Here is a 230686-nt window from a genome sequence, read left to right as displayed (position 1 = left end):
TAGCGGCACGCGAAGGCAAAACCTCCGACCCCAACACCAACCCGCGCTTGCGCCTCGCCGTGGATAAAGGGCTGAGTGCCAATATGACACGCGACACCATCGAAAAAGCCTGCAAACGCGGCGCGGGCGAAACCAACACCGACAATTACGTCGAAGTGCGCTACGAAGGCTACGGCCCCGGTGGGATTGCAGTGATCGTCGAAACCATGACCGATAACGTCAACCGCACTGTGGGCGAAGTACGCCATGCCCTCACCAAACACGGCGGCAACCTCGGCACGAATGGCTCGGTCGCGTTCCAATTCAAGAAAATCGGCGTGATGAACTTCGCCCCCGGTCTGGATGAAGAAAAGCTCATGGAAGCCGCGCTCGAAGCCGGAGCGGACGACATTCAGATGGATGACGACGGTTCGGCTGAAATCGTTACCACGCCGGAAGATTTTGCAGCGGTAAAAGTTGCCATGATTGCAGCAGGTTTCACGCCTGATCACGATGAAGTCACCATGCGGGCGGATAACCTGACTTCCGTCGAAGGTGACACGGCATCTAAGTTATTGAAAATGATCGACATGCTCGAAGATTTGGATGACGTGCAAGAAGTCTTCACCAATGCCGACTTCAACGATGCCGATTTAGTGGCGCATGGTTAAGTGACCACCCGCCGGATTCTAGGCATTGACCCCGGTTCGCGGATTACCGGCATCGGGATTATCGACACGGATGGGCGCCGCAATCAGCACGTTTTCAGCACCTGTTTGCGCTTAGGCGATGCGTCGTTTCCCGAACGGCTAGGGACGATTTTCAGCGAAATCACCCGCATTATTCGCGAATACCAGCCGCTTGAAATGGCGATTGAAAGCGTGTTCGTCTCCAATAACCCCGCGTCGGCACTCAAATTGGGGCAAGCGCGGGGTGCGGCGATTTGCGCGGGGGTGATTGCCGGTTTGCCGGTCGCCGAATACAGCCCGAAAGAAGTCAAACAAGCCACCGTCGGCAAAGGCGGCGCGGATAAAGCGCAAGTGCAACACATGGTCAAGCTGCTGCTCAGTTTGCAAGGGCGTTTGCAGGTCGATACGGCAGATGCGCTGGCGGTGGCATTGTGCCATGCTCATGCGAGCCATTTGCAACAACGCCTGAGGAGTACCGTAGCATGATTGGATTATTACGCGGCAAACTGCTAATCAAACAACCCCCGGATTTAATGCTCGACGTAAACGGCGTGGGCTACGAAGTCCAAGCCTCGATGACCACCTTTTACGACCTGCCGGAATTACACGCGGAAGTCACCCTCTACACCCATTTCGTGGTGCGCGAAGATGCGCAATTGCTGTACGGCTTCAGCTCGCAAATCGAACGCGAACTGTTCCGCCACTTGCTCAAAGTGAATGGTGTGGGGCCGAAGATGGCGCTGGCGATTGTGTCGGGCATGAACCCGGTTGAATTCAATCAAGTGATTCACGCGGCGGACATTGCCCGCTTGAGCCGCATCCCCGGTGTCGGCAAGAAAACCGCCGAACGCTTGGTGATTGAGTTGCGGGATCGTTTGCCTAAAGCAGAAGCAAGCAGCAGCACGGGTGTTGCTGTTAGCGCTCCGCTTCCATCCGTATCGGTCAGCGATGAAGCCGTGAATGCGCTGTTAGCACTCGGCTATAAACCCGCGCAAGCCAGCCAGATGATTGCCGCTTACGACAATCAAGGCTTGAGTGTGGAAGACATGATTCGCCAAGCGCTTCGCGCCAGTCTGAACTAAGGTTCTACGAATCCTAGTTCAGACCTGACACTCAATCTGTCAATTCTGTCACTTTCTGACAGCATTCACACCAGCCAAACCACCGTGTCACTTCCGACAAAACCATTCTTTAATCAATTAAATTAATGGCTTAAGCGTGAAAGGTGCGGTTGGCATGGGCGTTGCAATAACCTTTGCACAGACTGAGACAGCAAAGACTAGAAGGTCTGGAAAGGGACGACAACAATAATAAGAAAGGGTTAAGGAAAGCATTTATCAGCAAGCCCCAAGAGATAGCGAGTAGGCATAAACATTAATAACAATAAAGCGCCTTACCATGTCTCGACTCCTCTACCCCTTGTGGATAACACAAGGGGACTTTATCAGGAGATAGGTGTTTGAGAACAACCATAATAATAAGACAATAATAATAACATTTGCCCGTGTTGACTGCCCCCGTTCGTCGGGGGCTTCGTTTTTTATGCGCTTTTAGCTACCGTCTGTCTGTTTCTCTTCCTGCTTGGCGATATTCCACGCATCTTCCATCTGTTCCAGTGAGGCAACTTCCAGCGAAATTCCCTGAGCCGCGAGTATTGCTTCGACTCGCCCAAAGCGCCGTTCAAACTTTTGGTTGGATAAACGCAAAGCATTTTCCGCATTCACCCCCAACAAACGTGCCAAATTGGTCGCACCCATGAGCACATCCCCGACTTCTTCCTCAATCCGGCTTTGCGATTCGCTGTTGGCAACCGCATCCACCACCTCGTCGAGTTCTTCCTGAATTTTGGGAATGACCTGTTGCCAATGTTCCCAATCAAACCCGACGGCAGCAGCGCGGCGCTGAAGTTTCTGGCTGCGGCGTAACGCGGGCATGGCGGCGGGGATTCCGGCAAAAAATCCGCTTTCGTTGGCTTGCGTGTTGCGCTCGGTTTGCTTAATCGCATCCCACGCTTGTTTTTGCTCACGCTCATCGGCGTATACCGTGTCGCCAAAGACATGCGGGTGGCGGCGCAGCATTTTGCGGGAAATGCCAGCAGCGACATCATTGAAATCGAACAAACCTTGCTCACTGGCAATTTGCGCCATAAACACAATCTGGAACAGCAAATCGCCTAGCTCGTCACACAACGCCCCCGCGTCATGGCGGTCGACGGCATCGGCTACCTCGTACACTTCCTCTAGGGTGTAGGGTAAAATCGTTTGCCAGGTTTGCTTGATGTCCCAAGGGCAACCGCCCGTCGGGTCACGCAAGCGACTCATAATATTGAGCAATTCATTGATTGCTGGGGGGCTTAATCCGTTTTTGCCTTGCATAGCATTTACCTGTGGCGTATCGTGCGTTTGTCGTGCAATATACACAATTGTGGTATGAATGCTACGCTCAAACATAAAGCAAAACTCAACTTTACGACTCAAAACCTAGACTCCAAGGAGATCACCATGACTCTGAAACAAATTGCAGGCATCAGCTTCGCTGCGATGATGCTCACAACCGCAGGCGTTCACGCGGCTGAGATGAAAGTAGTTAAAAATAGCGACGGCGAAGTGGTCAGAAACAGTGATGGCGAATGCGTTCAAGCTGTTTACGGTTACTCACCAGAAGGCTGCGAAGTAGCGCCCCCTGCGCCCCCGGCTGCTCCTGTTGTTGCGCCAGCACCTACACCACGTGCCGCCGTGCGTATGCCAGTTGTGCCTAAAGTGAAAGCAAAAGGCAACTACAAAGGTCCTGTTCAAATGGATCCGGCAGCACGTTCTAGCATGAAGCGCTACCAGAAATAAAGCCCGAAATGCATCAAGTCGCTTGATTCATAAACGGTTTAAGAAGCCTCCCTGCTTAAATGCGAGGAGGCTTTTCTTTTTGCGTTTACAAATAAAATTCTCTTCACCTATAGGAACTTAACCGGAAAGTAACCTATAATCCTAGCCGTTGTTGTATATTTAAGACACTATAGTCATAACTTACGTCTCTTACCGATAGAATTAATCTTTCATGGTTGTAAGAGTCCGGGGTTCAACAATTTAAACTCAAATTAGGCTTAAGGAGATCAACATGACTCTGAAGAAAATTACCAGCATTAGCATTGCTGCACTGATGGCTGCGATGATGATGACTACCGCTTACGCGGAAGACGGCAAATACGTTCAAGACAGCTCCGGTAAAGCGGTCAAAAACAGCGATAAAGAGTGCGTTAATGCCGCTTACGGCAGTTCGCCAGAAGGCTGTGAAGAAGCGCCACCGGCTCCGCCACCAGCTCCGGCTCCAGCGCCCGCACCGGCTCCAGCCCCGGCACCGGCACCTATCCAAAAGATGACATTGACCTCAGATGCTAACTTTGACTTTGACAAAGCCATCCTGAAGCCAGCCGGTAAAGCGAATCTGGATCAGTTCCTCGCTGGTTTGGCAGGCGCAAAAGTAACAGGTATCAGCGTGACGGGTCACACCGACAGCGTGGGTTCTGATGCTTACAACCAAAAGTTGTCTGAAGAGCGTGCAGGCGCAGTTGCCAACTATTTGGCTGGCAAAGGCGTTCCAGCCGCTGCTATCCAAGCGGTCGGTAAAGGCGAATCGCAGCCTGTTGCTGACAATGGCACTAAAACAGGTCGCGCCGCTAACCGCCGCGTTGACTTGATGGCAAATGGCACACGTTAAGCGTTGCCGCCAACCTGCCTTAAACACGTAGGGTCTTGATAAAGGAAAGCCGGGTTTTACTCGGCTTTTCTTTTGGTGCTATCCGCATGAAATATTTCATTCCCTGCGAATATTCCGCTAGTATATTGACCCTTATCACCCCTCTACCTTCTGGAGACAGAACCTATGTCAATCAAAGTGGCTGTGCCCAAGGAAACCGCCGAAGGCGAGCGTCGGGTTGCCATCGAATCCAGCGTCATTGCCAAACTCAGCAAATTAGGCGCTGAAGTTTTGGTCGAAGCCGGTGCGGGCGCTGCGGCACACCTTCCTGACAGCGCCTTTACTGGGGCAACGCTGGTGGCTGATGCAGGCGATTTGTATCAGCAAGCTGACATCGTACTCAAAGTGCAACCCCCGTCTGATGCTGAAATTGCGCAATTAAAGGATGGCAGTGTGCTCATCGGCATGTTGCAGCCTTACCAATCCCCTGAACGGCTGGCGGCACTCAACGCCAAAAATATCACCAGCTTTGCGATGGAGCTGATTCCACGGATTTCGCGGGCGCAGTCAATGGACGTGCTGTCTTCGCAAGCTGCTATCGCCGGTTACAAAGCCGCGATCATGGGCGCTGACCTTGCCCCGCGTTTCTTCCCGATGTTGACCACGGCGGCAGGCACGATTCGCCCCTCCAAAGTCATTATCATTGGCGTCGGCGTGGCGGGTTTGCAAGCGATTGCGACTGCACGGCGTTTGGGTGCGGTGGTTGAAGCGTATGACGTGCGTGCTGCCACCAAAGAACAAGTGCAATCCCTCGGCGCAAAATTCATCGAACTCGGCATTACCGCTGAAGGCACGGGTGGCTACGCACGTGAATTGACGGCGGAAGAAAAGCAGCAACAGCAAGAAGCTTTAGCAAAACACATTGCCACTGCCGATGTGTTGATCACCACCGCTGCTGTTCCCGGTCGTCCTTCCCCGAAAATCATTCCCGAATCCACGGTGGACGGCATGAAATCCGGCGCGGTGATTATCGACTTGGCAGCAGAAGGCGGCGGTAACTGCACCCTGACGCAACCGGGCAAAACCATCGTGCATAACGGCGTGACCATTCACGCACCCCTCAATGTGCCTAGCCAAGTGCCGGTACATGCGTCTGAGATGTACGCTAAAAACCTGCTGAACTTCCTCACCCCGATGTTGAAAGGTGGCGAATATGCCCCCGATTTTAGCGACGAAGTGATTGCAGGCGCGTTACTCACGCACGAAGGCAAAATCATGAACGCCGCCATTCGCCAACTGGTTGAAGGAGCATAACAATGGAAGGTTTTATCGCCATTTACATCTTCATCCTTGCCGGGTTTGTCGGCTATGAAGTGATTTCTAAAGTGCCGGTTATCCTGCACACCCCGCTAATGTCGGGTTCAAACTTCGTCCACGGTATCGTCTTGGTCGGCGCAATGGTCGTCTTGGGTCAGGCGGAAGGCTTTATGGAACAACTGGTGGGTTTCATTGCGGTGGTGCTGGCGGCGGGTAACGCGGTCGGCGGTTACGTCGTGACTGAGCGGATGCTGGACATGTTCAAAAGCAGCAAAGGGGGCAAATAAACATGAACCTACTTGTTGAAATTTTTTATCTGGCAGCCGCTGTGCTGTTTATTCTCGGCCTCAAGCAAATGGCATCGCCTGTCACCGCGCGGCGCGGGATCGTGTGGGCGGGCATCGGTATGGTGCTGGCAACGGTCATTACGTTTGTACACCCGCACGTTAATAGCAATTATTTGTTGATTTTCATCGGGATTGCGGTCGGTGGCGGTATTGCTTGGAAAACCGGCAAAGAAGTCGCCATGACCGATATGCCGCAAATGATTGCGCTCTACAACGGCATGGGTGGCGGTGCGGCAGCAGCGATTGCAGCGGTCGAACTGATCAAGCAGCATGAAATGGATCCGGTAGTGCAGGCACTGGCGGTGGCGGGTGCGCTGATTGGTGCTATCGCGTTTTCTGGTTCATTGATTGCGTTTGGTAAGCTGCAAGGCTTGAAACAATTGCGTGGCGCATTCCGCTTTAAGAATCAGCAACGCATCAACGCCGGGTTGTTTATTCTCACCGCGTGGATAGGCTTGGGCATTGCGACCAGCGGCACGGATTACAGCATGTTTGTGTTGTTCGTATTCTTTGCCTTGGCGCTGGCGTTTGGCGTGATGATGACTTTGCCGATTGGTGGCGCGGATATGCCTGTGGTAATTTCCCTTTACAATGCTTTCACGGGCCTTGCGGTGGGTTTTGAAGGCTATGTGTTGGATAACCCGGCGATGATGATTGCGGGCATTGTGGTGGGTTCCGCCGGTACGTTGTTGACACAATTGATGGCAAAGGCGATGAATCGCCCGATTACCAACGTGTTGTTCACCAATTTCGGCGAAACCACCGGCGAAGCGCAAGAAGTCAGCGGCTCGATGAAGGCAATTGAAGCCCCGGATGCGGCGATCATGATGGCGTTTGCGGAAAAGGTGATTATCATCCCCGGTTACGGCATGGCAGTGGCGCAGGCGCAGCACAAGATTTGGGAAATGACCAAGCAATTGCAGGAACGCGGCGTGACCGTCAAGTTTGCGATTCACCCGGTTGCGGGGCGGATGCCGGGTCACATGAACGTGTTGTTGGCGGAAGCGGGTGTGCCGTATGACATTATCTACGACTTGGATGAAATCAACGAAGAGTTCCGCACCGCTGACGTGGCGCTGGTGATTGGGGCGAATGACGTGGTGAACCCGATTGCGCGGACTGACCCGAACAGCCCGATTTACGGAATGCCGATCCTGAACGCGGATTACGCCAAGAACGTAATCGTGGTGAAACGCGGCCAGGGCGCAGGCTTCTCTGGAATCGAGAACCACCTGTTCTTCGCTGACAACTGCCGGATGCTGTATGGCGACGGGCAGGCGGTCGCGAATGAACTCATTTCCAATATGAAAGAGCTGTAATAACAGCGACTAGCACGGGGCGAGTATCTCTCGCCCCCGTGTTGTTAAGGATTCCCCACTTTATCCCCGTCTTTCACCTCACGGGTAGCATCCATAATCAGCCCGTAACTCACCCGGTCGGTCACTTTGTAAATCACCAGATTCGCCACTTTTTCCGGCGGCAATTGGCTGCATACTGCACCCGATTTGGCGTCGCACGATTTCACCACGTCCACCACGTATTTGCCGTCGGTGTAAACGCCCAGCGTGTGCCCGACTTCAATGCGGTCGCGCAAGCCTTTATTGATCACCGCAATCATGTGGTTGCCGCTAATCGCTTCCGCATCAAACAAGGAAACAATATCGCCGCGAATCTTGGTGTTGGGCGCGTGAATCACCCCATTCAAATAAGCCACGTCGTCCAACGGTGCCAGCAAGCGGTCGCCTTTGCGGATTTCGCGCTTCGCATCCACCACGGTTGCGGTTGCGGTATTATCCACCCGCTCAATCCGGCTGTAGCCGCCATAAGTCACTTCGTAGCCTAGCAATTGCCCCGTGCGCGGGTCGTGCAAGGCTTTGTTGGGGTGGAAAATGGCGCAACGTGTCCCGGCTGCTGCATTGCGCAGGTTTTTGACGTAAATGGTTTCGCCCTCGGTAATCAATTGGCGATCATCGCGAGAGGCGAGGATATAGGGCGCATTCTTAATCGTTGCCTCATCCAGCACCCGTGGCCACAGCATGAATTCGGCTAAGGTGGCAATCGGTTCGCCTTGCCCATGACGGTCAATGCGCAGGCGCGGCTGCAACTTATCGCCATTGCCAGCCGTGGCACTAGTGGCGTAATCGAAGGTCAATACATCACCGGGGTAAAGTTGATGCGGGTTGGCAATGCGTTGGTTCTTATCCCAGATTTCCGGCCAATGCCAAGGCGTATTCAGGAATTTACGGGCAATGCCCCACAAGGTATCGCCTTGTTTGACCACATACGTATTGGGCGCGGCGGGATTGATGATAATGCTTTTGGAATCAATCACATCACTTGCTGGCGCGGTCACTTGCCCGTAATACTTGTCGTAAGGGTCAGCGCCCCCGCGTGGGGTGGTGGTGGTTGCGCCGCAGCCGCTAAGCACAAGGGTCGCCCCGATGCTAATGCACAGGGTATTCAAGAAGAAAGCAGAAGAATGCCGCATGGTGGTATCCTTGTCGTTATTATGGGTTGGATGTGCGGTTTATAATAAACTATGGCCTGAAAAACATTCAGAACTTTTAGATTTTCGGTATTTACAATGGCAAAACTAGAGATTTTACACCATCCAGACCCGCGTTTGCGCAAGAAAGCCGCGCCGGTTGCCCAAGTTGACACCACCATCCAACAGATTGTGGATGATATGTTTGAAACCATGTACGCCAATCAAGGCATTGGGTTAGCGGCGACGCAGGTCAACATTCACCAGCGCATTATCACCTTGGATATTTCGGAAACGAAAACGGAACGGCTGTGCTTGATCAACCCGGAAATTTTGCACAAAGAAGGCAAAATCGAGCACGAGGAAGGCTGTCTCTCGGTTCCCGATTACTACGAAACGGTGACTCGTGCCGAGCGCATTCGGGTACGCGCCTTGACCCGCGACGGTGAGGTGCTGGAACAAGATTTCGATGAGTTGCTGGCGATTTGTATCCAACACGAAATGGATCATCTGGAAGGCAAATTGTTTGTCGATTACTTGTCGACGCCCAAACAGCAAAAAGCCCGCAAAGTGGTACAAAAGTGGGAAAAAGAACAGGCTAAGTTGGCAGAAAAACGGGCTGCCGCCGCCAAAGCGATTATCGCATGAGGGTCGTGTACGCAGGCACGCCCGAATTTGCGGTTCCCGCTTTGCAAGCCTTGCTCACTTCAGGGCATGAGGTCGTGGCGGTGTATTGCCAGCCCGACCGTCCGGCAGGTCGTGGGCGCAAGCTCACTTTTGGCGCGGTGAAGCAAGTGGCGGTGGATGCAGGCATTCCGGTTGAACAGCCGCTGTCGCTGAAAGCCGTGGAAGAGCAGGATAAGCTGCGTGCTTACGCGCCGAATGTGCTGATTGTTGCCGCCTACGGGCTGATTTTGCCGCAAGTGGTATTGGATATTCCGCGTCACGGTTGCTTGAATATTCACGGGTCGCTCTTACCGCGCTGGCGTGGGGCGGCACCGATTCAACGCGCAATTCAGGCGGGTGATACCGAAACCGGCGTGACCATTATGCAAATGGCGGCGGGCTTGGATACGGGCGATATGTTGCACAAAGTGGTTTGCCCGATTACCGCGACGGATGGCGGGCAAAGCATCCATGACAAGTTAGCAACACAGGGCGCAACGGCGTTGTTGCACACGCTGGCATTGCTGGAAGCCGGTAAACTGCAACCCGAAGTGCAAGACGATGCGCTTGCCAATTACGCTCACAAACTCACCAAGGCAGAAGCGCAAATCGACTGGACACAAACAGCGGCAGTGATTGACCGCACCATCCGCGCCTTTGATGCGTATCCGGTAGCATTTACCTTATACGAAGGGCAACCCTTACGCCTCTTCGCCTCCCATTCCCTGAGCGAAGTCGAAGGGAATGCTTCCCCCGGCACGGTCATTGCCGAAAGCAAATCCGGCATCGACATTGCCACGGGTGAGGGTGTGGTGCGCATCCTCAGCCTGCAACTCCCCGGCGGTAAACGCCTCACGGCAGAACAATTCCTCAACGGGCGTTCGTTACTAGGGGTGCAATTGTGAGCGCCCGTGCGACAGCGGCGTTGTGTTTGCAACGGGTGATTTACGAGGGCGAATCGCTTACCGAAGTGCTGCAAGACCGTGCGATTGCCAGTCTCAACCCCTCCGATCAGGCGCTGTTGCGCGATATGTGTTTCGGCACCTTGCGTTGGCACGAGCGTTTAAGCGCCATCCTCAACAAGCTGGTAAAAAAAGCGTTAAAAGCGGCAGATAAGGATGTGGAATGCCTGTTGCGCATCGGCCTCTACCAGCTCATTTACCAGCGCAAACCCGATCACGCCGCCGTCAACGAAACCGTTAAAGCCACCAAAAAGCTCAAAAAAGAGTGGGCGGGCAAACTGGTGAACGGTGTGTTGCGCACGTTCATCCGTGAGCAAGCCGAATTATTGGTGCAAGCGGATAGCAGCGTTACGGCACGTTACGCTTGCCCCGACTGGTTACTCAAACGCCTGCAAACCGCGTGGCCGGACGCTTGGGCAGACATCCTCAGCGCCAGCAATACGCACGCGCCGATGACCTTGCGGGTTAATCAACGGCTGCAAACCACCGCAGCGTATCAAGCCTTGCTGCAAGAGGCAGGCATTGCGGCAGAACGCGTCCCCGCCGTTGACAGCGCCCTGATCTTGCAAACCCCCGTGGGTGTGGAACAACTCCCCGGCTTTTTCAGCGGCACGGTGTCGGTGCAAGATGCCGCTGCGCAACTCGCCGCGCCGTTGCTGGATTGCCAAGCCGGAATGCGCGTGTTGGATGCGTGTGCTGCGCCCGGTGGCAAAACCAGCCATTTACTGGAACGCACCGACGGTTTGCACTTAATCGCGCTGGATGACAGCGAATCACGCCTCAAACGTGTTACCGAAAACCTGACGCGCTTGAATTTGCAGGCACAACTGGTAACGGCAGATGCGGGGGAATTGGCAAGCTGGTGGGATGGGCAGGTATTTGACCGTATTTTGCTGGATGCGCCGTGTTCGGCAACCGGCGTCATCCGTCGCCACCCGGATATTAAAGTGTTGCGCCGCGACAGCGATATTGCCGAGTTGCAACAAGAACAAGCACGTTTATTGCGCACGTTGTGGCATACTTTGCGCCCCGGCGGGCAGTTGTTGTACGCGACGTGCTCGATTTTGCCGGATGAAAACAGCCGTCAGGTGGAAGCTTTCTTGGCAGAGCACCCTGATGCTTACCAGGCGCCGCTTGCGGGTGTCTGGGGTCATGCTCAAAGCGTCGGGCGGCAAATTCTGCCGGGTGAACAGGGCATGGATGGATTTTATTACGCACTGTTGCGCAAAGCAGTGCAGGAAACAACAACGTGACAAGCAGACGATCCCTTTTGCAGCGGTTTTTGGTGACGGGGCTGCTCGTGCTGTGTACTGGCTTTGGGCAAGTGCAGGCGGCTGAAAACAGTATCCGTTTTCAGGAATTTTCGATTCAGATTCAACCACCCAAGCAGTTAGTAACCAGCCTCAAGCTGGATTACGACCTGAGCGACTATTTACGCGAAGGCTTGCTCAACGGCTTGACGCTGCAAAACGAAACCCGTTTTACCTTGGAATGGCACAATACTTGGTGGTGGAATACCCAAAAACCCTTGGTAGTGGTGAAAACTGAACTAAAATACCACCCATTGAGCCAGCAATATCAGGTCGTGCGCGAAGATAACAAGCAGAATTGGAATTTCCCAAACCTGCCCGCTGCCTTGGAACAATTGGGAACCTTGAGCGATTATCGACTGCCCGCCGTGCCGGAAGACGCGTGGGGGGATAACGCCGCCGTTTTTGTGACCGCGACCTTGACCCAGCAATCTTTGGAGTTGCCGTTGAAATTGAAGTCTTTATTTTCTGATCGCTATTCACTGGAAAGTGATGGAGTGCTGTGGCCGATTCCTTAAAAAGCCGGTGGTGGCAATGGTTGCCGCTACTGTTGGTATTTGTGTTACTGATGGTGTCGCTGGTGCTATTGAATCTGGCGACGCTTAGCCCTAGCAATCTGCAACGTTATGGGGATTGGCATTTCTATTTCAGCGTGTTGACGCTGGTATTGCTGAGTGCGGTTATTCTGGGGAATTTGGTCAAAGTGTTTAACCAATGGCGTACTCGGCAAGCGGGTTCGCGCTTCACTTTGCGTTTGATGACGGGATTTTTGATTCTAACGTTATTGCCGGTCTTTTTTGTGTCGCTGTTTGCGGTGAATTTGATTGGCACGCGCATTGACCGCTGGTTTTCGGTGTCGGTGGAACGCGCCTTGGATGACTCTTTGGAACTCAGCGATCTGGCGCTGAAAACCCGTCACCGCCAATACATTGCCATGCTGGAACGCTTTAAGCCCAATCTGCGCGGCAAAAATTTATCCGAGATTCCGTTGTTGCTGGAGCAGTTCCTGAGCATTGGTGCCAACGAGATTCTGCTGATGGATAGCGCTCAACAATTGCTGGCGTTGGCATTAGAAGACACTGAAACGCTGATTCCGCAAATCCCCAGCGCCAGCTTGTTTAGCATGATGCAAATCCGCAGTTACTATTCCACCCTTGAACCGGGCGGCGATGGCGAATTGTTTTCGCGCGTTGCGGTGACAGTGCGTTACGGCAAAGACAGCGAGCATCAAGCCATTCTGACGGCGCGTTTTCCCATAGCCGACCGGGAACGCGATCTGGCGGAAAGCGTGTTGTTGGCGCGGAATGAATACAAGAGTTTGGTGTACCAGCGTGATGCGCTCAAAAACATGTTTCGCCTGATGATTGTGGTGATTATGGTGCTGACCACCTTGTTTTCGTTGTGGGCAGCGTTTGTGTTTTCGCGGCGCTTGACCAGCCCGGTACGGACGTTGGTGGAGGGCACACTTGCGGTGGCGGCAGGCGATTTGGATAAGAAATTGCCTGTCTCGGAACGCGACGATTTCAGCATCTTGGCGCGTTCGTTCAATACCATGACCAAGCGCTTGTCGGATGCGCGGGTGGAACGTGAGCAAGCCCGCCGCCAGTTGCAACAGGAACACGATTACTTGCATGTGGTGCTGGAACATTTGTCATCCGGCGTGATTACGTTGGATGAAACCGGCACGGTTCGGCGGGTGAATTCGGCAGCTAACAGCATTTTGCGCCAACCGTTGTTGGATCACGTCGGCAAAACCTTGCGTGAATTGGGCGACAATTTGCCTGCATTGCAGCCGTTTATCGACATGGTAAGCACGCATTGGCAAGACATGCTCACCGGGCATGAATGGCAGGCAGAAATTACCCTGAATACCGACAATGGGCGCGTCATTTTGGTGTGCCGGGGCGCGTGTTTGCCGCAGGGTTTGGCGGGGCAACAAGGTTCGGTGCTGGTGTTTGATGATGTGACCGATTTGATTCAGTCCGAACACGATGCGGCATGGGGCGAAGTGGCGCGGCGTTTGGCGCATGAAATCAAAAATCCGCTGACCCCGATTCAGCTTTCGGCGGAACGCTTGCACCGCAAATTGGCGGGCGAACTCAGTGCCGATTCTGCCAATTTCCTGCAACGCATGACCAATACCATTGTGCAACAAGTCGACAACCTCAAGTCGATGGTGAATGCCTTCAGCGACTACGCACGCGCCCCCAGTTTGCGCCTGCAAGCGGTGAATCTGAATGCGCTGGTGCAGGAAATTGCGGAACTTTATCGCCTGAATGAAGGGCAGGTGCAAATTCAGTTGCAACTGGAGCCGAATTTGCCCGCGCTATCCTTGGATATTCACCGCTTGCGCCAACTGCTGGTGAACTTGACCAAAAATGCGCTGGAAGCCTTGGAAGAGCATCACGTCAGCCCCGCCAATGTGACCATCAGCACCCAATACCTCATGGATACCAAGCAAGCGCTGCTCAGTGTCCGCGATAATGGCCCCGGCATTGCGCCAGAATTGCTGCCGCGCCTGTTCGAGCCTTATGTCACTAGCAAACACAAAGGCACCGGATTAGGCTTAGCCATCGTTAAAAAAATCGTTGAAGAGCATGGCGGACACCTCAGCGCCCGCAATCATGAGGGCGGAGGCGCTATACTCAGCGTAAAGTTTCCAGTGAATTCGGCATAGGGAGTAGGGATATGACGGCACAATACATTATGGTGGTGGACGATGAGCCGGATATTCGCCAGCTTGTCAGTGAAATCCTCGAAGACGAAGGCTATCGGGTGGTCACGGCTGAAAACGCCATTAAAGCCCGCGAATTGCACCGCAGCCGCAAACCTGACCTGATTTTGCTCGATATTTGGATGCCGGGGCAAGACGGTATTTCCCTGCTCAAAGAATGGCGTGAAAACGATACGCTGTGTTGCCCGGTGATTATGATGTCGGGGCATGGCACGATTGAAACCGCCGTGGAAGCCACCAAACTCGGCGCTCACGATTTCATTGAAAAGCCGCTGTCGATGGCGAAAATGCTGCTGACGATTAGCAATGCCTTGCGTGCCAGCCAATTGGAAAAAGAAAACCGGGGTTTGCGCAAACAAATGGTCAGTTCCCTAGAGCCGGTGGGGAGCAGCCAAACCTTGCAACGTTTGCGCGAACAGGCCAAACGCATTGCGCAACACGATAGCCGCGTGTTGTTGTACGGTGAGCCGGGGACAGGCAAGGAAACCTTTGCTCGCCACATTCACGCGCTTAGCAGCCGCAAAAATCGCCCGTTTGTGCGTGCCGCTTTGAGTGCAAATAAAGACAATGCCGCGACGCTGAGCCACGTACTGTTTGGGCGTGAAGAGCAGGGCAAGATTCAATACGGTTTGTTGGATGAAGCCAATGGCGGGGTGCTGTTCCTCGCTGAAATTTATGAGCTGGATCAGGATACCCAAACCCGTTTGTTGCATACCCTCAAGGAAAACCGCTTTATGCGCGTCGGTGGCAGCGATTGGGTGGAGTTGGACATTGCCTTGATGGTGTCCTCCTCCCACGATTTGCTGGACGATGTGCACGGCGGTAAATTCAATGAGGAATTGTATTACCTGCTGAATGTTGTGCCGGTTATGATTCCACCGTTGCGCGATCACCCCGAAGACGTGCCGGAATTGCTGAATCATTACGTTGATATTTTGACCGCGCAAGACGGTTTACCGTACCGACACATTTCGCTGGCAGCACAAAATTTTCTGCGCAATCACACCTGGCCGGGCAATATCCGCGAATTGCGCAATTTGGTGCAACGCTTGCTGATTTTGGGTACCGAGACCGAAGTGTCGCTGGATGAGGTGGAAGAATCGGTGGGGACGCGAATTCCGGTATTTTCGCAAGAAATCGGGCAAATTCCCGAAAGCCTGTTTGACCTGCCACTGCGCCAAGCCCGCGAACAGTTTGAGCACGATTACCTGATTTATCAACTCAAGCAAGCGGATGGCAATGTCAGCAAACTCGCCGATCAGGTGAAGATGGAACGCACCCACTTGTACCGCAAAATGCGCTCCCTGAATGTCGACCCCAAAAAATACGGACGCTAAGTTTACCTTATGAAAATCCTGATTCTTGGTGCCGGGCAAGTGGGTCACTCCGTGGCTGCCTCATTGGTAAACGAAGACAACGATGTCACCATTGTGGATACGAATGCCGCCGCCTTACGTGATTTGCGTGAAAAACTCGATGTGCGGGTGGAAGTGGGGCAGGCGTCCTACCCACGGGTGCTGGAACGCGCCGGAATCGAAGACGCCGATATGCTGGTGGCGGTCACAAACAGCGATGAAACCAATATGGTGGCCTGCCAGATTGCGCACACGCTTTACCACACGCCGACCAAAATTGCGCGGATTCGCTCTTCGCATTATTTGGATCGCCCCGAATTGTTTAACGATGCGGCGGTGCCGATTGATGTGCTGATCAGCCCGGAACAATTGGTGACGCAACACATTTTCAACCTGATTTCGCACCCCGGTTCCTTGCAAGTGATCAGTTTTGCGAATGGCAAGGTGCAAATGGTCGGGGTCAAAGCGTTGCACGATGGCCCGCTGATTGGGCATCCGCTCAAAGACATGCACGCCCACATGCCCGGTTTGAAAGCTCGGATTGCCGCACTGTTTCGCAAGGGCAAACCGATCACTTTTAGCGATAGCACCATTATTGAAGTGGGCGATGAATTGTTTTTCATTGCCAGCCCCAACCACATTCGTTCCATTATCAGTGAGTTGCGTAAACTCGATAAACCCTACAAGCGTATTATCTTGGCGGGTGGCGGCAATATTGGCAACCGCTTGGCGCGTTTGTTGGAAGATGCCCGCTACCAAGTCAAAATCATTGAAAAAGACAATGCGCGTGCTTCCAAACTCGCCGAGCGTTTGGATAAAACCATCGTGCTCGAAGGCGATGCTGCCGATGAAAGCCTGCTGGCGGAAGAAAATATCGAAAACACCGATGTATTTATCGCTGTCACTAATGACGATGAGGCCAACATTTTGTCATCCATGCTCGCCAAGCGGCTAGGGGCAAAACGGGTCATGTGTTTGATCAATCGCCTCAGCTATATTGATTTGGTGGAAAGCAGTATCGACGTTGCCATTTCCCCGCAACAAATCACCATCGGCGCATTATTGACCCACATTCGGCGCGGTGACATTGTAGCGGTACACTCACTGCGACGCGGGGCAGCGGAAGCGCTGGAAATCATTGCACATGGCGATCGCAAAACCTCGCGAGTGGTCGGCAAGCGCTTGGAAGAAATCAAATTGCCCCCCGGCACGGTCATTTGCGCGGTGGTGCGCAAAGAAGAGGTGATGATGGCAAGCCATGAAATTGTTGTCCTCGCCGAGGATCACATCATTATGTTCGTGACCGATAAACGCTACGTGCCTGCGGTTGAAAAATTGTTTCAAGTCGGCATCCACTACTTTTAAGCAAGCCCCATTATGCAATTCAGTATCATCCTGCGAATTTTTGGCCTGTTGCTGATGGTGTTCAGCTTCACCATGTTCCCGCCGATTTTGATCGGTTGGTTGATGGAGGATCCTGAGTTGGCACCCTTTTGGTGGGCGGGCGCTATTTTGTTGGGAGTCGGTTTCGCCTTATGGTTGCCGGTACGCCACGCACGTGCGGTATTGCGTACCCGTGATGGTTTTCTGATTGTCACCCTGTTTTGGGTGGTGCTGAGTTTGGCGGGTGCCTTGCCGTTTGTGTTTTCAGAAACAATTCCGGCGAGTTTCACGGATGCGGTGTTTGAATCCACTTCTGGGTTGACGACAACCGGGGCATCGGTTTTTGTGAATTTGGACTCGTTTCCACGCTCACTTCTGTTTTGGCGCATGGAGCTGCACTGGCTGGGTGGCATGGGCATTATCGTGTTAGCGGTGGCGATTTTACCAATGTTAGGTGTTGGGGGAATGCAAGTGTATAAAGCGGAAGCCCCCGGCCCGATCAAAGATGCCAAACTTGAACCGCGTATCGCCGAAACCGCAAAATTGTTGTGGTACACCTATTTGGTATTGACCATTTTGTGTGCCTTAGCATTCCGACTGGCAGGCATGAGCTGGTTTGATGCCGTGGGGCATAGTTTCTCAGTATTAGGCACGGGTGGATTTAGCAATCACGATTTAAGCCTCGCTTTTTTTGACAGCCCGATGATTGATTACATTGCGATTATTTTCATGTTTCTGGCGGGGGCAAACTTTGGCCTGCATTACATTGCGTGGCGTGGCGCGACCTTAAAACCTTACGCGGAAGATTCTGAGTTTCGCTTTTATACAGGTTTGACGTTGGCGGCGATTGTGGTCGTGGCGCTTAGTTTGTTTGCGTATGATACTTACCCTAACCCGTTTGATGCGCTGCGCTATGCGGCGTTTCACGTGGTGTCGGTCATGACCAGTACCGGGCTGATTATCGGGGATCATTCGGTGTGGCCGACGTTTCTGCCGGTATTTATTACTTTGCTGGTCACCAGCGGTGGCTGTTCGGGGTCAACCGGCGGTGGCATGAAAGCCATCCGGTTTTTATTGTTGCTTAAGCAGGCGATTCGGGAAATTAATTTATTGGTTCACCCGCGTGCGCACATGCCCATCAAGATCAACAAGCAGGTAATTGATGAGCAAATCGTTAAAGCCGTGTGGGGATTTTTCTTCATTTATGCCGCCCTGTTTGTGGTGTTCATGTTGGGGCTAATGGCGGATGGTCAGGATCAGATAACCGCATTTTCAGCGGTCGCCGCTACCATCAATAATATGGGCGTAGGGCTGGGTAATGTGTCATCCAATTTCGCGCCGTTAAGCGATTTTTCCAAGTGGTGGTTGTCGCTGTGCATGATCATGGGGCGGTTGGAACTGATGACGGTGCTGGTCTTGCTTGCTCCGGCATTTTGGCGTAAGTAATCCGTTAATGCGCTTAATCTGCTGCGGATAGCCGTTCATCCCACATTCACCGCCGCTGCACGGCAGATTGAGTATACTGCTGTCACAAGGAAGTACGTGCATGGCATGGACGCCTTTTCTTCCCTGAATCCCAACAATAAGACACAGCTAAGGGAATGCCTCATGAACAAACACTCACAGCGCGGTTTGACGCTCATCGAACTCATCGTTACCGTTACCATCGTGGCAATCTTGGCAGCCGTCGCTACGCCGTCATTGCGTGAAATGTTGAACAATAACCGCTTAACAGCACTCAATAACCAGTTGGTTTCCGCCCTCAACTATGCCCGCGCAGAAGCCGTAAAACGCAATTATCCTGTCACCATGTGCGTGCGTAAAACCGATGGCAGTGCTTGTGAAACAACAGGTGGCTTTGAAAACGGTTGGCTGGTGTTCGTGGATTGTGACGGTGACAACGTGATTGATACTGCCGGTTGCAATTACGGCTCCGGTAACACCGATGCGGCAGAAGAAATTCTGTTGGACAATCAACCCGACATGACCAATATCGTCATTGGCAGTAATTTCACACCTAAACAGGTGGTTCGCTATAAACCAAACGGTAGCGCACACGACAATGGCACGTTGACTATCCAAGTCGACAGCGTTGATCGTTATAACGTCATTGTTTCCCCGGGAACGGGCAGAATTCGCTCGTGTAAAGTTGCCGATTGTTGAGCGCTACGCACTGAATTGGGGCAAAATTTCATTGCGTATTCACCTGCATTGGGTGAAAATCTTGTACGCTTTATCACAATAAACCTGCGCTAGATCATGGCAAGGTGTTGGTTTTCCGGCATAGAATTTGCATAACAATACCGCCGGTCACACGAAGAAGGAGAATTCATGCCCATCACCACGGAACACCCATCCCACGCAGGTTCCCCGCCCGCATTGCATCAGCCTATTCATGCCGCCTTGCAACAGCACTATGCAACCCTCTGCGATGTGCATTTGCGTGAATTGTTTGCCGCTGACCCGGCGCGTTTTGAGCGCTTTTCGCTGCAAGTCGGCGATATTTTCCTCGACTATTCCAAGAACCGCATTACCGATACGACCTTGCAATTATTGATGCAACTCGCTGAAACGGCGGATGTGGCAGGCTGGCGCGAACGCATGTTCCAAGGTGACACCATCAATAACACCGAACACCGCGCCGTGTTGCATACCGCGTTACGCAATCGTAGCAATACGCCGGTGCTGGTTGACGGTGAAAATGTCATGCCTGCGGTGAATGCGGTGATCGCACAGATGAGCGCTTTCGCCGAACGGGTACGCAGCGGCACTTGGACAGGTTATACCGGCAAGCCGATTGTGGATGTGGTGAACGTCGGCATCGGCGGTTCTGATCTGGGGCCGCACATGGTGTACCAAGCCCTGAAAGCCTATCGCCACCCACGTCTGAATATGCATTACGTCTCCAACGTTGACGGCGCACACATTGTCGAAAAACTCGAAAGCCTTGACCCTGAAACCACGCTGTTTATCGTCGCCTCGAAAACTTTTACCACCCAAGAAACCATGACCAATGCGCACCATGCGCGGCACTGGTTTTTGCAACACGCCGCCGATGACGCGCACATTGCCAAGCATTTCGTGGCGGTTTCCACCAATCGGGAAGCGGTGATGGGGTTTGGGATTGACCCTGAGAATATGTTCGGTTTCTGGGATTGGGTCGGGGGGCGCTATTCGCTGTGGTCAGCGATTGGGCTGTCGGTGGTGTTGGCAGTGGGGGCGGAAAATTTCATTGCCTTGCTGGGTGGCGCACACGCCATGGATCAGCATTTCCGTGATGCACCGTTGGAGCGCAATATGCCGGTCATCCTCGCGCTATTGGGCGTGTGGTACAGCAATTATTTTGGGGCAGAATCGCAAGTTATCCTGCCTTACGACCATTACTTGCGCAGCTTGCCCTTGTATTTGCAGCAAGCCGATATGGAAAGCAATGGCAAATCGGTCGATCGTGATGGCAACGCCGTGGATTATGCCACCGGGCCGATTATTTGGGGGACGAGTGGCATTAATGGGCAACATGCGTTCTACCAATTGATTCATCAGGGGACACGGCTGATTCCGGCTGATTTCATTATTTCGGTCACGCCGCCGACCGATTTGCACGCGCAGCACGACATTCTGATGGCAAACTTTTTGGCGCAAACCGAGGCGCTAATGCGGGGGCGTACTTTGCAAGAAACCCGCGACAGTGGCGTGACGCCGCCTCATGCGCCCAAAGTGTTTGCTGGCAATCACCCTAGTAATGCTTTATTGCTGACAGCCCTCACCCCGCATACTTTAGGCATGTTGATTGCGTTGTACGAACACAAAATTTTTGTGCAAGGTATTGTCTGGAATCTGAATTCCTACGATCAGTGGGGTGTCGAGTTGGGGAAACAATTGGCGAAATGCATCCAGCCTGAATTGAATGCAGCCGAACCCGTGACCGCGCATGACGCTTCCACCAATGGTTTGATTAATCGCTATCGGCAACAACGCGCTCAACAACGGGCAATATAAACGCGCATACCTTGACCTGTAGCAGCGCATGGCGTGTCCACGCCTGCTAGGATCAAGGCATAACAAGCCATAACCCAAAAACGCACACGTAACCACAGGGTCGTCGATGAATGTAATTGCTGGTGATATTGGCGGTACAAAAAGCTGGCTGGCATGGGTGCAAGCCGATGTGCAGGCTACCAGGGTGTGCTTCGAGCATGTGTATGCCAGTGGCGAATTTGTCAGTGCCGAAGCGTTGTTGCAGCAATTCCTCGCGGATGCGCAGCAAACCGTTACCCCGGATGGTGTTTGTTTAGCTTTGCCGGGGCCGGTGCAAGCCGGTCAATCGATTCGCCTCACCAATCTGGACTGGACGCTGGAACATGCCGCGCTGCAAGCCCTGCTGAATACCCCACAACTGCTCTTCATGAACGATTTCCAAGCGGCGGCAGCGGGTGTTGCCACGCTAACGGCGGACGATTATGTGGTGTTGAATGCGGGGGATTCCCTTCGGCTACGCTCAGGGAACGGCGAGCCGCGTGTGATTACGGGCGCGGGAACGGGGTTAGGGCTGGCCTGGATGCAAGTGGATGCCAATGGGCATTACCAGAGTTTTGCGACCGAAGGCGGGCATACCGATTTTGCGCCAGCGAATGCGCAGCAAGAACGCTTGCTGGCATTTATGCGGGAACGTTTCAGCCATGTGTCGTGGGAACGGGTGTTGTCTGGTCCCGGCGTGAATCAGGTCTACCAGTTTTGTTTGCACGATATGACGGGCAGTTTGCCGGATGCTTTGCGCGAACGGGGTGGGGCGGAAGTGAATAGCGCTGCCCAAGCAGGCGAGCCGATAGCGCTGGCGGCAATGGAATTATTTACCGATATTTACGCCAACTGGGTCGGCAATGTGGCGCTGCTCTACCAACCACGCGGCGGTTTATATTTAGCGGGTGGCATTTCCGCGCGCATCCAAACCTGGTTACAGACACCCCGGTTTTTGGCGGCTTGTTTTGACAAAGGCAGGATGGCTGGCTTGGTTCAGCAAATGCCGATTTACTTAATTACCAATACGCGGCTCGGCTTACAAGGGGCGCTGGCGGCTGCGTTGCACCATAGGAAAACATCATGACACTGGATAAAGATCAACAGGCGAAGCTGTACCGGTATTACACGGAGCCGAAGATGGTCACGGAATTGACCCGCAAAACCTTAGCGTTGGTGTTGGCGGGTGGCGAAGGGTCGCGTTTAAAAGACCTGACCATGTGGCGGGCAAAACCGGCTGTGCCATTCGGTGGCAAATACCGCATTATCGACTTTGCGCTGTCGAATTGCGTGAATTCGGGCATTCGGCGAGTTGGAGTGCTGACGCAATACAAATCGCATTCCATGATTCGCCATTTGCAACGTGCGTGGGGGTTTATGCGGGCGGAAATCGGCGAATTCGTCGAAATTCTCCCCGCGCAACAACGCACCAGCAAAAAGGAATGGTATCAGGGGACAGCCGATGCGCTGTTCCAGAATCTCGACATTGTGCAACGCCACGACCCGGATTACGTGTTGGTATTGGGCGGCGACCACATTTATACCATGGACTACTCCAAAATGTTGGTGCATCACGTCAATTCACGCGCCGACTTTACCGTGGGCTGCATTGAAGTGCCGGTGGAGGAGGCTAAAGGTTTCGGGGTAATGTCAGTTGATGACGAGTTGCGCATCACCAAATTTACCGAGAAGCCTGAGCATCCCGAAGAAATTACGGGCAAACCGGGCATTGCGTTAGCGTCGATGGGGATTTATATCTTTTCGCGCGAATTCCTCTTTAAAGTGTTGTATGAAGATGCCGCGAAAGCGCATTCGTCGCGGGATTTTGGCAAGGACATTATTCCTGCCAATATCCACAGCGCCAAGGCCATGGCTTACCCATTCCGCAAGGAAAACGGCGATCCGGGCTACTGGCGTGACGTGGGAACGCTGTATTCTTACTGGCAAGCCAATATGGAACAGTGCGCCGTCGAACCCGAACTGAATTTGTATGACCGCGACTGGCCGGTGTGGACGTATCAAGCGCAATATCCACCCGCTAAATTTATTTTCGACGATGAAGGTTGCCGGGGTGAGGCGATTGATTCGTTGATTTCAGCCGGTTGCATCCTCTCCGGCGCTAGGGTCAAACGCTCGCTGGTGTTTTTCGCTACCACGATTGGCAAATACAGCCACGTGCGTGATAGCGTGATTTTACCCAAAGTGAGCATTGGGGAAAATTGCCGAATTACCAAAGCCATTATCGATAAAGGCACCGTGATTCCGCACGGTACGATTATCGGGGAAGACCTCGAACTCGACCGCAAACGTTTTCATGTCACCCCCGAAGGTATCGTGCTGGTCACAGCCGAAATGATGGGGCAGAAACTACGCACAGGCGATAAGGATGTATTATGGCGAATGGCCAGTTAAATGTGGTGCTCTGCTGGCACATGCACCAGCCGTGGTATCGCAACGGGTTAGACGGTGAATACCGCCTGCCGTGGGTTTACTTGCATGGCATCAAAGATTACAGCGACATGGCGGCGCATCTGGAAAAACACAGCCGGATGCGTAGCGTGGTCAACTTTGCCCCGGTTTTGCTGGAGCAAATTGACGATTACGCCCAGCAATTAAGCGCGTTTCTCAGCAAAGGTGCGCCGATACAGGATAAGTTGCTGAATCTGTTGGCAGGGGTTGAACCCGTGCCTGCGGATACGGCGGCGCGTGCTGAATTGATTGCGGAATGCCAGCGTTGCCATGCGCCGACCATGATTCACACGCACGCGCCATTCCAGCGCTTGTTCAAGATGATTGGTGCCACCGATGAATCGGGCATTGGCAGCAAGCGCTTTCGTTGCTCTTTGGTGTATTTGAGCGATCAATACTTTTTGGATTTGCTGACCTGGTATCACTTGGCGTGGTTGGGGCAGTCGTTGCAAGCGTTGCCGGTTATCCAGCGTTTGTTGCAGCAGGGCAGTGAATTCAGCGCGACGGATCGGCGCGATTTGCTGGTGGTAATTCGCGATTGTCTGGCGGGGCTGATTCCGCGTTACCGCAAGCTGGCGGAAGGTGGGCAGGTGGAATTATCCATGACGCCGTACATGCACCCGATTGTACCGTTGCTGAATGATTTCAATAACCTGCGCTGTTCCTTGCCGGATGCGCCGGTACCGCAAACCACGCATTACCCGGATGGTGAAGCGCGGTCACGCTGGCATTTGCAGCAAGGTATCGACGTCTTCCAGCATTACTTCGGCATGAAACCGCAAGGTGTGTGGTTGTCCGAAGGTGGGATTAGCGAAGACGCGGTAAGCCTGCTGGATGAGCTGGGGATTCGTTGGACGGCTTCCGGGGAAGGCGTGTGGCGCAACAGTTGCCGTTTGTCCGGTTACAACGGTAAAGATGAACACAGCAAACGCAGCCTGTTCATGCCGTATCAGCAAGCGGATAGCAAGGTGCGCTTGTTTTTCCGCGATGATGGCTTGTCGGATTTGATCGGCTTTAAGTACAGCACGTGGCACGCCCGTGATGCGGTGGCGGATTTCGTGCAACACTTGGAAAACATTGCGGTATTCCTGAATCACAATGCCTCCAATCAAGTGGTGTCGATCATTCTGGATGGCGAAAATGCGTGGGAGTATTACCCGAAAAACGGCGCGTATTTCTTGGATGCGCTGTATGCCGCGCTGAGCAGTTCTGACCAAATCAAAATGGTGACGTTTGCGGAAGCCAGTAACTTGCCGACGCGCACCCTACCTAAGATTTGCGCGGGCAGTTGGGTGTATGGCTCGTTTTCAACGTGGATTGGTTCGCCCGATAAAAACCGGGGGTGGGATTACCTTGCTGCTGCCAAAGTCGCCTTCGACGAGGTAATGGCGGCGTGTACGCTCGATACCCAACAGCAAGGACTCGCCAGCCGTCAGTTGGGGATTTGCGAAGGCTCGGACTGGTTCTGGTGGTTCGGCGATTACAATCCGGCGGATAGCGTGCGCGATTTCGAGCGCTTGTTCCGCCAGCAATTGCACAAGCTGTACGAAATGTTGGGCGTGGATACGCCCGTGTATTTGGATAAACCGATGTCACAAGGTGGTGCAGGCGCTGAAAATGCGGGCACGATGCGTAGGAATACTTGATGGGGATACAAACGATTGGACGGGCGGCGGGGGTGTTGCTGCACCCCACTTCTTTGCCGAGCGGTAAGTTGGAAGCGGATGCGTACCGCTGGATAGATTGGCTGGCGGATGCAGGCTTTAAGGTCTGGCAAATGTTGCCGCTGGGTGTGCCGCTGGCGGGGCTGTCGCCGTATCAATGCGCGTCTGCATTTGCGGTAAATCCGGGGTTGTTTGCAGCAGAACCCCCTCCTAACCCCACCGCTTCTTTCGACGCTTGGTACGCCAACCAAAAACACTGGGTCGAAGACTACGCCCTGTTCATGGTGCTAAAACAGAAGTTCGATGGCAATGAATGGGCTGCATGGCCGCCCGCCTTCCGCAGTCGCGATCCCCAAACGCTGTTCACGGTACGCGGCGAACACGCTGAAGCCCTCGCCGCCATTATCCACGAGCAATATGCTTGCTGGTTGCAATGGCAAGCCTTGCGCACTTATGCCACCGAGCGCGGTGTCGCCCTGTTCGGTGACATGCCCATTTTCGTTGCTTACGACAGCGCGGATGTGTGGGCAAACCCGCAGCGTTTCCTGTTAGATGACACTGGCACGCCAACCTTAGTCACCGGCGTGCCGCCCGACTATTTCTCCGAAACAGGGCAGCGTTGGGGCAATCCGCACTATCATTGGGAAAATATGCAGGCGGAAAACTTCCAATGGTGGCAACAACGCTTGCTGTATCACTTTGAATTTTTCGATTTGGTACGCTTGGATCACTTCCGGGGTTTGGCGGCAAGTTGGATGATTCCGGCAACCGAGCCGACCGCGATCAATGGCTATTGGCAGGACGTTCCCGGTGACGCCATGCTTGCCAGCCTGCAAGCGGCACTGGGGAATATCCCGTTAGTCGCTGAAGATTTGGGTGTCATTACGCCCGATGTCACCGCATTGCGTGACAAATACGACTTGCCGGGCATGAGCGTGCTGCAATTTGGCTTTGATCACTTTGAGGATAACCCGCACAAACCGCACAATGTACGCGCTAACACGGTGTATTATACGGGGACACACGATAACGACACCTTGCAGGGTTGGTTTACCAGCTTAAGTGAGGAAGCCCAGCAACACGTCATGAAAGTGTTGGCTATCGAGGAGGTGTCACAGGTAACAGCTACCATGCTGGACACAATTTTCGCCAGCCGCGCGTTGTTAGCCATGATTCCATTACAAGATTTACTGCATTTAGGTAGCGACGCCCGCATGAATACCCCCGGTACGGTGGCAGGTAATTGGGCGTGGCGCTTCGACTGGTCAGACATACCGGATACTCTGGCATCGCAATTGCATGAAAAACTACAGGAACACCAGCGAGATGAACGAGAACTTGATTCGGATACAACAAGGCACACATCACGATCCGTTTGACTGGCTGGGATGGCATCCGCTACCGGATGGCAGCCGGGTGCTGCGTACTTTCATGCCTGCCGCTGAAGCGGTTGAAGTCGTCGGGCATGGATTGATGACACGCCTGGAAGGTACTGATTGTTTTGAAGCGAAGCTACCCTCTCCGACCGACGCTGCTCCTTCGCACCCCGCCCTAAGCTGGCAGGATAAACAAGCAGGTAATTGGCACGATGCCGTCTGTCCCTATACGTTTCCTCCACAGGTGGGCGACCTTGACTTGCATCTCCTTGGTCAAGGTCGCCATCACCACGCTTGGAAAGTGCTCGGTTCTCATGCAACCCGCGTTGACGGTATCGCAGGCACACTGTTTGCGGTGTGGGCACCAGCGGTCAAGCGCGTCAGCGTGATCGGCGATTTCAATGCGTGGGACGGGCGCAGACACCCGATGCGGGTGCGTGGTGAAACCGGCGTGTGGGAAATTTTCATCCCCGGCATTGCAGTCGGCACGTCGTACAAATACGAAATTCTCAACCGTCACGATGCCATCGTGGTCAAAACCGACCCGTATGCGCAGCAAATGTTCATGCGCCCCGAAACCACCTCGCGCGTTCCCAACGATGTGCCCCATCCTTGGCAAGATAGCGCGTGGATTGCCGCCCGCGAACAGTTCGACTGGCAACACCAACCCATGAGCGTGTACGAATTGCACCCCGGCTCATGGCGCAAACACCCGGACGGGCGTTTTTATTCGTGGGCAGAACTCACCGCAACGCTGATTCCTTACGTCATCGACTTGAATTACACCCACATCGAATTAATGCCGGTCGCGGAACACCCGCTGGATGAATCGTGGGGTTATCAAGTGTCGGGTTATTACGCCCCCACCGCCCGTTACGGTACGCCGGATGATTTCCGTGCCTTCGTGGATGCCTGCCACGTCGCGGGGATTGGCGTATTACTGGATTGGGTTCCGGCGCATTTCCCCAAAGATGATTTTGCGCTGGCAAAATTCACCGGCGAACCGCTCTACGAACACGCTGACCCACGCCGTGGCGAACATCAGGATTGGGGTACGCTGATTTTTGATTTCGGGCGCAATGAGGTGAAGAACTTTCTGATTTCCAATGCGCTGTATTGGATTGATGAATTCCACATTGACGGGCTGCGGGTGGATGCGGTCGCGTCGATGCTGTATTTGGACTATTCGCGCAAAGCCGGAGAATGGTTGCCGAATAAATACGGCGGGCGCGAAAACATTGAAGCGATTGCGTTTTTGCGCGAAATGAATACCGTGGTGCATGGCTATTTCCCCGGCATTTTGACGATTGCAGAAGAATCTACCTCGTGGCCTGCGGTATCGCGCCCCGTGGAAATCGGCGGTTTGGGTTTCAGCATGAAATGGAACATGGGGTGGATGAACGACAACCTTAAGTACATTGAACAGAACCCGGTTCACCGCAAATACCACCATAACTTACTCACGTTTAGCCAGATTTATGCGTATTCGGAAAACTTCGTGCTGCCGCTGTCACACGATGAAGTGGTGCATTTAAAGCACAGTATGCTGGATAAAATGCCGGGCGATTACTGGCAAGCGTTTGCGAATCTGCGGCTATTTTATGCCTGGCATTACGCGCACCCCGGCAAAAAGCTGCTGTTCATGGGCAGTGAATTCGGGCAATGGGCAGAATGGAATGTCAAAAAGGAACTGGATTGGGCTTTGGTGAGTTTTCCAGCGCATGACAGCATTCGCCACGTCTTGCGCGATTTGAACCGGCTGTACCGTGATTTGCCCGCCTTGCACCACTACGATTTTGACGGGCGCGGTTTTCAGTGGATTGATTGCCACGATTCCGATCAGTCGGTGTTGAGCTTGATTCGGCACGGTGAAAATCCTGACGATAAGTTGATTGTATTGCTAAACTTTACCCCGGTACCCCGTTACGCTTACCGTATTGGGGTTCCCGCTGCTGCGAGCTACCGCGAAGTGCTGAATACCGATTCGGAATACTACGGTGGGAGCAATTGCGGCAATGCGGGCATGATTCCGGTGCAACCTCACGCATGGATGGGGTTTGAGCATTCGGTCGAAGTCACCCTGCCGCCACTGGCGGCGTTATTTTTACAAGCGTGCTGAATGAAACTACTGTTTGTTGCGAGTGAAGCCTACCCCTTGGTAAAAACGGGCGGGCTGGGGGATGTTGCGTACAGTTTGCCAGTGGCCTTGCACAAAGCCGAGGTGGATGTGCGGCTGTTGTTACCCGGCTACCGCGATGTCTTGCGTAAATTGCGGGGCGTGCGGATTCTCGGCTGGCTGGAATTGCAAGGTGCAGGGCAACTACACACGGTGCGGATTCTGGAAAGCCAGCACCCCGATTACCCATTCCCGCTGTGGATTGTGGATTGCCCCGCGCTGTTTGATCGCCCCGGCAACCCGTATTTGCAACCGAATGGCTATGATTGGGCGGATAATGCCGAACGCTATACCGTGTTTGCACGCGCAGCGGCAGAATTGGCACGGGATGCGTTGCAACTCGACTGGACGCCGGATGTGGTGCACGCGCACGATTGGCAAACGGGGCTAGTGCCTGCGTTTCTGGACATGTTGCCGCAACGCCCGCAGCGGGTGTTTACCATTCACAATCTGGCTTACGGCGGGCATTTTTCACAGGCCGATTTCACCAGCCTGCACCTACCCAGCTATTGGTGGTCGGGGGAAGGCGCGGAATTCTACGGCGGCTTTTCGATGCTGAAAGCGGGCATTGTGTATTCGGATGCCGTCACCACCGTCAGCCCGACGTATGCGCGGGAAATCTGCACGCCATCGTTTGGCTATGGCATGGATGGTTTGCTGCAATCGCGCAGTTACAAGCTGTACGGCATTCTGAATGGCATTGATAACGACATTTGGAATCCAGCGACGGATAAGTATTTGCCAGCGCATTATTCCGCAGAACACATCCAACCCGGTAAAAGCCAGAACAAAGCCGCGTTATTGCAACGCTTTGGGGTGACGAATCCTGACGCGCACATGGCTGCGCCGTTATTGGGCATGGTCAGCCGTTTGGTGGAACAAAAAGGCGTGGATTTGATCATCAACGCGATTCCCGATGTGCTGGCGATGACGGATGCCCGTTTTGTGTTGATTGGCACCGGGCATGGCTATTTTGAGCAACGCTTGCGCGAATTGGCGGCTCAACACCCCGACCGCGTATTTGTGTTCATCGGCTACGACGAACAGTTGGCGCATTTGCTGGAAGCGGGCGCGGATATGTTTTTGATGCCGTCGCGCTTTGAACCGTGCGGCTTAAACCAGATGTACAGCTTGCGCTATGGCACTCCACCGCTTGTGCTGCATACCGGCGGTTTGGCCGATACGGTGGTGGACGGCGTGGACGGTTTTGTATTCCATGAGCCGCTGACCAGTGCGTTGAAGGGCACTATTCTGCGGGCAATCGACTGTTTCTATCAGCCTGCCGTGTGGCAGCACTTCCAGACCAACGGCATGAAACATGCATTCGGATGGGACAACAGCGCAACAGACTATCTGGCGCTATACAACAAAGGAGCAACCGCATGACAGAACACCTTTCACACCACCACATTCCTTACGTCGCCGTGCCGCTAGACCCGTTACCCAATGATGCGGAATCTTTGGGCGATGATTTCCAGCGTTATTTGTCTTACCACTTGGGGCGCTTTCAAGGCTGCCAGCCGGTGTATTTGTATCAGGCGTTGGCGTACACCTTGCGCGACCGCTTGACCGTGAATTGGCGCGGTACTTGGGGCGAATACTTGCAACCGGGGCGGCGGCGGGCGTACTACATGTCGCTGGAATTCCTGATTGGGCGCTCTCTGGGCAATAATTTGCTGAACCTGGATATTTGCGAACCCACTAAAAGTGCCTTGTTAAACTATTGCACCACGATGGAAGAAGTGTCTGCGCAAGAGCCGGATGCGGGCTTGGGCAATGGCGGTTTGGGGCGGTTGGCAGCGTGTTTCATGGACAGTTGCGCGACGTTGCGGTTGCCGGTGATCGGTTACGGGATTCGCTACGAATACGGCATGTTCCGCCAGCACATTGAGAAAGGCTATCAGGTCGAAGACCCTGACCATTGGTTGCGCGACCCGAACCCGTGGGAAGTGGAACGTGCCGAATACAGCCAGAAAGTGCAATTTGGCGGTTACACCGAACATTTCTTGGATCACAGCGGCAAGCAGCGCGTGCGCTGGGTTGGCACCAATGACGTACTCGCCGTGCCGTTTGATATGCCGATTTCGGGCTATAAAAACGACACTGTGAATACCTTGCGCTTGTGGAAAGCGACTGCGACCGATGAATTCAACCTCGACGAATTCAACGCAGGCAGTTACACCGAAGCGGTCGAAGCGAAAAATCACGCTGAACACATTTCGATGGTGCTCTACCCCAACGACAGCAGCGAAAACGGTAAAGAATTGCGCTTACGCCAGCAATATTTCCTTGCCTCTGCCAGCTTGAAAGACGCGATTCGCTTGTGGGAACGTCAGGGTAATTACGATTACACCAAGTTTGCCGCTGAACACGTGTTCCAAATGAACGATACGCACCCGACGATTGCGGTCGCGGAATTAATGCGTATTTTGATGGACGACAAAGGCTTGGGCTGGGAGGAGGCGTGGGCAATCACCTCCAACTGCATGGCGTACACCAACCACACTTTGCTGCCGGAAGCCTTGGAACGTTGGGCAGTGCATTTGTTCGCCAAACTGTTGCCGCGTTTGCTGGAAATTATCTTTGAAATCAATGCACGTTTCTTGCGCCAAGTGGCGATGAAATGGCCAGGTGATACCGAACGTCAGCGCCGCATGTCGATCATCGAAGAGGGTGGTTCGCAACAAGTGCGCATGGCGTGGCTGGCGATTGTGGGCAGTTTCTCGGTGAATGGCGTGGCGGCGTTGCATTCGCAATTGCTGGTGGATGGGCTGTTCCACGATTTCTACGAACTCTGGCCGGACAAATTCAATAATAAAACCAATGGCGTAACCCCACGGCGTTGGGTGGCACACGCTAACCCCGGCATGACGGCGTTGATCAGCGAACACATTGGTACAGACTGGGTACGCGATTTGAGCCAATTGGAAAAACTCAAGCCATTGGCAGCGCCCGAATACACCGCGTTTCATGCGCAGTGGCGTGAGGTGAAATACGCGAATAAACAACGCCTTGCGGCATTGGTCAAACAAGAATGCGGGGTGGATTTCAACCCGAATGCGCTGTTCGATGTGCAGGTGAAACGGATTCACGAATACAAACGCCAATTGCTGAATTTGTTGCATGTGGTGCATTTGTATCGCCGCATTAAACTCGGCAAGCTGGAACATTGGGCGGATCGTTGCGTGCTGATCGGCGGTAAAGCCGCGCCCGGTTACGCGATGGCAAAGCGCATTATCAAGCTCATCAACAGCGTGGCGGAAGTGGTCAATAACGACCCTGATGTGGATGGACGTTTGAAAGTCGCCTTCATCCCTAACTATCGGGTGTCGAGCATGGAAATTATCGCGCCTGCCGCGAATTTATCCGAACAAATTTCTACCGCAGGCAAGGAAGCGTCCGGCACGGGCAATATGAAGTTCATGATGAACGGCGCATTGACCATCGGCACGTATGACGGCGCGAATATCGAAATTCTGGAAGCGGTAGGGCAGGAAAACTTCTTCCTGTTCGGGTTGCGGGCGGATGATGTGGATGAATTGCGCCATTGCTACCACCCCTGGCATTACGTGGAACAGGATGAGGATTTGCGCGGGGTAATTGAGCTGATCCGCAGCGGTCACTTCAATATGACCGAACCGGGCATTTTCGACATGGTGTTGGATGCGCTGCTCAGCCCGCACGACCCGTGGATGACGCTGGCAGATTTCCGCAGCTACGTGAATGCGCAGGAACATGTGTCGGTGGCGTGGCAAGATCAAGAGCATTGGACGCGCATGAGTATTCTGAATACGGCGAGCAGTGGGTTTTTCTCCACTGACCGCACGATGGCGGAATATAACCGCGAGATTTGGAAGCTGAAGCCGGGGAATGGCAACGGGGATTAAATCCCTCTCAAAAATCCACGATTCAGTAGTTATCGCTATTGAATCGTGGCATTATCAAAACCTGTTACTTTCTTTTTAGGCAGTCGCCTTATGAAACAGGTTTTTCGTGATCTCAAATTGCAGCAAACCAGCCAAGCGCTAGAGTGTTGGCGACAAGCAGCACTTCCCTCGCGCCCCAGCAATGGCTGGATTCATGCTATCCGTGAAGCACTGGGCATGACTTCGGTGGCTTTGGCAAAACGCTTGGGTATGACCGATGCGGGTTTACGCCATCTCGAAAAAGCGGAAAGGGATGAAGCAATTACGCTGGCTACCTTGCGCAAAGTGGCGACAGCATTGGATTGTAATCTGACATACGCGCTCATTCCGCGTAAACCGCTCGAAGATATGCTGAATGAACGCGCCGAACAGGTTGCGCGTGAACGTGTATTGCCCGTCGCGCATTCAATGACCTTGGAAGATCAGGGCGTTTATCACGCAGTGACGGACAAACAAATTCAGCAGCTCGCCAAGGCATTGCGCGAAGGTTCACGTCGGGAGTTATGGCGGTGAATTTTGAATACCCACTCGGTGCAACACCGCTTGACCCTGACGAAGCGCAAGGTTTATTGCCGACACATATCACCACCCAAGGCGAGTTAAACGTTTGAAGTACGAAGTGCTTATTTGGAAGCATTACGGGCGGCGGATAGGCACAATATGATGCTCTTGCTGGTATTTGCACGCACCTGATACCGCAACTTGTTACACTCTTGCATGATTACTCCCAAGGATTAACCCCGCATGGAAAAACTGAAACTACACAGCACTGATCTTACGCAAGCCAATATCGACAAGCTGGCGGCGTTGTTTCCCCACTGTGTCACCGAAACTCGTGCTGCTGATGGTTCAGTGCAAACCGCTATCGACTTTGACCAATTGCGCCAAGAGCTTTCTGGTTCGATAGTGGAGGGGGCGGCAGAGCGGTATCAGTTGAATTGGCCGGGTAAGCGGGAGGCGTTGTTGACGGCTAACGCACCGATTGCGAAAACCTTGCGCCCGTGCCGTGCGGAAAGTGTTGAGTTTGATACCACGCAAAACTTGTTCATTGAGGGGATAACCTTGATGCGCTCAAGCTGTTGCAGGAAACGTATCTGGGCAAGGTCAAGATGATTTACATCGACCCGCCTTACAACACGGGCAACGATTTCATCTACGCAGACGATTTTTCAGAAAGCACCGCGAACTACTTGCAACGCTCCAACCAAAAAGATGAAGCGGGGCAGCGCATGGTGGCTAACACTGAATCCAACGGACGCTTCCACTCCGATTGGCTCTCCATGATGTACCCGCGCCTCAAACTCGCCCGCAATTTGCTGCGCGACGACGGCGTAATCTTCATCTCCATCGACGACCACGAACGTTCATAACCTCAGCAAACGCCTATGCGACGAAATTTTCGGACGAACAAATTTCATCGCTAACATTGTTCCTGGCATGACTGAAGGTGGTGGCGAGTGATAATAATCTACTTGTTAATGATCACGAATATGTACTTTGTTACGCTAAAAACGTAGAAGACAGTTGATTTTGCGGAAAATCATGAATTCAACTGAACAAATTCAGATATTTATAATAGAAAATAAAGGTTGCGATATAAAAGGCGAGCTTATGAGAAAGAGCGGCTCAATAAAGCCAGTTTAGATTCTAGGCGACCAAATCATACGATATTATATTGAATGTTCAGATCGTGAGGCTGAATACCACCTGCGTTGAAGTGTTTCCTATAAGAAACGGAAGGAGCAGAAGGTTATTAGCAACTTGGGAAAGATAGGCGTCTGGATAGTGATTTATAGCGGAGATGTTGATTATCAGCCGCGAAGATGGAACATATATTGCTTATAAAAAAATCAATACACACAGAATGAAGCAGCGTCAAAAACATCTTACTGGAATATCATGATTATGAAAGTATATGGAGCAAATACGGTGCTGATGGCTTCAATATAGAATTATGAAGACTGACAAATTTGCATGAGCTGAAGAATAGTTCCTTTGATTTTCCAAAGCCGAATCAACCTTTTAGACAAGCTTAATTAATATTAGCGAAGCCGAAGAAGATGAGAGCATTGTGTTGGACTTTTTTTCGGGGAGTGGGACGACGGCTCATGCGGTGATGGCGTTGAATGCGGAAGATGGCGGGCAGCGTAAGTTTATTATGGTGCAATTGCCCGAAGTGACCGACGCAAAAAGTGAGGCATTTAAGGCTGGTTATAAAACGATTGCGGAAATTGGCAAGGAGCGCATTCGGCGTGCGGGTAGCAAGATTAAGGCAGAAAATGCGCTGACTGCGCCGAATCTGGACGTGGGTTTCCGCGTGCTGAAAATCGACAGCTCTAATATGAAGGACGTGTATTACACCCCCGATGCCATCCAACAAATCGACCTGCTGGAGCAAATCAGCAATATCCGCCCCGACCGCACCCCCGAAGATTTGCTGTTCCAAGTCCTCTTGAATTGGGGCGTAGACTTAACCCTACCCATTACCCAAGAAACCATCGCAGGCAAAACCGTGTTTTTCGTCGATGACAACGCCCTAGCCGCCTGCTTCGACACCGGCATTAACGAAGATTTTGTCAAAGCCCTGACCCAACGCCAACCGCTACGGGTCGTGTTCCAAGACGCAGGCTTTGACAGCGACAGCGTAAAAATCAATGTCGGCGAAATCTTCAAACTGCTCTCACCGCATACTGACGTGAAGACGATTTAAGGAGTGTTGATATGCCAGAATTAACCCACTTACGCCTCAATGACGTGCAAGGTGTCGGCACAATAGAACTTAACCTTGAACCTAACCAGCAGGCTTACGTCTTTATCGGCGCAAACGGCGTGGGAAAAACCAAACTCTTGGAAGCTTTGGTGCACTTCAAAGATCAATGGGCATTGCTACAATCGCCACCGCATGAACCCGCCTTCAATGATGATGGCGGCGCAACGTTCTACCCCATTGTGTTCATCGAAACTCGCGACCGTGGGCATTTCATTGACGGTACGGGCAGTAACAGCGGCTTCCTGCGCGACTGGATTTGTTCAAGTGTTAACTTATCAAGCAACTTTCGTAAAAACAAAAAAGCCCACGAACACGACTTAAAAGACTTGCTGACGTGCCTGAATAAAATGGATGCTAGTTATGACGCTGATTTTTTAGAATTGGATGATGAAGATAAAATTTTCTTAAGAGTGAATGGTCAGGAAAAAGAGCTTGCCGAATTGAGTACAGGTTTTGTCTCTGTGATAAAAATCCTTGCACACATCATCTCTGACTATGGGCAATTCAATAGAGACAATAGCAGCACACTAAACCGCACAGGTTTTGTGTTGATTGATGAAATTGAAGGCCACCTGCACCTTGAGTGGCAAGTAAAAATCATCCCAACACTCAAACAATTATTCCCTAACACTAAGTTTTTCATTGCTACCCATTCACCACTGGTATTAAGCCAACTAGAAGATGGCGAAGCCTACGAACTGCGCCGTGATGCCGATGATGTGGTTCGGACGCACAAAATCAATCACCCCAGCAGCACCGCAATGATTGACCTGCTAAAACAAGCTTTCCATATCGACTTAAACCGTTTGGCATTGGAACGCCCCGTGAGTAACGCGCAAAAACAAGCCAAGAAAAAATTGTTAACCTACCTTCGTGAAAGGAAAGTTTCCTGATGCGCAATATTTTACTGGATGCCAACTTACTCATTGGCGTATTCGATACACACGCTCCCCAAGCGGAGACGCTATTTGCCGATTTATTAGAGCAAGATGCCAATTTAGCCATTACACCCTTGATTCGTTACGAAGTGTTATGTGGCATAAAATGGGGCAAGCAAGACGATTACCGCTTTGTGCATGAACAATTAGCCGCACTGGGCTTGTTTCAAATCACCTCGGAAGTAGCTGCGCTGGCTGAAAATCTTTTCCGTTTTTCGCAATATAAAAACATCCAAGTACCCGACAAGAAAAAATATAAATTTGATATTTTTCACTTTGCTGCCGCCAAACATTATGCGTTAGAAATTGAAACCTTTGATGGTGATTTTGACCAATTAGAACGTCTGTACGCGGATTATCAGCAAGCAATGGCAGTGAACAACGATGAAACTTAAATTCAAGCATCAAGCGCACCAAGCCCTTGCAGTGAATGCTGTGGTTGATTGCTTCAAAGGGCAACCGCACGTCAGTGTCGCGTCAAGCCGCTACAAAATCGATTTGGGCAAGCAAGACACCAACACGCAACAAACCATGATGCGCGATGACGGTTTCAAAAACGCCGATATTCAGCCCCATGTAAACCTGTTGCACAATATCCAAGCCGTGCAACGCCGCCAAAACTTACCCCAATCCAGCGCATTGAGCCACGACAAAAAAACCGGATGCGCCATCAATCTCGATATTGAAATGGAAACGGGTACAGGCAAAACCTATTGTTACATCAAGACTTTGTTTGAACTCCACCAGCGCTACGGCTGGAGCAAGTTCATTATCGTTGTGCCGAGCATTGCCATCCGTGAAGGTGTTGCCAAATCGCTTGCGATTACCGCCGCTCACTTTCAGGAAAGCTACCGCAAACAAGCCCGCTTTTTCATCTACAACTCCAAGCAATTGCACCAACTGGAGAACTTTTCATCCGACGCGGGCATTAACGTGATGATTATCAACGTGCAAGCCTTCAACGCCACGGGCAAGGATGCTCGTCGCATTAACGAAGCGATTGACGACTTCCAAAGCCGCCGTCCGATAGATGTGATTGCCGCCAACCGCCCCATCCTGATGTTGGATGAGCCGCAAAAAATGGAAGGCACGAAAACGTTGGAATCCTTCAAAGGTTTCAATCCCTTGATGATCTTGCGCTATTCCGCCACCCACAAAACCGAACACAATAAAATCCACCGCCTTGATGCGTTGGACGCTTACACCCAAAAGCTGGTGAAGAAAATCAGCGTGCGCGGCATTACCCTCAAAGGCATGGGCGGTACGCACCCGTATTTGTATCTGGGCAGCATTGACACCTCCACCAGCAAGCCGCCCGTGGTCAAGGTCGAGTTAGAAATCAAACAAAAATCCGGTATCAAGCGCGTACTACGCACCCTCAACCACGGTGATAATTTGCATGACCTTTCCGACGGTTTAGACCAATACCAAGGGTTTGTGGTAGCCGACATTAACGCCAATACCAATACCTTGAGCTTTACCAACGGTGTGGAGCTGCAAGTGGGCGATGCCACGGGCGATGTCAACGAAATCGCGTTACGTCGTATTCAAATCCGCGAAGCGATTAAAGCGCATTTCGAGAAAGAACAAGCCCTGTTTGCGCAAGGCGTTAAAGTGCTGACGCTGTTTTTTATCGACAGCGTGGGCAAATACCGCAGCTACGACAGCAGCGGGGCGGCAACCGTGGGCGAATACGCGCAATTGTTTGAGGAAGAATACCAGCAACACCTCAACGAAGTGCTGACCGTCTACGACACGCCGTATAACACTTACCTTAAAGGCATTGCCGTCAAGCGTACCCACGAAGGCTACTTTTCCATCGACAAAAAGAGCAAACGCTTGATTGACCCTGAAACGGGTAAGAAATCCACCGAAACCGATGACGCGGATGCCTACGACCTGATTTTGCGCAACAAAGAACGCCTGCTGCAATTTGCCGAACCTGTGCGCTTCATCTTCTCGCATTCGGCGTTGCGCGAAGGCTGGGATAACCCCAACGTGTTCGTGATTTGCACCCTCAAACACAGCGACAATAGCGTTTCCCGCCGCCAAGAAGTCGGGCGCGGAATGCGTTTATGCGTCAACCAACACGGTGAACGCATGGATGATCCTGCCACTGTGCATGACATTAATGTGCTAACAGTTGTCACCAGCGAAAGTTACACCGCGTTTGTCACGGCGTTGCAACGCGACATTAGTGAATCACTGTCTGCCCGTCCGCGCATTGCCGACGAGAAATATTTCACCGGAAAAATACTGAAAACTGCCACAGGTGAGGTGGAAATCACGCCAGCATTCGCCAAACAGCTTTACAAATACTTGCTGAAAAACGACTACACCGACGCGGATGATAAAATCGCCGAGGGTTATCACACCGCCAAGCAAACAGGTACGCTTGCCCCGTTGCCGCCGGAATTAGCCGCTTACACCGAACAAGTTTTCCAACTGATTGATAGTGTGTTTAGTGATGCGCAATTGCCAGCCATTGATAATGGGCGTAACCACAAAACCAACCCGCTCAACGCGAACTTTGATCGTCAGGAATTCCAAGCCTTGTGGGAACGCATTAATCACAAAGCTGCGTATGCCGTTGATTTTAAAACGCCAGAACTGGTAAACAAATGTGTTAAAGCCTTGAACAAAGAGCTGCACGTCACCCCGTTGTTGTACACGGTGGCGACAGGTTCACAAGCCGTCGATGTCACTTACGAACAACTGCAAAGCGGGGACGGCTTTACGCTGGAAAGCACGGCGACGGAAAAGCTGCGCACTTCGGTGTATTCCGCCGTTAAATACGACTTAATGGGCAAACTGGCGGAAGCCACTCAACTGACTCGCAGTACGCTTGCCACTATTCTGCAAGGTATCCGCGCCGATGTGTTTAGCCAATACAAAACCAACCCCGAAGATTTTATTGCCAGTGTCTCACGCCTGATTAACGAGCAAAAAGCCACGGTGATTGTGGAACACCTGACTTACGACACGATTGCTGAAACTCACAGCATCGACATTTTCACCAAAGATAAACGCCAAATCGACATGACCAAAGCGGGTAAAACGCTTAATAAGCACATTTACGATTACGTGTTTACTGATTCTGATACGGAACGCGCCTTTGTGAAGGAATTGGATACTGATCCCGCCGTCGTGGTGTATGCCAAGTTACCCAAAGGCTTTTTCATCCCCACTCCCGTTGGCAATTACAACCCTGACTGGGCAATCGCTTTTCAGGAAGGCGCAGTGAAACACGTTTATTTTGTGGCTGAAACCAAAGGGTCAATGTCATCTATGCAATTACGCGAGATAGAAAAGGCGCGTATTGACTGCGCCCGCAAGTTTTTTGCCAAACTCAACCAAGATCTGCCGCTGCCGCCGGTTAGGTATGAAGTGGTAGATAGCTACGCAACGCTGCTGACGTGGGTGAAGTAATCCGCATCCCCATCGGCAAAATACCGAAACGGATTGGTGACACGAATGCCATCCTTGTCATACGGCTTATCCAACGTGGCGACAATTTGCGTCGCCCGCTTGGGCTTCAAGCGTTCGTTGAAATAACGCAGCGAGGGCGAAATGCTATCATCGCTATACTTTACTTCAATCAACTCTTCCAACACCCCATCCTGCAAAATGGCAAAGTCCACCTCATGCCCCTCTTTATCGCGTATGTAGCGGAGTTCGCAGCGATAACCTTCATAATCTTCCCGATAATGCAGCCGCTTGAGCAGGGTAGTCGCGATTAGGTTTTCAAAACGTGCCCCTTGCTCATCCACCACATCCGCATTGTCGAAGAAATACACTTTTGGTGGCTTCAAAATGGCACGCGCCACATCACGGGCATAAGGCATCACCCGAAAAACGACATACATGCGTTCCAGCGCTTCCAGCCATGATTGGGCGGTTTGTGGGGCAACCTGAATGTCTTGCGCTAAATTCGAGATCACCACCATACCGCCGACCCGTGTGCGTAACAAATCCAGCAGCAGACGTAATGCCTGAATATTGCGGATACTTTCAAGGTCGCGGATGTCTTCCTGCAATACTTTGTCGAAACGCTCTTTACGCCACCGCCGACTTTCACGCAAATCATTGGCAAGAAACGGTTCGGGGAAACCACCCAGTGTCATCAAGCGTTGAAACGCATCCTGTGGTGTCACCCCAGCGGGAATTTCATCCAAGGTAAACGGGTGCAAACGCCAGTAATGGTAACGCCCTAACAGGGAGTCACCACCCTGCCGATACACATCCAATCGCGCCGAACCCGTGACCAGAATGTGATGCCGTTGACCTGCCACGTCATACAAGCCTTTGACCCAGCTTTTCCATTGCGGGTATTTATGCAATTCGTCGAAAATAAGCAGATGGTCATCATGGCTCCATTTTTTTTGTAAGATGGCTTGCCGATCATCGTCATAATCCCAGTTTAAATAACGCCCTGAATCACTGTCAGCGAGTATTTCACGCGCCAAAGTGGTTTTACCCACTTGCCGAGGGCCACCGATGAAGACCATCTTCTTTTGCAGGTCTTGTTGTATGGGAAGTTTGATGTAACGCATTTGACTATAGTAGAGCCTACTTTAAAATGGTCAAGTCTATTTTTAAGTACGCTCTAAAATAGTCAGGTTATGCTTAATCCCGCCGCAACGCTTTCGGCAACACAAACGACACGTTTTCAGTGATGCCCGAATCCTGCACGCGCACCTTCGCCCCATGCGCTTGCAGGTGGGCAATCACGCCTTCCACCAACACTTCGGGGGCAGATGCGCCAGCGGTTACGCCGACGTTGTGCTTGCCTTCCAACCATTCGGCACGAATATCTTCCGCGCCATCAATCAAGTAAGCCGGTGTGCCGCGCTTTTCGGCAATTTCGCGCAAGCGGTTGGAGTTAGAACTGTTGGGCGAGCCGACCACCAGAATCATATCGCTTTCATCCGCAAGCTTTTTCAGCGCATCCTGCCGGTTTTGGGTGGCGTAGCAAATGTCGTCTTTTTTCGGGCCAATTATCGCCGGAAACTTGCTGCGTAAGGCATCAATCACGATGGAGGCATCGTCCACGGATAGCGTGGTTTGGGTGACGAATGCCAGCTTTTCGGGGTTATTCACCACCAGTTCCGCCACTTCTTGCGGGGAATCGACGCGGTAAACTGCGCCACCGAATGCGGTGTCGTATTGCCCCATTGTGCCTTCGACTTCGGGGTGATTTTTGTGACCGATGAGGATGGTTTCGCGTCCTTCGCGGCTGTAACGCATGACTTCGATATGCACTTTCGTGACCAACGGGCAGGTGGCATCGAACACTTTCAAACCACGGCGTTTGGCTTCTTGCTGTACCGCGAGGGAAACCCCGTGGGCGCTGAAAATGACGGTGGCATCGTCCGGCACTTCGTCGAGTTCTTGCACGAAAATCGCGCCTTTATCGCGCAAATTATTCACCACGAAGCGGTTATGCACGACTTCGTGACGCACGTAGATGGGTGCGCCGAGGATTTCCAAGGCACGGTCAACGATTTCGATAGCGCGGTCAACACCGGCACAAAAGCCGCGTGGGTTGGCGAGAATGGCTTGCATGAGCGTTCCGTCTGTCAGTGATGGTTGAATGGAGAATACTGTAACGAAATGCGGGTTGCAGTGCTATTTTCTCTCATCAATTAAAAACATTATTGTGCTATCATTTGTTAGCACAACTTCAGAAGGACAATACCATGCAAACCTTCACCATCCGTGATTTACGCGAACACACCGGCGAACTCAGCCGTAGTGCCGAACAAGGGCAATTGGCGTTAGTGACGCGTCACGGGCAACCATTATTTGTCAGCGTTCCCTTTAGCGACACCCTGTTAGCGTTTGGCGTACACGTCGCGCTTGCTACCCACCTGTTCCAATCCAACAGCATGAGCTTGGGTAAATCAGCCAAATTGGCGCGGATGTCCATCGCAGAATTTACGGAACACGTCAGCCGCTTGGGAATACCCGTGGTTAATTACGATCCGGCGGAATTGGATCAAGAACTCACCTACTTGAACGCATGAAACGTATTATCGTCGCCGATACCAGCCCGTTGATTGCGCTGGCAAAACTGCAACAACTCACGTTGTTGGGCAGCGCATTTGCCAGTGTGCATATCCCGCTTACCGTATTAAGTGAAGCCACCCGTGACCTGCAACGCCCTGATGCCCGCCTGATTCGGGACTTTGCGACCGAACATTTGATTGTGCATGACGATGCCGACAATGATTTTTGCGCCCAATTGCGCCAAACATTGGATGAAGGCGAAGTGCAAGCCCTGTATCTAGCGCGTCAACTGCATTGCGGTGTCCTCATGGATGAACAGATGGGGCGGCATGTCGCCCAAAGCTACCAAATCCCCGTGGTAGGCGTGCTGGGCGTGTTACTCAACGCCAAACAATCGGGTGCAATTCCCGTACTTGCCCCCCTCATCCGTGCCTTGCAAGCACACGAATACCGTTTATCAAATGTCTTGGTACAAAAAGTGTTGCTCGCAGCAGGTGAAGGTTGAGCCGTTCATGACCATCGCATGAAAAATTATCGAGAGTGACGGTTCGCTTTACCATCGCAACCTTGTAAGATACCCGCACCTTTAGTGTTCAAAATAAAAGCGAGTGCATCCATGCTCCACGCTCACCTTTCCCCAGGGCCGCTACCGTCACGTATGCAATTGACCAAAGACGGCAAGCTGAAACACTTTCTGACTATCGAAGGTTTGCCGCCGCTATTGTTGGAAGAGATCCTTGATCGCGCCGAACAATTCGTCACCTTGCCGAATAAACAGCAGAAAAAAGCCCCCCTGCTGCGCGGCAAAACGGTCATGAACCTGTTTTTCGAGAACTCCACCCGTACCCGCGTCACGTTTGAAATCGCCGCGCAACGCCTCGGCGCGGATGTCACCAACCTCGATATTCGTACCTCGTCGGCATCCAAAGGTGAAACCTTGTTGGATACGGTGCGCAATCTGGAAGCAATGAACGCCGATATGTTTGTGGTGCGCCATGAGCACGCGGGGGCGGCGCATTTCATTGCCCGCTATTGTGCCCCGCACATCAGTGTACTGAACGCGGGCGATGGGCGGCATTCGCACCCCACCCAAGCGATGTTGGATATGTTCACGATTCGCCAAAAGAAGGGCAGTTTCCAGCCTTTGAAAGTGGTGATTGTCGGGGACGTGTTGCATTCGCGGGTAGCACGTTCGCAAATCCACGCGCTGACCACGCTGGCAACCGGCGAAGTGCGCGTGGTTGCCCCCAAAACCCTCGTACCTGCGGGCATTGAGCGCATGGGTGTGAACGTGTTTCACCACATGGAAGAGGGCATTGAGGATGCGGATGTGGTGATTATGCTGCGTCTGCAACGCGAACGGATGCAGACCGCGTTGCTGCCATCCGAACGCGAATTCTTCAAACTCTACGGGCTGACCGAAGAACGCCTGCAACTCGCCAAACCCGACGCGATTGTGATGCACCCCGGCCCGATTAATCGCGGCGTGGAAATTGATTCGCGGGTGGCGGATGGCTTGCAATCGGTCATTTTGGAGCAAGTCACCAACGGCATTGCGGTGCGCATGGCGGTAATGTCGATGATCATGGGGCCACAAGGAGGCGCGGCATGAGCTTATTGATACGCAATGCACGGGTGATCGATCCTGCCAGTGGGCTGGATGGGCTGCGCACGCTGTTGATTGACGGCGAAAGGATTGCGGCGATTGCCGAAACGTCCGCCGCGTTTGTTGCGGATGAGGAAATCAATGCCAAAGGGCTGTGGGTCTTTCCCGGTGCGATTGATTTGTCGGCGTGGCTACGTGAGCCGGGTTTGGATCAGAAAGCGACTCTGGCAAGCGAAACTTACGCCGCCGCCACCAGTGGCATTACCACCCTGTGTTACCAGCCGGAACCGCGTGCCAGCTTTGACAATGCCGCGCAGGTGAAGCTGATTTATGATTTGAATCAGCGTTCGCAATACGCCAATGTCGAAGTGCTGGGCAATTTAACCCAAGGGTTGCGCGGCGAACAACTGAGCAATATGGCGAGCCTGAAACGCGCCGGTTGCGTGGGGGTAAGCAATGGTCTGCAACCCTTCCATAGCTTGCAAACCTTGCGCCGGGCAATGGAGTATGCCGCCACCCACGACCTTACGGTGTTCATCTACCCCTTGGAACACGCGCTGGCGGCAGGTGGTTATATGCACGAAGGTGAGGTGTCGGCACGCTTAGGGTTGCCCGCGATTCCTTCGGCAGCGGAAACCGTGGCGGTGGCGCAAACCTTAGCGTTCGCCAGCCATACCGGGGCGAAGGTGCATTTTTGCCGCTTATCGGCGCGTTTGAGCGTGCGCTTGATTCGCCAAGCCAAGGCAAGCGACCTTGATATTACCGCCGATGTCGCCGCGCATCAGTTGTTCTTGACCGATCGCGATGTCAGCGATTTTAACCCGCTCTGCCATGTGATGCCGCCGTTGCGCTCTACCCGCGATTTGGATGCGTTGCGCGAAGGGCTGGCGGATGGCACGATTGATGCGATTTGTTCTGACCATCAGCCGCACGAAGTCGATGCCAAACTTGCGCCGTTCCAGCAAACCGAACCGGGGATTTCCGCGTTGGAAACCTTATTACCATTAACCTTGCGACTGGTGGAGGATGGCGTATTGAGCCTATCAGAAGCCTTGCGCAAAGTGACGATTGCGCCCGCCAGCATTATTGGTAGCGAAGCGGGGGAAATCAGCGTGGGCGCTCCGGCGGATTTGGTGCTGTTTGACCCGGCAGCATTGTGGGAGTTGGATTTGAACCACATGCATAGCAGCGGGCAGAATTCGCCGTTTGGGGGCTGGAATTTTAACGGTGCGGTAAAACGTACTTTATTGGCAGGGAAGACGGTGTTTAGTGCTTAATTCTCGTTGCCATTAACTACCCCACAAACTCGACAACGGCACTGCCATGAGCTTTTCGCCTAATGGCAGTGCTTCCGTCCCATCGTACAGAATCACACCTAACTTCATGGCATCGCCTGCCAAACCCGCCAGCCGTTTCAGCCCGCGCAGGTCTTTTTCGGTGAGCGTGGCGGAGGCTTTAACTTCCACGCCGATCAGTTCGCCCGCTCTGTTTTTCACCACAAAATCGACCTCATACTGATCAGTATCGCGGTAATAGAGTATTTGGTAATCCGCTTGCGCCCAGGTACTGTGCTTGAGCAATTCGGCATACACAAAAGTTTCCAGCAATGCCCCGAACAAAGTACGATCACGTTTGAGGGTGTCCACCGTCAAACCCCGCACGGAAGCCAGCAAACCGGAATCTATAAATTGCAGTTTGGGGGATTTGAGGACGCGCTTGAGACGGTTATTCGCCCACACCGGAATACGTTTCAGCACATACATCTGCTCGAAAATGCCCATGTATTTGTTGGCTGTTTTGGCATCCATCCCCGTTTGCGCCCCTAACTGGCTGTAGTTGCAGAGTTGCCCTGCCATTTCTGCCAATGCGTTTAGGAAAAGGGGGAGTTGCCCCAATTTGTCGATGGTGGCAATGTCCTGCACGTCGCGTTGGATGAGTGCATCAAGATACTGGCGATGCCATGTCTGACGGCGACGTGGATTCGGGCGGGTTAAGGCTTCAGGGTAGCCACCGCGCAAAACGGCTTCTATCAGGTCATCACCCAGCAGGGGTTGAGTGGTCACTGGGATGTTTCCCGCAAAGATGGCATCTAGCCAACAGCTTGTTTGGTAATGGGTTTCTACCTGAGCAAACGGGTACAAGGGAAGGGTTTCCATGCGTCCTGCCAATGAATCCGCCACCAGGGGTAACGTCATTAAATTGGCAGAACCCGTTAGCAGGAAACGCCCCGGTCGGCGGTCTTCATCCACGGTCTTTTTGATCGCCAGCAACAGTTGCGGCGCACGCTGGATTTCGTCAATCACTGCCCGATCAAGAGTACGGATGAAACCGACCGGATCTTGTTGCGCCGCCAACAGGGTAAGGTTATCGTCCAGTGTCAGGTAGCGCATTCCAGTGCCTGCTAATTGGCGTACCAGCGTGGTTTTACCCGCCTGCCGTGGGCCAGTAATCAATACCACTGGAGTATCAGCGAGTGCTTCTTGTAGGTGCGTTAGGAGTAGTCTGGGGTATAATGAGGCGTTGTTCATGCGATACCTACGTCGTAAGATTGGGATTAGTATAGCGTGAAATCAGGATTATGTTATCCTAAGATCAGGAATGAAATGGATGTTGTTTGATGTTTGATATTGCGCTTTACCAACCCGAAATTCCGCCGAATACCGGCAATATCATGCGCTTGTGTGCTAACACTGGCTGCCGGTTGCACCTGATCCACCCCCTAGGTTTTTCGCTGGATGAGAAGCAAGTTAAGCGAGCAGGCATGGATTATCGTGATTTGGCGGTGGTGCAGGAACACGACAATTTTGCCGCGTTCAACTTAGCAATGCAGGGCAAGCGCGTGTTTGCGCTGAGTACCAAGGTGAGTACGCGCTACAGTGATGCCGATTTTCAGCCGGGGGATGTATTGCTGTTTGGCCCGGAAACACGCGGTTTGCCAGAAGCCTTGCTATTGAGCTTGCCGGATGAGCTGAAATTGCGCGTGCCGATGTTGGCGGATAGCCGCAGCATGAATCTGTCGAATACCGTCGCGGTGGTGGTGTATGAGGCATTGCGCCAACAACAATTCGTCGGTTTAGGCTAAACTCAACGCATGAAACTAATCCGCCGCATCCTCCCCGCTCCCGCCCATGACCCCGGTTGTGTTGCCACCATCGGCAATTTCGATGGCTTGCACCTAGGGCATCAGGCCGTGATCCAGCATGTCGAATGGAAAGCGCAAGCGTTGGGTTTACCCGCCACCGTGATCAGCTTTGAGCCACTGCCGATTGAGTTTTTCCGCAGCCCGCCGCCGCCGCGCATTTACGCGTTGCGTGACAAATTGCGCCTGTTGGCGGCGATGAACGTGGAGCGCTTTGCGTGCCTGCGTTTTAATCGCCAGCTTGCCACCATGGAAGCGGAAGCTTTCGTGCAAGACATTTTGCTGGATGGGTTGAAGGTGCGCTATCTGGTGGTTGGCGATGATTTTCGCTTCGGCAAAGGGCGTAAAGGTGATTATCACTTGTTGCAAGCGATGGGGGAGGCAGCAGGGATGCAGGTGGTGGATACGCCCACTTTTTTGCATGACGGGCAGCGCGTCAGCAGCACCCGCATTCGACTGGCACTGAGCACCGCAGAATTGGCACAAGCCGCAGAATTGCTGGGCAAACCGTACCGCATTTCGGGGCGCGTCCGCCACGGCGACAAACGTGGGCGTACCATCGGCTTTCCCACCCTGAACATGCGCGTGCCGCAACACATCGCCTTACGCCGTGGCGTGTACGCAGTCAAAGTATACGGATTGGGCGAGGAATCCATCAACGGCGTGGCAAATCTAGGCACTCGTCCGTCGGTACATGGCGTGGAAAATCGGCTGGAAGTTCACCTGTTCGACTTTGCGCAACAGGTGTACGGCAAACATATTTGCGTCGAACCCTTGGCATTCATCCGTGACGAAATCAAATTTGCGTCACTGGATGAACTCAAAGCTCAGATTGCGCGGGATGCGGCACAAGCCAGAGCAATTGTTTAGACCGCTGCTAACACGGCCGCGTGCGCATCCTTATCCAAGCGTGCGCCGAACACCGTCACCACCCGTGCTGCGGCCATGCTTGCGAGCTTGCCCGCTTGCGCATTATCCATGCCTTGCGTAATCCCGTACAAGAACGCGCCCGCAAACATATCGCCCGCGCCATTGGTATCCACCGCTTTGACCGGATGCGCGGCAATTTCAGTACGCCCGTCATCATCCACCACCAGCGCACCCTTGCTGCCCAGCGTGATCACCAGCTTGCCCGCATACGGTTTGATCGCCGCAATCGCTTCTTCCAAATCGTCTTTGCCGGTAAACACGCTAACTTCCTCGTGGTTACAGAACAAAATATCCGCGCCATCGCCCAGCATTTCATCCACACCGCTGCGGAAAAAACGCACCATCGCCGGGTCAGAGAATGTCATTGCGGTTTTCACGCCGTGCTCTTTCGCCACTTGTCGCGCTTTCAAAGCGGCTGCCCGCGAAACATCCGACGTGACCAAATAACCTTCGATGTACAAGTATTGCGCTTGCTTCAACTCGTCCAAATGCAATTCGGCTTCGGAAAAGTCAGCAGTAATCCCTAAAAACGTGTTCATGGTGCGCTCTGCATCCGGCGTGACCATCACCATGCACTTGCCAGTGACACCCTCTGAGCTGCAACGCACCTGATCCAGCTTGGTGTTGACCCCCGCTGCGTGCAAATCGTGCATGTAAAATTCGCCGGTTTCGTCGTTAGCGACTTTGCAAGCGTAGAACGTTTTGCCACCAAACTGACTGACCGCCACGATGCTGTTCGCGGCTGAACCGCCGCTGGCACGCTTTTTCAAACCAAACGTTGCGCTTAAACCTGCCAGCAATTGTTGCTGTTTTTCCGCATCGATCAGCGTCATCATGCCTTTTTGAATGCCGTGCGCCGCTAAAAAGTCGTCTGTGACCTCAAATTCTTTGTCTACCAGCGCATTGCCGATACCGAATACGTCGTATTTCATCGTGTCCCTGTCATACTGTTTGCCTGAAAACGCCTTGTACCCTATCCCGTGTTTCTTTTCCAGCATTTAGCACGCAATCTGCTACACTGCGAGGCCATGAACCAGTCGCACCCTGTCCACTTATCCACGAAGTTATCCACAGAAAGGCCGTTTATCAACAGCTTGCATTTGGTCATCAATCCACTGCTGGGTGCTGCTGCTAAAAACGACAAGTGGATAGACGGCGTAGTCATTAGTCGATTAAATCAAACCTTTTGTCGGTCAAAACTGTTTTTTAATCTCCGGTTCAGGAGCCAAGTGGAAAAAGCACATCAAGAAGTGATCGGCACAGCGTAGCGACTTCTTGTTGAGTCAACAGACTTATCCACACGCCTTGTCAACAGTTTACTAACCAATACGCGATGTTTCACGTGGAGCCTGCGCAATGACAGCACGCAATATTCTGATTATTAAAACCTCATCTCTAGGCGATATAGTGCACATGTTGCCCGCGCTGACCGACGCCAGCCACCAGTATCCGGGAATAAACATTGACTGGGTTGTGGAAGAAAATTTCGCCGAAGTACCGGCTTGGCACCCGTCTGTCGGGAATATTATACCTATCGCCATCCGTCGCTGGCGCAAACACCTTTTCCAACGCACGACTTGGCAGGAAATGCAGGCATTTCGGCGGCGTCTCCAGCAAGTGCAATACGATGCGGTTATTGATGCTCAGGGTTTGTTAAAAAGTGCGCTATTGACGGTATTTGCTCGCGGCGAATGTTACGGCTATGACCGTCGCAGTATTCGCGAACCGTTGGCGAGTTTGGCGTATCAGCACCTATTTAGTGTCGAGCGGCAACGCCATGCAATTACACGCAATCGGCTGCTAGTAGCGCATACCTTGGGGTATAGCATTGAAACCTTGCCGTTGGATCATGGCATTGCGCAGAGCACTTACCCGCTGCCGAACGTATCACTGCCCGCACGTTACGTGGTGGCGCTGCACGGCACCAGTCGAGTGGACAAAGAATGGCCTGAAACGCATTGGCAAACCTTGATTAGTGCTTTGGCAGTGGAAGGTATCAGTACCTTGTTACCGTGGGGTAACGCCCGTGAACAAGCCCGTGCGCATCGCCTTGCGGCTGCTTGCTCGCATGTACAGGTACTGCCGCGCAGCCGTTTGGGTGAACTTGCCGCGATTATGCAGCAAGCGCAAGGGGTCATTGGCATGGATACGGGGCTGATGCACCTTGCGGCGGCGTTGGATAAACCCGGTTTGGCGCTGTATCCGGTCACGCAGCCTGCACTGACGGGGGTGCAAGGCAACAGTGACAGCGTTAATACCGTGGAAAACCTCAGCGGTAGCGATACGCAGGATGCACCCGCAGTTACCCAGCGTTTGCTGGCATTGCTGGGTTAATGGGCTACGCGTTTACGCTTCCAGCTCGGCGCGTAAGCGGGCTTCTTCGCGGTTGAGGGCGCGGCGTTGCGAAATAGAACGCCACAGCAGTGCTAAAATGAACATTAAGGAAATCAGCGCGACCACTAGCGATACCCGCGTCGGCGTTGGGAATCCGTCGCTTTCAGTGCCAGTGCCAGTGCCTTGCTGCGCTAAAATGCTTTGCAAGGGTATCGCAGCGTTACTGCCTTTATCGGGCGCGGGTGTAGTCGGTGGCGTCAGTTGGTCGGTGAATACGGGTACAATAGGTGCGGTTGCTGGCTCAGTAGCCAGCGTCAAGCTGGGCGGTGCAGTGCTACCCGGTTCGGTCGGTGGCGGCGGTGCAGCACTGGCATTGCCGGGTTCCAATTCCTTGAGACGCGCGTGTAGCGCTTGGCTTTCGGCGTATTGACGTTTGATGGAAATGCTGGCTTCCCGCAATGAGGCTTGTAAATTCTGAATGTGTGTGTCGCGTTGCGCTAACAGTTGTTTGAGATCGGTCAATTCGGCTTGTAAGGCGGCATCGGCTTGTTGGTTTTGTTCTGGTGTGGTGTTGGTGGTAGGCAGGGCGGCGACTTGTTTTGAGGCCGTTTCTAATTCCGCAATCCGGGCATCTTTGGCCTGCAACTGTTGCTTCAGCGTCGCCAACTCTGTCTGTAATTTAATCATTAGGTCGTTTTGTAGGGGCGTGGCTTGGCTGGCTTTCAGGTCGGTTAATTGCTTGTTTACGTCAGCACTGCGTTGCTGTTCGGCATTAAGTTGCTCCCGCAGGCGCGTCATTTCAGCGTGTAAGCTGGCTTGGGAATCTTGTTTGTTAGCGTTTTCTTGTACCTCAGGAATCAGGGGTATCTTGAGATAAACGCCTTTTTTAAGCTTGTTAATGTCGCCACTCAGAAAAGCATCGGGATTTTGTGCGCGGATAGCAGCCATCATCTGCGGTACGCTAATGCCGTAAGACGGGCGCCGCCGACTGGCAATGTCCCACAAAGTATCATTGTTTTTGACCGGCCCGTAGTTAGTGGTGGCGAAAGCGGGTGGCAAGCTGAGTAATGATGTTGCCAGCAACAGCCCGGTGACAACAGCAAGTATTTTATATTTCATGGCAATTCCGCAGAGACAATCTAAGTTAATCTTTTATATAGACGATCCGCACCCGAAATGCAGCCGGATCGTCTTAGCCCATACAATCATAACCCGATGTTAGCCGCTCTGCACGGTTTACTGGATGGCCTGTCCTGCCATCGGGATTTCCGGTGCAGGTCGGTTAGCCCAGCGGCTTGCCAACAGGTACTTGGGTTTTCCGACACCTTGTTGCGGGTTGAGTTCCAGCACCGTTTCACCTTCCAGTTTTTCGAGGATTTTTTCCGCGATTTTCTGACGTTCGGGCTTGCCAATCAGAGACGGCTGCAAGCCCAGTTCTTTGGTGTGCTGACGAATCACGTCAGTGACAGCCTCGGTGACAGGGCGTACCGTGGGCTTAATGTCACCGTTGAGAATGCGCGAGCGCACTTCCATGTAAATCAGCTTGAAAAAACGCTCACGGGTCAGGTCGCGCACCTTGGCTTCCGGCGGCTCAGGGCGTGGTGTTTCTGTTGATGCACTTGTGTTGTCCACGGGCGATTCTGGTATCCCTTCAGCACGGATGCGTACATTGCCCACGTCAATCAAATCGGTGCGTTCCGGGGTGATTTGGTTTAAGTATTGATCGCGTTCAGCATTGCCGAAATCCCTGGGAATACCGTTGAGGCTGGCACTGCTTGCCGTGGTTAAACCGTTGGCGTCTGCGTGGATTAACTCACCGCGCGTATCGCGTCCCAGCAATAACAAAGCACGTTTGTGGTCTGCCACGTAACCGCCCACAAAGTGAAACGCGTATTCAAAGGTACCGATAATAATTATTGAAAACATAAACGACGCCCAAATGCCGCCAACATTAAACAGGTCTTTGAGTAGGCGAATCATTGCGTAGTGTTTATCTTCATCGTATTCCAGCGTTTTGGCTTGGGTAATCGCCGCACTCAAGGCGGAGCCGACTACCGTGGCGGAACTGTTGGCAGTGGCTTCCGCCGCCGCTAACTCACCACGCGCAGCGGCAATTTGATCGTGTTCGTAGCGTTGACACTGCTGGATGCGTGTATCGGTACGGTATTTGGCACGGCACGCGCCTAATTCTGCCTCATGCTTCGCCAATTTGCCGCGTGCGGCTGCCAATTGTGCGGTAGCGCTCGACGGCGCAGCAGCTTGCGCACTCAAGTTCTGAATGCTGCCGAGCGCGGCTTGGAACACTGGCGAGCCTTCGGAGCGTTGGCGCACGGTGGCATCTTCACGTTCCATCGACTGCGATACTTCCGAGAATAAGCCGAAAAACACCACGATCACCGTGGCAACAATCGCCGCAGGGCCTTTGTAGCCACTGGCATACAAAAAAGCTTGGGCGGCGGTGATCACGGCGGTAATGACTAAACCTAAAATGGCATTAGCCCACTGCTCACCATTCCAATTGGGCGGATCCATCTCCCCGCCCACGAAATATTTCACCACGAAAAACGCGGAGGCGAGGAATGCCGCAAACGCTGCCATTAATAGCCAAGCCTCGGCTTTGCGCAAATCACCCAAGATGTCGCGCAGTGATTTGGTAGCGACCAAGTGCGCTGGTCGATCCAAGTTGGTATTTGTGTCGGAATCCGTCATAATTAAATCTTCCTGTCTTAAACGTAACGTAGTGATAGCGGGAATCTCCGGCGTGTTGGAAGCGGCAACTTTCATCACGCCATTTTTATGCTGCACCGTTAGCACGCATGGTTCACATCCAGCCTGCTAACATCAGTAGCACGCCCAAAAACCACAATAAATGCCGATCAGCCCGCAGGCTATGCGCGGCGACGACTGCCCCTACCAAGGTCAAGCCAATCAGCATGTAGGGCAAGTGCAACATCGCCGTTTCCACATTGATGATTTGTTCCAGCCCCGGCAACAGAATGAGCAATGCCCAGACAGCCAATGCCCACACCACCAATAAAGCACGGGTGACTTGCCAGACTTGCCCCCATTCCGGTCTGCTTGGCTGAGCCGGGTTTAATACGTGTGTTTGCATTTCGATATTCATAAGGTTACTCCTTGATTATTGGATTAATAGCTGCGGAACAAACCGACCATTTTGCCCTGTACCTGTACACTGTCAGCGGGGTAAATCATCGGTTGCATTTGACTGTTTTCTGGGCGCAATTCGATACGTCCGTCGGGTAGGCGATACAGGCGTTTGAGGGTGACTTCTTCACGTTCGACCAAGGCGACCACAATGTCGCTATCGCGGGCGTTGTCTTGTTGCTGGATAACGACGAAATCACCGTCCATAATGCCGATGTCGATCATCGACTCGCCTCGGACTTCGAGCACATAGCGCCCATTGCCGCCGAACAAGTCGCTGGGGTTGATTTCATCTTTGCCTGCAATCGCTTCAATCGGTTTACCCGCAGCGATGCGCCCGGCAAGAGGCAAGCCAAGGCTGAGTGGCATTTGCGGGTGACGTGCCACGGTGGTTTCTGGCAGCCGATAGGCGCGTTTACCTGCGGTGGCGTGCAAGCGGCCTTCCCGGATCAGGGCTTGCACGTGCTGGTGAACGGTGCTGCGGGTGGAGATTCCACCGGCCTGCGCAATTTCATCCAGTGTCGGCGTGTAGCCATTGCGAGCGTACAGGGACTGGATAATGTCCCAAATTTGTTGTTGACGGCGTGTCAGCATAGCGCGGTTCCTTCTAAGCAAAACGAACAAAACACGAACCAAATATACGGTGTAGTGCTGGTCGAAGCCAATCAAAAATACTTGCTATAAATTCGCTTTTTGTTCGGTTTTACCGATCAGCGGTAGAATTGACTTGAAGAAAACGCGCTTACTTAAGACTTTAGCAGAGCCCCAAAGTGGGTTTGCTCAGCGAACTGATTGATTTTACGGAATTGTCCCGGTGTCATGCCGCTAATTTCACGGAACGCTGCGGTGAATTGGCTCTCCGATACAAAACCGACGCTTAACCCCACGGCTTGCAAACTGGCATCGGGTTCTTCCAACAGCCGGTCTTCTGCCGCTTCCACCCGGAATTCGCAGACATAACGCGAGAAACTTTTGCCAAGACGGGTTTGGAGCAATTCTGCCACTTGTGGGGTAGAAAGCCCCAACCGTTCTGCCAAGGTGTTGAGAGCCAAGTCGGGGTGCCGAAACAGCTCTTCCTCCTGCATTAGACCTTCGACTTCCGCCAACATGAGCTCGCAATCCACGTGTGCTAATGTCGATACGCGGTGGGTTTCATTGGCCACTTCCGCCAATTCAGCGGTTAAGCGCGGCGCAATGCTGAGAGCGGCTTGGATTAACCACAGCACCAGCCCAATGGCACTGGCGTGCACCGTAAAAAAAATGTTTTCTGGCAGCAACGTGGCACCTATGCCCAATGGCAACAGGAGCAGGGTGAGTGTAAACGCTGCGCCCAAAACAACCGTTACCGGCTGAAAGCGGCTGCGTTGTTGGCTCAGCGTCGCGTACACCCGATTGGCTAACCACACGCAATAGCCCGCTCCCAGTGCAAAAGCCAAGCTGATGGCGAGTGCGAAAGGTAAAAACGGGGCGACCAAAATCGGCAGCAAGTGCAACAAATCACGCGGCAGCTTTTCATCGCCGGTCTGCAACAATGGTTTACTGAACAAGTAAAAAGTTGGGGCAACAGTAAACAGCAATACTTGGTAGTAAGGGCTGTGAATAGTGTCAGTGCCGGTTTGCAGCCAAGTGAAGTAAGCCAGTTGCAAACCCAACAGCGCGATGAGCACGATAATGCCCATTGCTTGTGCAGTAGCTTGACCTCGGTAATGTTCGCGGCGGAAATGTGTTAGCGCAAGCAACGGGATGCTGAACACAGAAAAGCCGATGAGCAGGGTGCTGAGTGTTTGCATGGCTTAGCGCTTGTCATCAGGGCGGCAGGCAGCATTGGCGCGGATCAAGGCATCGACTTGCGCTTTAGTGAGCTTGCCGGTGGAATTCATGGCCGCTTTAGCCACTTCCTGAATGTTTTGGGTTTCAGCTTCTTTAACGGGTGCGGTCTCGGCGCAACCTGCCATTAAGCTGACCATAAACAATATGCACGCGGCTGCTGTGACTGACAATGATGTACGCATGGTAAAAGGCCCTCAATGAGAATATGCCACTTAGATAGCACATTCTTATCTTCAGTAAACATAGAAATTACCGATAGGGAGGTTTATTGCTGATAAGTGGTTATGCCACCAAGCCGTTGTTCAGAAAATTTTTCAAAGCACCTGCGGCATGGATTAAGTCCGTATCGGTACTGGATTTAGGGGGGTTATCCACAGGCTGTTCACAGTTTTTAAACAAGATGTTGTGCTTGACCACGTGGTAAAACACATCCTATAGTGTTTCTTGCAAAAGAATCCACTTTTTTGTGGGAACCAATAATTTTGAGGAATAACCATGCCAGCCGCCAGCGCCCAAGACTTTCAGCCCGTTACGCCCGTTTCCATGACACTGCCGGTGTCCAATGCCCATTCATTTGCCAGCAAAGTGATTCGCCGCAACGGTCAAGTGACGGATTTTGACGGCAGCAAAATTCAGGTGGCGATGACCAAGGCTTTTTTAGACGTGGAAGGCAGCAATGCAGCAGGGTCGGCACGTATTCACGACACGGTACGCAAATTGACCGCGCAAGTTGTCGATGCTTTGCAGCGCCGCACACCTGAAGCTGGCATGGTGCATATCGAAGACATTCAGGATCAAGTGGAGCTGGCGTTAATGCGGGCAGGTGAACACAAAGTGGCGCGTAGTTACGTGCTGTACCGTGCCGAACGCGCGCGATTGCGTGCTGAAAAAGAGTCGAAAACCAATAAGAAAGGCAAAAAAGTTGACAGCATTATTCACGTCAAAGCCGCATCCGGCGAGCTGAAGCCGTTGGATGAAGAGCGTTTGCGCAAGATTATCGCGGAAGCCGTCGACGGTTTGGAAGGGGTCAGTGCCGAACAGGTGATGACGGCCACCATGCGCAATTTGTACGATGGCATTTCCGAAAAAGAAGTTGCCACCGCGTTGATCATCAGCACCCGCGTGATGATTGACCGCGAACCGAACTATTCGCAAGCGGCGGCACGAATGCTGATGGACAGCTTGCGCCGCGAAGCCTTGAGTTTCATCGAAGGTCAGCACACTGAAGCCACGCAGCAGGAAATGACCACGCTGTACCCTGAAGTGTTGAAAAAAACTATTCGGGTCGGGGTGACTGTTGAGCGCTTGGCGGATGATTTGGGGCGTTATGATCTGGCGAAATTGGGCGCGGCGCTTAAGCCGGAGCGTGATTTGCAGTTCACTTACCTCGGTTTGCAAACGCTGTATGACCGCTATTTCCTGCATCACGACGGGGTACGTTTTGAGTTGCCGCAGGTATTTTTCATGCGCGTGGCAATGGGCTTGGCGATTAACGAAGTCGAGCGCGAAGACCGCGCGATTGAGTTTTATAACCTGCTGTCCAGCTTTGATTTCATGAGCAGTACGCCGACATTGTTTAATTCTGGGACATTGCGTCCGCAGTTGTCGTCTTGCTACCTGACTACCGTGCCCGACCATTTGGAAGGGATTTACGACGCGATTAAAGACAATGCTTTGCTGTCGAAATACGCGGGCGGTTTGGGTAATGACTGGTCACGGGTGCGCGGCATGGGGGCGCATATCAAAGGCACGAATGGCAAATCGCAAGGGGTTGTGCCGTTTTTGAAGGTGGCGAATGATACGGCGGTAGCGGTGAATCAGGGTGGAAAACGTCGCGGCGCTGTTTGTGCTTATCTTGAAACTTGGCACATTGACATCGAAGATTTTCTGGAGTTACGTAAGAACACAGGGGATGAGCGTCGTCGCACCCATGATATGAATAGTGCAAATTGGATTCCTGATTTATTTATGAAGCGCGTGGCGGCTGAAGCAGATTGGACATTGTTTTCACCAGATGAGGCATCTGATTTGCATGATCTGACAGGTAAAGCATTTGAATTACGCTACAAGGAATATGAAGCTAAAATCGAGCGTGGCGAAATTAAACTATTCCGCAAACTACCTGCTATGCAGTTATGGCGTAAAATGTTGGGGATGATTTTTGAAACTGGACATCCGTGGATTACGTTCAAAGATCCATGCAATATCCGTTACAGTAATCAACATACGGGAGTTGTACATAGCTCTAATTTGTGTACAGAAATAATGCTGCATACGACGGATGATGAAATTGCCGTTTGTTTTCCAGCAGGCACACAAGTTTTAACCCGCGATGGACAAATGCCAATTGAGGATTGTGATGGGCGCGAGATATTTGTTCCATTTGATGGGCAACTTCAACGGCAATCCCGTTTTCTACAAGCACGTTTGTTGGTGCAGGGTGAGAAGCCAGTTTATGAACTTGTGACTAAAAGCGGCATTGTGATTGAGGCGACGGATGATCATCCTTTCCTTGTGCAAATGCCAGTTGATCATGATAAGCCAAAAGTCTATCAGTGGAAAAAACTGAAAGAATTGCAGGCGGGTGATTTTATTGCTTCGCCAAGTACTGAGCCTGTTTATGCTGAAATCGGTCAGCAGGACACTGATTTCACCGCTGCCGGTTGGATGTTGGGTGATGGGTGGATGTCTACCAGTTACGGTGTCTGTTTTGGTCCTCATGAACAAGAGGCGCAGCAATTTGTTTTACCTATCATTAACAAATGGCATCAGGCTTCTGAGTTAGGTAATAACACGCCTCACGGATATGCACCAACACCTTATACACAACCAAATGGTGTCGTGAATTGGCATAGTCAACGGGGAGGTTTTATTCGTTATGTGGAGCAGCGTTTTGGTTTTGTACGGGCAAAAGGCGGTACTAAGCACATTGGCTCTCCGATTAAAGTAGCTGAACCGAACCAAATTGCTAGTTTCCTCTCTGGCTTATTCTCGGCTGATGGTTGTGTTATTACCGATGATCGTAAAATTAAAGGTGGTGTTACTGTGTCGCTCTCCTCAGCCAGCATTGATTTATTGCGTGATGTGCAGTTATTACTGAAGCCATTCGGTGTACATGGACGCATTCGTGGTGGTGAAGTGCGTGGGCGGGAAGGTCTCTGGCAGGGGCAATATGAAATTAAGGGCGCTGAGTCTATTTTGAATTTTTCCCAATTTATTGGTTTTAGTTTAACGCCAGCCAAACATACTAAATTGGTCGATAGTTTACAGCGGCTTTCTACTAAGGCAGCTTTTCAGCATAGTGCTGTTGTGAGTATTGTGCCGAAAGGAATTAAACCTGTCTTTGATTTAGCTTTAGCCGAAGATCACAATTTCTTGGCTAATGGTTTAGTAGTACATAATTGCAATCTTGGCTCAGTCAACCTGACTGCGCACGTCAATGACGGCAAGCTGGATGTGGCAAAACTGGAACGCACCGTGACCACTGCGATGCGGATGCTGGATAACGTGATTGACTACAATTACTACAGCGTGCCGCAAGCGCGAAAATCCAACCTGCGCCACCGTCCGGTCGGCATGGGCATCATGGGTTTCCAAGACGCGCTGTACAAAATGAACCTCGCTTACGCCACTACCGAAGCGGTCGAATTCGCCGACCAAAGCATGGAAGCGGTGTCGTATTTCGCGATTCGTGCCTCCAGCAACCTCGCGGCAGAGCGCGGCAAATATCCCAGTTACAACGGCTCGCTGTGGAGCAAAGGCATTCTGCCCATCGACTCGCTGGAATTGCTGGGCGAAGAACGCGGCGAATATTTCATCGTTGACCACACCCAAACGTTGGATTGGGATGCATTGCGCAACCAAGTCAAAGCCCAAGGAATGCGCAATTCCAACGTGATGGCGATTGCGCCGACCGCGACCATTTCCAACATTTGCGGCGTGTCGCAGTCCATCGAGCCGACTTACCAGAACCTGTTCGTCAAATCCAATTTGTCGGGCGAATTCACCGTCATCAACCCGTATCTGGTGCAGGATTTGAAAGCACTCGGCATGTGGGATGAGGTGATGATCAACGACCTCAAATACTTCGACGGCTCGTTGCAACCGCTGGATCGCGTGCCGGATGCGCTCAAGGCCAAGTACGCCACCGCGTTTGAAATCGACGCCCGTTGGTTGATCGAAGCCGCCAGCCGTCGCCAGAAATGGATTGATCAGGGGCAATCGCTCAACCTGTACATGAAAGAGCCGAATGGTACGAAGCTGGATAATTTGTACAAACTGGCGTGGGTGCGTGGACTGAAGACCACGTATTACTTGCGTACTTTGGGGGCGACAGGCGCGGAAAAGACCAGCTCGGATGATTCTTCGGCGGCGAATAGCGTGGCGGGGATTAAGCGGGCGGCGAATTTGGTATCGGTTGGGTCAGAAGCGCCGAAGGCTTGTTCGTTGCTTGATCCAGAGTGCGAAGCTTGCCAGTAAGTCATATGAAACACTTAACTTTTGACCGCAACGAACACCTCTACACCAGTACCGCGTTCGCTGAACTGGTCAAAGATGCGGTCAGGTTTTTCAACGGAACTCCCGTGCATACACTCCCGCCTCCTGAAGCCTTTGGGGGAACGGGCGTGTATGCCATCTATTACACGGGGCAGCATCCGGCGTATAAGAAATATGCCGAGCTGAACCGTCTTGCCTACAATTTTCCTATTTATGTTGGCAAAGCCGTTCCTAAAGGCTGGCGGCAGGCGCGATTGTCAGATGATGTGTTGAACCAATCGAAGGAATTGCACACCCGCCTGCGTGAACATGCCCGCAGTATTGGTGCGGCAAGCAGTCTGGCAGTTGAGGATTTCATGTGCCGTTTCGTCATCTTTGAAGGTGAAGCCTCGGATATGATTAGCACGATTGAAGCGGCACTGATCAAACTCAATATGCCGCTGTGGAATACGGTAGTGGATGGTTTCGGCAACCACGATCCGGGCAAAGGCCGTTACGAACAGGCTAAATCTGATTGGGATGTGATCCATTCGGGGCGTGCTTGGGCGGAAAAGTGTAAAGGTATGCATTCCTCTGACACTACCATCTTTGCACGGGTCAATGTTCACCTGAATCAGTTGGGTAGCCAGTCATGAAAACGCTGGAACTGTTCTCCGGTGCAGGCGGACTAGCCAAAGGGCTGGAGCTTTCCGGCTTCCAGCACGTCAAACTGGTGGAGTTCAACAAACACGCTTGCGCCACTTTGCAAGCTAATTTCGGTACAGAAAAAGTTTTCGCAGGGGACATCCGTGATTTCAGCTATGACGGCTTGCAAGGCGTGGACATCGTAGCAGGTGGCCCACCATGTCAGCCGTTTTCCTTGGGTGGCAAGCATCAGGCGGATCAGGATCATCGCGATATGTTCCCCTATGCCATCAACGCCATTCGCGAACTGCAACCCAAAGGGTTCATTTTTGAGAATGTAAAAGGCTTGTTGCGCTCATCCTTCGCTGATTATTTTGAATACATCGTGTTGCGCCTGAACTTTCCCGACTATAAACCAAAATTTGGATTGGATTGGCAGTTACACCTGCAATTACTCAGAAAGCTCAAGTACGAAACCCATCAAGGGCTGAAATACAAGGTGGCTTATCAGCTTGTCAACGCGGCGGATTACGGTGTACCACAAAGCCGAGAACGGGTATTTATGGTCGGTATCCGTGCTGATTTGGATGTGGAATGGGCATTTCCCACCCCTACACATTCCGATAGCCGTTTGTTGTGGGACAAGTTCGTGACAGGCGAGTATTGGGAAAAACACGGTTTGGCGCATGAGCAGCGTGAACAGCCAAATACCGCAACCCCAAAGCAAGTGAATGCACTCAAAACCCGTTGTGGTTTGTTCCCGCCTGCGCTGAAACCGTGGCAGACCGTGCGTGATGCGTTGGGACATTTGCCAGACTCGCGTTCTGATCATGCCATTCCCGATCACATTTTCCGTGATGGCGCACGAGTGTATTCGGGGCATACGGGCAGTGATCATGACTTGCCTGCCAAAACCTTGAAAGCGGGTGGGCATGGCGTACCGGGTGGCGAAAATATGCTGCGTTACCGTGATGGTTCGGTGCGCTATTTTACGGTGCATGAAGCCAAGTTGCTGCAAACCTTCCCGGCAGATTTTTATATCGAAGGCGCGTGGGGCGAGGCGATGCGGCAGATTGGGAATGCAGTGCCAGTGCATTTGTCCCAAACACTCGGCAAGGCTTTGCGCACAACATTGCAGCAAGCCAAACCAGTGTTTGAGCAAACAATGCCGTTTGCTTATAGGGCGGTTGGATAATTTATGGAACTCACTACTGAAATCCTCCGTGCCGAAGCCGCTCGTTTTGCAGCTCTCGAAAGTCAACATCCTGAACCATCGCTGTTTGGCGTGACGGATGGCAAGACTGTAGGTACTTATCTGAAACACAAATTTCGGTCATTCTTCCGTGGGCAAGGGTATCAATTTGAGGAGGATAATTCCGCCAACGGCATCGACTTTCCTGGTTTGCTGGTCGATATGAAAGTTATTAGCACCGACAGATCTCAATCCTCTTGTCCGTTCAAGTCACCACGGCAAAAAGTGTATGGCTTAGGTTATTCATTGATCATTTTCGTATATGACAAGACGGATGATGAAGTTGCCCATGCTGTCAACCTAATCATTGCTAACACGATTTTTGTCGCGGCGGAGCGTACTGCTGATTTCAAGATGACGAAAGGGATACGCAATATTTTGGAAAATGAAGGCAATCAGGATGATGTCGTTGCATTTCTATCAGACAGTTACCTGTTACAAGACGAGGAACAACTGGATAGCTTGGCAAAAGAGCTGGTGAAGCACAAACCAGAGCAGGGATATTTGAATATGCCCCGTCAGCTAGATTGCTGGTCTCATTTTAATCACACTCTAACAAACAATCGGTTGATCGGGGCAGTGTCGTTGTGATGGTCGATAACGTGAAATTATTAGAGCATCTACTGGTGAAGTTCTTACCATATTACTACCTGCCAACCTCAAACCTTAGTTTAGTTGGCAATAAGCATTTAGGAGAGTAAAATCATGACGCTTAATTGGGATAACCCACTTGCCGCTCCCGTGCCACGCACGAACGGCTATCAACCGGCTTTTAGTTTTGACGAAGTGTTTGTTGAAGAACCTACTGTGGAGGTAGATGAAAGTGAGCTCAGTGCAAAAACCCAAGTTGCAATTAAGTCGCCAACGGAGTCGGCGACGTTTGCAACGGCGGTAACAGAGGCGGCTTCTCACATTAATGTGGAAGCCGTTCAGATTGCACCAGAACCTTTCAAGCCTCAACAGCCGATCAGCAGCGACGACAAGCGCGTGATCAATGGCAGTGGCGACATCAACCAACTGGCTCCGTTCAAATACCCGTGGGCATGGGAATTTTTCCTCAACGCCAATCGAAATCACTGGACACCGCTCGACATCAATATGGCGCAGGATGTGCATGATTACCACCACAACCTTAGCCCTGCCGAACGCCACGTTTACGAAAATGTCCTGGCCTACCTGACCACCTCCGACATTCTGGCGATGCGCAATATTGGGCTGGCAGTCATGGAAAAAATGACTGCGCCGGAACTGCAAATCTACCAAGCCCGCCAAGTTTACGAGGAAGCGCTGCATACCTGGACTTATCAGCATTGCATCGAAACCATCGGCTTGGATCAGGTGGAAATCTACAACCGTTACCGCGTGGTGCCGGAAATCAATGCCAAAATTCAATTGGCAAACCGTCGCTTAAACGATGCGCTGCGCCACGACATTGACCTGAAAAACCGCGACGATTTGCACAACTTCGTGATGTCGTACACGTTCTTTTCGGGGATTTTTGAAGGCTGCTGGTTCTACAATGGCTTCTCGCCAATTTTTGCGTTGCAACGGCGTGGCATGATGAAAGGCACGGGTGAGCAGTTCCAATACATTATGCGTGATGAAGTGTTGCACGCATCGTTCGGCATTCGCGTGGTGCGCCAAATCATGCAGGAAGAAAACGTGACACTTGACCCGCAAGCGGTGCGTGACATGTGGGATGAGGCGGAAGCGGCAGAAATCGGTTATTCCAAATACATTCTGCCTTCGCCGATTTTGGGCTATAGCCAGCAAGACCACCACGAACAGTTTCGCTTTATTGCCAACCGCCGAGCGCGTCAACTGGGGATGGCAGAACCGTTCCCCGGTGCGCAAAATGCGCTGCCTTGGCTGGATGAACAATCCAATATGCGCAAAGAAAAGAACTTCTTTGAAACGCGTGTGACCGAATACCAAACTGGCGGGGCGCTGAAGTGGGATTAAGCTTATGGCTGGTCTGAAATAAAAAAAGCCCGGATGAACCGGGCTTTTTTATGCGTAAATTAGAGCAAAACGGGTATCCCTACTTTAAGCCTTATTTCGCAGCAGTCGGTGCCATTACTGGCGCGTTGTTGCCAGAAGTGGAGGAGTTGCCAGTGGCGTAAGCGTTGCTGTTGCCATCACCGTAGCCGTAACCATTGCCAGTGCCGTACCAGTCGCCGTTGCCTTTGCCGTTAGCAGCCATGTCGGTATCCAAGTTAGTGCGGCCCTTGCCTTTGAAGGTGATGCTGAAATCCACTTCACCGTCAGCGTCGCCTTTGCCACGACCCCAGCCGTTTGCATCACCAGCAGTTTTACCGTAGCCGGTGCTGTTAGCCGCAGTGGAGGCAGTGCCGTTGCTGGTGCCGTTACCTACCGCAGAACCGTTGTCGAAGCCGTTAAAGAATTCAGCAGAAGCAGCGCCAGACAGAGCGATCAAGGCAGAAAAAAGAATAGCTTGTAATTTCATGAGTGTGTTTCCTAGCAAATTGTTGTGTCAGTTCAATATAAGATTATTCTAATATTAGTGTTTTCTAATGTAAAGCGATTTTTTACGGTTTGGAGAACTTTTTGCAAATCGTCTGACAAACGGGTGCAATGCTGCGAAAATGCTAGGCTTTATGCCATGAGTGATGTTATGCCTGAGACATTATTGCACTTGCGTGCTGAGTTAATCGCCGCTGGGCAGTTTTTTCATGCTAGGGGTTGGGTTCCGGCGACTAGCAGCAATTTTTCGGCGCGTTTGGGTGCTGACGAGATGCTCATTACCAGTTCCGGTCAACACAAAGGGCGGCTGGATGAGCACGGGTTTTTGCGGGCGGATTTGCACGGCAATGCCTTGGATGTCGGCAAGCGACCTTCTGCCGAAACGGGGTTGCATACGGTGATGTATCGGCGTGATCCGGCGATTGCTTGTGTGTTGCACACGCATTCGGTGAATGCCACCGTGCTGTCGATGCGACTAGATGAGGTGGTATTTGCGGGCTATGAGGTGCAAAAAGCCTTTCCCGGTGTGACCACGCATGACAGCCGTGTGGTGATTCCGGTGTTCCCGAATAGCCAAGATATTCCCGCGTTGGCGGCAGTCGTGGATGCTTATTTGGATGCAAACCCGCAGACTGTCGGCTATTTGATTCGCGGGCACGGCTTGTATACGTGGGGCGCGACGGTGGCGGATACCCAACGTCACATCGAGGCGCTGGAATTTTTGTTTGAATGTGTTTATCGGCAACTGCTATTAGACAGGTAAAACCATGAGTGAATTGAAGATTTACGCGGACACCAATCCGCAACAAGCAGAAATGTACACCGATTACGCCACGATCAGCGCGTTATTGCAGGCTGAGGGGGTGCGTTTTGAACGCTGGGAAGCCAATGCGCCGTTGGCGGATGCGGCAACACAAGAAGAAGTGATTGCGGCATACCGCACCGATATTGAGCGTTTAATGGCAGAAAACGGCTTTCAGAGCGTGGATGTGATCAGTTTAACGCCCGATCACCCCGACAAAGTGGCATTGCGCCAGAAATTTTTGAACGAACACACCCACACCGAATACGAAGTGCGCTTTTTTGTGGATGGGCAGGGTTTGTTTTACCTGCATTTGGGCGATAAAGTGTACACGGTATTGTGTGAAAAAGGCGATTTGATTAGCGTGCCTGCGGGGGCAACGCACTGGTTTGATATGGGGGCGAATCCACGTTTCAAGGCGATTCGCTTGTTCACCAATGCCGAGGGGTGGGTGGCAAACTTTACCGGCAGCGAGATTGCGGCACAGTTTCCGCGCTTGGAGAACTGATGAGCATTAAAGCCATACTCACGGATATTGAAGGCACGACGACCAGTTTGTCCTTTGTGAAGGACGTGTTATTCCCTTATGCCGATCAGCAGATGGAGACGTTTGTGGTGGCGCACCGTCAAGATCCGACGGTTGCGACACTGATTGATGACGTGCGCTTGGAAACGGGCAATGCGGTGTTGTCGTTGGCGGGGGCGATTGCACAATTGCGGCAGTGGATTGCGGCAGATAAAAAGATTACCCCGCTAAAGGCAATTCAAGGTTTGATGTGGGAAGAAGGCTACCGTAACGGCGATTTCACCGGGCATGTGTACGAAGACGCGGTGCGCAATTTATTGTACTGGCATGAGCTTGGTCTGGCGTTATACGTCTATTCGTCGGGTTCGGTGTATGCGCAGAAGCTGTTGTTCGGCTATTCTGATGCCGGTGATTTAACCCCGTTGTTCAGTGGCTATTTCGACACGGCAGTCGGGCATAAGCGTGAAGCCAAGTCTTATGAGGCGATTGTGGCTGCAATTGGCATGTCGGCAAGCGAGATTCTGTTCCTGTCGGATATTGCGGAAGAATTGGATGCCGCCGCCGCCGCCGGTTTGAAAACTTGCGGCTTGGTGCGTGAGGGTCAGCCAACCGATGCCTTGCAACACCGCTGGGTAAAAAACTTTGATGAGCTGGATGTGATGAGCATCACGTAATCAGGCGGCATAATGTGACTATTATTTGAGACAATTATTTTATTTTACTGACGGGCATATCCCCCATGAATATTTTTCCGATTATCCTCGCAGCGGGTCAAGGCACTCGGATGCGCTCTTCCCTCCCCAAAGTTCTTCACCCTATCGCAGGCAAACCCATGTTGCAACACGTGGTGGAAGCCTGCGCAGTGCTGCAAAACCGTCAAGTAGCGTGCCACATGGCGATTGTGTATGGGCATGGCGGTGAATTGGTGCGCGAACGCATTCAAGGTGAGAACCTTAATTGGGCGCTGCAATCGGTGCAAAAAGGCACGGGTCATGCGGTCAGCCAAGCCATTCATTTGGTGGACAATGATGACGTGGTATTGGTGGCGTATGGCGATGTCCCGCTGATTCGTTCCACAACCTTGCAAGCCTTGGCGCAAGGCTTGGGAGATGCGGCGTTGTGCATTCTGACCACGCAACTTGCTGACCCGAAAGGTTATGGGCGTATTGTGCGCAATGCGGACGGTTTGGTGCAGGCGATTGTCGAAGAAAAAGACGCAAGTGACGCGCAACGCCAGATTTGCGAAGTGAATACCGGCTTCATTGCGGCACGTGGCGCGGATATGAAGCGTTGGTTGCAGCAACTGACCCCACAAAATGCCCAAGGCGAATATTACCTCACCGATTGCGTCAGCTTGGCAGTAGCCGAAGGCGGCAGCGTGAATACCGTGCTGTGCGCTGATCCGGTCGAGGTCGAAGGCGCGAATAACCGCGTGCAATTGGCGCGTTTGGAACGCGCTTGCCAACAGCGTCAGGTCGAAAAGCTGATGCTGGCAGGCGTGACCGTCGCTGACCCCGCCCGTTTGGACATTCGCGGCACGGTCGAAACCGGGCAAGATGTCTTTTTGGATGTGAATGTGGTGTTGATCGGCAAGGTCAAGTTCGGCAATAACGTCACTGTGGAAGCCGGTTGCGTGATTCAGGATGCTGAAATTGGCGACAATACGCACATCAAAGCGCATTCGGTGATCGAATCAGCACTGATTGCAGAAAATTGCGACATTGGTCCGTTTGCGCGGTTGCGTCCCGGCACAGTTCTTGCTGCAAAAGCCAAGATCGGCAATTTCGTCGAAACCAAAAAAGCGCACATCGGCGTGGGTAGCAAGGTCAACCACCTAAGCTATATCGGCGATACCGAGATGGGCGACAACGTGAATATTGGTGCAGGCACGATTACCTGTAACTACGACGGTGCCAATAAACACAAAACCGTTATCGGTAACGATGTATTCGTTGGCTCTTGCACGCAATTGGTTGCGCCGGTCAGCGTTGGTGACGGTGCTACGATTGGCGCAGGTTCAACCATTACTAAAGATGCTCCGGCAGGTGAACTCACCTTGTCCCGCGCTAAACAACTAACATTGAAAGGCTGGCAGCGTCCAGTGAAGGAGAAAAAATAATGTGTGGTATTGTCGGCGCAGTCGCGCAACGTCCGGTGGTGGAAATTTTATTGGAAGGCTTACGCCGTCTGGAATATCGCGGTTATGACTCTGCTGGGGTCGCGGTAGTCCGTGCCGAGGGTGATCTGGTGCGCAGCCGTGCGGTGGGCAAAGTTGCAGCGCTGATGGAGCGTCTCGAAGGCGAACCGATTGACGGCAACTTGGGGATTGCGCATACCCGTTGGGCGACGCACGGCGTGCCTGCCGAACGCAATGCACACCCGCATTTCAGCGGCGAATGGGTCGGCTTGGTGCATAACGGCATTATCGAAAACCACGTAGCATTGCGTCAACGTTTGCAGGACGATGGCTATCGTTTTGATTCGGATACCGATACCGAGGTGATTGCGCATTTGATCGACATTTTCCGCCGTCAGGGTGTGAGTATGTTGGATGCGGTGATGGCGGCACGTTGTGAATTGCACGGCGCGTATGCAATGGCGGTGATTTCGCCCGATGAGCCGGATACGCTGATTGTGGCACGCCAAGGCAGCCCGTTGGTGCTGGGCTTGGGGATCGGTGAAAACTTCATTGGTTCAGACATTCAAGCGCTGTTACCCGTGACCAGTCGCTTTATTTATTTGGAAAATGGCGATGTGGCGCGGATTACCCGCAAGAAGATTGACATTTTTGATCTGAACGGTGAGCGCGTGGTGCGTCCGGTACGCGAGTCGAATGCGTCGATGTGTTCGGCGGAATTGGGTGACTACCGCCATTTCATGCTGAAAGAAATCTTTGAGCAGCCGCAATCCGTGGTGGGGACGTTGGAAAACCGTTTGGCGAGCGATCATGTGTTGCCTGCATTGTTAGGTGTGCCGGATGCGTTGGAACGCTTAGCGCAAGTGGATGAAATTCAAATCATTGCGTGCGGCACGAGTTTCCACTCAGGCTTGGTGGGGCGTTATTGGATTGAGGCGAATACCGATATTCCGTGCAATGTGGAAGTCGCCAGCGAATACCGCTACCGCCGTCAGCCGCCGCGCAAAAACATGCTGTTCGTGACGATTTCGCAGTCGGGCGAAACCGCTGATACGTTGGCAGCGTTGGAAAAGATTAAGGAAAATCACGGCGCATTGGCAACGTTGACCATTTGCAACGTGGCAGAAAGTTCCTTGACGCGCGAATCCGATATGGCGCTGATGACGATGGCAGGGCCTGAAATTGGTGTGGCATCCACTAAAGCGTTTACGACGCAGTTGGTGGCGTTGCAATTGCTGATGGTATTGCTGATGCAAGCCAAGGGTGCGGATAAAGCGAAAGTCGCGCAGATGGTGGCGGATTTACGCAAATTACCCGCGCTGATCGAGCAAGTGCTGGATTTGAACCCGAAAATCGAAACACTGGCAGAGCGTTTCATCGAGAAAAATCACGCGCTGTTTTTGGGGCGCGGCGAACTTTACCCGATTGCGATGGAAGGGGCGCTCAAGCTCAAGGAAATTTCCTATATCCACGCCGAAGCCTATCCTGCCGGTGAACTCAAGCATGGGCCACTCGCGTTGGTCGATAGCGAGATGCCGATTGTCACGGTAGCGCCTAACACTGCCTTGCTGGAGAAACTAAAGTCCAACTTGGAAGAGGTGCGTTCGCGCGGTGGTGAGTTGTATGTGTTTGCCGACCGCGATGCGCATATCGTCGCTGCGGATAATTTGCATGTGCTGGAAATGCCACACGTCCCTGAAATGCTTGCGCCGATTGTGTACACGATTCCGTTGCAATTGCTGTCCTACCATGTTGCGGTGTTGAAAGGCACGGATGTGGACAAGCCGCGCAATTTGGCTAAGTCCGTGACCGTCGAGTAGTATTGAGAAACCCTGCATAATGACGCTTTAGTATTGAATCCCTTCGCTATGGGATTTGTGGTAATAAAAGTACAATCTTATATTCTAATGAACCAGCGGTCATGCTGCTGGTTTCTTTTTACGTAATGGATAGGAATCAGGGTAGAGGTAAGTATCAACATGGGTAGCTGGCTAGTGTCGCTGTTAAGCGACTGGAAAGACCGTTTTACTCCTTATAGAAGCTGGATAGGTGAGTTAAAAAATCCTGAGGTATTGAAAGCCGATGCGATGGCCGGTTTGACTGTGGCGTTGGTATTGATTCCTCAGTCTATGGCGTATGCTTATTTAGCTGGATTGCCTCCCTATGTGGGACTTTATGCAGCATTTTTACCTGTTATTGTGGCTGCTGTTTTTGGATCATCACGACAATTGGGTACAGGACCGGTAGCCATTGGTTCATTAATGTCCGCTGCTGCTTTACAGCCTTATGTTCACTTGGGGACAGAGGCTTTTATGTTGTACTCTGCTTTGTTGGTTTTGATCTCTGGCTTTATTCAATTGATGCTGGGATTGGTTCGAGCGGGTACGCTGGTAGACTTTTTGTCTAATCCGGTCATTGTAGGCTTTACTAATGCTGCTGCGATCATCATAGCGGGTTCGCAAATTCCGAGTTTATTGGGAATTCCTTTGAGTTCCGGTAAGTTTGAACATTATTATCAATATGTTTATGAACTCGCAAATTCTTTATTTCTTTCACATTTCCCTACACTTATTATTGGAGTTTTTTCATTATTTTCTCTTTTTGTTCTAAAAAAATATGCTCCAAAGCTACCTAGTGTTCTCATAACAGTTGCTATTACAACTGTTATTGCATGGGCTGTTGATCTGGAGGGAAGAGGTGGTTCAGTGGTAGGCGAAATTCCCCAAGGCTTACCTTCGTTTCAAATTCCCTATGTTAGTTTAGATATAAGAGAATTATTCAATATTTTATTGAATGGTTTTATTATTGGTTTGATGGGGTTTGTTGAGGCTATTTCTATCTCAAAAGCAATGGCATCACAGACACGTCAGCGGCTTTCAGCCAACCAAGAGCTAGTGGGGCAAGGGCTGGCTAAAATTGTTTCAGGACTATTTCAGGGCTATATTGTATCTGGTTCATTTTCACGGTCGGCAGTGAATTTTGCTTCAGGGGCAATAACTGGATTTTCATCAGTCGTAACGGGCTTATTAGTAGCATTGACACTGTTATTCCTGACACCGTTACTGTATCACTTGCCACAAGCGACGTTGGCTGCGGTGATTATTATGGCACTGATAAACTTGGTTAAAGTTGCGCCGATTAAGCACGCTTGGAAGGTCGAACCACACGATGGCGTGGTAGCTGTGGTGACGTTTGTCGCTACCTTGGCATTTGCACCGCATTTGGATAAGGGTATTTTGTTAGGGGTGGTGTTGTCATTGGGGTTGTTCCTGTACCGCACCATGAGCCCGGCTTTGGTGGAAGTGGCGCGGGATGCCGACGGTACCATGCGGGATGCCGCTGCCCACAGCTTGAAAACCAGTGATTCGGTAGCGGTTTACCGTTTTGACGGGGATTTGTATTTCGCGAATACCGGCTATTTGGAAGGTAAGTTGCTGAACAATGTGGCAAAAAAACCGGGTCTGAAAGTGTTGATTCTGGACATGGAATCGATTGACCAAGTGGATTCTACCGGGGAAGAGATGCTCGAAAAATTGGCGGATCGCTTGAAATTTGCGGGTATCGAGTTCTACATTGCGCGGACGAAGTTGCGGGTGTACGAAGCGTTTCAGCGTTCTGGGCTGGCGAAGCACATTGGGGAAGAACGTTTCTTCCGTGAGCGCAAGTATGCCATCAATTACGCGAAAGAGCAGTTTGGTGATGCTATCGACATTGAACCATTCGAGCACTACATGCCAGCGTAACCCGGCGGATAATCTTGAGAGGCCACGGGTGACGTGGCCTTTTTTATGCGTCAGTCAAAAGCGATGTTGACGGTTCTGTCAACATTTGCTTCGACCTTAAAAACCGTCTCTTTGATAATTTGTGCTTGGGTAACAGTAGCGCGGTAATCCCCGGCGGGCAAATGCACGGTACCACTGTGCCGGTGTTGCAATTCTGCGACAGGTTTTGGTGGCGATCTGTTGTCATTTAGCCTGAATACTGACCAAGAAACCGGCGATAAGATGGATTGATTATTAGCGGTGGCGATCAGTGTTACGCGGTTGGCAGATGCCGGGCCTGCCATCACCATGAGGATAGCGCCGAGGGTGAGGGCGCCAATGGTTGTTACGCTTGGGTAGGCAATACGGGTACGCGAAAACATATGACACTTCCTAAGAAATAAGCGGTTAAGTTGTTGCTATAGAGTGTTACTGTGCAGTATAAAAAACTACCAATAGTAGTGTAATGCAATTTTTGAGCAGTTGCACTAGGGTTTTTGTAGGCTTGGTTAAGTATTTTTATTAGGCGAGAGGAATTGTTGTGCTAGGTTCGGTTCGTGCCCATTCACCGGATTTTCCGCCAGACTTCAGGAGCAGGCGGATACCTTCCATTGACATGCCTTTATCAATGGCTTTGCACATATCGTAAATGGTCAGCAGGGTGATGTTCACCGCCGTTAATGCTTCCATTTCAACGCCGGTTTGCCCACGTGTTTCGACGCTGACACGGCAGTGAACTGAAGCCGTTGCCGTTTGCGGGGTTAATTCAATGTCAACTTTGGTCAAGGCCAGCGGGTGACATAACGGAATCAAATCGGCTGTTTTTTTGGCTGCCATAATGCCAGCGATGCGGGCGATGCCGAGTACATCGCCTTTTTTATGATCGCCGTGCAAGATTTTTTCCAAGGTGCGGGGCTGCATGGTAATGCGCCCCTCGGCAATGGCGATGCGGTGAGTGAGATTTTTTTCACCGACATCAACCATGTGCGCTTGGCCTTGGGCGTTGAAATGCGTGAGCTGCTCATTCATGGCATCATCGCTCGGCATTACATGACCTTGCCTTTATCAGCCTCTACCGTCGCGGCTTCAGGCTGGAGGCGGGTTTGCACCAAATCCATGCCTTTGAGGATATTTAATGCTTCAAATAGCTGATAGTCCTCTTCAGCCAGCGGTGATTTTGCTTTATCAGCATCAATGGCCTTGTCGATTTTCTCGTCAGATTTTTCTTCCGTTTTTGCCGGTGCTGTCTCGGTCTTTTCTTCCGCCGGTTTGCTCTCGGTTTTGTCGGTGCCGTTCGGATTGCTGAGGTGTTTGCTCAAACTGGCTTCGGATACCGGGTCGAGCATGTCGTCGGTTTCTTCGTCACCTTTGACTTTCAGGGCTTTGAGCTCAATGTCAGGCGCAATGCCTTCCGCTTGGATGGAACGCCCGGAAGGGGTGAAATAACGCGCAGTGGTGAGTTTGACCGCTGTTTTTTCATCCAATTGCAGCACGGTTTGCACGGAACCTTTTCCAAACGTTTTCTGCCCGACGATCAAGGCACGTTTGTGGTCTTTCAACGCACCCGCAACAATTTCGGAGGCAGATGCAGAACCTTGGTTGACTAGCACCACAATTGGGGCGTTATCCATGGCGTCGCCTTTGTTGGCGCTGTATTCCATTTTGGCGTCTTCCACGCGCCCTTCGGTGTAAACAATTTTACCGGATTCCAAAAAGGCATCGGATACGCCCACGGCTGCATTCAACACGCCACCGGGGTTATTGCGCAGGTCAAGCACCAAGCCGCGTAGCTTATCCTTGTTTTCCTTTTTGAGGGTTTCGATACCTTCTAATAGGGATTCCGTGGTTTTGGCTTGGAAACTGGTGATGCGCACATAACCATAGCCCGGTTCTAACAGGCGTTGTTTAATGCTTTTAACCTGAATAATGTCGCGCTTCAGGCTCACTTTGAACGGTTTGTCTTTGCCTTCACGCACGATCATGAGGTCGATATTGCTACCCGGTTTGCCGCGCATCAACTTGACAGCATCGTTGAGCGTCATGCCTTTCACCGGGGTTTCATCGAGACGGATAATTAAATCGCCCGCTTGCAAACCGGCTTTTTGTGCGGGAGTATCGTCAATAGGGGAGATTACTTTGACGAAGCCGTCTTCCATGCCGACTTCGATACCCAAACCACCGAATTCACCGCTGGTACCGACTTGCAGTTCCTTGAATTCTTCTTCATCCAGATAAGCGGAGTGCGGATCAAGGTTACTAAGCATCCCGCGAATCGCGTTGGTCATCAGGTCTTTGTCTTTGACCTCTTCAACATAATTTTCCTTGATGCGGGTGTAGACCTCGGAAAATTGTTGCAGCTCATCCAACGGCGGGGAGTTTTCAATGGTTTGCCGGAAGGCGAACACATTGAGGCTGATGCTGGTGGTGACACCAATCAAAACGCCAGCCATAGTGCCAGCCAGAACGCGGTAACGTGTATGCATAATCGTCTCTCTCTAATGTTTTGACTGCCGACATCCTTGTCAGCAGCGTAGTTTTGTAATGGTACTTACAGTTTGCAAAACCGTTGCAGTTTACCACCGTGTGGCAAAAATGCACCTGAGTTGTTGTAAAAATGACGCATTTGTAATGGTTGTCCGGCGCGTAGAAGTGGTGTGCTCAATACCCGTATTAGCGACACCAACGCGCCGGATTTTGTGGAGTCGTGCCACTCCTGATTTCAAAATACAGCGCGTCTTGACTTTGCCCGCTGGAATTGCCGACGGCTGCAATGGTTTCATTGGCACTCACGGTCGCGCCTTCTTTTTTGTATACCGCTCGGTTGTAACCGTAAAGGCTCATGTAATTGTTATCGTGTTCGATAATAATTAAATGCCCGTAACCGTCCATCCAGCCTGAAAACGCGACTCGGCCTTTGGCGACCGTTTTGACTTTGCTGCCACCGGGAGCCGCTAATACCACCCCACGCCAGCGTTGCTTCTCATTACGCGCTGAACCGTAGCCGTGGATGATGCGCCCATTGACTGGCCATGGCAATTGCCCCCGTAAACTGGAGAATGCTTTCCCCGATGCGGTGCGGGTGCTGGCGGGGGCGCTATTGACTTGTTGTGATTCTTTGTCGTTGGTGCTGGTGGATTTTTTGGTGGCAGTGGTTGGCTCTTCCGCTACGTCGGCTTTGCGACTGGCCACGCGGTCAACCACCGTTTGTAAGCTGGCTTCCTCGGTTTTGAGCTTGCCTAACTTCTTCTCGGCAGTGCGAATGCCGCTTTTGAGCGTGTCGAGCGCGACTGAGCGTGCTTTGAGCGTGCTTTCAATCGCTGCTTTTTGTTGCGTCAAGGTTTCATTAAGTTCTTGAAGTTGCGCATTGTCTTTTTGAATGTTAGCGCGTACTGCGTCACTTTCTTTTAAAATTTTTTGGATGCCCTGAATCCGCGCGACACGGTTATCGTTCAGGTATTCAAAGTAACGGATGGTACGGCTGATGTCAGACGGTTCGTCTTGGCGCAGCAATAAACGCAGATGCGATTGTTCCCCTGCGGTATATAACGCTTGCAATTGTTGCGCCAGCCCTGTTTTCTGTGCAGCCAGTTCCACGTCTAATTTTTGTTGCTTGCGGGTGGATTCTTCCAGCTTGACGCGGGTGGCTTCGATCTTTTTTTCGGTTTGATAATACTTGTCAGAAATGTCGCCCAGTTTTTTCTCAAGTTGGGTCACTTCTTCTTGTAATTCACGCGATTCACCTTTCTGCGCTTGCAGGTTAGTGGACAGTTGGCGAATATCACGTTGTAGCTGCTGCTGTTTTTGGGTGTCAGCAACACTCATGCCATTCAACGAAAGCAGTAGCAAGGCGAGTAGGGGTAAGTAAAATTTCACCGTTTGTCAGAATTCTGAATGTGTATAACAAGCGAGAGTCTACCATAAGAAATGGATGACACGGAATGCAATAGGGTATATTATCGTATTTGTCTATACTAATATACTTAGTTACTTAAAAATACCATTTTCGACGAGGAAATCTATGGGTAGCATTGCTCTCGGCAATAAGTGTGACTTCACGATTGAAGATATGTTGGTCAAGGAAGAGGACATTGACCGTGCTTCCCGTTCATTAAAAGCGATTTCGCATCCGTTGCGTTTGAAAATTCTGTGCGTGTTAGGCGATAAAGAAGTAAGTGTGCAGGATATTGTCGATAATGTTGGCACATCCCAAAGCAATATTTCCCAGCATCTTGCCATTTTGCGTGATAAAGGCATTCTTGCGTCTCGCAAAGATGCTAATCGTGTTTATTATCGAGTGGGTGATTACCGTACCCTGCGCTTGATCAGCATGATGCAGGAAGTTTTTTGCAGCGCCCCGCATTGAATATCTGCCTGACTATTACCAAAATCCCGCTTTCAGGGGTTTACCTCCCCTCTCGTCCTGTATATCTTTAAGCACTATTTGTTGCTGAAGGGTTTAATGTGGAAGAATATATTGTTTTCGCCCGTAATCACCCCGCATTAGTGATGGGGCTGGTTGCTATTATTGGCATGATTGTCTGGACAGAGTTCAGTCGTTTTACCCGCAAATACAAACAAGTTAATTCGACTCAGGCGGTGCAGATTCTGAATCAGGACGGCTCAGTGGTCATCGACGTCCGCGAAGATAGCGAAGTGAGCGCCGGAAAAATCAAAGGTGCGAAGCACATTCCACTGGGGCAATTGAAGAAACGCTTGGTTGAGCTGGAGCAGGCTAAAAACAAACCTGTTTTGGTGTATTGCCGCAGCGGTAGCCGTTCTGCGCACGCTTGCAGTGTCATGACCAAAGAAGGTTTTGCGAACGTCAGTAATCTGGCGGGTGGCATCATGGCCTGGGAGTCCGCCAATCTTCCGGTTACTAAACGATGAACCAACGCCCAGTACGCATGTACGCCACGCTATTTTGCCCCTACTGTTTACGCGCGCGGATGTTGCTCAAACGCAAGGGCATTCAGTACGAAGAAATCAGTGTCGGCAGCGATGCAACGCTGTGGGCAGAGATGGAACGTCTCAGTCAACGTGACACGGTGCCGCAAATATTCATCGGTGATTTATCCATCGGTGGCTATGATGACATGGCGGCGTTAGACCGCGCTGGCAAGCTTGATGCCTTGCTGTTTGAACCTTAAATCCATTAGAGGGGTATGCTATGAGCGACGCTCAACCACAAGAACAACAATTTATTATTCAGCGTATTTATATCAAGGATGTTTCGTTTGAAGCGCCCAACTCACCGGCGATTTTCACCCAAGAGTGGAACCCCAACACCAATCTGGACTTGAATACTAAAGTTAATACCTTGGCTAATGACAACTACGAAGTGGAGTTGTTCATTACCATTACCGTCAAAAGCGATGATAAAACCGCGTTTTTGGTGGAAGTCAAACAGGCCGGGGTGTTCTTCATTCAAGGTTATGCGCAAGAGCAACTGAATCATTTGCTGGCGGCTTATTGCCCTAATATCTTGTTCCCGTATGCACGGGAAGTGATTGCGGGGATGGTTTCTAAAGGCAGCTTCCCCGAACTGCACTTATCCCCGATCAATTTTGATGCCTTGTACGCTCGCCGTTTACAGGAAGAGCAAGCGAAAGCTGGCGCGGCATGAGTGAACGCATCCAGTCCATCGCGGTTTACGGTGCAGGCTCGTGGGGAACGGCGTTAGCGCTGCAATTGGCGCGTAATGGGCTGGATGTGTTGCTGTGGGATATTAACCCTGCACACGTTGCTAACCTGAATCGGCAACGTGAAAATGCGCATTACCTGCCGGGCATTGCTTTTCCTGACAAGCTCCGGTGTTCCGCTGATTTGCCAACGGTGGCAGCGTTTGCGGATTACCATTTGGTCGTCGTTCCCAGCCATGTTTTCCGTGAAATGTTGCGGAAATTAGCTCCCTTATTGAACGCTGCTGATGCGGTTCTGTGGGCGACCAAAGGCTTGGAGCTGGAAACCGGCAAGTTGCTGCATCAAGTGTTGGAAGAGGAATTGCCGCAATGCCGCGCTTACGGCGTGGTGTCTGGCCCCACCTTTGCGGCTGAAGTGGCGCGTGGTCTGCCCACCGCGATGACCGTGGCTGCCAATCAGCCTGCTTTGGCACAAGCCGTTGCTGCGGCGTTTAGTGCGGCAAATTACCGCGCTTACATCAGTAACGATGTGTTAGGCGTGGAATTGGGCGGGGCGGTAAAAAATGTCTTGGCGATTGCGGCAGGCATTTCCGACGGTTTGGGTTTCGGGGCGAATGCGCGGGTGGCGATTGTTACACGCGGCTTGGCGGAAATCATGCGGTTGGGCGCAAAGCTCGGCGCACAACCTGAAACCTTGATGGGCTTAGCTGGTGTCGGCGATTTGGTGCTGACTTGCACCGATAACCAGTCCCGCAACCGGCGTTTGGGTTTGGCGCTTGGTCAAGGCAAAAGCCGGGATGCGGCGCTTGCGGAAATCGGTCAGGCGGTAGAAGGCGCGAAATCTGCGCTTTCCATCGGCAAACTAGCCGAACGTGCCGGGGTGGAAATGCCCATTTGCCAGCAAGTTTACCGCATTCTTTACGAACATTTGCCGCCCAAACAGGCGGTCAACGAACTGCTTTCGCGTGATTTGAAAGCGGAATTCTGAGCGTTTAATTTACGTTTATTTATTGGGAGTTCGCCCATGAACACCATTCCCGCCTACGCTATCGGCATCGTGATGGATTCGATCAGCAGCATTAACATTAAAAAAGACAGTACCTTCGCGATGATGCTGGAAGCACAGCGCCGGGGTTGCCCCTTATTCCATATTCTGCAAGGCGACTTGTTTATGGATGATGGCGTGGTGTTTGCCAAAATGAATCCGGTGACGGTCAAGGACGATCCCAGTGCTTGGTTTACGTTCGGTGAAGCGCTGGTCATGCCGCTGCATGAATTGCCGGTGGTGTTAATGCGCAAAGATCCGCCGTTTGATATGGAATACATTTACAGCACGTATTTGCTGGAATTGGTGCAAAAACGCGGCACGCTGGTGGTGAATCGCCCAGAGAGTATTCGCAGTGCCAATGAAAAATTGTTTGCCGCGTGGTTTCCTGAATATTGCCCACCAACCCGTGTGACCCGCGATATGGCACGTATCCGTGAATTTCTGGCGCAACAGCAACACATTGTGGTGAAACCCTTGGACGGCATGGGCGGTTCAATGATTTTCCAAATTAAACAGGGTGATCCGAATAGCAATGTGATTCTGGAGGCGATTACCGCGCATGGCACGCGCACGGTGATGGCACAGCGCTTTTTGCCGGAATACAAACAGGGTGATAAACGCATTTTGCTGATCGACGGCGAGCCGTTCCCCCATGCATTGGCGCGAATTCCGGCGGAAGGCGAGGGGCGGGCGAATTTGGCGGCGGGCGGTACGGGCGTGGGCGTGGATTTGACGGAACGCGAATTTGCGATTTGTGCTGGCATTGCGCCGGTATTGCGGGACATGGGGTTGCTGTTTGTGGGGCTGGACGTGATCGGCGATTACGTGACTGAGATAAATGTTACTAGCCCGACCTGCATTCGCGAATTGGATACGATTTATGCGGCTAATATTGCCAGCCTGCTATGGGATGCGGTTGAGTGCAGGCTGGCAAACGGCGTTTAGGTATTTTGTTGCAAGATACCGTACAGCTCATCTTTGAGGTGTAGACGCTGTAACTTCAGGCTTTCGACAAATTCGTCAGCATGGACTTCGATTTCTTGTTCAATCCGATGCAATTGCGCGTCCACCTCGTTGTAGTCCTCAAATAGGCGAGCAAAGTGCCGATCATTCATTTTCAGGTGATGAATCTGCTCTTTGTATTCGGGAAATTCGGTCGCGAGATCGTGAGATTCTCCAAACATTCGTTACGCTCCTTTTTTCATTAAGTTTCCGTTTCAGGCTATCACAATACCGAGGGGGAGCGTGTGAGTTAAGTCAAATTATGGACTGTGCTAGAATCTGCTTTTGAACACAACGGGAGTCAAACGTGAAAGCCAGAGTCAAATGGTTGGATAATATGAGTTTTGTCGGTGAATCCGGCAGTGGGCATTCCGTGGTAATGGATGGTGCGCCCGAATTTGGGGGGCGTAACCTTGGAATGCGTCCGATGGAAATGCTATTGCTGGGCTTGGGCGGTTGTGCGTCTTTCGATATTGTGTTGATTTTGCAGAAATCCAAACAGCATGTCATGGATTGTGAAGTGCAGATCGAAGCCGAACGCGCAGATACCGATCCCAAGGTTTTCACTCGCATCCACCTGCACTTCCAAGTGAGTGGACGCAACCTTGCTGCCGATAAAGTCGAGCGTGCGGTGAAATTATCGGCTGAAAAATATTGCTCCGCATCCATTATGTTAGGCAAAACTGCGGTGATTACCCACGATTTTGCGTTGCACGAAGCGCCGTGAAGCATTTATTTCACTTGCACGCAGGGGCATAGTTTTGCATAGTTCATTCCCGTACCGATTGTCGGTCAATCGGTGGATTTTTTTATGCTACGCCAGACAAAGAGGATGATCAGAATTGGTTGAGCGTCATCAAAAGCAGATTCGCCTGCATGGGTTTAATAACCTAACGAAAACCTTGAGTTTTAACATTTACGACATCTGCTACGCAAGGAGTCCGGCTCACCGTGAAGAATACCTCGCGTACATTGATGAAGAATACAATGCCGACCGTTTGACCAACATTCTCACCAATGTGGCAGACATTATTGGTGCTAATATTTTGAACGTGGCACGGCAGGATTACGATCCCCAAGGCGCGAGCGTCACTATTTTGGTATCGGAAGAGCCTGTTTTATCAGAAGAAAAAATCAGTGCATCGATTTCGGCACGTCCTGGACCTTACCCAGAAGATGTGGTGGCGCATTTGGATAAAAGCCATTTGACGGTACACACTTACCCGGAAAGTCACCCCGATAATGGTATTAGTACCTTCCGTGCTGACATTGATGTATCCACGTGTGGGCGCATCTCGCCGTTGAAAGCATTGAATTACTTAATACACAGTTTGGAGTCTGATATTGTCATTATGGACTATCGGGTACGCGGTTTTACCCGTGACGTGAAGGGTAAAAAGCACTTCATCGACCATAAGATCAACTCTATCCAAAATTTCTTGTCACCTGAAACAAAGCGCAATTATTCCATGCTAGACGTCAATGTTTATCAGGAGAATATCTTTCACACTAAAATGATGTTGAAAGAGTTTGATCTGGATAACTATTTGTTTGGTTTGGGTAAAAATGATTATTTTGAAAAAGACATTAAGCAAATTGAGATGCAATTGCGCAAGGAAATGAAAGAAATTTTCTACGGCAGAAACACCGGCAGTTTGTGATGACTATCACGGTAATGGCGCTGCTAACGTGCTAATTACGGGCTGTTTTTCCCTAGTCGTTTAATTGCGTTTGATTATCATCTGGAGCCAATATGTTGCAATTTAGCAACATATTGGTAGACTCCGCACAATTGAAACATTCAATAGTATATCTGAGCTAATATTGATCATGAAGGTTGTCTCTGGTGCATAGACTCTGCTAACGTTCGCTTTGTGATGTTTATAGTGTGTAAAAACATCACAAACAAAACTATTGTTCTATATGTAGAGAACGCAAGAAAGGTTGTAGAAGAGATTATGAGTAGTGTTAGTGTGAAGTCATTGATCCTGTTAAGTCTGGGGGCGGTGGCATTGTTACTGGCTGGCTGTAATTCTGAAACCGTTAAAACTGCGGAAGCGGAACAAGCCAAGGTATATACCGCACAATTTGCCCATTCTAAGAATAGTGCTAATACATTGGCAAATGTGACGAAAATACCTGTTCAAGCCTCACAGGATATTAGCCTGTTAGATCGCGTGGTATGGAACGCTGAAAAGCAAAAAGGCAAAATGTACCGTTACGGCGGTGAAAGTCCTAAAACAGGCTTTGATTGCAGTGGCTTAACACAGTTTGCCTTTGAGCAAGGCGCTGGGGTTTCTTTGCCACGCACCGCTGCGGATCAATACGCATCAGCGATCAAAATCCCTAAGCATCAAGCCAGCAAAGGCGACTTGGTTTTCTTCAAAACCAGTGGTAAACGTATCAGCCATGTCGGTATTTATTTGGGCGATGAAAAATTCGTCCATGCACCGCGCACGGGTAAAGCGATTACTACCGATAAGCTGGAAGGTTATTGGGCCAATAGGCTGGTCGGTTTTGGACGCATTCCGGGTGCCTGCAAACCCGCTTATTCTTAAATTGCCCCTTCAAAAAAGGCCGCTATTAATAGTGGCCTTTTTCATTTAAGTAACGCGCTTACGGCAGGCTATTCAGCCAAGTGGCAACCACAGCGGTGAGAGCTTCACCTTTGTCTTTGTAATCATGATCCGCATCGGGTAACACCATTTGTTTAGAATGCGTATTGCCAGAACGTTGCATGAGTGCTTGACGCTCCGGGGCAAGGCTGATCACTTGCGGAAAATCCTTTTCGCCATACACATCCAAAACGGGTACGGATAATTTATCCAGCGGGAACGGGTGCAGCAATTCTTGTCCCTCATCAGTTGCCCCCATGCCCATGCCTACATAAGCAGCAAGATTGTTTCCGCCGGTGGTGTCTACCCAGTTCATGGCCATGTGTGCGCCGCAACTGTGTGCGGCTAATACAATTTTGCTGATGCCTCGTTGTTTCAGCAAGGCTATTCCCGCATCAATGCGCTTGTCAGCATTGGCAAACAGTGGAACGTAATCGTAGTATTTGGCTTCTTTGGCTAATACGGGCATTTGCAAAGACAGGGTTGTCCAGCCTTTAGCCACTAAACCTACCCGCAAGGGGTGCACCACATTTTCCCAATCGGGGTGGTAGCCGCGCCCGTGCAAAATGATAACGGCGCCGCGCGGTTGATCTGCCGTTGTCAGAATGCCCATGAAGTTCTGGGTGCCATCATTCAAGCTGATCACCTCGCCATCCATAATCGTATCGCGGATTTCACTCGCAAGGCGTTGCTCGCGAGCGTAATCCGGCATGGCGTTAGCGTCGGGTGCGGGTTTGTTCGCCGCAGGTGGCGGGGTTACATCATTTTTTTTTTCTTCTGAGAGGTTTGGCTCAGAAGGGGGAGTGGGTGCCGGTGGCGCGGCGGGCATCGGGTCCATCATGGGCGGCGGCATGACCGGCGGTGTTAGCGCCGCTGGCGCGGGTACCGTTAGCGGCGCGGGCGCGATAACAGCAGGCGCAGGTTCCTGCACGGGCATCGGCGCCGGGGCAATTGGCGCGGTGTCGGCAGTGGGGGCGACGCTTGGCATGGTTACCGGCACGGCTTCGCTCGCTACTGCTTCAGGTGCTGGGGTGTTGACTGCCTTTTGAGCCGGGCTGTCAATATTCACGGCAGGGCGCATGACCATTAAGGCCAACACTACAACGGAGGCAAGCGTATAAACGGCTGCGGCAACTTTCATGTTTCTCATCTCCTCAAGGGGGCGGTATTTGGCTAAATCGAATGAAACATTCAAAATATACGATTGGAAATCGACGTTACTTTCTCTTAGAGTATAATCCTACAAAGCGTTTAATCAACCATACAACTGAGGAGTCCATGATGGAATTGAAGGGAAGTAGAACAGAACAGCATTTGAAAGACGCCTTCGCGGGTGAATCGCAAGCCAATCGCCGTTACTTGTATTTCGCAGCCAAAGCCGACGTGGAAGGCTACAACGATGTCGCGGCGGTATTCCGCTCTACTGCGGAAGGCGAAACGGGTCACGCACACGGTCACTTGGAATATTTGGAAGCTTCTGGCGATCCAGCGACCGGCTTGCCGATTGGCCCGACAGCGGCTAACTTGAAATCGGCGATTGCGGGTGAAACCCACGAATACACCGACATGTACCCCGGCATGGCCAAAGACGCGCGTGCGGAAGGCTTCGACGAAATCGCGGATTGGTTTGAAACGTTGGCGAAAGCGGAGCGTTCACACGCTAACCGTTTCCAGAAGGCATTGGACAGTTTAGACGCATAAGGCTTTAGTGGAGGCGAATGCGTGTTCGCCTCCACACCCCAACGGAGAATAACTAAGATGGCAACCCCGAAACGCGAAGGCAGCCTGCAAGCCCCCACCCGTCACGCGCTCGACTGGAAAAACCCCGAATTTTATAACGAAGATGCCGTCCTGCACGAAATGGAGCGCGTCTTTGATCTGTGTCACGGTTGCCGCCGTTGCGTCAGCCTGTGCAATTCCTTCCCCACGCTGTTTGATCTTGTGGACAATTCCAAGACGATGGAAGTGGATGGCGTTGACAAAAAAGATTATTGGCAGGTCGTGGATCATTGCTATCTGTGCGACCTGTGTTACATGACCAAATGCCCGTACATTCCGCCGCATGAGTGGAATATTGACTTCCCACACCTGATGCTGCGTGCCAAAGCGGTGAAGTTTAAGAAGGGCGACACAAAATTCCGCGACAAGATACTGAGTTCTACGGATATGGTCGGCAAGTTGGCGGGGATTCCTGTCGTTGCGGGCATCGTCAATAAAGTGAATCAAAATCCCGCCTTCCGTCAACAACTCGACAAAGTGTTGGGTGTGCATCCGCAAGCGAAAATACCGTCTTACCACAGCGACAAAGGGCGTGACCGTGTGGCGCGTTACAAGACTTTGGATGAATCCAAAGCGGTGGCAGCAGGGCGTACCACGGGCAAAGTGGCGATTTTTGCGACGTGCTACGGCAACTATAACGAGCCGCATATCGTCGATGATTTGCGTAAGGTATTTGAAATCAACGGCATTCCAGTGACGTTGCTGGATAAAGAGCAGTGTTGTGGAATGCCGAAGCTAGAACTCGGTGATTTGGAATCGGTTGCCGCCGCGAAAGAAGCCAATATTCCGGCAATGATGAAACTCATCAATGAAGGTTGGGATATTGTCGGCCCCGTACCGTCGTGTGTGTTGATGTTCAAGCAGGAATTGCCGCTGATGTTCCCCGATGATGCTGATGTGCAAACGGTGAAAGGGCGCATTTTCGACCCGTTCGAGTACCTGATGTTGCGCCACAAAGAAGGCAAGTTGAACACCAACTTCAAAAAGCCGTTGGGCAAGGTCAGCTACCACACGTCTTGCCATTTGCGCGTACAAAACATCGGTTACAAGACCCGCGAATTGTTGGAATTAGTGCCGGATACCAAGCTGGAATTGCTGGAACGTTGTTCCGGGCATGACGGCACGTATGCGGTGAAAAGCGAGTTCCACGATATTGCCATAAAAATTTGCCGTCCGCTGTTCGGTAAGGTCAATCAGGCCAAGCCGGATTATTACGGCAGCGATTGCCCGATGGCTGGGCATCAAATCGAGAGTGGGTTGGAAGAGGGTATGCCTCCGCCAACGCATCCGCTGACCATGTTACGCATTGCTTACGGTTTGTAAGGAGAGTGATGATGGAAAAGTTGACCCGTGCAGACTTGCTGAGTCTGGAACAGTATTCAATCGAGCGCAAAGCCTTCCGCGAGAAAGTGATGGCGCATAAAGCTGACCGCAAAATACACATTGGCCCGAATGCGACGCTGTATTTTGAAGACCGCTTAACCATGCAGTACCAGATTCAGGAAATGCTGCGGATTGAGAAAATTTTCGAGTCCGCTGGCATTAATGAGGAACTGGAAGCGTATAACCCGTTGATTCCCGATGGCTCGAACTGGAAAGCAACCTTCATGGTCGAGTTTTCCGATGTGGAAGAGCGCAAGGTGCAACTGGGGCGGTTGATCGGGATCGAGCGGCATACGTGGGTGCAGGTGGCGGGTTTCGACAAGGTTTACGCGATTGCCAATGAAGATTTGGAGCGCGAAACCGAGGAGAAAACCTCAGCAGTGCATTTTACGCGCTTTGAGTTGACCCCGGTGATGGTGGCTTCGATGCAGGAAGGCGCGGCGATTCAGATGGGGATTGAGCATCCGAATTATGCGTATACCGTGACCTTGGGTGAAGCCTCGCGTGCGTCACTCGCAGCAGATTTGGGCTAAGCCCTAACCCTAAGAAGCATCATCCTCATGGTTAAGCACCTTGAGGATGATTTGACACAAACGTTGCCAATCCGACGGTTTGTGCAAAAAGTCATTCATTCCCGCCGCTAGGCATTGTTGCCTAACTTCAGTACTCGTGTGCGCGGTCAAGGCGATGACGGGAATGTTGGGATTGGGTGAATGCTGGCGTATCCATTGCAACACGTCAAAGCCGGTGGTGTCGGGCAGGTTAATGTCGAGTAATACCACATCAAACGGGTGCTGTTGCAGGTAAAGCAACGCACTTTGCCCATCTGCGGCGACTTCCACCTTGCCGCCTTGAGCACTCAATAGCTCATAACCCAGCAAACGATTCATGAATTCGTCATCGACCAATAAAATGCGGATGCCCTGCGGCAGTCGGCAAGGTGGTTTATCCGTTGTTGCCGTTTCAAGGTGGGCGACGTTAAAGGTCAGGGTGAAGAAAAAGTGGCTGCCTTTACCCACGGTGCTTTCAACCGCTAATTTTCCGCCCAAACAGGTGACGAGGCGGCTGCTAATCGCCAGCCCTAAGCCGATGCCGTCTTGTGAAAGGTTGGAGGTGGGTTGCGCTTGGGTAAATTCATCAAAAATCGTCGGTAATTTTTCAGCGGCAATGCCAATTCCGGTATCACGCACCGAAAAAGACAGGCGTAATTGCTGGGGTTCAGGTGTCTCATGACGCTGCACCGTGCAAGTGACAGAGCCTTCGGTGGTATAACGCAGCGCATTTTGCAGCAAATTGGTCAGGATTTGCGTTAAGCGCAAACGGTCGCCCAGTAGCGTTTCCGGGATGGTGTCATGCCCGACAAATACCAACGACAGCCCTTTTTTCTGTGCCTGATTAAGCGTTAAATCGTGTACTTGGCGCATCACGATGCTCAGTTGGAAGGGTTCTTGCTGTAGTTCCAGGCTATTGCTTTCAATTTTGGCGATGTCTAACACATTGCCCATTAAGCGTGACATGTGTTGGGACGTTTGCTCCAGTTGCGTGACGTATTCCGCTTGCTTGGGGGTGAGCGTGGTGAGGCGTAACAGCGTGCCGAGGCTGGTGATGGCGTTGAGCGGGGTGCGCAATTCATGGTTAATGGTTGCTAGAAAGCTGCTTTTGGCTTGATTCGCGGCGGCGGTGCGCTGCATGGCTTCACGCAATAACCTGACTTTTTCCATTTGGACAATGGACAATAACAGCAAAAAAATCAGGTGTCCTATTGGCATGGCGGTGACGTAAAACGCTTGCACATCCCAGTGTGTCACATTGAAAATCAGTACCAATCCACTGGGTGCGACCCAAAAAATCACCAAGAAGAAAATGCCAAAGAAATAACGGGCAATGCGATTGCCGTGGCGTAAGGCGGCGATGCTGGTGCTGAACAGTATCAACATCGTAATCTGCCCCATGCTGTTGGTAATCAAGGTTCCGCTGGGAATCCAGCCAGTGATGACGATCAAGGGTAAGCAAATCCAGATGATCCCGCTTAACAGCCGGTGATGGCGGGGGAGCCGTTGTTTGGTTTGCAGCAATTGTTGCGTAAATACGCTAAAAGAAATCATGGCGAGGTAGAGCGCATCTCTTTATACACAAATCAGTCCTCCCCCAACTCACTAGCCATCTGAATCCCATAAATACAGTCCAGCACCCTTGAGTAGCCAAGCCAGATACTTTTAGCCCCCGGTTCGCCATCGCATTTTCTGCCCAAAAAGCCCCCCAGTTCCGCTAGATTGCGGATCACTTGATTGAGGGTAGGTATGCCATCGGGTAGTGCTTTTTTGCCGAGCCGGAAGGATACTTTCCATTCCAGCGGGTCAAACACCAGATCAGCCGGAAGTTCTGGGCAGGTACGCCCCAACCGCATCAGAAACATAATCCGCCAGGCCACCATGATGTAGAGCGCGAGGGCTTTTTCGATGCGCTCTTTAGTGTCCAGTTGCAGTTTTTCGACGCGACAGCCGACTTTCAGGACATCAAAAAACATCTCGATTTCCCAACGCGCCCGATACCAGTCGATGAGTTCACAGGCGGCATCGGCGGTCTCTACACAACGGTTGGTGACTAAACGCCAAATGAGGGACGATTTTCCGGCGGGTGGGTTGATTTCTTTGGCTTGAACCAAGGTCAATAGCATTGGATGCTTACTTTTGGGACGCAGGGTATAACGTAACACCTTGATTTCTTGTACCACTTTGCGAGGCTTTTCACCCTGCTTGCGCGGTTTGGTAAAGGTGATACGAGTCAACGCCTGTTGTTGATCAATGGCATCCCACAGTTTGAGGTCATCCCCCAAGGCGCGGTTATGTTGCGCCCGTATCAGCAGGTCAGCCGGGTAATCCAAGGCTTGCGCCCGTTTGAGTAAGTCATAAAAGTCGCTTTCACGGTCGCCCGTATAGATGAGGCGGTATTCAGGGCAGCGTGCCGCCAGTTCGGCTACCCGTTCATACCCTTCAATCCAGCGACGGCTTTCTTTGATGCCGGGGTTGGCAAGATCCGCCGCTTTGCTCAAGCCCCGTGACCACATCCACGTATCGGTGATCCCCAATGGCAGACGGTCTGGGGTGATACACAAGGTCGGATGCAGGTACATCCCGCGTTGCTTATCGTAGGATAAACGCCCCAAACCCTCGGTTTCCTGCCCATTGAAATCCAGTTCGGTGGTGTCTTGAATACACAGGATAATCCGCGAATCTTGCTGACGGATTCGACACTCGGTCGCTTCAAAGTGGGATGCCATCAAAGCATCATGGCTCACCGCTTCATTCCAAAAGAAACGGTACGTCGCCAAGGTGCTTGACCAACTTTGACAAGCTTTCGGGATGCTCGATTGGGGGGCTTTCAGCATCGCTTTGAGGATATGAGCGGCGCGTGTTTCGAGACGCTTGTCTCCCAAATCAAGATCGGTGAGTTCGGTAGATGACCAGTTCATGGGTGAAAATTGCTTATCTTACATCAGTTTGGGGACTTGTGTATAAGGAGATGGGTAGAGCGGTGTCGTGAAAAAGTGCGAGCCAGTGTCATGGAGGAATCCAATCCCCTCAAATACCGGGTTGGCTAAATGCGCCACCGTCGCCATTGAGAGAATATGCGCCACCAGTGACAAGTAGCTAGGCTCACGCAATGCGAAGAACAAAAACAGGTTGTAAGCCGCCAACACCAACATTGCCCCGTAAATAGCGGCGTAGAGGCGATAGCTTTCTTTACTGCGTTCCAGCATCGCATCCGCCGTGACCAAATCTACCGGCAAGCGAAACGCGGAATCGCCATTGGTTGCCCGCACGTAGATTTCCAAGGGTATGCCGTGAGGAAGTGCCAGCGACCACGCGGGGCGGCGGTAGCCGGTCACGGGTGCGGCGTACTGTGCCGTTACTTCCTGCCCCTCGGATAGCAGATGGAAGTCGTATTCATCCTCCAGCAATGCATCGGACAGGGCATACCATTTCAGGCTGGATTGGTTGATTAGCGTAAAACGTACCCAATACGCCGAGCGACTTCTGCCGAAACTGGGGGCGTTTTGACTGGTGTTTGCAGTAAATTTTGCGTCAAATGCCGCCGATGCAACCTGTTGCAGGGTTAATTGCCGTGACGGGTCTTCCAAAATTGCCATGAAGGGCGCGGCGGAAACCGTGTCGTGGCTATCCGTGAGGATCAATGTTGAGGCATCAGCCACCGTTACTTGGCTGAGTAAAAACAGCAGTAAACCCGCCAGCCAAGACAATGGCGTGGCGTGCTGCTTCAATGGCTACGGTTAATCGCAAACCATGCCAATGACTCCAACGCTTGCCGATAGTCGCTATCAGGCAGGCATTGCAAGCTGGCAATCGCACTTTCGGTTTCACCCTTGGCACGTTCCAGCGTGTAATCAATCGCCTTGGTGTCGGTAATCGCCTGCATAATGGCATCAATTTGATCCAACCCACCCTGCTCAATCGCACTGCGGAGGATGGCAGCCGTCGCCGCATCGCTGCGTTGTATCGCAATAATCAGTGGCAAGGTCGGCTTGCCTTCGGCTAAATCATCACCGACGTTTTTGCCCATTTCCTCAGCATCAGCGGTGTAATCCAACACGTCATCGACCAATTGGAACGCTGTACCTAAGTGCATTCCATACTTCGCCATCGCCTCTTCGTGTTCCGCACTCAATCCCGTCAGCACTGCGCCCAACTGACACGCTGCTTCAAACAATTTCGCGGTTTTGGAATGAATCACTTCCATGTAACGCGCTTCGGACGTGTCAGGATCGTGACAGTTGAGCAACTGCAAGACTTCGCCTTCCGCAATCACGTTGGTGGTGGTGGATAAGATTTCCATCACCCGCATACTGCCCACGTCCACCATCATTTCAAACGAGCGCGAATACAGGAAATCGCCCACCAGCACGGCGGCTTGATTGCCCCACACATTGTTGGCGGTTTCCTTGCCACGGCGCATATCGGACTCGTCCACCACATCGTCATGTAGCAGCGTGGCGGTGTGGATAAATTCCACAATTGCGGCAATATCAACGTGTCTGTCGCCTTGATAGCCGCAGGCACGCGCCACCAGCAACGCGAGTAATGGGCGCAAGCGCTTGCCCCCACTGCCAATAATGTAATGGCTGAGTTGGTTGATAAGCACGACATCGGAATGCAGACGACGCTGGATTAAAGCATTGACTGCCTGCATGTCAGCATCGGCAAGTTGGCGAATTGTATTGAAATCCATGATTATGCAGGCTGCGGTAAAGCCCCGAATGCTAGGAAGCCCCCTAGCTCCTGTCAAGCGATACGCGCAACTCCTTGAAATATTTTATTTCCCGTTTGACCTGAAGGGGCGTAGACGGTATAATCCTGCGGCTCTTTAACAGGACATTTTTTGGAGAATCGAATCATGTATGCGGTCATCGTAACCGGCGGTAAACAGTACCGCGTCGCTCAAGGCGACAGCATCTTTGTTGAAAAACTGGATGCAGCAGAAGGCGCAGACATTGATTTCGATAATGTCCTGATGGTCGGGGAAGGTGACACCGTGCAAATCGGCGCACCTTACGTTGCAGGCGCGAAAGTAACTGCAAACGTTGTGGCCCAGACTCGCGGCGTCAAAGTGCGGATCATGAAATTCCGCCGCCGTAAGCACCATCAGAAATGTACTGGTCATCGCCAGTACCTGACACAAATCGAAATCACTGGCATTTCAGCAGCATAAGGGGAGACAGCAATGGCACATAAGAAAGCAGGCGGTAGTACCCGCAACGGTCGCGACTCAGAATCGAAACGACTTGGCGTTAAGCGCTTTGGTGGTCAATTCGTTCTGGCTGGTAACATTCTGGTTCGCCAGCGTGGTACGCGCTTCCATGCTGGTGACAACGTAGGTATTGGTAAAGACCATACCTTGTTCGCCAAGGCAGACGGCGTAGTGGTTTTCAAGCAAAAAGGCGCTGAAAACCGTAAGTTTGTAAGCATCCAACCTGTTGAAGGTTGTTCCGCTTAAAAACTTCCGTCTTCGAACGATTTGCGTAAAAGCCCCGCCTGTCGGGGCTTTTCGCGTGTTATGATCATGTCATGAAAACTATCCCGCACCCCATTCAATATCAAGGCAGTAAGCGCAATTTAGCAGCCGCCATTCTTGGTTATTTCCCCAAGGATGTGAATTGTTTGATTGAACCCTTTGCGGGTTCGGCTGCGATTAGTATTGCGGCGGGAGCACGTCAATTGGCGGCGCGTTACGCGATTAATGATGTCAATAAACCGTTAGTAGAATTGCTGCGTTTGATGGTGGAGCAACCCACAGCAACGGCTGATTATTACGAACAGATTTGGAATGGGCAGCTCACAGAGGATAGTCCGAGCCATTATTATCAGATGCGCGAAGCCTTTAATCGCAGCCAAGATCCCCGTCTTTTCCTGTATTTGTTAGCGCGTTGTGTCAAAGGTGCGGTGCGTTACAATGCTGATGGGATGTTCAATCAAAGCCCAGATAAGCGCCGTAAAGGAACTCGCCCCGCGACGATGCGTAACAATATTTTCGGGGTGTCAGCGTTGTTGCAAGGTAAAAGTGCCTTTTCAGCACTGGATTATCGTGATGTGCTGAGGACGGCTACGACCAATGATTTGGTTTACATGGATCCGCCTTATCAGGGCGTTTGCGGCGAACACGATTCGCGCTACTTGTCCGGTATTGATCACCGTGAATTTGTATTGGCACTGGAAAGCTTGAATGAACGGGGTATCGCTTACCTCGTCAGTTATGATGGGCGTAGGGGAGATAAGGCATTTGGCGAATTGCTGCCTAGTTATCTGGAGTTGTCGCGTATTGAATTGTTAGCGGGGCGTTCTAGCCAATCGACCTTGCTGGGACGCGCTGAGATGACGTATGAATCGCTGTATTTGTCACCAGCTTTAGCGCAGAAGCGGGAATTACCTGCGTTACGGAGTCATGCTATTTCTATACAGCCACACTGTGCGCCTGAGGCTAATGCGCTCTATGCCTGAAGTGCCAGCCGCCTTATTGGAGTTGGTCGTGTGAGCATTGTGACAATTGGAATGGTGGTAAAGATAAGCAGGTTTGCCTGACTTGTTACTGGGCTTTCCCAGAAAATTATACCCATGTGGCAACACGCCACAGTCGTCGTATTGACCTTGTTTGGCAAGGGGATGAAGTGGCTGTTTATGAAAAACTGAAGGCAGCCGCTTCTGAGCTTGGTAAAGAAGTCCCTGAGTTTGTTAAAGAAGTGCTTGAGCGTGAAGCCAAGTTACTGGGATAGGATTTATGCAGTTTGTTGATGAAGTAGTAATCCGCGTGAAAGCGGGTGATGGTGGCAATGGTTGCGTGAGCTTCCGCCGCGAAAAATACATCGAATTCGGTGGCCCCAACGGTGGCGACGGCGGCGACGGTGGCGATGTGTATTTGGTTGCCGAACGCAATTTGAATACGCTGATTGATTTCCGCCACCAGCGTTATTACGAAGCGCAGCGCGGCGAAAACGGCGCAGGCAATAATATGACCGGCAGGCGTGGCGATGATCAAGAGATCAGCGTTCCGGTCGGCACGGTGGCTTACGACGAAGAAACCGGCGAGATGATCGGCGATTTGGTCGAACCCGGCCAGCGCTTGCTGGTGGCAAAAGGCGGTTGGCATGGCTTGGGTAACTTGCGTTACAAAAGCTCGATTAACCGTGCGCCACGTCAGTCTAAGCCGGGTACGGTGGGTGAATTGCGTGTGTTGCGCATGGAACTGAAATTGCTGGCAGACGTCGGTTTGCTGGGCTTGCCGAATGCGGGAAAATCGACGTTGATCAGCGCGGTGTCGTCGGCACGTCCGAAAGTCGCGGATTACCCGTTCACCACGCTGTACCCCAATTTGGGCGTGGTCAGTGTTGGCGTGACGCAAAGTTTCGTGATGGCGGATATTCCTGGCTTGATCGAAGGGGCGGCGGAAGGCGCGGGGCTGGGCATCCAATTCCTGCGGCATTTATCGCGTACCAGTTTATTGCTGCACGTGGTGGACGTCGCACCGATGGCGGAGGAAAATGAGCCGGTAAAAGCGGTGCGTACTATCGAGGCTGAGTTGGAGCAATACAGCGAAGAGCTGTCCAATTACCCGCGTTGGCTGGTGCTGAACAAAATCGACTTGTTGCCACCGGAAGAACGCGCCTCCCGTTGTCAGGAAATTGTTGACGCACTCGGTTGGACGGGGCGCGTTTTCCAGATTTCCGCCGCGACCAGTGCAGGCACGCAAGACCTGTGTTTCCACATTATGCAGTATTTGGACGAACATGCAGACCACACGAACTGAATTCATGCCCAAGACCCAGCGTTGGGTCGTTAAAATTGGCAGTGCCTTGCTGACTCGCGATGGCGAAGGCTTGGATCGTGAAGCCTTGGCGGATTGGGCGGGGCAAATGGCTCGCCTGCATCAGTCCGGTGTGGAAATCGTGTTGGTGTCTTCCGGCGCAGTCGCCGAAGGCATGAGCCGCATGGGTTGGAAAACCAAGCCCAAAGCCTTGTTTGAAAAGCAGGCGGCGGCAGCGATTGGGCAAATGAGCCTGATTCATGCTTATGAGATGGTGTTCCAGCAACACGGTTTTCATGCCGCGCAAGTGTTGCTCACCCATGACGATTTGGCGAATCGTCGCCGTTACCTCAATGCGCGTAGCACCTTAACCACCTTGATTGAACTCAAAGTCATTCCGGTGATCAATGAGAATGATACGGTGGCGTTTGAGGAAATTCGCTTGGGTGACAACGATACGCTGGGTGCGATGGTGGCGAATCTGGTCGAAGCGGATGTGTTGGTGATTCTCACCGACCAGTCCGGCTTGTTTGACAAAGACCCGCGCAAGTTTGCGGATGCGCAGATGATTGTTGAGGGTCGCGCTAACAATCCCGATTACGTGGAATTTGCGGGCGGGGCGGGCACGTTGATCGGCAGCGGCGGAATGCGTACCAAGGTAATCGCTGCGCAACGGGCGGCGCGTTCGGGCTGTGCCACCGTGATTGCTTCCGGGCGTGAACCGCTGGTGTTGGAGCGGCTGCGCACGGGTGAGTTGTTAGGCACGCTGTTATTGCCGGATGCTGCACCGATTGCAGCGCGTAAGCAGTGGATTGCGGGGCAATTGGCAGCCAAAGGCACGTTGTGGCTTGACGCTGGCGCGGCAGAAGCGGTTCTCAAAACGGGAAAAAGCTTATTGCCCATCGGAGTAACACGGGTGGAAGGCGTGTTTGATCGGGGTGAGGTGGTGAGTTGTGTCACTGATGACGGGCGCTTGATTGCCAAGGGATTGGTGAATTATTCGAGTGAAGAGGCAAACCGCATTAAACGTCAGCCAAGCAAATCCATTGAGCAAGTACTAGGCTATGTGGATGCGTTGGAGCTGATCCACCGTGATAATTTGGTCTTATTATAGTGAAAAGCTTGCTTTAGTCGGATTTTATTGTGGTGTGCGCGATCGGTGGGATATGTTCTGGCAGCCTGGTAGACAAAGGGAGTCAATGATGGATAGCGAGCGTTACAATATTCAAGTGTCGGTGGAGTCTCATTTCATCGAAAAAGAATCTAACCCGGAACTGTCGCGTTACGTGTTTGCGTACACCGTGACGATGGTGAATCAAGGCAGTATTCCTGCCAAATTGTTGACCCGGCACTGGGTGATTTCGGATGCCGAAGGCCGTACTCAAGAAGTGCGCGGTGATGGCGTGGTCGGTGAGCAACCTTACTTGCAACCGGGCGAGGGGTTTCGTTATACCAGTGGCACGATTCTGGATACGCCACTGGGCGTGATGCAGGGTGCTTATCAAATGGTAGCCGATGATGGTGAGCATTTTGATGCGATTATTGCCCCGTTTCGTTTAGTGGATCCGCGCGTTTTGCATTAAATCTTCTCGATATTACCACTCGTCACACCCCGCTAGACACGCCTGAAAACAGCGGGGTATAGTGAAAATAGATTTCTTATATAGTGTCTATAAAAACAAGAAGTGGTAATAATGAAAACCCCAAACAAATCAAGCCAAGTCAGTGGTCTGGTTGTATTGTCTGTACTATGTAGTGCGGTAGTACACAGTGAGTCGGCGGAAGCGGCTGTTTACACTTACGTTGATAAAGACGGTACACGTTGGTTGACCAATACGCCGAAAAAAGGCAACAAATATAAATTGGTTGCAAAGTACGGCGCACCGCAAAAAAAATCATCAAGACCGTCAGCTTTACCCAAGGTAGCGAATTACTCGGCTAACGCGTTGGCACCCGTTAATATGGGAAGTACGCGCGGGCATTGTGGCTCGCAAAACGCCGCACAATTAGAGCGTAAAATGTTGCCGCATCTGGATTCTATTCGTACTCATGCGCGCGCTTACGGTGTGGATGAAAATCTGGTGATTGCGTTGATGAAACAAGAATCCTGCTTTAACCCCGGTGCGCGTTCACGGGTGGGGGCGATGGGTTTAATGCAATTGATGCCCGGCACGGCGGATATGATGGGCGTCGCTAACGCTTGGGACCCGCATCAGAATATCCAAGGTGGCGTGAAATATTTGGCAGAACAATTGCGCACCTTTAATGGGAATGTGGCGCTGGCGTTAGCGGCTTACAATGCGGGCCCCGGTGCAGTACACAAGCACAAAGGCATTCCGCCTTTTCGTGAAACCCAAAATTATGTGGCGAAAATCATGCGTGATTACCGGGGGGCGCAGGCATACCCCGTTCAACAAGCGCAGGCAGCCCCACAAGCGGTGGGTTATCAGCGCAATGCGCGGATACCGGCAGGCATTTCACGTGGGCAAGGTTGGGCAAAGCCGGTGCAGGATTTCTCTGTTTTCAAAGGTTTATCGTAAAGCAGTACGCGGGCGGCTTCTTTTTGCATCGCAGTAGGCTGCACGGACTGGCAACAATGAAACGCGAAGTGTATGCTTTGTTGTTTGATTTTGATCTGTGGAGATGAGCAATGTCGATGTCTGACCGCGATGGCCTGATCTGGCTGGACGGCGAAATGGTGCCTTGGCGCGAAGCCAAAACCCACGTCTTAACCCATACCCTGCATTATGGCATGGGTGTTTTTGAAGGTGTGCGGGCGTATAAGACTGACCAAGGCACGGCGATTTTCCGCTTGCAAGATCACACTAACCGCCTGTTTAATTCTGCCAAAATCATGCGAATGGCGATGCCTTACAGCAAAGAGCAGCTCAATGCAGCGCAATGCGCGTCCGTGCGTGATAATAATCTGGATTCCGCTTACATCCGCCCGATGTGTTTTTACGGGTCGGAAGGCATGGGTCTGCGTGCCGACAATCTGGAAACCCACGCAATGGTCGCCGCGTGGACATGGGGTTCTTACCTCGGCGCGGAAAACATGGAAAAAGGGATTCGCATCAAGACCTCTTCCTTCAACCGCCACCACGTCAATGTCACCATGTGCAAGGCGAAAGCCAACGGCAATTACATGAATTCCATGCTGGCGTTGCGTGAAGCGTTAGACGACGGTTATGACGAAGCCTTGTTGCTGGACGTGGACGGTTTTGTGTCTGAAGGCAGCGCGGAAAACTTCTTTTTGATCAAAGAAGGTGTCCTGTACACCCCTGAACTGACGGCGGCACTGGATGGGATTACCCGTAAAACCGTGATCACACTGGCGCGTGATTTGGGCTATGAAGTCCGCGAAAAGCGCATTAGCCGTGACGAAGTGTACATGGCAGATGAAGCATTCTTCACCGGCACAGCGGCGGAAGTGACCCCGATTCGTGAATTGGATCGTCGCGCCATTGGTTCAGGCTCACGCGGCCCGATTACGGAACAATTGCAATCCCTGTATTTGGATATTGTGCATGGGCGCTCCGAAAAATACCGCGATTGGCTGACCTTTGTTTAACGAATGGTGAGAGAGGTTGTATGTCTGCACCGAGTATTGCTGATTACCAACGTTTGAATGACACCCGCGAAGTGGTGGTGAAACGTCAAGATTTACCCTTGAGTTGCCCCACCGATGTCACTGCGTTGTGGTGTTCGCACCCGCGTGCATCGTTAGCGATTGAGAATAGCCCCGATAAAACGGCTCGTTGCCCATACTGCGGTACGCTTTACCGTTTGATCGACTAAACGCCATGGCGTTTTCCCCCCAACGTTGCCTGATCGTCGGCCCTTCGTGGGTCGGCGATACGGTGATGGCACAAAGCCTGTTTATGGCGCTGAAACACCGTTTCCCCGATTTGCAAATTGATGTGCTTGCACCTGCGTGGAGCAAGCCGATTTTGGCGGCAATGCCCGAAGTCCGCGCTGCCATTGAAATGCCGTTGCAGCATGGCGAATTGGCATTGGGTAAGCGTTACCAATTGGGCAAACGTTTGCGGGCGAATGCGTATGATTGGGCGATTGTGTTGCCGCGTTCGCTGAAAGCCGCGCTCGTGCCGTTTTGGGCAAACATTCCGGTACGCACGGGGTTTAAGGGCGAAATGCGCTACGGCTTGCTGAATGATATTCGCCCTATGGATAAAACCGTGTTGACGATGACGGTGCAACGGTTTGTGGCGTTGGGGTTGGCGAAGGATGCCCCGTTACCACCAAAGATTCAGCCGCCACACCTCACTCCCACCCGCTCCCTGAGCGTAGTCGAAGGGTCGCTTCTAGCCCTCTGCCCCGGTGCAGAATACGGTGCTGCCAAACGCTGGCCTGCCGACTATTACGCCGAAGTCGCCCAGCACTACATCGCCCAAGGCGGTCAAGTGATCCTACTCGGCTCTGCCAAAGATGCCCCCGTCACCGCGCAAATCGCCGCCGCTGTAAATTCCCCCGTCTGCCAAGACCTTGCTGGCAAAACCAGCCTACAGGAAGTGCTGGGTTTACTCGCACAAGCTGATCAGGTGGTCAGCAATGATTCTGGCTTGATGCACGTTGCTGCCGCACTCGGCACACCCGTGATTGCCGTGTATGGCTCTTCCGACCCGACTTATACCCCGCCGTTGAGTGACAAAGCGCAAATCCTCTACCTTGGCTTGCCGTGCAGCCCATGCTTCAAACGCGAATGCCCGCTGGGGCATCTGGATTGCCTGAAAAAGATTACCCCGCAACAGGTCATTTCCTTGCTATAACATCCTTGCTATAAATCAAAAAAGCCTAGCTGTCGCCGTGCTATGCTGCTTTGCACAAATTAATGCCGTGAGGACTGGTGCGATGGACGTTGAACAGCTTGCAATCCGTGATTATTTGGCGAAATGCCCCCCATTAACTGAGCTTCCCGCCGTTGAGTTGGATGCGTTGGCGCGTGCCGTGCAAATCCAGCGTATCCCGCAAGGAACGGATGTGTTGAGCATTGGCGCAGAAAATACCGTCGCGTTTCTAATCCGCGCTGGGGCGGTGGATGTCTTGCTGGAAAGCGGTGATTGGTACGGGCGTTTCGGCGATGGCGATTGGGTCGGCTACCGTTCGGTGATGCGTGGCGGCAAGGTCAGCATGACGGTGCGAGCGATCGAAGACACCTTGCTGTATGCCGTGCCGGGTGAGCTGTTTTTGTCCTTACTGGAACGCTTTGAGCGGGTACGTCACTATTTCGCCGAGCGCAAGCCGGAACGTTTACGCAATGCACTTCAGGAAATCCGTGGCAGTGACGGCTTGGCGTTAGTTGCCATGCATGTGCGTGATTTGATGAAGCTGCCGATGTTGGTGGGCAAGAGCGATAGCATCCAGCAAGTTGCGCAACAGATGAACGAATTCGATACCCAAACCGTGATGGTAACGGGCGAAGACGGCAGCTTGTGCGGCATTGTCACTGATGTGGATTTCCGCAAGCGTGTGGTGGCTGAAGACCGCAGCGTGAATGCGCCAATTGCTGACATTATGACTCTTAACCCACTCACATTAACACCACGCGATCAAGCCTCCGAAGCCTTGTTGCTGATGTCACGGCGTAATATTCGCCACTTGCCGGTGGTGGATAATGGCGATGTAGTCGGCGTCGTCTCTGCCAGCGATTTATTGCGCACCCAAAGCAATAGCGCCGTGTATTTGGTCGGGGATATTTTCGCTGCCAAAGACGTGGCACGCTTGGCAGAACTCAGCAAAAACTTGCCGCAAATGTTAGTGAGCTTGGTGAAACAAAGCCTGCCTGCCAACGATATTGGGCAGTCCGTCACCGCTGTTGGGCAAGCGATTGCGCGGCGTTTATTGGTGATGGCAGAAGAAAAATTCGGCGCACCACCCGTGCCGTATGCCTTCATTGTGGCGGGTTCGATGGCGCGGCGTGAACAAACCGCGCATTCTGACCAAGATAACGGCATGATTGTGTCGGATGACTACAACGAAGCGCAACACGGCGAGTATTTCCGGCAGATAGCGAAAGTCGTGAGCGACGGGTTGGATGCGTGCGGTTACATTTATTGCCCCGGCAATGTGATGGCGACCAATGACCAGTGGCGGCAACCGTTGTCGGTGTGGCGTGGCTATTTTGAGACGTGGATCAATAAGCCCGAACCGATGGCGTTGATGTATGCCAGCATTTTCTTCGACCTGCGCTGCTTGCATGGGGATGCCAGTTTGCTAACCCGTTTGCAGGAAGAGGTTCTGAGAAAAACCAAAGCCAGCACCCTGTTCCAAGCGTTTATGGCGGGCAATGCCTTGAGCCACAAACCGCCGATTGGTTTCTTCCGTGGCTTCGTGCTCGATAAAGACAGCAAAGACAGCAGCGCCGAAAAAGGGATGGACATGAAGAAGCGCGGGGTTGTACCAGTTATCGACATGGCGCGGCTGTATGCGTTGGCGGCAGGGCTTACGCCGATCAATACGTGGGAACGGTTGGAGGCAATTGCGGAAGCGGGGACGATCACCCGTTCTACCGTGGAAGATGTGCGCGATGCGTTCGAGTTCATCAGCATGGTACGCTTGCAGCATCAAGCCAAGCAAATCGAAAACGGACACAAACCCAATAACCACATGCCGCCCGAAGAGCTGTCAGCACTGGAACGTCGCCATTTGAAAGATGCGTTTGAGGTGATTTCGACCATGCAAGACAGCATGGCAACCCGCTATCAGGCGGATAAGTTTAGATAAGATAACCCACTGGAGGAGAGCCGCTGGTGTGTTACATGCCCACCTGACGGAATTTGCTTGCCCTGCGCTGACGGTGGCAGGCAGTGACACGATTCGCACGGTGGCTGCCCGCATGACGCAGGCGGCAAGCCGTGCTGCGCTGGTGTTGGACGCATCTGGTAAGCTGCAAGGCGTGGTCACGGATATGGATTTGCGCACACGGGTGTTGGCTGCCGAGCTTGAGCCGACAACGCCAGTGGGCGACATTATGACTAGCCAACCGCTGGTGGTTGATGCTTCTGAAACCGCATCCGCCGCGCTGCTGCTGATGGCACGGCGCAATATTCGCCATATTCTGGTGCGGCTGGCGGATGGCAGTTTTGGTATTGTGTCGGCGTTCGATCTGTTGCGGCAATACGATTACAACGCCGCTTGGCTGATTGGCGACATCCACGTCGCGGCGGATGTGGCAACCCTGTCACGCCTCAGTCAACATTTGCCGCCTGCCTTGGTGCGCATGGTGCAAAACGGTACGCCTGCCTGCGATAGTGCGCATTCCCTCAGTCTGGTCGGTCAGGAAATTGTGCATCGCCTGCTGACACTCGCGGAAAACCGTTTTGGCGCACCGCCCATTCCCTACGCTTTCATCGTTGCTGGTTCGATGGGGCGGCATGAGCAAACCATTCACACCGATCAAGATAACGCGATGATTCTGGATGACAGTTTCGTGGCGGAACTGCACGACAGCTATTTCCAGCAAGTGGCGCACTTTGTCAGCGACGGGCTGGCGGCGCGTGGGTATGTGTATTGCCCCGGCAATATCATGGCAAGCAATCCGCAATGGCGGCAACCGCTGCACGTGTGGCGCGAGTATTTCCGCCAGTGGATTGATACGCCGGAACCGCAGGCGCTGGTGAATGCCACTATATTTTTCGACCTGCGCTGCACTTATGGCGATGACAGCTTGTGGCTGCGGTTGCGTGATGACTTGCTGGGGCGTAGCCGCAATAGCAGTCTATTCCAACATTTGCTGGCAGAAAACGCGCAAACTTTTCAGCCTCCGCTAAACTTTTGGGGTGGCTTTGCCAGTGAACGCAATGCAGCGGGCGAGAAAGTCATCGACTTGAAAAAACGTGGCGTTGTGCCGGTAATTGATTTGGCACGGGTGTACGCATTGGCGCACGGTTTGCCTCCGGTGAATACGGTGGAACGTTTGCAAGCCTTGGCGGAGACGGGGGCGTTGAACCGTGATGACGTGGGGGAATTGTTGGAAGCGTTGGAAGTGATTAGCCGCTTGCGTTTGCAGCATCAGTCACGGCAGGTACAGGCGGAGGTGAAGCCGGATAATGCGTTGCCGCTGGCGAGTTTGTCGGCGTTGGAGCGTAATCATTTGAAGGGGGCTTGTGAGGTGGTGGCGCGGTTGCAGCAGGGGATGTTTCGGGCGTATCGGAGTGGAGCATGAGTGTTGTGCGAGTCGGAAAAATGGAGTCGCTAACGCCAAAAAACCATGTAAAACGGAGTTACTGATCTGCGAGTGGCGACACTTTGAGTCAAATTTGTAATGATAATCGGAAATAATCCGACTAAGCTCTCAAAATTGACTATAATCATCAGCATGAACAGCGTACAAATCCCCCGGCAAGGTCACATTTTCAATCATTCAACCCTCACCGCCCTGTTGAAGGATTACGCTCGCCCGAACGACAAAATCAGCGAAATGCTGGCTAAAGCCGAGCTGCTGCCGTTGAAAAAAGGCTTGTACACCTTGGGTGGCAAGGCGGCTTGGTCTGTGTCTCGCGGCTTGGCTGCCAATCACTTGCATGGCCCCAGCTACGTTTCCCGCGAGTGGATGCTGGCGTATTACGGCTGGATGACCGAACGGGTGGAAGAGGTTACCTCCATGTGTTTGGAACGTTCCCGCCATGTCAGCACCGCGTTGGGCAGGTTCAGTTATGCCGCGATTCCGGCACGCTATTACGCCGTTGGTTTGACCTTTGTGCAGGAAGGGGATGTGGCGTTCATGGCGGCTACCCCGGAAAAAGCCCTGTGTGATGTGCTGGTGGCTACCCCCGGACTGCGGATTCAGTCGGTCAGTGCCATGCAAGACTACCTGTTGGAAAATTTGCGGTTGGAGGAAAGCGATTTGTACAATCTTGATGCTGTCCGTTTACAAACCTGCGCCCAGAGTGGTTACAAAACGGCGATGTTGGCGCATCTGTGCCAGTGGGTGGAGGCATTGCAGCATGATTGAAGCCATGCTCCAACGTTACCCGATCACTGATGCAGAATCACACTATCAGGCGTTGCGCGAAGTCATGCAGGAAATCGCGCTGGCGGGGCTGTATCGCGGTGGTTTCTTCCAGAAAGCGGCCTTTTACGGTGGCACAGCCTTGCGGATTTTCTATCAACTTGACCGCTTTTCGGAAGATCTGGATTTTTCCCTGCTGCAAGCCGACGCGAATTTTTCGCTGGAACCGTATTTTGCCGCCATCCGCAAGGAATTCCATGCGCTGGGGATTCAGGTGGAGGTTTCTGCCAAACAGAAAACCCGGCAGACGGCGGTCGAGTCGGCGTTTCTGAAAAGCAATACGGCTATCCACCTGTTGCAGATTCAGGGGGAATACGCCCAAAGCTGGTCGCCGCCGCGCCCGATCAAGATTAAGTTTGAAGTCGATACCCAGCCGCCGTTGGGGTTCGGCACGGAAGAAAAGTTGCTGATGCTGCCGTTTTCGTTTTACGTGAAATGTTTCCAGATTGGCGACTTGTTCGCGGGCAAACTGCACGCCCTGCTGTACCGGCGGTGGCAAAACCGGGTGAAGGGGCGCGACTGGTATGATTTTGAATGGTATGTGCGGCATGGGCATCGGGTTCACCTGAGCCACTTTTTGCAACGCGCCCAGCAAAGCGGGCAGCTCGTGGGACGGGACAGCGTGAGTGTGGAGGAGGTGCGGGAACTGCTGCGGCAACGGGTTGAGCAGGTCGATTTCCAGCAAGCTAAGGAAGATGTCGCCCGTTTTATCAAGCACACGGAACGGCTGGAAATCTGGTCGCAGGGGTATTTTCAGGGGTTGGTAGAGCGGTTGGGTTAGGCGATGTTGCCTTCGACTACGCTCAGGCAACGGCACGTGCGCTGGCTGAGCGGAGTCGAAGCCAGGTTCAGGCAATCACTCCAGTTCCTTCAACGTTTTCTCAATAATCCCAATCCACTGTTGCTGCTGCCCGTGCAGCAAGCCTTTTTCCTCCAATGGTTTCAGGATTGCCAATGCCTTCTCAAGGTGTGTGCGGACTACTTTGGTTTCACCATTTTGTTGTGCAATACCCATCAATTTGAAATGTAAAATCACCACATCGGTTTGCCATCCGGCATTGCTGGGGTCGTTGTCCGCCAGCGTTTGGGCAATGGTCTGGCTTTTTTCAAACACGGCTTTGGCGTCGTCGAGCTTGCCCTGCTCTGTGAGGATTTCGCCGATCTTGTTAAGACTGACGGAGAGATAGCGTTGCCATTCAGCATTGCTGGGGTCGTTGTCCGCGAGCGTTCGGCGGATGTTCATGCTTTTCTCAAACACGGCCCTAGATTTATCAAGTTTTCCTTGATTTGAAAGAATAGTTCCAATCCAGATAAGACTTGCTGAAAGATCTTGCTGCCATCCGGTATTGCTGGGGTCGTTGTCCGCCAGCGTTTGGGCAATGGTCTGGCTTTTTTCAAACACGGCTTTGGCGTCGTCGAGCTTGCCCTGCTCTGTGAGGATTTCGCCGATCTTGTTAAGACTGACGGAGAGATAGCGTTGCCATTCAGCATTGCTGGGGTCGTTGTCCGCGAGCGTTCGGCGGATGTTCATGCTTTTCTCAAACACGGCTTTGGCGTCGTCGAGCTTGTCCTGCGCTTTGAGGATGTTGCCGATCTTTTCCAAGCTGACGGAGAGGTCGCTTTGCCAGTCGGTATTGCTGGAATCTTTGTCGGCACGTTGCTGGAAGGATTGGCTGGCTTCGCGGTACAGCTTTTCGGCTTCCGGTAGCTTGCCTTGGGCTGCCAGTGTGTCGGCTTGTTGACCAAAACCAACGGCGCGTTGTCGTTCCAAATCGTCGCCTTGGACGCTATCGCCGAGGTTGCGGTAATAAGCCGTTACCCGTGACTGGATGTCCTGCATGATGTCGAGCCGCCCGATGGGTTTGAGCTTGTCGCGCAGGTCGAAGTTGATGAAGTTGATCAGGGTGTTGGCTTCCCGCAACATCGCCTCCAAACGTTGTTGCCGCTGCTCTTCGGCTTGGTGGCTGTGCTGGATGTAGGCGCGTTCGTCTGCACTCAAGCCGGAGCGGTTGGCAAACAGCCATTCCCGCGCCCGTTCCAGCGTAATGCCCTGCAACAGCCCCTTGTCTTTGTGCGTGTCGGGCAGGTGTTGCCACTCGCGCAGGCTGTGTTCGAGTTGTTGCTTGCCGAGCAGGAAGTCGTGTTCTTCGCGCAGCCAGCCGTTGAGCAATTGCCAGTGGCGCAACAGGGCTTCGTGCGCCACTTCCACCCGCTTGATGCCGTTGGCACTGCGTTGCACCAGCAGGCGGGCATTGGTGAGTTTGTCCAGCAGCGGGTGAGCAGCGGCAGGCAAGGCTTCCCAATCCGCCGCTTGGCGCACGTAGTCGCCCGCGTCATTGACCCGTACCAGATGCGGAATGAAGGCATCACGCAAGGCTTGCTGTGCTGCCTCACCCAAACGGTCGGGCTGAATGGCGGCACTGGCTTTGTGCTGCACCGCATTTTCCAGCGGGTTGAGGTGCTCAGAACCGAGGCGCTGGTATTCGTCCAACGTCAGGTCGCCGCCCGCGCCAAAACGTTCGTACAGTTCGCGCAAGGCAAACGCCAGCAGCGGCAATGCATCAGCGGTAGCCGCATCGCGGGTGGCGGCAGTCACCAAACCGTCTTCCACCGTCAGCCCCACCACCCCCGCAGGGCCACGGATCAGATCGCTGACCCGCTCCAGCGGCAAGGGGTCAAGCGCGAACAGGCTGGTTTCCAGTGCGCCGGTTTCACTCACTTGGGCTTGCAAGGCTGCCAGATAATCGCTGCGCATTGCCATCAGGGTCAGCAGCGGCAGTTTTGCCTGTTGTGCCGCCAGCAACAGTTGGAACAGGGCTTGGGTTTGTGGCGGCTCGGCGGTGGTGAACAACTCTTCGGCTTGGTCAATGCTCAGCAACACCGTGGCATCCCATTGAGCATTGGGGGTACGCAATTGCTCAAGGTAATCGCGCAGGGCGGGCAATGCCTGTTCACCCTGCAATTGGGCGTAAAGCTCGGCGGCGTGTTGTGGTGTGCCGTTGGCGGTTGCCAGCACTTGCGCCAGTTTGCGCAGCGGTTCGCGTTCCGGGCGCAAGGCTTCCAGTAACAGCCAGTGGCGGGTGTCGCGGCGCAAACGCGGCAATAACCCGGCTTTCAGCAACGAGGATTTGCCCGCACCGGAAGCCGCCAGCATCAGCAGCACACTGGCATTGCCCAAAGTACGGTGCTGGTTGAGGCGTTCGCGCAACTGGTTGGTTTCGTGGTCACGCCCGAAAAATACCGGCGCATCTTCCGCCTCAAACGCCAACATACCTGGGTACGGCGGGCGGGTTTTGTCCCAGTCAAAGCGTTGCTGAAGCGTGAGGGTCAGTTCGGTAAGCTGGGCGTGCAGGCGTTGCAGCGCATCATCACGATCTTTTGTCAGGTCAAGGTGCTGGAGGTCAGCCGCCACTGTGGTTTGCAAGCCGGGCTGGATGCGCAGCGGGAAAATGGTTTTGCCCAAGGCACGCGCCTGCATGAATTCAAACCCGCACCACTGCGAAGCCAGCCAATGATCACTGAGCAGGCAAATCAGCGCGTGGCTACGCTGGATTTCGCGGTACAGCACTTTTTCCCACTCGCTCCCCGCCGCAATGCCATGCCGTGCGTCGGAGTCGAGGAATAGCGATTCAAAGCCTTGGCTTTTCAGCCAATGCATGATCTGGAGTGCTTCTGCCTTGTCTTTGCTGGAATGACTGATGAAGATTTTTGCCACAGCTAAGCCCTGCGTGTGCATAATGAAACAAGATGAACAGTTTATAGACGTGCCGCGATAAGAAATCCAGAGAAGCGCTGCTAATTCGCTACACTTAACCTAACGCATCAACAGAACGAGGAGGAAACCTAATGCTAAAAGGCATCAAACCCCAACGCCTACTCGCCCTCTTCATGGCAGGCGTTGCCCTATTCAATTTCCCGCTACTGGCATTGTGGGATCACGACGTGCAAGTCTGGGGCATCCCCCTGTTCCCACTAGGATTATTCAGCGTATGGCTGATCCTAATCGCCGCCCTCGCGTGGATTATGGAAACGGGTGAGGACTAACCCATGCTAACCCCCATCCTAGTCATCGGTGTCACATTTGCCTATTTACTGACCCTCTTCGCCGTGGCATACATCGGCGATAAACGCGCCGAAGCGGGGCGTTCGATCATTGCCAGCCCGTGGGTGTATGCGTTGTCGATGGCGGTGTATTGCACGGCGTGGACGTATTTTGGCAGCGTGGGGCGAGCCGCGAGTGCGGGGGTGTGGTTTCTGCCGATTTATTTGGGGCCGATGTTGGCGATGATCTTGGCGTGGGTGGTGGTGCGTAAAATGATCCGCATCGCTAAAACCTACCGGATTACCTCGATTGCAGACTTTGTGGCGAGTCGTTACGGCAAAAGCCCGTTGCTGGCGGGTTTGGTGACGTTGATTACGGTGGTGGGTATCGTGCCGTACATTGCGCTGCAATTGAAGGCGATTGCCAGCGGCTACGCGGTGCTGACCTTGCCGTTGGGGGAAACGTTGCACGCTCCGGCACAGTGGTGGGAAGACAGTACCTTGTACCTAGCGTTGGCACTGGCGGGTTTCATTATCGTGTTCGGGACGCGCCATCTGGATAGCAGCGAACGTCACGAAGGCATGGTGGCGGCGATTGCGTTCGAGTCGGTGGTGAAATTACTGGCATTTTTGCTGGTGGGGTTATTTGTCACTTACGGCATGTTTAATGGCATGGGCGATATTTTTAGTCAAGCCTTGGCAAACGCTGACCTGAAACCGTTGTTGGCGTTGGATCAGGGTAAGCCGTTTGCGTATTCGCAGTGGTTTGCGTTGACGCTGCTGGCGATGTTGTCGGTGGTGTTTTTGCCGCGCCAGTTTCAAGTGATGGTGGTGGAAAATGTGGATGAACGCCATTTGCGCCGGGCGGTGTGGGTGTTTCCGCTGTATTTGTTGCTGATCAATCTGTTTGTGTTGCCGATTGCGTTGGGTGGTTTGTTGTACTTCGGGGTGGGAACGGTGAACCCGGAAACGTTTGTGCTGTCGTTGCCATTATCGCAGGGGGCTGGCTGGCTGGCATTGGTGGCGTTTGTCGGGGGCGTGTCGGCGGCAACCGGCATGGTGATTGTGGAATCTATTGCAGTATCGACGATGGTGTGCAATGACTTGGTGATGCCGTTGTTATTGCGCACGCGGCGCTTTGGGGAGCGTTCCGGCGGGGATTTGACGGGGTTGATTTTGGGCATCCGCCGCGTGGCGATTATTCTGATTTTGTTGCTGGGGTATTTGTATTTTCATCTGGCGGGCGAAGCTTATGCGCTGGTGAGTATCGGGCTGATTAGCTTTGCGGCAGTGGCGCAGTTTGCTCCAGCCGTATTGGGCGGGATGTATTGGAAAGGTGGGACGCGCAATGGCGCATTGGCGGGTTTGCTGCTGGGCTTTGTGTTGTGGGCGTATACTTTAATGTTGCCCTCCTTAGCCAAATCCGGTTGGGTCTCGACGGACTTTTTGCAGCAAGGGCCGTGGGGAATCGCGTGGCTGAAGCCAGAAGCGTTTTTGGGGCTGAATGGCTTGGATTACCTCACGCATTCGCTGTTTTGGAGCTTGTTTGCGAATGTGACGGCGTATGTGTGGGTATCGTTGTGGCAACGCCCCGCCGCGCGTGAAGCCAGCCAAGCCTTGCTATTTGTGGATGTGTTTCATCGCACCAGCACCACGCATCCGGTGTTTTGGCAGGGGCAGGCGCAAGTCACCGATTTATTGCATTTGATGGGGCGTTTTTTGGGCGAAACCCGTGCGGAACAATTATTCGCCCAGTACGCGCAACAAGTGGGTGTGCATGACATAGGGCAAATACCCGCCGATGCGAAGCTGGTACACTTCGTCGAGACGCAATTAACGGGCGCGATTGGCAGCGCATCCGCACGGGTAATGGTGGCTTCGGTGGTAGAGGAAGAGGCACTGGAGCTGGATGATGTGATGCGGATGTTGGAAGAGGCTTCCGAGTTGCGGATTGCGCTCGAAAAGCTCAAAAGTCTGGATCATTTGAAGGATGATTTTATGTCATCCGTTACCCATGAATTGCGCACCCCGCTGACTTCGATCCGTGCGCTTTCCGAGATGATGCAGGATGACCCGGAAATGGAGGTGGGGCAACGTCAGCAATTCCTTGGGATTGTGGTGGCGGAAACCGAACGCCTCAGCCGCTTGGTGAATCAAGTGCTGGATATGGCGAAGATTGAAGCGGGTCATGCCGAATGGCACAACAGCGATGTGGACATGCGTGATGTGGTGCAACAAGCGGTGAATAGCGTGGCGGGAACGTGCCGCGAACGCCAGATTGCCTTGCATACCGAATTGCCCGCGAGTGTTGCGCTGTTGCGGGCGGATGCGGATCGTTTGGTGCAGGTGGTGCTGAATTTGTTGTCGAATGCGCTGAAATTTGTGCCGGTGTCGCAGGGTGAAATTGTGGTGCGTTTGCTAGATGCACCTGCGGGTGTCACGGTGACGGTGGCGGATAATGGGGTGGGCATTGCCCCGGATAAACACGCGCTGGTGTTTGAAAAATTTAGGCAAGTGGATAATGAGTCCGGTTCGGTGCAAGGCACGGGGCTGGGTTTGCCGATTAGCCGCCAAATCGTGGAGCATTTTGGTGGGCGCATGTGGCTGGAGTCGGAGGAAGGCAAAGGCGCGTGTTTCGGCTTTTTCTTGCCGAGGTGAAAAATGGAGAGAGGAGCATAACATGACAAAAACCGTACTGATTGCGGACGATGAGCCGAATATTTTGATTTCGCTCGAATATCTGATGAAGCGCGAAGGCTATCGGGTGGTGGTGGCGCACGATGGGCAGGAGGCGTGTGAGTTGATTGAGCGCGAACACCCTGATTTGGTGTTGCTGGATGTGATGATGCCGAAAAAGACCGGCTTTGAGGTGTGCCACGAAATCCGTGCCAATGAGACGTTTAAGGCGCTGCCGATTGTGTTGCTGACCGCGAAAGGGCGCGATACCGATGTCGCCAAAGGGCTGGCAATGGGCGCGAATGATTACATGACCAAACCGTTTTCCACTAAGGAATTGGCGCAAAAAGTGCGTGACTTGTTGGGGGCGCAAGCATGAGGCGTTTTGATAAACGGGTTGCGCTCGGCATTGCGCTGATTGGGTTGATTTGCTTGGTGTGGTTGGGGGCAACGGGCGGTTTGATCTGGTCAACCTTGGATGACGCGGGGCGCACCATTCTCAAAAATACGCTGGGCGAGCGCATTATGCTGCTGCTGTTGATGTGGGCAGTGTCGTTGATTGCGGTGGGTTCGGCATTACGTTTCTTGGTGTCGTATTTCATGACGGCTCCGGCACGCTTGGCGGAAGAGGCGCAGGTATTGCTGGGAACCGATGTGAAGCGCCAGCTTGTGCCGACGGGCAGTATTGAAAACCGGCGCTTGGCGGATTTGTTTAACCAATTGGTGCAACAGCGCGAAGCCTTGCGCGATGAAATGGATGCGCGGGTGCAAGAAGCGGCACGCAATACCGAACAGGAAAAAAACCGTCTGGCAGCATTGATGTCGGAGCTGACCAAAAGCGTGGTGGTGTGCAATCTGGATGGGCGCATTTTGCTGTATAACAATCGGGCGCGGATGCAGTTTAGGGCGTTGTCGCAAGCGCCCGGTGTGGCGGGTGGCGGCGAATTGATTGGCTTGGGACGTTCGGTTTACGGCGTGTTTGATCGCAAATTGGTAATGCACGCGCTGGAAAATATTCAGCACCGTTTGCAACGCGGTGCATCTGCGCCTTCCGCGCAATTCATTACCACGACGCAAACGGGGCAGTTATTGCGGGCGCAAATGGCTCCGGTACGTTCGGTGCAAAGTGCTGATGAAGCGGCGCAAATGACGGGTTTTGTGCTGATGCTCGATAATATTACCCGTGAATTTGAGGCGCAATCCCGCCAAGATCATATTTTACATACGTTGACGGAACGCAGTCGCGCCGCGCTGGGCAATATGCAGGCGGCGTTGGAGGTGTTGGAATACCCCGATCTTGAGCCGGACATGCATGAGCGTTTGCTGGCGGTATTGCGCGAAGAAACCGAAGGCTTGGGGACGCGCTTGCGAGAACTGAAATCGTCGGCGTTGGATAGCACCGTCTTGCGCTGGCCGCTGGAAGACATGTTGGGGGCGGATTTGGTGGCAGCGGCGATTCGGCGTATCGAAGCCTTGGGTGGGTTGGCGGTGGTGGCGACTGAGGTCGATGATTCCTTGTGGCTTAAAGTGGAAAGTTTTTCATTGTTGCAAGCCTTGTCGTATTTGGCGGAACGTTTGCGGCAGGAATGCGTGATTAATACGGTGCAATTGCGCTTGAGCATGGGGACGGGTCGGGCGCAATTGGATTTGTGTTGGATACCGAGTGCCGCGAAGTTGACCGATAAAGTCGTGCCGGGTTGGGAACATGATCCGATGCGTTCGGGGGGTGAAGATACCTCGCTAACGATTCAGGATGTGGTGGAACGCCACGGCGGGGCGTTCTGGTTTGAACGCGAAGCGGAGACGGGCACGGTATTTTTCCGCTTCTTATTACCGTTGGCAGCGCCGCAGGAGCAGTTGGAAACGAGCAGCGTGGTGCGCAATGAAAGCCGCCCGGAATACTACGATTTCGATTTGTTCCAAGCCTCGGCGCAATCGCGTTCCTTGGAAGACAGCAAGTTGAGCGAGTTGTCGTTCACGGTGTTTGATACTGAAACCACGGGGCTAGACCCAGCGAATGGCGATGAAATTATTCAGATTGCGGCAGTGCGCATTGTGAATGGCAAGCTGTTGCGCCACGAAAACTTTGACCAGTTGGTTGACCCGAAGCGCAATATTCCAGCGATTACGATTCCGATTCATGGGATTACGCCGGAAATGGTGCGCGGGCAGCCGACGATTGACAAGGTGTTACCGGCGTTTCATCAGTTTGCGCAAGATACGGTGTTGGTGGCGCACAATGCGGCGTTTGATATGCGTTGCTTGCAGGTGAAGGAAAAAGTGACGGGGATGGTGTTTGATCATCCGGTGATGGATACCTTGTTGCTGTCGGCGGTGGTGCATCCCAATCAAGAATCGCATCGGTTGGAGGCGATTACCGAGCGCTTTAATATCAATATTTTGGGGCGGCATACCGCGTTGGGGGATGCGATGGCGACGGCGGAGGTGTTTATGCGCTTGATTCCGTTGCTGGCGGAAAGGGGGATTCATACGCTGGGGCAGGCGCGGGAAGCGGCGCAGAAAACGTATTATGCGCGGTTGAAATATTAGGGTTGACCTTGGCTTGGATTCAGCTTAGCTTATCTGATTAATCAAATTTTAGAGCGAAACCAAGATGGCACGTATTACGGTTGAAGATTGCCTACAGCATGTTGATAACAATTTTGCATTGGTATTGAAGGCGGCAAAACGCGCCCGTGACATTTCCCACGGTGCACAACCGCTGGTGGCAGATGAAGGCGACAAGCCGACTGTCATTGCCTTGCGCGAAATTGCGGAAGGTTTGCTGGTGCAGAAACCAGTGGTGATTGCCACCGCCGCAATCGACGATTAAGACGGATAAAGAATACCCACTGCTACTTTGAGTGGGTATTTTTTTGAGGTTAATAATGCGACCTGATGTGTTCCGCGCCAATAATCTGATGCAGTTGGTTGAGCGTTATATGACGCCTACCGATTCGCGCAAAGTCTACGATGCTTTTTTGTTGGCGGCGGAAAAGCACGAAGGCCAGATGCGTGCCGACAAAGTTACCCCTTATATCACCCACCCTTTGGAAGTCGCCCGCACGCTGGCATTGTGGTACCTGGATGTGGATACCGTTTGTGCGGCCTTATTACACGATGTTCCCGAAGATACCGATTGCACCAATGAAGAAATCGTGGAGAAATTTGGGTCTACGGTGGGGCATTTGGTTGGCGGTGTTACCAAGTTAAAGCGTAACGATGAATTGCCGACCAAACAGGCGGTGACGATTGCCAGTTACCACAAAATGATGCAGGCGATGACCCAGGATTTCCGGGTGGTGTTGGTTAAATTAGCCGATCGTTTGCACAATATGAAAACCTTGGGCAATCTTGAGCCAGACAAGCGGCGGCGGGTGGCACGGGAAACTTCGACGACCTACGTGACCTTGGCGCGGCGCATGGGGATGAATATTATCCGCCGCGAATTGCAGTGGCTCTCGTTTCAAGGTTTGTACCCTTGGCGCAGCAGCATTATGGAGCGGGCGCTGGAGAAGTATCTGCAAGAAAATGAAGAGAAGCATGAGCAAATCTTCAAAAGTACCGCCGATGCGCTAGATGTCAGCATTCCGGGGAGCAGCGCGCTGGTTTGGGAAAAAAACCTGTTCCGGGTGTATGAGCAGTGTCGTCGCAAAAAAGTCGGTTTCCGCCAGCAGTGTGATTTGCTGGAAATCAGCGTGCAAGTCGCTGAAGTAGAAGAGTGCTACCGCGCTCTGGGTATTATTCACAGTTTATTCAAGCCGCGCATGGGCATGGTCAGGGATTTTATTGCCGCACCCAGAGCGTATGGTTTTCAGTCATTGCAAACCACGGTGACGGCATCCAATGGGCAGGTGGTGCGTTTCCAAATCCAAACCCGCGAAATGTATCAGGTGGCGCAATTGGGGGTTGCCGCGCGTTGGAATCACGCTTCCGGGACACGTGCTTACACCCAAGGGGTTTTCGACGGCTGGGTCGAACAGGTTAAGGCGTTCGATAGTCAGGCGCAAAATTCGGATGAGTTTTACGCAGCGATGCAAGGCGATATGTTCCAGACCGAGATTTACGCCTATACCCCCGAAGGCGATGTCAAAGAATTGCCGCGTGGTGCGACCTTGGTGGATTTTGCTTACGCGGTGCACACCGAATTAGGGCATCGTTGCGTGAAAGCCAAAGTCGACGGCGTGGAACGTTCCTTGCGCAGCCGTGTGCCGAATAATATGGCGACGATTGAAGTTATCTGCGGTGATAAGCCGAGTCCAGAGGTGAGTTGGCTGAATTTCGTGAAGACGAGCAAGGCGTTGTATGCGATTCGCAGTTGGTTGCGTCAACACGATGCATTGCCTGAATGGGGCGAAAATGGCGTGGGGCAAAAGCTGTTAGCCGGTATTGTGATCGAGGTGCGCGATGTCAAAGGCATGTTACGCCAAATTACCAAATGCCTAGACGGTTTGGATGTGAATATCGTTGATCTGAAGATCAGTGGCGAGGGGCGTATCAAGCAAGATGCTTTTACCATCCAAGTCGATGATCAAGGGCATTTACAAGAAGTCATTCGTCAGCTAAAACATATACCGAATGTATTAGATGTAAGCAAATTGACGAAATAAGGAACTCCATGAACAAGACCATCATTTCTACGCCTGACGCGCCACAGGCGATCGGCACGTATACGCAAGCGGTACGGGTGGGCGATACCGTTTATTTGTCCGGGCAAATTCCTCTGGTTCCCGCCACGATGCAAATGGTGGAGGGTAATATTGCTGCGCAAGTGCGTCAGGTGTTTGATAATTTGTCCGCTGTGGCGAAAGCAGCGGGTGGTTCGCTGAATGATTGCGTGAAAGTGCATGTCTTTCTGACCGACTTGGTGAATTTCCCCGTCGTGAATCAGGTGATGGCAGAATATTTTGTGGAACCTTACCCCGCCCGTGCCGCGATTGGCGTCGCCGCATTGCCGCGCGGCGCAGACGTGGAAGTCGATGCCATTATGGTCTTGGACTAAGCCATGACGAACGGGCAAATGCCGTACAAGCTGGCAACCATTGACTTGGGGTCGAACAGTTTCCACATGATCGTGGTGCAGATTGATGCATTCGGGCAAGTCACTATCCTTGATCGCTTGCGTGAGCCGGTGCGCTTGGGCGGCGGCTTGGATGCGAAAGGCAATTTGAGTCTGGAGGCGCAACAGCGGGCGGTCGATTGCCTGCGGCGTTTTGGGGAACGGATTCGCGATTTTCCCTCGGAAAATGTAGCCGCCGTTGGCACGAATACTTTGCGCCTGACCAAAAATTCCCGCGAGTTTTTGCACCGGGCGGAAGCGGCGTTGGGGCATCCGATTGCGGTGATCAGTGGGCGCGAAGAGGCGCGTTTGATCTACCTCGGTGTGTCACATTCCCTCGCTAAAGATCAGCAAGGCAAGCGTTTTGTGATGGATATTGGCGGTGGCAGCACCGAGCTGATCATTGGTCAGGGTTTCGAGCCGCTGCATTTGGAAAGTTTGCGCATGGGCTGTGTCAGCAGCACCTTGGCATTCTTCCCCGATGGCAAGCTGGTGAAAGCGTGTTGGGATAAAGCGATTACGGCAGCCTTGCTGGAGTTACGCCCGATCAAAGCCGCTTACCGGGCGATTGGTTGGGAATCGGCAACCGGCGCATCTGGCACCATTCGTGCGGTGAAAAAGGTGATTCAGCAAATCGGGCTTGCGCCTTACGGCATTACCTTGGAGCACATGTACCGCGTGCGTGACATGATGATCGAGGCGGGGCATATCGACAAACTGAAATTGCCGGGGTTGAGTGAGGAGCGCAAGCCGGTGTTTGCCGGTGGTTTGGCGGTGCTGATTGCGGTATTTGAGGCACTGAAAATCGACCGAATGTTGGTGTCTGATGGGGCTTTGCGCGAAGGCTTGGTGTACGACCGGCTGGAACGTTACCAGCACGATGATATTCGTGATAAGACGGTGCGGGCTTGGCAGCAGCGTTTTCAAGTTGATCAGGGCTATGCGGCGGCAGTGCATTTGACCGCGCTTAAATTGTTCAACCGTTGCCGCGATGATTGGAAATTGCCAAGCCATTTGGCGGAATTGTTGGGTTGGGCAGCGGATTTGCACGAATTGGGGCTGGCAGTGTCGCATTCTAGCTACCACAAACACGGTGGCTATTTGCTGGAACATGCCGATTTACCGGGATTTTCCAACGAAGAGCAGCGCTGGTTGAGTGTGTTAGTGCGCACCCACCGCCAAAAATTTTCCAGCAAATTGTTTGGCTTGTTGGATGCGAAAGACTATCAGAATGCCTTGTATCTGTGTGTATTGCTGCGCTTGGCGGTGTTATTGCACCGTTCGCATAAAGAAGTGGCGCCGCATATTGAACGGCTTCGCGTGGGTAATAATCGGGTTGAGTTGCGTTTTGCGGATGACATCCGCGCGAAAAAGCCGTTATTGCTGGCGGATTTGGAACGCGAACAGGTGTTTTTGAAAGCGGTGAAGGTTGATCTGGTGTTTTGACCCGTAATCGCTGAATTCTGCGGCGCATAACTTGACAGCGCCCCCATCTCCATTAGAATATCATTAAGTTTTAATATTTCTTTGAATGTAGGGTTGTTTATGTTTGGAATTCGTGAAGTTGACGCCGCTGGTTTGCAAAAAATGTTGGATTCCGGTGAAAAAGTCCGCTTAATTGATGTGCGTTCCGCCTCGGAAGTGGCGCAGGGCATTATCGAAGGCTCAGAATTCATGCCCTTGCACACCCTGCCATTGCGTATGAATGACCTCCCCAAGGATGAAACGCTCGTGTTTTATTGCCGTAGCGGTGCACGTTCGGCTCAAGCCTGTATGTTTTTAGCACAGAATACCGACATCGAAGCGGTGAACTTACGCGGTGGAATTATCGCGTGGTATCAGTCAGGTATGAAAGTTGTGTTACCAAACGCTGCCTAAATAAGAGAATTCTGTTATAGTCAGAAGGGTATTTGAGAGAGGTGGGTCTTATTGACCTGTGAGTTACAATTTATCATGAGACATCAAGCATGAGCAAAAAGCTGGCGATCATCGCAACGAAAGGTACATTGGATTGGGGCTACCCTCCGTTCATTTTAGCATCCACTGCGGCTGCACTCGGTTATGACGTACAGATTTTCTTCACATTCTACGGCCTGCAATTGTTGAAGAAAAACCTGAACCTGCAAGTTAGCCCATTGGGTAATCCGGGTATGCCAATGCCATTCCCAGTGCCAGTCCTGATGCAGGCGTTGCCGGGTATGCAGGCCGTGATGACCTCCATGATGAAAAAGAAAATGGCGGACAAAGGCGTGGCGGATTTGGCGGAATTGCGTGAACTGTGTCAGGAAGCTGATGTCAAATTCATCGCGTGCCAAATGACGGTTGACCTGTTCGAGATGGATACCAAGGAGTTCATTGGCGATGTGGAATACGCAGGTGCGGCGATGTTCTTCGATTTCGCGGGTGATGCCGACATTTGCTTGTACATCTGATTTCCGAAGGTTATTAGACAGTCACGAAAAAGCCGGGTATATCCCGGCTTTTTACTGGGAGAAGGCGTAGTATGAAAATTATGATTATTAGCGGTAGCCATCGCAACCATTCGCAAAGCGACAAAGTAGCGCATCACATCGCGCAAGCGTTGCTGGATAATAAGCAAGCAACCGCGACGGAAGTGTTTTCCTTGGCAGGCAACCCGTTGCCGCTGTGGGATGAAGGCATTTGGAACGGCGATGCTAACTGGCAGGCATTACTCAACCCTTTATCGGAAAAACTGGCAGCCAGTGATGGGTTTGTCATCATTGCCCCGGAATGGCACGGGCAAGTACCGGCGGGGCTAAAGAATTTCTTTTTGCTGTGGGGCGCGGGCGAACTCGCGCACAAACCGGCTTTGATTGTGGCGGTTTCCTCCTCCGATGGTGGCGCTTACCCCGTGGCAGAGTTGCGGATGAGCAGTTACAAAAATAACCGTGTTTGCTACATCCCCGAACAATTGATTGTGCGCAATGTGGAGTCTGTCCTCAATGCGGATCCGACACAAAACCAACCGGAAGCGGATACTTATTTCCGTGAGCGTATTGTGTATGCCGGGGGGATCCTCTGCGCTTATGCAACGGCACTGAAAAGTGTGCGCGAATCCGGTGTGACTGAAACGGATGTGTTCCGTTTCGGCATGTAACCAGAGGCTACTAGCATGTTGAAAGCAGCGGCAATGGCTCCCCAGCGGGTACTTAACCGCATTGGGCGGCTGAGTTATTTCCACGATGATCGCCACGCGGAACGCACCAATGAAATTCGTTGGCTGGTGGAAGAATTTGTGGAAATTCCGGTGAAAAACTTGCCGCCAGCGTTGGAGGGTTTCACCATTGTGCAGCTCACCGACATGCATTTGCGCCCGTACACACAGGTCGAACACATTGAGCGGGCGGTGGAAAAAACCAACGCCCTCAACCCGGATTTGGTCGTATTAACCGGCGATTACGTGTGGCATGACGGCGAAGACATTCTCGATCTTGTGCCCGTGTTGGCGCGGCTGAATGCGCGTTACGGCGTGTTTGCGGTCATGGGCAACCACGACATTAAAACTGACCCGGTATTGATTGAAGCCACCTTCGCCAAGCACGGAATTCCGGTGTTGCGCAATGAAGGCTTGGATATTCAGCACAGTGGTGGCGTGTTTCATTTGGCGGGCATTGACGATGGTTGGCTCGGTAAACCTGACATTAAGGCGACATTGGATAAATTACGCGGTAACAAGCCGGTGGTATTGCTGGCTCATGAGCCGGATATGCTGGATTGGTACGCGGATGATACCCGTATCTCGTTGCAATTATCCGGGCATACGCACGGCGGACAAGTGCAACTCAAACCGGGTAAGCCGTTTATCCGCCCGTACTTGGGGCGTAAATACGTGCAGGGGCTGTATCGGGTGAATGAGTCGTGGGTTTATACCAGTCGCGGGATTGGCTCTACCGGCTTGCCGATTCGCCGGAATTGTTCGCCGGAAATTACCCATGTTACCTTGGTGGCTGGCGATTATTATTCCTTAGCGGCATGACAGTTTGTCTGAAATGCTTGGGTATTCGGGCGCTGCGTTGGGTAAACTGTTGAGCATAAAGTCCTTCGGTAAGCGCACGCTTGCTCAGTAGGTCGGTTAGTCTGTAATAATTACAAAAACAACGAACTAGGTTAAAGTGTGAATATGCCTGATACCCTAAATAATGCGCCTGAACGCGACCTGACCGGCCTGAAAGTTGTCGTCGTGGATGACAGCAAAACCATTTTGCGCACGGCTGAAGTGTTACTCACTGAGCAAGGCTGCTGGGTGGTGACTGCCGGTGATGGTTTTGAGTCCTTATCAAAAATAGCCTCCTTTAAACCGGATGTTATTTTCGTAGACATTATGATGCCACGCTTGGATGGTTATCAAACTTGCGCTCTCATCAAAGCAAACCGCCAGTACCGTGACACGCCGGTTATCCTGTTATCGAGCAAAGACAGCATTTTTGACATGGCGCGGGGGCGTTTAGCGGGTTCTGATAAGTATTTAACCAAACCGTTTACCAAAGACGATTTGCTGGCGGCTATTTACACGCACGTCAAGTTACCCGAAGCGCCTAAGCCATTGGCAGAGTCGGAACCAGAAACGCACCAGCTTCCCTTTATTGATCTGATTGACGAGTAAGGGGGATGTTATGTCTGGGCTGCATGTACTGATCATCGACGATTCGTTGACTGAATCCCGTATTTTTACCGCATTGCTGGAAAAGAAGGGCTATCAGGTAAGCGTTGCCTGCAACGGTCAGGAAGGCATTGATGTTGCCAAAGCCCGTCAGCCGGATGTGATCCTGATGGATGTGGTGATGCCCTTGCTGAATGGGTTTCAGGCCACGCGCGAATTAACCCGTTCCCCTGAAACGGCGCACATTCCCATCGTGGTATGCAGTTCCAAATCCACCGAAACCGATCGGGTATGGGCATTGCGGCAAGGGGCGAAAGCTTACTTGGTCAAGCCGGTCGAACCCAAAGTCTTGTTGGAAACCATTGCGCAGTTTGCAACTCAGGCTGGCAAACATGGCTAATCCTTACGAATTACTGGCGGGCTTGGCTTTGTTGCGCGAAAAAAAACGCCGTTCACGCCAACATCACGCGCAAGAATTGCAGGAATGGTCGGGCTTTCAGGTGCACGTCGGCGATTTGTTGTGCCTGATTCCTTGTGATCAAGTCGAAGAGGTGGTGACTCCAGCCAGTGTTGCGGGCGTGCGGGGCGTGCCTGCGTGGGTTAATGGGGTGATTTATTGCCGCGCTCAACTGGTGACGCTGGTGGATGTGGCGGGTTTATTGCTGGGAAAAGAGCGCACGACCACCTTAGGGCGGGCGTTTGTGGTGCGGGGTTCGCAAGAGTGGTTCGGCTTACAAGCGGGTAATTTTGAAGGTGTGCGGCATATTTGGTCGGATACCCCGGTGTGTGCTGCGCCGCCAGCGTTAGCGGCTGATTGGCTACGCTTTACGCGCCAATGGTTGCTATTGGATGATCAGCCCGTCGCGGTGCTGGAGGCATTCAAATTGGTGGCCGCACTGGAAAGTGGGGAGATGCGCTAATGAATCTGCTGGCTTACCAGATTATTATTGCGGTATTGCTGCTGCTGTTATTGGTGATGGGGGTGTTATTACTGCACTTGAAACGCCAAATGCATACGCAGTCAGCGGGTGAAGCCCGCCAGCAACAACAAGCGGTATTGCGGTTGCTGGATGAAATGAGTTCACTGGCGGATGGTGATTTGACCATGCGGGCGACGGTGACGGAAGACGTGACGGGGGCGATTGCCGATGCGGTCAATTACGCGGTGGATGCCTTGCAAACCTTGGTATTGCGGGTGGATATGACCTCGCACCGTCTGACGGGCTTTGCGCAGGATGCCGATACGCGCATCAACAGTTTAGCCGGGGCAACGGCTCGCCAAGCGCAGGAAATTGGGGTTGTTACCGCCGCCATTGCGACCATGACGAAATCCATTCAAAAAGTGTCGCGCAACGCATCGAGTTCCACCGACGTTGCCCGCAAATCCTTGGATATTTCGCAAGCGGGGGCGCATACCGTGCGTGCCACGATTGCGGACATGGGTGCGATTCGCGAAAAAATTCAAGCGACTTCCAAACGCCTGAAACGCTTGGGGGAAAGTTCGCAGGAAGTGGGCGATATTGTACGCCTGATGAATGACATTGCGGAACAGACGAATATTCTGGCACTGAATGCGTCGATTCAAACCAGCTCCAGCCAAGCGATGAGCGGCAGCGCCCAAGGCAATGCGGGTTTTCGGCGCTTGGCGGATGAAATGCAGCAATTGGCGCAACAAGCGGGGGAGGCTTCCCGCAAGATTGATGTGCTGATTCGTACCATGCAAGCCGATACCAGCGAAGTAATGGCGTCGATGGAAGAAACCACGGCAAAAGTGGTGGATGGCGCCCGGAATGCCGAATTAGCCGGTGCTGCGCTCGATGAAGTGGAAGATGTTACCGTGGGTCTGGCACGTTTGATCGGTAATATCTCCGAGGCAGCAGGCAAACAGGCGAATATGGCGGGTCAAGTGGTGAATACCATGAGTGCGATTCAGGAAATCACCCAGCAAACCGCCCGTTACAGTGAAGAAACCAGGGATCTGGTCACGGATCTGAATGCGACAGCGGCTGATTTGCGCGGTGCTATCGCGGATTTCAATCTCGCCGAAGAAAAACAATAATGACAGGTGCAATATGATTTCGGATAAATCAAGTTTGGCAAGCCGTCTTGGGTGGATCATCAAAGACACGGAGCTGGCAATTGAGCAAGCACGGCAGTCCTTTGGGCGTTACACCGAGACGACGGACAAGAGTGAATTAAGTGCCAGCCGTGAAACTTGCCGCCACTTGAATGGGGTGTTAGAAATACTGGATGCCAGCGGTGTCTCCATGCTCAGCCGTGAACTCGTGCTGTTGTTGGATGCTCTGATTCAAGATCGGGTGGAAAACCTGCGTGCGGCGCAAGATGCGGTTGCCGAAGGTTTGCTGCAATTGTCGGAATACCTCAAACATTTGCAGGAAGGCTATGCCGATTTGCCGGTGATTGTGTTGCCAACGCTGAATAATTTACGCGCCTCCCGCGATGCGGAATTGCTGTCTGAGCATTTGATTTTCCTGCCAGAAGACGGTCATGCCAGTGATGCGGTGATTGGCACGAGTGAATACGTGGCATTGCCGCTGGAAAAATTACAGCAGGTCAGCACCAAATTACGCTTTTTCTTACAAAAAGCTTTGCTGGGCTGGTTTCGTCAGGAACAACCCGAACGCATGTTGCAGGCGGCGGGAAAAGTCACTGACAATATGATTAAGCTCAACCGCAGCCAGCGCTTGCGTTCGTTGTGGTGGATTGCCTCCGGTTTGACCGATGCGCTGGAACACGGGCGCTTGGAACAGGGTACTGCCGTCAAAATGTTGGTGGGACGCTTGGAGCGTGAAATTCGCCGGTTTGCCGAGATGGGTGAAGCCCGTTATGACCGCGTGCTTTCGGACGAATTCATTAAAAACCTTTTGTACTACATTGGGTTAGCTGAACCCGGCGCGGCGATTGCCGATAAAGTCAAAGCGGCGTATCACTTGGATTTGTATTTGCCACAAGGCGAAACCTTGGATGAATTGCGCCATTATTACACCACACCGGGGCGTGATATGTGGCGGGCGGTGGCTGCTTCTGTCACCGAAGAATTGCGTAACTTGCAAAGCATTCTCGATGCGATGCAAGACCAAGAACGCCAACCCGAATTGCTGGGTAAACTCGCGGATAAAACCGAAAATCTTGCCAGCACCTTGGCAATGTTGGGCTTGGGGCAAGCAGGCAACCTGACTTCTGGGTTAGCCACAGCGTTAAAAGAGCGTTTAGCCAGCGGCACGGCGCAAGATTTAGAAGCCATGTTGGGGATTAGTACCCACTACGCCCGTTTGGAAAAGGTTCTCAGCGAATACGCCGAAACCGGACACGATTTAACCGAAACCATTTTCAGCCCAGACAATGATACTCCCGACCCTTCGGATGAACGCAGCCTGTTGCGCTCAACGCTGACGGAATTGAGCCGTGCGCAAACCCGCATGGTGGCGTTCTACAAAGAAGGTTGGGCATTCGTGTGCTTGGAAGATGTGGCGACCTTATTAGAAAACATCAGTGGCGCATTGACGATTGCGGGAACGAGCGAATTGTTACCGCTGGTGGATACGGCGGTGCGCTACGTGCGCGAAGATTTATTGGCACACCAGCGCCAGCCATCCTTGGATGAATTGTCGACGTTTGCGGACATTCTGACCCTGTTTGAAGCGTCAGTATCGGCACGGTTGCATCAGGAAGATTATTTGTCGTTGTTACCGACTGGGTTTGCCAAACTGCGAGAGTTGGATCATTCCAGCGATTTGAATCTGTTGAATGATGTGAATCTCGACGCGCTGGAAGCGAACGTTGAGGCAAAAAAAAAAGCGCAACAGCGCACACCATCGACTTTACTGCAACGCTTACGGATGCCGATCCAGCCGACATTAGTTCCCGCGTAGACGCTGAAACAGCGGTCACGTTACCGCCGCCGCCCGCACTCCCCGCCATGTCAGCGTTGCGGGAAGCGTTGGGGGAAGACATCTTCGAGATTTTCAGCGAAGAAGTGACCGAAATCAGTGAGAATCTGGAAACGCTTTACCCGCAATGGGACAAGGCGCGAACCAATCGCGAAGCTTTGGTGGAAATCCGCCGTGCTTTTCACACCCTGAAAGGCAGTGGGCGGATGGCGGGAGCGTTTGCACTGGGTGATTTCGCGTGGATTCACGAAGATTTATTGAATCATGTCATGAGCGGACAGTTGAAAGCCGATGAGCGCGTTTCCGTGCAAATTGGCAAAGCGGTGCAGGAATTGCGGGCGCGACTCGATTTTTTCCTGAACGCCTCACAAAAAGATGCACGGGTTGAACGCATCATTGCTGAAGCCGAAACGGTCTTACTCCCGCCAGAAGCCGCGCCACTGGAAACGTGGGATTTTTCCGCCGCAGAACCTATCGTAAAACCCGCGCCGTTGCCTGAACTGCTACCCGAACCGTTGCCCGAACTGCTACCTGAACCTGTGCTTGATTTCATTAGTGATATTGAGCCGGAAAGCGTTCCTGCGCCCGAACCCGAATCAGTGCTTGATTTCATTAGTGATATTGAGCCGGAAAGTGTTCCTACACCTGCTTCCGAACCTGTATTTGATTTTGTGACGACGCTGGAACCAGCGCCAGAATCCGCACCGGAAGTCGATGATGCAGCGGAAGCCGATGCCGAATCGCGGATGATTTGGCAATTGTTCTGGGAAGAAGTCCCCGAACAGCTTCAGGCGCTCGACCGTAATCTGGAAAATTTGCGGGAATCCCCGGAAGAGCGCGACATTATCCGCGAACTCGAACGCGAATTTCACACCCTCAAAGGGGGCGCACGCATGGCGCAATTGGCTTCACTAGCCGATGTCAGCCATGACGCTGAAACCCTGTTAAGCCATTTGCACGGGGTTGGACGGGTATCGGATGCGGATATTGAGCACTTGCAAGTCGCGGTTGATCGCTTGCACACCTTGACGGAAGCCTTGAATCAACCGAACGCACCCGTCAATACGTCGCCCATTAGCATGATACCGGCAACGCCAGTTGTGGCAGAACCGCCAAATCTCGCAGCAGTAGCGCCGCTTGTTGCACCAATGCCTGCGCCGATAGCGGATGCTTGGGTGCGGCAACGTGCTGCACAGGCCGAATCCGGCAGTTTGCTGGAGCGTTTGTTGCAAGAACAAGCGGACAGTTTGCCCGATATTAGTGTGCTGGATAGCACTTCTCGCCCCACACCTGCCCCGGATGCGACCCCCTCCAGCAGCGCCAATGTCAGTAACCCGCACGAAACCATCCGTTTGCCCGCTTTGTTTGTGGATAACCTGATCGACCGTGTGGTGGAACTCAATGTGCAACAAGTACACATGTCCGAACACCTCAGCAGCATGGGGATGGACGTGGATGAATTGGTACGCACCGTGGCACGTTTGCGTCAGCAAATCCGTACCTTGGAAGTGGAAAGCGAAGCCCGCATTCACGATGGGCGCAGCAAGCGTTTGCAAGCCAGCAAAACGAGCACTAATGCTGCCGGTTTTGACCCGTTGGAAATGGATCAATACGCCGAAGTCCAACGCATCTCGCGTTCACTGGCGGAAAGCTTGAACGATTTGGTGAATTTGGAAGTGGATTTAGCCGCTCAAGTGCGCAAAGGTGAGCAATTATTGCAAGCCGATATGCGCACCACCCGCAAACTTCAGCGCGATTTGCTGGATACGCGCTTGGTGGCTGTCACCATGTTAGTGCCGCGCTTACGCCGTTTGACCCGGCAAGTGGCGAGTGAATTGGGCAAGCAAGTCGCGCTGGAGGTGCAAGGCGAAGACTGCGAACTCGACCGTAATTTGTTGCAAAACATGACGGCGCCGCTGGAGCATTTGATCCGTAACGCCATTTCGCACGGTTTGGAAACCCCAGAAGAGCGCGAACAGGCGGGCAAAGCGCCTACCGGCAACATTACCTTGACCATTAGCCGCGATGACAATGAAATCGTGATCCGTTTCCGTGATGACGGGCGGGGGTTGAACCGTGAACGTTTGCGGCAGCGTGCTATCGAAATGGGTTTGGTCGGCAAAGGGCTGGAATTACCCGAAGCGGAATTGGATCGGCTGATTTTGCGCCCCGGTTTTTCGACCGCTGAAACCATCAGCCAAATCTCAGGGCGTGGCATCGGCATGGATGTGGTGCATTCCGAACTCAAAGCCTTGGGGGGCAGTTTGCAAATCAGTTCGACGCCCGGTGAAGGCACGACGTTTGCGATGCATTTGCCGTTTACGTTGGTGGTGAACCCGGTGTTGTTGGTTGAAGTGCAAACCCAAGTGTATGCTTTGCCGATTACGGGGGTGCAAGGGCTGGCGCGTTTGTCTGGGCAACAGCTTCACGCCGCGCTGCAAGCGGATGCAGACAAACTGATGTTTGCGGGGGAAGCTTACGCTTTGCATCATCTGGCGGAAGTCTTGGGTGGGCAACGGGTGGAGCCGGTGTTCGCGGCTGATGAACGTTTCCCGGTGGTGTTTATTCAGTGGCAGGGACGCGCTTTGGCGTGGATTATTGATCACATTCGCGGGCGGCGCGAAGTGGTGTTGCAACCCTTGGGAACCTTGTTCAAAAGTTGCCGTTTGTATTCGGCAGCCACGGTAGCACCGGATGGCAGCGTATACTTGGTGCCGGATATGGCAGAATTGGCACGCTTGGCGGAAACCGCTTCCGCCTTGCCGCCGGTACTTGCTATTGAAGAAATGCCCGCACCGGCAGAACCCAGCGGGCCGCCACGGGTGTTGGTGGTGGATGATTCGATTACGGTGCGCCGCGTCACGGAAAAATTCCTCAATAGCCGTGAATACACGGTGTTGACGGCGAAAGACGGCATGGAGGCGCTGGAACGCATTGCCGAATTCCAGCCGAATGCGGTGTTGCTGGACATTGAAATGCCGCGCATGGATGGCTTTGAATTGCTGGGGCATCTGCGACGTGACCCGCAATGGGCGCGGTTGCCGGTGATTATGATCAGTTCGCGTACTGCGCAAAAACACCGCGAACATGCCGGATCGTTGGGCGCTACGGGCTTCCTCGGCAAACCTTACCAAAACGACGTGCTGCTGGATGCTTTGCAAGAGGTATTAGCCAGTGGGCATGACGCCAACAATACCCACGAATGGGAGAATCAACCCGCATGAACCCCACACCACAACCTGCGATCAAAAGCTTGATCGTGCGCCTGCATCACGGCAGTTTGATCTTGCCAGTCAATTTGATGGCAGAATTGGTAACAGGTGGCGAACTAACGCCCTCGGAACATCCGGGTTTGGAAGGCTGGTTACAATGGCGTAACCGGCAAATTCCGGTGGTGTCGCTGGAGTCCCTGTGTATGCAAGACGCGGCAGGTGAATCGGATGAAGGTAAGTGCCTGATTTTGCACACGGTCTCCGCTTTGCCCGCTTTGCCGTTTATTGCGTTGCGGGTGCAGGGCGGCTTGAACACCTTGGATATTTTGCCGGATACCTTGCGCGATGATCACAGCGGCAATGTGCAGCGTTGCCCGTATGTGGCACGCCAAGTACGCGCCTCACATTTGCTGTGTTTCATCCCTGATTTGCCGACGATTGAAGCGGTTGTCGCCGAAGTGTTGCAACTGACGGCGGAACAGCCCGAATCCGTGCTCTCAGAGTAGCACCAGTGCTAATACCACCACGAGCATAAATGTCATGGCAATGCCGGTGTTCATGGTGTTTTGATTGAGCATTTTGTCCACGAATACGCTTTTTTCAGCAACGTTGCGCATCATTTCGATCCGTTGTTTGACCGGAAACGTTTCGGGTTTGTCATAGCTGGCAGCGCCGCCCTTGAGGTTGATCAGTGGCACGAGCATATTGATGTTGATGTGCGCTTGAATCGCATCTTGGGTGGGACTGTCATAGTTCAGCGTCCAAGGTGCGGCGTATTCAAACGCCTCCATGACAAACATATCACGCATTTTTTCTTGACTGGCTTTGATAATCGCACGATTACGTTCCAGCCCTTTTTGCAAATCTTCCAAGGACATCATCGGCATGGGCGCGGAAATATGCACGTAATAATCGCGCCCACGGATTGCTACTTTTACAGTACCAGCGTAGCTGCTGGGTTCAGTGTCTTTTTTTTCATCAGCCATAGTCGTCACATCGAATGCAGTTAGGTTGTTGATTTTTTATATCGATTCTAATGGCGCTGAGCTGACCGCCCCATACACAGCCTGTGTCCAGCGCAATGACATAATTTTCATTATGATACCCCAAAGTAGACCAATGCCCAAATAACACGGTCACACCCAGAATATGTTTCATTGGATAGTTAAACCACGGAATAAGTTCCGTCGTGGTTACAATCGCTGATTTATTCGCCTCAAACGGATTGCCTTTGGCCTCAAATTCGAGGCTGCCATCCGCTCGGCAATAGCGCATTCGGGTGAATGCATTGAGGATGTAGCGGTGGCGGTCTGGCTGACTGTCCGCCGGATTCCAAGTATCCGGTTGGTCGCCGTAAACGCGTGCTAACCAGTCGGCGGCGCGGGGGCTGCTAAGCTCGGCTTCAACTTCACGGGCGCAAGCTTGCGCGGTGGCTAAATCCCACTGCGGGGAAATTCCTGCATGGCTCATGGCGTACCCTAGTCGGGTATCGACGTGCAACAGCGGGCGTTGCGCCAACCAGGTAATCAATTCGGAGTAATCGGGCGCATCCAGCAATGATTGTAAACTTTTGTGCGCTTTACGTAGCCCATAATGCGTCGCCAACAAACTGATGTCATGGTTGCCCAAAACACACACCGCCGCATCCCGCAGGGAACGTACAAAGCGTAAGGTTTCCAGCGATTGTTTGCCGCGATTCACCAAATCCCCGGCAAACCACAGCGTATCTTGCCGAGGGTCAAAGCGCAGTTTGTCCAAAAGGCGCATGAGTGGGTCATAACACCCCTGTAAATCACCGATTGCGTAAGTAGCCATGTGTTTACCTGTTTAATGTACCTGTTTCTTGAGCGCAATAAAAAGGCGTCCCGCAGGACGCCTCATTCAAATTCACAGAAGGCATGAGGCTTAGTCGTTGCCTGTTAAACTCATCAGGAATTGTACAATATTCAAGAACATTAAACCGACACTGGAGAATAATCCCAATGAGGCACCGACATGTTGATCGGTGTGGTATTCATGAATTATTTGTGAAGTCTGATACAACATGGCTGCACCCGCCAACACAATCATCGCGCCAAAAAACAGCAAACCCAAGGTAAACCCAAACAGCATACTGGCTAGAATCACGCCTATTGCAATGAAGCTGGCAACGGTAAGAAACGGTGCTAAAAATGAAAAGTTCTTACGGGTAGTGAATGCAGTGAAGGTAATACCGCCCGCCAACATTAGTGTTAGCAGCGCTGCACTGGGCAACACATTGGGGTTGGGGGCAAAGTTCAATGCACCGTAAAGCAGCGGTGTGGAAATCAGAGCAAGGGCAGCGACGTACATGCCTAAACCGGCGTACTGCATTTCTTTGGAAATCGCTGAATGCGCCCATTTGTCGGCGAAATACGACGCGCCCATGAAGAGCGCCAACACCATCAACCAGCTCCACATGCTGCCTTGCATGAGTTGCATCAGCGGTTTAGCCGCGCCGGATTGAATCAATACAGTGGTGAGTGCCGCGTAAGCGACGATAGCGCCACCCAAATGCAGGTAAGTGCGGCGAATGAAGCCCGCACGTTCGGTTTCACTGGCATTGGCAACCAGTGTACCCGAATTCATATCCAAGTATGCCATGTTAGTGTCTCCTGTTTTTTCGTTAAGTCAATGAAATGCTTTTAGTAATCATTACATACGAATGGCTAAGGGGCTAATTCCCATTCCAGATAACGTTTGTTGCCATTGTTGCAGCATTTCAGCGGATGTCGCAGGCCCTACGCGCACCCGAAACCAGGTTGCGCCCTGAATATTGGCGATTTCGATGCGGCTGTTCAGCCCTTTTTTCTTCAAACGGCTTTGCATGTCGGCGGCTTGGTCTTGGGTTTTGTAAGAACCGATTTGGAAGGCGTTAGAGCCGCTAATGGCTGCCGGAGCGGATTTCTTGGTTTCTGGTTTGGGGGTATCCGCCAGTGCGGGTTTTTTGTCTGCTTCTTTAGGCGGTGGCACGACTGCTGACTTTTTTTCGTTGGCGGGTTTGGGAGCGGCTGCTTGTTGTTCAACTTGTACGGCAAGTGGCACGTCTATTTCCAGTTGTGGCAATACCGCGTGATAGCTAAAGCCGGGCGCCTCATCGGGAGCAGGTTCTGGCGCTGCATCTGCCGCCGTTTCCGGCGTATCGCCGCCGACCAGCGTGGAATCGGTCGGGGTTGCGCGATCATCGACGCTGCTGGTCGTCATATTGCTGCTAGTTGGGTTGGTAGCGTGGGTGGCCGGGACGTTGCCTTTGTTGGCAAGGGCGTACATGCCCGCGCCGATAATGAGCCCAATAGCCACGCCGCCGACCATCCAGCCCAGACCGTATTGCCCAAAAGCACTGCCAGACGCTGCTTGTTGTTTGAAATCTTTGGTCATGGTGTCGGGTCTCGATAATTAGGGTGTCTGATGATTATAGCGAAAACTTGAAGAATGAATCACTTATGGGTCACATTTTCAGATGAAATCCCGCGTGCCATTGCAAAATGAACTCGACAATGCTATCCGGCTGGTTGAGATCCAATTTGCTCAGGTGTGCTGGAACAGCCAGCGTCATGTCATCCGTCACCAGTGCAATCACACTGTTATCATCGGGGTAAAGCAAGGGTTTACCGACAGAGGGGCGATGTACTTCGATTTTGGGCATGGTAGCGTGCTTAAAACCTTCCACCAGCACCAAGTCGGCGCAATCCGGGTTTACAAAACGCAGTACGTCGGTTAATTCGGGGTCGCGCTGGGTTTTGCATTCTTGCATGATTGCCACGCGTTTGCGCGAAGCCAGCACCACTTGATCAGCCCCGGCTTCACGGAAACGGTAGGTATCCTTGCCCGGCGAGTCCAGTTCAATTTGATGGTGCCCGTGTTTGATCACGGTCACGCGCAACCCGGCGGCTTTCAAGCGCGGAATCAAGGCGGTTAGTAACGTGGTTTTGCCCGTACCGCTCCACGCACACACGCCGAGAACCGCAAGATTATCCGCCGAACGCTTGCTCTCTTTTTCCAGTGCTGCCTGCTGTTGCGGGGTATTGATATTGCGAAACATCTGGCGGCAATCGCTGAAATCGACGATGGCGGTGCGGTGTTGCGCGTACCACAAGTCGATTTTGCGGTCGCCATTGGCAAGAAACGTCTGCAAGCTGGGCAATAACTTCACCGCAATCAGTGCGTGTACGGGTTGCAAGCGTTCGCCATCGTAAGCCACCGCGAGTTCTGCGGAATCGCGTTGCAACGCCGCCCACAAACGTGCCGCCATATCCGGCGCAATTTCCGGCGCATCGCACGGCACGGTGAGAATGTACGGCGTGGTGGCTGCCTGCATTGCTGCGGAAAATCCCGCCAATGGCCCTTGAAAACCGCCGAGTGTATCGCTGATCACGGGGTGCTGATAGCGCTGATAATGTTCCTGATTGCGGTTGGCACTGATCAAAATACTCTCGACTTGTGGTTGCAACGCCGCCAACACGTGTTCCACCAACGGGCGGCTTTGAAATTCCAGCAAGCCTTTGTCCTGCCCACCCATGCGGCTGCCTTGCCCGCCTGCCAGAATAACGCCAGTGATGCGTGGTGGTGCGTTGTTATCCGTCATGCTCAGTCAGTTCCTTGGTGCAAACTGCGGATAGTAGCGAATCACGGCGTGAAATCCACTACTAACGGCGAATCCGTTACCTCCCACTGCCCCTTCGCCACGTTTTCGCCATTCACACTGTTGAACACCAAATAGCTGTATTTGCCGTAATGCGGCAGTTTTGCCAGCATCGCATCCAAACTGTCGGGGCTGGACGCATCCAGCAATACAATCGCCTGCTCACCCGCCCGCATCCCCAACGCCAAGGTATGCAAGCCGCAGGTGTAATTGACGCTATTCAAGGTGTATGCCGCTTCGGTCATGCCAAACGGTTGTTTGGCACGTTCCAACAAGCCTTGCAGCGCTGCATTATCCCCACCCAGCAAAATCACCGTGCCCGTATCCGGCAAGGGTGCGTCGTCGTACTGCACCCGCAATTGCGGGTCACGCGCTTTCAGGGTATCCAGCCAGCTTTCCCACGCGACCTGCATCGCCGCATCGGTCTTGCGTGACAGCACGTAAGTTTTGTCGCCTTTGCCGTTCAGCACGCCAATTGATGCAGGCATTTCTGCCGCATCCGGCAAGCGAAACACGTCAAATTCGGGGTCAAGCGCGATTTGCAGCGGTTTGGCAGGCAAGGATAACGTGAACGTTTGGCTTGCTTGCGTCATCTGCAAGGTGTCGACCTGTTCCGCTTGCCCCTCCGCAAAACGAATCCGCAGCGGCAAAGCCAGCGGGTAAATTTTGTCCGCTTGCGCCTGTTGCTTGAGCGTGAGTTGCAAGCGATAACCCTTGTCTGCCGGGGTCAAGGTGTGTTCAGCAATACTCAACTTGGGTGCGCCGGTACCCGCAAGCCAAGTTTGGCGGAATGTTTTATCGGTTTGCCAACTATCCAACAATTGCCCAAAGGTAGCCGTCTGAAAGCGGTACTGCTGGTAAAAACGCTTCAACCCGTCAAAAAACGCCTGATCACCGACCTGTTGGCGCAACATGTGAAACAGCATCAGCGACTTGCCATAGCCAATGGCTTGCGTGGCTTCATCGTGACGGCTACGGAAATTCATCAGCGGGAAATCGTCCTGCTGCCCAACAAAGGTGGCGTATTTTTGCAAGCTGCTGCGCCGGTATTCCGCACCTTCGCCCATCTGCTGTTTGATGCGCTGATCGGCTAAGTAGGCGGTCAAACCTTCCGACCAATTGCCTTCGCTGGCATCCACGTACACGCTATTGCCCCACCAGTTGTGCAAAATTTCGTGCGGAAACGACGAGTGCAAAATGAATGGCAAACGAATCACCCGTGACCCTAGCAATGTGAACGACGGCATTCCCCAGCCGGTTTCCCAAAAGCTTTCCACCGTGGCAAATTTGGCGTAGGGGTAATCACCCAAGAGTTCGGAATATTCGGTTAAATACTGTTCGGTGGCTTGCAGGTAGCGTTTTGCCAAGGCTTCATCCGGTTCCTGCAAATACACCATCGCATTCGCGTGTTTGCCCGCTTGTTGGTAAACATGGAAACGCCCCGCGAGTAAATACAGGCTGTCTTGTGGTTGGGTTTCTGCCCAGCCAGCGCTGGTTTGCTTGCCTTGGCTCAGGCTCACCCAGCCGTCCGGCAAGCTGACTTGCAGGGTGAAGGTGTGTTGTGCGTTAGCGGTTTGCGCATACCATTGGCTGTTGGCGTCCAAATAAATGCCGCGCTCATTCAATAAAATGCAAGCTTCGGTCAACCATGCGCAATCCGGCGTGGAGGTCAGCTTACCACGGTATTTGAGGGTGATTTCCCCTTGCTCCGGCTTAAGTGGAATACTGTAAGTACCCGCCGCTTGGGTGGGCTGTGACGCGCCATCCGCGTTGAGCGTGAATTGTGGGTTGAGCGTGAAGCTAAATTGCCCGTTTTGCCGCAATTCGGCGGGGATGCGCAGGGTATCTTCCACCTGCAATTCGCCGGTTTTAACATCAGGCGTTACCTGCAAATCGTGGTGTAACACCGGCAACGCGGCGGCAGCACTCACGCTTGGCAGCCATAACAGCAATAGGATCACAACATGTTTCACAATCGACATACACTATTTCCTGATTTGATGCGGCACACGTTATTGGCAGCGTGCGTGGCAGTCATTGGCGTGTTACCCCCTAGCAGCATGGCTGCAACGGTGGAACACGCGACGCTGGATGAGGCATTGGCGCACATTGGCAAACACGCGCCCACGGGCGTAATGCAAGGTAGAGCATTGCCATTTTCCACTTTAATGGCGAGTTTGGCACAAAACCGTGTGGTATTTGTGGGTGAAATGCATGACCGTTATGACCATCACTTGCATCAATTGGCGGTATTGCAAGGCTTGCACCAACGCAACCCGAAGCTTGCGATCGGGGTGGAATGGTTCCAGCAGTCATTTCAGCCGGTGATCAACGATTATTTGGCGGGCAAGCTTACCGAGGTGGAATTTTTGCGCCGCAGCGAATATTTCGAGCGCTGGGGCTACGATTACCGCCAATTGCGCCCGATTTTGGCATACGCCAAAGCCAATGGCTTGCCGGTGCTGGCGTTGAATGCTCAGGTCGAGTTGACCCGCAAAGTGTCAGCAGGCGGCTTGGAAGCGTTGAGCAAAGATGAGCGGGCGCAATTGCCACCGACAATTCACCCAGCGGCGGCGGATTACCAAGCACGCTTGCGCAAGGCATTCGAGGCGCACTCGCAAGATTCGCAGCAATTCGAGCGCTTTATGCTGGTGCAGCGGATTTGGGATGAAACCATGGCGTACAACGCGGCAAAGTATTTGAACGCTAACCCCGAACATCAACTGGTGGTATTGGCAGGCGTGGGGCATATCAGCGATGGCGTGGGCATTCCGGCGGATTTGGCGCGGCAATTACCGGGCAGTAAAGTGGCGACCGTTGCCAGCAGTGACAGCCAAGACGCGGCTCCGGCGGTGGATTATACCCTGCTTACCGCAGCGGTGGATTTACCGCCGACTGGCAAATTGGGTGTATTGTTGGATACGCAGGGTAAAGGGTTGAGTATTGCCGATTTGGGCGAAAACAGCGCAGCGGGCAAAGCCGGTTTGCAAAAAGGCGACCGTCTCGCCACCTTGGAAGGCATGGCGCTGAAAAACATGAGCGATCTAAAATTGGCGTTGTCGCAACACCAAGTGGGGAATGCGGTGAAAATGACCGTGGAACGTGCAGGCGCTAAAGACTTGTTGGCGTACACCGTGGTCTTGCAGTAAGGGGCAAAATGATCAGGAAAATCTATTTTTGATATAATCCAAATGAACATTTGCTGCGCATAATGCGACCAACCTCCAAAGTCTATAGCGAAAAACAATTGGAGGGGCTCTTATGTCAAGCAGAGATTTGGCTAATTATCTTGAACAGCGCGTGGCAATGTTGGGTATTTCGCGCTCGGAAGTGGCGCGTCGCGCCGATATATCGCGGCAAACCTGGTACCGGCTCTTGAGCGCTGATCTGATGGATACCAAACTGTCCACCATCATGCGCTTGGCAGAAGCGCTGGAAACTTCCCCCTTGCACTTATTGTGTTTGTATTTGGGTGAGGGGCAAACAACCACATCACTTAACGGAGCAAGCAACCATGCAAGCGGATTTTTGGCACGAACGCTGGGAACACCAGCAAATCGGGTTTCACCAAGCGGAAATTAATAGTCACTTACAGGCATTCTGGGGGCAAATGCGCGTACCCGCCGATAGCCGCATTTTCGTACCATTGTGTGGCAAAAGCCGCGATATGCTGTGGCTGCGCTCGCAAAATTTGTTGGTAACGGGCGTGGAAATCAGCCCGATTGCAGTGCATGATTTTTTTGCTGAAAACGGTTTAGCGCCGATCGTCACGCAACAGGGCGCATTTGAGCGCTGGGAATGTGACGGGCTGGTGATTTTGCAGGGCGATTTTTTCGATTTGAGTGCGGCGGATGTGGCAGATTGTGCCGGTGTGTTTGACCGCGCTTCGCTGATCGCTTTGCCGCCGGAGATGCGTACCCGCTATGCGCAACATTTGACGAATATTTTACCGCCTGCGGTGCAGATACTGTTGATTACCATGGAATACGATCAGCGCGAAATGAAAGGCCCGCCGTTTGCGGTGCACGAGGCGGAAGTGCGCGGTTTTTATGAAGAGCGTTATGCAGTGGAGCGTTTGCAGGCGCTGGATGTGTTAGCGGATGAACCCGGTTTTCGCCAGCGCGGGCTGACCCGGCTGGATGAAAAGGTGTACGTGTTGACGCCGCGTTAAGCCTACTTAAACAGATACAGCGCGGCAATGCCGATACCGATGACGGCAATCACGGCGGCGATTTTTAGTTTGGGGTCGCTGTTGCTGGTTTCGTCGGTGCCCAATTGACGCCGCGCTTCGCGGTAAAGTGCGTCGGATTCTTCTTGTTGGGCGCGTTGGTGTGCTTCTTTAATGCTTTTCGCCAATTCGTTGTCGTATTTTTGGCGTTCAGTTTCGACCGCCTCTTTCATGCGTTGAGAGCGTAAAAAGTGGTCGCCAATCACACCACAAGCTTCACATTTTTCATTGATCTCTTTGGTTTGCACTTGGGTGTGTTTGCAGGCAGGGCACTTATATAGCGCGGCGCTGGGCGGGTTGATTTCGTCGTCTTTGGGAACAAGTTGCAGCGTGGGGCGAATGGCGCAGTGAATCGCCAGCGTTTGGAGTTGTGCGCTGAGTGCTTGCGCGTCGGCTGCGGTGATGTTTTCACGAATTGACACCATGCCGTTGTTGAACAGCAGCGCATCGGATAATTTGAATTCGAGGTAAGGGCTGTGATCGTCCAGCAAATCCAGCACATCGCGTACCAAGGCTTCGACTGACTTTTCAGAACGGTGTCCGGTGACGACCAGATCGAACAGTTCCTGCATTTCAATGGCTTGTGATTCTGACATGGCGTTTTATCCTGTGTTTTTTATTGTGTGCCTACGCAAGGCAATCTTGGGCAAAGGGTATAAGCCGCCGGATGGGATGTAAACAGCGAACAGATGAACGTGCTATTGATCAGACGATTTGCGGTGCGGTTTGCCGCATTCACACGCATCGGGAACGGGGTCAAGCCCGCCTTCGTGCCAAGGGTTGCAACGCCCGATACGCCGGATGGCTAACCAACTGCCTTTGAGTGCGCCGTGGGTTGCAATCGCTTCTTTGGCGTAATGCGAACAAGTGGGGTAAAAACGGCAATTGTTCCCCAGCAACGGGCTGAGGAACAGTTGGTAGAAGCGGATGATGGCGATGAGGATGTGTTTCATGCCTTGGATTATACGGCGTTGCTGCGTTCCCGTACTACGTCAAAACGATCATCGACCAGCATTCACCGTTGCGGAACACAGGTTGCTGAGAATTGTTTGGCTTGGTCTATCCAAGCTGTTGATGATCAAACGCTGATTAGTGCATAGCGTCAATGCCAAATATCTGCCACAGACTGCCGCTTAAGTGTTAGAATTTTCAACATAAAGGGCAAAAACATATCTCAGGGGCGACGCATGTTGGAACATCAGGATTTTTGGCTGGAAATCATCAAAGTCATACCGGCGTATTTATGGGTGATCGGGGCATTCAGCGCTTTTCTGTTGGCATACGATCTGTATTCACGGCAATTATTGCTCAATACTTATGCCAAACAACAACAGAATTGGTTGGCAGATCTGTCACAGGTCGAACGTGCTTTGGATGACGTACTCACGGTGGCGGCGCGAAATCCGCATTGGCATATCGAGGTGAGTGCAGCAGATAAGGCGCAGGTGTTACGGCGGCTGCAAGGCAATGGTGAGATGTTAAGCGGTTGCCGCGTGTTATGGTTGGATGATCGCCCCGATACGTTAGTGAATGAAATCCGCCTGTTGCAATATTTGGGCTTGGACGTTATCACCGTCACTTCGGTAGGTGAAGCCTTGGGGCATTTGAAACAGACCAGTTGCGAACTGTTGGTGTCGGATATTGCCCGCCCCGAAGGGCAGTCGAATGGCATCGCGACCTTGCAAACCTTGCACGATCATTACCCCGCTTTGCCCGCGATTTTCTATGTGGGAAATTTCAATGCGCAAGACGGCGTGCCTGCGGGTGCGTTTGGTATCACTAACCGCCCTGATGAGTTGTTGCACCTGATTTTGGATATTATGGGGCGCAAGTGTTTGTAGCCATTAACTCAACGCCTTGAGCGTCAGTGACACACTCGCCAGCAACAACAACACCCCAATCAGGCGCGTCATGTGCGTTTGCGTTAACCCCGTATGCACATGACCGCCTAACCACAACGCTCCCAACATCAGGGGCAACGCAAACAACGCATTCCACCACACCGTTTGCGCCATCAACAATCCGGCAATAAAAAACGTCGCAATGCGTACCGTCCCTTCAATAAAAAACAGCGCCGAAAACGTAGCGCGTAATAGCGTTTTATCCTGAATCCGGTGATTCAAATAAATCACATACGGCGGCCCGCCTGTGCCAAACAGCCCACCGACCGTGCCACCCGTGAACGCAGCCGGAATTGCCCACCATGCCGACACCGGCTTTTCACCCTTCAAATTCAACAAGCTGCGCACCGCAAACACGAAAATAAACGCAGCCAAGATCAGCAACATCGGCGTAAGCGGTAAATTCACCAGCAATTGCGTACCAACCATCACCCCGATCAGGCTAAATGGAATCAACATGCCGACTTCACGCCATTGCACCCGTTTCAAATTCAACCCGCCCATCACCAACGACGCAGTGAAATCCAGCAACAAAATCAGCGGCACAACAAACGTTAATGGCAAAAACAACGCCAGCAACGGCACAGCAATCAAGCCCGACCCAAACCCTGCAATGCCGCGAATAAAATACGCCAGCACTACAATCGCCGTCGCAGCGGCATACTGCCAGACATCCATCAGGCGTACAGCGTCTTAGGGTCAATCAACACTTCACGGTCAACAATCACCTGATCGCCTTCCACCTTATTGTAAAAGCACGAACGCCGTCCGGTATGGCACGCAGGCCCGGTCTGATCGACCAGCAGTAGAATCGTGTCGGCATCGCAATCAATACGGAATTCCTTCAGTACCTGCATCTGCCCCGACGATTCACCCTTGCGCCAGAACTTATTGCGCGAACGCGACCAATAGCAGACGCGCCCGGTTGCCAATGTTTCCGCCATACTTTCACGGTTCATCCACGCCAGCATTAGCACTTCGTGCGTGTCGAACTGCTGAGCAATGGCGGGAATCAAGCCGTCGGCATTGTATTTGAGCGAGTCAAGCGTTTCGGGCAATGTCATGTGAATTCCTCCATCAGTAATCGGTTAGTGGTGCGAGTATACCAGCATGTTGTAGGATGTAACCCACCCCTAACTTAGATGAAATAAACCGCAAATGATAACCCTATACCAATTCAGTTCCTGCCCGTTTTGCTGGAAAGTTAAAGCCTTCCTCAACTACACCAAAATCCCGTATGACTTGGTGGAAGTCACCCCGTTTAAGATGAAAGAGCTGGATTTCACCGACCACAAAAAAGTCCCCGTGCTGAAAGATGATGCCGCAATCGTGGTCGAATCCGGCGCAATTGTGCACTACCTCAACGACACTTACGCGCATTTGCTGCCCGCGCCGCAAGATGAGGAATGGCTGGCATGGGTGGACAGTACGCTGGTGCATTACCTGCCGCCGCTGATACACCCGAACATGAGCAAGTCGTTCCACAACCTTGGTTTGGTCATGACGAGCGGTAAGGATGGTGCGATTAAGCGTTTCTTCGTGCGGCTGGTTGGCGCAATGGTGATGCCGCGTGTTGCCAATAAAATGAAGTTAAAACACAGCATCCAAAATCCCGCTGCCGAGTTTCAAACGGCGTTAGCGCATTGGGTGGATAAGGGTTTGGCTGGCAAAGACTTTTACGCGGGGGAACAACCGGGTTTGGTGGATACCAGCGTGTTTGGCGTGTTGCGCTCCGCGCAGGGCATGGGGATTTTGGAAGCTGCCGCTGTGACGAATCCGGCGTTTGGGCGCTGGTATGAGGCATGTAGGGGGATGATGGGCGCGTAACAGGCTGATTATGCTATGCTGAGTCTGGTCTGCTAACCGGAGTTTATTCGCCATGACCCGCTTTCCTTACGGTATCAGTAATTTTAAACGTATCCGCGATGAAGATTTTTTGTATCTTGATCGCACCCAGCATATTTCAGCGTTGGAAGAGGCGGGAGAACAACTGGTTTTCCTGCGTCCGCGCCGCTTTGGTAAATCCCTATTGCTGTCAATGCTGGCGAATTATTACGATATTAATACGGCGGTTCAGTTTGAAAACCTGTTTGGTCGGTTGGAAGTCGGGCGTAACCCAACCCCTGAGCACAACCGTTACTTGATCCTGCGTTGGGATTTTTCCAAAGTATCGGCGCAAGGCAGCATTGCCGACATCAAAAGCAGTTTATTCAAGCACCTTAATGTCGCAATTAAGGGATTTATCCGTGATTATACGGATGTGCTGCAAGGTAACGTTGAGGTTGAAACTGACGCACTCGCCTCTTTCCAGTCCCTGTGCAATAGCGTTAGTAGCAGTGGGCAACAACTCTACCTGCTGATCGACGAATACGACAATTTCGCCAATGATGTATTGGTACGTGACCCCCACAACAGCCAGCGTTATCAGGACTTGCTGGAAGGCGAAGGTATTCTCAAATCATTGTTCAAAATCATCAAAGGCAGTGCGGCAGAAGGCAAAATCGGGCGCGTGTTCATTACCGGCGTATCACCACTGGTGCTGGCGGACATGACCAGCGGCTATAATGTCGCCACCGATATTTCTTTACTGGCACGCTTTAATGCCTTGTGTGGTATTACCCACGCGGAATTAAGCGAGATGGTAAGCGGTGTTTTGCAACATTGCGGGCAAGATGAGAATCAACGTGATGCTTTGTTACAAACCTTAAAACAGTTTTATAACGGCTACCGTTTCTGTGCTCAGATAGATAAGCCATTGCTCTATAATCCCATTTTATGTTTTTATTTTCTGCGCCATTATCAGGATGAATGCACCGCTCCGCGCCAGATGCTCGATGGCAATTTGATGATGGATGCAGCGCGTATCCGTTACCTTGCCAGCCAGCCCAGTGGGCAGGGCGTGGTAGAACGGATTCTGGATGAAGAAAGCAGTATCACGCTTGACCTTCTCGAAACCCGTTTCGGTGTGGAAAAACTAGCTGATTTACAACAGGATGAAGGCTACCTGCTGTCGCTGCTGTATTACTTTGGCATACTCACGATTGTTGGGACGGATATGCTGGGTAAACTGATATTGGGCATTCCCAACCTCGTGACCCGTGCGTTGTACGTGGATGAATTGCGCCAGCGCATCCTGCCTGCCCCGAAAGAGCGTCACGCGGTGGCGGCTATGGCAGAAAAATTCTACCAATCCGCCGATCTCCAGCCGCTGGCGGATTATCTGGAACAAAAATACTTCGCTGCTTTCAATAACCGTGATTATGCGTGGAGCAATGAACTCACCATCAAAACGGCGTTTTTGACCCTGCTGTTCAACGATATTTACTACGTGGTCGATTCCGAAACCGCGCTGCAACGCCGCTATGCTGATCTGGTACTGGTGATCCGCCCCAGTATGCGCCAATACCCCACCCTGAAAGACATTGTGTTGGAATTCAAATACCTGTCACTCAGCGACCTCAAACTCAGCGGTGAACAAGTATGCGCCCAATCCCGCGAAACTTTGGCACGACTGCCAGCGGTACAAACCGCGCTGCACGACGCGCTACAGCAATTGCAGCACTACCGCACCGTGTTGGCAGAAAAATACCGCGAGCCGGAACGTTTACGCTGTCTCGCGGTGGTATCGTTGGGTTTTGATCGCGTGGTCTGGCAAGCGTTATAAACCATTATTTGACAGGAATAACCGCATGATCCGTTTTCCCTATGGCATCAGTAACTTCAATGCTATTCGTACCGAGGATAATCTGTACCTTGATCGCACGCAGCATATCCGTTCGTTAGAAGCTGCGGGTAAGCAATTGGTTTTCCTGCGTCCGCGCCGCTTTGGTAAATCCCTGCTGCTGTCTACGCTGGCTAATTATTACGATGTTAAGACGGCTGATCAATTTGAAACCCTGTTTGGAGGACTGGAAGTCGGGAGTAACCCAACTCCCGAACACAATCGTTACCTGATCTTGCGCTGGGATTTTTCCAAAGTATCCGCGCAGGGCAACATTGATGATATTAAAAACAGTTTATTCGAGGTCTTGAATCAAGAGTTTGAAGGATTCATTGAAACCTATCGGCATTACCTGACAGTTCCCGTCACCATTCGTGAAGATGCGCTGGCTACCTTCATGGCGGTGCTGAACAGCGTACATCTTAGTGGTCAACAGCTTTACCTGCTGATCGACGAATACGACAATTTCGCCAATGAAGTGCTGGTACGTGACCCGCACAACAGCCAGCGTTATCAGGATTTGCTGGAAGGTGAAGGCATTCTCAAATCGGTGTTCAAGATCATCAAAGGCAGTGCTGCCGAGGGCAAAATTGGGCGGGTATTCATCACGGGTGTATCGCCGCTGGTGCTGGCGGATATGACCAGCGGTTATAATGTCGCCACTGACATTTCCCATGATGAAGATTACAGTAACTTGTGCGGTATCGCGCCCACTGAATTACAAGACTTGGTACAAACCGTGGTCGGGCAGTGTGGACAAAGCGTCGAACAAGCCCAAGAAATTCTCAGTACCCTGCGCGAGTTTTACAATGGCTACCGTTTTTGCAGTAATCTCAATCACCCCAGCGTCTATAACCCCACGCTGTGCTTCTATTTTTTGCGCCATTACCAACGCCATTGCACCGCGCCGCGCCAAATGCTCGACGGAAACCTGATGATGGATGCCTCACGTATCCGCTACCTTGCCAGCCAGCCTAGCGGCACGGGGGTGGTAGAACGTATTCTCGATGAAGAAAGCAGCATCACGCTTGACCTTCTCGAAACCCGTTTCGGTGTGGAAAAACTAGCTGATTTACAACAGGATGAAGGCTACCTGCTGTCGCTGCTGTATTACTTTGGCATACTCACGATTGTTGGGACGGATATGCTGGGTAAACTGATATTGGGCATTCCCAACCTCGTGACCCGTGCGTTGTACGTGGATGAATTGCGCCAGCGCATCCTGCCTGCCCCGAAAGAGCGTCACGCGGTGGCGGCTATGGCAGAAAAATTCTACCAATCCGCCGATCTCCAGCCGCTGGCGGATTATCTGGAACAAAAATACTTCGCTGCTTTCAATAACCGTGATTATGCGTGGAGCAATGAACTCACCATCAAAACGGCGTTTTTGACCCTGCTGTTCAACGATATTTACTACGTGGTCGATTCCGAAACCGCGCTGCAACGCCGCTATGCTGATCTGGTACTGGTGATCCGCCCCAGTATGCGCCAATACCCCACCCTGAAAGACATTGTGTTGGAATTCAAATACCTGTCACTCAGCGACCTCAAACTCAGCGGTGAACAAGTATGCGCCCAATCCCGCGAAACTTTGGCACGACTGCCAGCGGTACAAACCGCGCTGCACGACGCGCTACAGCAATTGCAGCACTACCGCACCGTGTTGGCAGAAAAATACCGCGAGCCGGAACGTTTACGCTGTCTCGCGGTGGTATCGTTGGGTTTTGATCGCGTGGTCTGGCAGGAAGCTTAAATCACCTGACCCGGCAATTTGCGCGTATAACCCGCCGCGTCCAGCTTCGCCAGATACTCCACCCAGTTCTGCTCCATGTTCTTGCCAAGGTCATACAGCAAGTTCCAGTCGTAAATCCCGCTGTCGTGGTTGTCGTCAAAGAACAACTGAACCGCATAGTGACCTACTGGCTCAATGCCCTTGATATTCACGTTTTCCTTGCCGATTTGCAGCTTCTCCTGCCCAGGCCCATGCCCGCGCACTTCGGCTGACGGCGAATTCACGCGCAAGTATTCGCAACTCAGCGCGTGGACTTCATCGCCCGGCCAAGTAATCAACAGTTCGCGCGTTTTCTGGTTCAGGGTAATATCAAGTGGTGTCATGTTCGGTTCTCTTTACAAAATATAACGGCTAAGGTCTTCGTCTTTGACCAATTCGCCCAAAATCTGGTTGACGTATGCCGCGTCCACCGTCATTTGGTCGTCGCAATCGGGCGCTTCAAACAGCACATTTTCCAGCAAACGCTCGACCACCGTGTGCAGGCGGCGTGCGCCGATGTTTTCGGTGCGTTCGTTGACTTCAAAGGCAATTTCCGCAATCCGGCGCACCGCATCAGGGGCAAAGGTCAGCTTCACGCCTTCGGTTGCCAGCAGCCCTTGGTACTGTTCAGTTAGGGATGCGTTCGGTTCAGTGAGGATGCGTTCAAAGTCATTCGCGCTCAAGGCATCCATTTCTACACGAATTGGTAGCCGACCCTGTAATTCCGGTATTAAGTCGGAGGGTTTAGCCACGTGGAATGCGCCGGAGGCAATGAACAAAATATGGTCGGTTTTCACCATGCCGTATTTGGTATTGACGGTGCAGCCTTCGATCAATGGCAGCAAATCGCGTTGCACGCCTTCGCGGGAAACGTCCGCGCCGCTGGTTTGCCCGCTACGCGCCACTTTGTCGATTTCATCAAGGAATACGATGCCGGTTTGCTCGACCGCAAACAACGCGCGTTGCTTGAGTTCTTCCTCGTTGACCATTTTGTAGGCTTCTTCCTCGGTCAGGATTTTGAGCGCATCCTTGATTTTCATCTTGCGTTTGCGTTTTTTGCTCTGGTTGAGGTTTTGGAACATGCCTTGCAACTGGCTCGCCATTTCTTCCATGCCCGGTGGGGTCATGATTTCGACGCTTGCGCCACCGACCGAGACATCCAGCTCGATTTCTTTGTCGTTGAGTTCGCCTTCGCGCAATTTTTTGCGGAATTTTTGACGGGTGGCGGAATCGTCGCGCCCCGGTTTAGCAGATTCGTCATCGCCGCTGGAGAGCCATTCGTTGACCGGCGTTTCTTTGCGCGGTGCAGGTAACAGGATGTCGAGGATGCGTTCTTCCGCCGCTTCGCCCGCGCGGTATTTAACCTTTTCCACTTCCTGTTCGCGCATCATTTTCATCGCCATGTCCGCCAAGTCGCGGATGATGGAATCGACTTCCTTGCCCACGTAACCGACTTCGGTGAATTTGGTAGCTTCGACCTTGATGAACGGTGCATTGGCGAGTTTGGCGAGGCGGCGGGCAATTTCGGTTTTGCCGACACCCGTGGGGCCAATCATCAGGATGTTTTTCGGGGTCACTTCCGGGCGCAGCGCATCATCAAGCTGCTGTCGCCGCCAACGGTTACGCAACGCAATGGCGACGGAACGTTTGGCCTTGTCCTGACCAATGACGTGTTTGTCGAGTTCTTGAACAATTTCGCGGGGGGTCATCGTGCCGACAGTCATTGGAGTTCCTCAATGGTCAGGTTGTGGTTGCTGTAAATGCAAATGTCGGCAGCAATGTGCAAGCCTTTTTCGACGATTTCGCGGGCGGAAAGCGCGGTATTTTCCAGCAAGGCGCGTGCCGCCGATTGTGCAAATGCCCCGCCTGAGCCGATAGCGATTAAATCGTTTTCTTGCTCGATCACGTCGCCGTTGCCAGTGATTAGCAGGGAAGCAGTGGCATCTGCCACGATCAGCAAGGCTTCTAATTTGCGCAACATGCGGTCGGTGCGCCAGTCCTTGGCGAGTTCGACAGCAGCACGGGTGAGGTTGCCGTTGTACGCTTGCAGTTTGGTTTCAAAGCGTTCAAACAGGGTGAAGGCGTCTGCCGTGCCGCCAGCAAAGCCTGCGATGACTTTGTCATTGTATAAGCGGCGGACTTTGCGGGCATTGCCTTTCATCACCGTATTGCCCAGCGTGACTTGACCATCGCCGCCGACAACGACTTTGCCGTCGCGCCGCACGCTCAGGATGGTGGTTCCTCGGTATTGTTCCAAAATGCGCTCCAAATGCTTTTAGGTAGGCTATAGCGTGTGGGTGCGGTGTGTAAATTTCAAGGGCTAGGGCAAACCCGCGTTGTCATAAAAAAATAGTGTTTAAGAAACTACCGTGATACAGGTATTATATTGGACGACTTGCGGTGTTTTCTCTTTAAACTTCAATGAGTTATTATTGCTACATTGTTGTTTCAATACCACAACAGTTTTCATTCTTTGGGCCTTATGGAGGTGCAATATGAGTATCGTTGGTTTGATTATTTTTGCAGTCATCGTACTCGCAGCTTGTTATACGACCCGTTGCTTGCAACAAGGCGCACGGCGCGAAAATTTGCCCCGCGAAATTGAAAAGCAGTTGTAAAGCGATTTCTCTGGCGTAGACTGTTTCAAAAATCAACACACCCCATTAACTACACCTGCCCGCATAAAGCGGGCAGTGTTTTATCTACGCGTTGAACGCCCTACTTTTTGTGTACCAACCTGTTGCTTTGTGAATGAGTGAGCTATGCTGATTCGCAAGGGCTTATTGTGAATGGTGCGCAATTTTTATATGGAATTTTGATCGAATGCGGCAACAAAACACTGCGCTTATCCTGTTAGTGGATGAGGCGTGTGAGAGCGAAAATTTATTCCGTCACGCACAAGCCGCAATCGCAGCCGGTGCGCAAAGCCTGTTATTGCTGGCGTGTGAGCGCAATGGCTTGACTCCAGCATTGGTGGATGTTGGCTTGCAAGCTTTGCCCGTGCCAGTTTTTGGCGGCATTTTCCCACAGATTGTGGTCGATTCGCGCCGCTTGGAACAGGGTTATGTGGTGTGTGGCTTGCCGTTTGCGGTGACGGTCGAATACGTCGCTAAACTCTCAGACCCTAGCGCGGATTACCGTTCCGCCCTCGCTGCCTTAACCGCTACGGTTAACCCGCCGCAAACGTTGGTGGTGTTGGTTGATGGGTTGAGCACGCGGATTTCAGCTTTACTGGAAAGCCTTTACGGTGAATTCGGCGATGAATGCACGTATATCGGCGGTGGTGCTGGTTCGCTCAGTTTTCAGCAGCAAGCATGTTTATTCAGCAATCAAGGTTTGGTTGGCGATTGCGCCCAACTGACCGCGTTGAATCTTCCTGTTAGCATTGGCATTGAACACGGCTGGCATAGCTTTGCAGAGCCTTTTTTCGTGACCGGCTCACAGCATAACACCGTGTTATCGTTGGACTATCAACCCGCGTTTGAGGTTTATCGCCGCGTGGTGGAAGCGGATAGCGGGCGTTCGTTTGCGGACACGCCGTTCTTTGAATTGAGCAAGGCTTACCCGTTTGGGTTGGTGCGTTTGACCAAGGATGTGGTGGTGCGTGATCCGTTATTTTGCCGCGATAATGCAATTACGTGCATTGGCGAAGTGCCTGCGCATCACATGTTGTACATCCTCAAAGGCGATGCGGAACATTTATTGCTGGCGGCTCGTGATTGCACCTTAACGGCATTACGCGCCCAGCCTGCGCCATGCATGGCGTTGCTGTTTGATTGCGTGAGCCGCGCCTTGTTTCTCGACCACCGTTTTCAGGAAGAACTCGATACTATCCGCGCCCATTTACCCGCTGATTTGCCGCTGTTGGGCGTCTTGTCGCTGGGTGAAATTGCGGATGCAGGCAATGCGTGTCTGGAGTTTTTTAATAAAACCACGGTATTGGGGATTGTTGCTGACGCATGAGTACGACATTAGAACTGGTATCGGTGCAATACGCACTGGCGTTACTTGTCGGGCAAAGTCTGGATTTGCGCACGATGTTGCACCAGTTTCTGCCGCCTGCCTTGAAACTGTTGAATTGCCGCAGCGGTTATTTGTGGCTACGGCGCTGTGAGCCATTTGACACGATTGCAGGCATTGAACCTTGTTACAGTTACCCCAAGCTGAAAATTCCATTGGTGGATAAGTCCGCTACGCTGGCGGCGGTGATTCAACCGATTGCGGATAACGCTTGGTTATTGACCCAGCCGTTGGATAGTGTGGAAACCGACGGCAGTTATTGCCACCTATTGCCCATCGGTCAAAGCGGTTTGCTGGTATTGCGGCGTGACCCGCCCTTATCAGTGGCGCAATTGCAGGCATTAACGCCCGTACTAATGCGTTTGGAAACCGCGTGTCTGGCGTGTGTGCAACACGCCAATTTGGAGGCCGCCCGTCAGGAAGCCGAACGCGCGAATCAGGCAAAAAACGAATTTCTGGCGATGATCAGCCATGAAATCCGTACCCCGATGAACAGTGTGATGGGGCTGACCGATTTGCTGGGATACAGCGAACTTGCGCCTGCGCAACGCGAATACGTGGAGTTGATTCGGGCATCTTCGGGCGCGTTGCTGGATATTATCAATGAGATTTTGGATTTTTCGCGGATCGAATCCGGGGCGACCCGTTTAAACAATGCGCCATTCAATGTGCGGGCGTTGCTGGAAACGGCATTAGTGCCACTGGCAATGGCGGCGCGTCATAAGGCTATCGCCTTTGATTGGCGCATTGCGGCTGATGTGCCGGAAACCTTGCAAGGCGATGCTGGGCGCTTACGGCAAGTGCTGATCAATTTGGTCGGCAATGCGCTCAAATTTACCAACAGTGACGGCAATATTGCGATTGCAATCAGCGCCGAACCAAACCCTCCAGCGGGCTATGCGCGGGTAAGGTTTAGCGTGCGCGATACTGGTATTGGGATTGCGGCGGAACAGCTTGAGCTTATTTTCCAGCCCTTTCAGCAAGCGGATAGCCGAATTTCACGGCGTTATGGCGGCACGGGCTTAGGGCTGACCATTTCCGCACAATTGGTCGCGATGATGGGCGGGCAATTGCAGGTTGAGAGCCAACTTGCGCAGGGCAGTACCTTTCATTTCACCTTATTGCTGCCAACCGAAGTCACGCAAACACCGGCAGCGCCTGTCACCAATGCCTTGGGCATGGTGCAACGCCCGCTGACGATTTTGTTGGCGGAAGACAATGAAATCAATGGCATGTTTACGCGCTTATTGCTCAATAAAGTCGGGCATCAGGTGACGGTAGTGGTAAACGGGCGTGAAGCGCTGGAAAGCTGGCAACAGCAGCGCCCGGATGTGATTCTCATGGATATGCAAATGCCGGTAATGGATGGCGTCGAAGCCACCTTGCTGATTCGTGCCCATGAGCAAATGACCGGCACGCACACGCCGATTATTGCGCTGACGGCGAATGTGCTGGCGAGCGACCGCGAACGTTGCTTGCAAGCCGGTATGGATGATTTCCTCAGCAAACCTTTCGAGTTGCCGGTGTTACTGGCTGTGCTGGAGCGGGCAACCGCCCGCTGAAATGTCACTAAACGTTGGGTTGTGGTGCTGCATTGACCGACATAATCGGGGAGATCTGGTATTTGTTACGTGCTGCCAGCGGTAACGAATGACCTCGGTTGGGTAATTGTTTGGGTTTGCCCGCGTAATTAACCGGCGGCTGCGCGTTGAAATTTACAATCCAAGGCTGAGTTTCGGCTTTGCTCTGGCGTAACATCGCCAATACACAATCTGCCGTGCTTTGATTATTTGCCATCGGAATATTCAACAGTGTGGCAATGCGCAGCAAAGCTTTGACATCCGCGTCGTGTGGAACTGGGGTCATGGGATCCCAAAAGAAAATTAAAATATCAATCGAGCCTTCCGAAATACGTGCGCCGATTTGTTGATCACCACCGAGCGGCCCACTGAGTAAGCAGGTGACATCCAAGCCGGTTTGTTCCGCCAATAAACGCCCGGTTGTGCCGGTGGCAAATAACGCGCATTCGGCAAGGATAGGATAATTGGCTTTCGACCATTGAATAAGTGCCGCTTTTAGATTGTCGTGCGCAACCAATGCGATTCTATATTTATGCATGTTCCTCAAGCCCCCGCTACTGAAACGCTGCCATTTGATTAATTTTTTTGATTACAGATTAATCTTACCGCATTGCTAGGTATTGATGCAATCCGTCAGCAAGCATTAAGTTGGGCATTTCCCGTGCACTATTCTGGGGCGTATAATGCGGAGATACGCAGCCATGTGAGAACAACAATGCCGCCAGTACCAGTAAATGATGCCATTTTAACCAATAGCCCTTATCTGCAACACCAATTTGCTCGCCACCCCGAATGGCAAGCTTACGTGGATGCCAGCCAGCCGTATGCCGAGGGTGAATTGGTGCAAAACATCGCGGCGGAAGTGGTTGCACTGCCCGATTACGACAGCGTATTGCGCACGGTGCGCATCATCCGCAACCGCGAAATGGTACGTATTGCCTACCGCGATTTGCTGGGCATGGCTGAACTCGCTGAAACGTTGCAAACCACTTCCGACCTCGCCGACGGTTTGGTGGACGCAGCTTATCGCTGGTGTTACGCCGAACTCACCGCCAAACACGGCATTCCGCGCAGCCGTAGCGGTGAACCCCAGCAGATGGTGATTATCGGCATGGGGAAACTCGGTGGGCAGGAACTCAACTTTTCTTCCGACATCGACATGATTTTTGCCTTTCCCGAAGCAGGCGCAACTGACGGCAAGCGCGACCTCGACAACCAAACGTTTTTCACCCGTGTCGGGCAACGCCTGATTGGGTTATTGGGGCAAACCACGGCGGAGGGCATTGTGTACCGCGTCGATATGCGCTTACGCCCGTTTGGTGAAGTCGGCGCACTTGCGCTGTCGTTCGATGCGATGGAGCATTATTACGAAACCCACGGGCGCGAATGGGAACGTTACGCCCTGATCAAGGCGCGGGTGATGGCGGGCGACAAAACCAACGGCGCGGAATTGATGGCACGGTTGCGCCCGTTCGTGTTCCGGCGCTACCTCGATTACGGCGCGATTGAGCAATTACGCGATATGAAGGCGATGATCAACCGCGAAACCGAACGGCGGGGCAAATACCTTGATGTGAAGCTCGGCACGGGCGGTATTCGCGAAATCGAATTTACGGCGCAAGTGTTTCAATTGATGCGCGGCGGGCGGATTCCCGAATTGCGGGGGCGTAGTTTGCTGCCGACGCTGGATGCATTGCAGGCGCAACAATTGCTGACGGCGGAAGAGTTTGCGGTATTACAATCGGCGTACCATTTCCTGCGCCGCACGGAAAACCGCCTGCAAATGTGGAATGACGAACAGACCCATTCGCTGCCAACCGCGCCGGAACGCCAAGCCTGCCTTGCCAGCTCGATGGGGTTTGCGGATTGGGTGAATTTTGAGGCGGAATTGAATCGTCATCAGCGGGCGGTTTCGCAGATTTTCCAGCGCGTGTTTGCGCTCGAAACGCAGGAAAGTCAACCGATGCCTGAACATCCCGCGATTCAGGCACTGTTGCACAGCCGTTTGTACAACACCTTGACTGATACGGGGCGCAGCCGTTTGAACCGCTTGCTGCCTGCGTTGCTGGATGCGTGTAATGCCTTGGCTGACCCTGAACAGGCGTTGGAACGCTGTTTGCGGATTGTGCAAAAGATTGCGCCGCGTTCCGGCTACATTGCGATGCTGGCGGATCACCCGAATGCGTTGGAGCAATTCGTGCGCTTGGTCAGTGACAGTTTGTGGATTACCAGCCAGTTGACCGATCACCCGATTTTACTGGATCAATTGCTGGATTCGCGCCAGTTGTATGCGCCGTTGGATCGTGAACAATTGGGCGCGGCGTTGCGGCTGGAATTGGAACGCATTGATCAGGGCGACACCGAACAGGTGATGGAACGGTTGCGCCAATTCAAGCAAGCGCAAGTGTTGCGGGTGGCAGCGGCGGATATTACCGGCGTATTGCCGCTGATGAAGGTGTCGGATCAGTTGACCTGGATTGCCGAGGCGGTGCTGGAAGAAACCCAGCGGCATGTGTGGGCGACGATGACGGCACAAACGGGCGTGCCGTGTTACAAGAATGAAGCGGGGGAAACGCAGCAAGCGGGGTTTGCGATTATTGCTTACGGCAAACTTGGCGGGCTGGAACTGGGTTACGGTTCGGATCTCGACATTATTTTTTTGCACGACAGTCACGGTACGGCGCAGCAAACTGCTTCGACTACGCTCAGCAACCCTAAAGTGTTGGAAAATGCAGTGTTCTTTGCGCGTTTCGCCCAAAAAATTATTCACACGCTGACGACGTTTACGCCTGCGGGACGCTTGTACGAAACCGATACGCGCTTGCGCCCCAGTGGGGCTTCGGGTTTGCTGGTTAGCAGTTTGAATGCGTTCCGCACCTACCAGCAGGAAAAGGCGTGGGTGTGGGAACATCAGGCCTTGTTACGAGCGCGGGTGATTACGGGAACGGAGCGTTTACGGGCGCAATTTGAGCAAGTACGTCATGAGATTTTGTGTCAGCCGCGTGATAGGGCAGAGTTGCGCAAGCAGGTGATTGCGATGCGCCAGAAAATGTGGGAAAGCATGGCGAGCAAGGATGCCAGTATTTTTAACCTGAAAAAAGACCCTGGTGGGGTGACGGATATTGAATTTGTTGTGCAGTTTCTGATTTTGGCTCATGCGCACGAACACCCGGAATTGGTGCGCTGGAGCGACAATATCCGGCAATTGGAAGCGTTGCAGGGGGCGGGGATTTTGCCAGCGGATACGGCGGGGATGTTGGCGGATGTTTATCGGACATTGCGTGATCGTATCCACGCATTGGCGTTGCAGGAGCAGGAAGCCGTGGTGGAGGCGGGGCGATTGGTGCGTGAGCGCGAGGCGGTGCAGGGGGGCTTGGGTGGGGTTGGTGGAGGCTCAATACAACATCCCAAACAACCACAGCGGAATCCGCCTGCCATCCCCGATGACCACATCATCGACCACCGCATAACCATCCGGGTGCTGGGCAAGCTGTTTGAGGGTTTTGCCAGCACCTCCGATTTCAAATACCCAACGTTCATCCACCACAAAATCGCCCTTGTCGTGGTAATGCACCTGATGCTGGTAACTCAGTTGTGAGACAAAAAAACTTTCGCGCAGCGAGCCGACATTGGGGCTGGCGCACAGCGCGTAAAACAGGTTGGTGTTATCCAGCAGCAGCTTGTCCGGCTTGTTGACGGTACGCATTCCGCTGCCACCGCGCACGATATGCACCAAACTGCCCGCGCTCATGCTGTCGAGATAGCGCGAAAGCGTCGGCCATGATGTTCCGACCCCCGCGCTCAGTTTGGAGATGTTCAATTCCACCGGATCAGTGCTGCACAGCATGTAGAGCAGCTTTTTCAGCTTATCCAGTTTGCCGGGGTCGATGCTGTAGAGGCTGGCAAGGTCGGAATCAATCGTCAGGTTAATCACTTCCAGCAGCTTGCTGGTGTAATTGTCCAGCGATTCGCGGTAGAACGGGTAAGCACCGTAACGCAGGTATTTCTTGAACTGTTCAATCGGGCGCACGGTTTGCATGACGTTTGCTGCAAGGTTGGCGTGATTGGCGAGGATGTCGGGCAGGGCATAAGCCGCAAAACGTTGCCCGGTTTCGATTTCCATGAATTCGCGCAATGACAGTACCGGCAGCTCATGTACCACCGCCCGCCGCGACAAATCCGCCAGTTCGTGTTCCAGCCGCAACGCCGATGAACCGGAAAAGATCACCTGCAAATCAAAGGTATCGCGGATCGCCTTGAGGTGAATGGCAAAGCCCTTGCGCTTGTGGATTTCGTCGATCAGCAGCAGTTGCCCGCCTTCTTGGTAAAAGGTTTGCGCTAGGGCATACAAATCCACATCCACCATCGCTGGGTGGTCGCAGGCAATGTACAGGATACGGGAGGCTTCCAAGCCGCAGGTTTGCGCGTGTTGCAACAGCACGGTGGTCTTGCCACAACCGCGTGCGCCCTTGATACCGATCAGTTGTTCGCCGAAGTCGATGCGAGTGTGCAGGAAACGGCGGTATTCGGGTTGCCGTCGGGCGAGGATTAAGGCGGATGTCTGACGGAGGATGGGGGAAATCATCGTCTGTGAAACCTGTTTTTGGTGAAAAGTGGCTTTTGTCTAAAGTGTAGTTTAGAACATAAGGTCAAAATTATCACTTACAGGTTTCTTACCATAGCATTCAGGTTTTGCCTTTGCGATAGGCTTGAATTTCTTCACGCACCATTTGTATGACTTCTGCTTCGCTCATGTTTGCAAATTCATCGGGGGGCGGTTCTGCCAAACGCTGTTGCAGGTAATCCCGGCTGATGAGGTTTTGGATGTATTCACTCGCGTTGCTGTAATCGCCACTCACAATCCGTTGGTTGATCCACGTTTTCATGTCTTCGGGTAAAGAGATATTCAATGTTGTCATGGCTTGTCTCTCCCGTTTGTACCTCGCTAAAGTCTTGAGCTTAGGAATATTATTGTCAATACTGACCGAACTCAAGCAACAAGCCGGAATGACGGTCTGAACTGACCCATTGCCGAGGAAAACATGACCAAGCAAACCTTCACACTGACCGATTTAAAAAAGCATCTTGCCCAGAAAAGCAAAGAACAACTCATTGCTGACATCGCCGAACTGTACAAAACCTTTTCGCCAGTTAAGGAGCTCTATCAGGCGCAACATGCGGACATCAGCGAAATAGCCCAAAAATACAAGGACATAATCATCAAGGAATTTGGTGGTACTGAGAGAGGATTCCCCAAAGCCCGGTTCTCGGTTGCCCGTAACGCTTTCAATGACTTCAAAAAGCTAACCAATGAACCCGCGCTGATTGCTGACATGATGTTGACGTATGTGGAAAGCACGTCAGGGTTCTGTTCGGAATATGGCCCGGATGGCGAGGAATATTATACTCGCCCGGAAAACATGTTTACTCAAGCCTTGCAGCTCATCCAAACACACAATCTGCTGGAGGATTTTCGGGATCGGGCGTATAGCATCGTCAGGAATGCCACTGAAGGCTATGGGCATCGGGATTCATTGCGGGATAGCTATGACGATTTTTATCCCTGAGGGCTTGCTCACATGACCAAGGTTTTCATCAGTTACAGCCACGATTCTGACGCGCACCGCGAGTTTGTGCGCGGCATATCCGACCGTTTGCGTAAGGAAGGGCTGGATTGTCTGATTGACCTGTATGTGAACGGTTTTCCACCCGAAGGTTGGCAGCGTTGGATGGAAAACCAGATCGAAGCGGCAGATTTTGTGTTGTTGGTTTGCACCGAAACTTATTTGCGGCGTTACCGTGGGCAGGAAACTGACGGTGGGCGCGGTGTGACATTTGAAGGCGTGGTTATTTCACAAACGCTGTACGACCACTATTTCCGCAATACTAAGTTCATCCCGCTAATTCCGACGCATGGCAGTCTGGAGCATGTACCGCTAACACTGAAACCTTATTCGACGTACTGCCTGCCCAGTGATTATGACAAGTTGTACCGCGTGCTGACGGGGCAAGCTGAATACATTGCGCCGCCGTTGGGGGAAATCCGTTCCTTGCCAGCGGCGAATGGACACGCGCCAACCACCATCCACTCCGACCGCCTCCCCACCGTCAAAGGCGGCTTCTTCGGACGCTCCGCCGAACTGCAACTTCTCACCAACGCATGGGCAAACACCACCACCCGCATCCTCCAATTCATCGCCCCCGGCGGCACAGGCAAAACCAAACTGCTGCGCCACTGGCTTGACCACACCGCCGACATCCCGGTGCTAATCGCGTGGTCGTTCTATTCGCAAGGGTCATCTGAAGACAAGCAGACTTCCGCCACGCCGTTTTTCAGCCATGCGTTTGCCAAGCTGGGTTCGAGCCGCGAGCGGTTTGCGTCGGAGGAGGATAAGGGCGACCACCTCGCCGAATTGCTGCGCGGCAAACGCTATGTGCTGGTGCTGGATGGGTTAGAGCCGCTGCAACACGGCGGCGCGGCGATGCGCGGCGAACTCAAGGACAAAGCCATCCGCCAGTTGCTGCGCCAGCTTGCCCGCCATCCGTGCGGTTTGTGCATTATCACCACGCGGATTGCGCTGCATGAACTCAGTGACCGCGACACGCCTACCGTCATCCGCCACGACTTGCAAAACCTGACAGCGGCGGATGGCATCCAGTTGCTGCAATCGCTGGGGGTGAAGGGCAACGCGGCGGAACTGGGCAAGGCGGTGGGTGAATACGGCGGTCATGCGCTGGCGTTGAGTTTGCTGGGGAATGTGTTGCGGCTGCGGCATCAGGGCGATGTACGCAAGCGCGATACGCTCACGGCACTGGTCAAAGCGACGGGCAACCGCGACAGCCGCCACGCCTTCAAGGTGATGCAGGCTTATGCGGAATGGTTTGCGGGCGAGCCGGAACTGGCGTTGTTGCACTTGTTGGGGCTGTTCGACCACCCCATCAGGCAAGACGTGCTGCAAATGCTGTGGGATGCGCAGATTCCGCACCTGACCGCAGGCATTGATGAAGACGAATGGCTGGAAGCCATCGCCAGTTTGCGCGAAGAACACCACCTGTTGTCGCAGCATGACGGTGGCGGCGACCTCGACTGCCACCCGCTGATCCGCGAATACTTCGGCGGGCAACTGCAAACCCAGCAACCGCAAGCATGGCAGCAGGCGCATGAACGGCTGTACGAATACTACAAAGCCCTGCCGGAGAAGGAGTTGCCCGAAACGCTGGAAGAAATGCAGCCGCTGTTCAGTGCGGTGGCACATGGGTGTGCGGCGGGGTTGCATCAGCAGGCGTTGGATGAGGTTTACTGGCCTCGTATCAAACGCGAAGGTGAGCATTACCTGACGGCAAAACTCGGTGCTTTCAGCGATGACCTCGCCACCGTAGCGCATTTCTTCACGACCCCGTGGCACACCCCCGCAGCGGGTTTGCAGGAAATCTGGCAAGCCGGAGTGCTGAACTGGGCAGGTTTCTGCTTACGCGCATTGGGGAGGCTGCGTGAGGCATTGGAGCGGATGCAGGTAGATATTGCAATGGCGGAAAAACAAGAAGACTGGAAAGGTGCAGCACAAGCAGCCAGCAACCTCAGCGAACTGCAACTCACCCTCGGCGATGTGGCACAAGCGGTGGAAAGCGGTGCACGCAGCAGCCGCTACGCCGACCAGTCCGGGAATATGTTCTGGCGTATGGGATGCCGCATCACCCACGCCGATGCCCTGCATCAGGCAGGGGACACCGCCGCCGCCCTTGCCCTGTTCCGGGAAGCGGAGCAACTCCAGCAGGAAGACCAGCCTTCGTACCCGCGCATGTATTCGCTGCAAGGTTTCCGCTACTGCGACCTGCTGCTGGCGCAGGGTAGCACGCCGGAGGTGCTGGAGCGGGCGGAATATGCGTTGAATATAGCCCAAAATGGTAGTGCTCCTTTGCTGACGATTGCACTGGATCAACTCACCCTCGGACGCGCCCATCTGCAACAACGCTTACTCCCCTCTACCTCCGGGAGAGGGGATGGGGGTGAGGGTCTTCACTGGCTGGAGCAGGCTGTCGCTGGTTTGCGTGCAGCAGGACAACAGCAGTATTTACCATTCGGTCTGCTCGCCCGCGCTGCGCTGCACCGCCACACCCGCGCCTTCGCCCGCGCCCGACAGGACTTGCAGGAAGTGTTCGACATCGCCGACGGCAGCGGGATGCGGCTGCATTTGACGGATTATCATTTGGAGATGGCGCGGTTGTTGGTGGCGGAGGAAGAAAATCCCCCTCAATCCCCCTTTTGCAAAGGGGGGCTAGGGGGGATTTCTCTTCAAGCGCACATCGAAGCCGCCGCCAAGCTGATCAACGCAACCGGCTACCACCGCCGCGATCAAGCGCTATTAGACTTGCAACAAGCCATTGCTAAGCATGAAACAACCGTCCATCCTCCCACTTGCCCTATCACCGATTAATTTCAGTAGAATCATGAGCGTATCAACCAACTATCGTGGCTATGTATGCGTGTCAGGTTACTATCGCTATTGTTAATATTCGGTCTTGTGAGCGTATCGGTGCAGGCGGAAATTTACCGTTGGGTGGATGCTGCCGGTAACACGGTGTACGGCGACAATCCACCGAAACAAAGCGCTGCCAAGCCCGTCGATTTGCCGATGTTGACCGTGGCGGATAGCCCCGCACCTGCACCCGCTGCCAAGCCCGACGCTGCGCCTGTAGAAGAGGAAGAAGCGTATACCGATTTCGCGATTACCTCGCCCACTGCCGATGAAGCCATCCGCGCTAACGAGGGAAATGTGACGGTGAGCGTATCCCTGAAACCGGCATTGAAACCCGGCGATGGGGTGGCACTCTATTTGGACTCAAAACAAGTCGGCTCCGGCACCGCACTGTCTTTTGCATTGACCGAAGTCGAACGCGGCGAACACAACGTATTTGCCGTATTAAGCAATGCGGCAGGTGACATTATCCAAAACACCGAGCCGGTAAAATTCAGCGTGTTGCGGTATTCAGCCCTGCAATAGCAATCGTTAAGCCCGCGAGCCGAAAATCGCTGTGCCAATGCGCACGATGGTTGCACCTTCGGCAATCGCGGCTTCCATGTCATCGGTCATGCCCATGGATAGCGTATCCAACGCGAAACCTTGCGCCACCAAATCTTCCTGTAACGCCCGCACTTGCGCAAACACGGCGCGTTGCTGGGTAAAATCGTGTTCTGGCGCAGGAATTGCCATTAAACCCCGCCAGCGAATCCCCGGTAAAGCAGCAATCTGGCTTGCCAAGGCCGCCAATTCCGCCGGTTGTACCCCCGATTTGCTGATCTCATTGCTGATATTCACTTGCAGGCAAATATTAATCGCAGGCGCATCCGCTGGCTTTTTTTGCTCACTCAAGCGCTGGGCAATTTTGAGACTGTCGACCGAATGCACCCAGCGGGCAGTACTGGCGATCAAGCGGGTTTTGTTGGATTGAATCGGGCCGATGAAATGCCATTCGATATTGCGGTTGTCATTGGCAAGTTCGGCAGCTTTTTCGACCATTTCTTGCACGTAATTTTCACCGAAACGGGTTTGCCCCGCGTCAATGGCTTCGCGAATACTGGCGCTGGAGTGTTTCTTGCTCACTGCCAATAATTGTACGCTGCCCGGTTTACGCCCAAAGCGTTGTTCGGCAGCGTGAATGCGTTCGCCGATTGTCTGGATATTGTCACGGATTGTCATGGTATGTGTTACTTTCCTCATTAATCACTGAACTAAACCCACAATGTGAATTATAACAACAATGGACATTACCCAACTATTGGCGTTCAGCGTCAAAAACAATGCATCCGACTTGCACTTGTCGGGCGGGATGCCCCCCATGATCCGTGTCGATGGCGAAATGCGCAAGATCAACTTGCCAGTACTCGACCATAAACAAGTACACGCGCTGGTGTACGACATCATGAATGATCACCAACGTAAAAACTACGAAGAACATTGGGAATGCGATTTCTCGTTTGAAATTCCCGGTGTGGCGCGGTTTCGTGTGAATGCCTTTAACCAAAACCGTGGCGCAGGTGCGGTGTTCCGTACCATCCCCAGCAAAGTATTAACGCTCGACCAGTTGGGTGCGCCGGGTATTTTTCGGAAAATTTCGGAAAACCCACGCGGCTTGGTGTTGGTAACAGGGCCGACTGGTTCGGGCAAATCCACCACGCTTGCGGCAATGGTCGATTACAAAAATGATACCGATTACGGGCATATTTTGACCATTGAAGACCCAATCGAATTCGTGCACGAAAGCAAAAAAAGTTTGGTCAACCAACGTGAAGTGCACCGCGATACCAAAGGCTTTGAAGCCGCCCTCCGTTCCGCGTTGCGTGAAGACCCGGATACCATTCTGGTCGGGGAAATGCGTGACTTGGAAACCATTCGCTTGGCACTGACCGCAGCGGAAACCGGGCATTTGGTGTTCGGCACGTTGCATACGACATCCGCACCCAAAACCATTGACCGTATTGTGGACGTGTTCCCCGCTGCCGAAAAGGAGATGGTGCGTTCCATGCTTTCCGAATCCTTGCAGGCGGTGATTTCGCAAACCCTGCTGAAGAAAAAAGGCGGCGGGCGGGTGGCGGCGCATGAAATTCTGATTGGTACACGGGCGGTGCGCAATTTAATCCGCGAAAATAAGATTGCGCAAATGCGTTCCGCGATGCAAACCGGGCAAAATGACGGGATGCAAACCCTTGATCAATCATTGAAAAATTTGGTGATGAAAGGTTTGGTGGATCGTGAAGCGGCGCGGCGCAAAGCCGATAACCCGGATTCTATTTAACGAGGGCTGAACTATGGATCGCGATGCTGCCATTAGCTATGTGCATAAATTATTGGCTACCATGTTGGAAAAAAAGGCTTCCGACTTGTACGTTACGGCGGAGGCCACACCTTCTGCCAAAATTGCCAGCGAAATGGTGCCGCTAACCAATCAGCCATTGAATGAGCAAACGGCGCGGATGTTGGTGCGGGCGATTATGAATGACCGCCAGCTCAAACAGTTCGAGGAGGACATGGAATGCAACTTTTCCATTAGTCTGCCGGGCAAGGCGCGATTCCGGGTGAATGCGTTCACGCAACGCGGTTGTGCGGGGATGGTGTTACGCCATATTCCTAACCATATTCCGGGGTTGAAGGAGTTGGGGTTGCCGCCGGTATTGCGCGAGATTGCCATGACCAAACGCGGTTTGGTGATTATGGTGGGGGCGACGGGTTCGGGTAAATCGACCACATTGGCGTCGATGGTTGATTTTCGCAATACCAATTCCAAAGGGCATATCGTCACGATTGAAGACCCGATTGAGTTTGTGCATCAGCACAAGGGGTGCTTGATTACGCAGCGCGAAGTGGGGGTCGATACCAGCAGTTATGAAATTGCGATGAAAAATACCTTGCGCCAAGCTCCTGATGTGATTTTGTTAGGCGAAATTCGGGATCGTGAGGCGATGGATTACGCGATTGCCTACGCGGAAACCGGGCATTTGTGCTTGTCGACCTTGCACGCCAACAGTTCCAACCAAGCGATCGACCGTATTATCAACTTTTTCCCCGAAGAACGCCGCAACCAGTTATTGATGGATTTATCCCTCAACCTGAAGGCGGTGGTATCACAGCGCTTGGTGCGTAAAGCCAAAGGGGAAGGGCGTTTGCCAGCGGTGGAAGTGGTGATTAATACGCCATTAATGGCGGATTTAATCCTGAAAGGCGATGTGCCGGGCATGAAGATTCTGACCTCGAAATCGCGCGAACACGGGATGCGCACCTTCGACCAAGCGCTATTTGATTTGATTGAAGCGCGGCAAATCACCGTGCATGAAGCGTTGCGTCATGCCGATTCGCAGAATGACTTGCGCTTACGCCTCAAGTTGGAAAGCCGGTTTGCGCAAGATAACGACTTCTTTAAGGGCTTGGATGAATTGGCGATTGAGCCGCTGGAGAAGACCACCCTATGACCATTTTAAGTGAAGCTGAGATGCGCATCACACCATTACTGAATGTGATGGTGAAACAAAGCGCGTCGGATTTGTATTTGACCACGGGGGCGCACGCCACGATTAAAGTGCGGGGGCAGCTCAAGCGCATTAGCCGGGAGTCGATGAAGCCGGGCAATATTCGCCAATTAGCCGAAGAGATCCTGACGGCAACCGAAATTGAAGCTTTCTTTGCCGATCGTGAATTAAATAAGGGATTTTCGCTGAAAGGCATTGGGCGTTTCCGCATGAATTTTTATTTTCAGCGCGGGGAAGTGTCGATGGTGATTCGCCATATTCGTTCCGACATTCGCTCGCCGGATGAGTTGAAATTGCCGGAAGTGCTGAAAAAACTGGTGATGCAAAAAGAGGGGATGCTGCTGTTCGTGGGGTCTACGGGGTCGGGGAAGTCGACGTCGATGGCATCCTTGATTCAGCACCGCAATGAGCACCATTTTGGGCATATTTTGACGATTGAAGACCCGATTGAATACACTTTCCGCCACGGCAAATCCATTATTGGGCAGCGTGAGGTCGGTTTTGACACCTTGAGTTACGCCAATGCGATGCGTGAAGCCATGCGGGAAGCCCCGGATATGATCATGGTGGGGGAGGTGCGCGATACCGAAACCATGGATGCGGTGTTGGGTTTTGCGGATACCGGGCATTTGGTGTTGTCGACCTTGCACGCGACTAACGTGATTCAGGCGCTGGAGCGAATGCTGTATTTGTTTCCCAGTGAAAATAAAGGCCGGGTATTGATGGATTTATCCTTGAATTTGCGCGGGATTGTGGCGCAACGGCTGATTCCTGATGAAAAAGATGGCTTGCATCTGGCGGCAGAGGTGTTGGTGAATACCCCGTATGTCGCTGAGCTGATTCGTACCGGACAATTTGGCGAGTTGAAAGAGATTATTGCCAAAGGGTCGGTGGATGGAATGCAAACCTTTGACCAAGCCTTGTACCAGCTTTACACCGGCAGCCACATCAGCAAAACCGTGGCCTTGGAGTACGCCGGTTCCCGCAATGATTTGGAGTGGCAAATCAATTTCGGTGCGGAACACGCAGAAGACAGCGCTACGCATTATGATTTGCCGGAAATGGCTTAAGCACACGGGAAAGCGACGATTGGTACGTCCAAATACTGGCACATATCTTGAGCATTATCCATGCCGTTCACACGGGGCGTGCGGGCATTGAGAATAACGCCTGCCAAGGTGAGGCCGCGTTGTTGCACCGCTGCGGCCGTGAGTAACACATGGTTGATGCAACCCAAACGGTCTTCGGCAACGATAACCACGGGTAAGCCCAGCCTTTGGGCAAGATCGGCATTGAGGCCATCGTCGGCAATCGGTGAATAAAAGCCGCCTGCGCCTTCCACATGCAAAAACTGGTGGGGTTCCCAATGCGTGGGGCAAGCGGCTACCAGTTGTTGCAGTGACACGCTTTCCCCGGCAAGTTGTGCGGCGCGTGGCGGGGCAAGCGCGGCGCTAAAGTGGTAGGGGCAAATGCGTGAGTCAAAGGCTTGCCCCGCTGCCTGTGCCAATTGCCAAGCATCCGTTTGCTGAATGCCGTCAGTCCAACCCGATTCCACGGGTTTGCGTACCATCACTTCACGCCCTAAAGCCCGCAAGCACGTAATCAGTTGGATGCCGACCCAGGTTTTACCCACGCCGGTATCCGTGCCGGTCATGAAAATACCCCTAGCCGTATTCACGCCAGATGCCGTCAGCCATTGTGCGAATGTTGGAATAATTATCCCCATGCGGTTTCCTTTGCTGACTCAAAGGTATCATTTGAAATGATACTTTGAGGGTCATGCCGGTGGTTTTCTTGCTGAAAGTTAAGCCTAGACTAATGTTTCCCTGACTGAGGGGCAATACTAGGCAGTATCTAACAGATGATACTTATGTTGGCAATTAAAAAAATGATAATTTTAGCTTATTAAAGTTGAACCATTTTGATCAAATATACGACTATTAGTTTGTTTATTAAACTGTTTTGACGTATATCAATAAATTTTACAAATGACTTGCTGGATAAATAATAATATGACGATAAAAAGGCTCACCCTTGTGTTGGGCAGCAGCTTGCTGCTTTCTTGTGCTAATTGGGCGATGGCTCAGCAAAATTGTCAGGGAAATATTCCCGCTTCTACCCCGGTGCAACGCTTCAATGATCAAGGCAATGGCACTTTAATTGATACTAACACCGGCTTGATGTGGAAAAAATGCTTGGAAGGACAAACCGGAGAGCGGTGCGTGGGGTCGGCGTTACGCATGGAATGGGATAAAGCCGCTAATCTCGCGCAATTGGTTAGCAGTGATAATTTCGCCGGTTACACGGGCTGGCGTTTACCGACGTTGGATGAACTCAACAGCATTGTGGAACAGCGTTGTGTCGAACCCGCTGCTAATTTGGACGTATTTCCACACATGCCCGCCGTTGGGCTGTGGTCGATGAATCAGGCCGACCCACTTGCGTGGAGCATGGATTTCACTAAAGGTCGCGCCTATGAACATCTCAAAGGCGCGGGTATGTACATTCGCTTGGTGCGTAATTTACGCTAACGTTACGGTGACGTATCCGTTGGCAGCATCAAGCTCACCCAATACTGGCTGCTGGTTTCGGTCATATCCAACATCCCCTGTGGGTAGAGGCCGAACACCAGCACCAGTATAACTATCAGCAGCAGGACACCCAGTTCTCGCGGCTTCAAGTCAGGCGCGTCACGGATAATGGCGTGACGCGCTTCACCCAGAAAGGCTTTGCGGTAGAAGTTCAGGAAATACGCCGCCCCCAAAATCACCACAAACAACACCACCAAACCTGCGCCGGTGTGTACTTCCAAAATACTCACAATCAGCAAAAATTCCGCCGGGAAGCCGCTGGTGGCGGGCATTCCGATTCCCGCTAAACCGAGGAAGAAGAACAGCGATGCCAGCAAGGGCATGGATTTCGCTACCCCGCCCAAACTCAATAATTCCGTCGAGCCGGTACGTTGATGCAAAAAGCCGGTAATCAAAAACAAGCCACCCGCAATCAGCGTAAAGTTCAGCAACTGGAAGATTGCGCCTTGCATTCCTTGCGGGCTAAACGCAGCAATCCCCAACACCACCAGCCCGACATGGCTTAAGGATGAAAACGCCAACATGCGCCGCAAACTGGTTTGGCTCAACGCTGCCACTGCGCCATACAGCACACCGATCATTCCCAGCCCCACCAGAATCCAGCGGAATTCCAACGCGGCATCCGGCACCAGCGGCAAGCCAAAGCGCAATAACCCATACGCCCCGACTTTCAAACCCGTCAGCAAGGCCACGGTGGTCGCAGGCCCTTCTTGCGCGACCACCGGCAACCAGGTATGCAGCGGGAACAGCGGAATTTTCACCCCAAACCCCACCAGCAACAGGAAAAACACCGTCACCTGCACCCCGTATTCACGGCTACCTTGCAATAAATCGGTGTAGGCAAAACTCATCCCCGTGGAATTATTCATCGCCAGCACCACAAACCCCAGCAGAATTGGCAAGCCACCCGCCAACATAAACAAGCTGTATTTCACCCCCGCGTAACGCCGATTCGCACCACTGCCCCACAAACTGATCAGGAAAAACAGCGGCAGTAAGGTCATTTCCCAGAACAGGAAAAACAAAATCGTATCCAGCGAAGTAAAAATGCCCATCATGGTGCATTCCAACACCAGCAATAGCGCGAAATACAGGCGCGTCATGGTACGAATCGCGTTCCAAGACGCCAATATCACCCCAATGAACAACAGCGCGGTGAACGGCAGGAACAAGACCGATAACCCATCCACTCCCAGCAGGTAATGAATCCCCAAACTCGGCATCCAAGGGGTTTTTTCCACAAATTGGAACCCCGCCTGCTGCGGGGCAAACCCCGCCACGATAATGAGTGCCACCCCCAATGTCAGTACCGCCGTGGTCAACGCTGCCAACCGCGCTTCTTTCCCCGGCATGAAGGCGGTCAAGCTCGCGCCCAACGGTAACATCAGCAGTAATAAGCTAAGCCAAGGAAAATCCATGCTTGTTAAGCTATCCATCAATGCTCTCCCCCCGGCACGTCGCCCGTGTATTCTGCAAACAGCCCCGCCAACCCTTGAATGGGCTGATCAATCAAGGCAATCCACGGCGCGGAATAAAACCCGGCGCTGACGGTCACTACAATCACAATGCCCGCCATCAGTGTTTCCGCGTGGTAAGTCGGTTGCGTATCCCAGCGGCTGGTATCCACCCCCGGATTGGCTAAAAACGCCTGTTGGAAAGCGCGTAACAAAAAGCCCGCCGCCACCAAGTTACCCAAGGCTGCGGCAACAGTGACCAATGCACCGAAGCGCTTAATCGAACCTTCCAGCACGAAATGCACCGCATCAAACCCCGGTGTCCCCGGCATTCCCACAATCGCCAAGCCTGCCACCAGAAATGCCAAGCCCACAATCGGGATGTAATCCATCATGCCGCCGAGCTTGCTCAAGCGCGTGGTGCGAGTCCGTTGCCACACCATGCCGGTCATCAGCAGCAAGCCAGTGATCGCCAATCCAAAATTCATCGCCAGCAAGACAGCGCCTTCAAACGCCATGCGATGCAAACTAAATAAACCAATTGTCAAAATCCCGGTATGGCTAATGACCGCAAACGCCAATAATTCACGCAAGGTTTGCTGGCGCATTGCCAAAAATGCGGCGTAAAACACTCCAGTTGCCGCGAATACGGTAGCCACCATGTGCCATTCCCACACCGCATGAGGCACAATCGGGAATACAAAGCGCAACAGCCCGTAGACCCCCACTTTCAAGCCCAGCAAGTAAATCGGTGCGACCGCCACATTGCCGTGCAACATAAACGCAGGCAACCAGCCGTGAAACGGGAATAACGGAATCCGTACCGCCATTGCATAAAACAGGGCGAAAAACACCAAGGTTCCCACCATATCGTGCGCCCCAAAGCCGAGGGTTGCCAGCTCATACAGGCTGAAACTCCAGCGTCCGGCATTCGCATCCGCGTAATTCCAGCCCAACACCAGCGTGCCAAACACCAGCAGCAATAAGCCCACTACCATGAATTGCAGGTAACGCGCCAAGGTCGGTTGAATGTCGTGGAATGTCGGCCAGCGTTTGGTCAAATACCCCACCATAATCACTTCAAGAAATGACATGCAGGTAAACCACAGCAAATCCACCGTCACAAACTGGCTGATGATGACCGCCTGAATCATCATCATCACCGCCAGTATCGAGCTTTCGTGCAAGCGCCGCACCAGAACAAACGCCACACTCAATAAGCTGATCAAGCTGGTCAGCAACACAAACATGACCCCGATACCATCCACCGCTGCGTGGTAATGAAACGCGCCGAGTATCTGGAAGCGTTCGGCAAACTGCATTACCCCCGCTGCTTGATGCACATCAAACTTGATGTACAAGCTTATTGCCAGCAACATTTGCGCCAGCGCCATAATGCCCGCCAAGGCCACCGCCGCATTGCCGCGTATTTTGATTAGCACCAGCCCGGTCAGTAGCGGGAACAATTGCAACACGGTCAATAACGGTGATGTTGCTGGAATTTCCGAAAATATCATCGGTGCTACCCCTGAAAAATAACAACCAGTGTCGCCAAAATCAGCAACACCAGATAGCGTGGTTGGGTAAGCAGGCGTTCGATTCTGTCCAAATAACGCCCTAATGTGTCCAAAACAGCTTTGGCTTTGCCGCCGCCTTGTTGTAGCAATAAGCGGTGTTCAAACCATTCCAAGCGTTCGGCGATCCACTGCATTAGCTTGCCCAAGATACCGGAGCCGGTGCCAATGGTGCTTTCCACGCGCAAGCGCCCTTGTTGCAGCGCTTGCATATCCGCAAGGGTGGCAATGCTGCTGTAATGCCCCGGTGCGCCACTCAGCTTATCGAGGATTTCCCCATCGAATATCTGCACCTCTTGTGAGAGCGCAACGGTGGGTTTTACCAGCAACCAATCCGCCAGCGGGTCGAGCCAGAAACGTTGCAAGGCAGCATTGTGCAACCAGCGCCGTTTCCCCAGCCATGCCGGAACCGCAGGCGCCGCCTGCCATTGGGTATGCAGCGCAAACGAGGGCGAATGCAAAAATTGATACGCCCGCCACACCGCGTGCAACACCAGATGCACCAGCGCCAAGGTATACCAGCCCAGCGCAATCGCGATCAACATCAAGCCGGTTTGTGCCAAGGTGGAAAACAACAGCGAGGTTTTAATATCGGTTTGTGCCAAGCCACCCAGCCAGCCATACAACACCGTGAGAACACCTATCCCCAGCAGCAAATATTGCAATGCCGGGGCTTGTTCCAATAGCGGGTGAATCCGCAGCAATAAGAAAATGCCTGCATGAACCATCAATGACCCGTAAAACACCGTACTGGATGGCGTAGGCCCTTCCAGCGCACGGGTAATCCACGCCGAAAACGGGAACTGCGCCGATTTCACCAAGGCCGCGCCCATCAAGCCAAACGCCGCGACGCCAATCAGCAAGCTCGACTGCTCGGCTTGCGGCACCAACATCACGTTCCATTCGGTGCTGCGGAACAACGAAAACGCCATGAACATGCCCAGCAAAAAGCCCGCATCCCCCAGCCGATTGGTGATAAATGCCCGCGTCGCATTGGTGGTTGCGGTTTTGCTTTGCCAATTATATGCAATCAACAGGTAAGAACTCGCACCCGCCAATTCCCAGCCGACAAATGCCAACACCGCGCTGCCCGACAAGGCAATCAATTGCATCGCAGCGGTGAACAGTGCCAGCACCATGAAAAAGCGCTGAAACCCGCAGTCTCGGTGCAAATAATTTACCGAAAAGCGTGTCACCAACAGCGTAATCACTGCCACCAAGGTCGACATGCTCAAGCTCAAACCATCCAGCATGAAACTGATGCTGGCGTTGTAGACACCACTGTGTAACCAAGGCGATACCATGACGTGCTGGCTACCGTGCAATAAATATTGCCCATCCGCCCACAACACCAAGACCAGACTCAGCAAGCCTGCGCCCAGCACTAACTGCGAACTGAGGCATTCGCCCGCTTCGCAACGATTCCAACGAAACATCCGATTCAGCGCCACCAACACAGCGGCTAATAAGGGCAAACCGGGAATCAGTAATAACCAGCCATTAGCCATGTGTCACCTCCGCTGTATTGCGCACCGCAGCGGGCGGCAAATACCCGCGTTGCCCCGCGTACCATTCTTGTGAATGCTGTACCCTTGGCAATTGATGAATTTCGCCTTGCCATTGCACAAAGCCCTTGCCCGGTTGGAACACATGGATTTCGTTACGCTCCGGCGGTTTTGCTGCCAGCAATACCCAGCCATTGTCCAGCAAGCGCCGCAAGTAATCATGGCGCTGGTAAATCGCCACCAAGGTATCAATCTCGGCTTCGGCAATCGCGAGTAAGCGCATCGGCTCGTGCAATTCCACCATCTGTTGCGCCAGCCCGGTGCGTAAATCGCTCGCGCCGCCTTCCATGACCCCAAACAAGCCAGTAAGGTTGTGGGTGGCTTTGCTGCCGGAACCGAAGTAGCCGTTTTGCATCCGCGAAAAGTAGTAGTCCATCTGAATCCCGACCCCGACCACGCCATTGCCTTGCAATTGCGCTTCTAACATTTTGCCATCGGGGTCATTGTGTGGGTCATACGAAATCAGGAAGGAGCGCCGATCCCAGAAAATCCCTTTGCTCAATTCGCGCCGCCCAATGAAGGCGACCGCACAACCTTGATGCCCTAATTCTGCCCGTACTTGATCGGGGGAAGCGGCGCGACCTTCTACGTGCCGCTTGGCTTGACGCGGGGTCAAGTGCGGGCTGGCGGAGGCAAATTTGCGGCAACGTTCCTGCGCGGATAAGCGCACGGCTTGCTCGGTGGCTTGCTGCACGTGCGCAAACACGCTTCGATGGCTGACGGGAATCAAATCGGTGTCAAACCAGTCGATGGCATCGCTGGTGGTATCGTGTTCACTGGCGATGAACCAGCAGCCGTCAGGAATGTGAATGCCGTGTTGCGCGACCAATTGCGCCCGCACTTCCGGTTCATTGCACATGCTGGTAAAGGCGCGGGCATTGGGGCCGCCGAAGCGCCCGCTGCACGCGCCGCAACCGTAGCCGAGAATGTGCGGGTTGTTCAAATGGCGCGAACGGTGTGCCATGAGCACTACCAAGGACGCAAAGCCGCTGGTAAAGCCGGTGAGTTTGAGGAAAGTGGCGACTTTGGTGACTTTTTCTGCCGCGCTGAAGCCTTGCTGGTTGTGGTCTTTGCTGGGGCATTCCAATGCGTCTTGCGCGGTGTAAGCCACGCGGGTGTTGAGTGGCACACTGGTTTGGCGTTGTACCTTGCTGATGAAGCGTTGGTAGGTGGCGGGCATGAGGCTGCGCCCCACCATTTCCAGCAAAGCAAACGGGGCGAGTAACGGTAATGCCAAGGTCGTGCCGATGACGCTGTGGCGCATCCGGTGATTTTTCAACTTGTGCAACCAATGGAGCCAGCGTTGGCGGCGTTGGTGGGCGGGTAAGCGCCGTTGGGCATTCGTGGCGGGAACTTCGCGGAGTTCGTGAACCGCTGTGACCACGGGTTGTGCCAATTTTAACGGGCGGGGTGCATCCAGCCCGCGCCAGTTATTGGGCAAGCCGAATACGCCCGCCGCGCCGAAGGTTTCGAGGTCGGGGGCGAGTTCTTCCAGATGGCGGCGCACGCTTTCTTCGCGGTCATCCATGCAGAAGATCAGTTGCGCATTGGGCGGGGAAGAGAGGTTAGGCGGGGGTTCTTCCGCGTGTTTGTTCAGCAAGGCGCTGAAAATTTCTTCCTGATAATGGTGTTCATACGCTCGTAGCCATAAATAGCCGCTGGTGTTGGGGTCGTCGAGTTCTTCCAGAATCGCCAGCAGGCGTTTGATGCGCGGGGTTTCCAATTGCGCGACTTGGGGTGCTGCCATGCCCAAGTGTTGGGCAAGGTGGAATAAGCGCCAAGCCTTGCGGTAAATGTCCGTGCCGACGGGGATCACGGTTTCCGGCGCAAGGTTCCAAGTTAGGATTTGGTGCGCGAGTTGATGCCAGTCAGCAGGTTGAATGTCTTCCTGACTGCTTAAGAATTGCTGGGCGAGTTGTTGCAGGAATTCCGGCAAGGTGGTGTTGTAGGCGTGGTAGCGAACAAAAAACTCATCCTGATGCTGGTGGAAATAACCGCGAATGCCGGTGGTGCTGGCGTCGATTTGCCAGTTGTCGCGGGCAACGTGGCGGCAGAAGATGTGTTCCAGCACCAAACGCACCGCGAGGTAATCTTCCATGCTCACCGGCGTGGTTAAGCCGTAATAGCCGGGATTTTTCGCCCGCCAGTTGAACATGCCAGACCAGCCCGGCAATTCCAGCGCCAATACCCGCAAGTAGCCGCCCCAATGGGCTTTGTCGATGCCAAGGCGCATCATTTCTTGACAGATGGTTTCCAGCGGGTCGTGATGCAGGGAACGCAGGTAATCGTCCCAATCGTCCATGCCTGCGAGGGTGAGGGTGGGATCGTTGAGGGTGGCTTCGCGCCAATAACGGTAGAAGCCAGTTTGCCCTTCGGCTGCGCTCAGGGAACGGGAGCGGAACGCAGCAATGCCTTGGTCGAGCCAGCTTGCCAGATGGCGATCCAGCAGCGGCAGCAGCGAATCCATCACATCAACAGCGGTAAGTTTGCTCAGTAAGCCGCGCAAGGTGAGGGTTTCGCCGACTTGATCCAGCAAATCGTGTAGCAGGTGGCGGCTTTCAGCGTGGATGAAACTTTCTGCATCGGGGATGCTGGCGCCGATTTGCCCTTGTTGCTTGATTTGATCCCAGATGCCGTTAATGTCGCTGAGGCGCAGGTTGAGCAAGGCTTCGGGGTGCGGCAAATCGTAGTGCAGTTCCAGCTTTTGCAGGCAAGTTTCCCACAAGGCACGGATGGCAGTCGCTTCGTCTTGTCCGGCGGCTTCGAGTAATTTTTCGCGCTGCTCAAAGGCAACATCGGCTTGAAAACGTTCCAGTGCGTGATTTTCTTCTACTTGCCAGCGCATTTGCTGGAAGGTAATCGGCTTAATATTATTCGCCAGCGCAGTGAGGTAAATGTCGCGGTCAGCCACTTTATCGGCTTCGGTGGCGAGTACGCTGAAAATATCGTGGCGATTGATGCGCCCTTCGCGGAAAAACCGGCGGTATTCGCCATTGGGCAAATAGCCCAGTGAGCCACTGTGGGCGTGAGCGGTGCGTAGCGCCTCGGCGAATGGCAGGTATTCGTAATTTTCCAGCGGATTAAAATGCACAAAATCTTGCAGCGGCGCTTGAATCGGCAGCACCGCATTCAGACCGGCAATGGCTTCACGCAAATAGTCACGCTGTGCGGCGTGTGACTGACTGTGATGAGTCATGTGTTATTGTCCTAACAGTATTGCGAAGCGGCTTGCCAAGTGTTGCACCGACACGTCGAGCATGTCGAGCAAGGGGGCAGGGTAAAAGCCCAGCAATAAGGTACCAGCAATCAAGCTTCCGGCGGCGACCATTTCCAGCGGGCGCATGTCTTCGACTTGCTGCATGTCCAGCCGCATCGGGCCAGTGTAAAGCTGTTTGACCGTGCGAATGCTGTAAGTGGCGGTGATCAACACACCCAGCGACAGCAATACAATGCGCCACCCCCACGCCTCAAAGCCGCCGATCAAAACGTGCAATTCCGCCACGAAACCCGCCGTACTCGGCAAGCCCACGCCCCCGACAAAAGCCAAAATAATCAGAAACGCAAAGCGCGGCGTGATTCTAATCAATGAGCCGTAATCGTTGATGTCACGGGTATGGGTACGTTCATACAGCAAGCCAATCAGCATAAACGTTGCACCTGCTACCAGCCCGTGTGCCACCATTTGGTAAACCGCGCCGGTCATGCCGATCACGTTTAGGGTGGAAATCCCAATCAGCACCACCCCCATGTGACTGACAGAAGAATACGCGATCATTTTTTTCATATCGCTTTGCCGCCATGCCAATAAGCCGCCGTACAACAAGCCAATCACACCCAAGGTAAACAATAAGCCCTGCATCGCTTGCGCGGCGGCGGGTAAAATATCAATGGCGCGTAGTAAGCCATACGAACCCATTTTTAGCAGGATACCGGAAAGCAGAATACTCACGGGGCTGGGCGCTTCGACGTGTGCTAACGGCAGCCAACCGTGCAACGGGAACAGGGGCATTTTTACCCCGAAACCAATCAGTAAGCCGCTGAAAATCAGCACTTGTTCGGCCGTACTCAATTGCTTGGCGCCTTCTGCCATTGCTGCAAACGTAAACGAATGCGTAGGGGTCGCATCAAACAGCACCAGCAGTGCCAACAGCATGAAAATCGAGCCACCCATGGTATACAACACGAAATTCAGCGCCGCCGTTTGCCGATTTTTGCCGCCCCAACGGTCAATTAGGAAAAACAGCGGAATCAGCACCAGCTCCCAGAAAACGTAGAACAAGCCCCAATCTTGCGCCATAAACACGCCCATGGTGGCGGCTTCCAGCAAGAGCATCAGCAAGTAGTAGCCTTTGACATGGTGCGTGATCATGTGCGAGGCCAATAACGCCATCAGTACCAGCACGGTGGTAAGTAACACCATCGGAAATGCCAGCCCGTCCACACCCAAGGAAAACGAGGTACCCAGCTCCGGGTTCCAGACCACGCTGGTCGCTAATTGAATCGCGGGGTTGCTAAAGTCGAGCTGTTGGGCAAGGCTCGCGGCATACATCAGCGTCATGGCTGCCACGCCAATGGCTGTATTGCGGATCAAATCCGGTCGCCCACTGGGTAAGAATGCCAAGATAAATGCCCCTAACGCAGGCAGAAGCAAAAGCAGGATGAGCGGGTGATCCATCATATCCAATGCGCCTTAAAAAAGGGGTGGTCAGGAGAATATAGGCAAGCGATGATACCTAAGTTTCGTACCCGTGGGTAGGTGGCAAGCCCTTAGCCCGCCCGCTTTCACTGAATTTTGAGGTAAATAAATGCAGTATTCCGCCCACCAATTGGTGTTATTCCCCGTCGCGACGGCGGATGCGCCAGTCATGGCACCATTAGAGCCGTGCTTACAAACACTGGGATTGCTCGGTGAACCTCTGGAAGCAGGGCGTTTTGCGGTGGGTGAGGCGTTTTTGACGTTGGTGTGTTTTCTGGGGTGTTCGCCGGATATTGAAACAATGCCGCAGGCTGATAAGCCATTTTGCTACATCCAATTACCGTGCAGTGCAGCACTGGTGGATTTTCAATTGATTCGCAAACCGCCGGTGCAAGTGCGCGAGTGGGTGATTATTGGCAATATTCATGAGGCCGAGGCCGTCCCGGATGCTGCGGTGCTGAATGCACTGGAAGCAGTATCCGGGAGGCGCTGGAAATACGCTTACCGGCGTTAAGGCTTGTCGGCTTGCGCTGCGGCGGTTGGGGTGGCGCTATAGCTTTCAAAACTGCCATTGTCTTCAAGATTCGCAGCGGGGGCATTGGGCTGCAAGTCTGCGGCCAATTGCTTGGGTGTCGAGGTCATGAAGGTATTCATGTTGGCAATGTCTTTGTCGGTCAAAGTGCCCGCTGCTTGGCGCAGTTTCAGCGTGTTCAGCAAATACGTGTAACGCGTTTGTGAATAATCGCGACGTGCACTGAACACATTGCGCAATGACGTCAGCACGTCTACGGCTGTACGGGTGCCGACTTCAAAACCGGCTTGGGTCGCTTCAGCCGCTGTTTCTGCCGAAGCCAGGGCGCGTTGATTGGCTTTCACTTGACTGATGCTGGATTGCACGGTCAAAAATGCATTCCGGGCTTGTTGTTCGGTGGTGCGATTCTCGAATTCAAAACGCTGTTGCGCCTGACGAAAATCGTGTTGCGCTTCGCGGATTTTGGAATCGGTACTGCCACCTGTGTACAGCGGCATACTCACTTGCACACCCACACTGGCGCCGTAGTTTTGTGGGTCTATTTCAGCACTGCTTTGAGTATCGCTTCCCGTTTGCTTGGCAACCAAATCCACGACTGGTTTCTTGGCTGCGCGTTGAATATCAATCACTGTTTTTGCTGACTGAATCGCGAATTGGCTGGCAATTAGCCGTTTGTTGTTGGCTTTGGCAGTTTTTACCCATTGCTCAATATCGGTGGGAGCCGGTACGGTCAGTGGTAGATTAGCCGCTGGAGCATTCAACGTTTGGTAGAAACCGCCAGTGAGCACCCGCAATTGTTCGCGCCCTAAATCCAATTGATTAACCGCATTGATTTCTTGGGCAACCGCTAAATCGTAGCGTGATTCCGCTTCTTTGACATCGGTAATAGCGGAACGGCCTGCGTCGAAATACGCGCGGGTTTGTTCCAATTGGCGGCTGATGGCATCTTTTTCGGTGCGGGCGAATTCGAGATTGTCTTGCGCTAACAGGAAATTAAAGTAGGCTTCTGCGACGCGCAAAATCAAGCCTTCGCGTTCAGCTTCCAAACCGGCACTGGCTTGCGCAATCACCGAATCGGCTTGCTCCACTTGAGCGTTCAGGGCTTTGTTGTACAGTGACTTGCTCACGTTCAGGCTGTAGCTACTGCTGGTACTGCCGCCCACGTCATCCGAATCCAATAAAGAGGCATCGCGCGTGGTGCGCTGACGGCTTTGAGTCGCGGCAGCCGACACACCTACCTGCGGCTTGAGTGCAGCGAGTGCTTGCGGCTTGCGCTCCAAAATGGCCAGATAATCGCTTTCCAGCGCTTTGAATTGGGCGTCATACCCTTTGGCTTGTTGGTAAACCTGAAGCAGGTTCTCTGCTTGTGCCTGTTGCGTGACCAGCGTCAGGGAGGCTGCTATCAAGAATGCCAGTGTGTGTTGTTTCATAAAAAACGATTCCAAGTATGTAGTTAGCCACATGAGGTTTAAGCATGTTTTAATCAAACGCGAATTATAGCCTTAATCCGTGTTAGTAGAGTGACATATTGTGGTCAATCTCTTGCGCCCAACGGTCAATTCCGCCGCTTAGATTGATCACTTGAAAGCCATTACGTTCCAAATAATAGCACGCGTGGACGCTGCGGACACCGTGATGGCATACGACTAACCACTCATGCGTTTTATCCAGATGTACCATTTTATCCGCTAATTGCCCTAAGGGAATCAAGGTTGATGGCTCAAAGTGCGCAATATCGTATTCCCATGCTTCCCTAACATCCAATATATGCAGTTGGGAAGGTGTCTTCAAGTGCGCTGCCAGTTCGCTAGGTGTCCAGTGGCGCATGATTAAAAAATGAATGTTCGCTCAGCATCGCTATTCGCGCCTACCAAAGCTTTTAAGTGGGTTTCAAACAGATTGGTGCGGGTAAATTCATCGTCGGCTTCGCGGGTGATGAGCATCGCCTGCATCGCCGCCCCGTGCCCCACCACCACGAAGAGCCGCCCACCCGGTGCCAGTTGGGTTTCAAAGTGCGGTAAGTAATGATCAATAGAGCCTGTCACCGCAATCACATCGTATTGCCCAGTACCTGACACTTCACGCAAAGCATCAGCGGTGTGTAACGTATGGTTACGCAGTTTGAGGTTAAACAAACGTTCTTCCGCTTGTCGGGTAAACTCAGCATGAATATCCACACTGTCGACGTGTTTGCTAAGATGCGCAAGACAGGCGGTAACAAACCCGCTGCCTGTGCCAATTTCTAGGCAAGTGTCCGTGGGTGAAATTTTAAGTGCCTGCAACATACGCGCTTCGACGCGAGGGAACATCATGTGTTCGCCATGACCTAGGGGAATTTCCACATCCGCAAACGCCAGAGCTTGGTGAACTTTAGGCACAAATAATTCACGTTGAATGAAACCAAACGTGTCCAAAATGGTCTGATTCAGTACGTCCCACGGGCGTATTTGCTGTTCGATCATATTAAAGCGGGCGTGTTCCAGATTCATGCGGCAGGCTCCAGACAAAGAATGGGATAAGAGTACGGATTACCGTCGTGTGTCGCAAGTGGTTGCGTACTGCCCAAAACAATCTAAGGCGAGGTTTTTATGAAAAGTTTGGTAATGCTACTGTTAGCGGGCATATTGTTCGTGACAGCCTTATCGGGTTGTAGCCGTTCCAATGCTGCCGAGGGCGTGGTGAATACGGCGGCGTTGCAGCAATGCCGTGAGCCGCGCCCGGAAATTTGTTACGAAGTGTTTGCGCCAGTGTGCGCTCAGTTGCGCGACCCGCTGACCCGTTGTGTGAATGCGCCGTGTCCTTCGACGCTTCAGGCAACTTACGTCAATGATTGCAAGGCGTGTGCTGATCCGCAGGTGCAGGGGTTTGTGCCGGGGCAGTGTCAGTAAAACCCCTCACCCGCAAGGGGCGAGGGGCTAAAAATGGCGTTAGGCTAAGCCTTCGTTGCCGTCCACGTTTTTGAGTTTCGGCGTATTCAGTTCGATCTTGCCAATGGTCTTTTTGTCACGCAGGTAATCGGCGACCACTTCCCAAATCTGTTTGTTCTTAGGCACTTCTTCTTGCACGCTGGCCCAACCTGCCACGGGGTAGGTTTTCTTCGCATCCAACGGTTTGCCATCCAACACCATATCGGATACCCGTTCGCCCATTTTAGCGGTCGGGTCAAAGGTGAATTTCAAACCACCCACGCGTACCATGTCGCCGCCTTGCTGGTAGTAAGGGTCAGCATTGAAGAGGTTGTCAGCCACGTCTTCGAGGATGCTTTTAACGGTTTCGCCAGTCATTTCGTTGCGCGTGACCGTGCCGTAGGTGATCGCGGTTTGGTCGGCAACGTGTTCAAACGTGATCGGCTGACCCGGCAGTACGCTTGTGCCCCAACGGAAACCAGGTGAAAACGCCATCGGTGCATCCAAGCCTTCCATCAGCGCGTCGCAGATCAACTGGTCGAAAGTGCCGTTGAAATTGCCCCGGCGGTACAATACGTCGTCGCACACCGCGAGTTCTTCTGCCAATTCTTTCTTGTACGGTTCACGGATTTTGTCGATCAGGGTTTGCATGTCCTTGTTGGCTTCCAACAAGTTGGAGAACACTGGCAGCAATTTGTAACGGAAATCCGCGACTTTTCCGTCTTTCACGTCCAGATCGAGTACGCCGAGGAACTTGCCGTTGGAACCCGCATTCGTGACCAGCGTTTTACCGCCTGCATTTTCTACGACAACCGGCTGGAATACGCCATCGTGGGTATGACCGCCCATGATGGCGTCAATGCCGGTGACTTTGCTGGCCATTTTCAGGTCAACGTCCATGCCGTTGTGCGACAGCATAATGACGACTTTTGCGCCTTTGCTACGCGCATCGTCAACCGCTTGCTGCATGTCGTCGTCACGGATACCAAAGCTCCAGTCTGCGACCATGTGTTTGGGGTTGGCAACCGGCACATACGGGAATGCTTGACCAATAATCGCCACGGGTACGCCGTTGATTTCCTTGATGACAAACGGTTCAAATACGCGCTCATCAAAGTCGTTGCTGAAGACGTTTTGCGCGACGAAATCAATTTTGCCCGCGAAATCTTTCTCGACGATTTCTTTAACGCGATCCGCGCCGAAGGTCATTTCCCAGTGTGGCGTCATGACGTCTACGCCCAAGGCAAGCTGTGCATCCACCATGTCTTGCGCATTGGTTTTCAGGGCTGTCCACGAACCTTGCCAAGTATCACCGCCGTCCAGCAGCAATGAACCGGGGCGTTGCGCACGCACTTGGTCAACCAAGGTTTTCAGGTGGGCAAACCCGCCGACTTTGCCGTATTTTTTCGCGGCTTCAACGTAATCAATGTAGGTGAAAGCGTGCGCATCCATCGTACCGGCTCCGATGCCGTACTTTTTCAGGAAGTGTTCGCCGACCAAGTGCGGCACTGCGCCTTTCATGCTACCGATACCCAGATTTACGTCCGGCTCGCGGAAGTAAATCGGTAATAATTGCGCGTGGCAGTCGGTGTAATGCATCAAGGACACATTGCCAAAAGCAGGCAGTTCATACGGGTTACTGGGGGCTTTGACAGCGGTTTTGTCGCCTTCTTTGCTGGCATCTGCTGCAAAAGCGTTATTCAGGCTGAAACCGGCAACGCTGGCAGCAGCCAACATTTGCATAAATTCACGACGGGTTAAACTCACGTTTTCTCTCCTCAAACGGGCTGAAGTTATTCTAGCTACAGGGGTAGTGACGGGGTGCAGGTGAAAATATTCCATCTTTTTTGGAATATTTCGTCAATTTTCTGCATCATGTGCAATAGAACCGCTAAGAGAAACTTATAAACCGTATGTTTAGTCAGTATTTTCGTTTTAACCGTCTCGACCAGCAGTTGTCGGAACACCGCGCCAAGCTGCATCGCATGGCAGTGGCATGGTGTGGCGATAGCGCGTTAGCCGACGATCTGGTGCAAGACACCCTTGCAAAAGCCCTAGAAAAACAAGAACAACTGAAAGATGAAGCGCGTTTAGGCGCGTGGCTGTACAAAATCCTCCACAACTGCTGGATGGAGCATTTGCGTACCCAAAAGCCGACGCTGGACATCGACGACATGGAGCTAACCTGTACGGATTGCCCTGAAAAACACTTTGCCGATGATCAATTGGTCACGCAAGTGCGCACGGCGGTGGAATCGCTGCCCGTGAGCCAATGCCAAGTGATGACGCTGGTGGATTTGGAAGGGTGCAGCTACGAACAAGTTGCCGCGATCCTCGATATTCCGGTGGGGACGGTGATGAGCCGCCTCAGCCGCGCCCGCGAAACCATGAAAAAACGCCTGCAAGGTATCCGTCAAACTGACAACGTTCACTATTTACGGAGAGTGAAATGAATCCCGACCAGCTAACCATCCACGACCGCCTGCACGCCCTCGCAGACGGGCAATTGGATGCTGAACAAACCCGCCAAGTGTTGGCTCAGGTGGAAACGGATATTGGGCTGCAAAAAGAATTGTGTGAAATCCAGCGCATCAAACATCTGGTTAAATCGGCTTACCCCTTACCCGCTTTGACTCGTCAGCCGGTACGTCGCCCGCAGGTATGGCAACAAGCAGCGATGTACTTATTGGTGTTCGGCCTAGTCTTTCTCGCCGGTGCAGGCAGCAGTTACTACGTGCCGAAATGGTGGCAAGCCGAAGGTTTGACGCTGGAAAATGCAGCGGCACACGACGACCGTTTCATTGTGTTTCTTGATTCGCACGAGCCTGCCAAATTGGAAAAAGCCTTGGTGAAAGCTGAAAATTTAGCACAGCAAGTCGCGTCTAAAGACGGCAGTGTGTACGTTGTGACCAGTGCGGAAGGCATTGATTTATTACGCCTTGGCACAACTCAGCACGAAGGGCGTATTTTGCAGATGAGCGAGCAATACCCGCATTTGAAATTTGTGGCGTGCAGCAATACGCTATATTCCTTCAAACAACGTAACGAATTCGTCGAACTGGTCGATGACACCGAAGTTGCCCCATCCGCCGTGGAATTTGTGGTAAACCACATGCGCGATGGGTGGCGTTATATTGCGATTTAAATAGACTGCATTCCCAGCATTTTGGCGGCTAAGTTCAGGCGTTTGTCGAAACAAGCAAACAATAGCGGTAATGGCGTTTGTTGCTGCAAATGCCGTGCTGCTGCGAGATGCACGCTGTCATAGGCACGTAGGGAAAAAGCTTCCGCTAATTCTGCGGCACTTTGCAGTAAGCTCAGGTCAGTTTCGACCTGTAAATAATCGACCCAATCCTCCGCGAATGCCTGTTTCAATGCTTCAAAGGTGGGCGCGTCCACATCATTTTCACGGTGACGGCGTGCCAATGCCGCATGAAATTCAACAAACGCAATCTGGTGCGAGGCGATAACGTCCGCTTGCTGTTGAAGTTGATTAACCACATCAGAATAGGCTTCCTGCACATACAGCTTCACGAGGGCTGAAGTGTCCAGATAGAGCAGCATTAGCGCATTTCCAACACAGTATCGGCAAGGGATTTGCCGCGTAATGTGGGGCGTGGTCGATTCAGATTGGGTTTTTTACCCAGCCAATGCACATTGGGAATATTGCCCAGCAAGGTTTGAGAAGCAGGAGCCGCGACCGCGACGAGACGTGCCACCACTTGTTTGTGGGAAGTCAGCCATACGGTATGCCCCGCCTGTGCTTGCCGGATGTAATGGGAGGGGTTTACTTTTAGTTCACGGATAGAGATTTGCATGATGCACCTAATGAGACTACATTTTTCAGATAATTATAGTCTCAAGTAGGATTTTTACTAAAGCTTTTTATTGGTAGCCTCACCCCAATCCAGATTGTTGCAAGCTTCGCACTCTTCTTGCAATACGCCCATCCACACCAGCAAAGAATGCATTTTGCAGCCTGCACAAAACCCTATCACGGTTTCCATCCACATAAACCCGAAGCACACCCACACCATGACGAGTGGAATCCACGATGGCATGTAGTTATACGTTTCGGGCAATAATTCGCTGCCCGCCACTGCGTTGACCCAGCTCGCCAAAATTTCGGGGTTAAAGAAAATCAAACAGGTGACGATGAAGCTTGCCCCAATCGACCAAGCAAAACGTTTCGGCAACAACGGTTTCCATACCGGGCGCAGATTTTTAGCCAAAAAGCTGCTCAGCAAAATGGTGGGGGAAAGCCGCGACGTGCTGACAAACATCCCCGAAATCATTTCAAATAAGGCGTAAAGCAATACCAGCGTTTGCGTGCTGTAATCAAAGGTGCGCTTGACGGCTTCCACATTGTAAATAATGCGCCCGTCAAAATCGGTTTCGAGCGTGTCGGTAATCACCTCGCCGGTGATAACCCAATCCGAGCCGAAAATGGCGTCGAACAGCGTAAACGCCATGTAAATCGGAATCGCGAGCAATAGCCCCGCGCGAATGCGCACCGCAGTGTCGTTAATGTACGGGCTGACTTCGTTGCGGTCGCGAAACCACAAATCTTTGCAGCAAGTGATGATCCAATTCACCATCGGTGTTACCCCCTTCCTCGCGAACGTCAACGTGAAGCGGGAGCAAGCCCAGCCTCACGCCAGCGTTGTTATGTTTACGGTTTCAGTAATTGGTAGCCTTGTGCTTGCAAGCGGCCTGCTTCTGCCACGCCAGAGGGAATCACGTCTTCCGGTTTCGCGTCATACAAATCAGCAAACTTGATTTTGCGCCCGGTCAAGGTGTTGTAGCACACTTGGAATTTCACGCCTTGCTCCTTTAATTCCGCGATTTTGGCAGGCAATTTGGCATCGGCATTCATTTCCACTTGCTTAGCAGTCGTCAGCAAGCCTAAGCCGTCGCCATTCATCACAATGACGGCATCGGTTTTCTTGCCGGTTTGCTCCAAAGCTTTCATGTAATTGCTGACATTGCCCAGCATTCCGAGGTATTTTTTCTCGTCACCCTCCGTGGTGACATGAACAACCACTTTTTCGGCACCGGCATAGTAGTTGTCAGCGATTTTGGGGGCGAGAACACCGGGGTCGAACTTGGGTTCTTCGGCAAAGGCGGTGTGTGTTAGCAGACTGGCTGCGATGAACATGCTGAACAGGATCGGTTTTAGCATGGGGTTCTCCTCCTACGGTTGATAAAATCGTCTTAAATTAAATCTTATTTTTGTGGGGTCGGTGGCGGGGTAGAGCCACATCAGCAGAATGCGAGGTGTGGGGCTGGTCAGTGTTACGTAGAGACGCAAGATGTTGCGTCTCTACGTGGCGGCGAGTAACAGCGGTGTGCGTTACGCGACGTCGGCTTCGGCAGAGTCTTTCTCGCCTTTGTTGTCGGTCCAAGCGAGTTTCACTTTGTCGCCTGCCTTGCCTGCGTAGTTGAACGCAAGGTAAGGGTTTTTGGAAACTGAGCCGCCCCATTTGGCGGTCAGGATAGTCTTGTCACCTGCCGTGACGATGATGTCCTGAATGAAATGTGCCGGAACGAGTTCGCCGGTTTTCTTATCCTTGCGCTGTCCGGTTTCCATCGGGTGGGTCATCAGTGCTTTGACTTCGACAGTGCCGTCTTTCACCGCCGCTTTCAGTTTAATGCTAGACATAATCTGTTCTCCTTTAAATTAGCCGCCGCAGCCGCCGATGGTGACTTTAACTTCTTGCTTGGCGGTGTACGATTTGTCACCGGCTTTAGCAATCGCGACCACGTTAGCGGTTTTACCCATTTTGATACGGGTAGACGCTTCGGGTTGTGTGCCTTCGCCCATGATGAACGTTGCTGCCAATGGGGTAGGGTTGCCATCGACCAGAATGCTGATTTCAGTCGTGCCTGCTACGCCAGAAGTGACAGTCACCGGAACCACTGCACCGTTTTCAGCAATTTCAGGGGCTTTGATTTTAATGTCAGCGGAATCTTCCGGGGTCAATGCCATGGTTTTCAGGGCATCTTCCATGGTTTTAGCATCAAATGCGCCGCCTTCTGCCATAACCATGCGCGGTGTCAGCAAACCGGCACTAACCGCAAGGCCAGCGGCACTGGCGGCTAAGGTGCTTTGCAAAAATGTTCTGCGTTTCATAATTCCTCTCTCCAGAGATGTGTTGTGAGTATGAGCATTCACAGGTAATGATGCGTACAGTGCTAAAAATATTCCGTCTTTTTTAAGCAAATCGCACAAAAAACCCGGCGAGAGGCCGGGTTCAAGTCGATTGTCAGATCGAACGTAAGGCGTGCTTACTTACGTGAGCCGGGGCCGTTCCATTCTTGACCATTAGACATGTAAGTCAGGAAGTATTCCAAGGCTTTGTAGCTGTCAGCTTGAGCTTTGTCATTGTTTGCCCGCACCATGGTGTTGCAACCCATGAAGCGATTGTGCAACGTGGTGATTTCGCCATCCGCTGAACGGTAGGTCGGCCAATGGGTGACATGACCCAGTGCAGGGCTAATCATGTCTGCTCGGATCATTTTACCGGCATTGTTATTGTGGCAGTCTGCACAAGACATATTTAACTGACCACGCTTGGCGTAGTAGTAGTTTTTGCCTTTTTCATACCAATCCACAGCCTTGCCTTCTGGGGTAGCAACATTGATTTTACTGCCACGGTTTTCCATTGCCACGTAAGCCATCAATTGTGCGATTTTGCCTTTATTCAGCAACGGTTTGCCTTCTTTGTCGACGAAACCTTCGCCATCACCGTCGGTTTTGCAGGCGTTCAATGCGCCTTCAGCCGTGACAATGGTGTCTTTTTCCGCATCGTAATAAGGGTATTTGGTACGGATGGATTTAATATCACCCATGCAATCCGCATACGTCTTACCATTTTTGAACGGGGTTTCCCAGATGGTTTTGCCCGCGTCAATATCCGGCTCGTAAGGCGGGAATGAGGATTCCATTTCCTCCCATTGCGCTTTCAAGTCAGCATCCAACGCGTAAGCACCGTTTTTGAAGTCATCAACGGGTACATCTTTGAATGCTTTCTTAAAATAATCTTGGAATGCAGTCAAATCTTCGGCAGGGCCTGCTTGTACCGGGCTAAATGCCGCGACCGACAAAGACAGGGCAACCGCTAATGCAGTCAATAGTTTTTTCATGAAAACCTCCAATTAAGCAACGTCGGCTTCGGCAGAGTCTTTCTCGCCTTTGTTGTCAGTCCAAGCGAGTTTCACTTTGTCGCCTGCCTTGCCTGCGTAGTTGAACGCGAGGTAAGGATTTTTGGAAACAGAGCCACCCCAGTTGGCAGTCAGGATAGTTTTGTCACCGGCAGTGACAACGATTTCCTTAATGAAATGCGCGGGCACCAGTTCGCCGGTTTTTTTGTCTTTACGCTGCCCGGTTTCCATCGGGTGGGTCATCAGTGCTTTGACTTCGACAGTGCCGTCTTTCACCGCCGCTTTCAGTTTAATGCTAGACATAATCTGTTCTCCTTTAAATTAGCCGCCGCAGCCGCCGATGGTGACTTTAACTTCTTGCTTGGCGGTGTACGATTTGTCACCGGCTTTAGCAATCGCGACCACGTTAGCGGTTTTACCCATTTTGATACGGGTAGACGCTTCGGGTTGTGTGCCTTCGCCCATGATGAACGTTGCTGCCAATGGGGTAGGGTTGCCATCGACCAGAATGCTGATTTCAGTCGTGCCTGCTACGCCAGAAGTGACAGTCACCGGAACCACTGCACCGTTTTCAGCAATTTCAGGGGCTTTGATTTTAATGTCAGCGGAATCTTCCGGGGTCAATGCCATGGTTTTCAGGGCATCTTCCATGGTTTTAGCATCAAATGCGCCGCCTTCTGCCATAACCATGCGCGGTGTCAGCAAACCGGCACTAACCGCAAGACCGGCGGCACTGGCGGCTAAGGTGCCTTGCAAAAATGTTCTACGTTTCATAGGTTCCTCTCTCCAAAATCCGATCAATCCAGGTATTACAGCCCTGAGATGTATTCAACAACTTTATCCAGTTGCTCGTCGCTCAGCACCCCCATCGGGCCAAACGGGATCATAATGGTGTCGGGGTTTGCGACCCGCGCATCATAGATTTGAGCTTTGAGTTTTGCTTTGTCTGGGTAACGCGCTGCCATGCCAATCAACGGCGGCCCAATATTGCCTGCTAATTCACCGCCCGGAATCATATGGCAAGCCAAGCAGTTGCCTAATGCACGGTCAAACGCAATCTCTTCGCCGGTCATTTCTTTTTTGACTTCAGCCGGTTTTGCGTCTGCTTTGGCGGCATCGGCTTGTTTAGCCTCTGCTGCATAAGCAGACGGTAAGCCTGCGGTCAATGCCAGCACGGAAACCGTTACTGACAATGCCAATGTGCGAAAAAGTTTCCGCATAACTATCTCCTTTCTAAACGACTTATTTCGATGAAACGTGTTTCTCTGCACTTGCGAGATTGTTGATATAACACACCTCTCCAAATATTGAGAAATATCAACATTCGGAGTGGGAGCTTAACTGATTGTAGGGAAACACGCAAAAAAACTTTAATAAAACCAGTGGCTTAAATAAGAATATAATTATATGCTTATTTTCGGGTATTCAGAATTTATCCAGTTGCTTTTCTTTGGTTTCCATTTGCTTGATTTCGCGCGCCATGGCTTGGAAACGAGCGGTGGTGTGTGCGGGGTTGCCGGGCAGTCGGGCGGCTTGTTCGAGGATGGCACTGGCGTGTTTGTATTCACCCATGCGGATGCTGCGTTCAGCAGCGGAACGGTAAGCTTCAGCCGCTTGTCCGGCTTGTTCGGCAACCCGTTGGCGAATTTCGAGGAATTCTAGGCTGGTTTGTTCGGTGAGTTGGGTGCGGCTCAGCAGTTGCCAAGCTTGCGCGGCTTTTTGGTTCGCAAGCAAGGCTTCTGCCAATAGACTAAGGATGTCTTCCTGACCGGGATAGGCGTTAGCGAGGGGAGTAAGCAAGGCTTCGGTATCGGCATGGCGGCGGGTGGCATTCAAGGCTGCGGCGATGGCGAGCGCCACCGGCAGTTGCGTTGCTTGCGTGCCGAGGGTTTGCAGCGTGGCAGTGGGGTTGCCGCGCTGCAATTGGCTAAGGGCTTGCGCGTATTGCGTGAGTTGGGCGTTGCTATCGGTGATCGCGGGTGAATTCGGCGCCGTGAGCACGCGAAGTTTTTCGCGGGCATAAGCGTAAGCGCTGTCTTCCTGCACGCTGCCTTTGCCCATTTGGTTGGCTTGAGCGCGGGTATCACTCAGGCGGTCGATACTCAGCGGGTGGGTGCGCAAATATTGGGTAATATCGCCGTGCAAGTCGGAGGTGCGCCGATCCAGCTTTTCCATGAACAAGGGCATGGCTTGTGGGTTAAACGCTGCGTCCGCCAGAATACGCAAGCCGGTGCGATCCGCTTCGGTTTCCATTTGACGGCTGAAGCTCAGTTGGTTGTGCAATTGCGTGGCAATCGTGCCACTGATAATGGCTTGCGCCGCTTCTGGGCTTTTGCTGGCAACGGCAGCGCCTGCTAACACGCCCAAGCCGGTCATCAGCGGATTGTCTTTGCGTTCCGCTAACATGCGGGCGATATGGCGTTGGGAAACGTGCGCGATTTCATGCGCTATCACTGACGCCAATTCACTTTCCGACCGCGTATTCAAGATCAGGCCGGAATAAATAACGATAACCCCGCCGGGCATGGCGTAAGCGTTGATTGCTGGATTTTTAACAATCAAGAAATAGTAATTGCTGCCGCCGGGCGCATGGCTGGCTAAGCGGTTGCCCAGCGCCCGTAGCCAGCCACTGAGTTCGGGGTCTTCCACCACTGGCTCATTGCCGCGCAATTCGCGAATGAGCTTGATGGCGAGTAAGGATTCTTGGGTGCTACTGAGCGCGTTATTGGCGGGATTCCCCAAGTCGGGAATATTGATGCGAGGAACATCCAAATCCAGCCCAGCATGGCTGGCCGCTGTGGGGGTCAAGCTAATGGCAATCAAGCTGGCGTGTATCAGGTATTTCATCATCGGATTGGCTTGTGTGTTGGGAAGCTTAACTATAATCGGAATGCAAGCGAAAGTATGTTTTCCCTTTGATTTGTATTCTCACGATTCTATGCTGTAATCGGGGTTTGGTTTGAATCGGGAGACCGCTGTGTACCACTTGTTGGAACAACGCTTACGTGAGATTGATACCCACCACTTACACGCTTACCTACGCAATGCCCGCACGGGGTTGGAAAAAGAAAGTTTGCGGGTCGGGCTTGATAGCCGCTTATCGCAACGGGATCATCCCACCGCCTTGGGTTCTGCCTTGCTGCACCCGTGGATTACCACCGATTACGCCGAATCGCTACTGGAGTTGATTACGCCACCACAGGAACGCGCGGCACCAGCATTCGATTTTCTGCTCAATATTGAAACCTTTGTGTACCAGCAACTCAAGGATGAATTGCTGTGGACAACCAGTATGCCGTGCATCTTGAGCGGCGACAGTGATATTCGGATTGCGGAATACGGCAGCTCCAACGCAGGGCGCATGAAACACATTTACCGCGAAGGCTTGGCCTGGCGCTATGGCAAAGCGATGCAAGTGATTGCCGGAATCCATTTCAACTATTCCATCGACGAGGCTTTTTGGCAGCCTTGGCAGCAGGCGCAGGGGGATGCAGGCGAGTTGCGGGCGTTCCGCGATGCGCAATACATGGGATTGGTGCGTAATTTACAGCGTTACGGTTGGTTGATTATTTACCTGTTCGGCACGTCTCCGGCGATCTGCAAAAGTTTTCTCGGCGGCAGAAAAGCGCCGGAGGGCATGGAAGAGTTCAACCAACACACGTTATACGAGCCCTTCGGTACGTCGCTGCGCATGGGCAATATTGGTTACACCAATAGCAAGGAAAACAAAACCGGGGTGAAGGTGTGTTACAACGACCTTGACAGTTACGTGCGCAGTTTGCGGCAAGCGATCAATACGCCGTGCCCGGAATACGCCAATATCGGGGTGAAAGTGGCGGGGCAATACCGCCAATTAAACGCCAATATTCTGCAAATCGAGAACGAATATTACAGCACGGTACGCCCCAAACAGCCGCTGCAAGGCTTTGAGAAGCCGACCGATGCCTTGGATCGGCGTGGCATTGCGTATGTAGAATTGCGCTCGATTGACGTGAATGCGTTTCACCCCGCCGGTTTAACGCGCCGTCAGCTTTTTTTCCTCGAAGTCTTTATGCATTTTTGTTTGTTACAGGAAAGTCCACGGGTGTCGGCGGATGAATTTCAAGCCATTAACCAAAATCAGATGTTGACGGCGCATCGCGGACGCGACCCAGCGGTGCAGTTGAACTGCCTCGGTAAAAACGTATTATTGCGGGATCAAGCCAGAGATTTGCTGCAAGCCATGCGCCCGGTGGCAGAAATGCTGAACACGGTACACGCCGAAACCTGCTACACCGACAGTTTGGATAGCAAAATCCAGCTTGTTTACAACCCCGATACCACGCCCTCGGCACGGATGCTGGAAGAAATGCAGGCAAATCAGGAGAGTTTCTTTGAGTTTGCGCAGCGTAAATCCTTAGAACACCGTGAGTATTTCCTGCAACGTTCGCTGGAACCTGCTTTGAACCGTGAATTCCAGCAACTCGCCGAAACTTCGTTAGCGCGTCAGCAACTGCTTGAAGTGGGTGAAAAAATGGATTTTGACGCCTTCTTAAAAGCTTATCTTTCAGGGGCTTTAGGTGAGGTCAAAAATTAACCTAGCAATCATCCGATTTTTGTTACCAGCGGCGAAAAACTGGGGTAGACTCTGAATAACTTGCCTGATACTTGAAAGTTCCGTGAGCCTTGCCAATCCGATGCCACGTTTTTACTTGCAGGTTTCACAGTGCATAACCTATCGAACCACAGTGGTCGATCGTTATCAGGTAATTTGGTGTGACTGATTATCTATAACGTAAATTCCCGAGCAGCACACGCTTTTATGAGATGACATACAGTGAATATTTACGTTGGCAACCTGCCCTATAAAATTACCGAAAACGATTTGCGTGACCTGTTCGCCGCTTACGGCGAAGTAACCAGCGTCAGCATGATCAAAGACAAAATGACGGGGCAATCCAAGGGCTTCGGTTTTGTTGACATGCCAGACGGTGCTGAAGGCAATGCAGCTATTCAAGGTCTGAACGAGCAAGCCGTTCAAGGCCGTAACATCAAAGTTAACGAAGCAAAACCACGCGAAGACCGTCCACGTGAAGGTGGCGGCGGCGGCAGTCGTGGTGGCTTCGGTGGCGGCAGCGGCGGTGGTCGCGGTGGCTTCGGTGGCGGCAGCGGCGGCGGTGATCGTGGCGGCTTCGGTGGTGGCGGCGATCGCGGTGGTTTCGGCGGCGGTGGTGATCGTGGCGGCTTCGGTGGCGGCGGTGATCGTGGCGGCTTCGGCGGCGGCGACCGTGGTGGTCGTGGTGGTGATCGTGGTGGCAACGGCGGCGGTAGTCGTGGTGGTGATCGCGGCGGCAATGGCGGCGGCTACCGTTAATTCCTAACGGTCATGCAGGGCAGGCTGATGCTGTATCAGCCTGCCCTCTCGATGCCTGCCGGTAAGCAAACCGGGGATTCAATACACAAGTGTTTGTTCCTGCCGGTTTCGCCATTCTTTATCTGCACATTGGATTTGGCAACGCCACAGGCTTTTGCCACGAATTTCAGCAAATATGCATTGGCTTTGCCATCCACTGGCGGGGCAGTAATTCTTATGCGAATGCGGTCTTCCTGCACTTCCGCAAACTCATCCCGACTCGCCTTTGGCTGCACCCGCACAAACAGGTGTAACGTGTCTGCTTCCCAGCGGTAAAACGCAGTCATGATTCACAATCCGAACGATTGCAGCACAATCAAAACAATGTACAACAGCAAGATTGCTGCCATCGGTGCCAAGTCGACCATGCCGATGACGGGCACAAACTGGCGAATGGGGCGCAACAATGGCTCGGTCAGGCTGTTCAAAAGATCTGCCAGCGGATTGCCGTGACTATTACCAACCCAGCTAAGCACGGCTTGAATGACCAGCGCAAAAATGTAGATATTAACCACTGTGTGCAGGAGGTCAGCAATCGAAACAATGACAATGTTACCCAAGTGCAAGCCCAGCAAATCCAGCAGGAAAAACTTCAATAACGTTAAGCCCAGAGCGAGCACAATCGCGGCGGTGTCGAGTTTGCCAACGGCTGGAATCATGCGCCGCAGCGGTACCAGTGCCGGATTGGTTATTTTCACCAAGAATTGTGACAGCGGGTTGTAGAAGTTTGCCCGCGACAATGCCAGCAAAAAGCGGATCAGTACCGCGCCAATGTAGAACGAAAGTAAGGTTTGCACCAAAAAAATGCTGACATTCTGGAGTGCTTCCATGAGTCACTGTCCTTGTTTAATGAGTGATTAGCTGTTGGCGGCTGCCAATTCGCGTGAACGGCTGGCGGCGGCTTGCAAGGCTTGCGCAAACAAATCGTGCAAGCCGCCGGATGTTAGCACGTTCAGTGCCGCTTCGGTGGTGCCACCTTTGGAGGTGACTTTTTGGCGCAATTCACCGGGTAAATCATCGCTTTCCAGTGCCAGTTTTGCGGCACCGAGAGCGGTTTGCACAATCAGCAAGTGCGCTTCTTCGGGGCGTAAACCGAGTTGTTCGGCGGCGGCTTGCATGGCTTCCATGACCAAAAAGAAGTAGGCGGGGCCACTGCCGGAAATGGCAGTGACGGCATCCAGTTGCGTTTCGTCATCGAACCAGACGGTAATGCCGACGGCACGTAACAGGCTTTCAGCGGCGCTGCGTTGCAGGTCGGATACGTGCGGATTGGCGTACAAACCCGTTGCACCGGCTTGCACCAAGGCGGGGGTGTTGGGCATACAGCGCACAATGGCTTGATTGCCACCTAACCAGCGGTTGAGTGCTTCCTCACGAATGCCGGCGGCGATGGAAACAAACAGTGGGCGGCTGAGTTGCGCATGGCTCGCAAGGTTTTCGGTCACATGGCGCATGATTTGCGGTTTGACAGCGAGTACCACCACGTCAGCGCCTTGCATGGCGTCGAGATTGTCGGTGCTGGTGGTGACTTCCGGCCAATGCTTGCGGATCGCATCGAGTTGGTGTTCGTCAGGGTCAGCAACGCGCAATACGACATTTGCTTGGTCTTGCAACAGGCCGACGATGAGGCTACGTGCCATATTGCCTGCGCCGATGAAGGTGATGGTGGTAGGTTTTTGGGCGAGTTTAGGTGTGTCCATAAAAGCTCTTTACTGTGTATCCGTTAACCGATTTCCGTAATAATGGGTGCATTCTACTATTTTCAAGGACAAAAATGGAAAATTTGCTGCTATTGGGGTTGTTAGGGTTGGGTCTTTGGTTCTGGATCGATTCAATGAATGCCCGCGAACGTGCGATAACGGCAGCGATGCGGGCGTGTCGGGAGATTGAGGTGCAGCTTTTAGATCAAACCGTATCCTTGGAAAGCATGAAACCTACCCGTAATCGCCAGGGGCATTTGGTGTGGCGCCGCATTTACGGGTTTGAATTCAGTGCGCAAGGGGTGGAACGGCGGCATGGTCGCGCCATCTTGCGCGGGCGCGTGTTGGAACAGGTGCAGTTAGATCAGGATGAGGGCACAACGATCGAGCAGCACGAATCATAAAAACCGGCTGACTAGAATCATATCGCCGTCCACCCCGTCCGGCAGCGGAATGCGCATTTTATGCCCACTGCCCGGCGCGGTGGTGACGGGAATACCGTCCATGTTTTCCATGCGTTCCAGCACCAGTTCGCGATTGCCTTCCGGCAACACCAGTTCCAGCCGATCACCGACGCTGAAACGGTTTTTCACATCCAGCTCAATCCAGCCATTTTCACGGTCAACGCGCATGGCTTCGGCAACGAATTGCTGCTGATGTCCCATTGACGCGCCCTGCATGTAGTTTTGGTATTCGTGGGTATGGTGGCGTTCGTAAAAGCCATCGGTGTAACCACGATTCGCGAGATTTTCCAACACGCCCAGCAATTTCGGGTCGAAGTTGCGCCCTGCCATTGCGTCGTCAATCGCTTGCTTATACGTCTGTGCAGTCCGCGCCACGTAGTAATGCGATTTGGTGCGTCCTTCGATTTTTAAGCAATCCACGCCGATTTCGGTGAGTTTTTGGACGTGTTCGACGGCGCGTAAATCTTTGGAATTCATAATGTACGTGCCGTGTTCGTCTTCCATGACGGGCATGAGTTCGCCGGGGCGGTTGGTTTCTTCGAGGAAATACACCTTATCCGCCAGCGGATGGCGTTCTTGATTGCCGCAACTGCCCATGCTTTGCGCTTGGTTGAACAAATCCATCGACAACACCGCTTCTTTGGGGACAAATTTGCCTTCCGCCGCTTCAACCGCTTCGGTGGTTTTGTATTCCCAGCGGCAGGCATTGGTGCAAGTGCCTTGATTGGGGTCGCGGTGGTTGAAATAGCCGGAGAGCAAACAACGCCCGGAATAGGCGATGCACAATGCGCCGTGGACGAACACTTCCAGCTCCATATCCGGGCATTCTTGGCGGATTTCGGCGATTTCATCCAGCGATAATTCTCGCGACAAAATCACGCGGGTTAAGCCGAGGTTTTGCCAGAATTTCACCGTGGCGTAATTGACGGTGTTGGCTTGCACGGAAAGGTGGATGGGCATGTCCGGCCATTTTTCGCGTACCAACATAATCAAGCCGGGGTCTGCCATGATCAGCGCGTCGGGGTTCATCGCAATGACGGGGGCAAGGTCTTCCATGAAGGTTTTGATCTTGCTGTTGTGCGGGGAAATGTTCGCCGCGACGAAGAACTGCTTGCCTTGGGCGTGCGCTTCCGCAATGCCGACCTCAAGGATGTCGTTCTTGAAGTCGTTATTGCGCACCCGCAGTGAGTAGCGTGGTTGTCCGGCGTAGACCGCATCCGCACCGTAGGCGAAGGCGTGGCGCATGGATTTAAGTGTACCCGCAGGGGCAAGCAGTTCAGGGCGTTTCATGGGGGGAGTATCCGCTGTGTGTGAGTTCAAGCGGGGATTATATTCCCAAGTGCGGCACTAGGCTAATTTACTGCATGTATCCAGCACTACTAAGGCGCAGTGACGCTGGGGCAAGCTGACGAACAACGCTAAAACAGCGTAATATCGGTGTTTCGATAACAGCTTTAGGACGACAAACCGCTATGAAAGACGAACTAGACCAAGCCGCACTCGACTATCACCGCTTCCCGCAACCGGGTAAACTCGAAGTCACTCCCACCAAAAACATGGCGAACCAGCGCGATTTGGCACTGGCGTATTCCCCCGGTGTGGCGGCGGCAAGCCTTGCAATTGCGGCTGACCCTACCTGCGTGGCTGATTATACCTCGCGCGGCAATCTGGTGGCGGTGATTTCCAACGGCACGGCGGTGCTGGGTTTGGGGGCGATTGGTGCGCTCGCCTCCAAACCCGTGATGGAGGGCAAGGCGGTATTGTTCAAAAAGTTTGCGGGCGTAAATGCGTTCGACATTGAAATGGATACGCTTGACGTTGACCGCTTGGTGGATGCGATCAGCTTGCTTGAGCCGACGTTTGGTGGCATTAACCTCGAAGATATTAAAGCCCCAGAATGTTTTGAGGTGGAAAAACGCCTTAAAGCGATGATGAAGATTCCGGTGTTCCACGACGATCAGCACGGTACCGCAATTTGCGTCGCAGCGGCGATTCGCAACGGTTTGCGGGTTGCGGGTAAAAACCTCGAAGATGTGAAATTCGTCTGTTCCGGTGCGGGCGCAGCGGCGATTGCTTGCATGAACTTGTTAGTCGAAATGGGCTTGAAAAAAGAAAATATTGTCGTTAACGACCGCTTTGGCATTATTTATAAAGGCCGGGTTGAGGAAATGAACCCGTATAATTCAGCCTATGCCATCGACACCGACGCCCGCACGCTGGATGATGTCATGGACGGGGTAGACGTATTCCTCGGTTTATCCGCACCGCGTGTGTTGAAGCAGCACCATGTGAAGGTGATGGCGGAAAACCCCCTCATCCTCGCGCTCGCTAACCCTGAACCCGAAATTCGCCCCGAATTGATTTACGAGGTGCGTTCCGACGCGATTGTGGCGACCGGACGCAGCGATTACCCGAATCAGGTGAACAATGTGCTGTGCTTCCCGTTCCTGTTCCGGGGCGCGTTGGATGTGGGCGCAACCGAAATCAACGAAGCGATGAAAATTGCGGTGGTCGAAGCCATCGGCGATTTGGCGATGCGCGAAGCCTCCGACGTGGTGGTTTCGGCTTATGGTGGCGCGGAATTTCATTTCGGGCGCGACTACTTGATTCCCAAGCCGTTCGACCCGCGCTTGATGACGATTATTCCGCCGCGTGTCGCCAGAGCAGCGATGGAAAGCGGGGTTGCCACCCGCCCGATTACCGATTTTGAGGCGTATGAACGCCAACTGGAAAGTTTCGTGTTCCGCTCCGGCATGACCATGAAGCCGGTGTTTGAAAAAGCCAAGCGCAACCCGCAACGCATTGTGTTTGCCGAAGGTGAATCGCAGCGTGTCATTAATGCGGTGCAGCAATTGGTGGATGATGGTATCTGCAAGCCCATTTTGCTGGGCAACCCGGAACTGATTCAGCGCAATATTGAAGCCTACGATTTGCGCCTGAAAATCGGTGAAAACATTACCGTGGTTGACCCGCGCAATAACCCCGATTACGAGCGTCATGTGGCAGAACATTACGCTGCGATGTGCCGTAAAGGGGTGACACCCATGTACAGCCGCCGCGTCATGACCGCCCGTACCACGCAAATTGCAGCGGTCATGGTGCGTTGTGGCGATGCCGACGCGATGATTTGTGGGGTGGAAGGTAACTTCATTTCGCACCTGCATTACGTGCGCGACTTGATTGGGGCGCGTCCCGGTTTGACGGACGTGGCGGCGGTTACTATGTTGATTTTGAAGCAAGGCACGTATTTCCTTACCGATACGCACGTCAGCGAAGACCCGACCGCAGAACAGCTTGCCGACAACACCGCGCTGGCGGCGGAATTGGTGGCAGGCTTTGGATTTGAACCGAAAGCCGCGTTGCTGTCGCATTCTAACTTCGGTAGCCGCATGAATGCGCATTCCGCGAAATTGCGCCGCACGCTGGAAATCTTGCGCGACAAGCACCCTAATCTGCTGGTGGAAGGCGAAATGCACGCGGACGCTGCCTTATCCCAAGAAGTGCGCGATCGCATGTTCAAAGGCGCAGCGTTTGAGGGCGAAGCCAATTTGTTGGTATGCCCCGATCTAAATTCGGCAAATATCGCCTACAATATGACCAAGATGTTGGCGGATGGCTTACCCGTGGGGCCAATGTTGGTGGGAACCAATTACCCGGTGCATATCCTCACCGAAAGCACCACGGTGCGCGGAATTGTGAACATGGCAGCGTTCGCGGGCGTGGAGGCCATGACCCGCAAAGCATAAGGTTTGACAACGCCACCGTAGAGACGCAAGATTTTGCGTCTCTACTCACCCCTAACCCAACAAGGAATCGTTATGAAAATGCTTGCAATATTGGCATTTTGCCTCGGAACGTTGTGTGCTTGCACGCCACCTGCGGGGAGTGAACAAGCCATGATCCGTGCGACGGTCACTGGCACAACCGCACAGCCTGATCCCGTCGAAACGCAGATTCGTGTGCTGGAAAAAGCGGGCAAACTCAAGGTGTTGGCAGTGCGTGAATCGTTCCCGCCGCAATTTGAACTCGAAGGTTCGGCGCAAGCGCTTGCGGAACTGGGGGCATTGGCGCAACCGCATTAAGGTCTTAATCGACCGCAAAAGGGTTTCCAGCGTTATTTCAAGATATTGCGTATACTTAACCCATCACAACCGATCACTCTGGGGTGGCAACGCATGGAATGGACTATTTACGTTTACCTCTCGTTTGGTATTTTGGTACTGGCGATTTTGGGGGCAGCTTTTTTCTCAGCTTTTTACAAACGTGCTAAAAAAGACACCGCATTTGTGCGCACGGGGTTGGGCGGGGAAAAGGTTATTCTTGGCAGTGGTGCTTTTGTATTGCCGGTCATCCACGAGGTGATGCCGATCAATATGCAAACCTTGAAAATCGAAATTACCCGCGAAATGGAGCAGGCGCTAGTCACCAAAGACCCACTGCGGGTGGATGTAACCGCCGAGTTTTTCTTGCGGGTGGAAGCACGCCCGGAAGCCATCAGCACGGCTGCCCGTGCTTTGGGCTTGCGCACCTTGGATCAGGAGGCGATTCGGGAAGTGTTTGAAGCCCCGTGCGTGGCGGCGTTGCGTTCGGTGGCTTCAGGCATGGAGCTGGACGAATTGCACCAAAAACGCGCCGCGTTTGAACACAACGTAGAAGAAGCGGTGAATGCCGAATTCCACAAAAACGGCTTGGAGCTGGTATCGGTGTCCCTCACGGGTCTCGACCAGACCGATAAAAAATACTTCGACCCCAACAATGCTTTCGACGCGAAAGGCTTGAGTATTTTGGAGCAAGTGACCTCCGATAACGCTAAGCGCCGCAATAATATTGAGCAAGAAACGGCGGTCGCGATTAAGCAGCGCAACCTTGAGGCTACCATCAAAAAAGAAGAGATGGAGTACAAGGAAGTGGTGGCGCAAAACGAACGCAAGCGCCAAAAAGCCGAAAATGAAGCCGAAACCCAGCGCAAAATCGAAGAGATCAACATCGACAAAGAGATTTCGATCGAACGCGCCCAACAGTCCGTTAATATGCAGCAGGCCACCCTAGAACGCGAAGTTTCGCAGGCGTGGATTGAAACCAACAAGGTCAAAGCGGAATTTGAGAAGATTTCCGAAGAAATCCGCACCGCGCGCGAACGTGCCGAAGCTGAACGTTCGCGTGTCGTGGAAATTATCAGTGCGGAAAAAGAAGCGCGTCGCCAAGTTATCATTGCTGAAGCGAATGCTGATGTGGAAAAAATGGCAGCCATGGCTGCGCAATTGCGTTACCAAGTGGAGGCGGCAGGCAAAAAAGCCTTGAACGAAGCCTCTAACCTGCTCTCTAACGACCAGATCGCGATGCAGGTCAAAATGGAAATCGTGCGCCAATTGCCAAACATTATCCGCGAAAGTGTGCGCCCGATGGAAAACATCGAAGGCATCAAAATCATGCATATCGACGGCTTAAACAACGCCATCGGGCGCGGTGGTGCGGGTGGCGGCAACAATGGCGGCGATGCAGGCAACGGCACTGCTCACAGCGGCGGCGGCAACTTGGCTGAGCAAGTGGTGGATAGCGCTTTGCGTTACCGTGCGCAAGTGCCATTGATTGAAAGCTTGCTGGGTGAGGTGGGTTTAAAAGGTGGCTCGCTCAATGACCTGACGCACAGTTTGCACGCGGGGCTGTTTGCGCATGAGGCTAATAAACCGCCAGAAGATAAGAAGCCCGCACCAGCCCCCGCGCGTGAGCGCGAACAGCCCGTCATGGCGGATGATGATGGCTATGATGAAGATTATTACCGTGATGAGCGTTAAGCAAACGCTTCAGCGTGATTGGCGATTGCTATGGTCAACTTCCGGGTTGTAGCTGTACGCGGCGACGCGGCGCTCTTCTTCCGCTTGTGCCCGTATGTCCGGGGCTAATTCGCGCAATTGTTTCAGTAACCAAGTGTAATCCCGGCTGTCGGTGCTGAGGCCCAGTAGCACACTGGCTTCTAGGGCTTCTGCTGCAAACAGGAGCCGGTATTGCGCGTATTGGTTGTAAATCAGTGCTTTGTTCCATTCTAAAATCAGGTCATTAGTGGTTTCCAGCAGGTCAGTGTTGACTTTTTGGTATTCCACCATGTAAGCCAATTTGGTGCGGATTTGGGTTTCTTCGTGCTGAAGCTGGATAAGGTTGCTGGTAATGCTGGTTTCTTGGCGTTCGCTAAGTGTTGTTAGCAGGGTTTGGCGGCGTTGGTCGCTGTACGGTTGGAAAACGGTGTTCAAACGTTGCCCCTTTTTGGGTTTGGGGAGTTTGACCGCTTTGAGCAGGGTTTCGGCATCGCGTAGGTGGTCGCGAATCGCTTCGACTTCGGCTAACTGGAATTCGCGGCTGTCGCCGAGTGCTTCTTGAATACGCTGTCGCAGGCGCTGGGCTTCATCATCAAACATGGTGCGTACATGGCGGTCTTCGCCGGTGCGGTAGTGCAGCCAAAATTCGCGACGGCTGCGATCAATTTCTTGATAAGCTTTACGCAGTTGCTGTTGTTGTGACCAGCGAAGGTCAATGATGGTTTGCAGGAAACGGCGTTGTTCGGGCATTTGTTCTGCCCATTCCCTGACCTTGCCAAAAAAAATGTGCAATGCGTCCATTTGTTTGAGCATGTCTTGGCGCAAGCCGTAAAGTTCAGGGTAGGTGGTGCTCTCGTAAGTTTCCAGATTGAGTTCGGGTTTGGATTGTTGAGGGGTTGTTGCGACTTCCGCAACCTCAACGGGGGGTGTGGGTTCGCGCTGACCTTGTTTCCAAAGGAAATTGAGGGCAGCAATCACCAGCACGCCGGTAAACGCAATCAAGATCAGCAGGCGCGTATCGTTAGGCAGCTTGAATTTGCCCAGAAAGCCGCTCAACCAGCGTACAAAAAATACAATGCCAGCGGCGATCGCCAGCCAGAGAATGAATAACAGTAGACCGTGTGAATCCATGAGTGTGAAGACGCTTGAGTTGGTGGTAATGGGTGTGTTGAAGTGTAGCAGAAAAATCTCCAATATTAGTGCTTGACAGTAACCACTCAAAACGCTTTAATAGCGCCCTCTGTGGCCGGATAGCTCAGTTGGTAGAGCAGGGGATTGAAAATCCCCGTGTCGGCGGTTCGATTCCGTCTCCGGCCACCACACCATTGTCGATTTACCCCCCTTAGCCTGCTGTTAGCAGGCTTCCTTTTGTTAGCTTTTTCATTTAAGCGCTAATATTGTACAAAGGCTTACAGCATTACTTCTTTCTGGTATAAATTAATAACTTAAATAAAACAGAAAGGGTTATGACTATGAGTATTTACAGTAAAAGTGTTCCTGTTGCCGCGATTTCTTTGCTAGTCGTGCTGCTGAGTGGTGGCGGTGGCGGTGGCGGAACCACGCAAAATACCGTGATCGGCGATACGGCGGCTCCGGTTACTCCGCCCACTGCGGCGGCAAAAACGTTTACGGAAGTGAAAGTGGCTGATGTAACGACATGCGTTACTGATAACAGTACCAATCTCATGTGGGAACTGAAAACCGATGAGGCACCCGGCGCACTGCCCGGTTTCCGTGATAAGGATTATGGCTACAGTTGGGGTGTTGAGGGCAAAACGGCTGGTACGGCGGCAACCGCCAACATTCTCGACACGACCAAGCCACCTTGTCAGGCATCCGGCACTATTCTGACCAAGTGCACGACCGATGCTTATACCAACGCGGTGAATGCGGCGGCTTTGTGCGGCTACACCAATTGGCGCCTGCCGACCACGGCTGAATTGCTGGGCTTGATTGATACTACCCGTCCGGCACGGCCTTTCATTTACGCCGCATTGGGCAGCACTTCGTCAGACCCTGAAGTGCAAGGCAGCTCAGTGCGTGGCTATTGGGCCTCCAATACTGCTACGGTTGGTCATGCAGCGGTGAGTTTTTCCTTGGCGACTGGCGACCGTGCGCAAGGTCATGGCGAAAGTTATAATTACCTGCGCTTGGTTCGCAATAATTAAGCGGCTGATGCTTGGATAAAAAAAGCCGCTTTAATCAGCGGCTTTTTTTATGATAAGTGTTAGAAAAACAGAGCTATTTTCGCTTCTGCACGGTACTTATGCAGCAACGGTTCGGTATAACCATTCGGCTGTTCGCGCCCTTTGAACACCAGATCACAGGCCGCTTTGAATGCCACGCTTTTCTCAACGTTACCGCTCATGTTGGTATAAGTCGGGTCGCTTGCATTCTGTGCATCCACTTTCGCCGCCATGCGCTTAAACGCTTCCAGCACTTGTGTCTCGGTGCAAATGCCGTGGTGTAACCAGTTTGCCATGTGCTGGCTGGAAATACGCAACGTTGCACGGTCTTCCATCAAACCCACGTCATTCACGTCCGGCACTTTGGAACAGCCAACGCCTTGGTTAATCCAGCGCACCACGTAACCGAGGATACCCTGCGCATTATTGTCCAATTCCTGCTGAATTTCTGCCGCGCTCCAATTCGGATTCGCCGCCACCGGAATGGTGAGGATGTCATCAATATTGGCACGCGGGCGGCTTTTCAATGCTTCCTGACGCGCAAACACATTGACCTTGTGGTAATGCAGCGCGTGTAACGCCGCAGCGGTAGGCGATGGAACCCACGCCGTGTTTGCGCCCGCCATGGGATGCCCGATTTTGGTTGCCAGCATGGTTGCCATTTGATCGGGAATTGCCCACATGCCCTTGCCGATTTGCGCATGACCGGGCAAGCCGCATTCCAAACCGATGTCGACGTTCCAGTTTTCGTAAGCTTGAATCCACGCGGATGACTTCATGTCGTTCTTGCGAATCATCGGGCCTGCTTCCATCGAAGTGTGCATTTCATCGCCCGTCCGATCCAAGAAGCCGGTGTTGATGAACACCACGCGTTCTTTGGCGGCACGGATGCATTCTTTTAAATTCACCGTGGTGCGGCGCTCTTCATCCATAATGCCGACTTTCAAGGTGTAGCGGGGCAATTTCAGCGCGTCTTCGATGCTGTCGAACAAGTCATTGGTGAAGGCAACTTCTTCCGGGCCGTGCATTTTTGGCTTCACGATGTACACCGAGCCGGTGCGCGAATTGCTGAAGGTTGCACTGCCGTTGAGGTTGTGAATCGCGATCATGGCGCTCATGTAGCCATCCAAAATGCCTTCAGGAATTTCATTACCGTCGGCATCTAAAATCGCCGGGTTGGTCATCAAATGTCCAACGTTGCGCACGAATAACAGGCTGCGCCCCGGCAATGTCACCGTGCCACCGTGAGCGCTGCTGTATTCACGGTCAGGGTTTAAGGTGCGGGTAAAGGTTTTGCCACCTTTGCTGACGGTTTCGCGCAAGTCGCCTTTCATCAGGCCGAGCCAGTTGGTGTAAATCAGCACTTTGTCGACATCATCGACGGCGGCAACGGAATCTTCGCAGTCCATAATCGTGGTGAGCGCGGCTTCCATCAGAATGTCGTTCACACCTGCGGCATCTTCTTTGCCAATCATGCCGTTACGGTCGATTTGGATTTCAAAGTGCAAACCGTTATTACGTAACAAGATTGCTGACGGCGCATCCAACGTGCCACGGTAGCCGACAAATTGGTTATTATCGCGCAATGCCACAATTGAGCCGCCGATCATTTCGACCATTAAAATACCGCTTTCATCCACCCGGTAGCGGCTGGCATGGTGGTGAGACAGGTGGGCGAGTGGCGCGGCTTCGTCCAAGAAATTACGCGCAAATTCAATGACTTTTTTACCACGTACCGGGTTGTAAGTGCTGCCTGCTGCTGCGCCATCGGTAGACGGAATTGCATCCGTGCCATACAGCGCATCGTACAAACTGCCCCACCGCGCATTAGCAGCGTTCAACGCAAAACGCGCATTCATGACGGGAACGACCAATTGCGCCCCAGCGGTGTGGGTGATTTCTACGTCCACGTTCGCGGTGCTGACGTTAAAGGCTTCACCTTCGGGCAGTAAGTAGCCAATTTCTTGCAAAAAGGCTTTGTAAGCGCTGAAATCAAATTGACCAGGGTTGGCAATGTGCCAAGCGTCGATTTTGGCTTGGATGGCGTCGCGTTTTGCCAGCAGTTCACGGTTGCGGGGAGCAAAACAGGTAACGATGTCTGCCAGCCCAGCCCAAAAATCGCTTGCCTTGATGCCTGTGCCCGGTAGGGCGCGTTGGATGATGAAATCATGCAGAAGTGTTGACACTTGCAAGCCGCTGACCTGAATTCTATTGCCCATTTGTTACGATCCCTTTAAAAATAAATAAAATTGTCAACATCTTTGATTTATAACGCAAGGATGACAATGGCGAAAATTAGAATTATCAATGCTCATAATTAAAAACAGCAGCAGCGGTCAGCAGATGAAGCGCAGCATCAGCCGTTTACCGCTACGGAGCGATTTCTTATATACTTTTAACCCATGAATAAAACACATCATTTGCAGTTTTTACACCGTTTGGCGCATTTGGCATCATGGAGCGTGATGTTGGTGGGCGTGGTCGTGTTAATCGGGTGGTTTAACCACATGCCTGCTTTGTACCGGGTGAATGATAATTTGCCGTTGATGACACCGGGGGCTGCGTTTTCGTTCATTTTTACTGGGGCAGCCTTGTTTTTATTGCAGCCCGAAAAAACCACCGCATGGCGGCGCTGGAGTGGGCGCTTGTTAGCCATAGCGGGGGTGATGTTAGGGGGGCTAATGTTGTTGAGCCATTGGCACAATACATCGGACGCTTTGTTGGGGCAGGGGTTGGCCCCGTTGACTTGGTTGAATTTGTCTGACGCGAAGGATTCGCCGCAAACGGGCATGGCGTTTATTCTCACGTGTACGGGTTTGTTTTTTCTGAGCTTGGAGCGCCAGTCGCTGATTAATCTGGCGCAATGGGCGGCATTTTTCAGTGTGATGTTGTTGGTGGCGGTATTTTTTGGTTACGCGCATCAAGAAGACATGTTCAAGGTATTCACGGGGGTGGCGGGCATGGCGCTGCCCACGGCGACTGCGTTTGCCTTGGTGGGTTGGGGGATTATTCTGGCAAAAGTGGAAAAAGGCTTTTTCCGCATTATGGCCAGTGATGCCTCCGGTGGTTTGGTGGTGCGCCGGGTGATGTTTCTCATGGCGCTGTTCCCGCCGCTGTTGGGCTGGTTGCCGGTATTGCTGGAGCATCGCACATTGACACACACGCAAGTGGAATCCTTGCTGGCGTCAGGAATGGTGATGGTGATTGTGCTGATCGTGATGCGGCTGGCGTACCAGTTGGATCAGGAGGAAACCTTGCGCGAACAAGCCCAGCACGAAATTTTGCGGCACCAGACCGACCTCGACCAAATGGTGCGCTTGAATACTTTGGGGGAAATGGCATCGGGGATTGCGCATGAACTCAATCAACCCCTTGCAGCGGTCGCCAATTACGCCAGCGCGTGCCAGCGCATTTTGCAAGCCGACGGCGCCAGTGCCCGTTTGCAAGAACCGCTGCAAGCGATTCAGCAACAGGCGTTGCGTGCTTCAGAAATTATCCGGCGGATACGAGCCTTGGTACGCAAACAGCCCCCGCACAAGGTCATGGCGTGTGTGGAACAAGTGATTCACGAGGCCTTGCACCTGAGCAAAGCCGGAACAAGCCGCTTGGATGTGCCGCTGTTGTTGGAACTGGATGATAGTGTGCCGGATATTCCGTTGGATATTATTCAAATTCAACAGGTTATTCTGAATATTGTGCAAAATGGGCGTGATGCGATGCACGATACGCCTAGTCACCGCCGCCAAATTTTGGTGCGGAGTTTTCTGAATCAGACGGGGTGTGTGCAAGTCGATATTTCTGACACCGGCTTGGGGATGGATGCCGAACTCAAGCAGCGTGTGTTCGATGCGTTTGTTACCACGAAAGGGGCGCAGGGGATGGGAATCGGTTTGTCATTGTGCCGTTCGATTATCGAGGCACACGGTGGGCGCTTGTGGGTGGAATCCGAACCGGAGCAGGGCGCAACGTTTTCGTTCACCCTGCCGGTCAATTAAGCTTACGCTTTAATGAATGGCATGTTCTTCAGAACCATTGCCGCTGGGCAGAAACCCGTGAAAGCGGATTGAATCAGGTTGACTGCAATGAAAACCAGCAGCCAAAAGCCAACCGCTTCAGAAACGGTTGCGCCCAAAATCAGTGCGACTAAAATCATGGTACCAGCGAAAACTTGGATGGCGTTGCTAAGTGTCATGGTGTGTTCCTTCTTTGAGTGTAGGTGGTTAAATTTACGTATTCTAAGCGCATTGAGTATATTAGTATTTGTTAATAAACACAATTGACCAATCTCAATGTCACGCGAAGACTTGTCGGTAATGATGCACCGTTAGTCTAGTACAGGCACGAGTCAACATGATCACTTTCAAACACATTGGGATAGCGGGTAGCCTCGGTTTACTGGTGGGAATCGTCGCAATGCAACTTTGGTACGCGCAGCAATACCCCGGTCGTCCGCTGTTTGTGACCATCGAAAACATGCGCGGCGAAACCATTCCCTTGCTCAAAATCGAGCACGGCAATGATTTGAGTCAGGAAAAAATCTTGCTGACGCAGTTACGTGCTGGTGAAACCCGGATTGTTGCGCTGAATCACGAACCCGGCAGAGGTTACAGCGTGGAAGTGCAGCTTGCGGATGGCAAAACGGTGGAGGCTTGCGTGGGGAAAACCTCGGAGCGCTGGGTGAATGAAGTGGCGATTACATCTAACGGTATTTTTAGTCGGGATTAGCCAACAAGGAAGAAGGTTTGAAAACAGCGCTAGTGGGATTCGGGATTTCGGCACTGTTGCACATCGTTGCATGGCTGGCGGTAATGCCGCTGTTATTGTGGCAAGACAAGCGGGGATTGCCTGAAGCGCAACCGACCGTGGTGCCGTTGTCATTGGCACAATTTCAGCCTGCGCTACCGCCTGCGCCCAGTGTGCCGGTCGTTCCTGCGCCGCTTGTTAAACCGGAGCCGCCGCCCCCTAAACCTGTGCAAAAACCCAAGCCAACGGTCAAGTCCACCTTGGAGAAAAAGCCTGCCGCGAAAAAATTACCGGCTAAGATCAAGCCTAAATCAGTGCTAACACCTGAACCACTACCTGAGCCAGCAGCGCCTGCGATGAAACCCGTGGTAGCGCGGCCTCAAGCACCTGCTCTAGTTCGCGCAGCGCCCGCCATTCAAGCCCGACCTGCGCTTCAACCACTGCCTAAACCTGCACCAGCGCCGGTGACGCCTGCGCCCAAGGTTGACAATGCCGCTGCCGAAGCCGCTTATCGCCAACAGTTGCAAAGTCTCATTGCTGCTCGCAAACAATACCCGCGTCAAGCGGAGCGAGCCGAAGTGGAAGGAACGGTGACCATCGCATTCACCGCGTTACCCAATGGCACCTTGACGAATGCGAGAGTCAGTCAAAGTTCGGGCAATGAGTGGCTGGATAAAGCAGCGCTGCACGCGGTGAATAGCACTTCTGGGGCTTTGCCGTTTCCGGCGTCTATTCGCAAGGCAAGCTGGGCGCTTACCTTGAAGGTGAATTTTAGGTTGGATTGAGACAAGTCATAGCCGCAAATGCCTTGTGGGGAAATCTGCGCTATGATGTGCCATACCGTTTTTTTTAAAAGGTTTCTGCATGAAATACGCCTTACCTGTCAGCCTACTGGCCTTTGCGCTTGGCATCACCGGCTGCGACTCTTCCCCCCAACACCCCGAAGATTTGCCTTGGCAAGTCACTCTTAGTGCCGAAGGCAATCCACAAGTGTTCCATTTGGACATTGGCAAAGCCACGCTAAAGGATGTGATCGAACGCTTGCACAGCTTCCCGGAAATGGCGGTATTTGCGCATGAAAGCGGTAAGCGCACCCTCGAAGCCTATTTTGGTACACGGCGAATAGGGCTGTTTGAAGCCAAAATCATTGCTGAATTGCAAGCCACGCCCGCGCAGTTGGACAGTTTCCAAACCAACAATACCAAACGCGAAGGCATGGCAAGCGGGCAATGGAAATACACGATGGCGGAAGCGGATGTGAAAATTGCCAATGATTTGCGGGTGCAGCGCTTGATTTACATGCCAGTCATCAATTACGAGCCTGAAATTGTGGTGGCACGCTTTGGTGAACCGGCGGAACGCGCTGCATCCTTGCAGGCGGGGATCGACTATTGGTTTTACCCCAGCAAAGGCTTGGCGATTTTGATGAATACTGACGGTAAAGAGATTCTTTATTACACTAATCAACACGATTACGCCGCGATGAAACAGGGATTGCTGGAGACGAAACCGTACAATGACAAGTGAAGCCCGCACGCCGCCTTGGTGGAAACAAAAGAGCCTTGCTGAGATGAATGAGGCGGAATGGGAAAGCATTTGCGACCATTGCGCGAAATGTTGCCTGATCAAGCTGGAAGACGAGGAAGACAGCACGGTGTATTACACCGATGTGGCGTGTGATTTGTTGGATGGCACGAGTTGCCAGTGTAAAGATTACGCGAATCGTGAAACGCTGGTGCCGGAATGTTTGCATTTAACCCCGGATAATTTGGATGAGCTGTATTGGATGCCGCCGAGTTGCGCTTACCGTTTGTTGCACGAGGGTAAGAATTTACCGTCTTGGCATCATTTGGTATCGGGCGATAAACAGAGCATTCACCGCATGAAACAATCGGTGATCGGGCGGTTTACTTACGCCGCTGACGTAAACGAAACAGAGTGGGAGGATAGGGTCGTTACATGGCCGTTGAAGAAGAAAATGTAAGCCAACGCATTGATAAGTGGTTGTGGGCAGCGCGGTTTTTCAAAACCCGCCCGCTGGCGGTGGAAGCCATTGATGGCGGGCATGTGCAGGTGAATGAGGAGCGCGTTAAACCCTCTCGGCAGGTGCGTATAGGCGACAAGTTGCGCATCAAAAAGGGCTTTGAAACCTGGACGATTACGGTGCAAGGCTTGAACGAACAGCGCCGCCCCGCCAGTGAAGCCCGTTTGCTGTATACCGAATCTGAACATCACCGCGAAGAACGCGAGGCGGTGATCGAAGAGCGGCGTTTGCACGGGGTGAATGTGAGGTTGCATAAGCCGGATAAGCGGGAACGGCGGCTGATCGACAAGTTTAAGCAGGGGTGGTGAGTCGGTTGTAAACTGTGCCGTTCAACTGGATTTATTGACCGTAAGTTCTGCTTATCAATAGAAGTGGCTGTTTTGTCATTGATTCAGATTATTAATGCCGTTCAATTAACTATTATTACCCTGTCCTGAACACAAAAGGACAACAACAAAACTTCAGTTATGGATTTAATAGTTAATTAAGGAAACTCACATGAAAAACGTAATGATTTCTGCATTCGCTGCTTTGGTTATGGTAATGAGCGCTTCTGTATTTGCCGTTGGCAATGGCGGCAATGGTGGCGGTTTTGGTGGTAGTGATGATATTACGGTTGATATTGAAGATTTCGCTGTTGAACAAGAAGGCAATGATAACATGCAATCTATTGACATCGCTTCTATCAGTGGTTCAAGCGTTTCAATAAAAGATGCTTCTGTAACACAGGAAGGTCATGATAATACACAGTCTGTCAATATTGCTTCAGATTGTAATTGCCGGAAAGACGACTGATTTGCTAAATAGCTGAATCAGATCTTTCGTATTATTCCGGGTGTTGCACCCGGAATAGCTCAAGATTAACGGATTAAAGCCCGGTCTACTGTTAATGCTGTAGATTGGGCTTTAGTCTGCTTTTCTATTTATGAACTGTCATGTCCATAAGCCATACACCACTCAGGCGGCATCCATACCCGTTAATGACATTAATCTGTAGCGAGTATCCGCCTGTCAACTTTACACTAACTAATCACCACTAATCACTTTACGATTAACTTATGTGATTGATCAGTGAGGAAAACCAGATGTCGATAAAACTCATTTTAGTAGCGTGCTTGTTGGCTTGCAGCAGCCATGTGGCATTTGCGGAAGATGCCGGTAGTGAAGATAAACTCATGAATGACATGAATTCCAAAATGGCACAAATGAAAGCACGGATGCGTGCTTACGAAGCCGAATTGGATCACGAAAGTGAAGATTATTACGCCGTGTCGCAGTTTGATACCGCCGGTTGTGACATTAATATCGGTAATGTGGTGGTCGATGATGGCGCAAATTCACCGGATGAAATCGTGGTATTAATCGACGGTGATGTGATTCAGTCCAATAATTGCCGTTAAAACCTTTTACCTGTCATTAAAAACGCGAGACAACAATCATGAAAAAGTCCGTCATTATGTTAGCAGTAGCTTTTACCCTTTCCACATTGGGTGGCTGTGCCAGTATAGATAATAAACTGGCACGGGAATTTGAAAAAATCCGCCGTGGCCCGTCTGGTGCACCGTATAAATCCGTCACTAATTTTTCTGATGCCTTAAGCTGTGTTGATGATTTAATGCTGGCAAAAGGCGTGAAAAGCATTCCGGTGATGGTGGAAGACCTCGACGATAAAACCGAAGAAGTTAAAACCGGCACTCGTGATATGCTGATTTCCGCTATTTCACGCATGACTACCAAAAGCAAAGCGATTAAGCTGATTGCTTACGGTAAAGATTCTGGCAATCTGGTGTCATTTATGAAAGCTGCCAACTTTTCGGATGCGTACAAAGAAATGCCTGCGTTTGATATTCAAGGCTCAATTACCCAGTTTGACAAAGGTGTTACCACCGGGGATGCCAGTACCGGGGTGTTTTACCGTAAAAAAGGCGGTGGCGGTGCAGCTCACAGTACTTCACTGAACGTGGTTGCCTTGGATTTGAATGTGTTACGTGCTTCAGACATGAGCGTCATTCCCGGCATTACCTCCAGCAATTCGGTCGCGATTTTCCAGCGTGGTGATTCACTGGATATGGATGCCAGCATTAATAAATTTGGTGTATATTTCGACCTAAGCCTCAACGCCAGCGAAGGCAAAGCCCAAGCAGTACGCAATCTGGTTGACCTTGCCGCAGTGGAGTTGGTGGGCAAGTTGGTTGGCGTGCCTTACAGCAATTGTCTGGGGGTCAAAGAACCAGCGGCGGGCACGGCGGGTACAACCGGGCAAAGCGGCGCAAAAGGTGCTAATAGCCAGCCACAAACAGAACCTGTTAAAGTGATTAACATGAAACTCCCCAAACTGACCCCCAAACGGGATACGATAGCACCCACAGCCCCGGCAGTGATGCACGCGCTCAAAGTCGGTGATACTGTTGATCCGCAGGGAATTATACGGGTAAAACGAATTATTACGCCCAGCAAGCCTTAATCTTGAGCGCTTATAGCAAAGGAAGTCACCATGCAACACGTGCTCATTGTGGAAGATGTCCCTGAAACCGCTGAATGGTTGAGTGTCGTCCTGCAACAAGCTTTCGGAGAGGTGCACCTCAATGTGGCGACTACCTGCCAACAAGCGCGGCAACTGTTAGGCAAAGTCAGCGTAAACGTGGCGTTGCTGGACATTAATCTGCCGGACGGTAGCGGTATCGACTTGGTGGCGAGTGTGCGTCAGGATTACCCTAATGCTTACATTGTAATCACTACCATTTTTGATGATGAGGAACACATTCTCCACGCCGTGCAAGCTGGGGCGCATGGCTACTTGCTGAAAGATTCGTCTGAGTTGGTGTTTATTCAGAAATTACGCGGTATTCTCAGTGGTGATCCACCGCTGTCACCGAGTGTATCGCGGCGGATATTGCAATATTTCTCGTCCGCTGGGAACGTTCGTGGCACATCGGATAACGAGCATTCGAGCGTTAATCGCAGCGAAGTAGCGAGTCTAAGCCCCCGCGAACGCGAAGTGTTGATATTAGTTGCCAAGGGGCTTAGCCGGGGTGATGTGGCGGAATTATTGGGGCTTTCTACCAATACCGTAGCGCGGTATATCCGGGATGTGTACCAGAAGCTCAATATATCCAGCCGTGCTGAGGCAGCAGTGGAGGCTTGCCGCATGGGGCTGGTCAGAACGGATTTCTAAGGTTGACCATTTGAACTGGTCATTCCCCAAACCCGTTATTGCTCCCGCCAATATTTTGCTGGCGATATTGCTATTCATTGCCGTCACCCAGATTATTTCTGCTTACCTATTGACCCAACAACAGTGGACGGGTATTCGGGTGACTGCCACGGCTGCGGATACGCTGCTGATCAAATCCATCAGTGCCAATTCCCCGGCCTCTGGAAAACTCGCCGCCGGTGAGACTTTGCTTGGCCTGCAAGTTGATGGGAAGCTGCTACAGATCAAGCCATTGCTGAACGGTTATGCGCCACTTTCCCCCGCGACGTTCGCACAACGGGCGGAGTTTTATCAGCAACAGCAAACCTTGCACCAAGCCTTCACCCAACATGCTCAAGTAACTTTTGTGACCACGATGGGCAAGACCGTTGCGCTGACACCCGCCGCACATACCCCAGTTACTGCTATCCCCGCTGTGTTTTGGTTGTTGGGGCTTGCAAACATGATCTCGCCATTGGTGGGCGCATTGGTCTGGACATACCGCCCCTATCAAAAAGCATCCCTGTTTTTACTGCTGCACAGCTTGCTGTACTACGTTTTTGCGGTCAGCGGCGCTGGGGTTATTGCCACGGAATTTTATATGGAACCCGGCGCATTGCGGCAGAATTTGCTGCTGCAAGCGACAGGCATCAACTTCGCCGCTACCCTGATTCTGGTCATTCTGTGTGATTTGCCCAGACCGTTGGTGCGCGGGTTGTGGTTATTTTGGCTGGTTATGGGGTTTACGGCACTTTCCACCGCTAATTATCACTACGGTTGGATTGAAACACCGGGGCATATTTTTTACATACAATACCCCTTTTTGTACGTGATCGTGTTGGGCATTATTGCCCTGCAATTGCGCCAGACACGCTGTCAGCCGGTGAAACGGGCGAGCCTGCATGTTCTCGCGGCGGCGTTTATGTTACCCAATGCCATTATTATTGCCCTGCATGTTTTCCCTATTCTGCTGGGTAAGCCGCCGATTGTTGGCAATATTTCGGCGCTATTGCTGTTTAACCTGATGGCGATAGGGCTTGGGGTAGGGATTCTGCGCTATCGGCTGTTTGCGATTGAATTCTGGTGGCTAAAGTCAATGTTGTGGATTGTGGGGGGCTTGCTAGTCGCGGGTATTGACGTGGGGTTAATGACGTTGCTGCAACTGCGGGGTGATTATGTGCTGGCAATGTCGGTCATTATTGCGGGCTTCTTGTATTTTCCGTTGCGCCAATGGCTATTGGATAAAATTATTCCAATGGAGCGCCAGAATGTCAGTGATTTTCTGCCCGCGTTAAGCAGCAATCTTGGGGAGGCGCTCTCCAAAGAAACCTTTGAACAATGTTGGCAGGAATCCTTGCTGCAACGTTTCCTGCCGTTGCATATCGAAAAATTGTCTGCCCAAGTGACCACTACCCACTTGTCAGACAACGGTTTGCACCTTGATGTGCCTAGCCTTGGCAATCAACATGCGTGGCGCTTGACCGGCAAACAACGGGCAGCACGGCTGTTTAACAAAACCGATGTCAAACATACCGAGTCGTTGTTAACGGTGGCACGGATGGCCAGTAATGCCAGCGAAACCCGCCAACAGGCTATTCTGGAAGAGCGGCGGCGCATAATGCACGACTTGCATGACAGTGTTGGCGCAAAACTGCTAACCCTGAGCCATAAGCTACCGGATGCAACGCACCGTGAGGATGTGCGGCAGGCACTAATGACGTTACGGGAAACGGTACGGTTATCGCAGCAAGCCAGCCCGACCAAACTGGTGGACAATATTGCGGACTGGCGGGCAGAAATTGCCGGGCGAGCCGAAGCCGCCGCAGTCAGGTTACGCTGGCGACAGGATCAGCGCTTGGATGCTTGCCAATTATGCCCACGCCGAATACTGCAAGTGTCGCAGATACTCCGTGAAGCAGTCAGCAATGCGCTGCGGCACGCCGAGCCAGAAACGTTGGAGGTGGGTTTTGCTTTATCCAACAATAAATTGCACCTGATCGTTACCAATGACGGAAAAATATCCCCGCCTGAGCGTTGGCAAGCGGGGACTGGAGTAAACGGTATCCGGCATCGGGTCGCGGCATTAGGCGGGGAAGTGGGGTTTTATGGCAGTGATCCTCCCCAATCCAGAATCACGGTGCATATTGCTGTTCCCCTGCAAGTCTAAAGCGTTAGGAATAAAAACCGGCTTCAACACGTCAAAGCCGGTGAATAATGTGCCAGTTAATGCAGTCAGTTGAGGGGTTCAACCAGCACACCTAAACTTTACCGCTATTCCGCTACTGGCGGCATCATCCGTTTGGATACATTTGAGTGAGTCAAAAGTGGTTGTATTAGCAAATGCTTATAAATGGGTATAAACTGGTAAAACCACTAGAAGGAGACACCATCATGAGCACACGTATTATTATTTTCACCGCCTTGACCCTGTTGGCTGGCAACGCATCGGCTGATTTTTTCGACGGTTTCGACATGGGCAATTTCTTCGGTAATAACCGCCAAGAACAAGCGCAACAAGCTAACGCTTTCGGGCAAACTCAGGGCAATGGCACTGCCAATGGGCAATCACGCGGGCGTGGCGAAGCCGACATTAATATGGATTTCGACCTGAATTTCCGCGCTAAAGCGAACAGTATTTTCAACGCTGACAGCCGTGCGGAAAGTCGCGGTGATGTCGCGCAGTACCAAGATCGGCAGTTGAATGCTAATGCTTATGGCTCGGCTTACAATGGCCTCAATACTGGCGCATACAGCTACCCGTATGCCTATCCGTACAACTATTACACAGCTTACCCGCAGCAAATGTATGCGCCAACGTACCCGGCCTATTACCCACAAACCTATTATCCGCAAGCACAAGGCTACTACCTGCCACCCGCGCAATAGGCTATAGTGAGGGGCAATATAATAAAGGCTACAGAAAAGGACTACTCTCATGCCACTATTGCGCCCACTTGCCTGGCTACTCGCCTTATTGCTGCTGATCGTGGCGGCAATCGCTGTTTTCGCGCTGACATTTGATGCCAACCGTTACAAACCCGAACTCGCGTCTTTGGTCAAGGAACAGACTGGGCGTAAACTCGATATTGACGGTGACATTCACCTCTCGTTTTATCCCGACATTGCCCTGCAACTGGGGCAAGTGAAACTCGGCAATGCTAAAGGTTTCGCCAATGAGCTGTTTGCTGAAGCGGATAATGCGCGCGTAACCGTGCAATTTTTGCCCCTGCTGGAGCAGCAACTCAAAATCAATGAAGTGCATTTGCGCGGCTTGAAACTGAATTTGCACCGCAATAAAAACGGTAAAACCAATTGGCAGGATTTATTGCCGGAAAATGCTACTAAGGCTAATGCCAACGCGGGCGAAGCCATGACGCGCTTATTGGGTGGCATGGTCATTACGGGCGTGAGCGTCGAGGATTCGCAACTGCGTTGGCGCGATGATCAGCAGGGCAAAAACCTGACTCTCGCCCCGCTCAATCTGAAAACGGGTACGTTTAACCCCGGTAAACCCGTCGATATTCGCATTGATACGCTGCTTACCCAAGACAAACCGGCGGTAACGATGCAGTTAACCCTCGCTACCACCGCGCAATTGGCTGAAAACCAACAAGACTTTTCGCTGGCTGACCTGCGCTTACAGGTCAAACAGGCCGGGCAGATAGATGCCAATCTTGGCGGCAATTTGCAAGGCAATTTGAAAAAAGAACGTGCCAGCATTCCTGACTTGCAGGCTGATGTCACTTTAGAGGGGTTGGGCAAAGCGACGCTGAGCAGCAAGCTGGACGTCAACCTTGCTAAAGAGCAGTTGGAAATGAATGACCTGAGCATCAACGCGACGGTGACATCCGCCGAGATTCCCGGTGGGCAATTGCAGCAGCAATCCAGCGGCACATTGAGCTTGAATCTGGACAGCGGCAAAGGCTTGCTCGATTTGCCGAATACCAACATTAATGCCGCCGACCAGCAATTGACCGGCAGTTTGCAAATGCGCGATCCGTTATTAGATAGCCGAAAAATTGACGGCAAGTTCAAGACCGAAAAACTCAGTTACCCCCCGTTTACTTTGCAGCAGGCAACGCTCGGCGTGCAATTTGAAAACGGGCAAGTCAAACTTACCCCCACGGGTACCTTGTTCAATGGCACGTATCAAGGTGAGATTAACCTTGATACCTTGCAAACCCCGGTGGCATTGAGCAGCGAACACACGGTAAAAAAATTGCGTACTGATGACTTGTTGTTTGCGCTCACTGAGGATCGTTTGATCACGGGAGCATTGGACATGACGGCAAAACTGGATTCCGTGGTAGGGGATACGCCAGCTTTCAAACAAAATCTCAATGGCACTATCGACCTTACCCTGAATGAAGGCACGATTCGCGATGCCAATTTCGCGCAAAAAACCCGTGAAGTGATTCAATTGTTTGAAAAAGAACGTATCAATGCGGTAGGTGAAACCGAAGTCACCTTCACCCAATTAAAGGGGCAGTGGCAAGTCAAACAAGGTGTGTTCCACACCGATGAAAACGTGATGCTTGCACCGCATTTTCAGGTGAAAGGCAATGGCGATGTGAATACCGTCAACGAATCGCTCGACTTCAAACTGCGCATTAGCGAAAAGCCCAAACCGGACAAGGCAGATGGCGTCTTTGCTCCCCTGCACATTCATGGCGCATGGGATAAGCCCAGTTACGAATTGGAACTGGATGTGTTGCTTAAAGAACGTGCCCAAGAAGAAGTGCAAAGTGAAGTGGATAAACTCGAACAACGCTTGAAAGATGAACTGAAAAAGAAGCTCAATGGCTTGTTTTAAGCACGTCTAGCACCTGTTGTAATTGCGCGAACGGTGTGTAGAAATGCGGCGAAAGTCGAATGCCACCGCCGCGTGTGGCACAGAAAATCCCCTGTGTTTGCAAGCGCTTGAACAGTGCTTCGTTGGTCTCGCGGCGTGAGCGGAACGTCACCATGCCGGAACGCCGTTGTATGCGTGTATCGCTGAGTATTTCCACATCTGGCAACGCCTGCAGCCCATCCAGCAAATATTGTACCCGCGCACTAAGCTGTTCCCACACCGCATCCATGCCGATTTCCAGCAATACCCCAAGGCTGGCGTGCAGCGCATGAATCCCCAGCATATTCGGGCTGCCGCATTCAAAGCGCCGCGCATCCCGCGCCGGTTGATAATCTTCCATGCTGTAATCGGTCAACCCTTCCGCCATGCGCCAGCCGTACTGGGTTAGGCGCAGTTGCTCCAGTATTTCACGGCGCACGTAAAACAGCGCCAAGCCCTCAGGCCCTAACATCCACTTATGCCCATCGGCGACCGCGAAATCGGCTTGCACTTGCTGCACATCAAACGGGATTGCCCCGATTTGTTGAATCGCATCCACGCAAAACAGAATGCCCTTGGCGCGGCAAAATGCCCCGACCTTTGCCAAATCCATGCGCAAGCCGTTGGTGTATTGCACCGCGCTAATGCTAATTAAACGGGTACGTGCGTCGCACAATGCCAGCAATGCCGTTTCGGGGTCAGCGGGATGTGCGCGCAAATCCAATTGGCGGAATTCCACGCCTTGGTTTGCCAATGATTGCCACACGTAGCGGTTGGAAGGGAATTCCTGACGAATGCCTACCACATTGTCGCCCGCGTGCCAGTCCAGCCCGTAGGCAACGAACGACAAACCTTCCGAGGTATTTTTTACCAGCGCAATATCGCCTGCGGCGGGGGCATTCAGCAATGCACGCGCTTGTTCACGCAAGGCTTGTTCTACCGTCAGCCAGTGCGGGTAATTGAGCGTGCCTTGGCGGGCATTTTCGGCGGCAAACGCTTGCACAGCATCGGCGGTGACTTGCGGCCACGGGGCAACCGCCGCGTGATTCAAATACAAACAGTTTTGCAGGGCAGGGAAGCGGCTTTCAGGTGTCGGCATGATCGGCTCACACGGTGCAGTAATAGATGCCGAAGAGATTAGCAGCATCCGTCCAATGTTGCTCACATTTGAAGCCCGCCGCCGTTGCCAGCGTGATGAATTCCTCAGGGTGGTACTTGTAAGAATTTTCGGTGTGAATGCGTTCGCCTTGCGCAAAGCGGAAAGTTTTACCCGCCACTTGCACGCTTTGGTCTTGCAGGCTAGTGAGGTGCATTTCAATCCGCCCCATCGCCTCGTTGTAGCACGCATAATGTGCAAACTGGTCGAGGTCGAACGTACCTTCCAACTCGTTATTAATGCGCACCAACAAATTCAGATTAAACGCCGCCGTCACACCTGCCGCATCGTTATACGCCGTTTCCAGCACCGCTTTATCTTTCTTACGATCTACCCCAATCAACAAGCCGCCGCCGCCGCCTTTGCCGACCAATTGCGCAATATTGAACAGAAAATGTTGCGCTTCCGGCAAATCGAAATTGCCCAAACTAGAGCCGGGGATGAATACCACACGCCGCCCAGCGGGTACATGTTGCGGCAAATGCAATTCGCGGGTGAAATCCAAACACGCCGCATGAACGTGCAACCACGGAAACGCAGCCCCCAAGGTTGCTGCCGATTGGCGCAGAAAATCGCCAGAAATATCCATCGGCACATACGCCGCCGGGCGCAACGCATCCAGCAACAATTGCACCTTCTCACAACTGCCGCTACCGGGTTCGATCAGCACCGTATCCTTGCCGATTAACGCTGCCATGTCCGCCGCATAGTCACGGTAAAGCTGCTTTTCGACGTGCGGCACGTAATATTCGGGCTGTTCCAAAATCGCTTCAAACAACTGCGAACCGCGTTCATCGTAGAAAAATTTCGGCGGAATCTGTTTGTGTTCGTGTGCCAACCCGTTCAGCACGGTTTGCCGGAAATTGTCCAACTCCGGCTGGTAATCGTGGAAGCTGACCTTGGTGGCTTTGGGGCAAATAGCGTTCATACGTCCTCCGCGAGACGGATACCGCTGAACTGCCAGCGGTCGTGGGGGTAAAAAAAGTTTCGGTATGTCGGGCGAATATGGTCGGGTGGTGTTATACACGCTCCGCCGCGCAATACCCACTGGTTGCACATGAATTTACCGTTATATTCGCCCATGCTGCCTTCCAGCGGTTGGAAACGCGGGTAGGCGGTGTAGGGCGAGGCTGTCCATTCCCACAGCGAGCCGTAGTGTTGCCCAACGCCTGCTTGCGGGTGGAAGGTCTTGCTGTCGGTGAAATGCCCCGTGATTGGCAATTCGCGCAATTGGTGTTCGAGTTCGGCTTCCAGTGGCAAGCGTTTGCTTGACCAACGGGCGAAGGCATCGGCTTCGTAATAGCTGGTGTGGGCAACGGGCGCGGCAAGGTTGAGCGGCTCGAAGCCGTGCAGGGTGAATTCGTACCACTGCCCATCACGCTGTTCCCAATACAAGGGCGCTTGCCAGCCGTGTTGTTTGCGATAATACCAGCCATCCGCCAGCCACAGTTCGGCGCGTTGATAGCCGCCGTCTTCGATGAAGGCGAGGTATTCGGCATTGGTGCTTAAGCGCGACGCGAGGCGGTGCGGTTCAAGCCAGACTTTGTGTTGCGGGCGTTCGTTGTCGTAGGCGAAGCTGTCACCGTCGAAGCCACTTTCAATCAAACCACCTGCGCGGGTTTCCCATTCGAGCGGGGCGGCTTTCTGCGCGGGCAAGGCTTTGGGCAAATAAATCGGGCGCAGCGGATTTCGCCAGAAGTTGTGTTTAATGTCCATGTACAGCAGTTCTTGGTGTTGCTGTTCATGGTGCAAGCCGAGCGTCACCCGTGCGGCGATGGCTTGCGCTTGGCTGGGGTCAGCGTGCGTCAGCAAATCCGCCATGCGCTCATCAATCGCGGCACGGTAAGCGTAAACCTCTTCCACCGTCGGGCGTGACATTAAGCCGCGTTCGGCGCGGGGTTGCATCGAGCCAACGGTTTGGTAATACGAGTTGAACAGGTAGTTGTATTCAGCGCGAAACGGTTGGTAATTTTTCACAAACGCTTGCAGCAAAAAGGTTTCAAAAAACCACGTCACATGCCCCAAGTGCCATTTCGGAGGGCTGGTTTCGACAATGCTTTGCAGTTGGTAATCGTCACGGGCAAGCGGGGCGCAAATCGCCGCGCTGGTGTGGCGGATGCGTTGGTATTCCGAAGCTAGGGCAGCAGTCATCTGACATTCCTTGATTGTTTGATGCTTTGTAATACGTTTTCGCGCCGAAGGCAGGTGTGCGCTATGATTGTGGGGGATTTGTATGACGGTAAAATTACATACCACGCAAACACCTAGCAACCTTTTCTGCCGCATCGAGCGTGCCAGCATACAAAACAGCAATCCGATCCGGCGTCGCCGTATCCGGCACAACCTTCACCCCATGCACTGCCGCAATCTCGGTATAATCAGCAGGCAATTCACCCTCACCAAACAGCGAATACACATAACCTTCGCGCACCGCTTCCAGCCCATGCCAGACGCGCTTATCCACCAATTCCACCCAAGCGGGGACAAAATGTGCGCCGTAAAAATCGAAGAAGCCGTTGGAGCCGCGCAAGTGCATTTCGATGACTTTGCCACCGATCATTTCTACATTGCACAGTCCGGTGTAACCGGGAAGTTGGGCTTGGATCAAATCGCGAAGCAGCGGCTCTAACGCGGGCAAACGCACCCCAATATGCCAGTAAATCGGGCGTTGTTTGTCTTTGGTGGCTGCGCCTTGCGTGTGGGCAAACCACAGCACTTTACCCGCGAGTACCAAACAGTCGGTGCTGGTGTGGTCGCCGACCAAGTATTCACTCCAAAAACAGCCGGGGGCGCATTGCGTATGCCCACTCGCCAAATCACCTGCGGTGGTGGCTTGTGCATCCAACGACATGCCCAGCAAATTGGTAATCGGCTTAACAAATAGCGGGGTTGCCGCGTCAATACCAACACTCAGCGGGTCAGTCTCACAAGGTGCAGCTTGCAAATCCTGCGCCAGCGCCAATTGCAGTTTGTCATACACATGGCGATGCTCAGGGTTTAAGCGCCACGCATGGGTATCGTTGACACCAATATCGTGCAGCGGTTCTGGTTGAAACAAATGCTGGCGGTGAGGTAAAACTCCGTGAAACGGCATCGGCAACTTTCCTATTAAAGGCGTGACACTTCACACAATAACGACTTAAACGGCGGAAACCCGCTGATCGGGTCAAGCTGGGTATCATCGGTCAACTCATTGATGTTCGCCTCGTTCCACCCGTGGAAACAATGCACCACACCTTGCTTCATAATATCCGTCACCGCCGCCCGAAACGTCACCGCGCCGCGTGGTGAACGGATTTCCACCGCATCACCCTCAACAATCCCTCGCACTGCCGCATCGTCGGGGTGAATTTGCACCCGTGGATACGGGTCATACGCCAATATTCCGGCGATATTGTGCTGCTGCGAATGCGTGAAAAACTTCTGCCGCCCGCCCGACGTTAATACCAGCGGATAATCCGCCAGCAATTCCGGCGTAGACAGCGGGCTTTCCATCGGTTCGCGGTAAGTCGGCAAGCCGTCGTAGCCGTGCGCTTTCAGTTCCACCGAATCGAATTCGATTTTGCCGGTGGCGGTGCGGAAGCCATTAATGCGCCATTGCCGATCCGCATCCAAAAAGCCCATTTCCACCAATTCTTCGATCACGGGGCTGTAAACGGTCACGCCCGCCGGGTTTTCCCACGCTTCTTTACGAATGTCGGGCGGCAAACCTTCCGCCATTTCTTCCCACGATGCCGCTAGGTTGCCGTGCCAGAATTGGTCTGCCATGCCGAGTTTTACACCGAGTTCGAGGAAGATTTGCCCGTCGGGTTTGGCTTCGCCGCGTGGGGGCAGGGCTTGGTGGCGGTATTTCACTTCGCCCTGATACGCGCAACCGGGGTAGGCGATCAGTGCGGTGCGTTCCAAACTGGTCGCGGCTGGCAATACGATGTCAGCTTGCAAGGTGGCGGGGTTGTGGAAAAAATCGGAGACGGCGAAAAATTCCAGTTCGCCCAAGGCGCGTTCCATGCGTTTGGAATTTGCCCACATCGCGGTATTAATGCCCATTGCGAGCAAGGCTTTGAGCGGTTGCGGCTTGCCTTCGAGGATGCAGTCCGGCATCAACATGCTTTGCGCGGCAGGCCAGTATTTTGTCCAAATCGGAAAGACTTCATCGCCAATGCGCGGCGGCAATTCGTTTTTGCACACGTCGAACAGCTCGATCGGCTTGGGCAATACTTTGTCGTTGAAAAAACGATTGCCACCTTCGCGGTCAATATTGCCGGTGACGGCAGAGAGCAAAATCATCGCGCGGTGATTCTGGAAGCCGTTGCTGTGTTGCACGGTGGAAGTGGGCGACATCGCAATTTGCGCGGGCTTGGTGGTAGCAAACATTTCTATCGCTGTGCGTAAGTCGGCTTCGTTAATGCCGCAAATCGCTGCGACTCGTTCCGGTGGGAATTCCTTGATGTAGTCGCGGAAAGCGTCCAGCCCATTCGCCCATTCATCCAGAAACGCCTGATCTTGCCAGCCATTCGCGAAAATCAGGTGGTGGAAACCAAGAGCGAGTGCGCCATCCGTGCCGGGGCGGATTTGCAAGTGAATGTCGGCAAGTTCCGCTGTTTCGGTGCGACGCGGGTCAACCACGATCATTTTGCGCCCTTTTTTGCGGCTGGCAAGGTGGTGATTTTCAAACGGTGGAATCGAGCCGGAGGCGTTGGTTGACCACACCAACACGCATTGGGTTTTCGGCGATTCGACGGTGGAGGTGGTTTTGAGCTTGTAACCGTAGGTGAGTTTTTCCGCGACCATCGTTGCCGAGAAGCAGCAGCCGGATTCGGTGAGGTAATTGGGGCTGCCGAAAGCGTGCGCGAGGCGTTGCAATTGCGGGCGGGCTTCTTTGGTGTATCCGGCGAAAAACCCGACGGCGGGTGCGCCGTGCTGCGCTTTGGCTTTCTGCAAAGCGGCGGTAATGGTGTCGAGGGCTTCTTCCCAACTGATACGCTCAAATTCACCGGAGCCTTTTGCGCCGACACGTTTGAGTGGGTAAAGTAAACGGTCAGGGTGGTATTGGCGTTCGAGTTGCAATTGTCCACGGGGGCAGTTGGGCAAGCCTTCCACTTTAATGGCGCGGCCGCTGGGGTCGATGGTGACATCGAACAGGCAATTGGCATCGCATTCGTAACAGGTGGTGCTTTTGACGACGTTAGTCATGGCTAGTCTCGTGGTGATCGAATGGCGCTAGTGTAGTGTAGATTGCCAAGCGGGTTAGAATGACCACCTAACGCGCTAGGGAATTTGCTATGATGCTTTCAGTTTCAAGAGGAGAGTGAGTATGTTGGATTGGAAAACGATTTTGCAGTTTGCCGATCATGGCAACCCAGTGCCTGAGCGCACCGTGACCAAAACCGCTGCCGAATGGCAGGCGCAACTGAGCGATGATCAATATTACGTTACCCGCCGCCAAGGAACAGAACGCCCGTTTAGCTCGGTCATGTGCGGTTTGTTTGAGCCGGGTCTGTACGGCTGCGTGTGTTGCGACACGTTGCTGTTTGATGCGTCGGAAAAATTTGATTCAGGTACCGGCTGGCCGTCTTTCACGCAACCCATTAAGGAAAACGCGATTGCTTACCATGCGGATCGTTCGCGCGGCATGACGCGGGTGGAAACCACGTGCAATACGTGCGGCGCACATTTGGGGCATGTGTTCCCCGATGGCCCCGCGCCCAGTGGCCTGCGTTATTGCATGAATGCGGTGGCGTTGAAGAAGGTCAAAGCGTAATATCCCTGTCATGAAAGAACGCATCCAAAAAATCCTCTCGCGCGCGGGTTACGGCTCACGTCGTGAAATCGAGCGCATGGTCAATGCTGGCGAAATTCTGGTGAACGGTCAACGCGCCGAATCCGGTCAAGCCATCGACGAAAACGATCAAGTGAGCTTGCGCGGGCAACGCCTGCACTTGAGTTCCCGCGTCAATGCCACCCACAAAGTGCTGATGTACCACAAGCCTGCGGGTGAAGTGTGTACCTTGAGTGACCCGGACGGTCGCCCAACGGTTTTTGACAGCTTGCCGAAAATCCGCGCGGGGCGTTGGATTATGGTCGGGCGTCTCGACATCAATACCGATGGCTTATTGCTGTTCACCACCGATGGCGAATTGGCGAATAAGCTCATGCATCCGTCGTCTGAGATCGAGCGCGAATACGCTTGCCGCGTGTTGGGCGAAGTCAACAATGAAATGCTGATCCGTTTGCAGGAAGGCGTGGAATTGGAAGATGGCAAAGCCAACTTCATGCGTATCAAAGACGCAGGCGGCGAAGGGGTCAACCATTGGTATCACGTCGTGCTTGCCGAGGGTCGCAATCGCGAAGTGCGCCGTTTGTGGGAATCGCAAGGCGTGAAAATCAGCCGTTTGATTCGGGTGCGTTACGGCAATATTATGCTGCCGCGTTATTTGCGCAGCGGGCATCACAAAGAGCTGGAAGTGCGCGAATTACGCAAACTCTACGGCTTGGTGAACATGGCATTTGAAGACGGTTCGGACTTTACCGCTGAACGCCCGGAACGCCGTTCTGGGGCAAGACCGGGGATGAAAACGGTGGACAGTGGGCGCACGGCGATTGGCGGCAGTCATCCGTCAGCACGTCGGTCGAGTTTGGCGCGACCCGGCAGTTCTGAGCGTTCTAGCAGTCCGGCGCGTCCGACTGTTAGCCGTCGTCCTAGTAGTGGCAGCGGTGCAGGCAAGCGCCCGCAACCGCGTGGGCGTGGCTAATAATACGACGGTACGTTAGCGGGCGCTTATCGCTTATAATCGCATTCCGCAATAACATCCGGTGACGAAACTCTTATGCAACAACGATTACACTACGTTTACTTATTGCTGTTTGCGCTCCTTTGCTGGCTACCGTCTGCCAGTGCGGATGACACGCTAAAGATCGGCGTTAAATTGTCTGAACCGTGGGTTATGTATGACCCCAATGTGGCGGAGGAGCAGCGCCAGCCGACCGGATTTAGCATTGATTTGTGGAAGGCGTTAGCCGATAAACTCGGTGTGCAAACCGAGTGGGTTTACTTTGATACGACCAAAGATTTGGTCACGGCGGCGGCTGATAGCAAGGTGGATGCGGCGATTTCTGCCATTACGGTGACAGCACAGCGCGAAGCCTCGGTGGATTTTTCCAACTCCATGTATGAGTTGGGGCTGCAAATCATGGTTGCTCCCGAATTTCAGCAATCGAACCCGTTTGGCATTATGTTGCGTGAATTGGGGCGCTTGTTTTCTTGGCAAGCGGCGTTGTTTTTCTTGTTGATCCTGTTTATCACGGCAAACTTGCGCTTGTGGGCGGATCGTTATCAAACGGCTGAGCCTGCTTTTCCGCGTGGTTATGTTCCCGGTATTCGTGAAGCACTGTGGTGGGGGATAACCATGTTGTTGACCTGGGAAACACCGCATAGCCGTGGTTTAGCGCGGGTCATTGATTTGACGTGGCACTTGATGGGTTTGATTTTGTTGAGCATTCTCACGGCTGTTGTGACCAGTGCATTGACGGCGCAAGCCGTCAGTGGAGCCATCGGTTCCGAGAAAGATTTACCCGGCAAACGGGTAGTGGCGGTGGCAACGGATGCGCCACGCACTTGGTTGGAGCAAAATGGCATCACCGTTACACCCGTGGACAGTATTGAGGCAGGCATTGAGCGGGTACGCAAGGGCGAGGCAGATGCGTTGGTACACGACGGGCCGCGTTTAACGTACCTTGCCAATCAACTGAATCAAGCGGAAGGTCGGAAGGTGTTGGCGGTGGTTCCCGCGTTATTTAACCCGCAAAACTATGGCATTGCGTTTGCGGATGGTAGCCCGCTACGTGAGCAAGTGAACCGTGCGTTATTGCAGTTGCGCGAATCCCAAGATGGCAAAGCCAGCCTTCATAAGGACTTGCAGGATAAATGGATTAAGGATTGAGTGGCTATCCGTTAAAATTTTAAAAACGCTGCCTTTCTCCATACTTGTTACCCATTCTGCCGGTATTTTACAGGTTGGAGGTACTGATACGATGCGGCTGAATATTTTCTCTAAACTATTTTTAGCGATGTTACTCGCGACCATTGTGGTCGTGTTGGTGATGGTGGTTTTCATGAACTGGAGTTTCCGTAACGGTTTTGCAAACTACCATAATGCTGAAGAATTGAATAAGGTGCAGGAATTGGCGGGTAAGTTGAGTCAAGAATTCGCAGCCCATCGCAATTGGGATTTCATCCGTGATACGCCTCAGCAATGGGGTCAATTACTGGCAAGTATTGGCGAATTTCCACCCCCGCCACCACCTAGCTCCGAATTCACCCGCATGAAGCCACCGGAGCGTGGAAAACCACCACCACGCCCCTTGAGTGTGCGCCTGAACTTGCTGGATGCCGATCAACAACTGATCATCGGCAATCCAAGTCATGTAGCATCGCACCCTGGTGATAAAGGTATCCTGACAACAATCGCCATCCATGCTTCCGGTAAGGTTGTGGGTTGGCTAAGTGTGCGCCAAGGCGGTAGGATTCCCAACGATTTGGCTGGCACCTTTCTAAGTCAGCAATTGCGCAACCTCTACCTAATCGCCCTGTTTGCGGCTGGATTATCGTTTTTGCTGGCACTGGTGTTGGTTAGGCATCTGCTACGCCCTGTGCATTCCCTGACTCAAGGGGCGCAAGCGTTGACCACCGGCAAGTTCGATACTCGTATTGTGGTTAGTGCGCAGGATGAATTAGGGCGTCTGGCACAAGCTTTCAATACGTTGGCAGAAGCCTTGCAACGCAATGCCATCTTGCGCCAGCAGTGGGTTGCCGATATTTCTCACGAGTTGCGTACCCCACTGGCTATTTTGCGTAGCGAAATCGAAGCGCTGCTAGACGGCATTCGCGAACCGACTTCGGCACGCCTCCAGTCGCTGCTGGTTGATACATTGGCGATGGGAAAACTGGTGGAAGATTTGCACCAACTGGCTTTGTCCGACAGTGCCGAAATGACCCTGAGTAGTGAACCCGTGAATTTGACTGCTGTCCTCACGGAGGTCGCCTTGGGTGCGGAAGCGCGTTTGCAGGAAAAGCATATTCGTTTGACGACCCGTTTCGAGCGGAAGCAACCCCTGTGGATACGTGCCGATATGGAGCGTCTGTACCAACTGTTCGCCAACCTATTGAGCAACAGTTACCGTTATACCCATGCGAGCGGGCAGGTGGAAATACTGGCAAAGCGGCAAGACGACAGGGTTGTCGTGAGTATTCAGGACAGTGCGCCGGGGGTGCCGGATGCGGCGTTACCCCACTTGTTTGAACGCCTGTTTCGGGTGGATAAATCACGCAGCCGGGCTTTGGGGGGTTCTGGCTTGGGTTTGTCGATCTGTAAAAATTACGTAGAAGCGCTCGGCGGTACAATTCGGGCAGCGCATTCGCCGTTGGGCGGGTTGCTGATTGAAGTGACGTTTCCAATACTAAAGCAGGTCTAATGAGCTTAGTGGTGATGCGCAAACAACAACATGGCTAACACCATTAAGGTACTGGCTACTAACCAAGAGCCGAGTACGCGCAACACCAAACCTTCCCAGCGAATGCGCAAATAGCTCGCCACCGCCGCACTCAGCAATACAGTGAGCGTGGCACTGACGATAACCCCGAATGTAGCATTCTTGATGATAAACGCTTGCGACCCTAACATCAGATTGGGTGCTAACGCTGCACTAGCCAACAGCCCCAGCGTACCGGCGCAAAAAGTGACGATGCATAGCGGAACAGCGAGGCGCAATGCCAGTAAAACCCCCATCAAACCCGCCACGGCAAGCAACGGTATTTCCCATTCCCCAGCCAGTATTACCCAGCGGGTCAGTAACAGCCCCAAGCTGATGCTCAGAAAAAATGCGCCGATCCCGAAGCGTAACGCTTGTTTGCCTTGTTGCCCTAACAACAAGCCCAAGCCGATGAAAGCGAGGGCTTGCGTTGGTGCTTGCCAAGGTTGAATGAATCCATACCAGAAAAAAGAAATATGCATCAGGTTGATCTACAGCAGTCCAGTCAAAAAACCCACGCCAGCCAAACTGATGACTGCGCCACCCGCACGCACTGCGTTACCTCCCCACGACCAGCGGGTCAGTTCACCCAGTGCAATCCCTGAGAGGTGTAACAGTCCGGTGGCGATAACAAATCCAAGGCTGTACGCCAGAGGATTCGCGGCATCCGGTAATTCAGTGCCGTGTGCATGACCGTGAAAAATGGCAAAGGTACCCACCAAAACCGCCGTTACCAGTAATGGCGGGCGCACCGCGAACAGCACCATCAACCCTAGCACCAATGCTGACAGGGCAATGCCGATTTCAACCCCAGGAATGGGAATGCCGATAATACCCAAGACGCCGCCGCCCGCCATGACGACGGGGAATACCACCGGCAGTATCCAAAGCGCGGGTCTGCCTAGAAATGCACCCCATAAGCCAACGGCTACCATAGCAGCGACGTGATCCCAACCGAAAAGAGGATGGGTAAAGCCACTAAAAAAACCACCACTCATGCCCATTGCGTCAGCATGAGCCCATGCGTTGCCGGTTATCACCAAGAGCAATAAGGCAAGGCTAAAACGTTGTTTGACTAAACTCATGGATGGTTCCTCGGTGTGCTAATGACAGGATTATACCTTACTGCGCTGGAGCATTAACCGTCAGTTCCAGCGGAGTATCACCCAGCGGTTTCATAAAAAAACCGTCTTCCTTGAACAGGAGCAACTGCTTGCCTGACTCCAAGGGCTTGAGCGTTACTTTCAACAGAGGGGCAGTAGCCCACGCGTATTGTTGTATCAAGTGTATATGACTGATACGAATTTCGCCTTGCTTGCCGGTCTCGCTTTCGGAAATCGGCAAATCAAACAGGTTGGGCGTTAGCCGTTCGCCTGCCGCGTTACTGACACTAAAATACGCTTGCAACCACTGTTTGATGGCTGGCAATTGCTGGTCAAATTCGGTCTGGGTAAGTTTTCCATCCTGATTGGTATCGAAGCTTGTCAACGTTGAGGCATTGAGATGCGTTTCCAGATACAAATGACCGGGTTCAGCGCGTAACTGGATCAGGTTGTTATGACCGCCGTGCGCCAGCAGCGGCATTGCCGATAGCATCAATAAACCGGCGACGGCTGTCGCCGCCACCTTGTACAAATTTTTCATGGGTTGTGTCCTGAAGGTATGGGCAATTAGATGGGTGGTGGGCCGCCTGCACCACCGGGGCCACCTGCGCCGCCGCCCGTAAAGCTGCTATCTGGCGTGCCATACACACAGTCCGCAACGTAAGGGTAATCGTCGGTCACATAATAATGGTAAGTACCTGCTGGGTATTCGGGGGTAATGCCAAAGCGTCCATTACACTCATCCAAATCGCCGGAGGCTGCTACGTATTGCCAGTCTTGAATAAACGTGCCGTCGTAAGCACCACCGGGTCCGCTGGGGCGTGTGCCGGATTTGAGTTCGTAACTGCCGGTGATTTTTCTGATGGCACTGCTGGTATCCATGGGATTGCTGTAACCCCAGCGGGCATAAATGGGGAAACCATCGGCAGCATAACCCACCATCGTCATTTTCTTGCCGGTATCGCCCAGTTTGTTGATCAAGCCTTCCGGCAGACCGTGGTAATGGTAGTTGCCGGTAGGCTGTACGTGACCGTTATTGCAGTCTGTCCCCAGCCAACTCCACTCAAATTTGCCGCTGGCAAGGCCGGGGGTGACGGCCTCATAACGCCAATTACACGCGGTTTCGTTGTTGTAACATTCGGCAGTATTACGATCGAATGTGACGCCATCCAAGGTGAAACCAAAATTTTTCACATTAGTCCGGGTACTCTGTTTTTGCGGGGAACGCGGTATCGACGCTGACAGTGTTTGTGGAGTAATGCTGTTAGGGTTGCCTGCATTGGGGAACGTCCCAACCGCAAGGGCAGGGATCGCATTAATGCTGTAAGTGATTTTATCGGTTGAGGTGCTGGTGGTAACAGTCGAGGTATAGCCGGTATTACGCAGGTCTTCGGTGCATGACCAACCGGATTTATTGGAGAAATCACCCAGTGCCGTCGCGTCAGCGGTACTGATGGGTTTCCAGACTTCCACGCTTACCTCGGTTGAACTGTTGGCACTCGCAGTACTGGCGGTAACTTTGAAGCGCAGTGTCGTGGTGGCAGTCACGCTGGGTGCTGCAAAACTGAGGGTTGAGGTGTTGGTATTGCCCAAGGTTACGGCAGAACCTGCTGTTTGTGTCCAAGCATAAGTGGCGCTGCTATCAGAAGCCGTGGCAATGAGCGTGACGTTGGTGCCTTCTGAAACCACTTGGTCGTAGTTGGCGGTGACTTTTAGGGCTGATGAACCCGTCGTAGTGGTAGTGCCAGTGCTTGTGGTGGTATCTGTTGCTGTCGCGGTATCCGTCGTGGTTGTGGTCGTAGTAGAAGAGCTACCGCCACAAGCCGTTAATGCGCACCCTAGTAGCAGCACCGTGATTGGACTTTTTAACGCATTCATAGAAGTTCCTCGCAAATCAATAAAACACATGAGTGGCTAATTTAAAATCACTTTGTGGAGGAACAATGGAGAAATGAAAGTTTTTTGCTTCGGTTGGGATTTCCGCTACTCTTTGCTCAAGATAACCCGGAAATTAGTCATGACCGATTCTGAAGCCAAATGCATTTTGATTGTCGAAGACGAGCCCAAGCTGGCACAAGTAGTGAGCGAATACCTAGCGCAGATGGGGTTACGTTCACACTGCTTAGAGCGCGGTTTGGCTGTTATCCCGTGGGTGCGTGAACATTCCCCTGATTTAATTATTCTGGATCTCATGCTGCCGGAGCGCGATGGCATCGACATTTTCCGCGAACTACGCACGTTTGCCGATACGCCGGTAATCATGGCAACCGCGCGAGTGGATGAAATTCAACGCTTGTTGGGCTTGGAATTGGGGGCCGATGATTATGTCTGCAAACCCTATAGCCCCCGTGAATTGGTAGTACGGGTAAAAAATCTGCTGCGACGCATGGCTCGCCCTTTAGCGGAACCAGCAGCCAGATGCGGCATTGAAATCAACAGCGAACGCATGGAAGCCAGCCTCAGTGGGCATAAACTGGAGTTGACTCCAGTGGAATTCCGTCTATTGGAATATCTGCTTGCCAACCCTGCTAGAGTCTATTCACGGGCGCAATTGCTGGATCGCTTGTACGACGATCGCCGCGCGGTGACAGATCGCGCCGTGGATAGCCACATAAAGAACTTGCGGCGTAAGCTTCAGAACGTGATGCCGGAACGAGAGCTCATCAAATCCATCTATGGCGTGGGTTACAAACTCGAACTTTAGTGTGAATCCCCGTCCATTGCTTGCACTCCCATTGAGACCATGCCTATTGATTGCCATGATTAACTTTTGAACAATTAACATGCAGTCTGCCAGTAAAATTTGTTACAAAAATTGACAAATTCTTCCGCAGTGGCCGCGATTTCCGTTACTATCCGTTTCTGAATTTATCTTTTCAAACGTGGGCTAATGGGCTAAGGAAATCGTTTATCAATGGCAATCACAAATGTTTGTACGTGTTCGAACTGTTTGTCGGCAGCACGGCGTGTCCGTATCGGCTGGTGGCGGCGCTTGTTCTCTGGCGGCAAAACGTATTATCGCTGCTATAATTGTGAAAATCGCTTCTGGACAAGGGGTTAGTGGCGCTTCCGCCTTCCAAGTGTCATCAGCCGACCAAAGCATTGAATAACGCCTGATGTTGTTGCATTTGCGCGGCTAATTTCAACCGTTCGCTGCGGAAAATGCAGGCTAAATCATCCAGTGCCGTGGCGAAATCGTCGTTGATAATCAGGTAATCGTATTCGCGGTAGTGTGATATTTCCGCTTGGGCATCGCGCATCCGGCGTTGGATGGTTGCTGCGCTGTCTTGCCCCCGTCCCTGCAAGCGTTCTTTCAGTGCGGCGACGGTCGGCGGCAGAATGAAAATGCTGGTGACATCGGCGTGTTCACGGACTTGCCGTGCGCCTTGCCAATCAATTTCGAGAATCACGTCTTTGCCAGTTTCGCGCAAGGCGTCCACCGATAAGCGTGACGTGCCGTAGTAATTGTCGAAGACTTGCGCGTATTCCAGAAAGTTACCGTCTGCCACTTGCTGGCGAAACACCTCAACGGGGGTGAAGTGGTAATGCACGCCATCCTGTTCGCCGGGGCGGGGTTGGCGCGTGGTGTGTGAAACCGAAACGACCACATTGTTCACGCGCTCGCGTAAGGCATTCAATAAACTCGATTTACCGGCACCAGACGGGGCTGACACGATATAAAGCTGACCTGTGCGTGTATTCATCTGAAAATTCGCCCCACTGTGCGGATAAAAATGCGATTATAAGCAGTATGCACTATAGTCGAATAGCAGGAATCACGAGTAAGGTGTCGCATCATGATCCAAGTAACCGCAGTACCCGCTTTTACTGACAATTATATCTGGTTGATCGGTAATACAGACAATCCGTGTGTCGCGATTGTTGACCCCGGTGATGCCACGCCGGTGTTGGCTGCATTAACGCGGCTGGTGAAGCAGCCGGTGGCTATTTTGATTACGCACCACCACCGTGACCACGTGGGGGGCATTGCTCAGTTATTGCAAGCCTATCCCGGTTTGCTGGTGTACGGGCCTGCCAATGAAAAGATTCCGCACCTCAATCAGCCATTGACGGAAGGCGCAGACGTTCATTTGGAAGCTCTCGGCTTGAATTTTCACGTCATGGAATTGCCGGGGCATACGGCTGGGCATATTGTGTATTACGGTGAAGGCAGCTTGTTCTGTGGGGATACCTTATTCGCCAACGGTTGCGGGCGGGTATTCGATGGCACTTTGCATGACTTGTACGCTTCACTGCAACGCATTGCGCAATTACCCGCTGATACCCAAGTGTATTGCACCCACGAATACACCGTGGATAACATCGGTTTTGCCAAATGGGTCGAGCCGGACAATCCCGCGCTGGATGCGCGTTTGGAAGAATCCTGGGCGCTGCTGGATGCAGGACATCCCACCGTGCCGTTTGAATTGGGGCGCGAGTTTGACACCAACCCGTTTTTACGCACCCACATCCCCGAAGTGATTGCCAAAGCCGAAGAAATCGCCGGGCGCGAAACCCACACCCCTGCCGACGTATTCGCGGTGCTGCGCATCTGGAAAGACACCGAATACGATTAGCGTGTCTTAGCGCAACGATTCGTGTGCGGTAATTTCCCGCAGTAGCTTGAACAATTCACGGCTGCTTTTCGGTGGCGCGTTGATTTCTTTTTCCTTGTGCGCATTGCGGATCAGGCCGCGCATTCGTTGCGTGTCAGTTTCGGGGTATTCCTTCAACCATTCGCTCAGCATGTTTTCATCGTTAATCAGGCGGTCACGCCAGCGTTCCAAACGGTGTAAACGTGCGGTTTCGGCTTTGCCACCGCGATCCCATTCCGCGAGTTTCGCTTCAATCGGTTCGAGGATTTCGGTGCGCATCAGCTTGCCGATGAATTGGCGTTGACGGCGAATTGCGCCGTTCGCGGTCAAGCGTTGCGCCAGCAAAATCGAGTCGTAGAGCTTTTCGGATAAATCCAACTGGTCGAGCTGCTCTTTGCGCAGGGTAATCAGGCGTTCGCCCAAGGCTTGCATCGCTTCGGCTTCGCGCTTGAAGTGGCTGCGGCTGATGTAATCGTCTTCTTCGTCGTCATTGGCGTAATCAATCATGGGTTCATCCTTTCAACATGCCGAGACCAGCGCTCAGGGACGGGTACTGTAACCGGATGTTTAATTCAGTCAATAGTTTATCGTTACGAATCCGCCGCGATTCTTGCAAATACGACAACATGCCCGCGCTCATCGCGGCTTGGGCTGCGCTCATGCTGATTTGCGGCGGGCGCGGCAATCCGGCGTAATCCGCGACTTGATTGAAATAATCGGTCATGGTGGAAGGGTGTCCGTCGGTGGCGTTGTAAATCGCGCCAGCGGGGGCGGCTTCCATCGCGCGTTTGCAGACCATTGCTAAATCGTCGGCGTGAATGCGATTTGTCCAGGGCGCTTCAGCTTCATGCAACACGGGTTCGCCGCGTTTCAGGCGTTCCAACGGCAAGCGGTCGGGGGCGTAAATGCCGGGGACGCGCAAAATCACGATGTCGCCGCCGAAACGCGCTGCCCATTCTTGCACGGTATTTTCGGCATCGGCGCGGCGTTTGGCACGGGCGGCAATGGGTTTGAGCGGTTCGGATTCGTCAATCCAACGCCCGCCGCAATCGCCGTACACCCCCGTGGTGCTGATTAACACCACTCGTTGCGGTGCAGCATCGACTCCCTTGAGGAAACGGCGTATCCGGTCATCGGTGTCGCCTGTCGGTTGCGGCGGCATAAACCAATACACCAGTGCTTCATCCAGCGCGAATATCGAGAAAAAGCTGCCGCGATCCACATCGCCCTTGCGCATGGCAATGCCTTGTTCTAAACCTTTGTGCAAGGATTCCTCGCTGCGTACCCAGCCTATAGCCTTCGTACCCTCATTTTGGTATAACCGTGCGACGCGGCGACCAATGTCGCCACAGCCCATAATCCACACTTTTTGGTTAACTACACTCATGAATAATTCCCGACTCGATGCTGGCAGTATAAACGAAATCAAGCCCGGAAAGATGAAACGTGTCGATGCAGGCAATGGCAAACGCATTCTCGTGTGTCACGTCGACGGCGAATTTTACGCGGTAGATGATATGTGTACCCACGAAGATGCGTCATTGTACCTCGGTTGTTTGCATGGGGATCGGGTGCAATGTTCCTTGCATGGCGCGGAATTCAGCGTTAAAACGGGTGCGCCGATGGCAGAACCCGCTGAGATTCCGTTGACAATTTACCCCGTCACTATTGAAAATGGGCGCATTTTCGTCAAGGTATAACCGTTATGCGTAAGCTAATGCGCCGTCTAGTGTGGCTATTTTTCATCTTGCTGATCGTGTATTTGGTTGGTTCTTGGGTTTATTGGCGTTTTATTGTTCCGCTTGCACCACCGGTAAGCATTATTCCCGTCCCCCCCGTACAACCACCTTTGTTCAAACCGACACCACCAGCGCATG

Annotated in this window: 224 protein-coding genes, 1 tRNA gene and 2 pseudogenes (2 of these 227 running past the window's edge); 146 read left to right on the top strand and 81 right to left on the bottom strand. The window is 52.6% G+C overall.

The features are described from left to right. The 3 genes in view from L3K52_02295 to ruvA are tightly spaced (each overlapping or abutting the next) and all read left to right on the top strand, a layout consistent with a single transcriptional unit that may run on beyond the window. Positions 1–650: the 3' portion of a YebC/PmpR family DNA-binding transcriptional regulator gene (locus L3K52_02295; protein UOG92577.1), read on the top strand. Its footprint begins 100 nt before the window's first position; the window shows 650 of its 750 coding nt (coding positions 101–750); its start codon lies off the left edge, out of view; its stop codon occupies positions 648–650. After that, positions 651–1154, top strand: a complete 504-nt coding sequence (gene ruvC / locus L3K52_02290) for a crossover junction endodeoxyribonuclease RuvC (GenBank protein ID UOG92576.1) — start codon at positions 651–653, stop codon at positions 1152–1154. Further along, positions 1151–1750 (top strand): Holliday junction branch migration protein RuvA, encoded by a 600-nt coding sequence (gene ruvA, locus L3K52_02285; GenBank protein UOG92575.1) that lies wholly within the window; start codon positions 1151–1153, stop codon positions 1748–1750. The genes ruvC and ruvA overlap by 4 nt, the downstream gene beginning before the upstream one ends. A gap of 468 nt (positions 1751–2218) precedes the next feature. Here ruvA and mazG read toward each other — a convergent pair whose 3' ends face one another. Continuing rightward, the gene (mazG, locus tag L3K52_02280) at positions 2219–3043 is read right to left on the bottom strand and encodes a nucleoside triphosphate pyrophosphohydrolase (GenBank protein ID UOG93954.1); all 825 of its coding nucleotides are present in this window, start codon (positions 3041–3043) and stop codon (positions 2219–2221) included. A 126-nt stretch (positions 3044–3169) separates the two neighbouring features. Between mazG and L3K52_02275 the strand changes: the two genes are divergently transcribed. From L3K52_02275 to L3K52_02255, 5 genes are all read left to right on the top strand, one after another. After that, positions 3170–3508, top strand: a complete 339-nt coding sequence (locus L3K52_02275; protein UOG92574.1) for a hypothetical protein — start codon at positions 3170–3172, stop codon at positions 3506–3508. A gap of 271 nt (positions 3509–3779) precedes the next feature. Then, the gene (locus L3K52_02270) at positions 3780–4379 is read left to right on the top strand and encodes an OmpA family protein (protein ID UOG92573.1); all 600 of its coding nucleotides are present in this window, start codon (positions 3780–3782) and stop codon (positions 4377–4379) included. Between the two features lie 165 nt (positions 4380–4544). After that, positions 4545–5672 carry a Re/Si-specific NAD(P)(+) transhydrogenase subunit alpha gene (locus tag L3K52_02265; GenBank protein ID UOG92572.1) on the top strand — a complete coding sequence of 376 codons (1128 nt, stop codon included), beginning with the start codon at positions 4545–4547 and terminating at the stop codon, positions 5670–5672. Positions 5673–5674: 2 nt separating this feature from the next. Then, a complete protein-coding gene (locus L3K52_02260) occupies positions 5675–5962 on the top strand; it encodes an NAD(P) transhydrogenase subunit alpha (GenBank protein ID UOG92571.1) in 288 nt (95 codons plus the stop codon). Positions 5963–5964: 2 nt separating this feature from the next. Next, the gene (locus tag L3K52_02255; protein UOG92570.1) at positions 5965–7341 is read left to right on the top strand and encodes an NAD(P)(+) transhydrogenase (Re/Si-specific) subunit beta; all 1377 of its coding nucleotides are present in this window, start codon (positions 5965–5967) and stop codon (positions 7339–7341) included. Positions 7342–7385: 44 nt separating this feature from the next. Here L3K52_02255 and L3K52_02250 read toward each other — a convergent pair whose 3' ends face one another. After that, on the bottom strand, positions 7386–8510 hold the full coding sequence (locus tag L3K52_02250) for a LysM peptidoglycan-binding domain-containing protein (GenBank protein UOG92569.1): 1125 nt from the start codon (positions 8508–8510) through the stop codon (positions 7386–7388). A 96-nt stretch (positions 8511–8606) separates the two neighbouring features. On the opposite strand from L3K52_02250, the gene def reads away from it, so the two are divergent. The 24 genes from def to L3K52_02130 all read left to right on the top strand — a co-directional run bounded on the left by def (position 8607) and on the right by L3K52_02130 (position 39682). Next, a complete protein-coding gene (gene def / locus L3K52_02245) occupies positions 8607–9155 on the top strand; it encodes a peptide deformylase (protein ID UOG92568.1) in 549 nt (182 codons plus the stop codon). Beyond that, positions 9152–10078 (top strand): methionyl-tRNA formyltransferase, encoded by a 927-nt coding sequence (gene fmt / locus L3K52_02240; protein ID UOG92567.1) that lies wholly within the window; start codon positions 9152–9154, stop codon positions 10076–10078. The genes def and fmt overlap by 4 nt, the downstream gene beginning before the upstream one ends. Next, a complete protein-coding gene (rsmB, locus tag L3K52_02235; protein ID UOG92566.1) occupies positions 10075–11388 on the top strand; it encodes a 16S rRNA (cytosine(967)-C(5))-methyltransferase RsmB in 1314 nt (437 codons plus the stop codon). Before fmt ends, rsmB begins: the two co-directional genes overlap by 4 nt. Beyond that, the gene (locus L3K52_02230) at positions 11385–11963 is read left to right on the top strand and encodes a DUF4390 domain-containing protein (protein ID UOG92565.1); all 579 of its coding nucleotides are present in this window, start codon (positions 11385–11387) and stop codon (positions 11961–11963) included. Before rsmB ends, L3K52_02230 begins: the two co-directional genes overlap by 4 nt. Beyond that, positions 11948–14122, top strand: coding sequence for an ATP-binding protein (locus L3K52_02225; GenBank protein ID UOG92564.1), 2175 nt, complete (start codon positions 11948–11950; stop codon positions 14120–14122). The genes L3K52_02230 and L3K52_02225 overlap by 16 nt, the downstream gene beginning before the upstream one ends. Before the next feature lie 11 nt (positions 14123–14133). Beyond that, positions 14134–15516: a sigma-54 dependent transcriptional regulator gene (locus L3K52_02220; protein ID UOG92563.1), complete on the top strand. Its 1383-nt coding sequence runs from the start codon at positions 14134–14136 to the stop codon at positions 15514–15516. 9 nt (positions 15517–15525) lie between these two features. Beyond that, positions 15526–16899: a Trk system potassium transporter TrkA gene (gene trkA / locus L3K52_02215; protein UOG92562.1), complete on the top strand. Its 1374-nt coding sequence runs from the start codon at positions 15526–15528 to the stop codon at positions 16897–16899. 12 nt (positions 16900–16911) lie between these two features. Further along, positions 16912–18363 (top strand): TrkH family potassium uptake protein, encoded by a 1452-nt coding sequence (locus tag L3K52_02210; GenBank protein UOG92561.1) that lies wholly within the window; start codon positions 16912–16914, stop codon positions 18361–18363. A gap of 162 nt (positions 18364–18525) precedes the next feature. Next, entirely contained in the window at positions 18526–19080 is a 555-nt protein-coding gene (locus L3K52_02205; GenBank protein UOG92560.1) for a GspH/FimT family pseudopilin, read from the top strand. A 168-nt stretch (positions 19081–19248) separates the two neighbouring features. After that, complete coding sequence (pgi, locus tag L3K52_02200) at positions 19249–20916, top strand: glucose-6-phosphate isomerase (GenBank protein ID UOG92559.1); 1668 nt, start codon at positions 19249–19251, stop codon at positions 20914–20916. Positions 20917–21022: 106 nt separating this feature from the next. Next, positions 21023–22021 (top strand): glucokinase, encoded by a 999-nt coding sequence (glk, locus tag L3K52_02195; protein UOG92558.1) that lies wholly within the window; start codon positions 21023–21025, stop codon positions 22019–22021. Positions 22022–22074: 53 nt separating this feature from the next. Further along, entirely contained in the window at positions 22075–23346 is a 1272-nt protein-coding gene (gene glgC / locus L3K52_02190; GenBank protein ID UOG93953.1) for a glucose-1-phosphate adenylyltransferase, read from the top strand. Then, positions 23328–25049 carry a glycoside hydrolase family 57 protein gene (locus L3K52_02185; GenBank protein UOG92557.1) on the top strand — a complete coding sequence of 574 codons (1722 nt, stop codon included), beginning with the start codon at positions 23328–23330 and terminating at the stop codon, positions 25047–25049. Before glgC ends, L3K52_02185 begins: the two co-directional genes overlap by 19 nt. After that, entirely contained in the window at positions 25049–26446 is a 1398-nt protein-coding gene (malQ, locus tag L3K52_02180; GenBank protein ID UOG92556.1) for a 4-alpha-glucanotransferase, read from the top strand. The genes L3K52_02185 and malQ overlap by 1 nt, the downstream gene beginning before the upstream one ends. After that, positions 26394–28562 (top strand): 1,4-alpha-glucan branching protein GlgB, encoded by a 2169-nt coding sequence (gene glgB / locus L3K52_02175; protein UOG92555.1) that lies wholly within the window; start codon positions 26394–26396, stop codon positions 28560–28562. The genes malQ and glgB overlap by 53 nt, the downstream gene beginning before the upstream one ends. Next, the gene (gene glgA / locus L3K52_02170) at positions 28563–30005 is read left to right on the top strand and encodes a glycogen synthase GlgA (GenBank protein ID UOG92554.1); all 1443 of its coding nucleotides are present in this window, start codon (positions 28563–28565) and stop codon (positions 30003–30005) included. It begins immediately after the preceding gene. Next, positions 30002–32506 carry a glycogen/starch/alpha-glucan phosphorylase gene (locus tag L3K52_02165; GenBank protein UOG92553.1) on the top strand — a complete coding sequence of 835 codons (2505 nt, stop codon included), beginning with the start codon at positions 30002–30004 and terminating at the stop codon, positions 32504–32506. The genes glgA and L3K52_02165 overlap by 4 nt, the downstream gene beginning before the upstream one ends. Before the next feature lie 90 nt (positions 32507–32596). After that, positions 32597–33058 (top strand): mobile mystery protein A, encoded by a 462-nt coding sequence (locus tag L3K52_02160; GenBank protein UOG92552.1) that lies wholly within the window; start codon positions 32597–32599, stop codon positions 33056–33058. A 231-nt stretch (positions 33059–33289) separates the two neighbouring features. Then, a complete protein-coding gene (locus L3K52_02155) occupies positions 33290–33658 on the top strand; it encodes a hypothetical protein (GenBank protein UOG92551.1) in 369 nt (122 codons plus the stop codon). Further along, positions 33655–33915, top strand: coding sequence for a hypothetical protein (locus L3K52_02150; GenBank protein ID UOG92550.1), 261 nt, complete (start codon positions 33655–33657; stop codon positions 33913–33915). The genes L3K52_02155 and L3K52_02150 overlap by 4 nt, the downstream gene beginning before the upstream one ends. Before the next feature lie 701 nt (positions 33916–34616). Next, on the top strand, positions 34617–35255 hold the full coding sequence (locus L3K52_02145; GenBank protein ID UOG92549.1) for a site-specific DNA-methyltransferase: 639 nt from the start codon (positions 34617–34619) through the stop codon (positions 35253–35255). Between the two features lie 11 nt (positions 35256–35266). After that, positions 35267–36208 (top strand): AAA family ATPase, encoded by a 942-nt coding sequence (locus L3K52_02140; protein UOG92548.1) that lies wholly within the window; start codon positions 35267–35269, stop codon positions 36206–36208. Further along, on the top strand, positions 36208–36648 hold the full coding sequence (locus tag L3K52_02135; GenBank protein ID UOG92547.1) for a PIN domain-containing protein: 441 nt from the start codon (positions 36208–36210) through the stop codon (positions 36646–36648). Before L3K52_02140 ends, L3K52_02135 begins: the two co-directional genes overlap by 1 nt. After that, complete coding sequence (locus L3K52_02130; GenBank protein ID UOG92546.1) at positions 36638–39682, top strand: DEAD/DEAH box helicase family protein; 3045 nt, start codon at positions 36638–36640, stop codon at positions 39680–39682. The genes L3K52_02135 and L3K52_02130 overlap by 11 nt, the downstream gene beginning before the upstream one ends. Here the strand turns inward: L3K52_02130 and L3K52_02125 are convergent. Continuing rightward, on the bottom strand, positions 39652–40806 hold the full coding sequence (locus tag L3K52_02125; protein ID UOG92545.1) for an AAA family ATPase: 1155 nt from the start codon (positions 40804–40806) through the stop codon (positions 39652–39654). The genes L3K52_02130 and L3K52_02125 overlap by 31 nt on opposite strands. 73 nt (positions 40807–40879) lie before the next feature. Then, a complete protein-coding gene (gene ispH, locus L3K52_02120; GenBank protein ID UOG92544.1) occupies positions 40880–41818 on the bottom strand; it encodes a 4-hydroxy-3-methylbut-2-enyl diphosphate reductase in 939 nt (312 codons plus the stop codon). Between the two features lie 134 nt (positions 41819–41952). On the opposite strand from ispH, the gene L3K52_02115 reads away from it, so the two are divergent. From L3K52_02115 to L3K52_02100, 4 genes are all read left to right on the top strand, one after another. Continuing rightward, a complete protein-coding gene (locus L3K52_02115) occupies positions 41953–42279 on the top strand; it encodes a type II toxin-antitoxin system prevent-host-death family antitoxin (GenBank protein ID UOG92543.1) in 327 nt (108 codons plus the stop codon). Then, on the top strand, positions 42276–42767 hold the full coding sequence (locus L3K52_02110; protein UOG92542.1) for a DUF3368 domain-containing protein: 492 nt from the start codon (positions 42276–42278) through the stop codon (positions 42765–42767). Before L3K52_02115 ends, L3K52_02110 begins: the two co-directional genes overlap by 4 nt. Before the next feature lie 111 nt (positions 42768–42878). Further along, complete coding sequence (locus L3K52_02105; protein UOG92541.1) at positions 42879–43874, top strand: aspartate carbamoyltransferase catalytic subunit; 996 nt, start codon at positions 42879–42881, stop codon at positions 43872–43874. Further along, positions 43871–45145 (top strand): dihydroorotase, encoded by a 1275-nt coding sequence (locus L3K52_02100; GenBank protein UOG92540.1) that lies wholly within the window; start codon positions 43871–43873, stop codon positions 45143–45145. Before L3K52_02105 ends, L3K52_02100 begins: the two co-directional genes overlap by 4 nt. Positions 45146–45157: 12 nt before the next feature. Here the strand turns inward: L3K52_02100 and L3K52_02095 are convergent, their stop codons facing one another. Next, a complete protein-coding gene (locus L3K52_02095; GenBank protein UOG92539.1) occupies positions 45158–46396 on the bottom strand; it encodes an ATP-binding protein in 1239 nt (412 codons plus the stop codon). An 89-nt stretch (positions 46397–46485) separates the two neighbouring features. On the opposite strand from L3K52_02095, the gene L3K52_02090 reads away from it, so the two are divergent. Next, the gene (locus tag L3K52_02090) at positions 46486–46950 is read left to right on the top strand and encodes a tRNA (cytidine(34)-2'-O)-methyltransferase (protein UOG92538.1); all 465 of its coding nucleotides are present in this window, start codon (positions 46486–46488) and stop codon (positions 46948–46950) included. Between the two features lie 9 nt (positions 46951–46959). Further along, a complete protein-coding gene (ribF, locus tag L3K52_02085; protein UOG92537.1) occupies positions 46960–47877 on the top strand; it encodes a bifunctional riboflavin kinase/FAD synthetase in 918 nt (305 codons plus the stop codon). Here the strand turns inward: ribF and L3K52_02080 are convergent. Next, positions 47874–48869 (bottom strand): adenosine kinase, encoded by a 996-nt coding sequence (locus L3K52_02080; GenBank protein ID UOG92536.1) that lies wholly within the window; start codon positions 48867–48869, stop codon positions 47874–47876. The two genes, ribF and L3K52_02080, sit on opposite strands and share 4 nt — an antisense overlap. A 424-nt stretch (positions 48870–49293) precedes the next feature. Here L3K52_02080 and waaC point away from each other — a divergent pair, with 424 nt between their 5' ends. Next, positions 49294–50271, top strand: a complete 978-nt coding sequence (gene waaC / locus L3K52_02075) for a lipopolysaccharide heptosyltransferase I (protein ID UOG92535.1) — start codon at positions 49294–49296, stop codon at positions 50269–50271. A gap of 12 nt (positions 50272–50283) precedes the next feature. Here waaC and L3K52_02070 read toward each other — a convergent pair whose 3' ends face one another. The 6 genes from L3K52_02070 to L3K52_02045 form a co-directional block, all read right to left on the bottom strand. Further along, complete coding sequence (locus L3K52_02070) at positions 50284–51390, bottom strand: hypothetical protein (protein ID UOG92534.1); 1107 nt, start codon at positions 51388–51390, stop codon at positions 50284–50286. Positions 51391–51507: 117 nt separating this feature from the next. Further along, entirely contained in the window at positions 51508–52980 is a 1473-nt protein-coding gene (locus L3K52_02065; protein ID UOG92533.1) for a hypothetical protein, read from the bottom strand. Positions 52981–53092: 112 nt separating this feature from the next. Further along, positions 53093–53395, bottom strand: a complete 303-nt coding sequence (locus L3K52_02060; GenBank protein UOG92532.1) for a hypothetical protein — start codon at positions 53393–53395, stop codon at positions 53093–53095. 23 nt (positions 53396–53418) lie between these two features. After that, a complete protein-coding gene (lexA, locus tag L3K52_02055; protein ID UOG92531.1) occupies positions 53419–54030 on the bottom strand; it encodes a transcriptional repressor LexA in 612 nt (203 codons plus the stop codon). A 152-nt stretch (positions 54031–54182) separates the two neighbouring features. Further along, positions 54183–55226: a helix-turn-helix domain-containing protein gene (locus tag L3K52_02050; GenBank protein ID UOG92530.1), complete on the bottom strand. Its 1044-nt coding sequence runs from the start codon at positions 55224–55226 to the stop codon at positions 54183–54185. Between the two features lie 3 nt (positions 55227–55229). Continuing rightward, complete coding sequence (locus tag L3K52_02045; protein ID UOG92529.1) at positions 55230–55448, bottom strand: hypothetical protein; 219 nt, start codon at positions 55446–55448, stop codon at positions 55230–55232. 361 nt (positions 55449–55809) lie between these two features. Between L3K52_02045 and L3K52_02040 the strand changes: the two genes are divergently transcribed. The 5 genes from L3K52_02040 to L3K52_02020 all read left to right on the top strand — a co-directional run bounded on the left by L3K52_02040 (position 55810) and on the right by L3K52_02020 (position 63601). Then, the gene (locus L3K52_02040) at positions 55810–59745 is read left to right on the top strand and encodes a ribonucleoside-diphosphate reductase subunit alpha (GenBank protein UOG93952.1); all 3936 of its coding nucleotides are present in this window, start codon (positions 55810–55812) and stop codon (positions 59743–59745) included. Between the two features lie 5 nt (positions 59746–59750). After that, on the top strand, positions 59751–60398 hold the full coding sequence (locus L3K52_02035) for an Eco29kI family restriction endonuclease (GenBank protein ID UOG92528.1): 648 nt from the start codon (positions 59751–59753) through the stop codon (positions 60396–60398). Continuing rightward, positions 60395–61582, top strand: coding sequence for a DNA (cytosine-5-)-methyltransferase (gene dcm, locus L3K52_02030; GenBank protein ID UOG92527.1), 1188 nt, complete (start codon positions 60395–60397; stop codon positions 61580–61582). Before L3K52_02035 ends, dcm begins: the two co-directional genes overlap by 4 nt. 3 nt (positions 61583–61585) lie before the next feature. Then, a complete protein-coding gene (locus L3K52_02025) occupies positions 61586–62230 on the top strand; it encodes a hypothetical protein (GenBank protein ID UOG92526.1) in 645 nt (214 codons plus the stop codon). 114 nt (positions 62231–62344) lie between these two features. Then, the gene (locus tag L3K52_02020) at positions 62345–63601 is read left to right on the top strand and encodes a ribonucleotide-diphosphate reductase subunit beta (protein ID UOG92525.1); all 1257 of its coding nucleotides are present in this window, start codon (positions 62345–62347) and stop codon (positions 63599–63601) included. A 91-nt stretch (positions 63602–63692) separates the two neighbouring features. Here L3K52_02020 and L3K52_02015 read toward each other — a convergent pair whose 3' ends face one another. Next, on the bottom strand, positions 63693–64106 hold the full coding sequence (locus tag L3K52_02015; GenBank protein ID UOG92524.1) for a hypothetical protein: 414 nt from the start codon (positions 64104–64106) through the stop codon (positions 63693–63695). A 168-nt stretch (positions 64107–64274) separates the two neighbouring features. Here L3K52_02015 and L3K52_02010 point away from each other — a divergent pair, with 168 nt between their 5' ends. The 6 genes from L3K52_02010 to L3K52_01985 all read left to right on the top strand — a co-directional run bounded on the left by L3K52_02010 (position 64275) and on the right by L3K52_01985 (position 71331). Next, the gene (locus L3K52_02010; protein ID UOG92523.1) at positions 64275–64886 is read left to right on the top strand and encodes a methylthioribulose 1-phosphate dehydratase; all 612 of its coding nucleotides are present in this window, start codon (positions 64275–64277) and stop codon (positions 64884–64886) included. A 4-nt stretch (positions 64887–64890) separates the two neighbouring features. Then, positions 64891–65433 carry an acireductone dioxygenase gene (locus L3K52_02005; GenBank protein UOG92522.1) on the top strand — a complete coding sequence of 181 codons (543 nt, stop codon included), beginning with the start codon at positions 64891–64893 and terminating at the stop codon, positions 65431–65433. Then, positions 65433–66125 (top strand): acireductone synthase, encoded by a 693-nt coding sequence (gene mtnC / locus L3K52_02000; protein ID UOG92521.1) that lies wholly within the window; start codon positions 65433–65435, stop codon positions 66123–66125. The genes L3K52_02005 and mtnC overlap by 1 nt, the downstream gene beginning before the upstream one ends. A 65-nt stretch (positions 66126–66190) precedes the next feature. Continuing rightward, a complete protein-coding gene (gene glmU / locus L3K52_01995; protein UOG92520.1) occupies positions 66191–67570 on the top strand; it encodes a bifunctional UDP-N-acetylglucosamine diphosphorylase/glucosamine-1-phosphate N-acetyltransferase GlmU in 1380 nt (459 codons plus the stop codon). Then, the gene (gene glmS, locus L3K52_01990) at positions 67570–69408 is read left to right on the top strand and encodes a glutamine--fructose-6-phosphate transaminase (isomerizing) (protein UOG92519.1); all 1839 of its coding nucleotides are present in this window, start codon (positions 67570–67572) and stop codon (positions 69406–69408) included. Before glmU ends, glmS begins: the two co-directional genes overlap by 1 nt. Positions 69409–69567: 159 nt before the next feature. Continuing rightward, positions 69568–71331, top strand: coding sequence for a SulP family inorganic anion transporter (locus L3K52_01985; protein ID UOG92518.1), 1764 nt, complete (start codon positions 69568–69570; stop codon positions 71329–71331). 50 nt (positions 71332–71381) lie between these two features. Here L3K52_01985 and L3K52_01980 read toward each other — a convergent pair whose 3' ends face one another. From L3K52_01980 to L3K52_01965, 4 genes are all read right to left on the bottom strand, one after another. Continuing rightward, the gene (locus L3K52_01980; protein UOG92517.1) at positions 71382–71732 is read right to left on the bottom strand and encodes a hypothetical protein; all 351 of its coding nucleotides are present in this window, start codon (positions 71730–71732) and stop codon (positions 71382–71384) included. A gap of 139 nt (positions 71733–71871) precedes the next feature. Next, complete coding sequence (gene moaC / locus L3K52_01975) at positions 71872–72396, bottom strand: cyclic pyranopterin monophosphate synthase MoaC (protein ID UOG92516.1); 525 nt, start codon at positions 72394–72396, stop codon at positions 71872–71874. Further along, positions 72396–73832 (bottom strand): S41 family peptidase, encoded by a 1437-nt coding sequence (locus L3K52_01970; protein UOG92515.1) that lies wholly within the window; start codon positions 73830–73832, stop codon positions 72396–72398. Before L3K52_01970 ends, moaC begins: the two co-directional genes overlap by 1 nt. 187 nt (positions 73833–74019) lie before the next feature. After that, positions 74020–75222: a peptidoglycan DD-metalloendopeptidase family protein gene (locus tag L3K52_01965; protein ID UOG92514.1), complete on the bottom strand. Its 1203-nt coding sequence runs from the start codon at positions 75220–75222 to the stop codon at positions 74020–74022. A gap of 145 nt (positions 75223–75367) precedes the next feature. Between L3K52_01965 and L3K52_01960 the strand changes: the two genes are divergently transcribed. The 6 genes from L3K52_01960 to gshB all read left to right on the top strand — a co-directional run bounded on the left by L3K52_01960 (position 75368) and on the right by gshB (position 78981). Further along, positions 75368–75712 (top strand): metalloregulator ArsR/SmtB family transcription factor, encoded by a 345-nt coding sequence (locus tag L3K52_01960; protein ID UOG92513.1) that lies wholly within the window; start codon positions 75368–75370, stop codon positions 75710–75712. Positions 75713–75810: 98 nt separating this feature from the next. Further along, positions 75811–76236, top strand: a complete 426-nt coding sequence (locus L3K52_01955) for a rhodanese-like domain-containing protein (GenBank protein ID UOG92512.1) — start codon at positions 75811–75813, stop codon at positions 76234–76236. Beyond that, a complete protein-coding gene (grxC, locus tag L3K52_01950) occupies positions 76233–76496 on the top strand; it encodes a glutaredoxin 3 (GenBank protein UOG92511.1) in 264 nt (87 codons plus the stop codon). The genes L3K52_01955 and grxC overlap by 4 nt, the downstream gene beginning before the upstream one ends. A gap of 20 nt (positions 76497–76516) precedes the next feature. Beyond that, positions 76517–76972, top strand: a complete 456-nt coding sequence (gene secB, locus L3K52_01945) for a protein-export chaperone SecB (protein UOG92510.1) — start codon at positions 76517–76519, stop codon at positions 76970–76972. After that, positions 76969–77976 (top strand): NAD(P)-dependent glycerol-3-phosphate dehydrogenase, encoded by a 1008-nt coding sequence (locus L3K52_01940; protein ID UOG92509.1) that lies wholly within the window; start codon positions 76969–76971, stop codon positions 77974–77976. Before secB ends, L3K52_01940 begins: the two co-directional genes overlap by 4 nt. 36 nt (positions 77977–78012) lie before the next feature. Then, positions 78013–78981 (top strand): glutathione synthase, encoded by a 969-nt coding sequence (gshB, locus tag L3K52_01935; protein ID UOG92508.1) that lies wholly within the window; start codon positions 78013–78015, stop codon positions 78979–78981. Here gshB and L3K52_01930 read toward each other — a convergent pair. Continuing rightward, positions 78978–79220 carry a YdcH family protein gene (locus tag L3K52_01930; protein UOG92507.1) on the bottom strand — a complete coding sequence of 81 codons (243 nt, stop codon included), beginning with the start codon at positions 79218–79220 and terminating at the stop codon, positions 78978–78980. The two genes, gshB and L3K52_01930, sit on opposite strands and share 4 nt — an antisense overlap. Before the next feature lie 125 nt (positions 79221–79345). On the opposite strand from L3K52_01930, the gene L3K52_01925 reads away from it, so the two are divergent. From L3K52_01925 to L3K52_01915, 3 genes are all read left to right on the top strand, one after another. Beyond that, complete coding sequence (locus tag L3K52_01925; protein UOG92506.1) at positions 79346–79765, top strand: OsmC family protein; 420 nt, start codon at positions 79346–79348, stop codon at positions 79763–79765. Between the two features lie 115 nt (positions 79766–79880). Further along, complete coding sequence (speD, locus tag L3K52_01920; protein UOG92505.1) at positions 79881–80699, top strand: adenosylmethionine decarboxylase; 819 nt, start codon at positions 79881–79883, stop codon at positions 80697–80699. A 297-nt stretch (positions 80700–80996) separates the two neighbouring features. Beyond that, positions 80997–81596: a C40 family peptidase gene (locus tag L3K52_01915; GenBank protein ID UOG92504.1), complete on the top strand. Its 600-nt coding sequence runs from the start codon at positions 80997–80999 to the stop codon at positions 81594–81596. A 58-nt stretch (positions 81597–81654) separates the two neighbouring features. Here the strand turns inward: L3K52_01915 and L3K52_01910 are convergent, their stop codons facing one another. Next, positions 81655–82794, bottom strand: a complete 1140-nt coding sequence (locus L3K52_01910; GenBank protein ID UOG92503.1) for a DUF3530 family protein — start codon at positions 82792–82794, stop codon at positions 81655–81657. A 137-nt stretch (positions 82795–82931) separates the two neighbouring features. On the opposite strand from L3K52_01910, the gene L3K52_01905 reads away from it, so the two are divergent. The 3 genes from L3K52_01905 to L3K52_01895 are packed head-to-tail and all read left to right on the top strand — an operon-like array spanning position 82932 to position 85348. After that, a complete protein-coding gene (locus tag L3K52_01905; protein UOG92502.1) occupies positions 82932–83354 on the top strand; it encodes a rubrerythrin family protein in 423 nt (140 codons plus the stop codon). Between the two features lie 57 nt (positions 83355–83411). Next, positions 83412–84755 (top strand): Fe-S oxidoreductase, encoded by a 1344-nt coding sequence (locus L3K52_01900; protein ID UOG92501.1) that lies wholly within the window; start codon positions 83412–83414, stop codon positions 84753–84755. 8 nt (positions 84756–84763) lie between these two features. Further along, a complete protein-coding gene (locus L3K52_01895; protein UOG92500.1) occupies positions 84764–85348 on the top strand; it encodes a DUF3501 family protein in 585 nt (194 codons plus the stop codon). A gap of 9 nt (positions 85349–85357) precedes the next feature. Here the strand turns inward: L3K52_01895 and L3K52_01890 are convergent, their stop codons facing one another. Genes L3K52_01890 through ispB form a run of 4 tightly spaced genes read right to left on the bottom strand, consistent with a single transcriptional unit; the run spans position 85358 to position 90062 of the window. Then, a complete protein-coding gene (locus L3K52_01890; GenBank protein ID UOG92499.1) occupies positions 85358–86920 on the bottom strand; it encodes a response regulator in 1563 nt (520 codons plus the stop codon). Positions 86921–86952: 32 nt separating this feature from the next. Then, the gene (locus tag L3K52_01885; protein UOG92498.1) at positions 86953–88287 is read right to left on the bottom strand and encodes an IS4 family transposase; all 1335 of its coding nucleotides are present in this window, start codon (positions 88285–88287) and stop codon (positions 86953–86955) included. 18 nt (positions 88288–88305) lie between these two features. Beyond that, on the bottom strand, positions 88306–89097 hold the full coding sequence (locus tag L3K52_01880; GenBank protein UOG92497.1) for a hypothetical protein: 792 nt from the start codon (positions 89095–89097) through the stop codon (positions 88306–88308). After that, positions 89094–90062: an octaprenyl diphosphate synthase gene (ispB, locus tag L3K52_01875; protein UOG92496.1), complete on the bottom strand. Its 969-nt coding sequence runs from the start codon at positions 90060–90062 to the stop codon at positions 89094–89096. The genes L3K52_01880 and ispB overlap by 4 nt, the downstream gene beginning before the upstream one ends. Before the next feature lie 165 nt (positions 90063–90227). Between ispB and rplU the strand changes: the two genes are divergently transcribed. The 15 genes and pseudogenes from rplU (at position 90228) to L3K52_01800 (ending at position 102937) form a co-directional block, all read left to right on the top strand. Next, on the top strand, positions 90228–90542 hold the full coding sequence (rplU, locus tag L3K52_01870) for a 50S ribosomal protein L21 (protein ID UOG92495.1): 315 nt from the start codon (positions 90228–90230) through the stop codon (positions 90540–90542). Between the two features lie 12 nt (positions 90543–90554). Further along, entirely contained in the window at positions 90555–90827 is a 273-nt protein-coding gene (gene rpmA, locus L3K52_01865) for a 50S ribosomal protein L27 (GenBank protein ID UOG92494.1), read from the top strand. A gap of 71 nt (positions 90828–90898) precedes the next feature. Beyond that, the gene (locus L3K52_01860) at positions 90899–91828 is read left to right on the top strand and encodes a Dam family site-specific DNA-(adenine-N6)-methyltransferase (GenBank protein UOG92493.1); all 930 of its coding nucleotides are present in this window, start codon (positions 90899–90901) and stop codon (positions 91826–91828) included. A 116-nt stretch (positions 91829–91944) separates the two neighbouring features. Continuing rightward, positions 91945–92100 (top strand): hypothetical protein, encoded by a 156-nt coding sequence (locus tag L3K52_01855; protein ID UOG92492.1) that lies wholly within the window; start codon positions 91945–91947, stop codon positions 92098–92100. A 5-nt stretch (positions 92101–92105) separates the two neighbouring features. Next, a complete protein-coding gene (gene obgE / locus L3K52_01850) occupies positions 92106–93131 on the top strand; it encodes a GTPase ObgE (protein UOG92491.1) in 1026 nt (341 codons plus the stop codon). Next, complete coding sequence (gene proB, locus L3K52_01845; GenBank protein ID UOG92490.1) at positions 93112–94242, top strand: glutamate 5-kinase; 1131 nt, start codon at positions 93112–93114, stop codon at positions 94240–94242. Before obgE ends, proB begins: the two co-directional genes overlap by 20 nt. 88 nt (positions 94243–94330) lie before the next feature. After that, positions 94331–94711 (top strand): Co2+/Mg2+ efflux protein ApaG, encoded by a 381-nt coding sequence (gene apaG, locus L3K52_01840; GenBank protein UOG93951.1) that lies wholly within the window; start codon positions 94331–94333, stop codon positions 94709–94711. 507 nt (positions 94712–95218) lie between these two features. After that, a pseudogene (locus L3K52_01835) lies at positions 95219–95515 on the top strand (lytic transglycosylase domain-containing protein). 263 nt (positions 95516–95778) lie between these two features. Next, positions 95779–96699: a branched-chain amino acid transaminase gene (locus L3K52_01830; GenBank protein UOG92489.1), complete on the top strand. Its 921-nt coding sequence runs from the start codon at positions 95779–95781 to the stop codon at positions 96697–96699. A gap of 20 nt (positions 96700–96719) precedes the next feature. After that, on the top strand, positions 96720–96926 hold the full coding sequence (locus L3K52_01825) for a zinc-finger domain-containing protein (GenBank protein ID UOG92488.1): 207 nt from the start codon (positions 96720–96722) through the stop codon (positions 96924–96926). Between the two features lie 5 nt (positions 96927–96931). Continuing rightward, a complete protein-coding gene (waaF, locus tag L3K52_01820) occupies positions 96932–97915 on the top strand; it encodes a lipopolysaccharide heptosyltransferase II (protein UOG92487.1) in 984 nt (327 codons plus the stop codon). Between the two features lie 82 nt (positions 97916–97997). Then, complete coding sequence (locus L3K52_01815; GenBank protein ID UOG92486.1) at positions 97998–99869, top strand: DUF294 nucleotidyltransferase-like domain-containing protein; 1872 nt, start codon at positions 97998–98000, stop codon at positions 99867–99869. Between the two features lie 28 nt (positions 99870–99897). After that, positions 99898–101310: a DUF294 nucleotidyltransferase-like domain-containing protein gene (locus tag L3K52_01810; GenBank protein UOG92485.1), complete on the top strand. Its 1413-nt coding sequence runs from the start codon at positions 99898–99900 to the stop codon at positions 101308–101310. A gap of 153 nt (positions 101311–101463) precedes the next feature. Continuing rightward, on the top strand, positions 101464–102099 hold the full coding sequence (locus L3K52_01805) for a hypothetical protein (GenBank protein UOG92484.1): 636 nt from the start codon (positions 101464–101466) through the stop codon (positions 102097–102099). Further along, positions 102092–102937, top strand: coding sequence for a nucleotidyl transferase AbiEii/AbiGii toxin family protein (locus L3K52_01800; GenBank protein ID UOG92483.1), 846 nt, complete (start codon positions 102092–102094; stop codon positions 102935–102937). The genes L3K52_01805 and L3K52_01800 overlap by 8 nt, the downstream gene beginning before the upstream one ends. A 75-nt stretch (positions 102938–103012) precedes the next feature. Here L3K52_01800 and L3K52_01795 read toward each other — a convergent pair whose 3' ends face one another. Then, positions 103013–105871 (bottom strand): toll/interleukin-1 receptor domain-containing protein, encoded by a 2859-nt coding sequence (locus L3K52_01795; protein UOG92482.1) that lies wholly within the window; start codon positions 105869–105871, stop codon positions 103013–103015. A gap of 131 nt (positions 105872–106002) precedes the next feature. Here L3K52_01795 and L3K52_01790 point away from each other — a divergent pair, with 131 nt between their 5' ends. The 19 genes from L3K52_01790 to L3K52_01700 all read left to right on the top strand — a co-directional run bounded on the left by L3K52_01790 (position 106003) and on the right by L3K52_01700 (position 126182). Beyond that, complete coding sequence (locus L3K52_01790) at positions 106003–106200, top strand: hypothetical protein (protein ID UOG92481.1); 198 nt, start codon at positions 106003–106005, stop codon at positions 106198–106200. Positions 106201–106203: 3 nt separating this feature from the next. Further along, a complete protein-coding gene (locus L3K52_01785) occupies positions 106204–108855 on the top strand; it encodes a sensor histidine kinase (GenBank protein UOG92480.1) in 2652 nt (883 codons plus the stop codon). Between the two features lie 22 nt (positions 108856–108877). Beyond that, positions 108878–109252 carry a response regulator gene (locus L3K52_01780; GenBank protein ID UOG92479.1) on the top strand — a complete coding sequence of 125 codons (375 nt, stop codon included), beginning with the start codon at positions 108878–108880 and terminating at the stop codon, positions 109250–109252. After that, positions 109249–111423 carry a 3'-5' exoribonuclease gene (locus L3K52_01775; protein ID UOG92478.1) on the top strand — a complete coding sequence of 725 codons (2175 nt, stop codon included), beginning with the start codon at positions 109249–109251 and terminating at the stop codon, positions 111421–111423. The genes L3K52_01780 and L3K52_01775 overlap by 4 nt, the downstream gene beginning before the upstream one ends. 64 nt (positions 111424–111487) lie before the next feature. Beyond that, positions 111488–111706, top strand: a complete 219-nt coding sequence (gene rpoZ / locus L3K52_01770) for a DNA-directed RNA polymerase subunit omega (GenBank protein ID UOG92477.1) — start codon at positions 111488–111490, stop codon at positions 111704–111706. A 55-nt stretch (positions 111707–111761) separates the two neighbouring features. Further along, on the top strand, positions 111762–113483 hold the full coding sequence (locus L3K52_01765) for an HD domain-containing protein (protein UOG92476.1): 1722 nt from the start codon (positions 111762–111764) through the stop codon (positions 113481–113483). A gap of 8 nt (positions 113484–113491) precedes the next feature. Beyond that, positions 113492–113875: a RidA family protein gene (locus L3K52_01760; protein UOG92475.1), complete on the top strand. Its 384-nt coding sequence runs from the start codon at positions 113492–113494 to the stop codon at positions 113873–113875. A gap of 3 nt (positions 113876–113878) precedes the next feature. Beyond that, the gene (gene ppx, locus L3K52_01755; protein UOG92474.1) at positions 113879–115378 is read left to right on the top strand and encodes an exopolyphosphatase; all 1500 of its coding nucleotides are present in this window, start codon (positions 113879–113881) and stop codon (positions 115376–115378) included. Between the two features lie 99 nt (positions 115379–115477). Then, positions 115478–115810: a rhodanese-like domain-containing protein gene (locus tag L3K52_01750; protein ID UOG92473.1), complete on the top strand. Its 333-nt coding sequence runs from the start codon at positions 115478–115480 to the stop codon at positions 115808–115810. 89 nt (positions 115811–115899) lie between these two features. After that, on the top strand, positions 115900–116364 hold the full coding sequence (locus tag L3K52_01745; protein ID UOG92472.1) for a DsrE/DsrF/DrsH-like family protein: 465 nt from the start codon (positions 115900–115902) through the stop codon (positions 116362–116364). Positions 116365–116435: 71 nt separating this feature from the next. Continuing rightward, positions 116436–117050, top strand: coding sequence for an NAD(P)H-dependent oxidoreductase (locus tag L3K52_01740; protein ID UOG92471.1), 615 nt, complete (start codon positions 116436–116438; stop codon positions 117048–117050). A 15-nt stretch (positions 117051–117065) separates the two neighbouring features. Next, positions 117066–117929 carry a metallophosphoesterase gene (locus L3K52_01735; protein ID UOG92470.1) on the top strand — a complete coding sequence of 288 codons (864 nt, stop codon included), beginning with the start codon at positions 117066–117068 and terminating at the stop codon, positions 117927–117929. Positions 117930–118073: 144 nt separating this feature from the next. Next, positions 118074–118556 (top strand): response regulator, encoded by a 483-nt coding sequence (locus L3K52_01730; protein UOG92469.1) that lies wholly within the window; start codon positions 118074–118076, stop codon positions 118554–118556. 10 nt (positions 118557–118566) lie between these two features. Further along, on the top strand, positions 118567–118953 hold the full coding sequence (locus L3K52_01725; GenBank protein UOG92468.1) for a response regulator: 387 nt from the start codon (positions 118567–118569) through the stop codon (positions 118951–118953). Next, entirely contained in the window at positions 118946–119473 is a 528-nt protein-coding gene (locus tag L3K52_01720; GenBank protein UOG92467.1) for a chemotaxis protein CheW, read from the top strand. The genes L3K52_01725 and L3K52_01720 overlap by 8 nt, the downstream gene beginning before the upstream one ends. Then, positions 119473–120612, top strand: coding sequence for a methyl-accepting chemotaxis protein (locus L3K52_01715; GenBank protein ID UOG92466.1), 1140 nt, complete (start codon positions 119473–119475; stop codon positions 120610–120612). The genes L3K52_01720 and L3K52_01715 overlap by 1 nt, the downstream gene beginning before the upstream one ends. A gap of 13 nt (positions 120613–120625) precedes the next feature. Further along, positions 120626–122446 carry a hypothetical protein gene (locus L3K52_01710; GenBank protein UOG92465.1) on the top strand — a complete coding sequence of 607 codons (1821 nt, stop codon included), beginning with the start codon at positions 120626–120628 and terminating at the stop codon, positions 122444–122446. A 47-nt stretch (positions 122447–122493) separates the two neighbouring features. After that, positions 122494–125688: an Hpt domain-containing protein gene (locus tag L3K52_01705; GenBank protein UOG92464.1), complete on the top strand. Its 3195-nt coding sequence runs from the start codon at positions 122494–122496 to the stop codon at positions 125686–125688. Then, the gene (locus L3K52_01700) at positions 125685–126182 is read left to right on the top strand and encodes a chemotaxis protein CheW (protein UOG92463.1); all 498 of its coding nucleotides are present in this window, start codon (positions 125685–125687) and stop codon (positions 126180–126182) included. Before L3K52_01705 ends, L3K52_01700 begins: the two co-directional genes overlap by 4 nt. Here L3K52_01700 and L3K52_01695 read toward each other — a convergent pair. The 6 genes from L3K52_01695 to L3K52_01670 form a co-directional block, all read right to left on the bottom strand. Beyond that, on the bottom strand, positions 126174–126662 hold the full coding sequence (locus L3K52_01695; protein ID UOG92462.1) for a hypothetical protein: 489 nt from the start codon (positions 126660–126662) through the stop codon (positions 126174–126176). The genes L3K52_01700 and L3K52_01695 overlap by 9 nt on opposite strands. Further along, positions 126655–127491 carry a symmetrical bis(5'-nucleosyl)-tetraphosphatase gene (locus L3K52_01690; GenBank protein UOG92461.1) on the bottom strand — a complete coding sequence of 279 codons (837 nt, stop codon included), beginning with the start codon at positions 127489–127491 and terminating at the stop codon, positions 126655–126657. Before L3K52_01690 ends, L3K52_01695 begins: the two co-directional genes overlap by 8 nt. Positions 127492–127581: 90 nt before the next feature. After that, positions 127582–128298 carry a Bax inhibitor-1 family protein gene (locus L3K52_01685; protein UOG92460.1) on the bottom strand — a complete coding sequence of 239 codons (717 nt, stop codon included), beginning with the start codon at positions 128296–128298 and terminating at the stop codon, positions 127582–127584. 51 nt (positions 128299–128349) lie between these two features. Then, complete coding sequence (locus L3K52_01680) at positions 128350–129072, bottom strand: SPOR domain-containing protein (GenBank protein ID UOG92459.1); 723 nt, start codon at positions 129070–129072, stop codon at positions 128350–128352. Between the two features lie 70 nt (positions 129073–129142). Further along, on the bottom strand, positions 129143–130279 hold the full coding sequence (gene mobA, locus L3K52_01675; protein ID UOG92458.1) for a molybdenum cofactor guanylyltransferase: 1137 nt from the start codon (positions 130277–130279) through the stop codon (positions 129143–129145). 41 nt (positions 130280–130320) lie between these two features. After that, the gene (locus L3K52_01670) at positions 130321–132318 is read right to left on the bottom strand and encodes a hypothetical protein (protein ID UOG92457.1); all 1998 of its coding nucleotides are present in this window, start codon (positions 132316–132318) and stop codon (positions 130321–130323) included. Here L3K52_01670 and L3K52_01665 point away from each other — a divergent pair. The 3 genes from L3K52_01665 to L3K52_01655 all read left to right on the top strand — a co-directional run bounded on the left by L3K52_01665 (position 132301) and on the right by L3K52_01655 (position 134507). Then, complete coding sequence (locus L3K52_01665; GenBank protein UOG92456.1) at positions 132301–133485, top strand: ChaN family lipoprotein; 1185 nt, start codon at positions 132301–132303, stop codon at positions 133483–133485. The genes L3K52_01670 and L3K52_01665 overlap by 18 nt on opposite strands. Before the next feature lie 112 nt (positions 133486–133597). Continuing rightward, positions 133598–133918, top strand: coding sequence for a helix-turn-helix transcriptional regulator (locus L3K52_01660; GenBank protein ID UOG92455.1), 321 nt, complete (start codon positions 133598–133600; stop codon positions 133916–133918). Continuing rightward, positions 133851–134507 (top strand): thiopurine S-methyltransferase, encoded by a 657-nt coding sequence (locus tag L3K52_01655; GenBank protein UOG92454.1) that lies wholly within the window; start codon positions 133851–133853, stop codon positions 134505–134507. The genes L3K52_01660 and L3K52_01655 overlap by 68 nt, the downstream gene beginning before the upstream one ends. Positions 134508–134509: 2 nt before the next feature. Here L3K52_01655 and L3K52_01650 read toward each other — a convergent pair whose 3' ends face one another. Next, positions 134510–135160 (bottom strand): hypothetical protein, encoded by a 651-nt coding sequence (locus tag L3K52_01650; protein UOG92453.1) that lies wholly within the window; start codon positions 135158–135160, stop codon positions 134510–134512. A gap of 102 nt (positions 135161–135262) precedes the next feature. Next, a complete protein-coding gene (gene yidD, locus L3K52_01645; GenBank protein UOG92452.1) occupies positions 135263–135517 on the bottom strand; it encodes a membrane protein insertion efficiency factor YidD in 255 nt (84 codons plus the stop codon). A gap of 234 nt (positions 135518–135751) precedes the next feature. Here yidD and L3K52_01640 point away from each other — a divergent pair, with 234 nt between their 5' ends. Beyond that, positions 135752–136405 carry a hypothetical protein gene (locus L3K52_01640; protein UOG92451.1) on the top strand — a complete coding sequence of 218 codons (654 nt, stop codon included), beginning with the start codon at positions 135752–135754 and terminating at the stop codon, positions 136403–136405. Positions 136406–136408: 3 nt separating this feature from the next. On the opposite strand, the gene L3K52_01635 is transcribed toward L3K52_01640, so the two are convergent. Together L3K52_01635 and hisI are read right to left on the bottom strand one after the other, a co-directional pair. After that, the gene (locus tag L3K52_01635; GenBank protein ID UOG92450.1) at positions 136409–137143 is read right to left on the bottom strand and encodes a sulfite exporter TauE/SafE family protein; all 735 of its coding nucleotides are present in this window, start codon (positions 137141–137143) and stop codon (positions 136409–136411) included. Next, entirely contained in the window at positions 137143–137529 is a 387-nt protein-coding gene (gene hisI, locus L3K52_01630) for a phosphoribosyl-AMP cyclohydrolase (protein UOG92449.1), read from the bottom strand. Before hisI ends, L3K52_01635 begins: the two co-directional genes overlap by 1 nt. Positions 137530–137623: 94 nt before the next feature. Here hisI and L3K52_01625 point away from each other — a divergent pair, with 94 nt between their 5' ends. The 3 genes from L3K52_01625 to L3K52_01615 are packed head-to-tail and all read left to right on the top strand — an operon-like array spanning position 137624 to position 141939. After that, on the top strand, positions 137624–138292 hold the full coding sequence (locus L3K52_01625) for a glutathione S-transferase N-terminal domain-containing protein (GenBank protein ID UOG92448.1): 669 nt from the start codon (positions 137624–137626) through the stop codon (positions 138290–138292). 52 nt (positions 138293–138344) lie between these two features. Further along, on the top strand, positions 138345–140129 hold the full coding sequence (locus L3K52_01620) for an AAA family ATPase (protein UOG92447.1): 1785 nt from the start codon (positions 138345–138347) through the stop codon (positions 140127–140129). A gap of 25 nt (positions 140130–140154) precedes the next feature. Continuing rightward, positions 140155–141939, top strand: a complete 1785-nt coding sequence (locus tag L3K52_01615) for an AAA family ATPase (GenBank protein UOG92446.1) — start codon at positions 140155–140157, stop codon at positions 141937–141939. Here L3K52_01615 and L3K52_01610 read toward each other — a convergent pair. Genes L3K52_01610 through hslV form a run of 3 tightly spaced genes read right to left on the bottom strand, consistent with a single transcriptional unit; the run spans position 141936 to position 144214 of the window. After that, the gene (locus L3K52_01610) at positions 141936–142301 is read right to left on the bottom strand and encodes a DUF971 domain-containing protein (GenBank protein ID UOG92445.1); all 366 of its coding nucleotides are present in this window, start codon (positions 142299–142301) and stop codon (positions 141936–141938) included. The two genes, L3K52_01615 and L3K52_01610, sit on opposite strands and share 4 nt — an antisense overlap. Positions 142302–142313: 12 nt before the next feature. Next, a complete protein-coding gene (gene hslU / locus L3K52_01605; GenBank protein UOG92444.1) occupies positions 142314–143681 on the bottom strand; it encodes an ATP-dependent protease ATPase subunit HslU in 1368 nt (455 codons plus the stop codon). After that, positions 143678–144214: an ATP-dependent protease subunit HslV gene (hslV, locus tag L3K52_01600; GenBank protein UOG92443.1), complete on the bottom strand. Its 537-nt coding sequence runs from the start codon at positions 144212–144214 to the stop codon at positions 143678–143680. The genes hslU and hslV overlap by 4 nt, the downstream gene beginning before the upstream one ends. 566 nt (positions 144215–144780) lie before the next feature. Here hslV and L3K52_01595 point away from each other — a divergent pair. Then, positions 144781–145920, top strand: coding sequence for an FIST C-terminal domain-containing protein (locus L3K52_01595; GenBank protein ID UOG92442.1), 1140 nt, complete (start codon positions 144781–144783; stop codon positions 145918–145920). Continuing rightward, positions 145917–147539: an ATP-binding protein gene (locus L3K52_01590; protein UOG92441.1), complete on the top strand. Its 1623-nt coding sequence runs from the start codon at positions 145917–145919 to the stop codon at positions 147537–147539. The genes L3K52_01595 and L3K52_01590 overlap by 4 nt, the downstream gene beginning before the upstream one ends. Before the next feature lie 7 nt (positions 147540–147546). Here the strand turns inward: L3K52_01590 and L3K52_01585 are convergent, their stop codons facing one another. Further along, positions 147547–148095 (bottom strand): methylglyoxal synthase, encoded by a 549-nt coding sequence (locus L3K52_01585; GenBank protein UOG92440.1) that lies wholly within the window; start codon positions 148093–148095, stop codon positions 147547–147549. A 177-nt stretch (positions 148096–148272) separates the two neighbouring features. Here L3K52_01585 and glnE point away from each other — a divergent pair, with 177 nt between their 5' ends. Beyond that, positions 148273–151155, top strand: a complete 2883-nt coding sequence (gene glnE / locus L3K52_01580; GenBank protein ID UOG92439.1) for a bifunctional [glutamate--ammonia ligase]-adenylyl-L-tyrosine phosphorylase/[glutamate--ammonia-ligase] adenylyltransferase — start codon at positions 148273–148275, stop codon at positions 151153–151155. Between the two features lie 582 nt (positions 151156–151737). On the opposite strand, the pseudogene L3K52_01575 reads toward glnE, so the two are convergent. Together L3K52_01575 and L3K52_01570 are read right to left on the bottom strand one after the other, a co-directional pair. Then, positions 151738–152142: pseudogene (locus L3K52_01575) on the bottom strand (AAA family ATPase). Between the two features lie 100 nt (positions 152143–152242). Beyond that, positions 152243–152476, bottom strand: a complete 234-nt coding sequence (locus tag L3K52_01570; protein UOG92438.1) for a type II toxin-antitoxin system ParD family antitoxin — start codon at positions 152474–152476, stop codon at positions 152243–152245. Between the two features lie 123 nt (positions 152477–152599). Between L3K52_01570 and L3K52_01565 the strand changes: the two genes are divergently transcribed. From L3K52_01565 to L3K52_01555, 3 genes are all read left to right on the top strand, one after another. Beyond that, positions 152600–153124: a DUF6155 family protein gene (locus tag L3K52_01565; protein UOG92437.1), complete on the top strand. Its 525-nt coding sequence runs from the start codon at positions 152600–152602 to the stop codon at positions 153122–153124. Positions 153125–153136: 12 nt separating this feature from the next. Further along, on the top strand, positions 153137–155992 hold the full coding sequence (locus L3K52_01560; GenBank protein ID UOG92436.1) for a toll/interleukin-1 receptor domain-containing protein: 2856 nt from the start codon (positions 153137–153139) through the stop codon (positions 155990–155992). Between the two features lie 69 nt (positions 155993–156061). Then, on the top strand, positions 156062–156559 hold the full coding sequence (locus L3K52_01555; protein UOG92435.1) for a DUF4124 domain-containing protein: 498 nt from the start codon (positions 156062–156064) through the stop codon (positions 156557–156559). A gap of 6 nt (positions 156560–156565) precedes the next feature. Here the strand turns inward: L3K52_01555 and L3K52_01550 are convergent, their stop codons facing one another. Further along, a complete protein-coding gene (locus L3K52_01550; GenBank protein ID UOG92434.1) occupies positions 156566–157255 on the bottom strand; it encodes a YggS family pyridoxal phosphate-dependent enzyme in 690 nt (229 codons plus the stop codon). Positions 157256–157316: 61 nt separating this feature from the next. Here L3K52_01550 and L3K52_01545 point away from each other — a divergent pair, with 61 nt between their 5' ends. From L3K52_01545 to L3K52_01535, 3 genes are read left to right on the top strand one after another with little or no spacing between them, the layout of a single operon-like run. Continuing rightward, complete coding sequence (locus L3K52_01545) at positions 157317–158351, top strand: type IV pilus twitching motility protein PilT (GenBank protein UOG92433.1); 1035 nt, start codon at positions 157317–157319, stop codon at positions 158349–158351. Positions 158352–158364: 13 nt separating this feature from the next. After that, on the top strand, positions 158365–159522 hold the full coding sequence (locus tag L3K52_01540; protein ID UOG92432.1) for a PilT/PilU family type 4a pilus ATPase: 1158 nt from the start codon (positions 158365–158367) through the stop codon (positions 159520–159522). After that, entirely contained in the window at positions 159519–160649 is a 1131-nt protein-coding gene (locus tag L3K52_01535) for a PilT/PilU family type 4a pilus ATPase (protein UOG92431.1), read from the top strand. The genes L3K52_01540 and L3K52_01535 overlap by 4 nt, the downstream gene beginning before the upstream one ends. On the opposite strand, the gene bioD is transcribed toward L3K52_01535, so the two are convergent. Next, positions 160646–161305 carry a dethiobiotin synthase gene (gene bioD / locus L3K52_01530; GenBank protein ID UOG92430.1) on the bottom strand — a complete coding sequence of 220 codons (660 nt, stop codon included), beginning with the start codon at positions 161303–161305 and terminating at the stop codon, positions 160646–160648. The genes L3K52_01535 and bioD overlap by 4 nt on opposite strands. A 286-nt stretch (positions 161306–161591) precedes the next feature. Here bioD and L3K52_01525 point away from each other — a divergent pair, with 286 nt between their 5' ends. After that, the gene (locus L3K52_01525) at positions 161592–162110 is read left to right on the top strand and encodes a DUF1566 domain-containing protein (GenBank protein ID UOG92429.1); all 519 of its coding nucleotides are present in this window, start codon (positions 161592–161594) and stop codon (positions 162108–162110) included. 2 nt (positions 162111–162112) lie between these two features. Here L3K52_01525 and L3K52_01520 read toward each other — a convergent pair whose 3' ends face one another. Genes L3K52_01520 through L3K52_01500 form a run of 5 tightly spaced genes read right to left on the bottom strand, consistent with a single transcriptional unit; the run spans position 162113 to position 171441 of the window. After that, positions 162113–163606 carry an NADH-quinone oxidoreductase subunit M gene (locus tag L3K52_01520; protein UOG92428.1) on the bottom strand — a complete coding sequence of 498 codons (1494 nt, stop codon included), beginning with the start codon at positions 163604–163606 and terminating at the stop codon, positions 162113–162115. After that, complete coding sequence (locus L3K52_01515) at positions 163606–165141, bottom strand: NADH-quinone oxidoreductase subunit L (protein UOG92427.1); 1536 nt, start codon at positions 165139–165141, stop codon at positions 163606–163608. Before L3K52_01515 ends, L3K52_01520 begins: the two co-directional genes overlap by 1 nt. Positions 165142–165146: 5 nt before the next feature. Next, complete coding sequence (locus L3K52_01510) at positions 165147–166706, bottom strand: hypothetical protein (protein ID UOG92426.1); 1560 nt, start codon at positions 166704–166706, stop codon at positions 165147–165149. Beyond that, positions 166699–169959 (bottom strand): DUF2309 domain-containing protein, encoded by a 3261-nt coding sequence (locus tag L3K52_01505; GenBank protein UOG92425.1) that lies wholly within the window; start codon positions 169957–169959, stop codon positions 166699–166701. The genes L3K52_01510 and L3K52_01505 overlap by 8 nt, the downstream gene beginning before the upstream one ends. A 3-nt stretch (positions 169960–169962) precedes the next feature. Beyond that, positions 169963–171441 (bottom strand): NADH-quinone oxidoreductase subunit M, encoded by a 1479-nt coding sequence (locus L3K52_01500; GenBank protein ID UOG92424.1) that lies wholly within the window; start codon positions 171439–171441, stop codon positions 169963–169965. Positions 171442–171568: 127 nt separating this feature from the next. Between L3K52_01500 and L3K52_01495 the strand changes: the two genes are divergently transcribed. Further along, positions 171569–171973: a hypothetical protein gene (locus L3K52_01495; protein UOG92423.1), complete on the top strand. Its 405-nt coding sequence runs from the start codon at positions 171569–171571 to the stop codon at positions 171971–171973. Here L3K52_01495 and L3K52_01490 read toward each other — a convergent pair. From L3K52_01490 to L3K52_01480, 3 genes are all read right to left on the bottom strand, one after another. After that, positions 171970–173421, bottom strand: coding sequence for a TolC family outer membrane protein (locus L3K52_01490; GenBank protein UOG92422.1), 1452 nt, complete (start codon positions 173419–173421; stop codon positions 171970–171972). The two genes, L3K52_01495 and L3K52_01490, sit on opposite strands and share 4 nt — an antisense overlap. Before the next feature lie 82 nt (positions 173422–173503). Then, positions 173504–173818, bottom strand: coding sequence for a sulfurtransferase (locus tag L3K52_01485; GenBank protein UOG92421.1), 315 nt, complete (start codon positions 173816–173818; stop codon positions 173504–173506). A gap of 2 nt (positions 173819–173820) precedes the next feature. Beyond that, positions 173821–174480 (bottom strand): protein-L-isoaspartate O-methyltransferase, encoded by a 660-nt coding sequence (locus tag L3K52_01480; protein ID UOG92420.1) that lies wholly within the window; start codon positions 174478–174480, stop codon positions 173821–173823. 99 nt (positions 174481–174579) lie between these two features. On the opposite strand from L3K52_01480, the gene L3K52_01475 reads away from it, so the two are divergent. Next, a complete protein-coding gene (locus L3K52_01475; GenBank protein ID UOG92419.1) occupies positions 174580–174879 on the top strand; it encodes a hypothetical protein in 300 nt (99 codons plus the stop codon). Between the two features lie 39 nt (positions 174880–174918). Here the strand turns inward: L3K52_01475 and soxB are convergent, their stop codons facing one another. Further along, the gene (gene soxB / locus L3K52_01470; protein UOG92418.1) at positions 174919–176664 is read right to left on the bottom strand and encodes a thiosulfohydrolase SoxB; all 1746 of its coding nucleotides are present in this window, start codon (positions 176662–176664) and stop codon (positions 174919–174921) included. A gap of 146 nt (positions 176665–176810) precedes the next feature. On the opposite strand from soxB, the gene L3K52_01465 reads away from it, so the two are divergent. Both L3K52_01465 and L3K52_01460 read left to right on the top strand, forming a co-directional pair. Beyond that, positions 176811–177350, top strand: coding sequence for an RNA polymerase sigma factor (locus L3K52_01465; GenBank protein ID UOG92417.1), 540 nt, complete (start codon positions 176811–176813; stop codon positions 177348–177350). Beyond that, positions 177347–178042 carry a hypothetical protein gene (locus L3K52_01460; protein UOG92416.1) on the top strand — a complete coding sequence of 232 codons (696 nt, stop codon included), beginning with the start codon at positions 177347–177349 and terminating at the stop codon, positions 178040–178042. The genes L3K52_01465 and L3K52_01460 overlap by 4 nt, the downstream gene beginning before the upstream one ends. Here the strand turns inward: L3K52_01460 and L3K52_01455 are convergent. The 11 genes from L3K52_01455 to L3K52_01405 all read right to left on the bottom strand — a co-directional run bounded on the left by L3K52_01455 (position 178039) and on the right by L3K52_01405 (position 184911). Further along, a complete protein-coding gene (locus L3K52_01455) occupies positions 178039–178461 on the bottom strand; it encodes a type II toxin-antitoxin system VapC family toxin (protein ID UOG92415.1) in 423 nt (140 codons plus the stop codon). The two genes, L3K52_01460 and L3K52_01455, sit on opposite strands and share 4 nt — an antisense overlap. Next, a complete protein-coding gene (locus tag L3K52_01450) occupies positions 178461–178715 on the bottom strand; it encodes a hypothetical protein (GenBank protein ID UOG92414.1) in 255 nt (84 codons plus the stop codon). Before L3K52_01450 ends, L3K52_01455 begins: the two co-directional genes overlap by 1 nt. A 57-nt stretch (positions 178716–178772) precedes the next feature. Then, the gene (locus L3K52_01445; GenBank protein UOG92413.1) at positions 178773–179495 is read right to left on the bottom strand and encodes a DUF4395 domain-containing protein; all 723 of its coding nucleotides are present in this window, start codon (positions 179493–179495) and stop codon (positions 178773–178775) included. 74 nt (positions 179496–179569) lie between these two features. Next, positions 179570–180079 carry a DsrE family protein gene (locus L3K52_01440; protein ID UOG92412.1) on the bottom strand — a complete coding sequence of 170 codons (510 nt, stop codon included), beginning with the start codon at positions 180077–180079 and terminating at the stop codon, positions 179570–179572. A 171-nt stretch (positions 180080–180250) separates the two neighbouring features. Then, positions 180251–180559, bottom strand: coding sequence for a thiosulfate oxidation carrier complex protein SoxZ (gene soxZ, locus L3K52_01435; GenBank protein UOG92411.1), 309 nt, complete (start codon positions 180557–180559; stop codon positions 180251–180253). A gap of 18 nt (positions 180560–180577) precedes the next feature. Continuing rightward, positions 180578–181030, bottom strand: a complete 453-nt coding sequence (gene soxY / locus L3K52_01430) for a thiosulfate oxidation carrier protein SoxY (GenBank protein ID UOG92410.1) — start codon at positions 181028–181030, stop codon at positions 180578–180580. 155 nt (positions 181031–181185) lie between these two features. Next, on the bottom strand, positions 181186–182043 hold the full coding sequence (gene soxA, locus L3K52_01425) for a sulfur oxidation c-type cytochrome SoxA (GenBank protein ID UOG92409.1): 858 nt from the start codon (positions 182041–182043) through the stop codon (positions 181186–181188). A gap of 12 nt (positions 182044–182055) precedes the next feature. Beyond that, a complete protein-coding gene (gene soxZ / locus L3K52_01420; GenBank protein ID UOG92408.1) occupies positions 182056–182364 on the bottom strand; it encodes a thiosulfate oxidation carrier complex protein SoxZ in 309 nt (102 codons plus the stop codon). 18 nt (positions 182365–182382) lie between these two features. Then, positions 182383–182835 (bottom strand): thiosulfate oxidation carrier protein SoxY, encoded by a 453-nt coding sequence (gene soxY, locus L3K52_01415; GenBank protein UOG92407.1) that lies wholly within the window; start codon positions 182833–182835, stop codon positions 182383–182385. A gap of 35 nt (positions 182836–182870) precedes the next feature. Then, the gene (gene soxX, locus L3K52_01410; GenBank protein ID UOG92406.1) at positions 182871–183281 is read right to left on the bottom strand and encodes a sulfur oxidation c-type cytochrome SoxX; all 411 of its coding nucleotides are present in this window, start codon (positions 183279–183281) and stop codon (positions 182871–182873) included. 205 nt (positions 183282–183486) lie between these two features. Beyond that, positions 183487–184911 carry a M48 family metalloprotease gene (locus tag L3K52_01405; GenBank protein ID UOG92405.1) on the bottom strand — a complete coding sequence of 475 codons (1425 nt, stop codon included), beginning with the start codon at positions 184909–184911 and terminating at the stop codon, positions 183487–183489. A 127-nt stretch (positions 184912–185038) separates the two neighbouring features. Here L3K52_01405 and gshA point away from each other — a divergent pair, with 127 nt between their 5' ends. Both gshA and L3K52_01395 read left to right on the top strand, forming a co-directional pair. Then, the gene (gshA, locus tag L3K52_01400; GenBank protein UOG92404.1) at positions 185039–186637 is read left to right on the top strand and encodes a glutamate--cysteine ligase; all 1599 of its coding nucleotides are present in this window, start codon (positions 185039–185041) and stop codon (positions 186635–186637) included. A gap of 240 nt (positions 186638–186877) precedes the next feature. Further along, positions 186878–187414 carry an RNA-binding protein gene (locus tag L3K52_01395; GenBank protein UOG92403.1) on the top strand — a complete coding sequence of 179 codons (537 nt, stop codon included), beginning with the start codon at positions 186878–186880 and terminating at the stop codon, positions 187412–187414. A 35-nt stretch (positions 187415–187449) separates the two neighbouring features. Here L3K52_01395 and L3K52_01390 read toward each other — a convergent pair whose 3' ends face one another. From L3K52_01390 to proC, 3 genes are read right to left on the bottom strand one after another with little or no spacing between them, the layout of a single operon-like run. Continuing rightward, positions 187450–187740 carry a DUF167 family protein gene (locus L3K52_01390; GenBank protein ID UOG92402.1) on the bottom strand — a complete coding sequence of 97 codons (291 nt, stop codon included), beginning with the start codon at positions 187738–187740 and terminating at the stop codon, positions 187450–187452. A 3-nt stretch (positions 187741–187743) separates the two neighbouring features. Beyond that, positions 187744–188283, bottom strand: coding sequence for a YggT family protein (locus tag L3K52_01385; protein UOG92401.1), 540 nt, complete (start codon positions 188281–188283; stop codon positions 187744–187746). 27 nt (positions 188284–188310) lie between these two features. Then, positions 188311–189153, bottom strand: a complete 843-nt coding sequence (gene proC, locus L3K52_01380) for a pyrroline-5-carboxylate reductase (GenBank protein UOG92400.1) — start codon at positions 189151–189153, stop codon at positions 188311–188313. Between the two features lie 74 nt (positions 189154–189227). On the opposite strand from proC, the gene L3K52_01375 reads away from it, so the two are divergent. Then, entirely contained in the window at positions 189228–189557 is a 330-nt protein-coding gene (locus tag L3K52_01375) for a DUF3301 domain-containing protein (protein UOG92399.1), read from the top strand. Here L3K52_01375 and yegQ read toward each other — a convergent pair. Further along, a complete protein-coding gene (gene yegQ, locus L3K52_01370) occupies positions 189552–190907 on the bottom strand; it encodes a tRNA 5-hydroxyuridine modification protein YegQ (GenBank protein ID UOG92398.1) in 1356 nt (451 codons plus the stop codon). The genes L3K52_01375 and yegQ overlap by 6 nt on opposite strands. 182 nt (positions 190908–191089) lie before the next feature. Here yegQ and L3K52_01365 point away from each other — a divergent pair, with 182 nt between their 5' ends. The 3 genes from L3K52_01365 (at position 191090) to L3K52_01355 (ending at position 195412) form a co-directional block, all read left to right on the top strand. After that, positions 191090–193363 (top strand): NADP-dependent malic enzyme, encoded by a 2274-nt coding sequence (locus L3K52_01365; protein ID UOG92397.1) that lies wholly within the window; start codon positions 191090–191092, stop codon positions 193361–193363. Between the two features lie 72 nt (positions 193364–193435). Then, positions 193436–193699 carry a hypothetical protein gene (locus tag L3K52_01360; GenBank protein ID UOG92396.1) on the top strand — a complete coding sequence of 88 codons (264 nt, stop codon included), beginning with the start codon at positions 193436–193438 and terminating at the stop codon, positions 193697–193699. A gap of 93 nt (positions 193700–193792) precedes the next feature. Then, positions 193793–195412: a band 7 protein gene (locus L3K52_01355; GenBank protein UOG92395.1), complete on the top strand. Its 1620-nt coding sequence runs from the start codon at positions 193793–193795 to the stop codon at positions 195410–195412. A gap of 9 nt (positions 195413–195421) precedes the next feature. On the opposite strand, the gene L3K52_01350 is transcribed toward L3K52_01355, so the two are convergent. Continuing rightward, entirely contained in the window at positions 195422–196561 is a 1140-nt protein-coding gene (locus L3K52_01350; GenBank protein ID UOG92394.1) for a hypothetical protein, read from the bottom strand. 113 nt (positions 196562–196674) lie between these two features. On the opposite strand from L3K52_01350, the gene L3K52_01345 reads away from it, so the two are divergent. Both L3K52_01345 and L3K52_01340 read left to right on the top strand, forming a co-directional pair. Beyond that, a tRNA-Phe gene (locus tag L3K52_01345) sits at positions 196675–196750 on the top strand. A 152-nt stretch (positions 196751–196902) separates the two neighbouring features. Beyond that, positions 196903–197598: a DUF1566 domain-containing protein gene (locus L3K52_01340; protein UOG92393.1), complete on the top strand. Its 696-nt coding sequence runs from the start codon at positions 196903–196905 to the stop codon at positions 197596–197598. Positions 197599–197657: 59 nt separating this feature from the next. Here L3K52_01340 and L3K52_01335 read toward each other — a convergent pair whose 3' ends face one another. Beyond that, entirely contained in the window at positions 197658–199835 is a 2178-nt protein-coding gene (locus L3K52_01335) for a malate synthase G (GenBank protein ID UOG92392.1), read from the bottom strand. 183 nt (positions 199836–200018) lie between these two features. Here L3K52_01335 and L3K52_01330 point away from each other — a divergent pair, with 183 nt between their 5' ends. Then, on the top strand, positions 200019–201611 hold the full coding sequence (locus L3K52_01330; GenBank protein ID UOG92391.1) for an ATP-binding protein: 1593 nt from the start codon (positions 200019–200021) through the stop codon (positions 201609–201611). Positions 201612–201613: 2 nt separating this feature from the next. On the opposite strand, the gene L3K52_01325 is transcribed toward L3K52_01330, so the two are convergent. Then, positions 201614–201808, bottom strand: a complete 195-nt coding sequence (locus tag L3K52_01325; GenBank protein ID UOG92390.1) for a DUF2892 domain-containing protein — start codon at positions 201806–201808, stop codon at positions 201614–201616. Between the two features lie 158 nt (positions 201809–201966). On the opposite strand from L3K52_01325, the gene L3K52_01320 reads away from it, so the two are divergent. The 12 genes from L3K52_01320 (at position 201967) to L3K52_01265 (ending at position 212409) form a co-directional block, all read left to right on the top strand. Continuing rightward, a complete protein-coding gene (locus L3K52_01320; GenBank protein UOG92389.1) occupies positions 201967–202341 on the top strand; it encodes a hypothetical protein in 375 nt (124 codons plus the stop codon). A 17-nt stretch (positions 202342–202358) separates the two neighbouring features. Then, entirely contained in the window at positions 202359–203144 is a 786-nt protein-coding gene (locus L3K52_01315) for a TonB family protein (protein ID UOG92388.1), read from the top strand. 79 nt (positions 203145–203223) lie between these two features. Continuing rightward, positions 203224–203886 (top strand): hypothetical protein, encoded by a 663-nt coding sequence (locus L3K52_01310; protein ID UOG92387.1) that lies wholly within the window; start codon positions 203224–203226, stop codon positions 203884–203886. Continuing rightward, positions 203876–204343 (top strand): YcgN family cysteine cluster protein, encoded by a 468-nt coding sequence (locus tag L3K52_01305; protein ID UOG92386.1) that lies wholly within the window; start codon positions 203876–203878, stop codon positions 204341–204343. The genes L3K52_01310 and L3K52_01305 overlap by 11 nt, the downstream gene beginning before the upstream one ends. Beyond that, positions 204319–204711 carry an RNA-binding protein gene (locus L3K52_01300; GenBank protein UOG92385.1) on the top strand — a complete coding sequence of 131 codons (393 nt, stop codon included), beginning with the start codon at positions 204319–204321 and terminating at the stop codon, positions 204709–204711. Before L3K52_01305 ends, L3K52_01300 begins: the two co-directional genes overlap by 25 nt. A 190-nt stretch (positions 204712–204901) precedes the next feature. After that, positions 204902–205198 carry a hypothetical protein gene (locus L3K52_01295; GenBank protein UOG92384.1) on the top strand — a complete coding sequence of 99 codons (297 nt, stop codon included), beginning with the start codon at positions 204902–204904 and terminating at the stop codon, positions 205196–205198. A gap of 290 nt (positions 205199–205488) precedes the next feature. Then, on the top strand, positions 205489–205803 hold the full coding sequence (locus L3K52_01290) for a hypothetical protein (GenBank protein UOG92383.1): 315 nt from the start codon (positions 205489–205491) through the stop codon (positions 205801–205803). A gap of 38 nt (positions 205804–205841) precedes the next feature. Further along, the gene (locus L3K52_01285) at positions 205842–206867 is read left to right on the top strand and encodes a CsgG/HfaB family protein (protein UOG92382.1); all 1026 of its coding nucleotides are present in this window, start codon (positions 205842–205844) and stop codon (positions 206865–206867) included. 30 nt (positions 206868–206897) lie between these two features. After that, positions 206898–207578, top strand: coding sequence for a response regulator transcription factor (locus L3K52_01280; GenBank protein UOG92381.1), 681 nt, complete (start codon positions 206898–206900; stop codon positions 207576–207578). A gap of 10 nt (positions 207579–207588) precedes the next feature. After that, the gene (locus tag L3K52_01275; GenBank protein ID UOG92380.1) at positions 207589–209763 is read left to right on the top strand and encodes a hypothetical protein; all 2175 of its coding nucleotides are present in this window, start codon (positions 207589–207591) and stop codon (positions 209761–209763) included. A gap of 224 nt (positions 209764–209987) precedes the next feature. Further along, positions 209988–210482, top strand: coding sequence for a hypothetical protein (locus L3K52_01270; protein ID UOG92379.1), 495 nt, complete (start codon positions 209988–209990; stop codon positions 210480–210482). Positions 210483–210531: 49 nt separating this feature from the next. After that, positions 210532–212409 carry an AsmA family protein gene (locus L3K52_01265; protein UOG92378.1) on the top strand — a complete coding sequence of 626 codons (1878 nt, stop codon included), beginning with the start codon at positions 210532–210534 and terminating at the stop codon, positions 212407–212409. Here L3K52_01265 and L3K52_01260 read toward each other — a convergent pair. From L3K52_01260 to L3K52_01240, 5 genes are all read right to left on the bottom strand, one after another. Continuing rightward, positions 212393–213526: an aminotransferase class V-fold PLP-dependent enzyme gene (locus tag L3K52_01260; GenBank protein ID UOG92377.1), complete on the bottom strand. Its 1134-nt coding sequence runs from the start codon at positions 213524–213526 to the stop codon at positions 212393–212395. The genes L3K52_01265 and L3K52_01260 overlap by 17 nt on opposite strands. Before the next feature lie 7 nt (positions 213527–213533). After that, entirely contained in the window at positions 213534–214511 is a 978-nt protein-coding gene (egtD, locus tag L3K52_01255; protein UOG92376.1) for an L-histidine N(alpha)-methyltransferase, read from the bottom strand. Beyond that, positions 214508–215734 carry an ergothioneine biosynthesis protein EgtB gene (gene egtB / locus L3K52_01250; GenBank protein UOG92375.1) on the bottom strand — a complete coding sequence of 409 codons (1227 nt, stop codon included), beginning with the start codon at positions 215732–215734 and terminating at the stop codon, positions 214508–214510. Before egtB ends, egtD begins: the two co-directional genes overlap by 4 nt. Positions 215735–215828: 94 nt before the next feature. Then, a complete protein-coding gene (locus L3K52_01245; protein ID UOG92374.1) occupies positions 215829–216677 on the bottom strand; it encodes a hypothetical protein in 849 nt (282 codons plus the stop codon). A gap of 14 nt (positions 216678–216691) precedes the next feature. Further along, positions 216692–218776, bottom strand: a complete 2085-nt coding sequence (locus L3K52_01240) for a molybdopterin-dependent oxidoreductase (GenBank protein UOG92373.1) — start codon at positions 218774–218776, stop codon at positions 216692–216694. A gap of 121 nt (positions 218777–218897) precedes the next feature. Between L3K52_01240 and msrB the strand changes: the two genes are divergently transcribed. From msrB to L3K52_01220, 4 genes are all read left to right on the top strand, one after another. Then, a complete protein-coding gene (gene msrB, locus L3K52_01235; protein UOG92372.1) occupies positions 218898–219344 on the top strand; it encodes a peptide-methionine (R)-S-oxide reductase MsrB in 447 nt (148 codons plus the stop codon). A 10-nt stretch (positions 219345–219354) separates the two neighbouring features. Continuing rightward, positions 219355–220335 (top strand): pseudouridine synthase, encoded by a 981-nt coding sequence (locus L3K52_01230; protein UOG92371.1) that lies wholly within the window; start codon positions 219355–219357, stop codon positions 220333–220335. Positions 220336–220410: 75 nt separating this feature from the next. After that, complete coding sequence (locus tag L3K52_01225; protein ID UOG92370.1) at positions 220411–221523, top strand: transporter substrate-binding domain-containing protein; 1113 nt, start codon at positions 220411–220413, stop codon at positions 221521–221523. Between the two features lie 91 nt (positions 221524–221614). Then, complete coding sequence (locus L3K52_01220; GenBank protein ID UOG92369.1) at positions 221615–223054, top strand: ATP-binding protein; 1440 nt, start codon at positions 221615–221617, stop codon at positions 223052–223054. Between the two features lie 5 nt (positions 223055–223059). Here L3K52_01220 and L3K52_01215 read toward each other — a convergent pair whose 3' ends face one another. The 4 genes from L3K52_01215 to L3K52_01200 are packed head-to-tail and all read right to left on the bottom strand — an operon-like array spanning position 223060 to position 226092. Continuing rightward, the gene (locus L3K52_01215) at positions 223060–223593 is read right to left on the bottom strand and encodes a hypothetical protein (GenBank protein ID UOG92368.1); all 534 of its coding nucleotides are present in this window, start codon (positions 223591–223593) and stop codon (positions 223060–223062) included. Between the two features lie 9 nt (positions 223594–223602). Then, positions 223603–224196, bottom strand: coding sequence for a HupE/UreJ family protein (locus L3K52_01210; protein UOG92367.1), 594 nt, complete (start codon positions 224194–224196; stop codon positions 223603–223605). Between the two features lie 37 nt (positions 224197–224233). Next, positions 224234–224755 carry a hypothetical protein gene (locus L3K52_01205; protein ID UOG92366.1) on the bottom strand — a complete coding sequence of 174 codons (522 nt, stop codon included), beginning with the start codon at positions 224753–224755 and terminating at the stop codon, positions 224234–224236. A 26-nt stretch (positions 224756–224781) separates the two neighbouring features. After that, positions 224782–226092: a YHYH protein gene (locus L3K52_01200; GenBank protein ID UOG92365.1), complete on the bottom strand. Its 1311-nt coding sequence runs from the start codon at positions 226090–226092 to the stop codon at positions 224782–224784. 139 nt (positions 226093–226231) lie between these two features. On the opposite strand from L3K52_01200, the gene L3K52_01195 reads away from it, so the two are divergent. Next, positions 226232–226918: a response regulator gene (locus tag L3K52_01195; GenBank protein UOG92364.1), complete on the top strand. Its 687-nt coding sequence runs from the start codon at positions 226232–226234 to the stop codon at positions 226916–226918. A 382-nt stretch (positions 226919–227300) separates the two neighbouring features. On the opposite strand, the gene gmk is transcribed toward L3K52_01195, so the two are convergent. Then, positions 227301–227918, bottom strand: a complete 618-nt coding sequence (gmk, locus tag L3K52_01190; GenBank protein ID UOG92363.1) for a guanylate kinase — start codon at positions 227916–227918, stop codon at positions 227301–227303. Between the two features lie 93 nt (positions 227919–228011). Between gmk and gloB the strand changes: the two genes are divergently transcribed. Continuing rightward, positions 228012–228791 carry a hydroxyacylglutathione hydrolase gene (gene gloB / locus L3K52_01185; GenBank protein ID UOG92362.1) on the top strand — a complete coding sequence of 260 codons (780 nt, stop codon included), beginning with the start codon at positions 228012–228014 and terminating at the stop codon, positions 228789–228791. A 6-nt stretch (positions 228792–228797) separates the two neighbouring features. On the opposite strand, the gene L3K52_01180 is transcribed toward gloB, so the two are convergent. Continuing rightward, positions 228798–229316, bottom strand: coding sequence for a DUF615 domain-containing protein (locus L3K52_01180; GenBank protein UOG92361.1), 519 nt, complete (start codon positions 229314–229316; stop codon positions 228798–228800). Between the two features lie 4 nt (positions 229317–229320). Beyond that, positions 229321–230196: an NAD-dependent epimerase/dehydratase family protein gene (locus tag L3K52_01175; GenBank protein ID UOG92360.1), complete on the bottom strand. Its 876-nt coding sequence runs from the start codon at positions 230194–230196 to the stop codon at positions 229321–229323. Here L3K52_01175 and L3K52_01170 point away from each other — a divergent pair. Both L3K52_01170 and L3K52_01165 read left to right on the top strand, forming a co-directional pair. Next, entirely contained in the window at positions 230195–230509 is a 315-nt protein-coding gene (locus tag L3K52_01170) for a non-heme iron oxygenase ferredoxin subunit (protein ID UOG92359.1), read from the top strand. The genes L3K52_01175 and L3K52_01170 overlap by 2 nt on opposite strands. A 5-nt stretch (positions 230510–230514) precedes the next feature. Beyond that, a protein-coding gene (locus L3K52_01165) for a DUF1287 domain-containing protein (protein UOG92358.1) crosses the window boundary here: on the top strand, positions 230515–230686 show its 5' end (the start). 521 nt of this gene lie beyond the right edge of the window; the window shows 172 of its 693 coding nt (coding positions 1–172); it begins with the start codon at positions 230515–230517; its stop codon lies off the right edge, out of view.

Origin of the sequence: Candidatus Thiothrix sulfatifontis (assembly GCA_022828425.1) — a bacterium.
Classification (GTDB): domain Bacteria; phylum Pseudomonadota; class Gammaproteobacteria; order Thiotrichales; family Thiotrichaceae; genus Thiothrix; species Thiothrix sulfatifontis.
This window is presented reverse-complemented; position numbering and strand designations above follow the sequence as displayed.

Coding starts and splice junctions, on each gene's coding strand:
- ruvA (UOG92575.1), top strand. CDS start 1,151: ATGATTGGATTATTACGCGGCAAACTGCTAATCAAACAACCCCCGGAT.
- mazG (UOG93954.1), bottom strand. CDS start 3,043: ATGCAAGGCAAAAACGGATTAAGCCCCCCAGCAATCAATGAATTGCTC.
- L3K52_02275 (UOG92574.1), top strand. CDS start 3,170: ATGACTCTGAAACAAATTGCAGGCATCAGCTTCGCTGCGATGATGCTC.
- L3K52_02270 (UOG92573.1), top strand. CDS start 3,780: ATGACTCTGAAGAAAATTACCAGCATTAGCATTGCTGCACTGATGGCT.
- L3K52_02265 (UOG92572.1), top strand. CDS start 4,545: ATGTCAATCAAAGTGGCTGTGCCCAAGGAAACCGCCGAAGGCGAGCGT.
- L3K52_02260 (UOG92571.1), top strand. CDS start 5,675: ATGGAAGGTTTTATCGCCATTTACATCTTCATCCTTGCCGGGTTTGTC.
- L3K52_02255 (UOG92570.1), top strand. CDS start 5,965: ATGAACCTACTTGTTGAAATTTTTTATCTGGCAGCCGCTGTGCTGTTT.
- L3K52_02250 (UOG92569.1), bottom strand. CDS start 8,510: ATGCGGCATTCTTCTGCTTTCTTCTTGAATACCCTGTGCATTAGCATC.
- def (UOG92568.1), top strand. CDS start 8,607: ATGGCAAAACTAGAGATTTTACACCATCCAGACCCGCGTTTGCGCAAG.
- fmt (UOG92567.1), top strand. CDS start 9,152: ATGAGGGTCGTGTACGCAGGCACGCCCGAATTTGCGGTTCCCGCTTTG.
- L3K52_02220 (UOG92563.1), top strand. CDS start 14,134: ATGACGGCACAATACATTATGGTGGTGGACGATGAGCCGGATATTCGC.
- trkA (UOG92562.1), top strand. CDS start 15,526: ATGAAAATCCTGATTCTTGGTGCCGGGCAAGTGGGTCACTCCGTGGCT.
- L3K52_02210 (UOG92561.1), top strand. CDS start 16,912: ATGCAATTCAGTATCATCCTGCGAATTTTTGGCCTGTTGCTGATGGTG.
- L3K52_02205 (UOG92560.1), top strand. CDS start 18,526: ATGAACAAACACTCACAGCGCGGTTTGACGCTCATCGAACTCATCGTT.
- pgi (UOG92559.1), top strand. CDS start 19,249: ATGCCCATCACCACGGAACACCCATCCCACGCAGGTTCCCCGCCCGCA.
- glk (UOG92558.1), top strand. CDS start 21,023: ATGAATGTAATTGCTGGTGATATTGGCGGTACAAAAAGCTGGCTGGCA.
- glgC (UOG93953.1), top strand. CDS start 22,075: ATGGTCACGGAATTGACCCGCAAAACCTTAGCGTTGGTGTTGGCGGGT.
- L3K52_02185 (UOG92557.1), top strand. CDS start 23,328: ATGGCGAATGGCCAGTTAAATGTGGTGCTCTGCTGGCACATGCACCAG.
- malQ (UOG92556.1), top strand. CDS start 25,049: ATGGGGATACAAACGATTGGACGGGCGGCGGGGGTGTTGCTGCACCCC.
- glgB (UOG92555.1), top strand. CDS start 26,394: ATGAACGAGAACTTGATTCGGATACAACAAGGCACACATCACGATCCG.
- glgA (UOG92554.1), top strand. CDS start 28,563: ATGAAACTACTGTTTGTTGCGAGTGAAGCCTACCCCTTGGTAAAAACG.
- L3K52_02165 (UOG92553.1), top strand. CDS start 30,002: ATGACAGAACACCTTTCACACCACCACATTCCTTACGTCGCCGTGCCG.
- L3K52_02160 (UOG92552.1), top strand. CDS start 32,597: ATGAAACAGGTTTTTCGTGATCTCAAATTGCAGCAAACCAGCCAAGCG.
- L3K52_02155 (UOG92551.1), top strand. CDS start 33,290: ATGGAAAAACTGAAACTACACAGCACTGATCTTACGCAAGCCAATATC.
- L3K52_02150 (UOG92550.1), top strand. CDS start 33,655: ATGATTTACATCGACCCGCCTTACAACACGGGCAACGATTTCATCTAC.
- L3K52_02140 (UOG92548.1), top strand. CDS start 35,267: ATGCCAGAATTAACCCACTTACGCCTCAATGACGTGCAAGGTGTCGGC.
- L3K52_02135 (UOG92547.1), top strand. CDS start 36,208: ATGCGCAATATTTTACTGGATGCCAACTTACTCATTGGCGTATTCGAT.
- L3K52_02130 (UOG92546.1), top strand. CDS start 36,638: ATGAAACTTAAATTCAAGCATCAAGCGCACCAAGCCCTTGCAGTGAAT.
- L3K52_02125 (UOG92545.1), bottom strand. CDS start 40,806: ATGCGTTACATCAAACTTCCCATACAACAAGACCTGCAAAAGAAGATG.
- ispH (UOG92544.1), bottom strand. CDS start 41,818: ATGCAAGCCATTCTCGCCAACCCACGCGGCTTTTGTGCCGGTGTTGAC.
- L3K52_02115 (UOG92543.1), top strand. CDS start 41,953: ATGCAAACCTTCACCATCCGTGATTTACGCGAACACACCGGCGAACTC.
- L3K52_02110 (UOG92542.1), top strand. CDS start 42,276: ATGAAACGTATTATCGTCGCCGATACCAGCCCGTTGATTGCGCTGGCA.
- L3K52_02105 (UOG92541.1), top strand. CDS start 42,879: ATGCTCCACGCTCACCTTTCCCCAGGGCCGCTACCGTCACGTATGCAA.
- L3K52_02100 (UOG92540.1), top strand. CDS start 43,871: ATGAGCTTATTGATACGCAATGCACGGGTGATCGATCCTGCCAGTGGG.
- L3K52_02095 (UOG92539.1), bottom strand. CDS start 46,396: ATGAACAACGCCTCATTATACCCCAGACTACTCCTAACGCACCTACAA.
- L3K52_02090 (UOG92538.1), top strand. CDS start 46,486: ATGTTTGATATTGCGCTTTACCAACCCGAAATTCCGCCGAATACCGGC.
- ribF (UOG92537.1), top strand. CDS start 46,960: ATGAAACTAATCCGCCGCATCCTCCCCGCTCCCGCCCATGACCCCGGT.
- L3K52_02080 (UOG92536.1), bottom strand. CDS start 48,869: ATGAAATACGACGTATTCGGTATCGGCAATGCGCTGGTAGACAAAGAA.
- waaC (UOG92535.1), top strand. CDS start 49,294: ATGACAGCACGCAATATTCTGATTATTAAAACCTCATCTCTAGGCGAT.
- L3K52_02070 (UOG92534.1), bottom strand. CDS start 51,390: ATGAAATATAAAATACTTGCTGTTGTCACCGGGCTGTTGCTGGCAACA.
- L3K52_02065 (UOG92533.1), bottom strand. CDS start 52,980: ATGACGGATTCCGACACAAATACCAACTTGGATCGACCAGCGCACTTG.
- L3K52_02060 (UOG92532.1), bottom strand. CDS start 53,395: ATGAATATCGAAATGCAAACACACGTATTAAACCCGGCTCAGCCAAGC.
- lexA (UOG92531.1), bottom strand. CDS start 54,030: ATGCTGACACGCCGTCAACAACAAATTTGGGACATTATCCAGTCCCTG.
- L3K52_02050 (UOG92530.1), bottom strand. CDS start 55,226: ATGCAAACACTCAGCACCCTGCTCATCGGCTTTTCTGTGTTCAGCATC.
- L3K52_02045 (UOG92529.1), bottom strand. CDS start 55,448: ATGCGTACATCATTGTCAGTCACAGCAGCCGCGTGCATATTGTTTATG.
- L3K52_02040 (UOG93952.1), top strand. CDS start 55,810: ATGACACTGCCGGTGTCCAATGCCCATTCATTTGCCAGCAAAGTGATT.
- L3K52_02035 (UOG92528.1), top strand. CDS start 59,751: ATGAAACACTTAACTTTTGACCGCAACGAACACCTCTACACCAGTACC.
- dcm (UOG92527.1), top strand. CDS start 60,395: ATGAAAACGCTGGAACTGTTCTCCGGTGCAGGCGGACTAGCCAAAGGG.
- L3K52_02025 (UOG92526.1), top strand. CDS start 61,586: ATGGAACTCACTACTGAAATCCTCCGTGCCGAAGCCGCTCGTTTTGCA.
- L3K52_02020 (UOG92525.1), top strand. CDS start 62,345: ATGACGCTTAATTGGGATAACCCACTTGCCGCTCCCGTGCCACGCACG.
- L3K52_02015 (UOG92524.1), bottom strand. CDS start 64,106: ATGAAATTACAAGCTATTCTTTTTTCTGCCTTGATCGCTCTGTCTGGC.
- L3K52_02010 (UOG92523.1), top strand. CDS start 64,275: ATGCCTGAGACATTATTGCACTTGCGTGCTGAGTTAATCGCCGCTGGG.
- L3K52_02005 (UOG92522.1), top strand. CDS start 64,891: ATGAGTGAATTGAAGATTTACGCGGACACCAATCCGCAACAAGCAGAA.
- mtnC (UOG92521.1), top strand. CDS start 65,433: ATGAGCATTAAAGCCATACTCACGGATATTGAAGGCACGACGACCAGT.
- glmU (UOG92520.1), top strand. CDS start 66,191: ATGAATATTTTTCCGATTATCCTCGCAGCGGGTCAAGGCACTCGGATG.
- glmS (UOG92519.1), top strand. CDS start 67,570: ATGTGTGGTATTGTCGGCGCAGTCGCGCAACGTCCGGTGGTGGAAATT.
- L3K52_01985 (UOG92518.1), top strand. CDS start 69,568: ATGGGTAGCTGGCTAGTGTCGCTGTTAAGCGACTGGAAAGACCGTTTT.
- L3K52_01980 (UOG92517.1), bottom strand. CDS start 71,732: ATGTTTTCGCGTACCCGTATTGCCTACCCAAGCGTAACAACCATTGGC.
- moaC (UOG92516.1), bottom strand. CDS start 72,396: ATGCCGAGCGATGATGCCATGAATGAGCAGCTCACGCATTTCAACGCC.
- L3K52_01970 (UOG92515.1), bottom strand. CDS start 73,832: ATGCATACACGTTACCGCGTTCTGGCTGGCACTATGGCTGGCGTTTTG.
- L3K52_01960 (UOG92513.1), top strand. CDS start 75,368: ATGGGTAGCATTGCTCTCGGCAATAAGTGTGACTTCACGATTGAAGAT.
- grxC (UOG92511.1), top strand. CDS start 76,233: ATGAACCAACGCCCAGTACGCATGTACGCCACGCTATTTTGCCCCTAC.
- secB (UOG92510.1), top strand. CDS start 76,517: ATGAGCGACGCTCAACCACAAGAACAACAATTTATTATTCAGCGTATT.
- L3K52_01940 (UOG92509.1), top strand. CDS start 76,969: ATGAGTGAACGCATCCAGTCCATCGCGGTTTACGGTGCAGGCTCGTGG.
- gshB (UOG92508.1), top strand. CDS start 78,013: ATGAACACCATTCCCGCCTACGCTATCGGCATCGTGATGGATTCGATC.
- L3K52_01930 (UOG92507.1), bottom strand. CDS start 79,220: ATGTTTGGAGAATCTCACGATCTCGCGACCGAATTTCCCGAATACAAA.
- L3K52_01915 (UOG92504.1), top strand. CDS start 80,997: ATGAGTAGTGTTAGTGTGAAGTCATTGATCCTGTTAAGTCTGGGGGCG.
- L3K52_01910 (UOG92503.1), bottom strand. CDS start 82,794: ATGAAAGTTGCCGCAGCCGTTTATACGCTTGCCTCCGTTGTAGTGTTG.
- L3K52_01905 (UOG92502.1), top strand. CDS start 82,932: ATGATGGAATTGAAGGGAAGTAGAACAGAACAGCATTTGAAAGACGCC.
- L3K52_01900 (UOG92501.1), top strand. CDS start 83,412: ATGGCAACCCCGAAACGCGAAGGCAGCCTGCAAGCCCCCACCCGTCAC.
- L3K52_01895 (UOG92500.1), top strand. CDS start 84,764: ATGATGGAAAAGTTGACCCGTGCAGACTTGCTGAGTCTGGAACAGTAT.
- L3K52_01890 (UOG92499.1), bottom strand. CDS start 86,920: ATGATTTCTTTTAGCGTATTTACGCAACAATTGCTGCAAACCAAACAA.
- L3K52_01885 (UOG92498.1), bottom strand. CDS start 88,287: ATGAACTGGTCATCTACCGAACTCACCGATCTTGATTTGGGAGACAAG.
- ispB (UOG92496.1), bottom strand. CDS start 90,062: ATGGATTTCAATACAATTCGCCAACTTGCCGATGCTGACATGCAGGCA.
- rplU (UOG92495.1), top strand. CDS start 90,228: ATGTATGCGGTCATCGTAACCGGCGGTAAACAGTACCGCGTCGCTCAA.
- rpmA (UOG92494.1), top strand. CDS start 90,555: ATGGCACATAAGAAAGCAGGCGGTAGTACCCGCAACGGTCGCGACTCA.
- L3K52_01860 (UOG92493.1), top strand. CDS start 90,899: ATGAAAACTATCCCGCACCCCATTCAATATCAAGGCAGTAAGCGCAAT.
- obgE (UOG92491.1), top strand. CDS start 92,106: ATGCAGTTTGTTGATGAAGTAGTAATCCGCGTGAAAGCGGGTGATGGT.
- proB (UOG92490.1), top strand. CDS start 93,112: ATGCAGACCACACGAACTGAATTCATGCCCAAGACCCAGCGTTGGGTC.
- apaG (UOG93951.1), top strand. CDS start 94,331: ATGGATAGCGAGCGTTACAATATTCAAGTGTCGGTGGAGTCTCATTTC.
- L3K52_01830 (UOG92489.1), top strand. CDS start 95,779: ATGTCGATGTCTGACCGCGATGGCCTGATCTGGCTGGACGGCGAAATG.
- L3K52_01825 (UOG92488.1), top strand. CDS start 96,720: ATGTCTGCACCGAGTATTGCTGATTACCAACGTTTGAATGACACCCGC.
- waaF (UOG92487.1), top strand. CDS start 96,932: ATGGCGTTTTCCCCCCAACGTTGCCTGATCGTCGGCCCTTCGTGGGTC.
- L3K52_01815 (UOG92486.1), top strand. CDS start 97,998: ATGGACGTTGAACAGCTTGCAATCCGTGATTATTTGGCGAAATGCCCC.
- L3K52_01805 (UOG92484.1), top strand. CDS start 101,464: ATGAACAGCGTACAAATCCCCCGGCAAGGTCACATTTTCAATCATTCA.
- L3K52_01800 (UOG92483.1), top strand. CDS start 102,092: ATGATTGAAGCCATGCTCCAACGTTACCCGATCACTGATGCAGAATCA.
- L3K52_01790 (UOG92481.1), top strand. CDS start 106,003: ATGCTAAAAGGCATCAAACCCCAACGCCTACTCGCCCTCTTCATGGCA.
- L3K52_01785 (UOG92480.1), top strand. CDS start 106,204: ATGCTAACCCCCATCCTAGTCATCGGTGTCACATTTGCCTATTTACTG.
- L3K52_01780 (UOG92479.1), top strand. CDS start 108,878: ATGACAAAAACCGTACTGATTGCGGACGATGAGCCGAATATTTTGATT.
- L3K52_01775 (UOG92478.1), top strand. CDS start 109,249: ATGAGGCGTTTTGATAAACGGGTTGCGCTCGGCATTGCGCTGATTGGG.
- rpoZ (UOG92477.1), top strand. CDS start 111,488: ATGGCACGTATTACGGTTGAAGATTGCCTACAGCATGTTGATAACAAT.
- L3K52_01765 (UOG92476.1), top strand. CDS start 111,762: ATGCGACCTGATGTGTTCCGCGCCAATAATCTGATGCAGTTGGTTGAG.
- L3K52_01760 (UOG92475.1), top strand. CDS start 113,492: ATGAACAAGACCATCATTTCTACGCCTGACGCGCCACAGGCGATCGGC.
- ppx (UOG92474.1), top strand. CDS start 113,879: ATGACGAACGGGCAAATGCCGTACAAGCTGGCAACCATTGACTTGGGG.
- L3K52_01750 (UOG92473.1), top strand. CDS start 115,478: ATGTTTGGAATTCGTGAAGTTGACGCCGCTGGTTTGCAAAAAATGTTG.
- L3K52_01745 (UOG92472.1), top strand. CDS start 115,900: ATGAGCAAAAAGCTGGCGATCATCGCAACGAAAGGTACATTGGATTGG.
- L3K52_01740 (UOG92471.1), top strand. CDS start 116,436: ATGAAAATTATGATTATTAGCGGTAGCCATCGCAACCATTCGCAAAGC.
- L3K52_01735 (UOG92470.1), top strand. CDS start 117,066: ATGTTGAAAGCAGCGGCAATGGCTCCCCAGCGGGTACTTAACCGCATT.
- L3K52_01730 (UOG92469.1), top strand. CDS start 118,074: ATGCCTGATACCCTAAATAATGCGCCTGAACGCGACCTGACCGGCCTG.
- L3K52_01725 (UOG92468.1), top strand. CDS start 118,567: ATGTCTGGGCTGCATGTACTGATCATCGACGATTCGTTGACTGAATCC.
- L3K52_01720 (UOG92467.1), top strand. CDS start 118,946: ATGGCTAATCCTTACGAATTACTGGCGGGCTTGGCTTTGTTGCGCGAA.
- L3K52_01715 (UOG92466.1), top strand. CDS start 119,473: ATGAATCTGCTGGCTTACCAGATTATTATTGCGGTATTGCTGCTGCTG.
- L3K52_01710 (UOG92465.1), top strand. CDS start 120,626: ATGATTTCGGATAAATCAAGTTTGGCAAGCCGTCTTGGGTGGATCATC.
- L3K52_01705 (UOG92464.1), top strand. CDS start 122,494: ATGTCAGCGTTGCGGGAAGCGTTGGGGGAAGACATCTTCGAGATTTTC.
- L3K52_01700 (UOG92463.1), top strand. CDS start 125,685: ATGAACCCCACACCACAACCTGCGATCAAAAGCTTGATCGTGCGCCTG.
- L3K52_01695 (UOG92462.1), bottom strand. CDS start 126,662: ATGGCTGATGAAAAAAAAGACACTGAACCCAGCAGCTACGCTGGTACT.
- L3K52_01690 (UOG92461.1), bottom strand. CDS start 127,491: ATGGCTACTTACGCAATCGGTGATTTACAGGGGTGTTATGACCCACTC.
- L3K52_01685 (UOG92460.1), bottom strand. CDS start 128,298: ATGGCATACTTGGATATGAATTCGGGTACACTGGTTGCCAATGCCAGT.
- L3K52_01680 (UOG92459.1), bottom strand. CDS start 129,072: ATGACCAAAGATTTCAAACAACAAGCAGCGTCTGGCAGTGCTTTTGGG.
- mobA (UOG92458.1), bottom strand. CDS start 130,279: ATGACGGATAACAACGCACCACCACGCATCACTGGCGTTATTCTGGCA.
- L3K52_01665 (UOG92456.1), top strand. CDS start 132,301: ATGTTTCACAATCGACATACACTATTTCCTGATTTGATGCGGCACACG.
- L3K52_01670 (UOG92457.1), bottom strand. CDS start 132,318: ATGTCGATTGTGAAACATGTTGTGATCCTATTGCTGTTATGGCTGCCA.
- L3K52_01660 (UOG92455.1), top strand. CDS start 133,598: ATGTCAAGCAGAGATTTGGCTAATTATCTTGAACAGCGCGTGGCAATG.
- L3K52_01655 (UOG92454.1), top strand. CDS start 133,851: ATGCAAGCGGATTTTTGGCACGAACGCTGGGAACACCAGCAAATCGGG.
- L3K52_01650 (UOG92453.1), bottom strand. CDS start 135,160: ATGTCAGAATCACAAGCCATTGAAATGCAGGAACTGTTCGATCTGGTC.
- yidD (UOG92452.1), bottom strand. CDS start 135,517: ATGAAACACATCCTCATCGCCATCATCCGCTTCTACCAACTGTTCCTC.
- L3K52_01640 (UOG92451.1), top strand. CDS start 135,752: ATGTTGGAACATCAGGATTTTTGGCTGGAAATCATCAAAGTCATACCG.
- L3K52_01635 (UOG92450.1), bottom strand. CDS start 137,143: ATGGATGTCTGGCAGTATGCCGCTGCGACGGCGATTGTAGTGCTGGCG.
- hisI (UOG92449.1), bottom strand. CDS start 137,529: ATGACATTGCCCGAAACGCTTGACTCGCTCAAATACAATGCCGACGGC.
- L3K52_01625 (UOG92448.1), top strand. CDS start 137,624: ATGATAACCCTATACCAATTCAGTTCCTGCCCGTTTTGCTGGAAAGTT.
- L3K52_01620 (UOG92447.1), top strand. CDS start 138,345: ATGACCCGCTTTCCTTACGGTATCAGTAATTTTAAACGTATCCGCGAT.
- L3K52_01615 (UOG92446.1), top strand. CDS start 140,155: ATGATCCGTTTTCCCTATGGCATCAGTAACTTCAATGCTATTCGTACC.
- L3K52_01610 (UOG92445.1), bottom strand. CDS start 142,301: ATGACACCACTTGATATTACCCTGAACCAGAAAACGCGCGAACTGTTG.
- hslU (UOG92444.1), bottom strand. CDS start 143,681: ATGACTGTCGGCACGATGACCCCCCGCGAAATTGTTCAAGAACTCGAC.
- L3K52_01595 (UOG92442.1), top strand. CDS start 144,781: ATGCGGCAACAAAACACTGCGCTTATCCTGTTAGTGGATGAGGCGTGT.
- L3K52_01590 (UOG92441.1), top strand. CDS start 145,917: ATGAGTACGACATTAGAACTGGTATCGGTGCAATACGCACTGGCGTTA.
- L3K52_01585 (UOG92440.1), bottom strand. CDS start 148,095: ATGCATAAATATAGAATCGCATTGGTTGCGCACGACAATCTAAAAGCG.
- glnE (UOG92439.1), top strand. CDS start 148,273: ATGCCGCCAGTACCAGTAAATGATGCCATTTTAACCAATAGCCCTTAT.
- L3K52_01570 (UOG92438.1), bottom strand. CDS start 152,476: ATGACAACATTGAATATCTCTTTACCCGAAGACATGAAAACGTGGATC.
- L3K52_01565 (UOG92437.1), top strand. CDS start 152,600: ATGACCAAGCAAACCTTCACACTGACCGATTTAAAAAAGCATCTTGCC.
- L3K52_01560 (UOG92436.1), top strand. CDS start 153,137: ATGACCAAGGTTTTCATCAGTTACAGCCACGATTCTGACGCGCACCGC.
- L3K52_01550 (UOG92434.1), bottom strand. CDS start 157,255: ATGACAATCCGTGACAATATCCAGACAATCGGCGAACGCATTCACGCT.
- L3K52_01545 (UOG92433.1), top strand. CDS start 157,317: ATGGACATTACCCAACTATTGGCGTTCAGCGTCAAAAACAATGCATCC.
- L3K52_01540 (UOG92432.1), top strand. CDS start 158,365: ATGGATCGCGATGCTGCCATTAGCTATGTGCATAAATTATTGGCTACC.
- L3K52_01535 (UOG92431.1), top strand. CDS start 159,519: ATGACCATTTTAAGTGAAGCTGAGATGCGCATCACACCATTACTGAAT.
- bioD (UOG92430.1), bottom strand. CDS start 161,305: ATGGGGATAATTATTCCAACATTCGCACAATGGCTGACGGCATCTGGC.
- L3K52_01525 (UOG92429.1), top strand. CDS start 161,592: ATGACGATAAAAAGGCTCACCCTTGTGTTGGGCAGCAGCTTGCTGCTT.
- L3K52_01520 (UOG92428.1), bottom strand. CDS start 163,606: ATGGATAGCTTAACAAGCATGGATTTTCCTTGGCTTAGCTTATTACTG.
- L3K52_01515 (UOG92427.1), bottom strand. CDS start 165,141: ATGATATTTTCGGAAATTCCAGCAACATCACCGTTATTGACCGTGTTG.
- L3K52_01510 (UOG92426.1), bottom strand. CDS start 166,706: ATGGCTAATGGCTGGTTATTACTGATTCCCGGTTTGCCCTTATTAGCC.
- L3K52_01505 (UOG92425.1), bottom strand. CDS start 169,959: ATGACTCATCACAGTCAGTCACACGCCGCACAGCGTGACTATTTGCGT.
- L3K52_01500 (UOG92424.1), bottom strand. CDS start 171,441: ATGATGGATCACCCGCTCATCCTGCTTTTGCTTCTGCCTGCGTTAGGG.
- L3K52_01495 (UOG92423.1), top strand. CDS start 171,569: ATGCAGTATTCCGCCCACCAATTGGTGTTATTCCCCGTCGCGACGGCG.
- L3K52_01490 (UOG92422.1), bottom strand. CDS start 173,421: ATGAAACAACACACACTGGCATTCTTGATAGCAGCCTCCCTGACGCTG.
- L3K52_01485 (UOG92421.1), bottom strand. CDS start 173,818: ATGCGCCACTGGACACCTAGCGAACTGGCAGCGCACTTGAAGACACCT.
- L3K52_01480 (UOG92420.1), bottom strand. CDS start 174,480: ATGAATCTGGAACACGCCCGCTTTAATATGATCGAACAGCAAATACGC.
- L3K52_01475 (UOG92419.1), top strand. CDS start 174,580: ATGAAAAGTTTGGTAATGCTACTGTTAGCGGGCATATTGTTCGTGACA.
- L3K52_01465 (UOG92417.1), top strand. CDS start 176,811: ATGTTTAGTCAGTATTTTCGTTTTAACCGTCTCGACCAGCAGTTGTCG.
- L3K52_01460 (UOG92416.1), top strand. CDS start 177,347: ATGAATCCCGACCAGCTAACCATCCACGACCGCCTGCACGCCCTCGCA.
- L3K52_01455 (UOG92415.1), bottom strand. CDS start 178,461: ATGCTGCTCTATCTGGACACTTCAGCCCTCGTGAAGCTGTATGTGCAG.
- L3K52_01450 (UOG92414.1), bottom strand. CDS start 178,715: ATGCAAATCTCTATCCGTGAACTAAAAGTAAACCCCTCCCATTACATC.
- L3K52_01445 (UOG92413.1), bottom strand. CDS start 179,495: ATGGTGAATTGGATCATCACTTGCTGCAAAGATTTGTGGTTTCGCGAC.
- L3K52_01440 (UOG92412.1), bottom strand. CDS start 180,079: ATGCTAAAACCGATCCTGTTCAGCATGTTCATCGCAGCCAGTCTGCTA.
- soxZ (UOG92411.1), bottom strand. CDS start 180,559: ATGTCTAGCATTAAACTGAAAGCGGCGGTGAAAGACGGCACTGTCGAA.
- soxY (UOG92410.1), bottom strand. CDS start 181,030: ATGAAACGCAGAACATTTTTGCAAAGCACCTTAGCCGCCAGTGCCGCT.
- soxA (UOG92409.1), bottom strand. CDS start 182,043: ATGAAAAAACTATTGACTGCATTAGCGGTTGCCCTGTCTTTGTCGGTC.
- soxZ (UOG92408.1), bottom strand. CDS start 182,364: ATGTCTAGCATTAAACTGAAAGCGGCGGTGAAAGACGGCACTGTCGAA.
- soxY (UOG92407.1), bottom strand. CDS start 182,835: ATGAAACGTAGAACATTTTTGCAAGGCACCTTAGCCGCCAGTGCCGCC.
- soxX (UOG92406.1), bottom strand. CDS start 183,281: ATGCGGAAACTTTTTCGCACATTGGCATTGTCAGTAACGGTTTCCGTG.
- L3K52_01405 (UOG92405.1), bottom strand. CDS start 184,911: ATGATGAAATACCTGATACACGCCAGCTTGATTGCCATTAGCTTGACC.
- L3K52_01390 (UOG92402.1), bottom strand. CDS start 187,740: ATGACTGCGTTTTACCGCTGGGAAGCAGACACGTTACACCTGTTTGTG.
- L3K52_01385 (UOG92401.1), bottom strand. CDS start 188,283: ATGGAAGCACTCCAGAATGTCAGCATTTTTTTGGTGCAAACCTTACTT.
- proC (UOG92400.1), bottom strand. CDS start 189,153: ATGGACACACCTAAACTCGCCCAAAAACCTACCACCATCACCTTCATC.
- L3K52_01375 (UOG92399.1), top strand. CDS start 189,228: ATGGAAAATTTGCTGCTATTGGGGTTGTTAGGGTTGGGTCTTTGGTTC.
- yegQ (UOG92398.1), bottom strand. CDS start 190,907: ATGAAACGCCCTGAACTGCTTGCCCCTGCGGGTACACTTAAATCCATG.
- L3K52_01365 (UOG92397.1), top strand. CDS start 191,090: ATGAAAGACGAACTAGACCAAGCCGCACTCGACTATCACCGCTTCCCG.
- L3K52_01360 (UOG92396.1), top strand. CDS start 193,436: ATGAAAATGCTTGCAATATTGGCATTTTGCCTCGGAACGTTGTGTGCT.
- L3K52_01355 (UOG92395.1), top strand. CDS start 193,793: ATGGAATGGACTATTTACGTTTACCTCTCGTTTGGTATTTTGGTACTG.
- L3K52_01350 (UOG92394.1), bottom strand. CDS start 196,561: ATGGATTCACACGGTCTACTGTTATTCATTCTCTGGCTGGCGATCGCC.
- L3K52_01340 (UOG92393.1), top strand. CDS start 196,903: ATGAGTATTTACAGTAAAAGTGTTCCTGTTGCCGCGATTTCTTTGCTA.
- L3K52_01335 (UOG92392.1), bottom strand. CDS start 199,835: ATGGGCAATAGAATTCAGGTCAGCGGCTTGCAAGTGTCAACACTTCTG.
- L3K52_01330 (UOG92391.1), top strand. CDS start 200,019: ATGAATAAAACACATCATTTGCAGTTTTTACACCGTTTGGCGCATTTG.
- L3K52_01325 (UOG92390.1), bottom strand. CDS start 201,808: ATGACACTTAGCAACGCCATCCAAGTTTTCGCTGGTACCATGATTTTA.
- L3K52_01320 (UOG92389.1), top strand. CDS start 201,967: ATGATCACTTTCAAACACATTGGGATAGCGGGTAGCCTCGGTTTACTG.
- L3K52_01310 (UOG92387.1), top strand. CDS start 203,224: ATGAAATACGCCTTACCTGTCAGCCTACTGGCCTTTGCGCTTGGCATC.
- L3K52_01305 (UOG92386.1), top strand. CDS start 203,876: ATGACAAGTGAAGCCCGCACGCCGCCTTGGTGGAAACAAAAGAGCCTT.
- L3K52_01300 (UOG92385.1), top strand. CDS start 204,319: ATGGCCGTTGAAGAAGAAAATGTAAGCCAACGCATTGATAAGTGGTTG.
- L3K52_01295 (UOG92384.1), top strand. CDS start 204,902: ATGAAAAACGTAATGATTTCTGCATTCGCTGCTTTGGTTATGGTAATG.
- L3K52_01290 (UOG92383.1), top strand. CDS start 205,489: ATGTCGATAAAACTCATTTTAGTAGCGTGCTTGTTGGCTTGCAGCAGC.
- L3K52_01285 (UOG92382.1), top strand. CDS start 205,842: ATGAAAAAGTCCGTCATTATGTTAGCAGTAGCTTTTACCCTTTCCACA.
- L3K52_01280 (UOG92381.1), top strand. CDS start 206,898: ATGCAACACGTGCTCATTGTGGAAGATGTCCCTGAAACCGCTGAATGG.
- L3K52_01270 (UOG92379.1), top strand. CDS start 209,988: ATGAGCACACGTATTATTATTTTCACCGCCTTGACCCTGTTGGCTGGC.
- L3K52_01265 (UOG92378.1), top strand. CDS start 210,532: ATGCCACTATTGCGCCCACTTGCCTGGCTACTCGCCTTATTGCTGCTG.
- L3K52_01260 (UOG92377.1), bottom strand. CDS start 213,526: ATGCCGACACCTGAAAGCCGCTTCCCTGCCCTGCAAAACTGTTTGTAT.
- egtD (UOG92376.1), bottom strand. CDS start 214,511: ATGAACGCTATTTGCCCCAAAGCCACCAAGGTCAGCTTCCACGATTAC.
- egtB (UOG92375.1), bottom strand. CDS start 215,734: ATGACTGCTGCCCTAGCTTCGGAATACCAACGCATCCGCCACACCAGC.
- L3K52_01245 (UOG92374.1), bottom strand. CDS start 216,677: ATGCCGTTTCACGGAGTTTTACCTCACCGCCAGCATTTGTTTCAACCA.
- L3K52_01240 (UOG92373.1), bottom strand. CDS start 218,776: ATGACTAACGTCGTCAAAAGCACCACCTGTTACGAATGCGATGCCAAT.
- msrB (UOG92372.1), top strand. CDS start 218,898: ATGTTGGATTGGAAAACGATTTTGCAGTTTGCCGATCATGGCAACCCA.
- L3K52_01230 (UOG92371.1), top strand. CDS start 219,355: ATGAAAGAACGCATCCAAAAAATCCTCTCGCGCGCGGGTTACGGCTCA.
- L3K52_01225 (UOG92370.1), top strand. CDS start 220,411: ATGCAACAACGATTACACTACGTTTACTTATTGCTGTTTGCGCTCCTT.
- L3K52_01220 (UOG92369.1), top strand. CDS start 221,615: ATGCGGCTGAATATTTTCTCTAAACTATTTTTAGCGATGTTACTCGCG.
- L3K52_01215 (UOG92368.1), bottom strand. CDS start 223,593: ATGCATATTTCTTTTTTCTGGTATGGATTCATTCAACCTTGGCAAGCA.
- L3K52_01210 (UOG92367.1), bottom strand. CDS start 224,196: ATGAGTTTAGTCAAACAACGTTTTAGCCTTGCCTTATTGCTCTTGGTG.
- L3K52_01205 (UOG92366.1), bottom strand. CDS start 224,755: ATGAAAAATTTGTACAAGGTGGCGGCGACAGCCGTCGCCGGTTTATTG.
- L3K52_01200 (UOG92365.1), bottom strand. CDS start 226,092: ATGAATGCGTTAAAAAGTCCAATCACGGTGCTGCTACTAGGGTGCGCA.
- L3K52_01195 (UOG92364.1), top strand. CDS start 226,232: ATGACCGATTCTGAAGCCAAATGCATTTTGATTGTCGAAGACGAGCCC.
- gmk (UOG92363.1), bottom strand. CDS start 227,918: ATGAATACACGCACAGGTCAGCTTTATATCGTGTCAGCCCCGTCTGGT.
- gloB (UOG92362.1), top strand. CDS start 228,012: ATGATCCAAGTAACCGCAGTACCCGCTTTTACTGACAATTATATCTGG.
- L3K52_01180 (UOG92361.1), bottom strand. CDS start 229,316: ATGATTGATTACGCCAATGACGACGAAGAAGACGATTACATCAGCCGC.
- L3K52_01170 (UOG92359.1), top strand. CDS start 230,195: ATGAATAATTCCCGACTCGATGCTGGCAGTATAAACGAAATCAAGCCC.
- L3K52_01175 (UOG92360.1), bottom strand. CDS start 230,196: ATGAGTGTAGTTAACCAAAAAGTGTGGATTATGGGCTGTGGCGACATT.